General features: G+C 71.5%; 201 protein-coding genes, 4 tRNA genes, 1 pseudogene and 1 riboswitch (2 of these 207 running past the window's edge). Of the genes and pseudogenes, 98 read left to right on the forward strand and 108 right to left on the reverse strand.

From position 1 onward, the window contains the following. The 4 genes from AB0O15_RS08720 to AB0O15_RS08735 all read right to left on the reverse strand — a co-directional run. Positions 1 to 1,754 carry the 5' portion of an SMC family ATPase gene (locus tag AB0O15_RS08720; RefSeq protein ID WP_364315881.1) on the reverse strand. Its footprint begins 733 nt before the window's first position, so 1,754 of the gene's 2,487 nt are visible here — the first part of the coding sequence; its start codon is at positions 1,752 to 1,754; its stop codon lies beyond the left edge, outside the window. After that, a complete protein-coding gene (locus AB0O15_RS08725; protein ID WP_364315884.1) occupies positions 1,751 to 2,884 on the reverse strand; it encodes an exonuclease SbcCD subunit D in 1,134 nt (377 codons plus the stop codon). The genes AB0O15_RS08720 and AB0O15_RS08725 overlap by 4 nt, the downstream gene beginning before the upstream one ends. 35 nt (positions 2,885 to 2,919) lie before the next feature. After that, positions 2,920 to 4,668, reverse strand: a complete 1,749-nt coding sequence (locus AB0O15_RS08730; RefSeq protein ID WP_364315886.1) for an ATP-binding protein — start codon at positions 4,666 to 4,668, stop codon at positions 2,920 to 2,922. Between the two features lie 72 nt (positions 4,669 to 4,740). Then, entirely contained in the window at positions 4,741 to 5,466 is a 726-nt protein-coding gene (locus tag AB0O15_RS08735) for a pyrimidine reductase family protein (protein WP_364315889.1), read from the reverse strand. Positions 5,467 to 5,629: 163 nt separating this feature from the next. On the opposite strand from AB0O15_RS08735, the gene AB0O15_RS08740 reads away from it, so the two are divergent. The 3 genes from AB0O15_RS08740 to AB0O15_RS08750 all read left to right on the forward strand — a co-directional run bounded on the left by AB0O15_RS08740 (position 5,630) and on the right by AB0O15_RS08750 (position 8,784). Beyond that, entirely contained in the window at positions 5,630 to 6,631 is a 1,002-nt protein-coding gene (locus AB0O15_RS08740; protein ID WP_364315892.1) for a LacI family DNA-binding transcriptional regulator, read from the forward strand. 124 nt (positions 6,632 to 6,755) lie between these two features. Further along, a complete protein-coding gene (locus AB0O15_RS08745) occupies positions 6,756 to 7,475 on the forward strand; it encodes an amino acid-binding protein (protein WP_364315895.1) in 720 nt (239 codons plus the stop codon). Between the two features lie 208 nt (positions 7,476 to 7,683). Further along, positions 7,684 to 8,784 carry a GNAT family N-acetyltransferase gene (locus AB0O15_RS08750; protein WP_364315897.1) on the forward strand — a complete coding sequence of 367 codons (1,101 nt, stop codon included), beginning with the start codon at positions 7,684 to 7,686 and terminating at the stop codon, positions 8,782 to 8,784. An 8-nt stretch (positions 8,785 to 8,792) separates the two neighbouring features. Here the strand turns inward: AB0O15_RS08750 and AB0O15_RS08755 are convergent, their stop codons facing one another. Together AB0O15_RS08755 and bioB are read right to left on the reverse strand one after the other, a co-directional pair. Further along, entirely contained in the window at positions 8,793 to 9,308 is a 516-nt protein-coding gene (locus tag AB0O15_RS08755; RefSeq protein WP_364315900.1) for a GNAT family protein, read from the reverse strand. 300 nt (positions 9,309 to 9,608) lie between these two features. After that, positions 9,609 to 10,604, reverse strand: coding sequence for a biotin synthase BioB (bioB, locus tag AB0O15_RS08760; RefSeq protein WP_364315902.1), 996 nt, complete (start codon positions 10,602 to 10,604; stop codon positions 9,609 to 9,611). 166 nt (positions 10,605 to 10,770) lie between these two features. Between bioB and AB0O15_RS08765 the strand changes: the two genes are divergently transcribed. The 3 genes from AB0O15_RS08765 (at position 10,771) to AB0O15_RS08775 (ending at position 14,418) form a co-directional block, all read left to right on the forward strand. Continuing rightward, on the forward strand, positions 10,771 to 11,907 hold the full coding sequence (locus tag AB0O15_RS08765; RefSeq protein ID WP_364315904.1) for an 8-amino-7-oxononanoate synthase: 1,137 nt from the start codon (positions 10,771 to 10,773) through the stop codon (positions 11,905 to 11,907). 689 nt (positions 11,908 to 12,596) lie between these two features. After that, on the forward strand, positions 12,597 to 13,361 hold the full coding sequence (gene bioD / locus AB0O15_RS08770) for a dethiobiotin synthase (RefSeq protein ID WP_364317146.1): 765 nt from the start codon (positions 12,597 to 12,599) through the stop codon (positions 13,359 to 13,361). Positions 13,362 to 13,482: 121 nt separating this feature from the next. After that, on the forward strand, positions 13,483 to 14,418 hold the full coding sequence (locus AB0O15_RS08775) for a hypothetical protein (protein ID WP_364315906.1): 936 nt from the start codon (positions 13,483 to 13,485) through the stop codon (positions 14,416 to 14,418). A 371-nt stretch (positions 14,419 to 14,789) separates the two neighbouring features. Here the strand turns inward: AB0O15_RS08775 and AB0O15_RS08780 are convergent, their stop codons facing one another. Continuing rightward, the gene (locus AB0O15_RS08780) at positions 14,790 to 15,398 is read right to left on the reverse strand and encodes an NAD(P)H-binding protein (RefSeq protein WP_364315908.1); all 609 of its coding nucleotides are present in this window, start codon (positions 15,396 to 15,398) and stop codon (positions 14,790 to 14,792) included. Positions 15,399 to 15,459: 61 nt separating this feature from the next. Between AB0O15_RS08780 and AB0O15_RS08785 the strand changes: the two genes are divergently transcribed. Continuing rightward, positions 15,460 to 16,059, forward strand: coding sequence for a TetR/AcrR family transcriptional regulator (locus tag AB0O15_RS08785; protein WP_364315911.1), 600 nt, complete (start codon positions 15,460 to 15,462; stop codon positions 16,057 to 16,059). Here the strand turns inward: AB0O15_RS08785 and AB0O15_RS08790 are convergent. Then, entirely contained in the window at positions 16,032 to 16,835 is an 804-nt protein-coding gene (locus tag AB0O15_RS08790; RefSeq protein ID WP_364315914.1) for a TrmH family RNA methyltransferase, read from the reverse strand. The two genes, AB0O15_RS08785 and AB0O15_RS08790, sit on opposite strands and share 28 nt — an antisense overlap. 50 nt (positions 16,836 to 16,885) lie before the next feature. Here AB0O15_RS08790 and AB0O15_RS08795 point away from each other — a divergent pair, with 50 nt between their 5' ends. From AB0O15_RS08795 to AB0O15_RS08805, 3 genes are read left to right on the forward strand one after another with little or no spacing between them, the layout of a single operon-like run. Further along, on the forward strand, positions 16,886 to 17,647 hold the full coding sequence (locus AB0O15_RS08795; RefSeq protein WP_364315917.1) for an ROK family protein: 762 nt from the start codon (positions 16,886 to 16,888) through the stop codon (positions 17,645 to 17,647). Further along, entirely contained in the window at positions 17,644 to 18,366 is a 723-nt protein-coding gene (locus tag AB0O15_RS08800) for an HAD family hydrolase (RefSeq protein ID WP_364315920.1), read from the forward strand. The genes AB0O15_RS08795 and AB0O15_RS08800 overlap by 4 nt, the downstream gene beginning before the upstream one ends. Before the next feature lie 9 nt (positions 18,367 to 18,375). Next, positions 18,376 to 19,866 (forward strand): hypothetical protein, encoded by a 1,491-nt coding sequence (locus AB0O15_RS08805; RefSeq protein ID WP_364315922.1) that lies wholly within the window; start codon positions 18,376 to 18,378, stop codon positions 19,864 to 19,866. Between the two features lie 39 nt (positions 19,867 to 19,905). On the opposite strand, the gene AB0O15_RS08810 is transcribed toward AB0O15_RS08805, so the two are convergent. After that, the gene (locus AB0O15_RS08810; protein WP_364317148.1) at positions 19,906 to 20,556 is read right to left on the reverse strand and encodes a 50S ribosomal protein L11 methyltransferase; all 651 of its coding nucleotides are present in this window, start codon (positions 20,554 to 20,556) and stop codon (positions 19,906 to 19,908) included. A 55-nt stretch (positions 20,557 to 20,611) separates the two neighbouring features. On the opposite strand from AB0O15_RS08810, the gene AB0O15_RS08815 reads away from it, so the two are divergent. Then, positions 20,612 to 23,719 (forward strand): EAL domain-containing protein, encoded by a 3,108-nt coding sequence (locus AB0O15_RS08815; protein ID WP_364315924.1) that lies wholly within the window; start codon positions 20,612 to 20,614, stop codon positions 23,717 to 23,719. Here the strand turns inward: AB0O15_RS08815 and AB0O15_RS08820 are convergent. From AB0O15_RS08820 to AB0O15_RS08830, 3 genes are all read right to left on the reverse strand, one after another. Beyond that, positions 23,689 to 24,423, reverse strand: a complete 735-nt coding sequence (locus tag AB0O15_RS08820) for an SDR family oxidoreductase (protein WP_364315927.1) — start codon at positions 24,421 to 24,423, stop codon at positions 23,689 to 23,691. The genes AB0O15_RS08815 and AB0O15_RS08820 overlap by 31 nt on opposite strands. 81 nt (positions 24,424 to 24,504) lie before the next feature. Beyond that, positions 24,505 to 24,846, reverse strand: coding sequence for an Lsr2 family protein (locus AB0O15_RS08825; protein ID WP_364315930.1), 342 nt, complete (start codon positions 24,844 to 24,846; stop codon positions 24,505 to 24,507). A 152-nt stretch (positions 24,847 to 24,998) separates the two neighbouring features. Further along, positions 24,999 to 26,693, reverse strand: a complete 1,695-nt coding sequence (locus tag AB0O15_RS08830; RefSeq protein ID WP_364315932.1) for a GMC family oxidoreductase — start codon at positions 26,691 to 26,693, stop codon at positions 24,999 to 25,001. A 181-nt stretch (positions 26,694 to 26,874) separates the two neighbouring features. Between AB0O15_RS08830 and AB0O15_RS08835 the strand changes: the two genes are divergently transcribed. Next, positions 26,875 to 28,473, forward strand: coding sequence for an AMP-binding protein (locus AB0O15_RS08835; RefSeq protein ID WP_364317150.1), 1,599 nt, complete (start codon positions 26,875 to 26,877; stop codon positions 28,471 to 28,473). Here AB0O15_RS08835 and AB0O15_RS08840 read toward each other — a convergent pair. Further along, entirely contained in the window at positions 28,435 to 29,598 is a 1,164-nt protein-coding gene (locus tag AB0O15_RS08840; RefSeq protein ID WP_364315934.1) for an FAD-dependent monooxygenase, read from the reverse strand. The genes AB0O15_RS08835 and AB0O15_RS08840 overlap by 39 nt on opposite strands. Before the next feature lie 76 nt (positions 29,599 to 29,674). After that, a complete protein-coding gene (locus tag AB0O15_RS08845; protein ID WP_364315937.1) occupies positions 29,675 to 30,544 on the reverse strand; it encodes a BadF/BadG/BcrA/BcrD ATPase family protein in 870 nt (289 codons plus the stop codon). A 68-nt stretch (positions 30,545 to 30,612) separates the two neighbouring features. Between AB0O15_RS08845 and AB0O15_RS08850 the strand changes: the two genes are divergently transcribed. Continuing rightward, positions 30,613 to 31,491: a MurR/RpiR family transcriptional regulator gene (locus tag AB0O15_RS08850; RefSeq protein ID WP_364315939.1), complete on the forward strand. Its 879-nt coding sequence runs from the start codon at positions 30,613 to 30,615 to the stop codon at positions 31,489 to 31,491. 38 nt (positions 31,492 to 31,529) lie between these two features. Beyond that, a complete protein-coding gene (locus AB0O15_RS08855) occupies positions 31,530 to 32,717 on the forward strand; it encodes a glycosyl hydrolase (protein ID WP_364315941.1) in 1,188 nt (395 codons plus the stop codon). Here the strand turns inward: AB0O15_RS08855 and AB0O15_RS08860 are convergent. Next, a complete protein-coding gene (locus AB0O15_RS08860; RefSeq protein WP_364315944.1) occupies positions 32,714 to 34,336 on the reverse strand; it encodes an AMP-binding protein in 1,623 nt (540 codons plus the stop codon). The two genes, AB0O15_RS08855 and AB0O15_RS08860, sit on opposite strands and share 4 nt — an antisense overlap. A gap of 214 nt (positions 34,337 to 34,550) precedes the next feature. On the opposite strand from AB0O15_RS08860, the gene AB0O15_RS08865 reads away from it, so the two are divergent. Beyond that, the gene (locus tag AB0O15_RS08865) at positions 34,551 to 35,123 is read left to right on the forward strand and encodes a hypothetical protein (protein WP_364315947.1); all 573 of its coding nucleotides are present in this window, start codon (positions 34,551 to 34,553) and stop codon (positions 35,121 to 35,123) included. A 67-nt stretch (positions 35,124 to 35,190) separates the two neighbouring features. On the opposite strand, the gene AB0O15_RS08870 is transcribed toward AB0O15_RS08865, so the two are convergent. The 9 genes from AB0O15_RS08870 to AB0O15_RS08910 form a co-directional block, all read right to left on the reverse strand. Beyond that, positions 35,191 to 35,745 carry a hypothetical protein gene (locus tag AB0O15_RS08870; RefSeq protein WP_364315950.1) on the reverse strand — a complete coding sequence of 185 codons (555 nt, stop codon included), beginning with the start codon at positions 35,743 to 35,745 and terminating at the stop codon, positions 35,191 to 35,193. Positions 35,746 to 35,795: 50 nt separating this feature from the next. Then, positions 35,796 to 35,877: transfer RNA gene (locus tag AB0O15_RS08875), tRNA-Tyr, on the reverse strand. A gap of 71 nt (positions 35,878 to 35,948) precedes the next feature. Further along, positions 35,949 to 36,021, reverse strand: a tRNA-Ala gene (locus AB0O15_RS08880). A gap of 5 nt (positions 36,022 to 36,026) precedes the next feature. Beyond that, positions 36,027 to 36,101: transfer RNA gene (locus AB0O15_RS08885), tRNA-Leu, on the reverse strand. Positions 36,102 to 36,125: 24 nt separating this feature from the next. After that, a tRNA-Leu gene (locus AB0O15_RS08890) sits at positions 36,126 to 36,199 on the reverse strand. A 710-nt stretch (positions 36,200 to 36,909) separates the two neighbouring features. Continuing rightward, positions 36,910 to 37,914 (reverse strand): TAXI family TRAP transporter solute-binding subunit, encoded by a 1,005-nt coding sequence (locus AB0O15_RS08895; protein ID WP_364315953.1) that lies wholly within the window; start codon positions 37,912 to 37,914, stop codon positions 36,910 to 36,912. 11 nt (positions 37,915 to 37,925) lie between these two features. After that, positions 37,926 to 39,929, reverse strand: coding sequence for a TRAP transporter fused permease subunit (locus AB0O15_RS08900; protein WP_364315956.1), 2,004 nt, complete (start codon positions 39,927 to 39,929; stop codon positions 37,926 to 37,928). A 21-nt stretch (positions 39,930 to 39,950) separates the two neighbouring features. After that, entirely contained in the window at positions 39,951 to 40,592 is a 642-nt protein-coding gene (locus tag AB0O15_RS08905; RefSeq protein WP_364315959.1) for a response regulator transcription factor, read from the reverse strand. Continuing rightward, the gene (locus AB0O15_RS08910) at positions 40,583 to 41,635 is read right to left on the reverse strand and encodes a histidine kinase (protein WP_364315961.1); all 1,053 of its coding nucleotides are present in this window, start codon (positions 41,633 to 41,635) and stop codon (positions 40,583 to 40,585) included. The genes AB0O15_RS08905 and AB0O15_RS08910 overlap by 10 nt, the downstream gene beginning before the upstream one ends. 132 nt (positions 41,636 to 41,767) lie before the next feature. Here AB0O15_RS08910 and AB0O15_RS08915 point away from each other — a divergent pair, with 132 nt between their 5' ends. From AB0O15_RS08915 to AB0O15_RS08935, 5 genes are all read left to right on the forward strand, one after another. Continuing rightward, entirely contained in the window at positions 41,768 to 43,210 is a 1,443-nt protein-coding gene (locus AB0O15_RS08915; RefSeq protein ID WP_364315964.1) for an alpha/beta fold hydrolase, read from the forward strand. A gap of 45 nt (positions 43,211 to 43,255) precedes the next feature. After that, positions 43,256 to 44,272, forward strand: a complete 1,017-nt coding sequence (locus AB0O15_RS08920) for an NADPH:quinone reductase (RefSeq protein ID WP_364315966.1) — start codon at positions 43,256 to 43,258, stop codon at positions 44,270 to 44,272. Positions 44,273 to 44,356: 84 nt separating this feature from the next. Next, on the forward strand, positions 44,357 to 45,337 hold the full coding sequence (locus AB0O15_RS08925; protein ID WP_364315968.1) for an acyl-CoA desaturase: 981 nt from the start codon (positions 44,357 to 44,359) through the stop codon (positions 45,335 to 45,337). 47 nt (positions 45,338 to 45,384) lie between these two features. Next, on the forward strand, positions 45,385 to 46,689 hold the full coding sequence (locus tag AB0O15_RS08930; protein ID WP_364315970.1) for a sensor histidine kinase: 1,305 nt from the start codon (positions 45,385 to 45,387) through the stop codon (positions 46,687 to 46,689). After that, positions 46,641 to 47,276 (forward strand): response regulator transcription factor, encoded by a 636-nt coding sequence (locus tag AB0O15_RS08935; protein ID WP_364315973.1) that lies wholly within the window; start codon positions 46,641 to 46,643, stop codon positions 47,274 to 47,276. The genes AB0O15_RS08930 and AB0O15_RS08935 overlap by 49 nt, the downstream gene beginning before the upstream one ends. Here AB0O15_RS08935 and AB0O15_RS08940 read toward each other — a convergent pair. Next, on the reverse strand, positions 47,266 to 48,342 hold the full coding sequence (locus AB0O15_RS08940) for an oxidoreductase (protein ID WP_364315975.1): 1,077 nt from the start codon (positions 48,340 to 48,342) through the stop codon (positions 47,266 to 47,268). The two genes, AB0O15_RS08935 and AB0O15_RS08940, sit on opposite strands and share 11 nt — an antisense overlap. Before the next feature lie 200 nt (positions 48,343 to 48,542). Between AB0O15_RS08940 and AB0O15_RS08945 the strand changes: the two genes are divergently transcribed. The 10 genes from AB0O15_RS08945 to AB0O15_RS08990 all read left to right on the forward strand — a co-directional run bounded on the left by AB0O15_RS08945 (position 48,543) and on the right by AB0O15_RS08990 (position 60,858). Beyond that, positions 48,543 to 49,301 carry a CPBP family intramembrane glutamic endopeptidase gene (locus AB0O15_RS08945; protein ID WP_364315976.1) on the forward strand — a complete coding sequence of 253 codons (759 nt, stop codon included), beginning with the start codon at positions 48,543 to 48,545 and terminating at the stop codon, positions 49,299 to 49,301. Between the two features lie 10 nt (positions 49,302 to 49,311). Beyond that, complete coding sequence (locus AB0O15_RS08950) at positions 49,312 to 50,961, forward strand: histidine kinase (protein ID WP_364315979.1); 1,650 nt, start codon at positions 49,312 to 49,314, stop codon at positions 50,959 to 50,961. After that, positions 50,946 to 51,614: a response regulator transcription factor gene (locus tag AB0O15_RS08955; protein ID WP_364315981.1), complete on the forward strand. Its 669-nt coding sequence runs from the start codon at positions 50,946 to 50,948 to the stop codon at positions 51,612 to 51,614. Before AB0O15_RS08950 ends, AB0O15_RS08955 begins: the two co-directional genes overlap by 16 nt. Positions 51,615 to 51,631: 17 nt before the next feature. Beyond that, entirely contained in the window at positions 51,632 to 53,485 is a 1,854-nt protein-coding gene (locus AB0O15_RS08960) for an alpha-amylase family protein (protein ID WP_364315983.1), read from the forward strand. An 885-nt stretch (positions 53,486 to 54,370) separates the two neighbouring features. Beyond that, positions 54,371 to 56,137, forward strand: a complete 1,767-nt coding sequence (locus AB0O15_RS08965; protein ID WP_364315986.1) for a sensor domain-containing diguanylate cyclase — start codon at positions 54,371 to 54,373, stop codon at positions 56,135 to 56,137. Between the two features lie 38 nt (positions 56,138 to 56,175). After that, entirely contained in the window at positions 56,176 to 57,354 is a 1,179-nt protein-coding gene (locus AB0O15_RS08970; RefSeq protein ID WP_364315989.1) for a S8 family peptidase, read from the forward strand. An 86-nt stretch (positions 57,355 to 57,440) separates the two neighbouring features. Then, positions 57,441 to 58,358, forward strand: coding sequence for an ATP-binding cassette domain-containing protein (locus tag AB0O15_RS08975; protein ID WP_364315991.1), 918 nt, complete (start codon positions 57,441 to 57,443; stop codon positions 58,356 to 58,358). Further along, entirely contained in the window at positions 58,355 to 59,104 is a 750-nt protein-coding gene (locus AB0O15_RS08980; RefSeq protein WP_364315994.1) for a hypothetical protein, read from the forward strand. The genes AB0O15_RS08975 and AB0O15_RS08980 overlap by 4 nt, the downstream gene beginning before the upstream one ends. Positions 59,105 to 59,113: 9 nt before the next feature. After that, entirely contained in the window at positions 59,114 to 60,217 is a 1,104-nt protein-coding gene (locus tag AB0O15_RS08985) for a histidine kinase (RefSeq protein WP_364315997.1), read from the forward strand. Then, complete coding sequence (locus tag AB0O15_RS08990; protein ID WP_364315999.1) at positions 60,214 to 60,858, forward strand: response regulator transcription factor; 645 nt, start codon at positions 60,214 to 60,216, stop codon at positions 60,856 to 60,858. Before AB0O15_RS08985 ends, AB0O15_RS08990 begins: the two co-directional genes overlap by 4 nt. Before the next feature lie 7 nt (positions 60,859 to 60,865). Here AB0O15_RS08990 and AB0O15_RS08995 read toward each other — a convergent pair whose 3' ends face one another. Then, on the reverse strand, positions 60,866 to 61,726 hold the full coding sequence (locus AB0O15_RS08995; protein WP_364316000.1) for an NAD(P)-dependent oxidoreductase: 861 nt from the start codon (positions 61,724 to 61,726) through the stop codon (positions 60,866 to 60,868). 158 nt (positions 61,727 to 61,884) lie between these two features. Here AB0O15_RS08995 and AB0O15_RS09000 point away from each other — a divergent pair, with 158 nt between their 5' ends. The 4 genes from AB0O15_RS09000 to AB0O15_RS09015 all read left to right on the forward strand — a co-directional run bounded on the left by AB0O15_RS09000 (position 61,885) and on the right by AB0O15_RS09015 (position 67,629). Then, positions 61,885 to 62,532, forward strand: coding sequence for a hypothetical protein (locus tag AB0O15_RS09000; protein WP_364316002.1), 648 nt, complete (start codon positions 61,885 to 61,887; stop codon positions 62,530 to 62,532). Positions 62,533 to 62,605: 73 nt separating this feature from the next. Then, positions 62,606 to 63,568, forward strand: coding sequence for a non-homologous end-joining DNA ligase (gene ligD / locus AB0O15_RS09005; RefSeq protein WP_364316004.1), 963 nt, complete (start codon positions 62,606 to 62,608; stop codon positions 63,566 to 63,568). A 99-nt stretch (positions 63,569 to 63,667) separates the two neighbouring features. After that, positions 63,668 to 67,156 carry a S8 family serine peptidase gene (locus AB0O15_RS09010; RefSeq protein ID WP_364316006.1) on the forward strand — a complete coding sequence of 1,163 codons (3,489 nt, stop codon included), beginning with the start codon at positions 63,668 to 63,670 and terminating at the stop codon, positions 67,154 to 67,156. Positions 67,157 to 67,188: 32 nt separating this feature from the next. After that, positions 67,189 to 67,629: a YdeI/OmpD-associated family protein gene (locus AB0O15_RS09015; RefSeq protein ID WP_364316008.1), complete on the forward strand. Its 441-nt coding sequence runs from the start codon at positions 67,189 to 67,191 to the stop codon at positions 67,627 to 67,629. Here AB0O15_RS09015 and AB0O15_RS09020 read toward each other — a convergent pair. Then, entirely contained in the window at positions 67,626 to 68,573 is a 948-nt protein-coding gene (locus AB0O15_RS09020; protein ID WP_364316010.1) for a helix-turn-helix domain-containing protein, read from the reverse strand. The two genes, AB0O15_RS09015 and AB0O15_RS09020, sit on opposite strands and share 4 nt — an antisense overlap. A gap of 51 nt (positions 68,574 to 68,624) precedes the next feature. Next, positions 68,625 to 69,797, reverse strand: a complete 1,173-nt coding sequence (locus AB0O15_RS09025; RefSeq protein ID WP_364316013.1) for a hypothetical protein — start codon at positions 69,795 to 69,797, stop codon at positions 68,625 to 68,627. Positions 69,798 to 69,928: 131 nt separating this feature from the next. Here AB0O15_RS09025 and AB0O15_RS09030 point away from each other — a divergent pair, with 131 nt between their 5' ends. After that, positions 69,929 to 72,724 (forward strand): NACHT domain-containing protein, encoded by a 2,796-nt coding sequence (locus AB0O15_RS09030; RefSeq protein ID WP_364316015.1) that lies wholly within the window; start codon positions 69,929 to 69,931, stop codon positions 72,722 to 72,724. On the opposite strand, the gene AB0O15_RS09035 is transcribed toward AB0O15_RS09030, so the two are convergent. Then, positions 72,721 to 73,821, reverse strand: a complete 1,101-nt coding sequence (locus AB0O15_RS09035; RefSeq protein ID WP_364316016.1) for a hypothetical protein — start codon at positions 73,819 to 73,821, stop codon at positions 72,721 to 72,723. The two genes, AB0O15_RS09030 and AB0O15_RS09035, sit on opposite strands and share 4 nt — an antisense overlap. A 57-nt stretch (positions 73,822 to 73,878) precedes the next feature. Here AB0O15_RS09035 and AB0O15_RS09040 point away from each other — a divergent pair, with 57 nt between their 5' ends. Next, entirely contained in the window at positions 73,879 to 74,637 is a 759-nt protein-coding gene (locus tag AB0O15_RS09040; RefSeq protein WP_364316018.1) for a dihydrodipicolinate synthase family protein, read from the forward strand. 579 nt (positions 74,638 to 75,216) lie between these two features. Then, positions 75,217 to 77,247, forward strand: coding sequence for an NB-ARC domain-containing protein (locus AB0O15_RS09045; RefSeq protein ID WP_364316021.1), 2,031 nt, complete (start codon positions 75,217 to 75,219; stop codon positions 77,245 to 77,247). Here the strand turns inward: AB0O15_RS09045 and AB0O15_RS09050 are convergent. Both AB0O15_RS09050 and AB0O15_RS09055 read right to left on the reverse strand, forming a co-directional pair. Then, positions 77,173 to 77,418 (reverse strand): hypothetical protein, encoded by a 246-nt coding sequence (locus AB0O15_RS09050; protein ID WP_364316023.1) that lies wholly within the window; start codon positions 77,416 to 77,418, stop codon positions 77,173 to 77,175. The two genes, AB0O15_RS09045 and AB0O15_RS09050, sit on opposite strands and share 75 nt — an antisense overlap. Next, on the reverse strand, positions 77,415 to 78,596 hold the full coding sequence (locus AB0O15_RS09055) for a hypothetical protein (RefSeq protein ID WP_364316026.1): 1,182 nt from the start codon (positions 78,594 to 78,596) through the stop codon (positions 77,415 to 77,417). Before AB0O15_RS09055 ends, AB0O15_RS09050 begins: the two co-directional genes overlap by 4 nt. Before the next feature lie 152 nt (positions 78,597 to 78,748). On the opposite strand from AB0O15_RS09055, the gene AB0O15_RS09060 reads away from it, so the two are divergent. Then, positions 78,749 to 81,649 (forward strand): BTAD domain-containing putative transcriptional regulator, encoded by a 2,901-nt coding sequence (locus tag AB0O15_RS09060; protein WP_364316029.1) that lies wholly within the window; start codon positions 78,749 to 78,751, stop codon positions 81,647 to 81,649. On the opposite strand, the gene AB0O15_RS09065 is transcribed toward AB0O15_RS09060, so the two are convergent. Next, a complete protein-coding gene (locus tag AB0O15_RS09065; RefSeq protein ID WP_364316031.1) occupies positions 81,646 to 82,167 on the reverse strand; it encodes a pyridoxamine 5'-phosphate oxidase family protein in 522 nt (173 codons plus the stop codon). The two genes, AB0O15_RS09060 and AB0O15_RS09065, sit on opposite strands and share 4 nt — an antisense overlap. 91 nt (positions 82,168 to 82,258) lie before the next feature. Here AB0O15_RS09065 and AB0O15_RS09070 point away from each other — a divergent pair, with 91 nt between their 5' ends. Continuing rightward, positions 82,259 to 82,561 carry a hypothetical protein gene (locus AB0O15_RS09070; protein WP_364316033.1) on the forward strand — a complete coding sequence of 101 codons (303 nt, stop codon included), beginning with the start codon at positions 82,259 to 82,261 and terminating at the stop codon, positions 82,559 to 82,561. Between the two features lie 50 nt (positions 82,562 to 82,611). Here AB0O15_RS09070 and AB0O15_RS09075 read toward each other — a convergent pair whose 3' ends face one another. The 7 genes from AB0O15_RS09075 to AB0O15_RS09105 are packed head-to-tail and all read right to left on the reverse strand — an operon-like array spanning position 82,612 to position 89,301. Continuing rightward, positions 82,612 to 83,736 carry an ABC transporter substrate-binding protein gene (locus AB0O15_RS09075; RefSeq protein ID WP_364316035.1) on the reverse strand — a complete coding sequence of 375 codons (1,125 nt, stop codon included), beginning with the start codon at positions 83,734 to 83,736 and terminating at the stop codon, positions 82,612 to 82,614. Continuing rightward, complete coding sequence (locus AB0O15_RS09080) at positions 83,729 to 84,481, reverse strand: ABC transporter permease (protein WP_364316038.1); 753 nt, start codon at positions 84,479 to 84,481, stop codon at positions 83,729 to 83,731. Before AB0O15_RS09080 ends, AB0O15_RS09075 begins: the two co-directional genes overlap by 8 nt. After that, a complete protein-coding gene (locus AB0O15_RS09085; RefSeq protein ID WP_364316041.1) occupies positions 84,478 to 85,236 on the reverse strand; it encodes an ABC transporter ATP-binding protein in 759 nt (252 codons plus the stop codon). The genes AB0O15_RS09080 and AB0O15_RS09085 overlap by 4 nt, the downstream gene beginning before the upstream one ends. Beyond that, on the reverse strand, positions 85,233 to 86,075 hold the full coding sequence (locus tag AB0O15_RS09090) for an ABC transporter permease subunit (RefSeq protein ID WP_364316044.1): 843 nt from the start codon (positions 86,073 to 86,075) through the stop codon (positions 85,233 to 85,235). Before AB0O15_RS09090 ends, AB0O15_RS09085 begins: the two co-directional genes overlap by 4 nt. Continuing rightward, positions 86,072 to 87,055, reverse strand: coding sequence for a TIGR03842 family LLM class F420-dependent oxidoreductase (locus tag AB0O15_RS09095; RefSeq protein ID WP_364316046.1), 984 nt, complete (start codon positions 87,053 to 87,055; stop codon positions 86,072 to 86,074). The genes AB0O15_RS09090 and AB0O15_RS09095 overlap by 4 nt, the downstream gene beginning before the upstream one ends. 9 nt (positions 87,056 to 87,064) lie before the next feature. Next, positions 87,065 to 88,465 carry a dihydropyrimidinase gene (gene hydA, locus AB0O15_RS09100; RefSeq protein WP_364316049.1) on the reverse strand — a complete coding sequence of 467 codons (1,401 nt, stop codon included), beginning with the start codon at positions 88,463 to 88,465 and terminating at the stop codon, positions 87,065 to 87,067. Continuing rightward, on the reverse strand, positions 88,462 to 89,301 hold the full coding sequence (locus tag AB0O15_RS09105) for a nitrilase-related carbon-nitrogen hydrolase (RefSeq protein WP_364316052.1): 840 nt from the start codon (positions 89,299 to 89,301) through the stop codon (positions 88,462 to 88,464). The genes hydA and AB0O15_RS09105 overlap by 4 nt, the downstream gene beginning before the upstream one ends. Before the next feature lie 153 nt (positions 89,302 to 89,454). Here AB0O15_RS09105 and AB0O15_RS09110 point away from each other — a divergent pair, with 153 nt between their 5' ends. Both AB0O15_RS09110 and AB0O15_RS09115 read left to right on the forward strand, forming a co-directional pair. Beyond that, positions 89,455 to 90,762: an aminotransferase class I/II-fold pyridoxal phosphate-dependent enzyme gene (locus AB0O15_RS09110; RefSeq protein ID WP_364316055.1), complete on the forward strand. Its 1,308-nt coding sequence runs from the start codon at positions 89,455 to 89,457 to the stop codon at positions 90,760 to 90,762. Next, complete coding sequence (locus AB0O15_RS09115) at positions 90,759 to 92,063, forward strand: aspartate aminotransferase family protein (RefSeq protein WP_364316057.1); 1,305 nt, start codon at positions 90,759 to 90,761, stop codon at positions 92,061 to 92,063. The genes AB0O15_RS09110 and AB0O15_RS09115 overlap by 4 nt, the downstream gene beginning before the upstream one ends. Before the next feature lie 500 nt (positions 92,064 to 92,563). Here AB0O15_RS09115 and AB0O15_RS09120 read toward each other — a convergent pair whose 3' ends face one another. From AB0O15_RS09120 to AB0O15_RS09145, 6 genes are all read right to left on the reverse strand, one after another. Next, positions 92,564 to 93,073, reverse strand: coding sequence for a hypothetical protein (locus AB0O15_RS09120; RefSeq protein WP_364316060.1), 510 nt, complete (start codon positions 93,071 to 93,073; stop codon positions 92,564 to 92,566). After that, on the reverse strand, positions 93,070 to 93,807 hold the full coding sequence (locus AB0O15_RS09125; RefSeq protein WP_364316063.1) for a hypothetical protein: 738 nt from the start codon (positions 93,805 to 93,807) through the stop codon (positions 93,070 to 93,072). The genes AB0O15_RS09120 and AB0O15_RS09125 overlap by 4 nt, the downstream gene beginning before the upstream one ends. Before the next feature lies 1 nt (position 93,808). Then, on the reverse strand, positions 93,809 to 94,843 hold the full coding sequence (locus tag AB0O15_RS09130; RefSeq protein WP_364316066.1) for a hypothetical protein: 1,035 nt from the start codon (positions 94,841 to 94,843) through the stop codon (positions 93,809 to 93,811). Between the two features lie 148 nt (positions 94,844 to 94,991). After that, entirely contained in the window at positions 94,992 to 95,519 is a 528-nt protein-coding gene (locus tag AB0O15_RS09135; protein ID WP_364316069.1) for a hypothetical protein, read from the reverse strand. A 182-nt stretch (positions 95,520 to 95,701) separates the two neighbouring features. Continuing rightward, positions 95,702 to 96,328: an ATP-dependent Clp protease proteolytic subunit gene (locus tag AB0O15_RS09140; protein WP_364316071.1), complete on the reverse strand. Its 627-nt coding sequence runs from the start codon at positions 96,326 to 96,328 to the stop codon at positions 95,702 to 95,704. Between the two features lie 79 nt (positions 96,329 to 96,407). Continuing rightward, a complete protein-coding gene (locus AB0O15_RS09145; protein ID WP_364316074.1) occupies positions 96,408 to 96,539 on the reverse strand; it encodes a hypothetical protein in 132 nt (43 codons plus the stop codon). A gap of 127 nt (positions 96,540 to 96,666) precedes the next feature. On the opposite strand from AB0O15_RS09145, the gene AB0O15_RS09150 reads away from it, so the two are divergent. The 4 genes from AB0O15_RS09150 to AB0O15_RS09165 are packed head-to-tail and all read left to right on the forward strand — an operon-like array spanning position 96,667 to position 100,286. Next, positions 96,667 to 97,623 carry a helix-turn-helix domain-containing protein gene (locus AB0O15_RS09150; RefSeq protein ID WP_364316077.1) on the forward strand — a complete coding sequence of 319 codons (957 nt, stop codon included), beginning with the start codon at positions 96,667 to 96,669 and terminating at the stop codon, positions 97,621 to 97,623. Continuing rightward, complete coding sequence (locus tag AB0O15_RS09155) at positions 97,620 to 98,975, forward strand: glucose-6-phosphate dehydrogenase (protein ID WP_364316079.1); 1,356 nt, start codon at positions 97,620 to 97,622, stop codon at positions 98,973 to 98,975. The genes AB0O15_RS09150 and AB0O15_RS09155 overlap by 4 nt, the downstream gene beginning before the upstream one ends. Positions 98,976 to 99,018: 43 nt before the next feature. Continuing rightward, the gene (locus tag AB0O15_RS09160) at positions 99,019 to 99,348 is read left to right on the forward strand and encodes a DUF6204 family protein (RefSeq protein WP_364316081.1); all 330 of its coding nucleotides are present in this window, start codon (positions 99,019 to 99,021) and stop codon (positions 99,346 to 99,348) included. Further along, positions 99,345 to 100,286: an aminoglycoside phosphotransferase family protein gene (locus AB0O15_RS09165; RefSeq protein ID WP_364316083.1), complete on the forward strand. Its 942-nt coding sequence runs from the start codon at positions 99,345 to 99,347 to the stop codon at positions 100,284 to 100,286. The genes AB0O15_RS09160 and AB0O15_RS09165 overlap by 4 nt, the downstream gene beginning before the upstream one ends. 95 nt (positions 100,287 to 100,381) lie before the next feature. Here AB0O15_RS09165 and AB0O15_RS09170 read toward each other — a convergent pair whose 3' ends face one another. After that, positions 100,382 to 101,443: a hypothetical protein gene (locus AB0O15_RS09170; RefSeq protein ID WP_364316085.1), complete on the reverse strand. Its 1,062-nt coding sequence runs from the start codon at positions 101,441 to 101,443 to the stop codon at positions 100,382 to 100,384. Between the two features lie 30 nt (positions 101,444 to 101,473). On the opposite strand from AB0O15_RS09170, the gene AB0O15_RS09175 reads away from it, so the two are divergent. Both AB0O15_RS09175 and AB0O15_RS09180 read left to right on the forward strand, forming a co-directional pair. Then, positions 101,474 to 102,133: a helix-turn-helix domain-containing protein gene (locus AB0O15_RS09175; RefSeq protein ID WP_364316087.1), complete on the forward strand. Its 660-nt coding sequence runs from the start codon at positions 101,474 to 101,476 to the stop codon at positions 102,131 to 102,133. Beyond that, positions 102,130 to 102,723, forward strand: coding sequence for a chloramphenicol phosphotransferase (locus tag AB0O15_RS09180; RefSeq protein ID WP_364316090.1), 594 nt, complete (start codon positions 102,130 to 102,132; stop codon positions 102,721 to 102,723). Before AB0O15_RS09175 ends, AB0O15_RS09180 begins: the two co-directional genes overlap by 4 nt. Here AB0O15_RS09180 and AB0O15_RS09185 read toward each other — a convergent pair. After that, positions 102,720 to 103,097, reverse strand: coding sequence for a hypothetical protein (locus tag AB0O15_RS09185; RefSeq protein WP_364316093.1), 378 nt, complete (start codon positions 103,095 to 103,097; stop codon positions 102,720 to 102,722). The two genes, AB0O15_RS09180 and AB0O15_RS09185, sit on opposite strands and share 4 nt — an antisense overlap. Before the next feature lie 105 nt (positions 103,098 to 103,202). After that, positions 103,203 to 103,865, reverse strand: a complete 663-nt coding sequence (locus tag AB0O15_RS09190; protein WP_364316095.1) for a GNAT family N-acetyltransferase — start codon at positions 103,863 to 103,865, stop codon at positions 103,203 to 103,205. A gap of 38 nt (positions 103,866 to 103,903) precedes the next feature. Between AB0O15_RS09190 and AB0O15_RS09195 the strand changes: the two genes are divergently transcribed. After that, on the forward strand, positions 103,904 to 104,710 hold the full coding sequence (locus tag AB0O15_RS09195) for a nuclear transport factor 2 family protein (protein WP_364316098.1): 807 nt from the start codon (positions 103,904 to 103,906) through the stop codon (positions 104,708 to 104,710). Here AB0O15_RS09195 and AB0O15_RS09200 read toward each other — a convergent pair. Further along, entirely contained in the window at positions 104,690 to 106,561 is a 1,872-nt protein-coding gene (locus tag AB0O15_RS09200; protein WP_364317151.1) for a propionyl-CoA synthetase, read from the reverse strand. The two genes, AB0O15_RS09195 and AB0O15_RS09200, sit on opposite strands and share 21 nt — an antisense overlap. Before the next feature lie 34 nt (positions 106,562 to 106,595). Between AB0O15_RS09200 and AB0O15_RS09205 the strand changes: the two genes are divergently transcribed. Continuing rightward, positions 106,596 to 107,126 (forward strand): GNAT family N-acetyltransferase, encoded by a 531-nt coding sequence (locus AB0O15_RS09205; RefSeq protein WP_364316101.1) that lies wholly within the window; start codon positions 106,596 to 106,598, stop codon positions 107,124 to 107,126. Here the strand turns inward: AB0O15_RS09205 and AB0O15_RS09210 are convergent. Beyond that, positions 107,115 to 107,513: a hypothetical protein gene (locus tag AB0O15_RS09210; RefSeq protein WP_364316104.1), complete on the reverse strand. Its 399-nt coding sequence runs from the start codon at positions 107,511 to 107,513 to the stop codon at positions 107,115 to 107,117. The two genes, AB0O15_RS09205 and AB0O15_RS09210, sit on opposite strands and share 12 nt — an antisense overlap. A gap of 95 nt (positions 107,514 to 107,608) precedes the next feature. On the opposite strand from AB0O15_RS09210, the gene AB0O15_RS09215 reads away from it, so the two are divergent. Both AB0O15_RS09215 and AB0O15_RS09220 read left to right on the forward strand, forming a co-directional pair. After that, positions 107,609 to 108,685, forward strand: coding sequence for a histidine kinase (locus AB0O15_RS09215; protein WP_364316107.1), 1,077 nt, complete (start codon positions 107,609 to 107,611; stop codon positions 108,683 to 108,685). After that, positions 108,682 to 109,332, forward strand: a complete 651-nt coding sequence (locus AB0O15_RS09220) for a response regulator transcription factor (RefSeq protein ID WP_364316110.1) — start codon at positions 108,682 to 108,684, stop codon at positions 109,330 to 109,332. Before AB0O15_RS09215 ends, AB0O15_RS09220 begins: the two co-directional genes overlap by 4 nt. Here the strand turns inward: AB0O15_RS09220 and AB0O15_RS09225 are convergent. The 8 genes from AB0O15_RS09225 to AB0O15_RS09260 form a co-directional block, all read right to left on the reverse strand. Beyond that, on the reverse strand, positions 109,329 to 110,435 hold the full coding sequence (locus tag AB0O15_RS09225) for an aromatic ring-hydroxylating dioxygenase subunit alpha (RefSeq protein WP_364316113.1): 1,107 nt from the start codon (positions 110,433 to 110,435) through the stop codon (positions 109,329 to 109,331). The genes AB0O15_RS09220 and AB0O15_RS09225 overlap by 4 nt on opposite strands. After that, positions 110,432 to 111,580, reverse strand: coding sequence for an N-methyl-L-tryptophan oxidase (gene solA, locus AB0O15_RS09230; RefSeq protein ID WP_364316115.1), 1,149 nt, complete (start codon positions 111,578 to 111,580; stop codon positions 110,432 to 110,434). The genes AB0O15_RS09225 and solA overlap by 4 nt, the downstream gene beginning before the upstream one ends. An 11-nt stretch (positions 111,581 to 111,591) precedes the next feature. Then, entirely contained in the window at positions 111,592 to 114,081 is a 2,490-nt protein-coding gene (locus AB0O15_RS09235) for an FAD-dependent oxidoreductase (protein WP_364316117.1), read from the reverse strand. Continuing rightward, complete coding sequence (locus AB0O15_RS09240; protein WP_364316119.1) at positions 114,063 to 115,028, reverse strand: ABC transporter substrate-binding protein; 966 nt, start codon at positions 115,026 to 115,028, stop codon at positions 114,063 to 114,065. Before AB0O15_RS09240 ends, AB0O15_RS09235 begins: the two co-directional genes overlap by 19 nt. Next, entirely contained in the window at positions 115,025 to 116,836 is a 1,812-nt protein-coding gene (locus tag AB0O15_RS09245) for an ABC transporter permease subunit (RefSeq protein ID WP_364316122.1), read from the reverse strand. The genes AB0O15_RS09240 and AB0O15_RS09245 overlap by 4 nt, the downstream gene beginning before the upstream one ends. A gap of 101 nt (positions 116,837 to 116,937) precedes the next feature. Next, a complete protein-coding gene (locus AB0O15_RS09250) occupies positions 116,938 to 117,972 on the reverse strand; it encodes a glycine betaine/L-proline ABC transporter ATP-binding protein (protein WP_364316124.1) in 1,035 nt (344 codons plus the stop codon). A 13-nt stretch (positions 117,973 to 117,985) separates the two neighbouring features. Continuing rightward, positions 117,986 to 119,491: a GMC oxidoreductase gene (locus tag AB0O15_RS09255; protein WP_364316127.1), complete on the reverse strand. Its 1,506-nt coding sequence runs from the start codon at positions 119,489 to 119,491 to the stop codon at positions 117,986 to 117,988. 120 nt (positions 119,492 to 119,611) lie between these two features. After that, positions 119,612 to 120,952: a ferredoxin reductase family protein gene (locus AB0O15_RS09260; RefSeq protein ID WP_364316129.1), complete on the reverse strand. Its 1,341-nt coding sequence runs from the start codon at positions 120,950 to 120,952 to the stop codon at positions 119,612 to 119,614. Positions 120,953 to 121,225: 273 nt separating this feature from the next. On the opposite strand from AB0O15_RS09260, the gene AB0O15_RS09265 reads away from it, so the two are divergent. The 6 genes from AB0O15_RS09265 to AB0O15_RS09290 all read left to right on the forward strand — a co-directional run bounded on the left by AB0O15_RS09265 (position 121,226) and on the right by AB0O15_RS09290 (position 126,564). Beyond that, complete coding sequence (locus tag AB0O15_RS09265; protein ID WP_364316132.1) at positions 121,226 to 122,593, forward strand: hypothetical protein; 1,368 nt, start codon at positions 121,226 to 121,228, stop codon at positions 122,591 to 122,593. Between the two features lie 64 nt (positions 122,594 to 122,657). Beyond that, positions 122,658 to 123,077 carry a hypothetical protein gene (locus AB0O15_RS09270; protein ID WP_364316134.1) on the forward strand — a complete coding sequence of 140 codons (420 nt, stop codon included), beginning with the start codon at positions 122,658 to 122,660 and terminating at the stop codon, positions 123,075 to 123,077. A gap of 130 nt (positions 123,078 to 123,207) precedes the next feature. Then, the gene (locus AB0O15_RS09275) at positions 123,208 to 123,696 is read left to right on the forward strand and encodes a YbaK/EbsC family protein (RefSeq protein WP_364316136.1); all 489 of its coding nucleotides are present in this window, start codon (positions 123,208 to 123,210) and stop codon (positions 123,694 to 123,696) included. 242 nt (positions 123,697 to 123,938) lie between these two features. Beyond that, positions 123,939 to 125,006 (forward strand): glyceraldehyde 3-phosphate dehydrogenase NAD-binding domain-containing protein, encoded by a 1,068-nt coding sequence (locus AB0O15_RS09280; RefSeq protein WP_364316139.1) that lies wholly within the window; start codon positions 123,939 to 123,941, stop codon positions 125,004 to 125,006. Positions 125,007 to 125,016: 10 nt separating this feature from the next. Next, complete coding sequence (locus AB0O15_RS09285; RefSeq protein WP_364316142.1) at positions 125,017 to 125,925, forward strand: serine/threonine dehydratase; 909 nt, start codon at positions 125,017 to 125,019, stop codon at positions 125,923 to 125,925. Positions 125,926 to 125,964: 39 nt separating this feature from the next. Next, the gene (locus AB0O15_RS09290) at positions 125,965 to 126,564 is read left to right on the forward strand and encodes a M15 family metallopeptidase (protein WP_364316144.1); all 600 of its coding nucleotides are present in this window, start codon (positions 125,965 to 125,967) and stop codon (positions 126,562 to 126,564) included. A 46-nt stretch (positions 126,565 to 126,610) separates the two neighbouring features. Here AB0O15_RS09290 and AB0O15_RS09295 read toward each other — a convergent pair whose 3' ends face one another. Continuing rightward, positions 126,611 to 127,408, reverse strand: coding sequence for a methyltransferase domain-containing protein (locus AB0O15_RS09295; protein ID WP_364316147.1), 798 nt, complete (start codon positions 127,406 to 127,408; stop codon positions 126,611 to 126,613). 103 nt (positions 127,409 to 127,511) lie between these two features. Between AB0O15_RS09295 and AB0O15_RS09300 the strand changes: the two genes are divergently transcribed. Beyond that, a complete protein-coding gene (locus AB0O15_RS09300) occupies positions 127,512 to 128,528 on the forward strand; it encodes an aspartate-semialdehyde dehydrogenase (protein WP_364316150.1) in 1,017 nt (338 codons plus the stop codon). Positions 128,529 to 128,673: 145 nt separating this feature from the next. On the opposite strand, the gene AB0O15_RS09305 is transcribed toward AB0O15_RS09300, so the two are convergent. Then, positions 128,674 to 130,920, reverse strand: a complete 2,247-nt coding sequence (locus AB0O15_RS09305) for a hypothetical protein (RefSeq protein WP_364316153.1) — start codon at positions 130,918 to 130,920, stop codon at positions 128,674 to 128,676. A 256-nt stretch (positions 130,921 to 131,176) separates the two neighbouring features. Between AB0O15_RS09305 and AB0O15_RS09310 the strand changes: the two genes are divergently transcribed. After that, the gene (locus AB0O15_RS09310; RefSeq protein WP_364316155.1) at positions 131,177 to 132,586 is read left to right on the forward strand and encodes an RNB domain-containing ribonuclease; all 1,410 of its coding nucleotides are present in this window, start codon (positions 131,177 to 131,179) and stop codon (positions 132,584 to 132,586) included. A gap of 7 nt (positions 132,587 to 132,593) precedes the next feature. On the opposite strand, the gene AB0O15_RS09315 is transcribed toward AB0O15_RS09310, so the two are convergent. The 3 genes from AB0O15_RS09315 to AB0O15_RS09325 form a co-directional block, all read right to left on the reverse strand. Further along, positions 132,594 to 132,992, reverse strand: coding sequence for a VOC family protein (locus AB0O15_RS09315; RefSeq protein WP_364316158.1), 399 nt, complete (start codon positions 132,990 to 132,992; stop codon positions 132,594 to 132,596). Between the two features lie 47 nt (positions 132,993 to 133,039). Beyond that, positions 133,040 to 133,873, reverse strand: coding sequence for a 3-methyl-2-oxobutanoate hydroxymethyltransferase (gene panB / locus AB0O15_RS09320; RefSeq protein WP_364316160.1), 834 nt, complete (start codon positions 133,871 to 133,873; stop codon positions 133,040 to 133,042). Between the two features lie 101 nt (positions 133,874 to 133,974). After that, entirely contained in the window at positions 133,975 to 135,702 is a 1,728-nt protein-coding gene (locus AB0O15_RS09325; RefSeq protein ID WP_364316162.1) for an NAD+ synthase, read from the reverse strand. A gap of 110 nt (positions 135,703 to 135,812) precedes the next feature. Here AB0O15_RS09325 and AB0O15_RS09330 point away from each other — a divergent pair, with 110 nt between their 5' ends. The 3 genes from AB0O15_RS09330 to AB0O15_RS09340 all read left to right on the forward strand — a co-directional run bounded on the left by AB0O15_RS09330 (position 135,813) and on the right by AB0O15_RS09340 (position 138,574). Then, the gene (locus tag AB0O15_RS09330) at positions 135,813 to 137,165 is read left to right on the forward strand and encodes a glutamine synthetase family protein (RefSeq protein ID WP_364316164.1); all 1,353 of its coding nucleotides are present in this window, start codon (positions 135,813 to 135,815) and stop codon (positions 137,163 to 137,165) included. 154 nt (positions 137,166 to 137,319) lie between these two features. Next, on the forward strand, positions 137,320 to 137,745 hold the full coding sequence (locus AB0O15_RS09335; protein WP_364316166.1) for a DUF350 domain-containing protein: 426 nt from the start codon (positions 137,320 to 137,322) through the stop codon (positions 137,743 to 137,745). 130 nt (positions 137,746 to 137,875) lie between these two features. Then, a complete protein-coding gene (locus tag AB0O15_RS09340) occupies positions 137,876 to 138,574 on the forward strand; it encodes a YafY family protein (RefSeq protein ID WP_364316169.1) in 699 nt (232 codons plus the stop codon). A gap of 57 nt (positions 138,575 to 138,631) precedes the next feature. Here AB0O15_RS09340 and AB0O15_RS09345 read toward each other — a convergent pair whose 3' ends face one another. Beyond that, positions 138,632 to 139,006, reverse strand: a complete 375-nt coding sequence (locus tag AB0O15_RS09345) for a VOC family protein (RefSeq protein WP_364316172.1) — start codon at positions 139,004 to 139,006, stop codon at positions 138,632 to 138,634. Between the two features lie 99 nt (positions 139,007 to 139,105). On the opposite strand from AB0O15_RS09345, the gene AB0O15_RS09350 reads away from it, so the two are divergent. Together AB0O15_RS09350 and AB0O15_RS09355 are read left to right on the forward strand one after the other, a co-directional pair. After that, complete coding sequence (locus AB0O15_RS09350) at positions 139,106 to 139,897, forward strand: type 1 glutamine amidotransferase (protein ID WP_364316174.1); 792 nt, start codon at positions 139,106 to 139,108, stop codon at positions 139,895 to 139,897. 19 nt (positions 139,898 to 139,916) lie between these two features. Further along, positions 139,917 to 142,934: a bifunctional [glutamine synthetase] adenylyltransferase/[glutamine synthetase]-adenylyl-L-tyrosine phosphorylase gene (locus AB0O15_RS09355; RefSeq protein WP_364316177.1), complete on the forward strand. Its 3,018-nt coding sequence runs from the start codon at positions 139,917 to 139,919 to the stop codon at positions 142,932 to 142,934. A gap of 161 nt (positions 142,935 to 143,095) precedes the next feature. Here the strand turns inward: AB0O15_RS09355 and AB0O15_RS09360 are convergent, their stop codons facing one another. The 3 genes from AB0O15_RS09360 to AB0O15_RS09370 form a co-directional block, all read right to left on the reverse strand. Then, positions 143,096 to 143,242, reverse strand: a complete 147-nt coding sequence (locus AB0O15_RS09360) for a hypothetical protein (protein WP_364316180.1) — start codon at positions 143,240 to 143,242, stop codon at positions 143,096 to 143,098. Between the two features lie 117 nt (positions 143,243 to 143,359). Then, complete coding sequence (locus tag AB0O15_RS09365) at positions 143,360 to 143,920, reverse strand: VanZ family protein (protein WP_364316184.1); 561 nt, start codon at positions 143,918 to 143,920, stop codon at positions 143,360 to 143,362. Between the two features lie 50 nt (positions 143,921 to 143,970). After that, the gene (locus AB0O15_RS09370; RefSeq protein WP_364316187.1) at positions 143,971 to 144,378 is read right to left on the reverse strand and encodes a DUF805 domain-containing protein; all 408 of its coding nucleotides are present in this window, start codon (positions 144,376 to 144,378) and stop codon (positions 143,971 to 143,973) included. A gap of 266 nt (positions 144,379 to 144,644) precedes the next feature. On the opposite strand from AB0O15_RS09370, the gene AB0O15_RS09375 reads away from it, so the two are divergent. After that, on the forward strand, positions 144,645 to 145,403 hold the full coding sequence (locus AB0O15_RS09375; RefSeq protein WP_364316189.1) for a PmoA family protein: 759 nt from the start codon (positions 144,645 to 144,647) through the stop codon (positions 145,401 to 145,403). A gap of 27 nt (positions 145,404 to 145,430) precedes the next feature. Continuing rightward, positions 145,431 to 145,634: a hypothetical protein gene (locus tag AB0O15_RS09380; RefSeq protein ID WP_364316192.1), complete on the forward strand. Its 204-nt coding sequence runs from the start codon at positions 145,431 to 145,433 to the stop codon at positions 145,632 to 145,634. Positions 145,635 to 145,654: 20 nt separating this feature from the next. Here the strand turns inward: AB0O15_RS09380 and AB0O15_RS09385 are convergent, their stop codons facing one another. From AB0O15_RS09385 to AB0O15_RS09405, 5 genes are all read right to left on the reverse strand, one after another. Further along, the gene (locus AB0O15_RS09385) at positions 145,655 to 146,722 is read right to left on the reverse strand and encodes a Gfo/Idh/MocA family oxidoreductase (protein WP_364316195.1); all 1,068 of its coding nucleotides are present in this window, start codon (positions 146,720 to 146,722) and stop codon (positions 145,655 to 145,657) included. After that, the gene (locus AB0O15_RS09390; protein WP_364316197.1) at positions 146,719 to 148,134 is read right to left on the reverse strand and encodes a mannitol dehydrogenase family protein; all 1,416 of its coding nucleotides are present in this window, start codon (positions 148,132 to 148,134) and stop codon (positions 146,719 to 146,721) included. The genes AB0O15_RS09385 and AB0O15_RS09390 overlap by 4 nt, the downstream gene beginning before the upstream one ends. Beyond that, positions 148,125 to 149,405, reverse strand: a complete 1,281-nt coding sequence (locus AB0O15_RS09395) for an enolase C-terminal domain-like protein (protein ID WP_364316199.1) — start codon at positions 149,403 to 149,405, stop codon at positions 148,125 to 148,127. The genes AB0O15_RS09390 and AB0O15_RS09395 overlap by 10 nt, the downstream gene beginning before the upstream one ends. Next, complete coding sequence (gene uxaC, locus AB0O15_RS09400) at positions 149,402 to 150,826, reverse strand: glucuronate isomerase (RefSeq protein WP_364316202.1); 1,425 nt, start codon at positions 150,824 to 150,826, stop codon at positions 149,402 to 149,404. Before uxaC ends, AB0O15_RS09395 begins: the two co-directional genes overlap by 4 nt. Positions 150,827 to 150,902: 76 nt before the next feature. Then, on the reverse strand, positions 150,903 to 152,423 hold the full coding sequence (locus AB0O15_RS09405) for a Gfo/Idh/MocA family oxidoreductase (protein WP_364316205.1): 1,521 nt from the start codon (positions 152,421 to 152,423) through the stop codon (positions 150,903 to 150,905). Positions 152,424 to 152,646: 223 nt separating this feature from the next. Between AB0O15_RS09405 and AB0O15_RS09410 the strand changes: the two genes are divergently transcribed. The 22 genes from AB0O15_RS09410 (at position 152,647) to argG (ending at position 175,803) form a co-directional block, all read left to right on the forward strand. Beyond that, positions 152,647 to 153,627, forward strand: coding sequence for a LacI family DNA-binding transcriptional regulator (locus AB0O15_RS09410; protein WP_364316208.1), 981 nt, complete (start codon positions 152,647 to 152,649; stop codon positions 153,625 to 153,627). 36 nt (positions 153,628 to 153,663) lie between these two features. After that, positions 153,664 to 154,941, forward strand: coding sequence for an extracellular solute-binding protein (locus AB0O15_RS09415; protein WP_364316210.1), 1,278 nt, complete (start codon positions 153,664 to 153,666; stop codon positions 154,939 to 154,941). 4 nt (positions 154,942 to 154,945) lie between these two features. Beyond that, the gene (locus AB0O15_RS09420; protein ID WP_364316212.1) at positions 154,946 to 155,902 is read left to right on the forward strand and encodes a sugar ABC transporter permease; all 957 of its coding nucleotides are present in this window, start codon (positions 154,946 to 154,948) and stop codon (positions 155,900 to 155,902) included. Next, positions 155,902 to 156,732: a carbohydrate ABC transporter permease gene (locus AB0O15_RS09425; protein ID WP_364316213.1), complete on the forward strand. Its 831-nt coding sequence runs from the start codon at positions 155,902 to 155,904 to the stop codon at positions 156,730 to 156,732. The genes AB0O15_RS09420 and AB0O15_RS09425 overlap by 1 nt, the downstream gene beginning before the upstream one ends. Positions 156,733 to 156,812: 80 nt before the next feature. Further along, positions 156,813 to 157,322 carry a hypothetical protein gene (locus AB0O15_RS09430; protein WP_364316216.1) on the forward strand — a complete coding sequence of 170 codons (510 nt, stop codon included), beginning with the start codon at positions 156,813 to 156,815 and terminating at the stop codon, positions 157,320 to 157,322. A 116-nt stretch (positions 157,323 to 157,438) separates the two neighbouring features. Further along, entirely contained in the window at positions 157,439 to 158,656 is a 1,218-nt protein-coding gene (locus AB0O15_RS09435; protein ID WP_364316218.1) for an inorganic phosphate transporter, read from the forward strand. A gap of 2 nt (positions 158,657 to 158,658) precedes the next feature. After that, positions 158,659 to 158,958, forward strand: coding sequence for a hypothetical protein (locus AB0O15_RS09440; protein ID WP_364316220.1), 300 nt, complete (start codon positions 158,659 to 158,661; stop codon positions 158,956 to 158,958). A gap of 22 nt (positions 158,959 to 158,980) precedes the next feature. Further along, positions 158,981 to 159,298 carry a DUF3349 domain-containing protein gene (locus AB0O15_RS09445; RefSeq protein ID WP_364316223.1) on the forward strand — a complete coding sequence of 106 codons (318 nt, stop codon included), beginning with the start codon at positions 158,981 to 158,983 and terminating at the stop codon, positions 159,296 to 159,298. Between the two features lie 93 nt (positions 159,299 to 159,391). Further along, the gene (locus AB0O15_RS09450; protein ID WP_364316225.1) at positions 159,392 to 160,420 is read left to right on the forward strand and encodes a hypothetical protein; all 1,029 of its coding nucleotides are present in this window, start codon (positions 159,392 to 159,394) and stop codon (positions 160,418 to 160,420) included. Between the two features lie 80 nt (positions 160,421 to 160,500). After that, on the forward strand, positions 160,501 to 161,907 hold the full coding sequence (locus AB0O15_RS09455; protein ID WP_364316227.1) for a serine/threonine-protein kinase: 1,407 nt from the start codon (positions 160,501 to 160,503) through the stop codon (positions 161,905 to 161,907). Between the two features lie 10 nt (positions 161,908 to 161,917). Next, on the forward strand, positions 161,918 to 162,478 hold the full coding sequence (locus AB0O15_RS09460; protein WP_364316230.1) for a GNAT family N-acetyltransferase: 561 nt from the start codon (positions 161,918 to 161,920) through the stop codon (positions 162,476 to 162,478). Between the two features lie 280 nt (positions 162,479 to 162,758). Then, positions 162,759 to 164,084 carry a sugar transferase gene (locus AB0O15_RS09465; protein WP_364316233.1) on the forward strand — a complete coding sequence of 442 codons (1,326 nt, stop codon included), beginning with the start codon at positions 162,759 to 162,761 and terminating at the stop codon, positions 164,082 to 164,084. Positions 164,085 to 164,087: 3 nt separating this feature from the next. Next, positions 164,088 to 165,539, forward strand: coding sequence for an O-antigen ligase family protein (locus tag AB0O15_RS09470; protein WP_364316235.1), 1,452 nt, complete (start codon positions 164,088 to 164,090; stop codon positions 165,537 to 165,539). Beyond that, positions 165,536 to 167,083 (forward strand): murein biosynthesis integral membrane protein MurJ, encoded by a 1,548-nt coding sequence (gene murJ, locus AB0O15_RS09475; protein WP_364316237.1) that lies wholly within the window; start codon positions 165,536 to 165,538, stop codon positions 167,081 to 167,083. The genes AB0O15_RS09470 and murJ overlap by 4 nt, the downstream gene beginning before the upstream one ends. After that, positions 167,083 to 167,772 carry a polysaccharide deacetylase family protein gene (locus AB0O15_RS09480; protein ID WP_364316240.1) on the forward strand — a complete coding sequence of 230 codons (690 nt, stop codon included), beginning with the start codon at positions 167,083 to 167,085 and terminating at the stop codon, positions 167,770 to 167,772. The genes murJ and AB0O15_RS09480 overlap by 1 nt, the downstream gene beginning before the upstream one ends. Then, a complete protein-coding gene (locus tag AB0O15_RS09485; protein ID WP_364316243.1) occupies positions 167,772 to 168,917 on the forward strand; it encodes a glycosyltransferase in 1,146 nt (381 codons plus the stop codon). The genes AB0O15_RS09480 and AB0O15_RS09485 overlap by 1 nt, the downstream gene beginning before the upstream one ends. After that, positions 168,914 to 169,786: a Wzz/FepE/Etk N-terminal domain-containing protein gene (locus tag AB0O15_RS09490; protein WP_364316245.1), complete on the forward strand. Its 873-nt coding sequence runs from the start codon at positions 168,914 to 168,916 to the stop codon at positions 169,784 to 169,786. Before AB0O15_RS09485 ends, AB0O15_RS09490 begins: the two co-directional genes overlap by 4 nt. Beyond that, positions 169,783 to 171,039 carry a GNAT family N-acetyltransferase gene (locus tag AB0O15_RS09495; protein ID WP_364316248.1) on the forward strand — a complete coding sequence of 419 codons (1,257 nt, stop codon included), beginning with the start codon at positions 169,783 to 169,785 and terminating at the stop codon, positions 171,037 to 171,039. Before AB0O15_RS09490 ends, AB0O15_RS09495 begins: the two co-directional genes overlap by 4 nt. Further along, the gene (locus tag AB0O15_RS09500) at positions 171,036 to 172,271 is read left to right on the forward strand and encodes a glycosyltransferase (protein ID WP_364316251.1); all 1,236 of its coding nucleotides are present in this window, start codon (positions 171,036 to 171,038) and stop codon (positions 172,269 to 172,271) included. Before AB0O15_RS09495 ends, AB0O15_RS09500 begins: the two co-directional genes overlap by 4 nt. Further along, the gene (locus tag AB0O15_RS09505; protein ID WP_364316253.1) at positions 172,265 to 173,440 is read left to right on the forward strand and encodes a cytochrome P450; all 1,176 of its coding nucleotides are present in this window, start codon (positions 172,265 to 172,267) and stop codon (positions 173,438 to 173,440) included. Before AB0O15_RS09500 ends, AB0O15_RS09505 begins: the two co-directional genes overlap by 7 nt. A gap of 10 nt (positions 173,441 to 173,450) precedes the next feature. Then, entirely contained in the window at positions 173,451 to 174,305 is an 855-nt protein-coding gene (locus AB0O15_RS09510) for a glycoside hydrolase family 16 protein (protein ID WP_364316255.1), read from the forward strand. 73 nt (positions 174,306 to 174,378) lie between these two features. After that, positions 174,379 to 175,803, forward strand: a complete 1,425-nt coding sequence (gene argG, locus AB0O15_RS09515; RefSeq protein ID WP_364316258.1) for an argininosuccinate synthase — start codon at positions 174,379 to 174,381, stop codon at positions 175,801 to 175,803. A gap of 4 nt (positions 175,804 to 175,807) precedes the next feature. On the opposite strand, the gene AB0O15_RS09520 is transcribed toward argG, so the two are convergent. From AB0O15_RS09520 to AB0O15_RS09560, 9 genes are all read right to left on the reverse strand, one after another. Then, a complete protein-coding gene (locus tag AB0O15_RS09520; protein WP_364316260.1) occupies positions 175,808 to 176,413 on the reverse strand; it encodes a response regulator transcription factor in 606 nt (201 codons plus the stop codon). Between the two features lie 247 nt (positions 176,414 to 176,660). Further along, on the reverse strand, positions 176,661 to 178,301 hold the full coding sequence (locus tag AB0O15_RS09525) for a BTAD domain-containing putative transcriptional regulator (RefSeq protein WP_364316263.1): 1,641 nt from the start codon (positions 178,299 to 178,301) through the stop codon (positions 176,661 to 176,663). 55 nt (positions 178,302 to 178,356) lie between these two features. After that, complete coding sequence (locus tag AB0O15_RS09530; protein WP_364316266.1) at positions 178,357 to 179,148, reverse strand: ABC transporter permease; 792 nt, start codon at positions 179,146 to 179,148, stop codon at positions 178,357 to 178,359. Positions 179,149 to 179,185: 37 nt separating this feature from the next. Further along, the gene (locus AB0O15_RS09535) at positions 179,186 to 180,211 is read right to left on the reverse strand and encodes an ABC transporter substrate-binding protein (protein ID WP_364316269.1); all 1,026 of its coding nucleotides are present in this window, start codon (positions 180,209 to 180,211) and stop codon (positions 179,186 to 179,188) included. A gap of 174 nt (positions 180,212 to 180,385) precedes the next feature. Continuing rightward, complete coding sequence (locus AB0O15_RS09540) at positions 180,386 to 181,573, reverse strand: 4-hydroxybenzoate 3-monooxygenase (RefSeq protein WP_364316271.1); 1,188 nt, start codon at positions 181,571 to 181,573, stop codon at positions 180,386 to 180,388. Between the two features lie 374 nt (positions 181,574 to 181,947). After that, positions 181,948 to 183,060 (reverse strand): epoxide hydrolase, encoded by a 1,113-nt coding sequence (locus tag AB0O15_RS09545; RefSeq protein ID WP_364316274.1) that lies wholly within the window; start codon positions 183,058 to 183,060, stop codon positions 181,948 to 181,950. 26 nt (positions 183,061 to 183,086) lie between these two features. Beyond that, positions 183,087 to 184,583, reverse strand: a complete 1,497-nt coding sequence (locus tag AB0O15_RS09550; RefSeq protein ID WP_364316277.1) for a precorrin-2 C(20)-methyltransferase — start codon at positions 184,581 to 184,583, stop codon at positions 183,087 to 183,089. Beyond that, the gene (locus AB0O15_RS09555; RefSeq protein WP_364316279.1) at positions 184,580 to 185,200 is read right to left on the reverse strand and encodes a precorrin-8X methylmutase; all 621 of its coding nucleotides are present in this window, start codon (positions 185,198 to 185,200) and stop codon (positions 184,580 to 184,582) included. The genes AB0O15_RS09550 and AB0O15_RS09555 overlap by 4 nt, the downstream gene beginning before the upstream one ends. Continuing rightward, a complete protein-coding gene (locus AB0O15_RS09560) occupies positions 185,197 to 186,390 on the reverse strand; it encodes a precorrin-3B synthase (protein ID WP_364316281.1) in 1,194 nt (397 codons plus the stop codon). Before AB0O15_RS09560 ends, AB0O15_RS09555 begins: the two co-directional genes overlap by 4 nt. A gap of 72 nt (positions 186,391 to 186,462) precedes the next feature. Beyond that, a riboswitch (cobalamin riboswitch) is annotated at positions 186,463 to 186,595 on the forward strand. 26 nt (positions 186,596 to 186,621) lie between these two features. Here AB0O15_RS09560 and cobN point away from each other — a divergent pair. Then, a complete protein-coding gene (gene cobN, locus AB0O15_RS09565) occupies positions 186,622 to 190,173 on the forward strand; it encodes a cobaltochelatase subunit CobN (RefSeq protein ID WP_364316284.1) in 3,552 nt (1,183 codons plus the stop codon). Here cobN and cobF read toward each other — a convergent pair whose 3' ends face one another. The 4 genes from cobF to dinB all read right to left on the reverse strand — a co-directional run bounded on the left by cobF (position 190,174) and on the right by dinB (position 195,386). Then, positions 190,174 to 190,932 carry a precorrin-6A synthase (deacetylating) gene (gene cobF / locus AB0O15_RS09570; protein ID WP_364316286.1) on the reverse strand — a complete coding sequence of 253 codons (759 nt, stop codon included), beginning with the start codon at positions 190,930 to 190,932 and terminating at the stop codon, positions 190,174 to 190,176. Between the two features lie 464 nt (positions 190,933 to 191,396). Then, a complete protein-coding gene (locus AB0O15_RS09575; protein ID WP_364316289.1) occupies positions 191,397 to 192,794 on the reverse strand; it encodes an ROK family transcriptional regulator in 1,398 nt (465 codons plus the stop codon). A gap of 337 nt (positions 192,795 to 193,131) precedes the next feature. Then, on the reverse strand, positions 193,132 to 193,914 hold the full coding sequence (locus tag AB0O15_RS09580) for a polysaccharide lyase family 7 protein (RefSeq protein WP_364316291.1): 783 nt from the start codon (positions 193,912 to 193,914) through the stop codon (positions 193,132 to 193,134). Between the two features lie 278 nt (positions 193,915 to 194,192). Next, the gene (dinB, locus tag AB0O15_RS09585; RefSeq protein WP_364316294.1) at positions 194,193 to 195,386 is read right to left on the reverse strand and encodes a DNA polymerase IV; all 1,194 of its coding nucleotides are present in this window, start codon (positions 195,384 to 195,386) and stop codon (positions 194,193 to 194,195) included. A 45-nt stretch (positions 195,387 to 195,431) separates the two neighbouring features. On the opposite strand from dinB, the gene AB0O15_RS09590 reads away from it, so the two are divergent. Together AB0O15_RS09590 and AB0O15_RS09595 are read left to right on the forward strand one after the other, a co-directional pair. Then, complete coding sequence (locus tag AB0O15_RS09590; RefSeq protein ID WP_364316297.1) at positions 195,432 to 195,848, forward strand: cupin domain-containing protein; 417 nt, start codon at positions 195,432 to 195,434, stop codon at positions 195,846 to 195,848. Between the two features lie 99 nt (positions 195,849 to 195,947). Beyond that, positions 195,948 to 196,262 (forward strand): Hsp20/alpha crystallin family protein, encoded by a 315-nt coding sequence (locus tag AB0O15_RS09595; RefSeq protein ID WP_364316299.1) that lies wholly within the window; start codon positions 195,948 to 195,950, stop codon positions 196,260 to 196,262. Here the strand turns inward: AB0O15_RS09595 and AB0O15_RS09600 are convergent. The 19 genes from AB0O15_RS09600 to AB0O15_RS09690 all read right to left on the reverse strand — a co-directional run bounded on the left by AB0O15_RS09600 (position 196,213) and on the right by AB0O15_RS09690 (position 218,296). Further along, positions 196,213 to 196,824: a carbohydrate-binding protein gene (locus AB0O15_RS09600; RefSeq protein ID WP_364316300.1), complete on the reverse strand. Its 612-nt coding sequence runs from the start codon at positions 196,822 to 196,824 to the stop codon at positions 196,213 to 196,215. The genes AB0O15_RS09595 and AB0O15_RS09600 overlap by 50 nt on opposite strands. A gap of 19 nt (positions 196,825 to 196,843) precedes the next feature. Further along, positions 196,844 to 197,824 carry an oligopeptide/dipeptide ABC transporter ATP-binding protein gene (locus AB0O15_RS09605; RefSeq protein WP_364317153.1) on the reverse strand — a complete coding sequence of 327 codons (981 nt, stop codon included), beginning with the start codon at positions 197,822 to 197,824 and terminating at the stop codon, positions 196,844 to 196,846. Between the two features lie 96 nt (positions 197,825 to 197,920). Further along, positions 197,921 to 198,886, reverse strand: a complete 966-nt coding sequence (locus AB0O15_RS09610; protein WP_364317154.1) for an ABC transporter ATP-binding protein — start codon at positions 198,884 to 198,886, stop codon at positions 197,921 to 197,923. Between the two features lie 157 nt (positions 198,887 to 199,043). After that, positions 199,044 to 200,024, reverse strand: a complete 981-nt coding sequence (locus AB0O15_RS09615) for an ABC transporter permease (RefSeq protein ID WP_364316303.1) — start codon at positions 200,022 to 200,024, stop codon at positions 199,044 to 199,046. 129 nt (positions 200,025 to 200,153) lie between these two features. Then, on the reverse strand, positions 200,154 to 201,872 hold the full coding sequence (locus tag AB0O15_RS09620; RefSeq protein ID WP_364316306.1) for an ABC transporter substrate-binding protein: 1,719 nt from the start codon (positions 201,870 to 201,872) through the stop codon (positions 200,154 to 200,156). Between the two features lie 58 nt (positions 201,873 to 201,930). Then, entirely contained in the window at positions 201,931 to 202,923 is a 993-nt protein-coding gene (locus AB0O15_RS09625; protein WP_364316308.1) for an ABC transporter permease, read from the reverse strand. A 944-nt stretch (positions 202,924 to 203,867) separates the two neighbouring features. Continuing rightward, entirely contained in the window at positions 203,868 to 204,416 is a 549-nt protein-coding gene (locus tag AB0O15_RS09630; RefSeq protein ID WP_364316311.1) for a DUF3558 family protein, read from the reverse strand. A 111-nt stretch (positions 204,417 to 204,527) separates the two neighbouring features. After that, entirely contained in the window at positions 204,528 to 205,430 is a 903-nt protein-coding gene (locus tag AB0O15_RS09635; RefSeq protein ID WP_364316314.1) for a TIGR03619 family F420-dependent LLM class oxidoreductase, read from the reverse strand. Positions 205,431 to 205,485: 55 nt separating this feature from the next. Further along, positions 205,486 to 206,376 carry a hypothetical protein gene (locus tag AB0O15_RS09640; protein WP_364316317.1) on the reverse strand — a complete coding sequence of 297 codons (891 nt, stop codon included), beginning with the start codon at positions 206,374 to 206,376 and terminating at the stop codon, positions 205,486 to 205,488. A gap of 341 nt (positions 206,377 to 206,717) precedes the next feature. Continuing rightward, positions 206,718 to 207,515, reverse strand: coding sequence for a hypothetical protein (locus AB0O15_RS09645; protein ID WP_364316319.1), 798 nt, complete (start codon positions 207,513 to 207,515; stop codon positions 206,718 to 206,720). Further along, positions 207,472 to 207,687, reverse strand: a complete 216-nt coding sequence (locus AB0O15_RS09650) for a hypothetical protein (protein WP_364316321.1) — start codon at positions 207,685 to 207,687, stop codon at positions 207,472 to 207,474. Before AB0O15_RS09650 ends, AB0O15_RS09645 begins: the two co-directional genes overlap by 44 nt. Before the next feature lie 127 nt (positions 207,688 to 207,814). Next, positions 207,815 to 208,810 (reverse strand): LacI family DNA-binding transcriptional regulator, encoded by a 996-nt coding sequence (locus AB0O15_RS09655; protein ID WP_364316323.1) that lies wholly within the window; start codon positions 208,808 to 208,810, stop codon positions 207,815 to 207,817. Between the two features lie 106 nt (positions 208,811 to 208,916). Next, positions 208,917 to 209,756, reverse strand: a complete 840-nt coding sequence (locus AB0O15_RS09660; protein ID WP_364316326.1) for a DUF1996 domain-containing protein — start codon at positions 209,754 to 209,756, stop codon at positions 208,917 to 208,919. A gap of 71 nt (positions 209,757 to 209,827) precedes the next feature. Next, a complete protein-coding gene (locus AB0O15_RS09665) occupies positions 209,828 to 211,549 on the reverse strand; it encodes a discoidin domain-containing protein (protein WP_364316327.1) in 1,722 nt (573 codons plus the stop codon). Positions 211,550 to 211,812: 263 nt separating this feature from the next. Continuing rightward, a complete protein-coding gene (locus AB0O15_RS09670) occupies positions 211,813 to 212,715 on the reverse strand; it encodes a DUF559 domain-containing protein (RefSeq protein WP_364316330.1) in 903 nt (300 codons plus the stop codon). A 105-nt stretch (positions 212,716 to 212,820) separates the two neighbouring features. Continuing rightward, positions 212,821 to 213,027 (reverse strand): hypothetical protein, encoded by a 207-nt coding sequence (locus AB0O15_RS09675; protein ID WP_364316332.1) that lies wholly within the window; start codon positions 213,025 to 213,027, stop codon positions 212,821 to 212,823. 11 nt (positions 213,028 to 213,038) lie between these two features. Continuing rightward, a complete protein-coding gene (locus tag AB0O15_RS09680; protein ID WP_364316334.1) occupies positions 213,039 to 214,322 on the reverse strand; it encodes a hypothetical protein in 1,284 nt (427 codons plus the stop codon). After that, on the reverse strand, positions 214,312 to 215,502 hold the full coding sequence (locus AB0O15_RS09685) for a type III PLP-dependent enzyme (RefSeq protein ID WP_364316336.1): 1,191 nt from the start codon (positions 215,500 to 215,502) through the stop codon (positions 214,312 to 214,314). The genes AB0O15_RS09680 and AB0O15_RS09685 overlap by 11 nt, the downstream gene beginning before the upstream one ends. 28 nt (positions 215,503 to 215,530) lie before the next feature. Beyond that, positions 215,531 to 218,296, reverse strand: a complete 2,766-nt coding sequence (locus AB0O15_RS09690; protein WP_364316339.1) for an EAL domain-containing protein — start codon at positions 218,294 to 218,296, stop codon at positions 215,531 to 215,533. A gap of 191 nt (positions 218,297 to 218,487) precedes the next feature. Between AB0O15_RS09690 and AB0O15_RS09695 the strand changes: the two are divergent. Both AB0O15_RS09695 and AB0O15_RS09700 read left to right on the forward strand, forming a co-directional pair. Beyond that, positions 218,488 to 220,731, forward strand: a pseudogene (locus tag AB0O15_RS09695) (GH92 family glycosyl hydrolase); the annotation flags it as partial. 165 nt (positions 220,732 to 220,896) lie between these two features. Continuing rightward, positions 220,897 to 221,688: an NEW3 domain-containing protein gene (locus AB0O15_RS09700; RefSeq protein ID WP_364317156.1), complete on the forward strand. Its 792-nt coding sequence runs from the start codon at positions 220,897 to 220,899 to the stop codon at positions 221,686 to 221,688. Between the two features lie 25 nt (positions 221,689 to 221,713). On the opposite strand, the gene AB0O15_RS09705 is transcribed toward AB0O15_RS09700, so the two are convergent. Continuing rightward, a complete protein-coding gene (locus AB0O15_RS09705) occupies positions 221,714 to 222,127 on the reverse strand; it encodes a PPOX class F420-dependent oxidoreductase (protein WP_364316341.1) in 414 nt (137 codons plus the stop codon). Between the two features lie 57 nt (positions 222,128 to 222,184). Here AB0O15_RS09705 and AB0O15_RS09710 point away from each other — a divergent pair, with 57 nt between their 5' ends. The 3 genes from AB0O15_RS09710 (at position 222,185) to AB0O15_RS09720 (ending at position 224,008) form a co-directional block, all read left to right on the forward strand. After that, positions 222,185 to 222,490 carry a helix-turn-helix transcriptional regulator gene (locus tag AB0O15_RS09710; protein WP_364316344.1) on the forward strand — a complete coding sequence of 102 codons (306 nt, stop codon included), beginning with the start codon at positions 222,185 to 222,187 and terminating at the stop codon, positions 222,488 to 222,490. Then, complete coding sequence (locus tag AB0O15_RS09715) at positions 222,487 to 223,431, forward strand: hypothetical protein (protein WP_364316347.1); 945 nt, start codon at positions 222,487 to 222,489, stop codon at positions 223,429 to 223,431. The genes AB0O15_RS09710 and AB0O15_RS09715 overlap by 4 nt, the downstream gene beginning before the upstream one ends. An 85-nt stretch (positions 223,432 to 223,516) precedes the next feature. Further along, positions 223,517 to 224,008, forward strand: coding sequence for an anthrone oxygenase family protein (locus AB0O15_RS09720; RefSeq protein WP_364316349.1), 492 nt, complete (start codon positions 223,517 to 223,519; stop codon positions 224,006 to 224,008). Between the two features lie 5 nt (positions 224,009 to 224,013). On the opposite strand, the gene AB0O15_RS09725 is transcribed toward AB0O15_RS09720, so the two are convergent. Further along, positions 224,014 to 224,868 carry an NAD(P)H-hydrate dehydratase gene (locus AB0O15_RS09725; protein ID WP_364316352.1) on the reverse strand — a complete coding sequence of 285 codons (855 nt, stop codon included), beginning with the start codon at positions 224,866 to 224,868 and terminating at the stop codon, positions 224,014 to 224,016. Next, positions 224,852 to 225,574: a histidine phosphatase family protein gene (locus AB0O15_RS09730; RefSeq protein ID WP_364316355.1), complete on the reverse strand. Its 723-nt coding sequence runs from the start codon at positions 225,572 to 225,574 to the stop codon at positions 224,852 to 224,854. Before AB0O15_RS09730 ends, AB0O15_RS09725 begins: the two co-directional genes overlap by 17 nt. Before the next feature lie 105 nt (positions 225,575 to 225,679). Here AB0O15_RS09730 and AB0O15_RS09735 point away from each other — a divergent pair, with 105 nt between their 5' ends. Next, positions 225,680 to 226,417 (forward strand): HEAT repeat domain-containing protein, encoded by a 738-nt coding sequence (locus AB0O15_RS09735; RefSeq protein ID WP_364316358.1) that lies wholly within the window; start codon positions 225,680 to 225,682, stop codon positions 226,415 to 226,417. Positions 226,418 to 226,512: 95 nt separating this feature from the next. Here the strand turns inward: AB0O15_RS09735 and AB0O15_RS09740 are convergent, their stop codons facing one another. Beyond that, positions 226,513 to 227,010 carry a hypothetical protein gene (locus AB0O15_RS09740; protein ID WP_364317157.1) on the reverse strand — a complete coding sequence of 166 codons (498 nt, stop codon included), beginning with the start codon at positions 227,008 to 227,010 and terminating at the stop codon, positions 226,513 to 226,515. Positions 227,011 to 227,170: 160 nt separating this feature from the next. On the opposite strand from AB0O15_RS09740, the gene AB0O15_RS09745 reads away from it, so the two are divergent. Then, positions 227,171 to 227,947, forward strand: the 5' portion of a protein-coding gene (locus tag AB0O15_RS09745; RefSeq protein WP_364316361.1) for a histidine kinase. 351 nt of this gene lie beyond the right edge of the window; only the first 777 of its 1,128 coding nucleotides appear in the window; it begins with the start codon at positions 227,171 to 227,173; the stop codon falls past the right edge of the window.

Here is a 227,947-nt window from a genome sequence, read left to right on the forward strand (position 1 = left end):
GCCGCGGTCAGCGACTGCGTCCGCTCGGCCCGCTCGGCGGCGGCCCACTCGACCAGCGTGGCCCAGGCGCGGGCCAGGTCGTCACGGTCGGCCGGCGGCGGCCCGTACCGCGCCACCGCGTCGCGCGTCGTGTCGAAGGCACGCCAGGCCGACCGCTGCTCCTCCTCGGCCGCCGCCACCGCACGCTGGGCCTTCCGCTGCGCCTCCCGCGTGGTGCGGACCTGGACGCCCGCCTCCTCCAGCCGCTTCTGGAGCCGGGTCAGCTCGGCCAGCCGCTGCTCGACCGCCGCGACACCGGGCGAGTCGGCCACCACGGTGCGGACCTCGGCCAGCCGGGCCATGTGATGTTCCAGCTGGGCGCGCTTGCGCTCGAGGTTGCTCTCCAGCTTGCGGGCCACCGCGTCACGCTGTTTCCACGCCGCCTCGGCCACCTCGGACGCGGCCCGGGCGGCCTTGCCGGTGGCCTCGGCCGCCTGCACCGCCGAACCCTCGGGCATCGAGGGCACGTCGGCGACGGACTGCTCGCACACCGGGCAGTGGTCGCCGGCCCGCAGGTGAGCCCGCAGGGCCACGGCCCGGTCGAGTTTCTGCGCCTCGGTGTAGTCGGCCCGCGCCTGCTCGAGCAGCTGGGTGGCGCCCACGTGGGCGGAGTGGGCCAGCTCGACGGCCGCGGCGGCGTCTTTGGACTCGACCTCGGCCACCTGCACCTCGCCGGCGAACCACTCGGCCTGACCGGTCAGCCGGTCGAGCTCGGCGTGCCGGTCGAGGAGCAGCTTGAGCGAGCCGGGGTCACCGGCCGCGGTCAGCTCGCCGCGGATCTTCTCCTCACGCTCCTCGGCCCCCCGGACCGCGTCGGCCGCCGCGGTCGCCGTCTCGCGGGCGTCGGCCACCGCGGCCAGCAGCCGGGCGCTGCCGTCGGGTGTGCGTACCCGGGTCAGCGTGGCCACCTCGGCCCGCAGCGCGTCACGGCCCTGCGCCGCCGTGGCCTCGCGCTGCCGGATCTCGCGCAGGCCGGGCACCGCCGCCTCGACCGCCGCGGTCAGCTCGCGCATCCGGGTCAGCTCGGCCTCGGCCGCCGTGACCGCCTCGTCGTCGGCGTCGGCCAGCCCCTCCAGCAGCTGCTCGATGGTGCCCAGCTTGGCCTCGGCCGTCGTCGCCCGCCCGGCCGCCCGCTGCTGCACCTCTTCGTAGACGTGCAGGCCCAGGAGGTTGACCAGGATCTGCTGGCGGGTGGCCGGCTTGGCGTGCAGGAAGTCGGCGAACTGGCCCTGCGGCAGCACGACGCAGCTGGTGAACTGCTCGTACGGCAGACCCACGGCGTCGATCACCGCGCGGTCCATCTCGGCCGGGGTGCCGGCCAGCACCTCGCCCAGGTCGTCCAGGCTCATGCCGGTGTCGAGCCGGGACACGTCGAAGCCGGCCGGCATCAGCTGGAGGCCGGCGCCGCTGGTCTTCACGTTGCCCCGGCCGTCGCGGCGCACCACCCGGGTCGCGACGTAGCGGTCGCCGGCCGATTCGAAGACCAGCCGGACCCGGGCCTCGGTGGCCGACGGGGCCAGCGCGTTGACGATGCCGCGGGCGCCGCCCCAGCGCGGGACGGTGCCGTAGAGCGCGAAGCAGATGCCGTCGAGCACCGTCGACTTGCCCGAGCCGGTCGGGCCGACCAGCGCGAAGTAGTCGGCGTCGGTGAAGTCGACGCTGGTCTCGTCGCGGAAGACGGTGAAACCGGCCATGTCCAGTCGCAGGGGCCTCATTGAGTCGAGCTCACTTCGTCGTAGAGCTGGTCGAACAGGTCACGGACGCCGTCCTCGGGGGTGCCGCGGCTGTCCAGGTAGTCGCCGAAGAGCTGGCGGGGGGTGCGGCCCTGGCGCTGGGCCTGGGTGCTCTTGCGGTCGGGCACCATGTCGGGGTCGATGCGGACCTCGAGCGCGTTGGGCAGCATGTCCTGGACGTCCTCCCGCAGGCCGGCCCGTGGGGTCTCCCGCACGAAGACACGCAGCCAGGCCTCCGGAAGGTTCACCTTCGACAACTGTTCCAGGGTCCCCCGGACGGTACGCAGCACCTTGGCCGAGGTCACCGGCACGTCGCGGACCCGGGCCGCCTTGTCCGGGGAGACGTCGACGATCGAGACGCCGCAGACGTTCTCCTCCTCGCCGAAGTCGATCGCCAGCGGGCTGCCGCAGTAGCGCACCGGGCACGGCCCGATCACCTGCTGGGTGCGGTGCAGGTGGCCCAGGGCGACATAGTGGGCGTTGGCCGGGAAGACCGTGGCCGGCACGGCGTAGCCCATCACCGTGTGGGCCTCACGCTCGCCGCCGCCGGTCGACGCGCCGACCACGGTCAGGTGGGCGGTCAGCAGGTTGACCAGGCCGGGCTGGTCGAAGGTCTGGCTGAGGCGGGCGATCAGGCGGGCCAGATGATCGGCGTACGTCTGCTGGGTCTCGGCCGCGGTCAGCTCGTACATCTCGGCGGCCCGGATCGCGTAGCGCTGGGACAGGAACGGGATGGCCACCAGTTGCCAGCCGTCGCCGGTGATGCGCAGGTCGTCGGGGTTGGCGGACACCGAGCCGCGGACCGTGATGCCGGCCGCCTCGGCCCACGGCCGCAGCGCGTCGAGCGCCGGGCCGTTGTCGTGGTTGCCGCCGATCGCGACCACCTCGGCGCCGGTGCGGCGCAGCGCGGACAGGGCCCGGGTGACCAGCCGGGTCGACGCCGGGGTGGGCGCGGCCGAGTCGTACAGATCACCGGAGACCAGCACCAGGTCGGGTTCTTCCCGCTCGGCGATCGCGATGACCTCGGCGAGGACCTGCTTGTGCTCCTCCTCGCGGTTCTGACCCTTGAGGACCTTGCCTACGTGCCAGTCGGAGGTGTGGAGGATCCGCATCGGGCAACCTTATGAGGGTAGTAGTTCGAAGAACCTTAGAAGGGGATGTCGTCGTCGGCGGAACCGGCGCGGCCCACGACCGCGAACGGGTCGGCGCCCTGCACGATCGAGCGCATCGAGGCGGACGGGGGCGGGCCGGCCTCGGAGAAGCGTGTCGCCCAGGCCGGGAACGGGAACTCGACGCACAGCGGGACCGGGATGTCGGGCTGGTTGACGAACATCGTGCCGGGCCGGGCCAGCAGGGCGCGCTGGCGCATGGCGGGCGGCAGGAAGCCGTATTCCGGCCGGGACGCCTCGGCCGGGTCGAGCCGGCCGACCACCCGGATCGCCGAGTTGGTGACGATCCGCCGCTCGACCTCGCTGGCCGTCTGTTGCGCGCCGATCAGGATCACGCCCAGCGACCGGCCGCGCTCGGCGATGTCGAGCAGCACCTCCTTGATCGGCGAGGTGCCCTCGCGGGGCGCGTACTTGTTCAGCTCGTCGAGCACCACGAACAGCAGCGGCTTGCCGGTGCCCGACTTCTCCTTGTCGTCGAACTCGGTCTTCAGCGTCACGCCGACCACGAACCGCTGCGCCCGGTCGGGCAGGTTGTGCAGGTCGACCACGGTGACCTGGGCGCTCTCGGCGGTCTTGATCGCGTGCGGGCGGCGGGCGGCCAGGTCGCCGCGGATCAGCCGGGCCAGGTCGCGCTTGCTGCCGATCAGCCGGCGGGCGAACGCGTTGACCGTACCCATGTTGATCGCCGAACCGGCCCAGGTGGACCGGGTCTCGTCGTCGGTGAGCTGCTCGACGATGTGGTCGACGAGGTCGCCGTACGACCCGAGGCGGCGGCCGTCGATGCTGACGCCGCCCTCGGCCGGCACCGCGTGACGATGAAGGTGGGCGGTGACCGAGTGGACGACCATCGTGTACTGCTGGCGCTCGTCGTCGGCGTCGGCGAAGACGTAGGGCAGCAGCCGGTTGGCGCAGAACTCCTCGAGCGTCCAGTAGAACGCGTCGACCCCGGTCATGCGGCTGGTCACATCGGGCGTGCCGGACGAGTCGCCGACTCGCGGCGGGGCGTAGACCCGGACGTCGGGGAAGGCCGTCGCGGGCAGTTCCAAGAGCTTGTACGCCGCGATCGTCGGCTCGTCCAGGCGGATGTTCGGATGGTCGAGGAACAGCAGGTCTTCACCCTTGACGTTGAAGATCAGCGCCTTGGCGTTGGTGCCGTCGGCCCCGAGCTGGCCCGAGCGGAAGACCGAGTAGAGCAGGAAGGTCGCGAAGCTGGTCTTGGTGGCCACGCCGGAGATGCCGGAGATCGACACGTGCGCGCCGCGGGTGCCGTCGAGGAAGTCGGCGTTGAGGTAGACCGGCACGCCGTCGCGGCCGGTGCCCATCGGGATCCGCCGCTCCATCCGGTCGAAGTGGAGGGCGGCGTCGCGGGCCGCGCCGGACGCCCGGTGAACCACCGCGCCCGGCGCCGGCGGCACGTAGAACTCGGGGTCGACCCGGGTCGTGGTGATCTCGGCCGCCTCCTGGACCAGCGCGGGCAGCGTGCCGTCGGCGATCGCGAAGACATCCGAGTCGAACTGTGCCCCCTCGTGGCGCGCCCGCACCTGGGTGACCACCCCGGCGATCGTCACCGGCTCACGGCCGGGCAGGTCGCGCCGGGTCACGACCACGTCGTCGAGCTGGAGGTAGCTGCCCGGGGTCACCGCCGTCCAGAACTCGAGCGGGGTTGCGTCGGCGGTGCCGAGCACACGGCCGACCGGGTCGCCTGGTGGGGTGGGGTCGTCTAACACGGGATCATGGTGCACCAGAGGTACGACAAATCGACGGACCCCACGTCGGTTGGCACCGACTTTCCACAACTTCTAGTGGTTGTCCACAGGTTTGTCCACAAGTACTTGCTTCCGCGCGTACCGGAGAAAGAGCTGGTCGCCGTCGGTCAGGACGTGCCGCAAGGACATCTCGCGCGCCTCGGCCGGCGGTCCGGTCGCGATCCGGCCGGGCTCGCCGCCGGCCAGCCAGGGCGAGATCGTCAGGCACAGCTCGTCGACCAGGTCGGCCGCGATGAGCTGCCCGAACAGGCTCGGGCCGCCCTCACAGAGGATGTGCTCGGCGCCGCGTCGGTTCAGCTCGTCCGTCACCTGCGCCAGATCACCCACGGTCACCAACTCGGCCGGGAAGCGACCGGCGCCTTCCGCCGTGAACACGATCGGCGGGCGCGGGGCGTCGGTGAAGATCGCCTGGTCCGGGTCGAGATTCAGGGAGCGGGACAAGATCGCCATCAGGGGGTACGCGGTGAGCCCGTTCGCCGTCCGCCACTCCGGATCGGGGCGCAGGGCGTCGTAGTGCTCCGTGCGTACCGTATTGGCCCCCACCAGGAGCGCGTCACACCCGGCCCGCAGCAGATCGAAGATCCGTTTGTCGCCCGGACCGCCCAGCGGGCCGGACCTGCCACCGACCGTGGCCGCGCCGTCCGCGCTGCTCACGAAGTTCATCCGCAACGTCGGCCGCTCGTAGGCGTAGCAGGCCCGGAGCGCGTCGTCGTCCAGCGGATCGTGCGGGTCGGGCAGCATCCGGCGGATCGGCGTCATGGGCCGGGCGGGCCCGTCACCGGCGGCACCGGCACCGGCGGCCGATGTTGGCAGTCGCACCACGAGCCGCCGCGGCAGTCGTCATGCCGCTTCTCCCGGCAGGCTCGGCAGATCACCGGCCCAGACTATGCCGTTCTCCGGACGGAAAGATGATAATGCCGGTGTGACCAGGCAGGCGCCCCGCTCCACCGTCGGCCGGCCCACGCTCGAAGAGGTGGCCGCGCTCGCCGGGGTCGGCCGTGGCACGGCCAGCCGGGTGGTGAACGGATCGGCGCAGGTCAGCCCCCGGGCCAAGGCCGCCGTGGAGGCGGCCATCAACCAGCTCGGCTACGTGCCCAACCGGGCCGCGCGGTCGCTGGTGACCCAGCGAACGGACGCGGTGGCCCTGGTCGTCTCCGAGTCGCAGGAGAGGGTCTTCGGCGAGCCCTTCTTCGCCGGCGTGCTGCGCGGCATCAACGAGACGCTGCTCGAGACGTCGCTGCAGCTCTGGCTGGCGATGGCGGCCACACCGGCGCAGCGGCAGCGGGTCGAGCACCACCTCACCGACCAGCACGTCGACGGGGTGCTGCTGCTCTCGCTGCACGACGACGACCCGCTGCCCGCGCTGCTCCGGGCCCGGGCCATGCCGTTCGTGCTGGGCGGGCGGCCCTCTTCGCACGACGATTCCGCCTTCGTCGACGTCGACAACGTGGGTGGGGCGACCCTCGCGACGGCCCATCTGCTGAGCCTCGGCGCGCGGCGGGTGGCGACCATCGCCGGGCCGCAGGACATGGCGGTCGGCCGCGATCGGCTCGCCGGTTACCGCGCCGCGTTGCCCGCCCACGCCGCCGAGGTGGTCCAGGTCGGTGACTTCAGTGAGGCGGGTGGGTACGCGGCCATGCGCGCGTTGCTGGCCTTCGACTTCGACGCGGTGTTCGCCGCCAGCGACCTGATGGCGGCCGGGGCGTTGCGGGCGCTGCGGGAGGCCGGGCGGGTGGTGCCGCTGGTCGGGTTCGAGGACGCCGACGTGGCCCGGCGGACCGATCCGCCGCTCACCACCGTGCACCAGCCGGTCGAGGAGCTGGGGCGGCGGATGGCCGCGCTGCTCATCGACCTGATCGCCGGGCGGGACGTGGTTTCGCACGTTCTGCTGGACACCCACCTGGTCCGTCGCGACTCCGCCTGACCGCTCATATTCTGTTCCCGACTTGTCCTTTGACGGTGGGGATACCGCGCCGCAACCGGTCGGAAATGCCGCGTTGGCACACTGGACGCTGTCGGTTGGCCGTTCTTCTTCCTGAGGGAGCTTGATGTTGCTGCGGGTTCGCGTCACTCTGCCGGACCGGCCGGGAGCCCTCGGGCAGGTCGCTCGGACGCTCGGCGTGGCCGGCGCCGACATCGTCCAGGTGGTGGTGCTGGAACGCCTCAGCGGCCGCGCGGTCGACGACTTCACCGTGGTCTGGCCCGGCGCCGCCCGCGTCGACCGGCTCCTGGCCGGGCTCGCCGCGATCCCCGGCGTCCAGGTCGACGGGGTGTGGAAGGCGATCGGCGCGCCCGTCTCCGGCGGGCACGACGCCGAACTGCTGGCCCAGGTGGCGGCCAACCGCGCCGACGGGCTGGCCACGGTGGTCGACGCGATGCCCGGGCTGCTCGCCGCCGACTGGGCCGCCGCCGTGGTGGTGCCGGCCGACTGGGCCGAGCGGGCCGGCGCGCCCCAGCCGCCGGTGCGTGAGCCGGCCATCGCCTACGCCAGCTGGCGCGCGCCCACCCCGCTGCGGCTCCCCGAGGTCACCCCGCTGCGGGCGCGCCCGATGACCGATCCCGACGGCACCAAGTACGCCGTGGCGCCGTTCGGCCGGGCCGGCCTCGTGCTGGTGCTGGCCCGGGACGACGACGCGTCCGGCGCCTTCCACACCACCGAGGTCGACCGGGTCGCCCAGCTGGTCCGCGCGGCCGCCGTCATCCTCGGCGACCGCCTCGACCAGGTCGGTGTGCCGCCGGTCGCATCGGTTGTGACTGACCCCTCATAACTCGGCCGGCTCCGGCAATGCCGGGGTAACACCGGCGCGGCAGGCTTAGATTCGTCTTTGTTCCGTCGTTCGAGTTCGTCGTCGTTCGAGTTCGTCGTTCGAGTTCGTCGTTGGTTGAGTTCGTCGTTGGTTGAGTTCGTCGTTGGTTGAGTTCGTCTTTGGTTGAGTTCGTCTTTGGTTGAGTTCGTCTTTGGTTGAGGAGGCGAGCATGGCGTTGTGGCGGGTCCGGGCGACCGTTGACGATCGTCCCGGTTACCTCTCGGTGCTGACCGCGAGCCTGGCGCTCAAGTCGGTCAACATCCTGGCCGTTCAGGTGCACACCACCGAGGCCGGCGCGGTCGACGACTTCCTGGTCGACGCGCCCGACACGATGTCCGAGCGCGACCTGCTGGCCGCCGTCGAGCGCGGTCGCGGGCGCGACGCGTTCGTGGCCCGCGCCGAGGCGCAGGGCCTGGCCGACCCGCCGACCCGGGCGCTGGCGCTGGCCGGCCGCCTGGTGCACGACCCCGACGGGCTGGGCGAGGCGTTGGTCGGGCTGCTCGACGCGACCGAGGTCCGCTGGCGTCCGTCCGCCGGCTCTCCCGGCTCGCCCGCCTCTCCCGCCTCCGGTTTCACCGCCGGGCCTCCCGCCTCCGGTTTCACCGCCGGGTGCATGACGCTCGCCGACCCGGCGGGCGGTGTCTTCGAGGTGTCGCGGCGGGCGCCCGACTTCACCCCCGCCGAGTTCGCCCGGGGCCAGGCGCTGATCGAGCTGAGCGGCGCCCTGCTGCGCCAGGCCGACACCCAGACCACGCTGTTGCTGCCGTCCGGCGACGAGTTGCTGATCCGGGTGGCCACCCCCGACGACGCCGAGGCGGTCCTCCGCCTGCATGCCCGCTGCTCGGCGGCCGCCCGCGAGCTGCGCTACCCCGGCGGTGTCCCGTCCGACGCCCGGCTGCGCCAGCTGCTCGAGCCGATCGGCGGCCTCACCCTGCTGGCCCTGCACACCGACCCGCGCAGCGGCGAGGAACACGTCATCGCCACCGCGACCCTGCTGGCCGAGGGCGACCTGGGCGAGGCGGCGCTGCTGGTCGAAGACGCGTGGCAACGCCGGGGCCTGGGCACCACCCTGCTCCGCCGGCTGGTCACCTGGGCCGGCCGGGGCGGTTTCGCCGCGCTGGTCCTGCACGTGACCGCCGACAACACCGCCATGCTCCGCACCCTCCGCCGCCTGGGCAGCGGCGCCGCCGACCGGGACGGCTCCATGCTGACCGTGACCCTCCCCGTCCCCCGCGCCGACGTCCACGAGTCCCCGGTGACGTCGATCTGACGGGGCGATCAGTCGCGGATCAACTCGGCCGCCACGAGGTCCATCAGGAGGCCGTCGTGCCAGCCGGTGGGGTCGCGCTCGTACTGGCGCATGATGCCGACCGGGCGGAAGCCGACCTTCTCGTAGCAGCGGATCGCCGGGGTGTTGTCGGCCGCCGGGTCGATCACCAGGCGGTGGAAGCCCTCGTCGTCGACCAGGTGGGTGGCCAGGGTGCGGACGGCGTCGGTGCCTACGCCGCGGCCGTGCACGGCGGGGTCGACGAAGATGTCGATGCTGGCGTGGTGGTAGTCGGGGTCGTGCTCGGCCGCCCACTGGATCGCGCCGGCCACCCGGCCCTCCACCTCGATCGTGTAGAAGCCGGTCTCCTCGTCGGCGATCGACTCGCGGGTCTCGGCGGCCAGGTCGTCGCCGCGCCAGCGCGCCTTGACCTCGGGGGTCGACCGGATGCGGACCAGCTCGGCGACATCCGCCTCCTCGGCCAGGCGCAGCGTCACCAGGCGGCCGCGCAGCCGTGACCAGGTCATGCGCTCATCCTCGCAAGATCATGGCAGTGCCGTCCGAGCGACGGAAGGACGGCACACCGCGAAGGAGGCGCGGGGGAGAGGCGCCGCACTGTGCGAAGGGGGTTGGGCATCAGGAGTGGGAATCGCCGTGTTCGACGCAGGTGGCGGTCCAGCCGGTGGGGACCACCTGAACCTTCAGGCGGCGGCGGCACTGCGGACAGTAACGGGGTGGCTCCAGCCGGCGGGCCGCCGTACACGCAAGGTGGTCGCCCTTGGTCAGGGTCTCGCCGCAGCGGTCGCAATACGTGGTGGCGGGCGCGGTCACAGCGTGGCCGAGAGAGCCTTGACCGGCATCTTGAGCTCGGCCAGCAATTCGAGGTCGGCGGTGGCGGGGCGGCCCAGGGTGGTCAGGTAGTTGCCGACGATCACGGCGTTGATGCCGCCGAGCAGGCCGTCGCGCGTGCCTAGGTCGCCCAGGGTGATCTCGCGGCCACCGGCGTACCGCAGGATCGTTCTCGGCAGGGCCAGGCGGAACGCGGCGATGGCGCGCAGCGCGTCCTTGCCCTCGACGACCTCGCGGTCGCCCAGCGGCGTACCCGGACGGGGATTGAGGAAGTTGAGCGGGACCTCGTGGGGGTCGAGGCGGGCCAGCTGCCCGGCGAACTCGGCCCGCTGCTCGACCGTCTCGCCGAGGCCGAGGATGCCGCCGCAGCAGACCTCCATGCCCGACGCCCGCACCATCTCCAGCGTGCGGAAACGCTCTTCCCACGAATGGGTGGTCACCACGTTGGGGAAGAAGGAACGGCACGTCTCGAGGTTGTGGTTGTAGCGGTGCACGCCCATCTCGACCAGGTCGTCGACCTGCTCCTGGGTGAGCATGCCGAGGCTGGCCGCGACCTGGATGTCGACGGCCTCGCGGATCGCCTTGACGCCCTCGCGCATCTGGTCCATCAGGCGCTGGTCGGGACCGCGGACGGCGGCCACGATGCAGAACTCGGTCGCGCCCGTGGCGGCGGTCTGCCGGGCCGCCTCGACCAGGGCCGGGATGTCGAGCCAGACCGCCCGCACCGGCGACGTGAACAGGCCGGACTGCGAGCAGAAATGGCAGTCTTCGGGGCAGCCGCCGGTCTTCAGCGAGACGATGCCCTCGACCTCGACCTCAGGACCACACCACTTCATGCGTACGTCGTGAGCGAGCTGGAGCAACTCGGGCAGATCGTCGTCGGGCAACCGCAGCACCTCGAGCACCCCGGCCTCGCCCAGCCCGACACCGTCGGCGAGCACCTGGACGCGGGCTTGATCGAGGATCTCAGGCATGCCCGTACCCTACAACTCGCCGGGGACGATCCGGCCGGGTGATAGTTTGCCGGTCCAGGCTCTGTCTCGAAGATCACGCGCCGGTCCGGCATTGTCCGACAGGGTCCGCGCCGGGTGTGCTTCGGTGGTGCCGATGGATGCGTACGGCGGCGATTGCGAGGCTGTTTTGGCGGGCTGGTTGGCGGCGCTGGAACGGCTGGCTCGCGGCCGGGCCAAGGCCGGGCTGACGCGTGAGCTGCGGCCGCGCGCGCCCGGCGACCCGATCGTCGATCTGGCCGGCAACGACTACCTCGGCCTCTCCGCCCACCCCGCGGTGGTCGAGGCCGCGGCCGGGGCGCTTTCGGCGTACGGGCTGGGAGCCACCGGTTCGCGCCTGGTCCGGGGCTCCACCGCCGCGCACACGGCGCTGGAGGACGACCTGGCCGGTTGGTTGGGCGCCGAGCAGGCCCTGGTGTTCTCGTCGGGCTACCTGGCCAACCTGGGCGCCGTCCGGGCCCTGGCCGGCAGGGGCGGCCTGATCGTCTCGGACGCGTACAACCACGCCTCGTTGATCGACGGCTGCAAGATGTCCGGCGCCGAGACGGTCGTGGCGCCGCACGCCGACCCCGCGGCCGTCGCCGCCATCCTGGACGCCCACCCCGGCCGCGACGCCGTGGTGGTGACCGAGTCGGTGTTCTCGGTGGACGGTGACCTGGCGCCGCTGGCCGCCCTCCACCAGGTGACCTCGGCTCGTGGCGCCCTGCTGCTGGTCGACGACGCGCACGCGCTCGGCCTGCTCGGCCCGTCCGGCGCCGGCGGGGTGACCGCCGCGGGACTGGCCGGCCGGCCCGACGTCCTGGTCACCGCGACCCTGTCCAAGTCCCTGGGCGGCGCCGGCGGCGTGGTGGCCGGCCCCGCGCAGTTCGTCCGCCACCTGATCGACACCAGCCGCACGTTCATCTACGACACCGCGCTCCCGCCGGCGGTCGTGGCCGGCGTCCACGCGGCCCTGCACGTGGCCCGGTCGGCCGACGACCGCCGGGCCCTGCTGGCCTCCCGCGCGGCGCTGACGGTGAGCCGGCTCTCGGCCGCCGGTTTCGCCGTGACGCACCCGGCGGCCGGCGTCCTGTCGGTGCCCGCACCCGGCCCCGAGGCGGCCCTGGCGTGGGCGGCCGACTGCCGCGACCGAGGCATAGCCGTAGGCTGCTTCCGCCCACCGTCCACCCCGGACGGCTCCAGCCGCCTGCGCCTGACCCTCAACGCCGGCGTCACCGACCCGGACTTCAGCCGAGCCCTCGACGTGATCGTGGAGTGCGCCCCATGACCCCCGCACCAGCCAGCCCCCCGGACCCGCCCCCGGCCTCGGATTCACCCACCCCGGCCCCCTCGACGCTGGAACTGCCGACGCCGGCGCCTCGCGGGCATGCCCTGCCCGGCCCGGGGCCCGGTGGCAGCCGGGCCGTGTCGCGTGGCCCGGGATCCCGCGGCCCGGCGGTTCCCCGGGCGGGATCCGGTGGTCACGCGCTGCCCGGCCCGGCTTCCCGCCGGTCCACGTTCGGGGCCGGCGACGGGCGGCGGGCGTCGTGGACGATGTCCCGGCCGGTCGCGGTCGCGCCGCAGGTCGTCCCGGTCCGCAAGGCGTCGCCCCTTGTGCTGGCGCCGACACCGGGCGTTCCTGGGAAGGGCAAGCCGAACTTCGACGCTCCGGACGGCGAAGACCCGGCCGCGACCGATTCCGCGCCGTCCTCCGCGCCGGCCACGGTGGCGGAAGCCGGATTGAGCGCGGAGGAGCCTGTCGCCGTGACTGAGTCTGCGCCTGTGCCTGTTGCCGAGCCCGAGCCCGCGCCCGTGACCGAGCCGGCGCCGGTGGGGCCGCCGCCCGGTGAAGAGGTGCCGGGGGTGGAGCCTGCTCTGCCCGTACCCGTGTCTCCAGGGGCCGCGCCCGACGAGAGCGTGACCGGCATGGCCGAGCCGGAGGCCGCCGAGCAGCTCGGCGACGAGGTCGAGGCGGAGCTGTCCGCGCAGGCGGCGGCCCAGCCCCAGCGCCCCGAAGGGCCCGAATGGCGCGGCATCGTGCTGGTCACCGGCACCGACACCGACGTCGGCAAGACGATCGTCACGGCGGCGATCGCGGCCGCGGCTCAGGCCGCCGGGCTGAGGGTCGCGGTGATCAAGCCCGGCCAGACGGGTACGGCGCTCGGCGGACCCACCGACATCGACCTCGTCCAGCGGCTCGCCGCCCCGCACACCGCCCGTACGCTGGCGTCCTATCCGGAGCCGCTCGCCCCGCTGGCCGCGGCCAAGGTGGCCGAGCTGCCTCCGCTGGAGCTGTACGAGGTGGTGGACGAGATCCGGGCCGAGGCGGCCCAGCACGACCTGGTGCTCGTGGAGGGGGCCGGCGGCCTGCTGGTGCCGATGGGCGTGCGGCCGTCGGGGGAGCCCTGGACCTTCGCCGACCTGGCCACCACGCTGGGCGTCAGCACGGTGGTGGTGGCGCGGGCGGGGCTCGGCACGCTCAACCACACCGCGTTGACGCTGGAGGCGCTGGCGCGGCGCGGCGTACCCGCGGGTGTCGTGCTCGGCGCCTGGCCGGCCGACCCCGAGCTGGTGCACTGGGCCAACCTCAGCGAGCTCGTCCCGCACCTGGTCGGCGCCCTCCCGGACGGCGCCGGCGGCATGGAGCCGGGCGTCTTCCGGCGGTCGGCCCCGGGCTGGCTGACCCCCATCCTGCACGGCGTCCTGGACAACTGGCGCACCTGGGCCGACGAGGTTCACTAGGGCCGTCCCGGCCTCGCTCTCGGCTGATCGGCCGGAAACGCCCTAGCAGCTTCCTGCCTGCGAGCCCCATCGCGGCGTCCGGCTCGGCACGATCCGAAGAGGACCGGGCGGGGAGGATGCGATGGGCTGGGTGTGGCGCAGGCTGATCGATGTCGCGGCGTTGACCGGCGGCGTGTGGGTGGCCGACGTGTTCGTGCCGGGGTTCCGGGTCGAGGGTTCGGGGTGGGGCCGGCTGTTCCTCGGCGGGGCGGTGGCGGTGGTCATGGTCGGGGTGGCTGTCGCGCTGATCGTGCCGCTGTCGGTGATCGTCGGCTCGATGCTGTTGGCTCGCGTCTCGGTCACGATGACCTGGGCACCGCCGCCGCCGCCGCCGCCGTCGCCGCCGTCGTGGTCGTCGCCGTCTCTGTCGCTGTCGCCCGAGCCGGTGCCGGTGCTGGTGCCCCGGCCGCCCGGCCGCGTGATGACCGTCCTGGCCGGACTGGTCTTCGCCGGCGCGGCCGTCGCCCTGGTCCAGCCGGTGGCGTTCAAGGCCGGGACCTGGTTGGTGGGCCGGTTCGGCGGTCCGGTCGAGCTTTCCGGTGGCTGGGCCCGGTGGCTGGCCGCCGGGTTGGTCTTCTGGGGCGTGTTCGGGGCGGTACGCGGGCTGCTCGCGCCCCGCCGCGTCGAGGAGACCGCGAGTCAGTGGCTGGCCTTCCTGGTCTCCCTGGTCGGCGCGGCCGGGGCGCTGTGGTTCGCCGTCGAGGTACTGCCCGGCGTCCGGCTGACCTCCGGCGACCGCCCCGTCCTGGTGAACGTGCTGGTCCTGGCCTCGGTGTTCATCGCCATGCGGGTGGCGATCCCCGGCGGCGTGCTGATCCAGGTGGCGATCGACGCGATCGTGCTCGCCACCCTGGAGTGGGCCGGCGCCTGGCTGACCACGCCACTGGAGTTCAGCGGCTGGGGATGGCTCCTGCTGGCGGCCTTGATCGTCACCGTGGCGACGTCACCGGCCCGCCTGCTCGCGCCCGAGCAGTCCCTGGCCCCGGCCGCCACCGACTGGCGAAGCGCTCCGTTCTAGGGCCGCGTCTCGTGGATCAGGCGTGGTCCAGGATGGTGGCCGGCGGCGCCCTCATTCCGGAATGCGCCCAAGCCGTAAGCACAAGCGGCACGGCGTGAAGCTGCCGGTCACGGCGTCGGTCGCCGGTGTCGTCAGCCACACTCCGGGGCACGTCTCGGATCTAGGCGCCGCGCCCCAGCTGGGCAGACGCGGCTCGCCCCCGCTCAGGTGCCGACCCCGCCTGTGGATAACCGCCGATTCCGGGACGTCACCGCGCTACATTCCTCGCCCACCCAGAGGGGTGGGGGAGGTGGCGGTGCGCGCGTCACGCGATTTTCAAGATCAACTTGTCCGCGGCGAGGTCGAACGAGCGGCGGTCGAACGAGCGGCGGTCAGTAGCCGATGCTGATGGTCTGGCCGGCAGTGGCGGGGTCGGTGGCGGCCCGGAGCAGGCAATGCGCCAGGTCGGCTCGGGAGATGCTGGCGGCCCAGCGAGGGTTGCCCGAGGTGGCGGAGCGGTACGTGCCGGTCAGCGGGCCGTCGGTCAGGCGGGGCGGGCGGACGATCGTCCACGGCGTACCCGAATCTTGAAGGGTCTGTTCGGCGCGCATCGCGTCGGCGTAGGTGCGGCGCAGCACCCGCTGGAGGATCGGCTTGATCAGGTAGCGCAGCGGCCACGGGTCGCCGGCGCCGTGCATGCCGCTGTTGCTGACCAGGATCACCCGGGGCGGTGACGTGTCGAGCAGCGCCGAGAGCGCGGGCGTCACGATCGGCTCGGGTGAGCCGCGGCGCGGGCCCAGCGCGGTGATCACCACGTCGCTGTCCTTGACCGCGGGGCGCAGTTCGTCGGGCCGGGTGACGTCGGCGATGACGACGTGGGGGCCGGCCGGGAGGCGGGCGGGATTCCGGACGACGGCGGTGACCTCATGGCCGGCCACGAGGGCCTGCCGCACGACGTGGAGCCCGGTTCCGCCGGTGGCTCCGATGACGGTGATCCGCATGGTCTCTCCCGTGATGACCAATGGTGAGTGAGTACTTACTAACCACTATGCTGCGGGGGAGATGCCTGAGAACAGCCGAGACCGCATTCTGGACGCCGCCTCCCACGTGATGGGCACGCTGGGGCTGGCGCGGACCACCACCAAGGAGATCGCCCGCCAGGCCGGCTACTCCGAGGCGATGCTCTACAAGGTCTTCCGCACCAAGGAGGAGATGTTCCTGGCGGTGCTCGAGGAGCGCATGCCGGGGCTGTCCCCGCTGCTCCGCGGGCTGCCCGACCGGGTCGGCGAGGGCGAGGTGCTCGACACCGTCCGCGAGCTGGTCCGTGCCGCCCTCACGTTCTATCGGCGTACGTTCCCGATCGCGGCGTCCCTGTTCGCCGAGCCGCAGCTGCTCGCCGCGCATCGCGAGGTGATGCAGGCCCAGCAGAAGGGTCCTCAGGTCGTGGCCGAGTCGGTGGCCGGCTACCTGCGGGCGGAGCAGAAGGCCGGCCGGGTGTCCGAGCGGGCCGACCCGGACGCGATCGCGCACATGCTGATGGGTGGCTGCCTCAACTACGCGTTCCTGACCCACTTCACCGACCGGCTGCCCTGGGCCACCGAGGACGAGTGCGTCACCGCGCTGTCCGACGCGGTTCAGCCGTTGCTGGAACGCGAACGCTGACGCGCCGCCTCGTAGAGCACGACCGTGGCCGCGGCCGCCGCGTTGAGCGAGCTGGCCGCCCCGGTGATCGGGATGCGCAGCAGGTCGTCGGCGGCGTCCCGCCAGCCCGCCGACAGGCCCTGGGTCTCGTTGCCGATCAGCAGCAGGCGCGGACCGGTCAGGTCGTACTCGGCCACGTCGACCGCGCCGTGCTCGTCGGTGCCGGCCACCCGTACGTCGAAGGGCAGTTGCGAAACCCAGTCGATGACCGCGAGGTGGGAGTCGGCCCGGATCACCGGCAGCGCGAAGAGGGAGCCGGTGCTGGCGCGTACGGCACGAGGGTCGTAGGGGTCGGCCGCGTGCCCGGTGACGATCACGCCCGAGGCGCCGAACGCGTCCGCCGACCGGATCAGCGTGCCGATGTTGCCGGGCGTGGCCGGCCGGTCGAAGACCACCACGAGCATCCGCGGGCCGGCGACGATCCGGTTGAGGTCGTCGGGCGGGCGGCGGACCACCGCGACCAGTTCGGCCTCGTCCTTCTCGGCCAGCTCGGCCACCAGCTCGGGCGCCATCGCCACCGGGGTCGCGCCGGTCTCGGCGAGCAGGTCGCGGGCCCAGGCCGAGAGCGCCTCCCGATCGGAGTAGACCAGGGCGTCGACGGTCCAGCCGTACGAGGCCGCGAGCGTGATCGGGCGCACACCCTGCACCAGGAACGTGCCGGAACGCTGCCGCTTGGTGCGGTTGGTCAGCAACGCCTGCCACTGCTGGAAACTCGCGTTGCGCGTGGTGATTCTCATCGGCAGCGACCCTACTCGCGGCGCCCGGCCGGGTGGGCGACACTGTTCAGGTGGCATTCACCCTGACGATCGACTGCGGTGGTGGCGGCATCAAGGGCTCCGTGCTCGACGACGCCGGGACGATGCGGGCGCAGCCGTTGCGCGTGCCCACTCCGTACCCCCTGCATCCCGATCTTTTTGTGAAGACCCTGGTCGAGCTCGGTGGGCGGCTGCCCCAGGCCGACCGGGTGACCGTCGGCATGCCGGGCATGCTGCGACACGGTGTCGTGGTCGCCACACCGCACTATGTGACGCGCAGCGGGCCGCGCACCAAGGTCGACCCGGAGCTGGTCGAGGTGTGGCACGGGTTCGACGCGCGGACCGCCCTGGCCGAGGCCTTCGGGCTGCCCACGCTGGTGCTGAACGATGCCGAGGTGCACGGCGCGGGCGTGGTCGCGGGCACCGGCTGCGAGCTGATGATCACCCTCGGCACCGGACTGGGCTGCGCGCTGTTCGACGGCGGCAAACTGGCGCCACACATGGAGATGTCCCAGGCGCCGGTGCGCTGGGGAATGAGCTACGACACCTACATCGGCGAGCACGAGCGGCGCCGGCTGGGCGACGCGCTGTGGTCCCGCCGGGTCCGCAATGTCGTCGAGGGGCTGCGGCCGGTCTACCTGTGGGACCGGCTCTACCTGGGCGGCGGCAACTCGCGCCTGCTCACGCCGACCCAGCTGGCCCGGATGGGCGACGACGTCGTGGTGGTGCCGAACACCGCGGGCATCCTCGGTGGCGTCCGGGCCTGGACCCTCGGCGTCAACGGGCACCGGTGACCCCCGCCGCGTTGCTCCTCGACTTCGGCGGGGTGCTGGCCGACGCGCCACCGTCCCGGGAGCCACCGCCTGAGCTGGTGCTGCGCGTCTACAACCTGACCGGGGGCGTGCTCACGCCGGGCGAGATTCAGCTGCGGCTCACCGAGGCGACCGAGGCCTACGGCCGCTGGCGCGACGAGGACCACCCCGACGAGCTGCCGCAGGCCGAGGTCTGGGAGAGGTTCGTTCTGGGTGGGTGGCCCAGCTCGGCCCAGGTCCGGGTACGCGCCGCGGTGAAGCGCCTCAGCTACGAGTGGGCCTGGCGCCACAACTGGGCCCTGCGCCCGGGCATCCCCGAGCTGCTCTCGGCGGCCGCGTCACGCGATCTCCCGATGGCTGTGGTGAGCAACACCCTCTGTGGCGCCGCCCACCGAGACTTCCTGGCCAAGGCGGGCGTGGGCGACCGGTTCGCGGCGCAGGTCTACAGCGACGAGGCGGGGGTCCGCAAACCCAACCCGCAGATGATCTGGCTGGCCGCGGCCGAGCTGGGCGTCGACGCGGCCGACTGCTGGTTCGTCGGCGACAGCTTCCAGCGCGACGTGGTGTGCGGCCGCCGGGCCGAGGTGGCGAAGGTGATCGTGATGCGGTCGGTCCGCACCGCCAAGGAAGATCCGGCCGCCTGGCCCGACCCGGATGCCATTGTCGACGATGGGCTCGGAGTCGCCGCACTTCTTGGCTAAGGTGGCCGCGTGCGTCGACGCCTGGTCGAGGCCGCCTGGGTGATCCTGGTGATCGCCGTCGCGGTTCCGCTCTTCATGCTGCGCGTCGACGGCCCCCAGCGGGTCGCGTCCGGCGACAGCTACTGGTACATGCGGCAGGCGCAGATCTTCGCCGGCGTCGACCCGGTCACGGCGGCGGCGGTCGCGCGCCGGGAGGTCTGCCGCGACATCAACCGCGCGTCGCGCAAACAGGGCGGCCAGGCCCCTTGCGTCGAGTACGACGTGATGACCACGCCCCGCTATGCGGCGATCTTCCACTCCCGCCCCGGCTATCCGCTGTTCGGGTCGCCGTTCGTGGCGGTGCTCGGCGCGTGGCGCGGGATGATGGCGGCGACCCTGGTGCTTGCCCTGATCGCGGTCGTGCTGGCCTACCTGGCGGTGTGGCTGGCCACCGGCCGGCGCCTGGCCGGTCTGGTCGCGGCGATCGCGCTGTTGCTGCTGCCGTCCGGGTTCTGGATGACCCGCATGCTGGTCGAGAGCGCCACGCTGGCCGGCTGCCTGGCGGTGCTGCTCGGCGCCACGCTGACGTGGCGCGGGCGGCGGCTCGGCGGTCTGGTTCTGGCCGGTGGGGGACTGGTCTGGCTCTTCCCCGTACGCTCGGCCAGCGCTCTCGCCGTGTCCCTGGCCCTCCTCGCCGCCAGCGTGATCCTCGGCCTCCTGGCCCGCCGACGCCCGCAGCATGCGGCTCCCGCGCCCGCCGTGCCCCCCGCGCCCGTGCCCGCCGCACGCGTGCCCGCCGCGCCCGCGCCTGCCGCGCCCGCGCCTGCCGCGCCCGCGCCCGCCGCGCCCGCACCCGCCGCACGCGTGCCCGCGCCCGTGCCCACCGTGCCCGTGTCCGCCGTGCCCGCGTCCGGGTCCGCCGCGCGCCGCGCGGGGGTGTTGCCTATACGCGCTCAGAGCAAAGGGGGCCTCTGGTGGACCGCGGCGCTGGCCGGTGCCGCTCTGCTCGGGTGGGCCGTGGTCAGCTCGGTCTGGCATCTGCCCTCGCTCAACGAGACGATCCAGGACCGGGCCACCGATCACTTCTCCCGGCCGGACATCGCCGATCCGCTGGCCTACCTGACCGACCTGAATCTCCGGTTCTGGCGCCGCTGGCTGTCGGCGAACGCGCACGAGCCCGGCGCGATGGCCTCGGTCGCGCTCGCGATCGTGGTGCTGGCCGTGCGGCTGCGGCGGGACGCGGTCCTGTGGATCCTGGTCGGGCTCAGCGGGTTCGCGCTGGTGGTCGCCCATCCGCTGATCTCACAGCAGCCGCGCCTGTCGAACCCGATGTGGATCCCGGTGGCGACCGTGATCGGGTGGGCGGTCGCGGTGATGGTGCATCGCCGGCCGAGGTCGGAGGAGAGGCCGGAAAGCCGGTCAGAAGGCGGCGACGGGTTCGGCGCGCTCGCCCCGGGCGAAGGCGCGCAGCAGGGCGGCGGTCCCGTGCCGGCGGTACGAGTGCCGGAGAAGCAGGGCTAGCACCGGCCACCGCTCCGGCCGCCGACAGGTAGGCCTGGATCACGCGGTCACCTCCCAGACCTTGGTGTGCCGGATCGGCACGCTTTCCAGCGACTTGGCCACCGGCACGTCGTAGGCGGCCCGCTCGGTCAGCCCGGCCGGCAGGTAGGCCCGGCCGGGGTCGCCCAGCAGTACCAGGCTGCCCCGGCCGGCGGCCCGGCGCAGGAACGGCAGCACCCGGGCGGTCATCGCCCGGCTGTAGCAGACGTCGCCGGCCAGGATGACGTCGTGGTGCTGGTCCGAGTCGAGCAGGTCGCCCTCGAACAGGGAAAGATCCACGTCGTTGGCCGTGGCATTGGCGGCCGCCGCGGCCAGGGACAGCGGGTCGATGTCGTTGGCCGTGACCCGGGCGGCGCCGGCCCGGGCCGCCGCCACCGCGACCAGGCCGGAGCCGGTGGCCAGGTCGAGCACCGTACGGCCGGCGACCAGCGCGGGGTGGTCGAGCACGAAGCGGGCCAGCGCCTGCCCGCCGGCCCAGGCGAACGCCCAGAACGGCGGTGGCTGCTCACCCGTACCACCGGCCTCGGTGCTCTCCCACAGGGCGATCACCTCGTCGGCCTGGTGAAGGGTCACCTCGGGGATGAACGGCACCGGGCGCGGGCGGGTGTGTGAGCGGACGAAGTCGGTGTGCACGCCATCAGTTTCGCTCAGCTACCCGGCGGCGTGACCGATGAGGTGGCCGTTGAGACCGCGCCGAGGAGGAGACATGCCGGCACGCTGGGCCGCCGCGCTCTTCGGCGGGTGGATGGCCGTGCTCGCCGGTGTCTTCCTGCTCGAGCCCGACCTGCGGGCGCCCGTCCGGCTGATCGCCGGCGCGTCCGCGGTGGCGGCCGTGGCGGTCGGTCTACGCCGGCGGAAGCCCGCCCGGGTCCTGCCCTGGCGCCTGCTCCAGCTGACCCTGGTCGTGTCCTGCCTCGGCGGGACCGCGGTCGGGGAGCGGGACCGGCTGACCGGCTCGCCGGCCTGGGTGGCCGACGTCGGCGAGGGCCTGCTGATCGCCGTGTACCCGCTGTTCGCCCTGGTGCTGCTGATGTTCGTGCGCATCCGCACGGGCGGCGCCCGGGACCGTGGCGGCGTGCTGGACGCGCTCACGGTCACCTCGGGCGCGGCGCTTCTCGCCTGGGCGTACGCGATCGCCCCGCACCTGAGCACCGCCGACATGAGCCGCCCGGCGGAGTGGGTGTCGGTCGCGTTCCCGCTGGGCGACCTGCTCTGCCTGGCCATGCTGACCCGGCTGTTCACCACGATCAACCGCCGCATCGCCGCCGCGGTGCTGCTCGGCGCCGGCCTGTTCGCGCTGCTCATCGCCGACATCGGCGACGACCTCGTGGTGCCCGGCGACCACCTGGGTTTCCTGGCCGCGTTCGGGCGGGTCCCGTTCTACGCGGCGGCCGGGCTGGCCGCGCTGCACCCGTCGATGACCCAGCTGACCCAGCCCTCCGGGGTGCGCGACGGCGACCTCGGCCGGCTGCGGCTGGCCCTGCTCGCGCTGGCCTCGCTGGTGGCGCCGACCGTGCTGATCGTCGAGGCCGGCCGGCGCGGCGAGGTGCCCGACCTGGCCGTGCTCGGCGCCCTCAGCGCGCTCACGTTCCTGCTGGTGCTGGCCCGGATGGCCGGGATCATGGCCAGCCATCGGCTCGCCCTGGCCCGGGAACGCGGCCTGCGCGAGGCGTCGGCCACGCTGGTGTCGGCGGCGGACGCGGACGAGGTCGGTGACGCGGTGCGGACCGCGGTGGCCCAGTTGCTGCCGGCCGACGTACCCCACGGGGTGGTTCTGGCCATGGCCATCGCCGAGCCGGAGCAGCCGCTGACCGGCCCGGCCGCCGCCCAGGCCGCGCAGGACCGGGCCTCGGGCACGTCGGCGCGGCTGGTCGGGACCCGGGACGTCGACTGGGCGGTGGCGATCCGGCTGACCCACTTCAACACCGTGCTGCGCTGCCCGCTGGTGCTGGCCGACCGGCCGACCGGTGACCCGCTGGTCGGGGTGCTGCACGTGGGCGGGCCGCGGTGGGCGCTGACCGGGCTCCAGCAGGCCATGGAGGTGCTGGCCACCCAGGTCGCGCTGGCCCTGGAGCGGATCGCGCTGAGCGAGGAGGTCACCCGCCGCAACAGCGAGACCTATTTCCGTACGCTCGTGCAGAACACCTCGGACGTGATCCTGATCGTCGACGACGAGGACCGGGTCCGGTACGCCAGCCCGTCGGCCGGCCCGGTGCTGGGCAACGACCCGGTGGGCGTGGACATCTTCTCGGTCATCCACGCGGTCGACCGCGTCCGCCTGGCCGACCTGCTGATGTCGGTGCGGGCCGGCCACAGCCCGGCCGAGGGGCAGGACTTCCGGGCGCAGGACCGGCGGCGGACCGAGGTGACCGTCGAACTGCATCTGCGCGACCTGCGGGCCGACCAGAGCGTGGCCGGCCTGGTCGTCACCATGCGCGACGTGACCGATCGCCGCCGCCTCGAGCGTGAGCTCACCCACCAGGCGTTCCACGACTCGCTGACCGGCCTGGCCAACCGCACGCTGTTCACCGACCGGCTGGGGCACGCGCTGGCCCGCGGCGCCCGGGACGGCTCGGTGGTCGGCGTGCTCTTCATCGACCTGGACGACTTCAAGATCGTCAACGACACGCTCGGCCACGCCGTCGGCGACCAGTTGCTCCAGGCGGTGGCCGACCGGATCGCCGGCGCGCTGCGGGCCGACGACACCGCGGCCCGGCTCGGCGGCGACGAGTTCGCCGCGCTGGTCGAGAACGTGCAGGACCCGGGCGCGGTCGAGGAGACGGCCACCCGGATCCTGGCCGCGCTGGCCGAGCCGATCCTGGTCGACGGCGGCGCGTTGCAGGTCAACGCCAACGCCAGCGTCGGCATCACCACGACCCCGGAGGCGGACACGGCGGCCGAACTGCTGCGGCAGGCCGACCTGGCGCTGTACGTGGCCAAGGGCGCCGGCAAGAACCAGTGGCGGCGCTACCAGTCCCACCTGCACAGCGCCATGGTCGAGCGGCTGGAGCTGCGGTCGGCCCTCGACCACGCCGTGCACGAGGGCCACTTCCTGCTGCAGTACCAGCCGATCGTCGACCTGGCGTCCGGCGACACGGCCGGCTTCGAGGCGCTGGTCCGCTGGCAGCACCCGCAGCGCGGGGTGATCGCGCCGGACGAGTTCATCGAGGTGGCCGAGGAGAGCGGCCTGATCGTGCCGATCGGCAAGTGGGTGCTCGACCAGGCGCTGCACACCGTGGCGCAGTGGCGGCGCATCCTCCCGCGGGCCGGCCGTCCCTACGTCAGCGTGAACGTCAGCGTCCGGCAGTTCCGCCAGCCCGGCTTCGTCGAGCAGGTGCGCTCGTCGCTGGCCTGGGCCGACGTTCCGGCGCAGGCGCTGATGCTGGAGATCACCGAGACCTTGCTGATGGGCGACGACGAGCAGATCTGGGCCGATCTGGCGGTGCTTCAGGAGATGGGCGTACGCATCGCGATCGACGACTTCGGCACCGGCTACTCGTCGCTGGGTTACCTCCGGCAGCGCCCGATCGACGTGGTGAAGATCGACAAGACGTTCATCGACGACATCACCCACGACCCGCAGCAGATGACCCTGGTCGGTGGCATCGTCCGGCTCGCGCACTCGCTGAACCTGACCGTGGTGGCCGAGGGCATCGAGACCGAGGCCCACCGCGAGGTGCTGGTCGAGCTGGGCTGCCCGCTCGGCCAGGGCTACCTCTACTCCAGCCCGATCGGGCCGACCGAGGCGCTGACCTGGATGACCCGGGCGGCCGACGAGCGCGGTCAGCGCCTCCTGGACGCCTTGCCCGCGTAGATCCGGTCGGCGATCGCCGGGAACAGGTGGGCGGCCACGACCGCGCCGCGATATTTGAACGGGACGATGATGCGGCGGCGCGGCCGGCGCAGCGCGCTCTCCACGGCCGCGGCCACGATCTCGGGGCCGGGCAGCCCGCTGCGGTGGGCGTTGCCCGGGGTGGCGATGTAGCCGGGTTCGATCAGCGTCACGGTCACCCCGGTGCCGGCCAGCTCACGGCGTACCGAATCGGTCATGCCCCGCAGGCCGAACTTGGTCGCCGAGTAGACCCCGCCGATGCCGACCTCGCCCGCCACCGAGCCGATGTTGACGATCGTGCCGGAGCGCTGCTCCTCCATGATCGGGACGACCGCGCGCATCAGCCGGATCGGGGCGCGCAGGTTGATGCCGATCGCGCGATCGACGCTGTGGTCCTCGGCCAGCACCGATGCGTTTGTGCCGACCCCCGCGTTGTTCACCAGAGCGTCGATCCGGCCGGTCACCGCACGGGCCTGTTCGACGAGCGCGGTCACCGCTTCCGGGTCACCGACATCGGTGGGTACGACCACCGCGGCGCCGCCATTCGCCTCGATCCGGGCCCGCACCGCGGTCAATTCCGGCACCCGCCGGGCGGCCAGCACCAGGGTCATTCCCGGACGCCCGAGTCGCAGCGCGGTGGCCTCTCCGATGCCGCTGGACGCACCGGTCAGGATGACGACGGTCATGGTTTCCCATCTGTCGCGGAATGCACAACGACGCCGCCGGCATGACCGGCGACGTCGTGTATGCGTGGGTCGGCGATAAATCTATCGCCTGGCGTGGTACGCCTCCACGATGGAGCTCGGGATGCGGCCGCGCTCGGAGACCTCGTAGCCGTTCTTGGTGGCCCACTCCCGGATCGCCTGGTTCTGGTCGCGGCTGGCCCGGCCGGTGCTGGCCGATCCACGACGGGCGCGGGAGTCGGCGCCGGCCCGGCCGACCCGGGTGGCTACGTTCAGATACGGGTCGAGTGCCTTCCGCAGCTTTCCGGCGTTCTTTTCCGACAGGTCGATGGTGTAGTTGACCCCGTCGAGTCCGAACTCAACGGTGCGGTCGGCCTCGCCGCCATCGAGGTCGTCGGTGAGAAGGGTGATTACCTGCTTGGCCATGGTGTGGCTGCTCCTGTAACGGCGATTTTTAGGCACGTCGTAATGCGGACTGTCAGTTCGCATTCTGTCTTGCCGATGATGCCTGTGCAAATTGCTGCCGCCGCATGTCGCATTTCTTTGCCTCGCTGTGCCGTCCGGCACAGTCGAAATGGTCACCCCAGTCGGAGTGCCGCCGGCGCGTGTTCCGGCACAGCCGGTTGGTTCGGCGCGATTGGGTTAAGCGCGCGATACGGCTCGCCGATGGCCGGCCGAACGTCGGTTTCTCCCTTGTTCGGCCACAATGCGACGGCCCGTTCGGCCAGCGCGGTGATGGTCAGCGACGGGTTCACGCCCAGGTTCGCCGGCACCGCCGAACCGTCCACCACGTGCAGGCCCGGATATCCGTAGACCCGGTGGTAGGCGTCGACCACGCCGGTCTCGGGCGAATCGCCGATCGTGGCGCCGCCCAGGATGTGCGCGGTCATCGGGGTGTTGAAGATGTCGCCGACCGAGCCACCGGGGTGGCCGCCGATCCGATCGGCGATCCGGCGGACCGCCTCGTGCCCGACCGGGATCCACCGCGGGTTCCCCGGCCCGTGGCCCGGGCCCGTCGTCAACCGGCCGGTGCGCGTCATGCGTACGGTCAGGGAATTGTCCAGGGTCTGCATCACCAGCGCGATGATCGTGCGTTCGCTCCACCGCCGCGTCGACAGCGACCGGGCGAACAGCACCGGATTGCGCAGCGCCTGCCCGAGGAAACGCAGCGGGCGCGGGACCCGCCCGTCGCCGTCGACCAGCATCGTGGAGAGCAGGCCCATGGCGTTGCTGCCCGGCCCGTAACGCACCGGCTCGATGTGGGTGTCCTCGTCCGGGTGGAACGACGACGTGATCGCCACCCCCTTCGAGAACGGCTCAGCGGGTACGCGATCGGTCTCCGCGCCGAGCAACGCCTCGGAGTTCGTCCGGGTCAGCGCGCCCAGCCGGTCGGAGAGCCGGGGCAGCACGCCCCGGGCCTTCATCCGGTGCAGCAGCCGCTGCGTGCCCAGCGTGCCGGCGGCCACGATCACGTCGTCGGCGGTGTAGTCGCCGTTCTTGGTCTCGATCCGCCAGCGCGGGCCCGGAGCGAAAGAACGTTCGTTCTCTCTCGGGTGGCCGCCGTCGCCGGCCGTCAGCGGACGCACGGCTGTGACCTGGGTATCCGGGTGGATCGTCGCGCCGGCCCGCTCGGCCAGGTGCAGGTAGTTGACATCCAGGCGATTTTTCGCGCCCACCCGGCAGCCGATCATGCAGTTGCCACATTCGGTGCAGCCCGTGCGGTCGGGGCCGGCGCCGCCGAAATACGGGTCGGGCACGGTCTTGCCCGGCTCGCCGAAGAACACCCCCACCGGGGTACGCCGGAACGTGCCGCCCACCCCCATGTCCTGCGCCACCTGCTGGATCACCACGTCCGACGGCGTCATCGACGGCTGCACGGTCACGCCGAGCATCCGGGTCGCCTGGCCGTAGTACGGCTCCAGCTCGCGGGCCCAGTCGGTGATGCCCGACCAGCGCGGGTCGTCGAAGAACTTGGCGGTCGGCTGGTAGAGCGTGTTCGCGTAGACCAGGGAGCCGCCACCGACACCGGCCGCGGACAGCACGATCACGTCCTTGAGCATGGTGATCCGCTGAATGCCGCGCAGGCCCAGCCCCGGCGCCCAGAGGAAGTTGCGCAGGTCCCACGAGGTTTTCGGCAGCGTCTCGGGGGTGAACCGGCGGCCGGCCTCCAGCACGCCGACCCGATAGCCCTTCTCGGCCAGGCGCAATGCGCTCACGCTGCCACCGAATCCACTGCCCACGACGACCACGTCGTAGTGCGTTAAGCGCCGCATTCCGTCGACGTTAGGCGCGCCCAAAGAGATGCGCCAGAACCTGATTCCCATGCCGGACGAACCCACCGGGCTTCTCCTCGCCCACCGCGCCATGCTCGAGGCGGTCGGTGGAGACGACCTCGCCGCCCGCGACGGCGAGCCGGCCGTGGCGCCGATCGTCAGGAGAGCGCATGCTGCGGAGATGCTGGCCTACACCGCGGGCACCTCGGACGTGCCGATGCTCGGCGAGACGATCGGCGCCAACCTGGACCGCACGGCCGCCCGCTTCCCGGATCGCGAGGCGCTGGTCGACGTGGCGGCGGGCCGGCGGTGGACGTACGCGGAATTCAACGCCGCCGTCGACGACCTGGCCCGCGGCCTGCTGAGCCGCGGCATCACCAAGGGCGACCGGGTCGGCATCTGGGCGCCGAACTGCGCCGAATGGGTCCTGGTGCAGTACGCGACGGCGAAGATCGGCGCCATCCTGGTCAACATCAACCCGGCGTACCGTACCCATGAGCTGGGTTTTGTCGTGAAGCAGGCGGGCCTGAGCCTGTTGATCAGCGCGGTGAGCTTCAAGACCAGCGACTACCGGGCGATGATCGCCGAGATCGGCTTCCCGGCCGCGATCTTCCTCGGGAGCCCGGAGTGGGACGCGCTGCCGAGCGACGAGGGCGAGCTCCCGGCCGACCTGAGCTTCGACGACCCGATCAACATCCAGTACACGTCGGGTACGACCGGCTTCCCCAAGGGCGCGACCCTCTCGCACCACAACATCCTGAACAACGGCTTCTTCGTCGGCGAGCTGGTCAACTACACCGAGCGTGACCGGATCTGCATCCCGGTGCCGCTCTACCACTGCTTCGGCATGGTGATGGGCAACCTGGCCGCCACCTCGCACGGCGCCTGCATGGTGCTGCCGGCGCCGGGCTTCGACCCGGCCGCCACCCTGGCCGCGGTCACTTCGGAACGATGCACGTCGCTCTACGGCGTACCCACGATGTTCATCGCCGAGCTCGGTCTGGAGAGATTCGACGGGTACGACCTGAGCACGCTACGCACCGGCATCATGGCCGGCTCACCGTGCCCGGTCGAGGTGATGAAGCGGGTGGTCGCCGAGATGAACATGGCCGAGGTCGCGATCTGCTACGGCATGACCGAGACGTCGCCGGTGTCGACGATGACCCGGGCCGACGACAGCCTGACCCGGCGTACCGGGACGGTCGGCCGGACCATGCCGCACCTGGAGTCGAAGGTGGTCGACCCGGGCACCGGCCTGGTCGTCGGGCGCGGCGAGCCGGGCGAGCTGTGCACCCGCGGCTACTCGGTGATGCTCGGCTACTGGGAGCAGCCGGACGCCACCGCCGGGGCGATCGACGCGGCCCGCTGGATGCACACCGGCGACCTGGCCACGATGGACGCCGACGGGTACGTCAACATCGTCGGCCGGATCAAGGACCTGGTCATCCGCGGTGGCGAGAACGTCTACCCGCGCGAGGTCGAGGAGTTCCTCCACACCCACCCGGACATCGCCGACGTGCAGGTGATCGGGGTGCCCGACGCCAAGTACGGCGAGGAGCTGATGGCCTGGGTGGTGCTCCGCCCGGGGGCCGGGCCGCTGACCGCCGGGCAGGTGCGCGAGTTCTGCGCCGGGAAGCTGAGCCACTTCAAGATCCCCCGCTACGTCCACGTGGTCGATGGCTTCCCGATGACCGTCACCGGCAAGGTGCGCAAGGTCGAGATGCGCGAACAGGCCGTGCGCCTAATCGCGCCGGGGGAGGGCGAAGAAGTCGGCCGGTGAGGTGACGCCGGCGCTCATCCGGGCGAACGCGTCCATCCCGTCCTGATCACCCTGCAGGCCGTTGACCAGGGCGACCGTGCGGTCGTCGGGCGCCTGGAGCGCGGCCACGGTCGCGGTCAGCTCGTACATCGGGAGGACCTGCGCGTCCCGGGCCGCCCAGTAGTCGGCCATCGCCTCCTCGAACTCCCGTTTGCCGCTCAGCGCCTCGTCGAGCGCGCCGGCGCACAACTCGGCGTCCCGGAACGCGTCGCTGATGCCCTGGGCGGTGATGAAGTCGCGGTTGTAGCCGGCGTCGCCGACCAGCGCCCAGCCGGGGCCGTACGGCGTGCGCAGGTAGTTGGGCATGGTGGCGCCGACGATCCGGTGTTCCCGGGTGGCCGACCGCAGCCGCTCGGCGAACCCGGGCGCCCGGTCGAACGTCCGGCCCAGCTCGTCCTCGACGTCGTCGCGGTGCTCGGTCAGTTCGGCGTACGGCCAGCAGCCGATGACCATGGTCAGGCCGTCGTTGGTCGGGCACGCCGCCCAGCCGCGTCCGGGCCGGCCGAACACCTCGAGCCCGTCGGCCGGGAGGTCGCTCCAGTACGAGTAGTAACCGCAGGTCATCGGCGAGCGGACGTGATATTGCCCAGCCTGCGCGACCTTGGCGACCAGCGAATTGCGGCCATCGGCGCCGACCACCACGCGAGCCCGGGCCCGCACCACGGCCCCGGTGGCGTCGCGGCCGCGTACCTCGGCGGGCTGATCGTCGGCGAGCACCACGTCGTCGACCGTGAACCCCTCGCGGACCTCGGCGCCGGCCTCGGCCGCGGCGTCGAGCAGCACCTTGTCGAGCACGGTGCGGCGCGGGGCGTAGGCGGTGCCGGGCGAGCCGGCCAGCGTGACGTCGCCGAAGTCGAACGAGTAGCGGCCGACCGGCGGGCAGCCCGAGGCGGTGACCCGGTCGAGCAGGCCCCAGCGGCGCAGCGAGTCGACGCCCGGCGGGTGGATGACGTGGGAGGACACGGTGTCGCTGGGGAAGGTGGCCCGGTCGACCAGCAGCACGCGGTGGCCGCGGCGGGCCAGCAGCATGGCGGTCGGAGAACCGGCGCAGCGAGCGCCGATCACATCATGGACCGGAGCCACCATGCATGCTCCTTTCCCTCGTCGGTCCCGGCCGACACCTTCCGTCCGCTGTCGGCCCGGCCCCACATTCGCCGCCTGGTCATCGCCCCGGATGCGAATGAGGGACAAGGCCGAGAGCCAGCCGAGCGGCCCCTGATACCGGATCGCCGGCCGGGCGAGCGCGGTCGCCGAGGGCGGCCTCGACGCCGCGCCGGATCGGGGTGTCGGCGGTGAGCAGGCCGCCCGCCAGCACCACCGGGCCCTCCGGGTGATCGAGTTCGGCGACCGTGGCGATCAGCCGTTCCACCGCCTCGGCGATGATCCGGGCCGACTCGCCGTCGGACGTGGTGCAGACCAGGGGGGCGAGGCGGGCGTAGGCCTGCGGCTTCTGGCGGGTCGCCCAGGCGATCAGTTCGTCCGGGGTACGCGTGCCGGTGTGCATCAGGACGGCCGTGCCCAGCGCCGACGTCCGCCGGACGGCCGAGCGGATCGCCTGGAGGCCCAGCCACACGCCGGAGCCCTCGTCGCCGAGCAGCCAGCCGTACCCGTCCGCGGTGCGCAGCACGTCGAGGCCGTCGACCAGCGCCGCGACCGACCCGGTCCCGGCGATCAGCACCGCGCCGCGGGTCTCCTTGGGCTCCCCGGCGGCGTAGGCGGTCACCGCGTCGCCGACGATGCGCACCGGGCAGGTCAGGCCGATCTCCCGCCACTCGGCCGCGAACGCGTCGCGTACCGCGGTGTTGGCCATCGAACTGAGGCCGGCGATCCCCACCACCGCGAAACCCACCCGGGCCGGGTCGTGCCCGCGCAGCGCGGCGCGGACCGTCGCGCCGATCGCCCGCACCGCCACCGGACCGGACATCGGGTTGCCGGCCGCGCCGTCACCGCGTCCGACCTGGACCCCGGTCTGATCGAGGAGGACCGCCCGCGAGCCGGTGCCACCCGCGTCGACCCCCAGAGCGAGCCTCATGGAAGTTCATCATTGACTATCGGCGGCCACGGTCGTAATTTTCATCAACACACTTGTCGATGAAAAGGATGACCACAGTGTCCTGGTCCGGCGGGCTCCTGGAGCGACTGCGCATCGAGGGGCCGACCCTGCCCGGCGCGTTCGCGAAGATCGCCGCGGCCATCGTCGAGAACCCCGAGGCGGCCGCCCAGGCCAGCATCGTCGACCTCGCCGAGAGCACCGCGACCAGCGCCGCGACGGTCACCCGGTTCTCCCGGACGCTCGGCTTCAAGGGGTACGCGAACCTGCGCGTCGCCATCGCCACCGAGACCGGCCGCGCCGAACAGGCCCGCTGGGAGACCGACATCAGCGGCGACATCCACCCCGGCGACTCGCTGGACAGCGTGCTCAAGGTGATCGCCGCCGCGGACACCCGGGCCATCCAGGCCACCGCGGCCGGCCTGGACATGGGCGACGTCGAGCGGGTCGCCGCGGCCATCGCCTCGGCCTCGCGGGTGGAGATCTTCGGGCTGGGCAGCAGCGGCACGGCCGGCCGGGAGATGGCCTTCCGCCTGGAGCGGATCCGGATCCCGGTGTGGAGCCGGTCCGACAGCCACACCGCGCTGACCAACGCCGCCCTGCTCGGGCCGGGCGACGTGGCCATCGGGCTGTCGCACTCGGGCCGGACCAGCGAGGTGATCGAGACCCTGGAAGAGGCGTCGGCGCACGGCGCGCTGACCGTCGCGGTCACGTCCTACCCGCGGTCGCCGCTGGCCGAGCTGGCCGACGTCGTGTTCGTGACGTCGGTGCACGAGACCACGTTCCGGGTCGCCGCCCTGTCCGCGTTGCACTCGGCGCTGCTGGTGCTCGACCTGGTCTACGTCGCGGTGGCGCAGCGCACCTACGAGCGCACCACCGAGGCCTTCGAACTGACCGTGCGCGCGGTCGCCGCCCACCGGCGGCACTGAAATCCCCCGTTTCCCCTTCCGCAGGAGGCAGTCTGCTCATGAAAATCGACAAGTATCGATCAGTAGGGTTGGCCGCCCTGCTGGCCTTCGCCGGGGCCGGGTTCGCGCTGACCACGGCGAATCCCGCCGCCGCGGCCGACTGCGGCCAGATCTTCGACGACTTCGCCTACTCGTCCTCGTCCGACGCGGCGCTGACCAGCCACGGCTGGGTGGTGCGCGGCAACGCCGGCGGACCGGGCGTACCCGGCGCTTCGTGGTCGCCGGCCAACGTCACCTTCCCGACCGCCGACGGGCAGAAGGTGATGCAGCTGACCTCCTACACCGACGGCACCGCGGCCGGCACCGGGCACGCCGAGGTCCTCTCCGCGCAGAAGCGGTACTTCGAGGGCACCTACGCCAGCCGGGTCAAGTTCAGTGACATGCCCACCACCGGCACCGACGGCGACCACATCAACCAGACGTTCTTCACGATCAGCCCGCTCGCCTACGACCTCGACCCGACCTACTCCGAACTGGACATCTCCGAGTACCTGCCGAACGGCGGGTGGGGCGAGACCGGGCCGATCAACTACCAGACCACCTGGTACACGTACCGGAACGAGCCCTGGCTGGCCGACAACGTGCACTCCGAGCAGCGCTCCAGCCTGAACGGCTGGCACGACCTGGTGGCCCAGGTGGCCGGCGGGCACGTCCGCTACTTCATCGACGGCGTGCAGGTCGGCGACCACTCCGGCAAGTTCTACCCGCGCCAGACCATGACGATCAACTGGAACCAGTGGTTCATCGACCTGGCCACGCACAGCGGCGGGCGGGCGACCTACGTGCAGCAGGTCGACTACCTGCTGCACGCCAAGAACGCGGTGCTGTCCCCGGCCCAGGTGACCTCGCAGGTCGGCTCGTACCGCAGCGCCAGCCGGACCTTCACCGACACGATCGCCTCCGACTGTGGCACGACGCCGCCCACCGACCCGCCCACGGACCCGCCGACCGATCCGCCGACCGACCCGCCGACCGACCCGCCGGCGACCGGCTGCAACGACGCCCCGACCTGGAGCTACAGCTCCGTCTACCTCGGCGGCGCCCTGGTCAAGCACGAGCGCAGCCGCAACGGCGACCCGTCCGGCCCCAAGTCGGGCGACGGCCTCCACCTGTGGAAGGCGCGGTACTGGACCCAGGGCTCCGAGCCCGGCTGGACCCAGCAGTGGGAAGACCTCGGCCGCTGCTAGTCGGTGAACTCGCCGGACGGTGTGACGCCGGGCGTGGAGTGCTTCTCCCGCTCGGCGTCACGCAGTTGCACCCGCCGGATCTTGCCGGAGATGGTCTTCGGCAGGTCGGCGAACTCCAGCCGCCGCACCCGGGCGAACGGGGGCATGTGCTCGCGGCAGTACGCGAAGATCGCCTTGGCGGTCGCCTCGTCCGCCGCCCAGCCCTCGGCCAGCACCACGTACGCCTTCGGCACGGCCAGCCGCAGCTCGTCCGGTGACGGCACCACCGCCGCCTCGACCACCGCCTCGTGCTCGATCAGCACACTCTCCAGCTCGAACGGCGAGATCCGGTAGTCGGACGCCTTGAACACGTCGTCGGTGCGGCCCACGTACGTGATGTAGCCGTCCGCGTCGCGCGAGCCGATGTCGCCGGTGTGGTAGTACCCGTCCGCCATCCGTTCCGCGGTCAGCTCGTCGTCGCCGTGGTAGCCCACCATCAGCCCCAGCGGGCGCGGGTCGAGGAACAGGCAGATCTCGCCCTCCTCGGCCGGCTCGCCGGTCGCCGGGTCGATCAGCGCCACCTGGAAGCCCGGCACCGGCCGGCCCATCGACCCCGGCTTGACCGGCTGGCCCGGCGTGTTGGCGATCTGCACGGTCGTCTCGGTCTGCCCGAAGCCGTCCCGGATCGTCACGCCCCACGCCTTCTTGACCCGGTCGATCACCTCGGGGTTGAGCGGCTCGCCCGCGCCGACGACCAACCGCGGTGGGGTACGCAGCGCGCTCAGGTCGGCCTGGATCAGCATGCGCCACACCGTCGGCGGGGCGCAGAAGCTGGTCACGCCGCAACGCTGCATCTCGGCCAGCAGCCGGGCCGGGTCGAACCGGGTGTAGTTGTAGATGAAGACGCACGCCTCCGCGTTCCACGGCGCGAAGACGTTGCTCCAGGCGTGCTTGGCCCAGCCCGGCGACGAGATGTTGAGGTGTACGTCGCCCGGTTCCAGCCCGATCCAGTACATCGTGGACAGATGGCCGGCCGGGTAGCTGGCGTGGGTGTGCTCGACCAGCTTGGGGCGCGCCGTGGTGCCCGACGTGAAGTAGAGCAGCAGCGTGTCGGTGGCGTCGGTGACGCCGTCGGGTTCGAAGACCGGGCTTTCGGCGTACGCGTCAGAGAAGCTGAGCCATCCGTCGACGGCCCCGCCCACCGCGATCCGCGTGCCCTGCTCGGCGAACTTGTCCGCGGCGGCGGCGAGCGCGATCACATGCTTGGCCCCGCCCCGCGACACCCGATCACGCGCGTCGGCCGGCCCCAGCAGCGGCGTGGCCGGGATCAGCACCGCGCCCAGCTTGATCACGGCCAGGATGGTGTCCCACAGCTCGACCTGGTTGCCCAGCATCAGCACCACCCGGTCGCCGCGCTCGACGCCGTGGCGCCGCAGCCAGTTGGCGACCCGGTTGGACCGCGCGGACATCTCGGCGAACGAGAACCGCTGCTCGGTCCCGTCCTCCTCGACGATCCACAACGCCGGCCGGTCATTCCCGGCCGCCACCACATCGAACCAGTCCAGCGCCCAGTTGAACGCCCCGAGTTCGGGCCACCGAAACTGAGCCGCCGCCCCGGCGTAGTCCTCCCGATGTGCCACCAGAAAATCCCGAGCGTCCCGAAATGCAGCTGTCGTCATAGCCCCGCCTTCCGCCCGTCAGCATGCTCCCGCCTCCCGATCATCATCACGAACGCGTCGCCCTGTGGATAGTTCACAGAACCGTCGATATCACGCGCTACATTGACCGCCCACCCAGTGACGGGCGGGGGAGGTGGCGGCGCGCTCGCCTCGAACGAAACGGTGCAAATCGGTCATGGGGCGGCTATGGGGAGCGGCGGGATCGCTGCTTCTGCTGGCCACAGCGGGGTGCGCCGCTCAGCCGTCGCAAGCAAGACCCGCGCCCAGCGCGTCGCCGGCGGCCCTGCGGCTGACCACGATCCGCGACTGTCCGCCGCTCGCCGGCCCCGACCGGGAGCCCGGCCCGGACGATCCCGTCATCCAGCCCGGCACCAAGCAGACCGGGCTGGGCTACCAGCGCTTCTGCGTGTACGGGAATCCCGTGACGGTCAGCGTCACCATCGACGTGTACGTGGTCGCCAACACCGGGCCGTATCTCGACGTGCCCAAGTCCGTGCGGGAGGCCAAGTCGTACGGGCACTTCGCGGTGCCGGTGTCCGGTGCCGGTGATCGGGCGCTGGCCATCGCCGACGGGAAGGACTCGGACGGGCCGCGTCCACTGGTTCTGACCATGATCGCCGCCGGCAATGTCGAGCTCAGCATCCAGAGCCACGTGACCGGGGCCGTCCGCGGTGACGCCGACCTCCGGGCGCATGCTCCTGAGCTGGCCGCCCTCGGGGCCGAGTTGATCAGAGGGCTAGGTCCCTGACGATGTGGCGTGAGCTGATCGAGGGACTGACCGCCGAGGGGACGGACCGGAGCGGTACCGGCACTGATCATCCGCGCGCCTCGCTCACCTGCCGGTTCGCGTCCCCGATCAGGGTGAGCACCCGGTGCCGGCCGACCACGACGTTCCCCAGCAGCAGCAGCCCGGCCGCCACGCGGACGCCGGTCATCGCCCAGACGCCGACGGTCCACTGGGAGCCCGCGCTCTCCAGGCACATGGCCACGATCAGGGTCAGCACGAACGCACGGACCACCCACCCTTTGACGACCAGCCCGGCGTCGAAGCCGAAGCGGTCGGCGAGCTGCTGGGTGCGCCGGTTCCACATGATCAGCAGAACGATCGTGCCGATCAAGGCCAGGAGCGATCCGAAGAGTACGCCGACAGCCAGCAACAGGAACCAGATCGTCACCGGTGTCCCGGCCGGCGGCAGGTCCAGCGCGGCGGTCGCGACCCCGCATACCGCGTAGAACACCGTGAACCCGGCCAGCAGCCACGTCACCACCGACCACCCGACCGGCACCCTGATCGTCTCCGGCAGCAGCGATCGGCAGGTGTGCCCCTGCCCGGCGAACTCCAGAACCGTCCCACACTTCGTGCAATGCACCACGGCCCCCGTCTGCCGATCGACAAGCGTCAGCCGGGAACGATAGAGCGTGCGGGCGGAGGGATTCGAACCCCCTAGGCGTGAGCAAGCGGTTTACAGCCGCTCCCGACCCTCCCACGTCGGCGCGCCCGCGAAGAGGGCCGCTCCGGGTGGAGGCGGCCCCGTGAAGAGGGCCGCCCCGCGAGGAAGCGGAAGCGGCCCCGTGGACCCGGCCGGACTCGAACCGGCCACCTTCTGTTTGCAAGACAGACGCTCTCCCAGATGAGCTACGAGCCCTTGCGTACCCGGAGCGCGATTCGAACGCGCACTATCGCCGGTCTGAGCGGCGTGCCTCCTGCCAGTTGGGCTACCCGGGCCTGGTCTTCAGTTGTGGTGGTGCGTGCCTTCGGCGCGATTCGAACGCGCACTGCCGGCGCTCTCGACGCCGGGCCTCTGCCAGTTGGGCTACGAAGGCCGGGCCGGCCGTTGTGCGGAGACGGGGGTACGTCTTCCGGTGTCGTTGGCGGGGTAGCGCAAGTAGTCCCCTCCAGCCAGCCACGACGCGCTGTCCGCCGCGCCGGCCCGACATCGGCCGTTGACGTTCCCATCTCCGCACCCGAGCGATCAATCACTCGGAATGCCGGCTTTCCTCTGCACTTCATGAGAATCGGATAATTGTTCGTCGATCCATTCCGAAGCAGGATCGACCCATTCTTCCCACCGGGAGGAGAGCACTTCCGCCCGCCTCGGAGAAGATTGCGGATCAAGTCTTATTCGGAACTGCCGCCGAGCATTGTCGGGGCGGTCCTCGTGAGCGAGCGCCTGGGCGAGCCGGCCGGGTCCGTCGCTCCGCGTCCGGAGCGTAAGCCCAGCCAGGGCAACAGAAAAGCCGCCCGACCCGAGTGGGTGAGGACGGCTCTACCGCGCGGAATTCGCCGCGTTACCCGCCCACTCCAAGGCCCAGGAACATCTCATACGCACTGCGGGAGCCGAGTAGCCGCACGGCTCGCCCACAGCGCAGCGTCTGCCACCCCGTGATCGTGGCGATGTGCCGGCCCATGGTCGACTCCCTCCAAGTCTGTCGTCGCCCCGAGAGTCGGAGCAACTGAAGAGAACGGTAGTCGAGGCGCGCGAATCAAGCAATACCTTTCGCGCGCCCTATTCGACTCGTCCCTTACACGTGGGCTATTTCGGGGCGCCGAGATCGTCGAGTGCCTTGACGGCGCCGCGGTGCAGCGGAACCGGATCGGTCTTGCGCGCGGTCTCCAGCTTGATCTCCTTGGCCGCCGCGTTGGCCTGTTCCAATTGCGGCTTGCGGTCGAAGAGGGCCTTGGTGAGCACGCACGCGACGTTCGCGTCCAGGTCGGTGCGGACCAGCAGGACGTTGGGCACGGCGATGGTCTTCACGTCGGCCGGGGTCTTGTACGTGGCCGCGGGGATGGTGCTGGCCTCGTACACCGGATTGATCTTCTGCATCTCGCTGAGGAGCGGCGTGACGTCGAGGAAGGCGACCTGCTCGCCGGACGTGGTGAACAGGTCGGTGATGCCGGGCGTCGGCAGGCCACCGGACCAGAACATGGCGTCGATCGAGCCGTCCTTCATGCCGTCGACGGTCTTGGTGAGGTCGAGCTTCTGGGCGCTGATGTCCTTGGCCGGGTCGAGGCCGCCCGCCTTGAGGATGCGGTTGGCGATCACCTCGGTGCCGCTCTTGGGCGAGCCGGTGGAGACGCGCTTGCCCTTCATGCCCGCCACGTCGGTGATGCCGGCGCTCTTGCGGACGACCACGTGGGTGTAGTTGGTGTGGATGCGGGAGATCGCGGCGACCGGCTGCTTCCCGGTGAAACTGCCGGTGCCGTTGACCGCGTCGGCGGCCGAGTCGGCGAGCGAGAAGGCCAGGCCGAAACTGCCGGCCACCAGCTGCTGGATGTTCTGCACGGAGGCGCCGGTCTCGCTCGCGGTGGCCTTGACCTTGCCGCCGGTGGCGCCGAGCTGTTCGGCGTAGGCGTTGCCCAGCGCGAAGTAGACGCCGGTGGCGTTGCCGGTGGCGATGCCGATCCGGGTGTCGTTGGCGACGTCGCAGGTGACCTCCCCTCCCGCGTCGGTGCTGGCGGTGTCCTGCCGGCCGCCGCAGGCGGTGAGGGCGAGGGCGGGGATCAAGAGCAGAGAAAAGGGCCTGAGGGGTACGGACATGAGCGTGCCTCCTAGGAAGAGGGAACTGCGGGCGGGGCGGCGACGGAGCGCCGGCGGTACAGGTAGGCGAGGAATGCGGCCAGGGACAACGCGACGACACCGGCCGCGATCGTGAGCGGGGCCAGGTAGAGCAGCAGCAGGCCGGCCAGCCCGCCGAGGACGCGGGCGGGCAGCGGCGCCGCGCCGACCCCGGGCACCCAGCCGCCGGTGGCCACGGCCAGCCCGAACACCGCCAGCGCGGCGGCCAGCGTGGTCCACACGATGCCCAGGACCGGGCCGCGGGCCAGCAGGTATTCGCCCGGCTCGGTCAGCACGAAGGCGATCGGGGCCAGGAACGCCGGCAGGGCGTACTTGAGGGCCTGCCACATGGTCGGGATGGTGCGGCCGCCGGTGATCGCGCTCGCCCCGACGGCGGCCAGCGCGGTCGGTGGTGTCACCTCGGAGAGGACCGAGTAGTAGAAGACGAACATGGCCGCCGCGGGCGCGGGGACGTCAAGTTGCAGCAGCGCCGGGCCGATGATCACCCAGCCGATGATGAAGCTGGCGGTGACCGGGACGGCGAGGCCGAGGATGGCCAGGGCGATCGCGGCGAGCACGGTGGTCAGGGCAAGCACCAGGGTGGGGTTGTCGCCGAAGACGTGGGCCCAGCTGATCAGCTTGCTCGCCAGCTTGGCGCCGAGGCCGGTCTTGGTGGTGATCGAGGTGATGATGCCGGCGGCGGCGCAGACGGCCACGACCGGGAGTACGCCGCGTACGCCGGCCGACAGCGCGTTGAACAGCCGCCCCGGGGTCAGCCACGAGCGCCGGTCCAGGAAGGACAGCGCGGCGGCGAGGATGGTCGCGTACACCACCGATCTGGTCGCGCTGACGCCCGCGGCGAGCAGCACCACGATCAGGATCAGCGACGAGAAGTGGTAACCGAACCGGGCCAGCAGCCTCAGCGCCGACGTCTGTGGCAGGTCGACGGCCTTCACCCCGAAGCGGCGTACGTCGATCTCCACCGCGAGCAGGATGCCCAGGTAGTAGAGGACGGTCGGGATCATCGCCCAGCCGAGCACGGTCAGGTACGAGACGTCGAGGTACTCGGCCACGATGAAGGCGGCCGCGCCCAGGGTCGGCGGGGAGAGGATCGCGCCGACGCCCGCCGCGGCCAGCATGCCGCCGGCCTGCTCGGGCGGGTAGCCGGCCCGCTTGAGCATCGGCCAGGTCACCGCGCCCACGCTGACGGCGGTGGCCGTACCCGAGCCGGAGACCGTGCCCAGCAGGAAGCCGGCGGCGACCGCCGTGCGGCCCGCGGCGCTGCGGGAGCGGCGGAAGGCGGCCACCGACAGATCGACGAAGAACCGGCTGGCTCCCGACAGATCGAGCACGGCGCCGTAGATGGTGAACAGCACGATGTACGTGGCCGCGACGTCCAGCGGCGTGCCGTAGAAGCCGCTGCCGGAGTTGTAGAGCGCGTCCACGATCTGGTCGAAGTCGAGGCCGACGTGGGCGAGGTCCCAGTTCTGCGGCATCAGGCCGCCGTAGTACCCGTAGGCCAGGAAGAGCACGCAGACCACCGGGAGCGCCCACCCGGTCGTCCGGCGGCAGGCCTCGATCGTCAGCACCAGCAGGACCGCGCCGAACAGCACGTCGGCCGGCTCGAGCAGACCCTGGCGGTTCAGGAAACCGTCGTACCCGCCGCCGAAGGGGTTGATCGGATAGAGGCAGACGATCAGCGTGACCGCGGCGAGCACCCAGTCCACCACCGACGGACGCCGGCGCGGCGCCCGGCCCCAGCCGGAGTGGTAGCAGAGCAGGACCAGCGGGAGCGTGCCGGCCAGGAAGACGATCAGATAGAACTGGCTGCCCTGCGCGAGCGGCCGGAACACCTGCCAGAGCACCAGCAGCGCGACCACACACGCGACGACCGCGACACCGAGACCGACCCGGCCGCTCAGATCGCGGGCCGGGCGTTCCTCGTCGTCGAAGTGGACGGCCGGTGGATCGGCCTCCGAAGATCGAAGCTCGACCATGTCCGGACATTACCCGCTCGATCAGCCGTCGAGGAACTTCAATACCGCCAGGACCCGCCGGTGTCCGGTATCGGTCGGCTGGAGGTCCAGTTTGGCGAAGATGCTGCTCACGTACTTCTCGACGGCGCTGTGGCTGACGCGCAACGCGTCCACGATGCCGGCGTTCGAGCGGCCCTCGGCCATCAGGCGCAATACCTCCTGCTCGCGCGGGGTCAGCCGGTCGCGCGGATCGTCGCGGCGGCGGATCAGCAACTGGGCGACCACCTCGGGATCGAGCGCGGTGCCGCCGGCCGCCACCCGGCGCAGCGCGTCGAGGAAGTCGTCCACATGCGCCACCCGGTCCTTGAGCAGATAGCCGACCGCGTCGGTGGAGCTGTTCAGCAGGTCGGTGGCGTAGCGCTCCTCGACGTACTGCGAGAGGACCAGGACCGCGACCCGCGGGTGCACGCGGCGGATCACCAGTGCGGCCTGGATGCCCTCGTCGGTGTGGGTGGGCGGCATGCGGACGTCGATCACCGCGAGATCCGGCTCGTGCTCGGCGACCGCGTCCAGCAGCGCCGGGCCGTCCCCGACCGCGGCCACCACCTCGAAACCGGCGTCGGTCAACAGCTTGGTGAGCCCGGCGCGCAGCAGCACGCTGTCCTCCGCGAGCACTATGCGCACGGCAGCTCCACCACGATCGAGGTCGGGCCGCCGGGCGGGCTGGTCACGGTCAGCGTCCCGTCCACCCCGGCGGCCCGTTTGGCCAGGCCGCTGTCCGAGGTGATCACGGCGCCGCCCCGGCCGTCGTCGGTGATGTCGATGATCAGCCGGTCCTGGGATCGGGTCAGCGTCACGCCGGCGGATGTCGCGGAGGCGTGCTTGGCGACGTTGGCGAGCGCCTCGGAGACCACGAAGTAGGCGACCCCCTCGATGCCCGGTGCGCAGCGGGGCTCGACGTCGACGGTCACCCGTACCGGGAGGGGCGCCCGCGCCGCGATCCCCGAGATCGCCGCGTCCAGACCGCGCGCGTCGAGCACCGCCGGATGCAGCCCCCGCACGAAGTCTCGCAACTCGGCCAGCGCCGCCACCGCCTCGTCGTGCGCCGCGTCGATCGCCTCCCGCTCCGGCGACTCCGGCAGCGTCGCCCGGGCCATGCCCAGGTTCATCGCCATCGAGACCAGCCGCTGCTGCACACCGTCGTGCAGATCGCGCTCGATCCGGCGGCGCTCGGCGTCGGTCGCCTCGATGATCTCGTCCCGGCTCCGGGCCAGCGTCGCCACCCGCCGGGTCAGCGTCTCGGCGCGGCTCGGCCCGAGGAGCGCGCGGCCCACGCGGGCGTCCAGCTCGGCGACGCGGCGTCCGGTCCGGGGTTCCACGACCAGGAGTCCGGCGGGCACGTCCACCGCGATCGCGTACAGATGGAAGAGGATCTGCCGCCCGTAGCTCGTCCGCGCCGCCTCGACCTCGACCCCGATCCGGACCAGCCTGGCCCGCTGCCGGGCGGCGAGCCGGCGCGCGGTCCAGATCACCACGACCGGCCCGAGCGGCACGGTGGCGGCGTAGACCCAGGCCTGCCAGGCGGCGCCGGTCGGTCCCTCGATCAGGCTGACGACGGCGGCGCCCCAGAGCAGCACGATGAGGAACAACACGCCCGCGGTGAGCAGCCCGAGCCAGAAGCCCCAGGCAAGGTGCATCACCACACGCGGTTTGGTCAATCCGTTCATGACATCCACGGTCGGGCTCGCACGGGGCCGAGGGTATCCGGTGGGCTCCCGGCCGGGGATGCGGAAATCCACACCCCCGCGGCGGAGGCCGCCCCACTGACGACTCGGCGACTCCGGCGGAGCGTGGTCGGCATGACGAAATGGATCGCGGTCATCGCCGCCGGGTTGATGATGGTCACGCCGCCGGCGGCCGGGCGGAACGGGGTCGACTGGCACCGGTGTGCCCAGGCGGCCGACGACACCGAGGGGCAGGAACTGGACGCCGCCGGGGTGCAATGCGCCGAGGTGACGGTGCCGGTCGACCATGCGCGGCCGGGTGGGCGGACGCTGACGGTGGCCATCGCGCGGAGCGTGGCGCCGGATCACGTGCACCGGGCCGGGATCTTGATGATCAATCTTGGCGGGCCGGGCAGCCCGGTGCTCGGTGTGGTGCCGGCCGCCCGGGCCGTGATGGGTGCGGCGGGCGCCCGGTTCGACCTGATCGGGATGGATCCGCGGTTCGCCGGGCGAAGCAGCCCGATCGACTGCGGGTGGCCGGAGAGCTGGCTGCCGAGGTCGGCCGGTGCGACCCGGGCGAGCTTCGACCGGATCACGCGGCTGAGCCGGGACCTGGCCCGGCGGTGCACCGACGACCGGTTGCGGCACATGTCCAGTGCGGACACCGCCCGGGACATGGACGCCGTCCGCGTTGCGCTGGGCGAGCCGAAGCTCTCCTATCTCGGCTACTCGTACGGCACCTACCTGGGCGCCGTCTACACGCAGCTCTTCGCGGCCCGGGCCGGCCGGATCGTGCTGGACAGCGCGACCGACCCGGCGCTGGCCGGCACGGCCCAGCTGCGGGAGGCGGCGCCGTTCCGGCAGGCGATGCTCCGGGAATGGGCGGCGACGGCGGCCGGCACCCGGCTGGGCGCGACCGCCGACCAGGTGGTGGCGACGGTCGAGCGGGTGTACGCGGCGTCCGCCCGGCGTCCGTTGCGGGTCGGCGACCTCCGGCTCGACGACACGGTGGTGCCGGCGATCATCGTGAACCAACTGATCGACGACACCGGGAACGACGGCCTCACCGCGACGATGCTCGAACTCCAGGCCGCGGCGGACGGGCGGGCGGCCACGCCCACCGACGCGATGCGGGAGACGGTGTCGAGCGCGCTCACGAGCGACTCGTCGGCCGTGCACTCGGCGCAGACCGCGATCATGTGCGCTGACGGAGGTATACCCCGGGATGTCGAATTCTTCTGGCGGAGCCTTCGGCGGGAGCGTGCGGAATCGCCGGTCTTCGCGCCGATGGCGTGGCTGGTGCCGCCGTGCTCGTTCGCGCCGCCGCCGCTGACCCCGCACGTCGACGTCGCGAACCGGGTGCCGGCGCTGATCGTCCAGGCCGAGAAGGACATCGGCTCGCAGCTGCGGGGCGCGCGGGCCCTGCACACCGCGATGGCCGGCTCCAGCATGATCACGCTGGGCGGGGCGCGCACCCACGGCGTCTACGGCTTCCGCCAGAACGCCTGCGTCGACGACGCGGTCAACGCCTATCTGACCACCGGGCGCCTGCCGCGAGACCGCGAGGTGGCGTGCTGAGGCGTTGGCGTGGCGGGGCGATTCACCCGGTGTAAGGATCGGGGGATGAGGGCCATCATCTACAGCGAGGTCGGCGACGCCGAGGTTCTGCGGGTCGTCGAGCGGGCCAGGCCGGAGCCTGGACCGGGCGAGGTGCGTGTCACGGTTGCCGTGTCGGGGGTGAACCCGACCGACTGGAAGACGCGGGCGGGCGCCACCAATCCGAAGAAGTTCGAGGAGGTCACACCCCATCTGGACGGCGCCGGGGTGATCGACGCCGTGGGCGACGGGGTGGATCCGGGGCGGGTGGGTGAGCGGGTGTGGCTGCTCATGGCCACCCTCGGCCGGTCCACCGGCACCGCGTCCGAGTACACCGTGGTGGACGCCTGGCAGGCGGTGCCGCTGGGCGACGCCAGTTTCGACGTCGGCGCGACGCTGGGGGTGCCCGCCCTCACGGCACATCGGGCGCTGACCGTCGCGGAGGGCGGGCCGGACCGGCTGGCGCCGGGCGCGCTGGACGGGCGGGTGGTGCTCGCCGCCGGTGGGGCCGGTGCCGTGGGGCACGCGGCCATCCAGCTCGCCCGGTGGGCCGGCGCCACGGTGATCAGCACGGTCAGCTCGCCGGCCAAGGCGGCGCTGGCCACCGCCGCGGGGGCGCACCACGTGGTCAACTACCGGGACGGCGACGCGGCCGAGCAGATCCGGAAGGTCGCCCCGGACGGCGTGGACGTGATCGCGGAGGTCGCGCTCGGTGCCAATCTCGCGCTCGACCTCGCGGTGCTGCGGACGCGGGGCACGATCTGCACGTACGCCAACGACGGCGGCAAGCCGGTGGAGCTGGACGTGCGGCAGAACATGATGCTCAACACGCGCTTCCAGTTCATGGTGCTCTACACCGTGGGCGAGGCGGCGCTGCGGGCCGGCGCCGAGGACGTCGCGGCGGCGGCGCGGGCCGGGGCGCTGCCGGTGGGCGAGGAGCACGGGCTGCCGATCACCCGGTTCCCGCTGGAGCAGACCGCCGACGCCCACCGGGCCGTGCAGGACGGCGCGGTCGGCAAGGTTCTGGTCGACGTCGTGCTGTGATCCGTCGGTAGGGCTGGCCTCACCACCGCCTTGGGGGGCCAGCACCCCTGCGCGCGCGGTACCCGGATCGGGACAATGTCGTCTATGACGACGTCAACCGAGCCGCGAACCGATTTCGCAGAGCTCAGCCGCCGCATCCGAGAAGCCGGTCTGCTCGATCGCCGACCGGCCTACTACGTTCTCCGGCTGTCCCTGGTGGCGCTGTTCCTGGCCGCCGGCTGGGTGGCGTTCGCGCTGGTCGGCAGCTCGTGGTGGACGGTGGCGATCGCGGTGTGGCTCGGCGTCGGGTACGCGCAGGCGGCCCTGGTGGCGCACGACGTCGCACACCGTCAGGTGTTCCGGACGGCCACCGCCAGCGGCCGGGCCGGGATGATCGCCGGCAACCTGGGCATCGGCATGAGCTACGGCTACTGGCAGAACAAGCACACCCGGCACCACGCCAACCCCAACCACGACGACCTCGACCCGGACGTCGGGCCGGGCGTGCTGGTCTGGACGCCGGAGGCGGCGGCCAAGGGCGGCTGGATGGTCCGGAACCAGGCGTGGATGTTCTTCCCGCTGCTCACGTTGCTCGGGCTGAGCCTGCGCCGGGACAGCATCCGGGCGCTGATCCGCGACGACATGCCGAAGAAGGTTCGCGAGGGCGTGCTCCTCGGCGTACACCTCGTGGGTTATCTCGTGGTTCTGATCCTGGTCCTGACGCCGCTGCAGGCGCTGGTCTTCTTCGTCGTGCATCAGGCCGTGTTCGGCGTCTACCTGGGCATGACGTTCGCGCCCAACCACAAGGGCATGCCCCACCCGGACGGGACCGAGGACTTCCTGCGCAAGCAGGTGCTGACCTCGCGCAACGTGCGCGGCGGCGTGCTGGTCGACGTGGCCCTGGGCGGGCTCAACTACCAGATCGAGCACCACCTGTTCCCGTCCATGCCGACGCCGAACCTGCGCCGCGCCCAGCCGATCGTGCAGCAGTTCTGCGCCGAGATCGACGTGGACTACGAGATGACCGGTCTGGTCGATTCGTACCGGCAGGCGCTGTCCTACCTGCACCAGGTGTCGCGAAGGTAGGGCTACCACTACCGACCGGGGCGACGAACCGGGCGAGAATCGACGGCATGGAGTTGGTCTCGGACGAGCAGCTGAGCGAGTGGATCTGGCGAGGCGTGCGGGGCACCGCCGCCGGGGCCGTGTCGTTGCTGCTCGGCGTGCTCACCATCCCGCTGTTCGTGCTGTCGGTGGTCAGCCTGGCGCTCTGCCTGGTCCCGGGCCTCGGCCAGGTGGTCCTCCCGCTGACGACCGGGCTGGTCCGGGCCCGGGCCGACCTGGAACGCCGCCGGTCGGCCCAGCGCGGGGTGCTGATCGCCCGGCCCTACGCGCCGCGGCCGAGCAAGGGGCTGCCCGGCGGCTGGCGGCGGTTCCGGTGGATCCTGCAGGACGTGGCGACCTGGCGCGACTTCGCCTGGCTGCTGCCCGGCGGCATCATCGCCATCGTCCTCGGCGCGCTCTCGCTGGCCCTGCCGGTCTATGGCTTCGAGGGCATCTTCCTGATCCCGCTCTGGGTGTGGCTCGGCGGCGCCTGGTACGGCTACGGCGCGATCTGGCCGATCGAGGACCTCGGCGACGGCTTCCTGTCCCTGCCCCAGGGCGCGGTGATCCTGGGCCTCGCCCTGTTCGCCGCCCCCTGGTTCCGGTTCGCCGAGGCGTGGTTCGCGAAGCTGTTCCTGGCGCCGACCCGGGCCGCCGAGCTGCGGCTGCGGGTGACCGAGCTGACCGAGACCCGGGCCGAGACGGTCGACGCGCAGGCCGCCGAGCTGCGCCGGATCGAACGTGACCTGCACGACGGCGCCCAGGCCCGGCTCTCCTCGCTGGGCATGACCATCGGGCTGGCCGAGGAGCTGATGGAACGCGACCCGGCCGCCGCCCGCAAACTGCTGGCCGAGGCCCGCGACACCAGCAACACCGCCCTGATCGAGCTGCGCGCCCTGGTCCGCGGCATCCACCCGCCGGTGCTGGCCGAGCGCGGGCTGGACGGCGCCGTCCGCGCGCTCGCGCTCAGCCTGCCGCTGCCGACCGCGGTGGACGGCGGCGTGCCCGGCCGGCTGGAGACGCCGGTCGAGTCGGCGTCCTACTTCGTGGTCGCCGAGGCGCTGGCCAATGTGGTCAAGCACAGCGCCGCGACCACCGCCTGGGTGAGCCTGCGACACGAGTCCGGCCTGCTCATGCTCATGGTCGGCGACGACGGCCGGGGTGGCGCCGACCCGTACCGCGGAACCGGGCTGCGCGGTATTGAACGCCGCCTGGCCGCGTTCGATGGCACGATGTCGCTGTCCAGCCCGCCGGGCGGACCGACCGTCGTGACCATGGAGCTGCCGTGCGTGTTGTCATCGCCGAAGACCTCGCCCTCCTCCGGGACGGCCTGACCCGGATCCTGGAGGCGTTCGAGTTCAAGGTGGTGGCCGGCGTCGACAACGGTCCCGCCCTGCTGCCGGCGCTGATCGAGCATCGGCCCGACGTCGCCGTGGTCGACGTGCGGCTGCCGCCCACGTTCACCGACGAGGGCCTCCAGGCCGCCATCGCCGCCCGCACCGAGGTGCCGGGCATGCCGATCCTGGTGCTGTCCCAGCATGTCGAGCCGCTGTACGCCCGCGAGCTGCTGACCGACCGCACCGGCGGCATCGGCTACCTGCTCAAGGACCGGGTGTCCAACGTGGCCCAGTTCGTGGACGCGGTGCGCCGGGTGGCCGCCGGCGGCACCGCGCTCGACCCCGAGGTCGTGTCCCAGCTGCTCGCCCGGCGCGAGCCGCTGGCCGTGCTCACCGCCCGCGAGCGCGAGGTGCTCGGTCAGATGGCCGAGGGCCGGTCCAACGCGGCCATCGCCGGCAAGCTGTTCGTCACCGAGAAGGCGGTGAGCAAGCACATCAACAACATCTTCACCAAGCTGGGCATGCCGCCGTCCGACGACGACAACCGCCGGGTGCTGGCGGTGCTGGCCTACCTCAACGGCTGATGCTCAGCCTGGCAATCCGCCCGGAAGCGCCGGACGCCCAGCAGGACAGGTCGGGGGTGCAGAAGACCGAGTCGAAGCTGCCGGTGTCGAACCGCTTCCAGGTGCGGCCGCCGTCGTCCGTGATGTCGCTGCCCGACGGCCCGACCGCCAGCGCCACCGGGAGCAGCCCCAGCCAGTCGGCGCCCGAGCGGTATTCACCCGGCACCGTGCGGGACACCGTCCACGTCCGGCCGCCGTCGCGCGTGGTGGCGGCGCCGTCCGGGGCCTGGTCCGGGGTGAGGTAGTCGCCGCCCACCGCCAGGCCGTGCCACGGGTCCTTGAAGGCGAGGCTGAACACGCCACCGGCCTCGCTGCTGGGCAGCGGGCTGTCGGTGACCGACCACGACCGGCCGCCGTTGGCCGTGGCGAACACCCGGGCCGTCGCGCCGCCGCCGGTCGCGAACCAGGCCCGCCCGGCGCCCAGGTGGTCGGCGCTGACCAGGCAGGTGCCGCTGGCCGCGAACGCGAACTCGCCCGGCAGCGCGTCCGGCATCCCGGTGGTCGGCCGGACCGCCCAGCTGCGTCCGCCGTCGTCGGTGGCCAGGATGCGGAACTTGCCGCCGACCGGGTCGGACAGCGCCAGCCCGTGCCGCCGGTCCATGAAGGTCACGCAGTCGTAGAAGGCGGTCTCGTCGTCGTTGCGGAACGTCTCGGTCCAGCTCTTCCCGCCGTCGGCCGTGGTGTAGATGCGCGAGGCCTCGCCGTTGCCGATGGCCAGGGCCACCGCGTTGCGCGCGTCCCAGGCCTCGATGTCCCGGAACTCCAGCCCGGCCATGTCGGCCGAGGCGACACTGGCCCAGTGCCGGCCGCCGTCGACGGTGCGCAGGATCGTGCCGGCCGATCCGGCCGCCCAGGCGACCTTGCCGTCGACCGGCGCGAGCCCCCGGAACCGTGCCGTGACCCCGGTGTCGGTGAGCTTCCACTGCGGCTTCCACCGCGGCTTCTCGGAGGCCGCGGTGAATCCGCCGCTGGTAGCGACGATGGCCAGGCCGATGGCCGCGACGGCAAGCACGCGTGTCGATCTCATGGGGCGGAACCTATCCACATCTCAAGATCAAGATCAAGAGCTGGGGGTCGCGGGTTGGTGGGTGGTCCAGACCGTCGCTCCCGCCGAGGGTCGCTCCGCTCCACCGGCGGGAGTGGTCGCGGTCACACCAGAAAACCGCCCTGGCGGCCGACCGGCGCACCGGCTTATCCCCCCGCCGTTCCGATGACAGCGTCGAGGTCATGAAAACGCGCATCATGGAAGAGACCAAGGCCCCCCACTTCGTCGCCCGGCACCGGCTGCTCTCGTTCTTCGTCCTGGCGTACGCGCTGTCCTGGTGCACGTGGCCGATCAACGGCGAGTTCCAGGCGATCGGCGCCCTGCTCGCCGCGGTCATCGTGATCGCGGTGACCGACGGGCGGGCCGGCTTCAAGGAGCTCGGCCGGCGGCTGATCCGGTGGCGGGTGCCGTGGTACTACTACGCCTTCGCGCTGCTCCTGCCGCTGGTCGTGCGGCTCGTGGCGGGCTCGCTCAACCCCGGGCCCGGCCCGGACTGGCTGTCGCTGACCTGGACCAGCGCCGGCCTGTGGTTCCTGGTCCGGATGATCAACCCGATGGACGGCCCGCTGGCCGAGGAGCCGTCGTTCCGCGGGTATGCCGTGCCGCGCCTGCCGGACACCCTGCGGTCGGCCGCCCTCCTGGGCGTGCTCGTCGCCGGCTGGCACCTGCCGCTCGCCGCCGACGTCGGGGTGGCCGGCTTCGCCTCCACGTTCGTCATCACCTTCGTCTACGTGTGGCTGTTCAACCGCACCGGCGGCAGCGTCCTCCTGGTCCTGCTCTTCCACAACGCCCAGGGGTTCGTCACGTTCGGCGACCTCGGCCTGACCGGCGCCGCGCTCGCCCGGCAGCAGTGGATCGAGTTCGCCGCCTGGGCCGTCGTCGCGTTGACGCTGGTCGTGGCCGATCGCGACGGCTTCCGCCGGAACACGCGCGAGGCGTAGCGTGTGGACCATGCCGAAGCCCGGCCTCCGGACAGCGCTCGGTGCGGGGCTGCTGGCCGGGCAGGCGGCGGTGGCCGTCGCCGGGCTCCGGCAGGGTGTGCCGGCCACCCATGTCGCGGTGGTCTGCTGGCTGACCACGTCCTATTCGATCAGCGGCCTGATCGCCTGGCGGCACCGGCCGGGCAACCGGTTCGGCCCGCTGATGGTCCTCACCGGCGCCGCCGGGCTGATCGGCTCGCTGACCTGGCTGCCCGCGACCGTCCCGCACACCATCGGCCAGGTGGCCGACCTGCTGCCGCTGGTGCTGATCGTGCACGTGTTCCTCTCGTACCCCTCGGGCCGTCCGGCCGGCCGGATCGAACGGGGGCTGCTCGCGGTCGGTTACGCCGCCGCGATCGGGCTGCAGAGCGTGGCCGTCGTCCTCGCCTTCGACACCCCGCTCTACCAGGCCGAACTGCTGGTCGTCAGCGCGGTCGCGCTGGCCGGCGCCGCGCTCATGGTCGCCCGCCGGCGCACCCGGCCGCTGCGCCGGTCGCTGACCGTGCTGATCGACGCGTTCACCCTCGGCCTGGTGATGATCGCCGTCCTGCTGGTCGTCGGGGTGTTCGGCGGGCCGGCGTTCCCGGCCGTGCAACGCGTCGCGATCGCGCTGCTCGGCGTCGCCCCGGTGGTGTTCCTGGCCGGGCTGCTCCAGGCCCGGCTGGCCCGCAGCTCGATCGGTGACCTGATGGTGTCGTTGCGCGCCGACCCGGCCGATCTGGGCACGCCGCTCGCCCGGGCGCTGCGCGACCCCTCGTTACGGCTGCTCTACTGGCTGCCCGAGTTCGACGCGTGGACCGGCGAGGACGGCCGCCCCGCCGTCCTGCCCGGCGAGCCCGAGCGGGTGACCGTGATCGAGGAGAAGGACGCGGTGGTGGCGGCGCTGGTGCACGACCCGGCCCTGCACGAGGAGTCCGACCTGCTGGCCGCGGTCACCGCGGCGGCCGCGATCGCCGTGCGCAACGGCCGGCTCCAGGCCCAGCTCCGGGCCAACGTCGAGGAGCTGCGCGGGTCGCGGGCCCGGGTGGCCGAGGCCGGCCAGCGGGAACGCCGCCGCCTCGAACGCGACCTGCACGACGGCGCCCAGCAGCGGCTGATCGCGTTGTCGCTCAACCTCGGCGTGCTGGAGAACCGCCTCGGCGCGGACCCGTCGTCGCTCGCCCTGGTGCGGGAGGCCCGCGCCGAGATCACCACGTCGCTGGCCGAGCTGCGGGACGTGGCCCATGGCCTGCACCCCTCGGTGGTGTCCGCGCACGGCCTGGCGGTCGCGCTCGAGTCGCTGGCCGCCCGGGCGCCCGTACCCGCCTCCCTTGCCGTTGATCTTCCTGGTCGGCTGGCCGAGTCGGTCGAGGTCGCCGCCTACTACGTGGTGTCCGAGTGCCTCACCAACATCGGCAAGCACGCGGCGGCCACGTCGGCGACCGTCCGCGTCTCGTGCGACGACGGCACGCTGGTGATCGAGGTGGCCGACGACGGCCGCGGTGGCGCCGACGCCGAACGTGGCAGCGGGCTGCGCGGCCTGGCCGACCGGGTGGAGACGCTGGGCGGCCGGCTGCGCGTGCGGACCCCGCCGGGCGAGGGCACCCGGGTCCGGGCGGAGCTGCCATGCTCCCTCGCGTAGCGACGGGCCTTCGGGTGGCCATCGCCGAGGACAGTGTCCTGCTCCGTGAGGGCATCGCCCGCCTCCTGGCCGACGCCGGCTTCGACGTGATCGCCACGTGCGGCGACGCCGACCAGCTGCGCGCCGAGCTCCGGGTGACGTTGCCCGACGTGGTGATCGTGGACATCCGCCTGCCGCCCACCCACACCGACGAGGGTCTGCGCGCCGCCATCGACCTGCGCGCCGCGCATCCCGGCCTGGCCGTGCTCGTGCTCTCCCAGTACGTCGAGGTCGGCCTGGCCATGCAACTGCTCGCCGACTCCGCGGCCGGCGTCGGCTACCTGCTGAAGGACCGCATCAGCGACGTCCCGTCGTTCGTGGCGGCGCTGCGCCGCGTGGCCGCCGGCGGGTCCGCCATCGACCCGGCGATCGTGTCCACCCTGCTGTCCCGCCGCCGCCGCGACGACCCCCTGGCCGCCCTGACCCCGCGCGAGCGCGAGGTGCTCGAGCTGATGGCCGAGGGCACCTCCAACCAGGGCATCGCCGACCGCCTGACCATCACGTTGCGGGCCGCCGAGAAGTACGTCTCCAGCATCTTCACCAAGCTGGGCATCCCCACCACCCGCAGCGAGTCCCGCCGCGTCCTCGCGGTTCTGCTCTTCCTGCGCTCCTGAGCCGTTAGCGTGATCCGATGGAGTCCCGCGTCGCCTTCCAGGCCCGGTTGGCGTACAGCCTGCCCGACATCACCGAGGCGCTGTCCGCCGTCTACCCCGGGCACGACGGGCTGGTCGAGCGGCTCGTGGCGGTCGCACGCGAGGCCGCCGCCGCCCGGCCGCGGGCGCTCCGCGACCGGGATCGGCAACGGGAGATCGACCAGCGCTGGTACCAGCGATCCGAGATGATCGGCTACGTCTGCTACGCCGACCGGTTCGCCGGCGTCCTCGACGGCATCCCCGGCAAACTCGACTACCTGACCGAACTGGGCGTCACCTACCTGCACCTGATGCCGCTGCTCCAGCCCCGCCCCGGCGAGAACGACGGCGGGTACGCGGTGCTCGACTACCGGGCCGTCGACCCGCGGCTCGGCACCATGGACGACCTCGAACACCTGGCCGGGGCACTGCGGGAACGGGACATGAGCCTCTGTGTCGACCTCGTCCTCAACCACACCGCGAAGGAACACCCGTGGGCGGAGGGCTGGCTCGCCGGCGACCCGGACTTCGAGGACTTCTACCTGGCGTTCCCCGACCGCGAGATGCCCGACGCGTACGAACGGACGATCGTCGACGTCTTCCCCGACCGGGCGCCGGGCTCGTTCACGTTCCACCCCGAGCTGAAACAGTGGGTGTGGACGACGTTCTGGTCGTACCAATGGGATCTGGACTACCGCAACCCACGGGTCTTCGAGGCGATGCTGGACACGATCCTCTGGCTGGCCAACCGCGGCGTCGACATCTTCCGCCTCGACGCCGTGCCGTTCATGTGGAAGCGCCTGGGCACGACCTGCATGAACCAGCCCGAGGTGCACAAGATCGTGCAGGCCCTGCACGGCCTGACCCGGCTGGCCGCCCCCGGCGTGATCTTCAAGGCCGAGGTGATCGTGGCCCCCGACGACCTGGTGCCCTACCTCGGCGGCCACGACCGCTACCGGCCCGAGTGCGAACTGGCCTACCACAACCAGCTGATGGTGATGCTCTGGTCGAGCCTGGCGACCAAGGACGCCCGCCTGATGAGCCAGGCGCTGCGCCGGATGCGCCCGATCCCCGCCGAAACGTCGTGGTGCACCTACGTGCGCGGGCACGACGACATCGGCTGGGCGGTCAGCGCCGAGGACGCCGCCGCGGTCGGCTGGGACTGGTGGAACCACCGCAACTTCCTCAACGCGTTCTTCTCCGGCCGGTTCCCCGGCTCCTACGCCCGGGGCGCCCTCTTCCAGGAGAATCCCGCCACCGGCGACGCGCGCGTCTCCGGCACCGCCGCGTCCCTGTGCGGCCTGGACGCGGCCACCACCCCCGCCGAGACCGACGCCGCCCTCCGCCGCCTGATCCTCCTGTACGCCGTGGCGTTCGCCGTCAACGGCATCCCCCTGATCTACATGGGCGACGAACTGGCCCTTCGCAACGACCCGACGTTCCACGACGACCCGGCCCGCGCCGACGACAACCGCTGGATGCACCGCCCCCCGATGGACTGGCCGGCCGCCGCCCGCCGCCACGACCCCAGCACCGTCGAGGGCCGCGTCTTCGCCGCGATGAAGTCGCTGTCCGCCGCGCGCAAGGGCCTCGAGGCGCTGCGCACGGGCGGGGAGATCGAGATCCTGACCGTCGACGACGACGCGATCTTCACGTGGCGGCGCCGGCATCCGCGCAGCGGCACCTTCATCGGGCTGGCCAACTTCGCCGAGTCGGAGCGCACGTTCGACGCCGCCCCGATCGGCCGCTTCGGCCGGCTGGAAACGGCCGCGACCAGCGACGGCGCCTTCCAGGTCACGAACGGCCGAGGCCGCCTCCCGGGCTTGGGATTCGTCTGGCTCGCCGAGCGGTGAGGCGTCTTCAAGGCCAAGGTCAAGAGCTTGATGTCGTAGCTGGGTGGTGGGTTCTGACCGCAGCTCCCGCCGAGGCCGGGCCCACGGCTCCTGGCCGCTGGCGCGTCCAGAACGGAGCCGCGCACCCTTCATTCTGCGTAAGTGGGCACCCTCCGGCGCTTCGCGCCACAAGGCCGAACGAACGCCGGCGCAACAGTCGCCAGACAGCCGCGGGCGACCTTTGGTCAGAGGTTCACCTTGGAGCCTGGCGGCGCGGCGGTCGCGGGAGCTGGCCCGGCGGCGGGCGCGGGAGTTGGCCCGGCGGCGGGCGCGGGAGTTGGCGCGGCGGGCGGGCGGGCCGAGCCGATGCCGAACTGCCGGCGTTGGCGGTGACGAGTTCCCGAGGGCGCGGGGGCATCAGGGTCGGCGACGAGTTCCGCAGCCCCTTTGCTCTGAGCGCGTATAGGCACCACCTGGATGCCGGCTACGTAGAGGTGGTGCCTATATGCGCTCAGAGCAAAGGGGTCGTTGGAGGGGTTGGTTGCCGCTCGCGGCGGAGGTCGTTGGAGGGGTTGGTTGCCGCTCGCGGCGGAGGTCGGAGGAGGGGTTGGCTGACGCTCGGGGCGGAGGTCGGCGGGTTTGGCGCGGAGCGCCGGAGGGTGAGCATGCACGCAGAATGAAGGTTGCGCGGCTCCGTTCTGGACGCGTCAGCGGCCAGGAGCCGGGTGACCGGCCTCGGCGGGAGCGACGGTCGGCACCACCCACCGAGCTACGACATCAAGCCCTTGACCTTGAAGAAGAACGTCGACCTTGAAGAACGTCGGCCTTGAAGAAGAACGTCGACCTGAAACTGATCCGCTACAGATCGCGCGTCTCCTGCCGATGTTCTCGGTGAAGGAGGGCCCTATGCGGCTGCGGAGCGGGATCGCGGTTGCGGTCAGTGTGGTGGTGCTGGTGGCCATCGGTGTGGTTGGTGTGCTGGTCAATCGGTCGGCGTTGCAGGCCGCTGATCGGGTGCACCGGGCCGACTCGGTGGCGCTGGGGACCAACAACGGAACGCTGGCGGGGCAGATGCAGCTGCTGTCGGCCCAGGAGCTGAGCGACTTCGCCGAGGCGATAGGCCGGGGGCTGACGCTGGGGCGGGACGACGCCGCCGACCGGGTCAAGCTGAGGGCGTTCGCGGGGAAGAGCGCGTTCTTCGGGTACGGGCTGGCGATCGTGTCCCGGAAGGGCGAGGTGCTCAACGCGACCCGGGCCGGTGGGCTGCCGGCGGTCACTGATCCGGGGTACGCGACTCTGCACGCGGGGCTGCGGGCGGGCCGGCCGGGCTTCTCGTCGGTGATGACGGTTGGCGGGGTGGCGCTGGCCGCGGTGGGCGTGCCCGTGAAGACGGCGATTCTGGTCGGCTACACCAACGTGGCCGCCACGCAGCTGCAGGCGTTCGTGGCCCGGCTGAGCGCGGACACCCATTTGACCACGGTCGTCGACGCCGAGGGCCGGGTCGGTGCGACCAGCGAGCCCGCGCTGATCGGCCGGACGATCGATCCGACGCTGATCGCCGCCGCGCACGAGATGCGGGCGCCGGACTTCGTGGAGTACGCCACCCCGGACGGCACCCGGATGATCGCGGTCGTGGTGCCGGGGATGCCGGGCGGGTGGACGTACGTGCGTACCCAGACCGTGGCGTCGTTCGACGGCGCCGTGCACCGCCGCAGCCAGACCCTGAACCTCGCGATGCTGGCGATGCTGCTGGCCGGCGTCCTCGGAATCTTGATCTTCGCGTATCGGGCGCTGATCACCCGGCGCCGGGCCGACGAGAAGTTCCGGGCGCTGTTCCAGCACGCCCCGGACATGGTGGCCGTGGTCGACGCCGACGGGAAGATCACCTACTCCAGCCCGAGCGCCGCCGGCCTGCTCGGCTTCGAACCGGGCTCGTTGCAGGGCAGCAGCGTCTTCGACGTGGTGCACCCGCAGGACCGCAACCAGTTGCAGGCGCAGTTCCGCGACCTGGTCGGGGAGCGCGACGGCCTGCTGCGCCGGGAGTGCCGCATGATCACCTCGGACGGGCGGCCGCGCTGGTTCGAGTTCACCGCCTCCAACCAGCTGCACAACCCGGCCCTGACCGGCGTGGTGATCAACGCCCGGGACGTGACGCAGGCGCGGGCCTTCCAGGAGCGGCTGGCCCACGAGGCGCGGCACGACTCGCTGACCGGGCTGCCGAACCGGCGCCGGATGCGCGACGCGCTGGGGGAGACGCTGCCGACCGACGGTGTCGCCATCCTCTACGTGGACCTCAACGGCTTCAAACCGGTCAATGATCGGTACGGCCACAACGCCGGCGACGAGTTGCTGCGCCAGTTCGCCCAGCGGCTCAGCCGCGCCGTCCGCGATCAGGACGTGGTCTCCCGGGTCGGCGGCGACGAGTTCGTCATCCTGATGCCCGGGGTGGAGAACGAGGCGACCGCCCGGGCGATGGCCGACCGGGTGCGTGCCGAGGCCGACCTGCCGTTCGAGATCGGCGGCGAGCTGGTGTCGGTCGGCGCCAGTGTGGGCGTCAACCTGGCCCGCCCGGACTCGGACCCGGAGGACGCGCTGCGCGACGCCGATCAGACCATGTACGCGGTGAAGCAGGCCGTGGCGGCGCCCAGGAAGGTCGGCCGGCACCGCGCCTAGGCGTAGATATCCACGGTCATCGTTGTTAACGTCCGTTCATGAGACGCGCTTTCGCGGTGCTGGGGGCGGTTGCCCTCACTGTCTTCGGTCTGTCGGCGCCCGCTCGGGCGGAAGCCGGCCTTCAAGCGGCGCCCGGTGCTGAGGTCGTGCCGGACAGCTATGTCGTGGTCCTCAACCAGTCCCGATCGGAAACCACCCAACGGGTGCGTACGCTCGCCGGCCGGCACGGCGCGACCGTGCGGGCGACGTACACCCATGCCCTGCAAGGTTTTGCCGCGACGATGAGCGAGCGGCAGGCGAGGCGGATGGCCGCCGACCCGGCCGTCGCCTACGTGCAGCCGAACGTGATCCACCGGGCCAGCGGCACGCAGCCGAACCCGCCGTCCTACGGGCTCGACCGGATCGACCAGCGCAACCGGCCGCTGGACAACTCGTACACCTACCCGCGGGACGGCGCTGGGGTGCACGCCTACATCATCGACACTGGCATCCGCACCACCCACCAGGACTTCGCGGGCCGGGCGAGCAGCGGGTTCGACGCCGTCGACGGCGGCGCGGCGGACGACTGCAACGGGCACGGCACGCATGTGGCCGGGACGGTCGGCGGGTCCGCGTACGGCGTGGCCAAGGGGGTTGATCTGGTCGCGGTGCGGGTGCTGAACTGCGAGGGCAGCGGCACGACGGCCCAGGTGGTGGCCGGCATCGACTGGGTGACGGCGAACGCGCAGCGGCCGGCGGTGGCCAACATGAGCCTCGGCGGCGGCGCCGACACCGCCCTGGACAACGCGGTGAAGGCGTCGATCGCGGGCGGGGTCAGCTATGCGATCGCCGCGGGCAACGGCTTCCTGGGCATCTTCGCGCTGGACGCCTGCACCCAGTCGCCGGCCCGGGTGCCCACGGCCATCACGGTCTCCGCGACCAACAGCTCGGACGCCAAGCCGAGCTGGGCCAACCGCGGCGCCTGTGTGGACGTCTTCGCGCCGGGCATCGACATCACGTCGTCCTGGAACACCAGCGACACCGGCACGAACACGATCAGCGGCACCTCGATGGCCACCCCGCACGTGGCCGGGGCCGCCGCGCTCTACCTGGCCGCCCATACGTCGGCCACCCCCGCGCAGGTCAGCGCCGCGATCGTCGGCGGCGCCACGACCGGCGTGGTCGGCAGCCCGGGTTCGGGGTCGCCCAACCGCCTGCTGCACGTCGGCGGGCTCTGAGCGCGAAGAGGTTTACGGGTTTCCGCCATCGAGGTCGGCGGCTGATCCCGATTCGCGGATCGGCCGCCGGCCCTAGCGTCGGCGGCATGATTTCCCTGGACGGCCTGACCAAGCGCTACGGCGCCAAGGTCGCGGTCGACTCGCTCACTCTGACCATCCGGCCCGGCGCGGTGACCGGCTTCCTCGGCCCGAACGGCGCCGGCAAGTCCACGACCATGCGGATGATCCTCGGCCTGGACCGCCCGACCGCCGGGACCGCCCTGGTCCAGGGCCGGCGCTACGCCGACCTCGAGCATCCGCTGCGGACGGTCGGGGCGCTGCTCGACGCCCGCGCGGTCCACCCTGGACGCAGTGTCCGGGCCCACCTCTGGGCCCAGGCCGGCAGCAACAAGATCCCGAAGCGGCGGGTCGCCGAGGTGATCGTCCTGGTCGGCCTGGACAGCGTGGCCGGCAAGCGGGCCGGCACCCTCTCGCTCGGCATGAGCCAGCGCCTCGGCATCGCCACGGCGCTGCTCGGCGACCCGGAGATCCTGATGTTCGACGAGCCGGTCAACGGGCTCGACCCGGACGGCGTGCGCTGGATCCGGCGGCTCACCCGTGACCTGGCCGCCGAGGGCCGGACCGTCTTCGTGTCCAGCCACCTGATGAGCGAGATGCAGCTCACCGCCGACCATCTGGTCGTGATCGGCCAGGGGCGGCTGCTGGCCGACGCGCCGCTGGCCGAGGTGATCGCCGCGAGCGCGCTGACCGCGGTGGTGGCGCGCAGCCCGCACGCCGCCGACCTGGCCGGCCGCCTGACCGCCGCCGGTGGAACGGTCGAGCGGTCGGGCGAGCACCAGGTGGTCGTCACCGGGCTGCCGATGGACCGGGTCGGCGACGTGGCGCACGACGCCGGCATCCGGCTGCACGAGCTGCGGACCCGGGAGGCCTCGCTGGAACAGGCCTACCAGGAGCTGACCGAGGGCAGCGTCGAGTTCGGCGCGGACGGAAGGGTGCCGGCATGAGGTCGGAGTGGACGAAGTTCTGGTCGGTGCGATCCACGTGGTGGTGCCTGGTCGGCGCGGGCGCCCTGATGGGGATGGCCGCGCTCACCCTGGGCGCGGACAGCGCGACCGGCGGCCGGCACTTCGCGGCCACCCAGCCGGTGATCGACGCCGCGGTGGTGTTCTCGTTCGGGATCGCGGCGCTGGCCATGCTCACCGTCACCGCCGAGTACGCCTCCGGCGGCATCCGCGCCACCCTGCAGGCCGTGCCCCGGCGCGGCCGGCTGCTGGCGGCGAAGGCCGTGGTCGTCGCCGCGGTGGTCGCCGTGGCCACCGCGCTGGGCGGGCTGGTGACCGCCGTGACGGTGTGGGCGTTCCTGCGGCTCGACCCGTTCGACGGCGCCGCCGGCCTGCCGGTCGCCGAGGTCGCCACCGACCTGCTGAAGCTCGGCTGCTTCGGCGCGATGATCGCGCTGCTGAGCGTCGGCGTGAGCTTCGCGCTGCGCAGCTCGGCCGGCACCTTGACGGTGGTGTTCCTGCTGCTGGCCGGCATCCCGCTGGTGCTGGCCATGACCGGCGACCAGGTGCTGATCGAGGCCTCGCTGCGGACGCCGTTGTTCGCCGGGCTCAGCTTCATGGGCAGCGCCAACAACCCGGCCGGCGAGCAGCTCGCCTATCCGGCCGGGGAGGGCTTCGCGTGGCTGGCCGGCTGGACGCTGGCCGCGCTGGCGATCGGCTACGCGGTCCTGCGCCGCCGCGACGCTTAGGCTGCGGGCATGAGGTGGCGGACGGTGGTGGGGGTGGGGCTCGGCATGCCGCTGGCCGTCGCCGAGGCGGTGGCGCTGGTGGCGGTGTGGCCGCCCCGCGCCCGCCGCCGGGTGCTCGGTGCGCTCGGGCGGGCCGAGGCGGCCCGCTTCGGCCGGTGGCTGGATCGGCCGGCGACCGCCGGCGCCGCGAGTGAGCCGGGCTTCCTGGCCGCCCGCGCCGCCGCCGGGCTGCTCGGTGGCTACCTGGTCGCGGCCGTGCTGTTCGTCGCCCTGCTGCTGCTCGGTGGCGGTGGCTGGGCCGCGTTGACCGGGGCGTCGGAGACACTGCCGCTGACCCTGCCCGGCGTGCGGATCCTCACCACCGACGCCATCGTCGGCATCACCGCCGGCCTCGGCGGACTGGCCCTGACCTCAGGCATGGTCCTCGGTCTCGGGAACGTGGAGCGGCGGATCGCCGACGGCCTGCTCGGGCCGGACGAGCGGGAGCGGATGCGCCGCCGGATCGCCGAGCTGACCACCACCCGCTCCGGCGTGGTCGCGGTCATCGACGAGGAGCGCCGGCGGATCGAACGCGACCTGCACGACGGCGTCCAGCAGCGCGGGGTGGCGCTGGCGATGCTGCTCGGCCGGGCCCGGCACACCGCCGACCGGGCGGCCGCCGCCGACCTGGTCGACCGCGCGTACACCGAGGCGCGGGACCTGATCGAGGAGATCCGCGAGGTGGCCTGGCGGATCTACCCGACCGCGCTGGACGAACTGGGTCTGCACGCCGCGCTGGCCGGCGTCGCCGAGCGGTCGGCGATCCCGGTGTCGGTGCACTACCGGCTGACCACGCGTCCGGCCCCGGAGGTGGAGACGGCGCTCTACTTCGTCGCCCGCGAGGCGATCACCAACGCGGTCAAGCACGCCGGGACCGGTGACGTGCTGGTCGTGGTGGAAGAGACCGCCGGGAGCGTGAGCCTCGCGGTCTCGGACGACGGCTGCGGCGGGGCCGACAAGAAAGGGGCCGGGTTGCGCGGTCTCGCCCATCGGGTGGCCGCCTTGGACGGCGCCTTCGAGGTGAGCAGTCCGCCCGGCGGTCCGACGCGCGTCCAGGCCACCCTGCCGGTATGAGGATCGTCCTGGCCGAGGACTCGGTCCTGCTGCGTGAGGGACTCGTGCACCTGCTGGCCGACGCCGGCCACGACGTCGTCGCCGCCGTCGGTGACGGCGAAGCGTTGCTGGAGGCGGTGGCTTCACAAAACCCTGACCTCGCGGTGGTCGACGTCCGGATGCCGCCGGCCCAGACCGACGAGGGTCTGCGCGCGGCGCTGACCATCCGCGAGCGCTGGCCGGGGGTCGGGGTGCTGGTGCTGTCCCAGTACGTCGAGAAGACGCACGCCGCGACCCTGCTCGGCGGGGCCACCGAGGGCCTCGGCTACCTGCTGAAGGACCGGGTCTCCGAGGTCGCCGAGTTCCTCGGCGTGCTGGAACGCGTCGGCGCCGGCGGGGCGGCGTTCGACCCCGAGGTGGTACGCCAGTTGCTCGCCCGCACGTCCCACCTCGACGCGCTGGCCCGGCTCAGCCCGCGCGAGCGCCAGGTCCTCGAGCACCTGGCCCAGGGGTACGCCAACCAGGCCGTGGCCGACCGGATCCACGTCTCCCTGAGCACCGTGGAGAAGCACATCGCCAGCCTCTCGGACAAGCTCGACCTGCCGTCCGACGCCGGCTACAACCGTCGCGTGCTGGCCATCCTGCGCTACCTGGACGCATAGCAGCAGGTCAGACGTGGTCGCGCCACGAGTGCTCCGGCGCGTACCCGAGAATTCGCCTGGCCTTGTCGATGCCCAGCATGGTCTCGTGCTCGCCCAGTTCCTTGCGCACCTCGACGCCGGGGTACACCTCCGCCGCCAGCGAGGCCGACGAGCGGCTCATCACGGTGTCGGCGTTCGCGATGACGAAGACCTCCACGCCCGTCGTCTCCAGCTCCAGGCTTCGGCGTACGGCCTGAGCACCGTCCCGCGCGTCGATGTAACCCCACAGGTTCCACTTGCGCAGCGACGGATCCGCGTCGAACGAGGGGAACGCCGCGTAGTCGTCCGGTTCCATCACGTTCGAGAACCGGAGCCCGATCATCTTCAGCGCCGGGTTCCACCGGCAGAACTGCGCGGCCATCTGCTCCTCGAGGTGTTTGCCCAGCGAGTACGTCGACTCCGGGCGGGCCGGGTAGTCCTCGTCGACCGGGATGTACGGCGGCGGCGTGTCGAAGGGCAGCCCCAGCACGGTCTCGCTGGACGCCCACACGACGTTGGTGATGCCGGCCGCCCGGGCCGCCGCGAACACGTTGTAGGTGGCCGGCACGTTGTTGGCGAAGGTGGCCGCGTTGCCGGTGAGGCCGGGCGCCGGGATGGCGGCCAGGTGCACCACGGCGTCGAACCGGCCCGGGCTCTCGTCGAGCGTGGCGCTCAGCGTGTCGACCACCTGGCCGTAGTCGGTGAGGTCGATCCGCCGCCAGCGCGCCCCCGGCCCGGCCGGCGGCGTGGCCGCGTCGATGTTCGTCACCTCGTACCCGTGTTCCACCAGGTCTTTGACCACCGCGCGGCCGAGCTTCCCGCTGCCGCCGGTCACCGCAACTCTTGTCATGTGTCCAGTAGTACCGCAGATGTTCTAAACCTTTTGGACGAACTGGTCGCCAAGGTCGACATCGCATCAAATGAATGCACTGCGGATGCGGAATGTGTTTCCGGGGCGAAACGCAGGGCACTGCGGGCCGTGGACATTCATCGATGAAAGGGGTCCACATGCGAGTTGGCTTGATCACTAAGGCGGTGCTCACCGGGGCGCTGGCGATCACCACCGTGGCGGCCACCGGCGGCGCCGTCGCCCAGGCAGCGCCCAAAGCACCTCCCGCGGCTCCGGCCGCCGCCCCGGCTCCGGCCGCGGCCAAGGCGGGCCCGAAGCTGGCGTCCGCCGCCGGCACGCTGACCTCGACGGTCAGCGGCTCGTTCACCGACGCGGCCGGCGCTCTCGGCTCGGTGACCGGCTCGTTCACGCCGACCAAGTTCACCAACAAGCAGGGGCAGGTCCTTGCTACCGGCACGCTGACCAGCACGCTGACCGACTCGCTCGGCGTCGACCTGGGCACGGTCCAGAAGACCGTCTCCATGCCCGTTCAGCTGCCCGAGACGGCCGCGGCCAACAAGGACGCCGCCGCCCTGATCACCTGTGACGTGCTGAACCTGGTCCTCGGTCCGCTGCACCTGGACCTGCTCGGCCTGGTCGTCGACCTGAACCGGGTCGTCCTCGACATCGTCGCCCAGTCCGGTGCCGGCAACCTCCTCGGCAACCTGCTGTGCGCGATCACGAACCTGCTGAACGGCGGCCTCAGCCTGCCGCTGGGCTTCATCGCCGACCTGCTGAACCAGATCCTGGCCATCCTCAGGCTCTAGTTCTCCCGGTTGATCATCAGCGCCGGTACGCCAACCCACGCGTACCGGCGCTGATCAGCGCTAGTTTGTGACCATGGCGACCAAGAGCCCCCAGGTGGAGATCGAGGCCGGGAACCACACGGTGCGGGTGACCAACCCCGACCGGGTCTACTTCCCCGAGCTCGGGCTGACCAAGCTCGACCTGGTCCAGTACTACCTGAGCGTGGGCGACGGCATCGTCCGGGCGCTGCGGGAACGGCCCTGCATGATGCACCGGTTCCCCGAGGGGCTGGCCGGCGACAAGGTGCACCAGAAGCGCGTACCGCATGGCGCTCCGCCCTGGCTCGAGACCGTTCGCATCTTCTTTCCCCGCTACAAGCGCACCGCCGACGAACTGTGCGTCACCAAGATCGCGGACGTGATCTGGGCGGTGCAGATGTCGACCGTCGAGTTCCACCCGTGGAACAGCCGCCGCGCCGACACCGAGAAGCCCGACGAGTGGCGGATCGACCTCGACCCGATGCCCGACTGCACGTTCGACCGGGTGCGCCGGGTCGCCGGGGTCGCCCACGAGGTGCTCGACGAGCTCGGCGTGACCGGGTTCCCCAAGACGTCCGGCGGCCGTGGCCTGCATGTCTACGTGCGGATCGCGCCGGAGTGGGGCTTCTCCGAGGTACGCCGGGCCGCGCTGGCCTTCGCCCGTGAGGTCGAGCGCCGCGCCCCCGAGGACGTGACCACCACGTGGTGGCGCAAGGACCGCGACCCCGAGGCGCTGTTCGTCGACTACAACCAGAACGCCCGCGACCACACCATCGCCAGCGCCTATTCGGTGCGCGGCAACCAGCGCGGCACGGTGAGCACGCCGATCGACTGGGCCGAGGTCGCCGACGTCGAGCCGGACGACTTCACGCTGCGGACCGTGCCGGCCCGGTTCGCCGAGAAGGGCGACCTGCACGCGGCGATCGACGACACCGCGTACCGGCTGGACACCCTGCTCGAGTGGGCCGACCGCGACGAGAAGGCAGGCCTGGCCACCCCCGACGAGCCGGCCCCGTAAACATCGTGTAAATCCGGGCTGGCCACATCGCGACATGTCATCGATAGGGCGCGACCAAAAGCTTTCGACCTGCGTCGATGCCACCCAACAATGCGTGGCATGCGTCGTCCCCTCGCAGCATTAGCCGCCGCGGTCCTGATCGGACCGGGCCTCGCCGCCATCGCGCCCGCGGGGGTGGCCACCGCCGCCCCGGCCACGCCGCCGCCCGCCGGCCACACCGACACGCTGACCCTCATCACCGGTGACGTCGTCACCCTGACCAGGGCGGGTGACCGCACCGCCGCCACGGTCCGTCCCGCCGCCGGCCGGGAACACGTCACCTTCCACACCATCGAGGCCGACGGCGGCCTGCGTGTCCTGCCCGAGGACGTGATCCCGCTGGTCAGCGCCAAGAAGATCGACGCCGACCTGTTCGATGTCGAGAAGCTCGTGGCCGACGGGTACGCCGACGCCGCCTCGCCGACCCTGCCCCTGATCGTGACCCAGCCGGCCGGGCTGCGCGCCCGGTCGTCACACGCGCTGCGCAGCCTGGGCGCCACCTCGATGCGGGCGGAGAAGACCTCGCTGGCCTCATTCTGGAAGTCCCACCGGGGCCAGGTCTGGCTGGACGGCAAGGTCCGGGCGTCGCTGGACCGCAGCGCCGCGCAGATCGGCGCGCCCGCGGCGTGGCAGGCCGGGTACGACGGCCGCGGCGTCAAGGTCGCGGTGCTCGACACCGGCATCGACGCCGGCCACCCGGACATCAAGGGCCGGCTCGCCGCCGCCAGGAACTTCACCGACAGCCCGGACACCACCGACCACCACGGGCACGGCACGCACGTCGCCGCCACCGTGGCCGGGTCCGGCGCCGGGTCGGCCGGGCTGCGCAAGGGCATCGCGTACGGCGCCGACCTGCTGGCCGGCAAGGTGCTCAACGACGACGGCTGGGGCCTGGAGTCGTGGATCATCGAGGGCATGCAGTGGGCCGGCGACTCCGGCGCCAAGGTGGTCAACATGAGCCTCGGCGGCGCGCCGACCGACGGCATCGACCCGCTGAGCCAGGCGCTCACCGAGATCACCGAGCGCACCGGCACGCTGTTCGTGGTCGCGGCCGGCAACGAGGGCGCGGCGTACAGCGTCGGCTCGCCCGGCCTCGCCCCCGCGGCGCTCACCGTGGGCGCCGTCGACCGGGACGAGACGCTGGCCGCGTTCTCCAGCCGCGGCCCGACCGCCGTCCGTAACACCCTCAAGCCGGAGATCACCGCGCCCGGTGTCGGCATCGTCGCCGCGCGCGCCGAGGGCACCACGATGGGCCAGCCGGTCGACGCGCTCTACACCGGCGCGTCCGGCACCTCGATGGCCACGCCGCACGTGGCCGGCGCCGCCGCCGTCCTGGCCCAGGAGCACCCCGGCTGGAAGGCCGCCGAGCTCAAGGACGCCCTGGTCAGCAGTGCCAAGACCGCCAACAACATCGACGTGTACGGCCAGGGCGCCGGCCGCGTCGACCTGGCCCGCGCCACCTCACAGACGATCCGGGGCAGCGCCACCGCCGACTTCGCCGACCACAGCGTGGGGGAGTCACCGACCCAGCACAGCAAGACCATCACCTACACCAACGAGGGTCCCGCCCCGGTCACCCTGTCGCTGACCGCGCCCGCCGGCGTCACCGTCGACCGGAGCGTCACCGTGCCCGCGCACGGCACCGCGGCGGTGACCGCGAGCATCAACACCGCCACCATGGACGCCGGGCTGCACAGCGGCTGGATCGTCGCGACCGGACCGGCCGGGGAGAAGGTCACCACCGCGTACGGCCTGCGCCTCGGCGCGAAGCACCACCTGCTGACGATCAACGCGATCGGCCGGGACGGCAACCCGACCCGGGTGCCCGCGCTGACCATCTTCGGCGACGACCCCGACTCGGACCGCCTCGGCTTCGTGTGGGACGAGCCGGTCACCTACGACCTCGGCGAGGACGACTACATCATCACCGCGACCATCGAGGGCCGCGAGGAACAGCACGACGACTCCACCTTCGTGGTGCTGCCCGAGCTCAAGCTCGACCGCGACATGGAGATCACGCTGGACGCCCGGCTGGGCACCCCGGTGCGGATCGAGACCCCGCAACCGGCCGAGCAGCAGGCGGTGCTCAGCTACTACGCCCACCGGGAGACCGGCCGGGGCCGCAGCATCTCGCACGGCGTCATGCACTTCAGCAACGTCGAGACGGTCTACGTCACCCCGACCAAGCCGGTCCGGAAGGGCGCCTTCGAGTTCTCCTCCCGCTGGCAGCTGGTCGAGCCGGACGCTCAGGTCAGCGTGCCGGGCGTGACCCCGCAGCCGCGGATGAACCTGCGGGGCGACTCCCCGGGCCTGCCCGCGGAACGGACGTTCCCGTTGGTCGCGATGGACGCGCCGGACGTCCGGGGCAAGGCCGTGCTGCTGCGCAGCGACATGGACTCCGAGGAGAAGCTGATCGAGTGGGCGCACGCCGCGGGCGCCGCGGTCGCGCTGCTGATCCGCCCGGCCGACTGGAGCACGTGGTCGGTTCTCGACCCGGAGTCGCCCAAGCAGCCCATCCCGGCGCTGACCGTGACCGCCGCTGACGGCGTGCGGCTGCTCGACCGGGCCGAGCGGCCGGACGCGGAGATCACGCTGAAGCTGACCACGGCCAGCCCGTACCTCTACGACGTCATCCAGGTGTCGAAGAACCGGGTCCCGGAGAGGATCGTGCACCGCGTGACGCCGGCCAACACCCGGCGGATCACCACCGACTACGCGTACAACGGCGGCTTCGACTGGGTGCGCGAGCAGCGGTTCGGGTGGCGGCCCTGGCAGGAGTACGCCTGGAACGACACCTCCCGCGCGGTGCCCACCCCGTTCCGCCGGGTCGAGTGGGTGTCGGCCGGCGACTCGCTGTGGCAGCACCAGGTGCACCCGGCCTACCCGTGGCTCGGCCTGGTCTCGGGCGGCTTCGTCGAGGCGGCCGGCCCGGTCCGGGCGGGCACCACGGCCAAGGAGACCTGGGCGGCGCCGGTGGTCCGCCCGGCCACCCCGGCCGGCGTGCTGAACACCCGGGCCGGCGACGTGCTCAAGCTGCGCGTGGCCGACCTGGTCGACCGCACCGATCGGCACTGGACCTTCGCCGGAAACGGGTCGGCCACCCTGAAGCGCAACGGCGCGGTGGTCGCTGACCTGCCGGACGGCTGGCAGGACGTGACGGTCGCCCCGGGCGACGCCGCGTACGAGCTGGCCGTGCGGACCAGCCCCGGCAACGAGGACTGGATCTACGGCACCAGCACCGACACGTCCTGGACGTTCCGATCGGGCGCCGAGGGCGTCCTGCCGTTGCTCCAGGTCGGTTATGACGCCAAGCCGCGGCGGGTCGGCTTCGCCCTCACCGTGGCCGGCAAACCGGCCCGGGGCACCTCGTTCCGGGCGGAGATGTCGGCCGATGACGGAAAAACCTGGCGGCGGCTGAACACGACCGGCCGCGGACCGTCGTACACGGCGAACATCCCGGCGCACACCACCCCGGTGTCGCTGCGGATCACCGCGTCCGACCGCGACGGCAACACGGTCACCCAGACGGTCATCCGCGCAATCGGGTGATCCCGCCGGGCTCCGCCGTTATCCTCACCGCCATGAGGATCACGGCGGAGCTCCTGGCCACAGGCGGTAACACCACCGGATTCCGGATCCCCGACGACGTGGTCGGTGAGCTCGGCGGTGGGGCGCGGCCCAAGGTGGTGGTCACCGTCAACGGGTACGAGTACCGCAGCTCGATCGCGCGGATGAGCGGCGAGTACTGGCTCGGGGTGAGCGCCGAGCGGCGGGCCGGCGCGGGCGTGCGGGCGGGCGACGTGGTCGAGCTCGAGCTGGTGCTCGACACGCAGGAGCGGACGGTGGACGTACCCGAGGACCTCGCCCTGGCTCTGGCGGCCGAGCCCGCGGCGCAGGCGCGCTGGGACAAGCTCTCCTTCAGCCATAAGCGGCAGCACGTAGAGGCCATCCTCGGTGCCAAGGCCGCCGAGACCCGCGCCCGCCGAGTCGCCAAAGCCATCGAGAAACTGATCGCGGGTTAGAGCCAGCCTCGTCTCGCCGCCTGGTAGGCCAAGCCCGTGCGGGTGTCGACACCGGCGATCGCCATCATGCGGTCCAGGCGGCGCTGGACCGTGCGGCGGCTGACGCCCAGATGGGTGGCGATCGACTTGTCCGGCAGGCCGGAGACGAGCAGGGACAGCAGCAAGGTGTCGAGCTGTTCGTCGGGCTTGGCCGCGATCACCGGGGTGGCCCGCTCCCAGTGGCTCTCGAAGAGCGCCACCAGGGCGTCCAGCAACTCGCTGGGCCGGATCAGCGCCGCGCTCGGCTGGGCGATGCCCCGTGCCTCGTCCGGCACCAGCGGGCAGATGGCCAGCTTCCGGTCGGCGATGGCCAGGCGCACGGGCAGCGTGGGCAGCACACGCGACTCTTCGCCGTACCCGATGGCCTCGATGATCCCCTTCAGCTCGCCCGGCGTCTCGATCAGCTCGCGCTCGTAGATCGCCCGGTATTTCACGCCGCGGGTCAGCGCCGGCGCCTCCTCGTTGTTCTCCGGGCCCTCCATCGCGATCGGGTTGGCCCGGCAGAACCAGAGGATCTCCTCGGTCGCCGAATCCTGCATCTCGCTGAGCCGCTGTCGTAACGCCCGCGCGCCGACCACGATCTCGACCAGATGTTCGGCGCTGCGCCGGCGCGCACTGGTGCGGTAGTCCTCACTCAGCGCGGCCATCATCTCACGCGCGACCTGCAACTCCTGCTGCCGGCGGAGCAGCACCTCACCGAGCGCGACATCCGGCGGACGCGCGTGATAGACCGGCCCCGGCGACGCCAATCCCTTGGCGTGCAAGGCCTCCAGCGTCTCCGCGGCATCATCCGCGGTGACTCCGGCACTCTCCGCGAAACCCTTCGCGTCGGTGCCGGACAGCCGCACCAGCAACCGATAGGCATGTTGCTGGTCCGGCGACAGAACATCGCCCTCCCCTGACATGGCCGTCACTTTACTGAGCTGCGGCCCGGTTGCTCCGGAACGTAAGTACCGTCACGCGTCGAACGCGACCTCGGGGTTGAGCAGGGTGGTCCACCGTGGCCGCCACCGCTCCTCCCGGCCGGCCATCTCGCGGGCCATCTCGTCCCGCCCCGGCCCGGAGATGCCGTTGTCGGTCCACCAGTCCGGCCACGAGTCGTAGCGCCGCTCGATGGTCGCGCCGGTGGCCGTCGTCTCGAGCCGTAGGAACAGCCACGCCCCCGCCCGCGGGTCGGCCTCCTCGGCCCGGACCGCCTGCACCAGATCGACCACGTCGCCGAACACGGTCAGCGGCTCCTCGCCGTCGCGCACCAGCGGCGCGAACTCACCGTCCTGCTCGGACGCCTTGGAGGCGCTGGCCCAGAACAGCAGCGAGCACCGTCCGTCGCCGTGCGGCGCGCGGTCGCGTACCCATCGCACCAGGTCGTCCATCGCCGGCGTCGGCGGCGGCAGCGGCCGGTCCAGCTCCGCGGCCCGCTGCATCGCGTCCCAGACCAGGCGGCGGTGCTCGCGGTCGGACAGCTTGCGCACCCGCCGCTGCTCCGGCTTGCGGCCGGCGGCGACCATCGGCGGGGCGCCACCCGGGCTGATCCCGCCGGTCGCGGCCACGGCCAGTCCGGCTTCGACCAGACCGCCCGGGTACGCCCGGAGCACGCTCACGTCGACCCGCTGCTCCTCGGCCGCGGTCAGCAGCGCCTCACAGGTGTCCCGGATCCGCGCCTCGTCGGTGAGGTCGGCGGGCCGGTAGGCGCCCCATCGCACGATGAACTCGTAGAGCTCATCGGCGGCCGATTCATGATCGAGCGCCGCGCCGGCCGTCTGCACCAGCCCGTCCGCCTCGTCGTAGGGCGCGTGCTCCCACCGCACCCCGTCATGCCAGTAGACGTACCCGAGCTGATCCTCGCCGGCGAACTCGGCCAGCTCCTCCCACGGCAGCCACTCGGGCGCCCCCGCCAGCACATCGACCGGCGGATCGGCGTCCACGGTCGCGCTGTACTCATGGTCGTACCCGTACAGAACGGCCCGCCCGCCCTCGATCAGGGCCAGATGCCCCCAGTTCCCGCCATGATCATCATGGTGGGCCCCACCCGCGCCCACGGTCCACACATCATCGAACCCCACCGCACTGAGCGCCGTCGCCAACGCCGCCCACCGCCGCCACACCACGATCGGCTCAGGTATCTCCACCAGCCCACTTTCGCAGATCACCGCACATCGAGCCTGGTCACTCACCCTCCTGTCGCCGAACGTTCACGATCGCCACCGGCCGGCGCGGTGGTAGCGTGCGGGCTTCCCGACGAGCTACGGAGACCTTCGCCATGGCGACCGGGCTGGAGACGGCCATCGCCCGCATCGCGGGCCAGATCATCCGCCGGCTCGGCGGCCACGTGGGCAAGCAGGCCCAGCTTCGCAAGGCCCGCGACTCGGCCCGCCCGCTGATGGCCCGCCAGGTCGCCGACGACCTGCTCGGCGAGCTGTCCGCGGCCGAGGCGGCCGAGCTGGCCGGCTACCTGGTGTCACCCGACTTCGAGCAGGTCGCCCTCCAGTTCGCCGTGGCCCGCCTGCACCCCCGCGACGGCCAGCGCGACGAGTTGCTCGCCGCGGCCCGCGACCAGATCCGCCAGGGCCTGCGCCTGGCCACCACCCTCCCGCCCGAGCGACGCTTCGGCCTGACCGACGTCGTCTACGACGCCCTGCTGGCCGCCGAGCACACCCCCGGCAACCCGGCCCAGGCCGCCCGGCTGGGCCACCTGGTCGCGATGGCCGCCCGCAACGGCGAACTCCTTGGCCGCCTCACCGACCTGACGTCCTGCCGGGCCGAGGCCGACCTTCTCCGCACGCAGGTGGCCGCCATGCACGCCGAGCTGCGCATGCCCCACACCGGCGTGAGCCGCAGCGTTCCCTGGGACCAGCTCTACGTGGAGTCGCGCCCCCACGACCTGCGCCGCGAATCCGCGCCGGTCCGCGAGCTGGCGCAGACGGGCCGCCGCCTGGTGGTCCTGGGCGATCCCGGGGCCGGCAAGTCCACGCTGGCCACGAAGCTCGCCTACGACCTGGCCTCCGACCCGGCCGGCACCGAGGTCCCGTTCCTGGTCGTACTCCGCCACCTGGCCACCGCGCTGCATCAGGGCGAACGCACCCTGGCCGAACACCTGACGGTGGTCGCCCGCGACCCCTACAACGTGGCGATGGCCCCGGAGACGGTCGACTACCTGCTGCTCAACGGCCGCGCCGTGGTCATCCTCGACGGCCTCGACGAGCTGACCGACGTGAGCCTCCGCCGCCGCCTCACCGAGCTGGTCCGCGGCTTCGCGACGCTCTATCCGATGGTCCCGATCGTCGCGACCTCCCGCCGCGTCGGCTACCGCGAGGCGCCCCTGGACGCGGCACTGTTCCCGGTCCACGACCTCTTGTCCTTCGATTCCGCTCAGGTCGAGATGTACGTCCGGCATTGGTTCGCGCTCGACGACGGAACCCCTTCGGCTGACCGGGAACGGCTGGCCGCCTCGTTCCAGCGCGACAGCGATTCGATCCAGGATCTGCGGAGAAACCCGCTTCTCCTGGCGTTGCTGTGTGCAATGTATTCGGCTGACCATTACGTTCCGCGATTGCGCGCGCAGATCTACGAGCGTTGCGCGCTCATGGTATTCGAACGCTGGGACTCGATGCGGGGTATCGGCAGGCACCTCGAGTTCGAGGGTCGCGTTCGCGGTGCTGTTCAGCACCTCTCGTGGCATCTCCTGGTCAACGATCAACCTGACGTCGGCCGACATCAAATCATTCGCCTTCTGGTCGGCTATCTGGTCGGCCGCGGCCTCGGTCCGGACGAGGCCGAGACCGCCGCCCGCGAGTTCCTCGAATTTTGCGCCGGCCGGGCCTGGGTGCTCGCCGAGGTGGGTTCGACCGACATGGAGCCGGTCTACGGATTCGCGCATCGCACGTTCCTCGAGTTTTTCGCCGCAGAACATCTCGTCCGAAACCGGCACACCCCGGAGGAGGTTTGGAACGAGTTGCGCGCACGTGTCGCTGCCGGGCAATGGGAAGTCGTCGCGCAATTGGCGGTGCAGCTGGTCGACCGCGGCACCATGGACGGTGCGGAGACGATCGTGCGCACGGCAATGGAGGAAGCGGCGCGGTCGAGCGGCACGGAGCGGGAACGGCTGGCTCAATTCGGTGCGAGCGCGCTACAGCACGTCACCTTGCCGCCCGTGGTAGTGGAACGCGTCGCGCAGGAGGCGTTGGCCTGCTACTTCTCGGTGCCGTTCGAGGACAGATTCCGAACGGTCATCAGCAACACCATGCTCCAGACGATGTCGGCCACCGACGGTGCCCTCGGGTCGGCGATCCACCTCTGCATGGGGAGCAACTTCAGCTATGTGCGGCGTGCCGTCGCGGCTGCGATCGTTGACAGTATTGCCACCGGTGACGATCGTGGCCACCTTCTCCTCGAGAGTTTGGGCCAGTCTCATGTCTCGAGTGAGCGCATACCGGACTTGATCGAACTGCGCCAATCGCTGGGGAAGTCGATGGCGGACTCGCATGGCGCTTGGCAGGAAGGCTGGTTCAGGAAACCTGCCGGCGTCCACAGTATGGTGTCCGGTGGCGCCGTAGGTTCATTGAAGAACCTGTACATGTATCAGACGGCTCTAGGGACTACCTTTTCTTTGATCCCGGATCTGCTGGGCGAGGGTGAGCGGATGACCGAGGATGCCGAAGGACTTGCCAACTATCTATTAGGGTTGGATCCGCCCTGGTTCGATGGCTCTCGTTGGGCAAGCGACGTCGAGCGTCTACGGAACTCCGGAAACACTGGTTCGGAGGTATATCCGTTCTTCCAGCCGTGGAAGTTGGCACGTTATGACGATGCTGGTGGTGCGCTCCGATCGGCGTGGATGGTTATTGCACTTCCCTTCGTTGAGCTGGCGCGCGACATCGGCCTCGACGAAGGCGTGATGGCGCCCCACGAGGCGCTGCTGGCCGTGGTCCAGTCGTCGCCCAACCCGGAAAATCTGCATGGGTTTCTCGTGGGTCAAGGCATCTCCGAGCGAGTCGCCGACTTTCTGGCTCGGTGGAGCGTCGGCGAGTTCCGGGTCCTGAGGATTTCGACGCCCTAGCTCGTGATCGTGGCGCCGAGGAAGAAGATGCCGGGATGGCCGGGGGTTTCGAAGCCGGCGCTGCGGTTGGCGCGCACGGTTGAGTTCTTGATGGTCAGGCTGCCGGTGCGGTCGTTGCTGACGAAGAAGACGGCGCCGCCGCCCTCGCGGGCCCGGTTGTTCTCGATCAGGGCGCCGGTGACGGTCACCGTGAAGAGGTTGCCGTCGGTGTAGATGGCGCCGCCGCTGCCGCCGCCCGGAGTGCCGGCCTCGGCCGGGTTGGCGCCGTGGCCGATCGCCTCGTTGTCGCGGAAGACGCTGTTCAGGACGACCCAGGACACGCCGATGCTGCTCAGGGCGCCGCCGTTGGAGCAGCGGCCGCCGGTGAAGGTGCTGTTCACGACATACACCGGCCGGGTCTGCGACAGCGCCCGCACGGCCGCGCCGCCCAGGTCGGGGCCGGTGGCGTCGCAGCGGTTGCCGGTGAAGCGGGAGTTGATCACCTTGAGCCGGCCGCCACGGGCGAAGATCGCGCCACCGCCGTCCGGCGAGCCGGTGCTGTCGCCGCCGGCGAGAACCAGGTTCTGCACGGTGAGAGCGGGATTGTCCTGGTCCTGGCAGTGTGACGTGGTCGGCCGGACGCAGGTGTTCATCAGCAGGATGCGCCGCTTGCCGCCGCCGCTCAGGGTGACCCGGCCGCCGCCGTCCAGGACGACGCGGGCGATGTCGTTCCGGACCGTCGCCGTACGCGTCATGGTGATCGTCGCCGGCGCCGGGCCGCAGTCGAAGGTGATCACGCCGCCGGCCGCCACCGCGTTCACCACCGCGTCCGACGTGCAGCTCGCCGCCGTGCCGGTGCCGACGACCCGGGTCGGTTCGCCGGTGTCCTCGGCCCGGGCCGCCGGCGGGATGGTCGCGCGCCCGTCCGGGTTGCCGGGCTTGGGCAGGGCCCGGGGCGCCGCCTTCTTGGCCGGGGTGGACGACGGTGTCGGCGGCGCCGGCGAGGACGACGCCGCGGCGGACGGCGGGGCCTCCGGCGGGAGCGGGGCCGGTGGCGGAGAGTCGCCACACCCGCTCACCAGAAGGGCGCCCAGCAGCGCAGATACGGCCCGTCGCACGTCCTGATCGTAGGCGAGGGTGGGCATCCGGGCCGCGTACGGAGAAATATGGGTCTCATGGTTGAGCCGATCTGGACCGGGCCCGCGGTGGCCGTGGTGACTCTGTTCGACGCCGAGGGCCGCTTGCTGGCGGCGGAGACCGGCGCGCACGCCGCGCGGCTGGTCGCCTCGGGGATGCGGGCGGTGGTGGTGGCGGGCAGCACGGGCGAGGCGGCCACGCTGTCCGACGCCGAGCGGGTCGCCCTGGTGGCCGCCGTCCGCGGGGCGTGCCCCGGCGTGCCCGTGCTGGCCGGCAGCTCCGGCGAGTGGCACGGCATGGCGGTCGAGCGTACGGCGGCGGTGCTCAAGGCCGGCGCCGACGCGGTCCTGGTCGCGCCCCCACGCCTCGGCGGCGACCTCGGCGTCTACTACGACCGGGTGGCCGAGGCGGCGGCCGGCGCCCCCGTGCTGGCCTACCACTACCCGGGCGTCGCCGGCGGTCCCGTGCCCGTCGACGCCCTGGCCGGCCTCCCCGTGCAGGGCGTCAAGGACAGCTCGGCCGAACCGGCCCGCCTGGTCAAGGAGCTCGACCTGGGCAAGGCCGTCTACACCGGCGCGGCGGCCCTGCTCGGGTATGCCGGCTGGCTCGGCGCCACCGGCGCCATCGTGGCCGCCGGCAACCTCGTACCCGAGAAATGCCTGGCCGCGTGGTCGGGTGACGCCGACGCCCAGCGCGAGGTGGCCCGGGCCGAGGCCGCCTACAAGGCCCGGCCCGGCGGCCTCAAAGCCGCCCTGGCCGAGGCCTTCGGCACCTCACCGACGAGACGACTCGGATAGCCGACCACGCATGCGCTGATGATCCGGTTCGCTCTGGGATGACCGGACGGCGGGCGCGGCTGTTGACCATAACCAGCCGCGTGGCGCCACCATTGAGATCGCCGTACCGCGGATGAAAGGAGCTCGCAGTAACACGGAGTTGCAATTTCCCTAGTCGTACGACTAGTCTCTATCGCTGTCAGTAAGTGCTGACAACGGTCGGCTTGGCCGAGCCGGCAGGATCCTGCATCGTGAAGCTGTGGCTCATGCAGAACAGGGCGGCGAGTGTCAGAACCACTCGCGCACCTTTGTGGAAAAGCGACATCGGCTCTCCGGGCTGTACGGTCGGGCATTAGGGATCATGACTGTACCTGGGCGGCCGACCACCTGATGCTCGCCGCTGAATTGTGATCGGGTTGATGCCGCGCCGAAGTCTGAATGAACGGTAAGTAATGATGTCCGTTTGACGGCTCGTGTTGAGTCTCGAAAGCACGTGCTCCATTGTGGAGAATTGTGAGATTTGGCGGTCCTCGGCGGCGGTGTTGATGACGGCGGAGGATGCCTGCTTAGCCTGACCTCCTGGCGTACCAAGGGGGCAGCGTGTGGCACGAGCCTGAGCCGCCACGGCAGCTGCCCGCCCCACCTCGAATCTTCGTGGGCCGGGCCGGCGAAATTTCCGCGCTGGAGGCGGCCGCCGCAGCGCCGCTGGTGATCCTCACCGGGCCGGGTGGCGTCGGCAAGACCACCATGGCCCGGCGTTGGGCCGGTGACATCGGCCCGCGATTCTCCGGGGGTCAGCTCTACCTCGATCTGCAGGGATTCAGCCCCGCGACGGCCGTCGACCCGGCAGAGGCGCTCGCCCACCTGCTGCGATCCCTGGGCGTGCCCGCCGATCAGGTGCCCGAGGCGATCGGCGAGCAGAGCGCCCGCTACCGCTCGCTGACGGCCGGCCGGCGGCTCCTCGTCCTGTTGGACAATGCGTTCTCGGTCGGGCAGGTACGTGCCCTGCTCCCAGGCGACGGCCCTAGCCAGGTGCTGGTCACGAGCCGGCAGAGGCTGGCCGGTCTGGTCGCTGACGGCGGGGTGCTGATCGAGGTGCGCCCGTGGGAGCTCGACGACGCCGTCGCGATGCTGGAGCGGATCCTCGGTCCGGAACGTGTGGCGCGGGAACGCGCCGACGCCATGAGTATCGCGCGGCTCTGCGGTGGGCTCCCGCTCGCCCTGTCGGTGGTGGCCGCCCGTCTCGCGACCCGGCCGCAAATGCCGCTCGCCCGGATCGCGGCCGAGCTCGGGGCGGAGGCGGATCGGCTGGGCGCGTTGCGTACATCGGAAGGGGTTTCGGTCTTCGGCACGCTGGATCTCTCCTTCCGGGGACTGCCCGCAGAAGCCCGGGTCGTCGGCCGACGGCTCGCGCTGATCCCGGCCCGTGAGTACGGTCTCGGCCCGATCGCCGCGCTGACCGGTGCGGTGGAGGCCGCGGAGTCCGCCGTGGACCAGCTGATCCAGGCTAATCTGCTGGACGAGGTGGCTGCGGACCGGCTACGGCAGCACGACCTTCTCTGGCTCGACGCGCGACGGCGGCTCGACGCCGAGGAGCCGGCGGAAGATCGGGACCGGGCGCGGCACGCCGTACTGGAGTGGTATCTGGCTGCGGCGGCCGGCGCCGACCAGGTACTCACGCCGTACCGGCGTCGTCCATTCCCGTACCGATTCACCACCTCCCCGCCCGCTCTGCCGTCGTTCACGGCCAGGGACGACGCCCTGCGTTGGCTGAGCGACGAGCGACGTGGTCTGATCGCGGCCGGCGAGGCGGCCCTGGAGTACGGCTGGAACGAGCTCGCCTGGAACCTCTGCGATGTGCTGTGGCCGCTGCTCCTGCTGGAGAAGCACTATCGCGATCGGGTCGGCATCGAAGAGCGTGGCGTGACAGCCGCACAGCGGTGGGGCAATCGATGGGCCGAGGGCGATTCCCGGAAGCGGCTCGGCATCGCCCATGCGGAGGCCGGCCGGCCCACGGACGCCGAGGCGGAGTTGCACCGTGCGGGCGACTGCTATCGCCTCGTCGACGACCTTCTCGGTGTACTCGACGCGGAGGAGCAGATCGCCGCCGTCTACCGGGACACCGGGCGGGAACGCGAGGCGATCGCGCTGTACGGTCGGATTCTCGCCGCGAACCGGACGTCCGGTGAACCGCGCCGGGTCGGCCTGACCCTGATTCGCCTGGGCGCGCTGCTCACCCGCACGGGAGCGCCCGCGGAAGCGGTGACACATCTGATCGAGGCCCGGGCGGTGTTCCAGAAACTGGCCGCGGTCGACCCGTACAACCGCGAGCGGGTCGAGATCGCCCTGGCCGGCACCTACCTGGCGTTGGATGAACCGGACGACGCCGCCGCGGCGGCCGACGGTGCCGCCGCCGGGATGAGCCGCCTGGGCTCGCGGTTCGAGCAGGCCCAGGCGGTCGAGGTGCTGGCGCGTGCGGCGACAATGCGGGGCGACGAGGCCGGCTGTCGGCGGTACTGGGCTCGCGCCCTGGCGATCTACGACGACCTGGGCTCGTCACGCGCCCGGACTCTGCGCGCCGAACTGTCCGATGCAGACCTGGTAGGCGGCGACGGCGGCTCGCCGGACTGACCGGTAGCTGGTGCCCGGGTCGACGACCAGGACCAGGGTGAGCCCGGGACAGCCGGCGAAGAGCGCCGCGAGCTCACGCGGAGAGCCGCGATCGGTGATGATCACGTCCGCCAGGCGCAGCACGCGATCCGAGACACCGGGGCCGTGAACCACGATGAACGGCTCGCTCATGAGACGGGGACCGGGACCGGCTCGGTGCGGCGGTGCCGCCCGGGTTGGGCGAGTTCGAGGAGGCGGTAGAGGTGCCGGCGCATTCTTTCGCCGGCCTCTCCCGGGTACGAGGTGAGCCGTCGCGCCACTTCGCCGGCATCCAGCGGGCGCGCGTCCCGAAATTGCGGCTCCAGCGGATCGCCGAGCCGGAGCCGGGCTGCCCGACGCCCGACCAGTTCCTGCGCGGTGCCCGGCGCGCACTGCTGGGACCACTCCGCGTCCACCCGCATGGTCGGCACACCCGCGCCGGCCGCATACGCGGTCACCGACCCGTGGTCACCGATCACCTGATCCGCCGCGGCGATCAACCCCCGCCAGTCGTCGGCCGGTTCGGGCAGGATGAGTCCCGCCGCCCGGCAGTCCCTGGTCCACGCTCGCACCTGGCGATGGCCGTGCGCCCAAACGGCGGGATGAAGCAGCGCCGCGATCCGGAAACGGTCGCCCGGCAGATTGTCGAGCAGCCTCGGCAGCAGCTCGCGCGTCGCGCCGAAGATCCCGTCGCGCCCCCAGGTTGAGCTGACCACGACCAGCTGTTGGTCCGCGCCGATCCGCAGGCAACGACGGTACTTGTCGCGCTCATCCCGGCTTCGTACCAGCCGGTCGAAGCAGATGTCCCCGGTCACCACGGCGATTGGCAGCGCCGCCGGGCACTGGCGGCGCAGGATCTCCCGCTCGGAGTCGTGCGCCAGCAACAGGGCGGACGGTAGCACCCGGCCGCCCTGGACAAGGTGCCGTTCCTCCAGACCGAAGACTGGCGGTCGCCCCGCGATCGGGCCACCCCGGTCGAGTGGCCGGGCGGTTTTGCCGTGCCCGGCGCCATGTGCCATCAGGACCAAGGGCGCGTGAATCTCGGTGAGCCCGTCGTTGGCGGCGGCCAAGGCGAGATCGAACCGCTCGTGGGTGGCCTGTGCCCACGGTACGACCAGCGCGCCCAGCCCGTTCAGGTAGTCCTCCACTCCGTGGTTGAAGACATCCGGCGCCACCGTGAACACGACCTGCACTCGCGGATCAGACTCGACGAGATCGATCACATCGAGCAACCGCTGCCCGCTGACCATCGTGTGGACGACCGCGAGGACCCTTCGGCACCCGGTCCTTGTGACCCACCTGTCGCCATCGATGCCGATCGGCACCGACATCCACTTCTGTTCCATGCTTCCGCCCCCTTGACCGGCTTGTCGGGCCCAGAGTCCGGAGGCGACCGATCAGCGGACCGACCGGCGAACTTGCAGTCCGCTTGCACGGTCACTGGCAAACGCGTGTCAGATCTCGCGCAGTCCGCAACTCCCGAATGGCGATCAGGACGACCAGGCGAACACACTCAGTAGTTACACAACTACTCATAGGAGGCATCGTGTGGTTCGGCGTGCTCGGCCCGACCGTGCTGTGCGCCGGGGATCAGTCGATCTCGCTGGGCGCGGCGAAGCAGCGTGGCCTGCTCGCCCTGCTGCTGGTGCACGCGGGCCGCCCGGTTCGGGTGGACACCCTGGTCGAGCACCTTTGGCCGGACGGCGGTCCGGCGAACCCCCGCAAGGCGGTCTGGCCGCTGGTCTGCCGGCTACGGAAGGTCTTCGCCGACAACCAGGTTCCAGCCTCGATGATCCGGGAGAGCAACGCGTATCGGGTGGACACCGATCCGCTCATCGTGGACCTCCACCGATTCCGGGCCCTGCTGGAACAGGCGCGGGGAGCTCTGAATGCCGACCGGCCGACCGCGGCGGTTTCCGATCTCAGAGCGGCCATAGACCTGTGGCGCGGCGATGAGGCGGTGCCGGAGCTGCGGGGACCGTCGGCTGAGCGGTTGCGCGACGATCTGGGCGAGGAACGGCTTGACGCCCATCGCCTGCTCGCCGCCGGCCTGCTCCGGCTCGGGCGGCACGACGCCGTGCTGACCTGGCTGCCGGAGCTTCTCCGCCAGCACCCGGTGGACGAGTCACTCGCCCGGTTGTGGATCGCCGCCTTGTGCGCGGCGGGTCGTGAACCCGATGCCCGGCGCTATCTCGCGACGTTCCGCAAGGCGTTCCGGCGGGAGATGCGCCACGACTCGGTCATCGACCTCGACGCGATCCAGGCGGAACGGCCCGGCCCGGCGTTCGTACGCCCGCACCAGCTTCCGCTCGGCGTGCCGGGCTTCGTCGGCCGTGCGCCGCTTATCGCCGATCTCGACCGGTTCACCGGGCCGGCCGCCGGTCGGCCGAACGTCGTGGTCATCACCGGCATGCCCGGCATCGGCAAGACCTCGTTGGCGCGTCACTGGGCGCAGCGGAACCTCGGCCACTTCCCGGACGGCCAGCTGCACCTCGCGGCCGGCGCTTTCGGGCCTGGCGCCCCGGTCGATCCGAAGGAGGCGCTGGCCCGGTTTCTGCACGCGCTCGGGGTTCCGCCGGACCGCGTACCGGAGGACGCCGAGGATCGGCGGCACCGTTTCAACGACCTGGTGGCGGGCCGCCGGATCCTGGTGGTGCTGGACGATGTGGCCAGCTCGGAGCAGGTCCGCCCGCTGATCCCAGCATCGGCCACCTGCCTCACCGTCATTACGAGCCGGGATGTGCTGAGCGGGCTGGCCATCCGGGACGGCGTGCATCATCTGGCGTGCGATCGGCTGGCTGATTCCGAGTCCCGGGTGTTGCTGGCCCGGATCATCGGCGAACAGCGGGCCGCCTCCGAATCCACGGCGGTGGAACGGTTGGCGGGTCTGGCGGAGGGCCTGCCCCTGGCCGTACGCATTGTCGGCGTGCACGTCGCGGAACGGCCTCGGGCCCGGATCTCCGACCTCGCCGATGAGTTGCGCAACCGGGTGCCGTGGGCGCGGTCCGAGGAAGGCGACCTGAGCACCATCTTCGAGTGGTCGTACCGGAAATTGAACCCGGACGCCGCGAGCATGTTCCGCCGGCTGGCGCTGCATCCGGGCGCGCGGATCAGCCTGAGCGCCGCTGCGGTGCTGGCCGGGTCGGATCTGCGGACGACCGAGCGCGCCATCGACGAGCTCGCTCGGGCCAACCTGGTCGAGCACGACACCGCACGGCACTACCGGATGCACGACCTGCTCCGCCAATACGCCCTGGCCTGCTGCGAGTCCGACGAGAAGGACGACGAGATCGCCCACTGCCGGCGCGCCGTGACGACCTGGTTCCTCTGCTCGGCGGCGAACGCGGCAGCCATCCTGGCGCCGCGGCTTCCGCCCGTGCCCGACCTGCCCCCCGCGCCGGAGGGCACCCTCTCCTTCGCCGGTGAGGCGGACGCGCGGCTGTGGTGCGCCGACGAGCGGGCCAATTTGGGCGCGGCGGCCCGGGAAGCCGCACGGCATGGTCTCCACCGGCTCGCGTGGCAGCTACCGGCGGCGATCCACGAGACCTTCTCGCACACCGGGCGGTACGACGATCTGATTCATCTGAACCGCGTCGCCGCCGCTTCCGCACGCCTGGACGGGCATGCCTTCGGTGAGATCGCCAATCGCAGCAACCTGGGCCACGCGTACAGCGCGACACATCAGTACGACGCGGCCATCGCTGAGCTGACCATTGCCCGGGAGCTGGCGAGTACGGCGGGCGCCGTACTCGCCGAGAACATCTGCGCGCACAACCTCGGCACGGCCTATCTGAACGTCGGCGACACGCCGAGGGCGATCGCGACACTCGAACGGGTCCGGTCGGTTTTTCGAGGACTGAACAATCTGTACGGCGAGGGGGCGGCATTGCTTCGCCTCGGCGACGCGTATCGGGCGCAGGGGCAACCCGAGCGCGCACTGGCCGCGTACACGGAGGCGCTGGCCATCCGTGAGAAGGACGACGAAGTTCGAGAGCAGGGCCTGACCCATCAGAGGCTGAGCGAGTTCCATCTCGAGGCGGGCGATCTGACCCGGGCCGCGCGGCATTGCGCCATCGCCCTGGCCTGCCACGACCGCGTTCAGGACACAGACGGCCGCTGTGACGCGCTGATCACCAGGGCCGACATCGAACGTGCGGCGGGCTCCGATGCGGCGATCGTTCACGCTCGGGCGGCGGTGGCCGTCTGTGGCGACCTGGGCGACTCCTATCGCAGCGTGCGCTCGCTGGCCGTCCTCGCCGACGCTCTCGCGGCCGAGGGTGCGAAAGACGAGGCTATCCGGATCCGCGCCGCAGCGATCCGGACGGCGGCCGAACTATCCGGCCCCGAGGCGGTATTGCTGATGGCCCGGCTGAGGTCCGCTTAGACGGTGGCGTCGTTGGTCAGGAGCGCGTCCCGGTCGCCGGCGTAGCCGACCATCCAGTGGGGGCGCAGGCGGTACATGCGGATGTCGGGGCCCCAGGTCAGTGGGTTGCTCTGGTAGTGGGCGGTCCAGTGGGCGATGGTCTCGTCCCAGTCCGGGTCGGAGTCGCGCATCGGCTCGGCCCGGCCGTGGGCGAAGACGGCCAGGCGTTCGCCGTCGATGTGGGCGACGCTCACGGCGGGGCGTGCGGTCAGGTGCTTGGCCTTGGCGGCGGTTCCGGAGGTGCCGAAGGTCCAGGTGCCGTGCAGGAAGTGGCCGTCCAGGGCGCTGATCCTCGGCTCGCCGGAAGCGGTCACGGTGGCCACGCTCAGGACCTTCATGCCGGTCAGCAGGGTGGCCAGGTCGGCGGCGGTCAGGCGGGTGCGGTCGTTGATGATGTCCCGCAGGTGGGACGTCGCGGTGCCGTGTGAGGCGTCCAGCAGCTGTTGCAGGTCGGCGATCTCGGACTCGGTCTCGCGCATTCAGTCACCGTAGCGACAGGTCGGTATCTGATTCGCGGAGTGGGCGCTCAGACACACGCGAAAGCGTAAGAGAGGAAGGGAGCGGGGGCTCATGACTGTGCAGCAGATGGTGCGGGACGCGATGGAGGGGGCGGCCGGCGAGTCGGTCGAGGTGAAGGCCGCGGTGGGGGCGGCCGCGGCCGCTCAGAGCATTCCGACGCCGACGACCTCGGACACGGGGATGTTGTGGCGGATCCTGGTGGTGGCGCTGTCGGTGATCCTGGTGATCGCGCTCGCCGGGATCATCTGGACCGTGGTCGACGGCAACGAGGGCACCAGCCCGGATGTGATCGTGACGGTGTTCTCGTCGGCGCTGTCGGGGATGCTCGGGCTGTTCGTGAAGTCGCCGAACTGAGCAGAAGAACTGACCAGCAGAACGGCGACCTCACGAACAGCGGAGCCGGCTCAGGCGCCGCCGGGCGAAAGGGTGACCGTCTGAGGCTGGAAGGTCGCGCCGTTGACGTCGACGCCGTTCGACTTGGCCTGCTCGACGGCCTGCTTGATGTAGTCGTTGGTGTAGGCCAGGCCGGCCGGCTGCTTGGTCAGGACCGAGTCGCCGGTCTGGTTCTTGGTCGACATGGACAGGTCGACGGTCTGCTTCCAGGCCGCCTCGTCGATCATGCCGATCCCGGCGGTGGAGGGCCAGATCAGCTTGCTGGTCTCGTTCATCTGCCAGAGCTGGTGGCTCTTGCCGAGCTTGGACCCCTTGGCCACGACCAGGTCGCGGCACTTCTCGGCGTTGTCCCGGCAGAACGCCCAGCCCTTGATGGTGCCGGTCAGGAACTTCACGGTCTGCTGCTGGTACGCCGGGTCGTTGAGCTTGTCGGTGTTGGCCCACACCGCGTCCTGGAGCATCGACGTGCCTTCGGTCTTCCAGTCGATGATCTGGAACTTGTCGGCCGTGTACGGCTTGCCGGTCGCGGGGTCGACGGCTTCGAGCAGCTGGGCGTACTCGTTGTAGCTCATCGCCTGGGCGGCGTCGATCTCCTTCTTGAGCAGCGCCTGCATGTCGAACTGCTGCTGCACCAGGGTGACGTCCTTGCCGGGGTTGAGCCCGGCCTTGGTCATGCCGGCGAACAGCTCGAACTCGTTGCCGAAGCCCCAGTTGCCGATCTTCTTGCCCTTGAAGTCGGCGGCCGAGGTGATGCCGCTGTCCTTCCACGCCACCTGGTAGGTGCCGCTGCGGGCGAAGATCTGCCCGACGTCGGTGATGGTGGCGCCCTGCTCGCGCGAGGCCAGGGCCTTGGGCACCCAGGCCACCGCGTAGTCGGCCTTGCCCTGGGCGAGCACGGTCTGCGGCACGATGTCCACGCCGCCCTCGAGCAGCTGGACGTCGAGGCCCTGCTCCTTGTAGAAGCCCTGGTCGACGGCGGCGATGTAGCCCGCGAACTGGGCCTGGTAGAACCACTGGAGCTGAAGTTTGACCGGAGCGAGCGCGCCGCCACTCGCACTGGTGACAGCGGGGGTGTCGGCGGTGCCGCAGGCGGCGAGAACGAGGAGGGAGGCGAGCAGCAGACGAGACTTACGCATGGGATCTCCAGGGCATCGCGAGTCGTTCGACGATCAGCGTGGTCAGGTAGAAGACGAGTCCGAGAAGGCAGGCGCCGACCACGAAGGCCCAGGCACGGGGGTACGCGGTGAACGACGCGGCGGAGGTGATCCGCGCGCCGAGCCCGTCCTGCAGTCCGCCGAAGTACTCGGCCACGACCGCGGCGATCACGGCCAGCGACGACGCCTGCCGCAGGCCGGTGAAGACGAAGGGCAGCGCGCCGGGCAGGCGCACCTTGCGGGCGAAGGTCCAGCCGCCGGCCGCGTAGCTTTCCATCAGTTCGCGGTGTACGGGGTTGACCTCGCGTAGTCCGCGGAGGGTGTTCACGAAGACCGGGAAGAACACGATGATGCCGGCCACGATGCGCCGCGGGACGCTGCTGGTCGACTCGAACATGTTGTTGAGGATCGGGGCGAGCGCGATGATCGGCAGCGCGTTCAGCACCGCGGCGAACGGCACGCTGGCGTCGCTCAACGCCTTGGACCGGCTGGTCAGCATGGCCGCGAGCACGCCCAGGACCGAGCCGGCGGCCAACCCGATCAGGGCGTTGAGACCGCTGGCCAGGGCGGCGTCCCAGATGTTGCCACGCTGGACCAGCAGCTCACGCCCGATGGCACTGGGCGCGGGCAGGATGAAGGGCGCTACCCGGCCGAGGGTGACGGTCAGCTCCCAGGCGACCAGAGCGAGCAGGCCGAAGACAACCGGGGGAAGGACACGACGGATCATGCGCGGAGGGCCTTCCGCACCGCGGTGACCGTGTCGAAGTAGGCCGAGGACTGGCGGACCGCCTCGTCGCGGGCCGGGAGGGTGACGTCGATCGAGGCGGTGATGCGGCCCGGCCGCGGCGACATCACCACGACCTTGCGGGACAGGAAGACCGCCTCGGAGATCGAGTGGGTCACGAACACCACGGCGGCGCCGGTCGCGGCGCAGATCGACAGCAACTCGGTCTGCAGGCGTTCCCGGGTCATCTCGTCGAGCGCCCCGAACGGCTCGTCCATCAGCAGCAACGGCGGCGACACGGCGAGGGCCCGGGCGATCGCCACCCGCTGCTGCATGCCACCCGAGAGCTGCGCCGGGTAGTGCCCGGCGAAGTCGCCCAGCCCGACCAGGTCGAGCATCTCCCGGGCCCGATCGCGCCGGGCGGAGCGGGACATCCCCCGGAGCTCCAGCGGCAGTTCGACGTTGCGCGCCACGGTCCGCCACTCGAAGAGGCCGGCCTGCTGGAACGCGATCCCGTACTCCTGCTTGCGCCGGGCCGCCGCGGCCGTGTCGCCGGCCACCGAGATGGAGCCCGACGTGGCCGGGATCAGGTCGGCGATCAGCCGCAGCAGCGTGCTCTTGCCGCACCCGGAGGGCCCGATCAGCGAGACGAACTCGCCGTCGCCGACCACCAGGTCCACATCGGACAGCGCGGTCACCTCGTCGGGGCGGCCGGCGTTGAAGACCTTGGTCACGCCGGAAACCGACACCGCGGTCACAGCGTCGCCACCTCCACCCGTCGGCGGTGCCGCATCAGCGGCAGTTCCAGGAGGCCGACCAGGCCGGCGACCACCAGTCCGAGGACGGCGGCGCCGAGCATGGCGGTGTAGACCTTGGCCGGGTCCGAGGTGGCCTCGCGCGAGTACTCGATGACGAGGCGGCCGATTCCTCCGCGCGTACCCGTCGAGATCTCCCCCACCACCGCGCCCACGACGGCGGCCGCACCGGCCAGCCGCAGCGCCGGGAACAGGTAGGGCAGCGACGCCGGCAGGCGGAGTTTGACCAGCGTGCGCCACCACCCGGCGGCATAGCTGCGCATCAGCTCGACGCCGGCCGCGGCCGGTGACTGCAGCCCCCGCAGCATGCCCACCGCGACCGGGAAGAACGCCAGGTAGGCGGCGATCGCCGAGACCGACATCCAGGCCGGCCAGATCGTGCCGCCCCAGCCCGCGATGAGAGGCGCGAGCGCGACGAGGGGCACGGTCTGCGAGAGGATGACGTACGGGAGGAGCCCGCGCTCCACGATCACGAAGCGTTGCATGGCCACCGCCAGCAGCAGACCGATGACCGCGCCGGCGGCGAACCCGGCGGCCGTGATGCCGAGCGTGAACAGGCACGCGCGGAGCACCACGATCCACACCGGACTGCCGCCGGCCAGTTCCGGCCGGCCGAGGCGGGACAGCACGGTCCACACGTGCGGCATGGACAGGTCGTCGGCGCGGGGCAGCAGGCGTACGCCGAACAGCACCGTCCCGTCCTGATTGCCGACGACCTTGTAGCCCTCCCACAGCAGGATGAACACGAGCAGCCCGGCGAGCGCGAAGAGAACTCTTCTCACGGCAGCGCCGGAATGATCTGCTCGCCGTACGCGGTCAACGTCGCCTGTTTCGCGTCGTGCTGGAGATAGACCGCGAACTGGTCGACGCCGAGCTCACGCAGCGCCGACAGTCGCTTCAGGTGGTCGGCCACCGGGCCGAGCACGCAGAACCGGTCGACCACCTCGTCCGGCACGAACGTGGTGTGCGTGTTGCCGGCCCGGCCGTGCTCCGAGTAGTCGTACCCCTCGCGGGCCTTGATGTAGTCGGTCAGCGCCTGGGGCACCGCGCCGCTGCCGCCGTAGCGGGCCACGATGTCGGCGACGTGGTTGCCGACCATCCCGCCGAACCACCGGGTCTGATCCCGCTGGTGAGCCAGATCGTCACCCACGTAGGCCGGCGCCGCCACGCAGAACTTGATCGCGGCCGGATCGCGCCCGGAATCCGCCGCCGCCTTGCGCACCGCCTTGATCATCCACTCGGCGATGTCGGGATCGGCGAGCTGGAGGATGTAACCGTCGGCGACCTCACCGGTCAGCTTCAACGCCTTGGGCCCGTAGGCGGCGACCCAGACGTCGAGGGTGCTCTCCGGGGCCCAGGCCAGGCTCAGCCCGTTGGCCGACCCGCCGTTGGCCAGGGCCTTGATGACCTGGACCGCCTCCCGGAGCTGCCCCAGGGTCTGCGGCGGCTTCCCGATCACCCGCAGCGCCGAGTCGCCCCGGCCGATGCCACAGATGGTGCGGTTGCCGTACATCTCGTTGAGGGTGGCGAACTGGGATGCGATCACCGTCCAGTCCCGGGTGCCCGGGTTGGTCACCATCGGACCGACGATCACGCGGGACGTGGCCGCGAGGATCGCCGAGTAGACGACGAACGGCTCCTGCCACAGCACGTGCGAGTCGAACGTCCACACGTGGCTGAAGCCCAGCGCCTCGGCCTGCTTGGCGTACTCGACGACCTGCTTCGCGGGCGGGTCGTTCTGGAGCACCACACCGATGTCCATGCAACCTCCTCAGAGCAGGTAGTCGGAGAGTCCGCGCTTGACGTATCGGCCGTGGCCGGCGTGACCGCGGTATTCGCCACCCGCGCTGACGACGAGTCCGCGGGACAGCACGGTGTCCACGCCGCCGTCGATCTCCCAGCCCTCCCAGGCGGAGTAGTCCATGTTCATGTGGTGGGTCGCGACGCCGATCCGGGTGCGGGCGCCCGGGTCGTAGATGACGATGTCGGCGTCCGAGCCGGGCGCGATGATGCCCTTGCGCGGGTAGAGGCCGAACATCCGGGCCGGGGTGGTGGCGATCGTCTCGACCCAGCGCGCCAGCGACAGCTTGCCGTCGACCACGCCCTGGTAGAGCAGGTCGACGCGGTGCTCGACGCTGCCGATCCCGTTCGGGATCTTGGAGAAGTCGCCGATCCCCATCTCCTTCTGGTCCTTCATGCAGAAGGGACAGTGGTCGGTCGAGACCACCGACAGGTCATTGGTACGCAGGCCCTGCCACAGATCGGCCCGGTGGTTCTCGTGCTTGCTGCGCAACGGCGTCGAGCAGACCCACTTGGCCCCCTCGAAGCCGGGCGCGCCGAGCTGGTCCTCCAGGGTCAGGTAGAGGTACTGCGGGCAGGTCTCGGCGAACACGTTGCGGCCGAGGTCGCGGGCGGCCTTGACCTGCTCGAGCGCCTTCGACGCGGAGAGGTGCACGATGTAGAGCGGGCAGTCGGCGGCCACGCCGGCCAGCCAGATGGCCCGGCTGGTGGCTTCGGCCTCGAGCTCCTGGGGCCGGGTGATGCCGTGGAAGATCGGGTCGGTCTCGCCGCGTTCCAGGGCCTGCTTGACCAGAACGTCGATGGCCGGACCATTCTCCGCGTGCATCATGATCATCGCGCCGTTGCTCCGGGCCTTCTGCATCGCCCGCAGGATCTGGCCGTCGTCGGAGTAGAAGACGCCGGGGTACGCCATGAAGAGCTTGAAGCTGGTGATGCCCTCGTCGCTGACCAGTTGGTCCATGGCCTTGAGGGAGTCGTCGTCCACGCCGCCGACGATCATGTGGAAGGCGTAGTCGATGTGACAGGCGCCGGCCGTCTTCTGGTGCCAGGCCGCCAGGCCGTCCTGGACCACTTCGCCGTACCGCTGGATGGCGAAGTCGATGATCGTCGTGGTGCCGCCGATCGCGGCGGCCCGGGTGCCGGTGTCGAAGGTGTCGCTGGCCTCGGTGCCGCCGAACGGCATCTGCATGTGGGTGTGCGCGTCGATGGCGCCCGGGATCACGTACTTGCCGGTGGCGTCGATGACCTCGGGGCCGTCCGGGGCCCGGCCCGGCGCGAAGATCGCGGCCACCGTCTCGCCGTCGATCAAGACATCCGCGGCGTACGGACCGGTCGGGCCGACCACCGTGCCGCCCTTGATCAGCGTGGTCACGGTGTCACCAGGCCCTCGTAGCTGTCCGGGCGGCGGTCCCGGTAGAACTGCCAGCGGTCGCGGACCGTGTTCAGCAGGCCCAGGTCGAGGTCGCGCACGATCAGCTCGGGCTGGTGGGTGTCGCCGACCGAGCCGACGAACTTGCCCTCCGGGTCGACGAAGTACGACTGCCCGTAGAAGTCGTTGTCGCCCAGCTCCTCGACGCCGGTCCGGTTGATCGCCCCGATGAAGTACTCGTTGGCCACCGCGCTGGCCGGCTGTTCCAGCTGCCACAGGTAGCTGGACAGGCCGCGGCTGGTGGCCGACGGGTTGAAGACCATCTGGGCGCCGTTCAGGCCGAGGGCCCGCCAGCCCTCGGGGAAGTGCCGGTCGTAGCAGATGTAGACGCCGACCCGGCCGACCGCGGTGTCGAACACCGGGTAGCCGAGGTTGCCGGGCCGGAAGTAGAACTTCTCCCAGAAGCCCTTGACCTGCGGGATGTGGTTCTTGCGGTACTTGCCGAGGTAGCTGCCGTCGGCGTCGACCACGGCGGCGGTGTTGTAGAGGACGCCGGGCTGCTCCTGCTCGTACATCGGCAGAATCATCACCAGGCCCAGCTCGCGGGCGAGGGCCTGGAAGCGCTCGGTGGTCGGGCCCGGGATCGACTCGGCGTACTCGTAGTAGGCCGCGTCCTGGACCTGGCAGAAGTAGGGGCCGTAGAACAGCTCCTGGAAGCAGATCACCTTGGCGCCCTGCGCGGCCGCGTCACGCGCGTAGTCCTCGTGCGCCTTGATCATCGACTCCTTGTCGCCCGTCCAGTTGGTCTGGACGAGGGCGGCGCGGATGACGTCGGTCATGAGCTGGGCCCCTCTCTCTTCCCCTGTGGCGTGGGTCACCAAGACAGTGTGATCGTCTCGCCACCGCATGTCATCGTCCCTGGGAGCTTGACATCCGAGGTGGTAGAACGTTACGACACAGATGACGGCGAACAATTGCCTGATCGTTACGCAATGTTTCGGAGACGTAATTTGCTCGCTCTGATCGCCCGGGCCGTCGAGGACCGCAGCTCACGGGGAATCGCCGCCGCGGTCAGCCGGCTGGTGACGGCCGGTGACCTGCCGAGCGGCAGCCGGCTGCCGACCGTGCGCGACGTCGCACGCGAGCTCCGGGTCAGCCCGACCACGGTCTCCGAGGCCTGGCAGAGCCTGCTGCGGGCCGGGGCGATCCGGACGCGGGGGCGGTCCGGGACGTTCGTGGCAGCTCTCGATCGGCCCCGGCTGCGGTACGCCCAGCTGGGCGGGCCGGCGCTCGAGCGGGACCTGTCGTCCGGCGTACCCGATCACGATCTTCTGCCGGATCTGACCGAGGCGCTCAAGCGGGTCGGGGACGGGCGGCTGACCAGCAGCTATCTGGACGCTCCGGTGCTGCCCGCGCTCGAGGACGTGCTGCGGGAGCGGTGGCCGTTCCCGCCCGAGGCCGTGACCGTGGTGGATGGCGCCCTGGACGCGCTGGACCGGATCATCGGCGTCGCGGTGCGGTTCGGCGACCGCGTCGTCGTGGAGAACCCGACCTTCCCGCCGCTGCTCGACCTGCTCGACACGGCCGGTGCCACGGTGGTGCCGCTGAGCGACCTGGAAGGCGCCGAGCCGGTGGCGATCTTCATCCAGCCCCGCGCTCAGAACCCGACCGGCGCCACGATGTCCGCCTCGGACGTCGCGGCGCTCGCCGCCCGGCTGCCGGAGAACACGATCATCGTGGAGGACGACCACGCCGGGGACATCGCCACCGCGACACCGGTCAGCCTCGGCACGCATCGGCCGGACCGGACCGTACACATCGCCGGGTTCTCCAAGAGTCACGGACCGGACCTGCGACTGGCCGCGGTCGGCGGGCCCGCCCGGATCATCGAGGCGGTCGCGGCCCGGCGGCTGCTCGGGCCCGGCTGGTCGTCGCGGCTGCTCCAGGCCGTACTCCTCGACCTGCTCACCTCGCCCGCGTCGATCGCTCAGGTCTCCACCGCGCGCCTCGAATACGCCCGCCGACGCGCCTCACTTCTCGCGGCCCTGCGCTCCCGGCAGGCGGAGGCCGCGGCGGACGACGGCATCAACCTGTGGCTGACCGTGCACAACCAGCAGCACGCGCTGGTCACCCTGGCCGCGCACGGCATCAGCGTGGCCCCCGGCGCGCCGTTCATGGTCACCCCGGCGGCCACCGACCACGTGCGGGTGACGGTCGGGCTGGTGGCCGACGGCTTCGACGACCTCGCCACGATCCTGGCTTCGGCCGCTCGACGTACCGACAACCGGAGGCTCCTATGACGAACGACGACCTGCTCGCCCGGCACCACGCGGTGATGCCGGCCTGGATGCCGATCTACTACGGCGACGAGGCGATCGAGATCGTCTCCGGCTCCGGGCGGCACGTCACCGACGCGGCCGGCCGCACCTACCTCGACTTCTTCGGCGGGGTGCTGACCACGATGATCGGGTACGACGTGCCGGAGATCCGGGAGGCCGTCGAGCGGCAACTACGCACCGGGGTCGCGCACACCTCGACGCTCTACCTGATCCGGCAGCAGGTCGAGCTGGCCGAGAAGATCGCCCGGGTCTCCGGCATCCCCGACGCCCGGGTCTTCTTCACCAACTCGGGCACCGAGGCCAACGAGGCCGCGATGCTGATGGCCACCAACATCCGCAGGAGCAACCAGATCCTGGCCGTCAAGAACAGCTACCACGGCCGCAGCTTCGGGACCATGGCGGTCACCGGGCACCGCAGCTGGTCGGCCAGCTCGCTGAACCCGGTGCAGGTGTCCTGGCTGCCGTCCGGCGACCGGCTCCGCGGGCGGATGGCCGGCCTCTCCGACGGCGACCAGATCGACGTGGCCGTCGACGAGCTGCGTGAGACCCTGGCCACGGTCACCGCGGGCGACGTGGCGGCCATGATCGCCGAGCCGATCCAGGGCGTGGGCGGGTTCGTGCACGCGCCGGACGGGATGCTCGGGGCGTACAAGAAGGTGCTCGACGAAACCGGCATCCTGCTGATCGCCGACGAGGTGCAGACCGGCTGGGGCCGCACCGGCGAACACTTCTGGGGCTACCAGGCGCACGGCGTCGTGCCCGACCTGATCACCTTCGCCAAGGGCATCGGCAACGGCTTCGCCCTGGGCGGCGTGGCCGGCCGCGCCGAGGCCATCAACGCCGTGCCGGCGATCAGCTTCTCCACCTTCGGCGGCAACCCGATCTCGGCCGCCGCCGGCAACGCGGTCCTCGACTACGTGCTCAGCCACGACCTCCAGGCCAACGCCCAGCGGGTCGGCGCGATCCTGCTCGACGGCCTGCGCCGGCTCGCCGGGGAAACGCCGATCGTCGCCGAGGTACGCGGCCGCGGCCTGATGCTGGCCGTCGAGTTCGTCCGCCCCGGCACCACCGAGCCCGACCCCGCCGCGACCGTGCGGGTCTTCGAGGAGTGCCGCAGGAACGGCCTGCTGGTCGGCAAGGGCGGCCTCTACAACAACGTCCTGCGGATGGGTCCGCCGCTGACCCTGACCGAGGACGAGGCCCGAACCGGCCTGACCGCCCTGACCGACGCCATCCGCACGGTCAACGCCGAGGCGATCTAAATATTTAGACCTACCCACCCCCAAGCTGACGTCCGACGGCGGTCCTGGAAGATCGACTTCGACCGGCGCCTCCAGCCAGGCGCGCCACCTCCGAAGACGAAAGAGGATCCATGCCGATCGCCGGCCTCATCGCCTGCATGTCCCACTCGGCCAGTCCGCTCTACGTTGTTTTCGAGCTCATCCTGCGATCCATGTAGGACACCATAGTAGTCACTGGGCAACTCTAGTCATTCGGCATCACTCGTTCGAGTGGTGCCGAATGCGTGGGCAACCCGGGTCGGCTGCGCCGGCGACCGGATGCCGTGTTCGCCCGCATGCCGGGCGGGTCGGCCGACCTACGAACCAGCGCCCACGGTGGTTGAATGCGCGAGAACGGGTCCGAGATCGCCGATCTGCAACAGCTGCCGGACGCCCAACACGGCCCCGCGAGGTCCCACCTGCGGGACATCAGCGACCGCACCCCCTGACTTCCGGCGACGGGGACGCCCTGTCCGCCTGACTCAGGCCGGCGCCTCGCCGGGCTGGGGCACGAGGGCGCGTAGCTGTTCCCACGGCGGGACGTGGACCAGGCGGCCGGTGTCGTCGAGGATGCAGGCGGTCAGCATGGCCTCGAAGCGGGCCAGGTCGAGGCGGACGATGTCCGGTGGGTCGGCGACCGTGAAGTTGCGTTTGTACCAGCAGCGGTACGGGTCGAAGAACACGCACACCTTGGGCTTGCGCGGGGTGTCGTGGACCGTGCAGCGCGACTCGGCCGCGTCGAGCAGGCCGCAGGTCCGGTGGGTCAGGTGTTGCCAGGTGCCGTCGCGGGCGACGATCAGCTCGGTGCCGGGGAAGCCGAGCAGGTAGCGGACGTAGTCGAGGTCGGTGAAGGTCTGTGGGGTGGGATGTGGGGTCAGGACGATCCGGCAGCAGGGCGCCGAGCAGCCCTCGCACGGGTTGGCCTCGGCCATCTCACTGAACGAGCGGGCGTTGCGCCCGATCGCCTCGATCGGGACGAAGGTGCTGGTCATGGCCTGCTCCAGGCGTCGGGGTCGGGGCCGAACACGGTCGGGACCCGGTCGCCGATGCTGGGTTTGACCCCCCACAGCGCCCGGAACTCGTCGTCGCCGGTGCGATCCGTGATGGCGGCCAGCGCCTCGGTCGCGGCCGCGCGCTCGTCCAGCAGCCAGAGGGTGACCGCGGCGTAGGACGCGGTCGCCGGATCGGCCGTCTCGGCGGCGGCCCGGTGGACGACCGGTGACGCCGAGCGCAGTTTCTCGTCGCCGATCGCGCGCAGGGCGCTCGACCGCCCGGCCTCGGCCGGGTCGCCTGCGACGGCGGCGAGCGCCTCGGCCCGCGCGCCCGGGTCGGTGGGCAGCCCCGCGAACCAGCGCGCCACGCCGATGTCGGCGTCGAGGTCGGCGGTGGCCCACGCGGGGACCACCGCCCCGGGTACGTCCAGCGGACCGCCGTCGAGGGTGCCGAACATCAGCAGGCGATCACCGTCCCCGGGCCGGGGACGGTGTGGGGGAGAGCCGGTGGCCGCCGGCTGGGGCAGCGCCAGCGGGATCGGCCCGTGGCCGGGGTCGCCCTTGAGGATCTCGTCGACGGTCAGGGCCTCCCGCGCCGCGTCGAACCGCCCGGCCGCGACCACCTCGGCGGCGGTGCAGCGAGCGCCGATGGTCCAGCGGGTGACCCGGGCGAGGTAGCCGAGCCAGTCCGCACCCCGGTCGGGGAACGCCACCACGGGCAGCACGACGGCCATGTCAGTACACCACCAGCGCGGCCGACGACGTGGTGCCGATGCTCGTGGTTCCGTTGTCGATCGCGTACGTGATCTCGCCCGCCTTGTTCACCGAACGTGTACCCGCGCCGAACGAATGCCAGCCCTTGGTGTCGCGGTCGAACGTCTTGGAGTAGAGCGTCTCGTAGATGGCGGCCCACTTGGTCTGATCGTGGCCCAGGCCGGGGTGCGTGAGCTTGGCGGTGATCCGGTCCTTCACCTTCTGTTCCGCTTCCGCCTGCGTGCCGGTGGCGGGGAAGACCTTCCCGATGACATGGTCGGTCAAGACGGTTTCGGCCTCCTTGATCGAGATGTCGCGGGCCTGCTTGATGTCGTTGGAGTGTTCCCCCTCAGCCTGCCCGTCCCGGGCCGAGATGGCGGCGCTGATCTGGAAGAACACCGGCGCGCCGCCCTCCTTGATCTTGGTCGCGTGCCGGCCGGCGCCGAGGTACAGGCAGCGGCTGTCGCCCTCGTAGTAGTGCTGGGTCCAGGTCGGTGTGCAGGCCCAGCTGGGCGGCCCCATCCCGCCGGGGGCCGACGCCACGGCGCCCAGGTCGAACTGCGGCGCCTTGGCCGTGGCCCGGGGCAGGGTCGTCACGCCGGCCACCCAGTCGCTGTTGGCGCCCGCGGCGGTCTGGATGTTGTTCAGCGAGTCGACCGCGGGAGCGGCCAGGGCGTGGGCGGCGTCCTCCTGGTCGGCCGCGCCGAGCGCCGCCCACGAGACCGACGCGGGCCCGGAGAGGCCGCCGCCGGTGGAGACGGCCGCCGCGGGCGAGGTCTGTACGGCCGGTTCGTGTTCCTCGGCCCCCGGCTCCGCGGCCTGCTCGGCCCCGGCCGGCGGGATGATGAAGCACTCGGGGTCGGTCTCACCGGCCGAGCGTTGCAGCATGCGGGCGACCGCACGATTGCCGGCCGTCATCTGCAGGCGTAGCAGCGCCGCCGCGGGCGATCGGGGCGCCACCGCGCCGGTGCGCCGCTCGGCGCCCTCCTCGGCGGCGTGATCGGCTGTGTGGCGCATCGTCGCCTCCTGACCGGCTCACCCGGAGGGGCCCGCCTGGAACGAGTTTCCGCCCGTCACATCACTGTGGACAAGGACCGTCCGGGCAGTCGCCGCTGTCGGATAGTGGCCCCCCGTCGCGGCGGGGGACCGGGAGCCGGCCGGTGGCTCAGCGGTGGGCGGGCTGGTGAGCGGCGGCCGTCGTGGCCGGGCGGAGCCAGAGCGGGATCAGGCCGGCGCCGACCAGGATGGCCGACAGGGGCAGCAGGTCGAGGCTGATCGGGATCGTGGTGAAGCCGGCCAGGACCAGGATCGGCGACCAGACGGGCAGCCGGCGGGCCACGACGTGGCGGATCAGCAGGGTCAGCAGGCCCAGCTCGAACAGCAGCGGGCCGAGGATGCCGACCACGGCGGGCGGGTCGTAGAACGTGGCGACGATGTCGTGGGTGATCACCAGCAGGAAGAACAGCGAGCCGACGGCCGTGACCACGGTGGCGGCGGTGGTCAGGAGGCCGGGCCGGGCACGGCGCAGGCGGTCGGCCAGGAGGGTGAAGAGGACGATGGCCACCCAGAAGGCCGCGTGGCCGATGGTCCACGCCGGGCCGTTGCCACGGTCGCCGTCCAGGCCGTCGGCCCAGCGGCACACTCCATAGGCGAGCATGAGCGCCGGGGCCGCGTACGCGAGGAATTTGGTCATGCCGGGAGCCTCGCGCGGGCCGACCGCCTAGAGCCATCGGGGTTTGCCCGGTGCCGACCCCCAGCTAATGCACCAGGGTGACCCGCCCGGTGTCGAGGTCGTAGCGGGCGCCGGTCACGCGCGGCTCGCCGGCCGCGACGTAGGACGAGGGATGGATCTCCCTCGTTCCAGCAGGCCCCCGCTCAGGCGCCGGCGGTCAGCAGGCTCTTCTTGCGGCTCGGCAGGACCACGTCGACGATGCCGTACTCCTTGGCCTCTTCGGCCGTCATGATCTTGTCGCGGTCGATGTCACGCACGACCTGCTCGAGCGGCCGGCCGGTGCGCTCGGAGAGCAGGTGTTCCATCTGCTGGCGCATCCGCATGATCTCGCGGGCCTGGATCTCGAGGTCGGTGCCCTGGCCCTGGGTGCCGCCGAGGGCCGGCTGATGGATCATGACGCGCGAGTTGGGCAGCGCCAGCCGCTTGCCGGTCGTGCCGCCGGCCAGCAGGACCGCTGCTGCGGAGGCGGCCTGGCCCAGGCAGACCGTGGTGATGTCGGGCCGCACGTACTGCATGGTGTCGTAGATCGCGGTCATCGCCGTGTACGAGCCGCCGGGGGAGTTGATGTAGATGGTGATGTCACGGTCGGGGTCGGTGCCCTCGAGCGTGAGCAGCTGGGCCATCACATCGTTGGCGGACGTGTCGTCCACCTGCACGCCGAGGAAGATGATGCGGTCCTCGAACATCTTGGTGTACGGGTCCTTGGACGCTGTCCCGTACGAGGTCCGCTCGGTGAACGACGGCACCACATAACGACTCTGCGGGTTCATGCTCCGACACTAGGCAGGCGGGCCGGTTTTGGCCCGCCTGTTCGCCCTGAGCGTGTTCGCCGAGAGCTGAGTCGGTCGTTCACTCCCACCGCGCCCGGCGCATGCCGTCGGATGAGGGCTTCCAGTCGGCGCTGTCCCGGCTGTCGGCGACGAGCCCGAACCGGGCGGCGAGGGCGATGAGGACGAGGAAAAGCAGCACGCCGATAGCCATGGTGATCACTCCTGAGCTGGGGTTTTGTTGCTTACAGGAGAAAGCATGCGCCGGTCCGTGGCGGAGGGACAGTGGCAGTGATGCCACACATCTACAAAATCCTGCCAAGGCCGGTTAGGCTGTCGGCATGTTGCGGAAAGTGGCCGTCATCGCCCTCGACGACGTCGCCGTGTTCGAGCTCGGCGTGATGTGTGAGCTGTTCGGCTACGACCGCACCGCCGAGGGGCTGCCGGGGTACGAGTACGCCGTCTGCACCCCGGGCGGCGCTCCCGTCCGTACCCATGCCGGGTTCTCGATCGTCCCCGACCACGACCTCGCGCCGGCCGACGACGCCGACCTCGTCGCGGTCGTGCCGCACGACACCCTGGCCGAGCCGCCGGCCGAGGTCCTCGACGTCCTGCGCCGCGCCCACGACCGCGGCGCCTGGGTGATGAGCGTGTGCACCGGCGCCTTCGCCCTCGGCGCGGCCGGCCTGCTCGACGGGCGCCGCTGCACCACCCACTGGCGGCACACCGACGAGCTGGCCCGGCGGTTCCCCGAGGCCAAGGTCGACCCCGGGGTGCTGTACGTCTCCGACGGCAACATCCTGAGCAGCGCCGGCACCGCCGCCAGCGTGGACGCGGGACTGCACCTGATCCGGGAGGAGCAGGGCTCGGCGGTGGCCACCGCGATCGCCCGGCGGATGGTCGTGCCGCCACACCGGGACGGCGGCCAGGCCCAGTTCATCGAGTCGCCGGTGATGCCGGTGCAGTGCGACACGCTCCAGCCGGTGCTCACCCGGGTGCTCGAGTCGCTGCACGAGGCCCACACCGTCGAGACGATGGCCGACCAGGCCCACATGGCCCCGCGTACCTTCGCCCGGAAGTTCCGGTCCGAGACCGGCGTCACCCCGCACGACTGGCTGACCGGCCAGCGGCTGCTGCTCGCCCGGCGCCTGCTGGAAGACTCCGACCTGGGCGTCGACAGCATCGCCGTCCGGGCCGGCTTCGGCAGCGCCGCCACCCTGCGCCACCACTTCGCCCAGCGGATGAGCACCACCCCACAGGCGTACCGGGGCACGTTCCGGGGAACCATCCGCGCATGACCCAACCCACCGTGTTCGTGCTGTACGGCGCCACCGGCGACCTGGCCCGCCGGATGGTCCTGCCGGCGTTCCACACGCTGGCCGAGGCGGGCCTGCTGCCGGCGAAGTGGATGCTCGTCGGCAACGGCCGCGGCGACGTCGCCCACGACGAGTTCCAGCGCAACGTGCACGAGGCGCTCGACGGCAAACCGTCCCGGGCCTTCCTCGACCGGCTGCGCTTCGCCGGCGGCGGCTTCGACAACCTGCGCCCGGTGATCGAGGAGGCCCATCGCGAACTCGGCACCCGGGCCCAGCTCGTGCACTACCTGGCCATCCCGCCGGTCGCGTTCCCCGAGACCACCCAGGCGCTCGGCGACCTCGGCCTGGCCAAGGGCGCGAGGGTCGTGTACGAGAAGCCGTTCGGCACGTCACCCGGCGGTTTCCGTACGCTCGACCGGCTGGTCCACCGGGTGCTCGACGAGGATCAGGTCTACCGCATCGACCACTTCCTCGGTAAGGAAGCCACCCAGCAGCTCCACGTGCTGCGCTTCGCGAACGAGATGTTCGGCGCGATGTGGGACCGGCACCACATCGAGAGCGTGCAGATCGACGTGCCCGAGACGCTCGACGTGGCCGACCGGGCCGGCTTCTACGACGCCACCGGCGCGGTGCTCGACATGCTGGTGACCCACCTGTTCCAGGTGGCCGCCGAGGTGGCCATGGAGCCGCCGGCGTCGTTCGCCGCCGCCGATCTCCAGGCCGCCCGCGAGAAGGTCATCCGCTCGTTCCGGCCGCTCGACCCGGCCGAGGTGGTGCTCGGTCAGTTCGAGGGCTACAAGGACATCAAGGGCATCGCGTCGCGGTCGCGCACGGACACGTACGTCGCGGCCCGGCTGTGGATCGACAACCCGAGATGGCGCGGCGTGCCGTTCCTGTTGCGCACCGGGAAGCGGCTCGCGCAGAGCGCGCAGCAGGTCTCCCTCGTTCTGCGTACGCCGGACGGCCCGTTCCGCGATCTGCCCGCGCGCGGCAACGTGCTCACCTTCTCGCTCGCCGGCAACGGTGAGATCGACACCACCCTGCTGGCCAAGAAGCCCGGCGTCGCCCTCGGCCTGGAACCGGCCTCGGTCTCGCTGCCGCTGGCGTCGCTTCCCGACGCGGAACCCCTTCCCGCGTACGCCCGGCTCATTCACGACGTCCTGCTCGGCGACCGGTCCCTGTTCACCCGTCCCGACGGTCTCGCCGCGGCGTGGAAGGTCGTGACGCCCCTCTTGGAGAACAGGCCGAGGCTGATCCCGTACCCGCCGGGGTCGTGGGGTCCGCCGAAGGCCCGCAAGCTGGCCGCACCGCACGGCTGGCTCCTGGGCGGTTGAAATTCGCTGCGCGGTCGCGGCCGCGCGGCTACCGTCGGCCCTCATGACGATCCGCGTCACCGTCCGCGGTGCCTTCGCCGACCTGACCGACGACCAGCGCGCGGCTCTGGTGGCCGACCAGGCGTCGCACGACTACCTGCACACCACCTACACCCCCGAGGGTCACCTGACGTACGACCTGACGGTCCGGCCCAGCTTCGCCTTCCGCTTCGCCCTCTCGGCCGAGGACGCCGCCGCCGCCGCGACGGAGGCCGAACTGGCCGCGATCGGCTGGCTGGAGGAGCGCGGCTACGCGTACAAGCACCTCAAGGTCCAGGCCGTCGACATGGCCGAGGTCCCGCTGGGCGCCCGCGGCCGCAAGCTGTCCCGGTGAGCGTCCCGGTCCCGAAGCGCGACGAGGTCGGCGAGGACCAGGTGCGCCGGCTGGTCGCCGAGCAGTTCCCGCAGTGGGCCGGCCTGCCGGTGACCCGCGTCGCCGCATCCGGCTGGGACAACCAGACCTTCCACCTCGGCGACCGCATGTCGGTGCGGCTGCCCAGCGCGGCGGAGTACGCGCAGGCGGTCGCCAAGGAACACCGCTGGCTGCCGGCCCTCGCCCCCCACCTCCCGCTGCCCATCCCGACGCCGCTGGCCTGCGGGCAGCCCGGCGCCGGCTACCCCTTCGTGTGGTCGGTCTACGGCTGGGTGGACGGCTCGCCGGCCACCGCCGACCAGATCGCCGACCCGGTCCGGTTCGCGACCGACCTGGCCGGCTTCCTGGCCGCCCTGCGAGCCGTGGACAGCGACGGCGGACCGCGGCCCGGCCTGCACAACTGGTTCCGCGGCGGCCCGCTGGCCACCTACGACGAGCAGACCCGGGACGCGCTGACCAGGCTGACCGGCCACATCGACGTCGCCCTGGCCCGCGCGGTCTGGACCGCCGCCCTGGACGCCACCTGGGACGGCGTCGACCGCTGGTTCCACGGCGACGTGGCCGACGGCAACCTCCTGCAGCGCGACGGACAACTGGCGGCGGTCATCGACTTCGGCACCTGCGGCGTCGGCGACCCGGCCTGCGACCTGGTGGTGGCCTGGACGCTGCTGACCCCCGAGGCCCGATCGGCGTTCCGCTCACGGCTGGCCGCCGACGACGCCGAGTGGTCCCGGGGCCGGGGCTGGGCCCTGTGGAAGGCCCTGATCCTGCTGGCCGACAACCCGGCCGACGTCGGAGCCGCCCGCGTCCTCGACGAGATCCTCAGGTCCACGGATCGCTGGTCGAGCCGGCTGGGGAGCCGGGCTACGAGCGGGTCCCCACCACCGTCCGTACCCTGAACGGCGAGTTGAAGGCGTCGATCTACGTCCTGCGTACGAAGGACGCGCCCACTCCTCGACCACGCGACTGACGTGCGGTCCGCCCGGGCCGGCGGCTATGCCGCCGGCTTTGTGGTGTCCCTTCGGTTACGCGAGCGGCCGTAGTGGTCGGCGACGGTGGTGAAAGCGGCTTTCGGTTCCCAGGGCATGTCGGGGTAGGTGTCGCCGCGGCGGTTTTCGAAGACCTTGACTATGGCGGGGCTGGCTATGTCCAGGTCGTCCCGGGGGTCACCGTCGGGGCGGTGCGGGTAGTTGTCGAGGGCGAACAGGTGGACAAAGGTGCTGTCCACGCCCTCGGTGTCGAAGATCTCCAGCATCTCGGCCAGGTAGGTGGCCTGCTCCTGCTCGTCGCGCTGGTAGTCGCCGTTCAGGCGTCGGGGGCGGCCGGTTGATTCGTCGTGCTCGACGATTGCCATGCTCTGCGGGGCCACGGCGGCGGCGCCTCGCCAGGTGGCGGTGCTGAAGCCGGTGACGGCAACCGGCCTGGGCTGGGCCGTCAACGTGCGGACGGCCTCGCGGAACTGGGGCTCGACCTCGGCCGAGCGGATCAGCTCGTAGGTGATGATGTCGAACCGGCTCCAGTCGACGCCCTCGAACTGGATCGCGGCGTAGGTGACCGGGCCGTGGAAACGGGTGCGGATCTCGGCCACGGCCTGGCCGAGGAAGGTGTCCAGGGCAGCCCGCGCCTGGGCGATCCGGCGGGGGCGGGCGGCCGGGTCGGCGAACAGGGTGGCCAGCCGGTCGTCCAGGCGGGCGCCATCCACGAAACCCGGGTTCATGATGGTCAGCTCGACGCCGGCCACGAAGACAACCTCGGCACCGTTCGCGCGCAGGCGTTCGGCCCGGTCGGCGCAGTCGGCGAACAAGGTCTGGATCTCGGCCGGGGTCTGTTCGATGGGGTACGGCGAGAACCAGATCTCCAGGCCCAGGCCGGCCGCGTGCCGGGCGGCGAGCTCCAGCCGCTCCGGGTCGCCGCCGACCAGGTGGACGGCGGTGCAATGCAGATCGTCCCGGATGATCGTCAACTCTCGCCGGACACGAGCGGGGTCGAGGTGGTCGATCGAGTTGTGGCCGTCGACGACAAATCCGGTGTTGTACGCGATGCCTTTGGCGCGCATGGCCCTCCTTGAAAGTGCGTGAGCGCAAGTTTGCGTGCGCGCATTCTTTCTGTCAAGGTGGGACACGTGACGGGTTTGCGGGAACAGAAGAAGCAGGCCACCCGAGCGGCGCTGGGCGCGGCGGCGCTGCGGCTGGCGTGGGAACGTGGGCCCGAGAACGTGCGGGTGGACGACATCGCGGAGGCCGCGGGAGTGTCGACGCGGACCTACAACAACTACTTCTCCAGCCGTGAGCAGGCCATCGTCGCGGCGGTCATCGCCGACCGCGAGTCGCGGGTGGCGGCGGCCGTCGTCGGCCGGGATGCCGATGTCGGGCTCGGTGAGGCGGTGATCGACGCCGTGGCGGGGCAGTACGAGGACGAGGGCGGGCGGGACGCACTGCTGATGATCACGGGCAGCCCGGCGCTGCGTGCGTGCTACATCGACACCGTCGCGGCGATCGAGGATCCGCTCGCCGAAGCTATCGTGGAGCGTTGCCCGGGCGTCGACACGCTCACCGCGCAGGTGCTGTCGGCCGGGGTCGGCGCCGCCGTCAAGGTGGCTCTTCGTCAGTGGCTGCGGCCGACCAGCATGCCCGGCTTCGTCATGGTCTCCGGCTCCGTGACCGATCTTCTGCGGACCGCGCTGACGCCGCTCCGCCCGGCGCTGGAGGCCGCCGGGGATACGGAAGTCAGTAGGTGTCGGCTGTGAGCGGGCAGATCGTGATCCTCAACGGGCCGCCGCGCTCCGGGAAGTCGAGCATCGTCTCGGTGATCCAGGAGACGTTCGACGGCGTGTGGATGAACCTCGGCGTGGACGCCTACATGCGGATGACACCGCGCAAACTGCAGCCCGGCATCGGTCTGCGGCCCGGCGGTGAGCGGCCCGACCTGGAGCCGTACATCGTCGACTGGTACCGCGCCCTGTACGAGTCGATCGCCGCCCACAGCCGCCTCGGCCTCAACGTCGTGGTCGACGCCGTGCACCACGACCACTACTCGACCGCCCGGCACGTGCTGGGCCGGTGCGCGCGGCAACTCGACGGGCTGCCGGTGCTCTTCGTCGGGGTCCGGTGCCCCGTCGAGGTCGCCCTGGCCCGGCGGCGAGCCACGTGGGGCGGCGCGGGCTTCACCCCCGGTTCCGGGGTACGCCACCCGGTCGAACTGTGGCACGAAGCCGTACACCAGCCTGGCCTCTATGACCTGGAGGTGGACACCTCGGCGCTGACCCCGGCGGAATGCGCCGCCGTGATCGCGCAACGTCTCGGATCACCGGCTGACGCCTTCCGGCAGCTGGCCTAGAACACCATGTACCAGCGGGCGTCCTGCCGCGACAGGCTGAACGAGTCGCGGTAGGTCTCCTTGGTGCTCCAGTTGCGCAGGGTCAGGTCGACCGAGGTGGTGCCGGCCATCCCGATGCCGCGGAACTGCATCGTGTCGTAGTCGAGGTGGCGCCCGCCCAGGCGGTCGAGCCGCTCGGCGATCGCCCGGTCGGCGTCGGCGCCCGGGGCCACCAGATCGTCGACCTGGTCGGGGTCGTCGGCGTTGAGCGCCTCGATGTACGCGCTGACCACGAGCCACGGGTCGTTCTCGTCCGGCTTCGGGCCGCCGCCCCCGCACCCGGCCACGAGCAGCGTGGCGGCCACGAGGCCGGTCGCTCGCATTCGGACACTCACGCGCTCACGATAGCGATCCGAACCAGGCATTGCGGCCCCGAATACCGTCAGGACCTACCACTGCCACGAACGGTGGGACGCGCATGCTGAGCTGGTCCTGGGACTTCAGGCGAGGCGGAGGCTCAGTTGGGTGCCCAGTTCGGTGAAGCCGAGCGCCCGGGCCACCCGGCGGGACGGCTCGGGGCGGGCTCGCCACTGGGGCAGCAGGCCGGCTTCGAGGGCGTCGGCCACGGCGGCCGAGGCGACCGCCCTGGCCAGGCCCCGGCCCCGGAACGGCTCGGCGGTCAGCACGCTCAGGTGGGCGACGTCGGAGGGCCAGCGCCGGTAGCCGGCCGCCGCCACGACCTGCCTGCCCGCGCGGATCACGAAGGCCGGCGAGGTGATCTCGTCGAGGCCCGCCTCGCCGGCGTCTTCGGGCGAGGCCACCAGCGACTCCCACGAGCCGGTCGAGACGTCGGACGTGTCGGCGGGGCGCAGAGCGGAGCAGTACGCCAGCGTCGCCGGGCCCAGGAACTCGTCGACCGGCAGCCGCGCGCGCAACGCTTCGGGCGAGGTCCACTCCGGGACCGGCAGGCCGGCCAGCGCGTCGCGCAGCAGGGCGGCCGCGGCAGGGGTGGGGGCGGTGACGACGGCCTTGTTCTCGATGGTCACCACGCCGGACCAGCCGGGTGGGCAGAGCGCCGAGCCGGGCGACACCACCACGTCGCCGCCGAAGGTGGTCGGCACGCCGGCCAGGGCGGTCCACAAACTTTGGATCCTCGGCTGCATCAGCGATGAGTTTCCGGAAGGAGCGGGGTTACAGGGGCATGACGAACAGCGAGAACGAAGTCAGGGAACTGGTCGTGCGCTGGGCGGCCGCCGTCCACGCCGGTGAGATGGATGTGGTGCTGGATCGGCATGCCGACGACATTGTCATGTTCGACGTGCCGCCGCCGTACCAGGGGGTGCGCGGCCTCGACGCCTACCGCGAGTCGTGGGTGCCGTTCTTCGTCTGGCAGGCCAGCGGGGCGGTCTTCGAGATCGTCGAGCTCACCGTGGTCGCGGGGGAGGACGTGGGGTACGCGTACGCGCTGGTGAAATGCGGGATGCCGGACGAGATCGGGGCGCAGCGGCTGCGCCTGACGCTGGGCGTACAGAAGAAGGACGGGGTCTGGGTGGTGCAGCACGAGCACCATTCGTTCAGCGACGAGAGCGGGATCGGAAGCGACGGGAGCGGGATCGGAAGGGACGACAGCGGGATCGGCGCCGGCGAGATCAAGGAGATCCACGAGGGGTGGTCACGCGCCACCGAGGCGAAGGACCTGGACGCGATGATGGCGAGCATCGCCGGCGACGTCGTGTCCTACGAGCACCAGGAACCGATCGAGTACCGGGGCGCCGACGCCGTCCGCGAGTCGTGCCGCGCCGGCCTCGAGTCGACCGACGGCAAGGTCACCTTCACCACGCCCGACCTGACCATCCACGTGGCCGGCGACCTGGCCGTCGCGTGGGGGCTCAACCACATGAGCCACGACGGAGAACCCGACCTCTCCCGGGGTACGCGCGTCTTCCAGCGCCGCGGCGGCACGTGGCAGATGATCCACCAGCACGTGTCATACCCGGTCCCCGCGTAGTACCGGAGTCAAGGCGTCGAGCACGGCCGGGTCCTCGATCGTCGACGGCACGGGCTGGTCCCGGCCGTCGGCGATGCCGCGCATCGTGCCCCGCAGGATCTTGCCGGAGCGGGTCTTCGGCAGCCCGGCCACGACGTCGACGCGCCGCAGCGCCGCCACCGCGCCGATCTGCTCGCGGACCAGCGCGACCAGATCGGCCGGGTCGACGGTGGCGCCGGCCTTGAGCACGACCAGCCCGCGCGGCACCTGGCCCTTGAGATCGTCGTGCACCCCGAACACCGCGCACTCGGCCACTGCCGGGTGTGACGCCAGCACCTCCTCCATCGCGCCGGTGGACAGCCGGTGACCGGCCACGTTGATGACGTCGTCGGTGCGGCCCATCACGTACAGGTAGCCGTCGGCGTCGAAGCGGCCGCCGTCGCCGGTCAGGTAGTTGCCGGGGAACGCCGACAGGTAGGACGCGACGTAACGTTCGTCGTCACCCCACAGGGTCGGCAGGCAGCCGGGCGGCAGCGGCAGGCCGATGACGATCGCGCCGTCGGCGCCGGCCGGCACGTCCTCGCCCGAGCCGTCGACCACCCGGACGCGGTAGCCGGGCACCGGGAACGACGGTGAGCCGGCCCGGGTCGGCAGCTCCTCGAGGCCGCGCGGGCCGGCCGCGATGGGCCAGCCGGTCTCGGTCTGCCACCAGTTGTCGATCACGGGTACGCCGAGCCGGGCCCCGGCCCACGCGTAGGTTTCCGGATCGAGGCGCTCGCCGGCCAGGAAGAGGCACTTCAGCGTGCTCAGGTCGTACCCGCCGAGCAGTGTGCCTTCGGGATCTTCCTTCTTGATCGCGCGGATGGCGGTCGGGGCGGTGAACATGACGGTGACGCCGTGTTGCGCGACGACCCGCCAGAAGGCGCTCGCGTCCGGCGTGCCCACCGGTTTGCCCTCGTAGAGCACGGTGGTGGCGCCGGTGAGGAGCGGGGCGTAGACGATGTACGAGTGGCCGACCACCCAGCCGACGTCGGACGCCGCCCAGAACACGTCGCCGGGCCCGGCCGCGAAGACCGCTTTCATCGAGTAGCGCAGCGCCACCGCGTGCCCGCCGTTGTCCCGGACGACGCCCTTCGGCCGGCCGGTCGTGCCCGACGTGTAGAGCAGGTAGAGCGGGTCGGTGGCGGCCACCGGGACACAGTCGACCGGCGCCTGGTCGCGGACGGCGTCGGCCCAGTCGACGTCACTCGCACCCAGCGCGAACGGGTGCTGCGGCCGCTGCAGGATGATCCGGCGCGACGGCCGGTGGGCGGCGAGGTCCAGGGCCGCGTCGAGCATCGGCTGGTAGGGCACCACGCGGGCCGGCTCGATGCCGCACGAGCTGGCCACGATCACCGTGGGCCTGGCGTCGTCGATGCGCGCGGCCAGCTCCTTCGCCCCGAAGCCGCCGAACACCACCGAGTGCACCGCGCCGATCCGCGCGCAGGCCAGCATCGCGACGACCGCCTCGGGCACCATCGCCATGTAGATCACGACCCGGTCGCCCCGCTCCACACCCAGGTTCCGCAGGGCGCCGGCGAAGACCGCGACTTCGTCGCGAAGTTCCCGATAGGTGTACGACCGGAGCACGCCGGTCACCGGGCTGTCGTGGATCAGCGCCGGCTGCTCGCCGCGTCCCGCCTCCACGTGCCGGTCGAGCGCGTTGAAACAGGTGTTCAGCTCGGCGTCCGGATACCACCGGTAGATCGGCGCCGCGCTGTCGTCGAGGATCCGCTCCGGCGCCCGGACCCAGTCGATCGCCTCGGCCGCGTCCCGCCAGAACCCGATCGGGTCCCGCATGCTGCGCTCGTACGCCTGCCGGTAGTCACCCATCAGCTCATCCTGCGCGCCGTTCACACTTGACGCCATGCGGTTCACGATCAGCCCGGCCACCCACGCCGACCTGCCCGCCCTGCGGCCGTTGATCTCGTCGGCGACGGCCGAGCTCCTGCGCCCGTTCCTGACCCCCGACCAGGTGGCGTCCAGCCAGGCGATCATGGGCCTGGACACGCAGCTGATCGACGACGGCACCTACTACGTGGTCCGCTCCGGCGACGCCTACGCCGGCTGCGGGGGCTGGAGCCGCCGGGCGACGATGTACGGCGGGGACCACTCGGCCGGGCGGGACGCCGCGCTGCTCGACCCGGCCACCGAACCGGCCCGCATCCGGGCGATGTACACCCACCCGTCCTTCACCCGCCGCGGCGTCGGGCGTCTCATCCTCACCCACTGCGAGCAGGCGGCCGCCGCCGAGGGCTTCACCACCCTGAGCCTGGTGGCCACGCTGGCCGGGCGGCCGCTCTATGAGGCGGCCGGCTACCAGCCGCTCGAGCACCTGACCGACGCGTCCGGCGGCGCGCCCGTCCCGCTCGTCCGCATGCGCAAGTCACTGCGTTGATCGCCGGCCGCGCAGGTGGTCCAGGCCCCAGGCGATCAGGCCGGTTACGGCGCCGGTGAGGAGACCGGTGAAGAGGCTGCTCACGAAGGCGAACGCGCGCAGCACCACCTCGGGGGCCCGGCTCGCCGCGTCGGCCGTGATGGCGTGGTCCCAGAAGATCTGGTGGGTCAGGGCCAGCCCGAGGCCGTAGATCGCGCCGACGATGAGCAGGCTGAGGAACGGCTTCGCGGTGGCGGTGAGGACGGCCGCCGCCACCCAGGCCAGCAGGGGGACGAAGACGAAGAGCAGGTTGACGAACGTGCGCTCGTGGATGACGTCGAGGTCGTGCAGGACGGCGCGGGGGACGGCCAGCAGCGCCAGCACGATCATGGCCCAGGGCTTCAGCATGCGCCGAAACTAGGCGCGGCGTCGCGGGCTGCCATCCGTACCCGGGCGATGCTTCTGTCGACCCTCGACGACATCACGGGGCGTTAGGTTGAGGCATGGACCGACGCACCCCGTGGCTGGTGGACGCGCTGCTCGGGCTGGCCGTGACCGGGTCGCTGGCCGCGGTCATCTCGTCGCGGCAGGGTGGCACGCACGGGCCGGACGCGCTCGCCTACCTGTGGGCGGCCGGCCTGGGCGCGCTGATGTTCGCGCGGCGCACCCACCCGCGCGCGGTGCTGCTGGTGACCGCGTTGGGGCTGTTCGCCTACTACGCGGCCGACTACCCGGCCGTCGGCATCGCGGTGCCGGTGGCGGCGGCGCTGTTCTCGGCGGCCGAGGCGGGCCGGCTGACCGAGTCGATCGGCGCGGCCGCCGGCGTCCTGGCCGTGTCCCTGCTGTACCGGCTGCTGGAGGGCCAGGACGTCGCCTTCGTGCTCGGGTACGACCTGGTGCCGCACGTGGCCCTGATGGCGGCCGCGATCGCGCTCGGCGACGGGCTGCGCAGCCGCCGCCGGCAACGCGCCCAGCAACGTGAGCTGGCCGCGCTCACCGCCCGTGAGGAGCGCCTGGCCATCGCCCGCGACCTGCACGACTCGATCGGGCACACGATCTCGGTGATCTCGCTGCACGCGGATGTCGCCCGGGAGGCGCTCGGTCCCTCGTCGGAGGGTGCGGAGGTCGCGCTGCGCCGGATCAAGGACGCCACCTCGGACACGATGCGTGAGCTGCGCCGGACCGTCGGGTTGCTGCGCGCCGACGAGCCGCTGTCCCTCACCGCGCTCGATCCGGTGCTCGACGCGGCCCGCTCCGCGGGATTCGATGTGTACGCCGACATCGCCGTCGCCCCGGGAACGCTGTCGCCTTCGGTCGACGTGGCGGCCTACCGCATCGTCCAGGAGGCGGTGACCAACGTGGTCCGCCACGCCTCGGGCGCGAGCCGGGTCGACGTGGTCGCGACGGTCACCGCCGGCCGGCTGCGCCTGACGATCAGCGACGACGGGCCACCCTCCGGCGGCCGGGGAACCGGCCACGGCCTGGCCGGCATGGCCGAGCGTGCGGCGGCCGTGCACGGCTCGCTGGACGCCCGGCACGAACCGTGCGGCTTCATCGTCACCCTGGAGGCTCCCGCGTGATCCGCGTCGTGCTGGTCGACGATCAGATGCTGGTCCGGGCCGGGCTGCGCGCCCTGCTGCAGAACGACCCCGGGATCACGATCGTGGCCGAGGCGTCCGACGGGGTGCTCGGTCTGGCCGAGGTCGGCCGCCACCGGCCCGACGTGGTGCTGATGGACATCCGGATGCCCGGCGGCGACGGCCTGACCGCCACGGCCAAGATCGTGGCCGACGAGTCCCTGTCCATGGTCCGCGTCCTGGTGCTGACCACGTTCGACGCGCCGGACGAGATCGACGGCGCGATCCGGGCCGGCGCCGCGGGCTACCTGTTGAAGGACGCGGGCTCCGACGACCTGCGCCGCGCCGTGCACACCGTCGCCGAGGGCGGCAACGTGATGTCCCCGTCGGTGACCCGCCAGGTCATGCAGCGGGTGGCCGCCCAGACCCCGCAGCCCACGCCCGACCCGCGCCTCGCCCGCCTGACCGACCGCGAGCGCGCCGTCCTGGCCCGCGTCGGCCTGGGCGAGACCAACCAGGAGATCGGCGCGGCCCTGTTCCTCAGCCCGGCGACCGCCCGCACCTACGTGAGCCGCCTGATCACCAAGCTGAACGCCCGCGACCGCACCCAGCTGGCCGTCATCGCCCACCGCGCCGGCCTCACCGCTTAGGCGAGGCGCTGCTTGACCCAGTCGTGGAAGGCACCGATGTGGTGCTCGCTCGGCACCAGGACACCGCCCGAGCGGTAGCCGCGGGAGGCCATGCCGGGCTGGCAGCGTTCGCAGGCCTCGAAGTCCTGGCGGTTCACCCGGTCGAAGAGCTCGACCGACGCGCCCAGGTCGGTGCCCGAGTCGACCACGTCGGGGCGGAACAGCCAGTCGCACTCGATGATCGTGCGGTCGGCCGCCAGCGGGAACATCCGGTGGAAGATCACGTGGTCGGGGACCAGGTTGATGAAGACCTGCGGCTTGATCGTGATGGCGTAGTAGCGGCGGTCCTGGTCCTCGGTGATCGTGTCGATCGCGGCGACACCGGCGCGCCCGTCGACCGTGAAGCCCTCGACGGCCGGGCCGAACTCGGCGCCGTGGCCGACGTAGTACTGCGCCGCGTACCCGCCGGCGAATTCGGGCAGCACGTGGGTGAGCTCGGGGTGGATGGTCGAGCAGTGGTAGCACTCCATGAAGTTCTCGATGATCAGCTTCCAGTTGGCGGCCACGTCGTAGCGGATGCGGCGGCCGACGGTCAGCTCGTCCAGCCGGTAGCGGTCGATCGAGGCCAGGTCGCCGAGCCGCTCGACGCAGGCGCCCATCACGTCGTCCTCGAAGGACGGCGGCTCGTCGGCCAGCGCCACCCAGACGTAGCCGAGCCACTCGCGCACGTGCACCGGCCGCAGGCCGTACTCGACGCGGTCGATGTCCGGCATCTTGACCAGATTGGGCGCGGCGACCAGCTTGCCGTCCAGGTCGTACGCCCACGCGTGGTACATGCAGCGGAAGGTCCGTTTCACCGCGCCCTGTTCCTCGACGCAGAGCTGGGCGCCCCGATGCCGGCAGACGTTGAGGAAGGCGCGGGCGGCGCCGGACGACGAGCGGGTGATCAGGATGCTCTCCCGGCCGACCCGGGCGGTCCGGAACGCGCCGGGCGTGCCGATGTCCGACGACCGGATCGCGCAGAACCACATCTGCTCGAAGACGCGGTCCTGCTCGAGAGCGAAAACGGAGGGGTCGGTGTAGTGGTGGCCGGGGAGGGTGGGGATCAGCGAAGGAGCGGTCACGACGGGATCACCTCTGTGAAGCGGCGGGGGTCGAACAGCGAGATGGGGTGCCGGGTGGTGCCCGTGGTGGCCAGGTCCGCGACGATCTCGCCGACCACCGGCACGAACTTGAAGCCGTGCCCGGAGAAGCCGCACGCGACGGTGACCGCCTCGTGCGCGGGGTGCCGGGCGATGACGAAGTGCTCGTCCGGGCTGTTGCTGTAGAGGCAGGTCTTGGCCTTGAGGAACGTGCCGGGCAGATCGGGCAGGTGGCTCCCGGCGGCGGCCGCCATGGCCTCGATCTCGGCCGGGTGCACGTCGCGGTCGATGGTCTCCGGCGTCGTCACGGCGCCGCGGCGGAAGAACGCGATCTTGGCGCCGCCGGCCGGTCCGTCGATGGCCGGGAACCCGTACACCTGGGTGCCGTCGGCCGCCTCCCAGACGTAGATCGGGTGGTCCTCGAACGGCCCGGTCCCGCCGGTCGGCTGGAACCAGTACTGCACCTGCCGCTCGATCGTGAACGGCACGCCCAGGTCGGTGAGCAGCTGCGGCGCCCAGGGGCCGGGCGTGACAACGAGCTGGTCCGCCCGAAATGTCCCATCAGCGGTCACGACTTCCACCCCGCCGGCCGGCAATGAACTCCAGCGGAGGGCGGGCGTGTTGAACAGCAACGAGGCGCCGGCCGCCGCGGCCAGGGTCAGGTGCGCCGAGACGGTTTCCTCCGGCCGTACAAAACCGGCGTTGTCCTCGTAGAGCGCGACCTCGTCCGGCTCCGGGCTCAACGTGGGGAACCGCTTGCGCAGGTCGGCCGCCGACAGCATCTCGTGCGGGAGCCCCCACTGCTCGGCGCTGGCCAGGCTGCCCGAGACGGTCCGGCTGGACGGCAGCCCGCACATCACGCCGCCGGTCCGCCGGATGACCTCGCGCCCCGAGTCCCGGGCCAGCTGGTCGAACAGCTCGTACGCCCGCAGCAGCAGCGGCACGTAGTCCGGCCCCTCGAAGTACGACTGCCGGGTGATCCGTGACCCGCCGTGGCTGGCGCCCTGATCGTGGGCCGGCCCGAACTTCTCGAGCCCGAGCACCCGGTGCCCGCGCGCGGCCAGATGGTAGGCGGTCGCGCTGCCCATGCCCCCGAGCCCGACCACGATCACGTCATAAGCCGCCACGCGGGACCTCCCTAACGCCTGATCCGCTCCATCTTCGGGTCGACCAAGGGCTCCTCGGCGACGGTGGCGGAAAGCAGCCGATCAAAATATCCGATTTGTACGCGCGTCCCCGGCGTGGCGACCGACGTTGGCAACCACCCGTAGGCGATCGGTGACCCGATGGTGTGACCGTATGCGGCGCTCGTTACGAATCCAACCGCTGTCCCGGAAACAACGATCGGTTCCTTGCCCATCGGCACACAGCCCTCGTCGTCGAGCACCAGGCAGGTCAGCTTCCGCGTCGGCTCGTCCGCGGACAGCGCGGCCCGGCCGACGAAGTCACCGGCGTCGAGGCGCACGGCGAAACCCAGACCGCTCTGGTACGGGTCATCCTCCGGCGTCATGTCCGTGCCCCAGAGCCGGTAGCCCTTCTCCAGCCGCAGGCTGTTGAACGCCGCCCGCCCGCCGGCGATGATCCCGAGCTCCTGCCCGGCCGCCCACAGCGTGTCCCAGAGCTTCAGGCCCTGATCCGCGCTCGCGTAGACCTCCCAGCCCAGCTCACCCACGTACGACACCCGCAGCATGGTCACCGGAACCGTTCCGATGTGCCCCTGCCGCGCCTTGAAGTACCCGAACGCCCGGTGCGACACGTCGATGTCGGTCAGCGGCGCGACCAGGTCCCGGGCCAGCGGCCCCCACACGCCGAGCCCGCACGTCCCGCCGGTGATGTCCCGCACCGAGACTCCCGCCGGCACGTGCCGCCGCAACCAGTGCAGGTCAAGCATCCCGTTGACGCCCACCTGGAAGCGGTCCTCGGCCAGCCGCGCGACCGTGATGTCGGAGAGGATCCCGCCGCCTTCGTCCAGCAGCAGCGTGTAGACCACCGTGCCGACCGGCTTGTCGACGTTGTTCGTGGTCAGCCCCTGCAGGAACGACACCGGCCCGACGACCTCCAGCCGCATCAGCGGCGTCATGTCGTAGAGCGCGACCCGTTCCCGGGTAACCCGGGCCTCGGTGGCGGCGACCGGCGACCAGTGCCGCCCCGACCACGAGTCCCGCACCAGCCCCCTTTGCTCTGCGCACTCATACTCACCCCCCGCCTGACCTGCGGTCTCGGCATTTGGGGGTGCTTTCGTGGTGGATGGCGCGGTGGCGTCGGACGCGTCGGCCGAGGTCAGGACGTTTTGGGAAGGGGGTGAGTATGGGTGCGCAGAGCAGAGCGCCGAGGTGGACTCGTACCAGAGCGGACGCTCCCAGCCGGCGCCCTCGCCGAAGACCGCGCCCAGCGCGACCTGCCGCGGGTGGAAAGCGCTGGTCCGCACGTCGCGCACGGACGGCGGGTCGAGCGGGTGCAGGATGTCGTAGACCTCGACGAAGCTCCGCACCGACCGCTCGTGCACGTAGGCGGGGGAGAGCTGCGCCTCGTGGAACCGGTTGAGGTCGCATTCGTGCAGGTCGAGGGACGGCCGCCCGTCGACGATCCACTCGGCGACGACGCGACCGACCCCGGCCGAATGCGTCACCCAGACCGCCTCGGCCGACCAGAACCCGCGCACCACGGGCGACTCGCCGAGCAGCGGGAAACCGTCCGGCGTGAACGAGAAGACGCCGTTGAAACCGGAGGCGACGGACGACGACCGCAGCGCCGGCAGCAGGTCTTGCGCCGCCGCCCAGGACGACGCGAAGTCGGCCGGGGTGAAGGCCAGCGTGGAGTCCTCGATCGCGGACACGTCGATCGGCATCGGCGGGTGCAGGTAGGAGCCGACACCCAGGTGCCCGTCCGGGTAGGAACGGAAATAGAGGTCCTGGTCCTGGTGACGCAGGATCACCGAAGGTGTGCGACCGACGGCGGAGGTGTGCGCGTACTGATGGGCCATCGGCAGCAGCGGGATCCGCACCCCGGCGAGCGCGCCGACCGACGGCCCCCAGAAGCCGGCGCAGGACACCACGATGTCGGCCGGGAAGAACGTGTCGGAGGTCTGGACGCCGGTGACGCGGCCGTTCTCGACGGCGACGGAAGCGACGCGGTGGAAGGGCAGGAACACCGCGCCGCGGGCCTGAGCCCGCAGCGCCTGTGCCTCCCCGGCGGGGACGGCCCGAGCCAGGCCGTCCCCCGGAACGTGCAGGCCGCCGAGGACCGACTCCCCGAGCAGCGGGTACAGCGCGCGACACTCGTCCGGGCTGAGCAACCCGGACGAGATGCCCCACGATTGGGCGAAGCCGTGCCGCCGGTGCAGCTCGGCGAGCCGGGCCGGCGTGGTCGCCACTTCCAGGCTGCCGACCTGGTCGAAGCAGCCCAGGTCGACGTACTTGTCCACGGTGTACTGAGCGAGCCGGGCCATGGTTCGCGAGGGGTTGGTCTGGAACACCAGGCCCGGCGCGTGTGAGCTGGAGCCACCGGTGGCATACAGCGGCCCCTGCTCGAGCACGGTCACGTTGGTCAGACCGCGCAGGGTGAGCTCGTCGGCCAGCGCACAGCCGACGATGCCCGCCCCGACGATGACTACTTTGCGGGAAGCCACGCCTTCCACTTCGCCTCGTTCTCCTTGACCCACTGCTCGGCGGCCTTGTCGGCCGACATGCCCTGGTTGGTGATGTAGTCGGAGACCTTGTTCTGGTCGTCGTTGGTCCAGGAGAAGTTCTTGATCAGGGTGTACGCCTCGCCGCCGGTGTCGGCGAACTTCTTGCTGGCGATCTTGTCCAGCTTGTAGTCCGGGTAGTCACAGGCGACCTTCTTCGGGTCGGCGTCACAACCGGGGGTGTAGGCCGGCAGCTTCACCCGCGCGTACTTCTCCTTGGAGAACAGCCACTGCGGCTCGTAGAAGTAGAACAGCAGCGGCTTCTTCTGCGCCGTGGCCTGCTGCGCCGCCTTGATGATCGCCGCCTCGCTGCCCGAGAAGACCACCTTGTAGTTGAGCTTCAGGTTGGTCACCAGCGCCGCGTCGTTGGTGACGAACGACGGGTCGCCGTCCAGCAGCTGACCCTTGCCGCCGGACTCCGAGGTCTTGAACAGGCCGGCGTACTTGTTCAGGTTCTTGCCGTCGGTGATGTCCGGGTACTTGTCGACCATCCACTGCGGCACGTACCAGCCGATGTTGCCGTTGTTTCCGGTGGGGCCGACCTCGACCGCCACCTTCTTCTCCTCGATGTAGGTCTTCTTCAGGTCGTCGTGGCCCCAGTTCTCCACGATGACGTCGACCTCACCGGTCTCGAAGCCCTGCCAGGAGATCTCCTCCTTGAGGTTCTTCTTCTCCACCTTGTAGCCCAGCTCCTTCTCGAGGAGGTAGGCCAGCACGGCCGCGTTCGCCTCGTACCCCACCCAGGGGTTGATGGCGATGTTGACCGTGCCCTTCTCGCCCTTCGAGGCGCCGTCGGACGCCGCCCCCGCGTCCGACTTCGCGCCACCGCACGCGGCGGTGAAAGCGAGACTTGCCGCCGTGAGGGCGGCGGCAAGGATGCGAATCTTCATGACCGAAAAACCTTCTTCCGTTGGGAGAAACCCTGTGTGAGCCGGTCGAGGAGGATGCCCAGCAGGACGATCGCGAGGCCGGCGGCCAGACCCTGGCCGAAGTCCTCGCGTTGCGAGAACCCGGCCACCACGTCGTAACCCAGTGCGCCCGCGCCGACCAGTCCGCCCACCACGACCATCGCGAGCACCATGACGATGCCCTGGTTGGTGGCGAGCATGAGGCCGCCGCGGGCCATCGGGAGCTGGACCTTCCAGAGCAACTGCCGCGGGGTGGACCCGGCCGAACGGGCCGCCTCCACCACGGTCGCGGGCACGTCGCGGATGCCGCGTTCCACCAGCCGCACCACCGGCGGGACCGCGTAGATCACCGCGGCCACGATCGCGGTGAACCGGGTCGCGCCGAACAGCGCGACCGCGGGCAGCAGGTAGACGAACGAGGGCATGGTCTGGGCCGCGTCGAGCAGCGGGCGCAGGCCGCGGGCGAAGCGGTCGTGCCGGGCCGCGAGCACCCCGAGGAGCAGGCCGAACAGCAGCGTCAGCACGGCCGCGACGAGCACCGTGGCCAGCGTCTGCATGGAGTGCTGCCACAGGCCCAGCCCGGACAGCCCGGCCGTGGCCAGGGCCGCGATCAGCCCCGAGCGCCAGCCGCCGGTCAGCGTCCCGAAGGCCAGCACCACGGCGACCAGCAGCCACCACGGCGTCGTCACGAGCAGCGACTCGAGCGGGTTGAGCAGGGCGGCGGTGATCCCGTTCTTGATCGCCTCGGTGGCGTCGTACCAGTGCAGCTCGGCCCAGCCGGTGACGTCGTTGACCGGCGCCGCGAAGGAGAACCGCCAGTCGCCCGGGAAGTCGTTGGTGAACCCGATGACCAGGGCGGCGACCAGGACCACGGCCGGCGCCACGAGCCAGATCCGGCGGACCCGCCGGGACGCCGCGTTGGTCGTCACCCGGTCGAGCACGATGGCCAGCACAACGATGGCCAGGCCCGCGTCGAAGGCGGCGCCGACGTTCACCCGCTCCAGCGCGACCACGATGTTCAGGCCCAGGCCGGGCGCGTCGATCAGCGCGGTGACCACCACCATGGACAGCGCCATCATGATCGTCTGGTTGACCGCCAGCACCAGCGTCGGCCGGGCCATCGGCAGGCGGACCTTGCGCAGCACCTGCCAGCGGGTCGAGCCGAGCGCGGTGGCCGCCTCGACCGTGGTAGCGGACACCTCGGAGATGCCGAGCTGGGTGATCCGGATGGTGGCCGGCACCGCGTAGATCAGCGTGGCGATGATCGCGGCCGGCTCGCCGATCAGGAACAGCAGGGTCATCGGGGCGAGGTAGGCGAACGTGGGCAGGATCTGCATGACGTCGAGCACCGGCCGCATCGCCGCGCCGACCCACCGCACGCGCGCGGCCAGCACACCGAGCGGCACGCCGATCAGCACCGCCAGCACCACCGCGGACAGCGTCAGCACCAGCGTGTCGACGCTCTCGGTCCACAGGTCGAGCAGGCCCAGCGCGACGAAGCCGCCGACCGCCAGCAGCGCGCTCCGCCACCCGGCCAGCACCAGCGCGATCGTCCCGGCCGTCGCGATCAGGCCGATCGCGCCCAGCCCGTACAGCAGGCTCTGCACCGCGCCGACCAGCACCACCACGCCGAGCCGCAGGTAGTTGACGCCGTACAGGAAGACCGGGCTGGTGTCCCGGTTCTGGTCGACCCAGGTCCGCACGTCGGTCAGGAACCGGAACGCCCACGCGTCGTCGGAATCGGCCGCGCCATCGGTCCGGAAAATCAGATAGGCAACGATCGAGACCAAGATCAAAATCGCTATGAGGGTACGGCGCAGGGGCCACCGGCGTGCCGGTGCTGACTCTGCCGCCGGGGTGCCTTCGGCAGTGGCTGTGGCGGTAATGCTGGTCACGCGTGCACCTGTGGCCGATGGCCGATCAACGCCGGCACCAACTGGCCCGCGTCCACGACACCGATCCGTGAGTCGCCGTCCACCACCGCGATCGGCCGGGAAGCGCCCAGCACCCGGGACACCGCGTCGCGGATCACCGTGGACGCGGGCAGCGGCTTGTCCTCGGTCTCCTCGCCGTCGGCCACCGGCCGCACGATCCGGCGCAACGTCAGCACGTCGGCCCGTGGCACCTCCCGGACGAAGTCGGCCACGTACTCGTCGGCCGGGTCACCGACCAGATCCTCGGGCGTGCCCACCTGCACCAGGTCGCCGTCGCGCATGACCGCGATCCGGTCGCCCAGGCTCAGCGCCTCGGCCAGGTCGTGGGTGATGAAGACCAGCGTCTTGCCCACCTCGGCGTGCAACCGGCGCACCTCGGTCTGCATGTCCCGGCGGATCAGCGGGTCGAGCGCGCTGAACGGCTCGTCGAACAGCAGCACCGCCGGGTCGGTGGCGAGCGCGCGGGCCAGGCCGACCCGCTGCTGCATGCCGCCGGAGAGCTGGTCCGGGTACTGGTGCTCGTGCCCGGTCAGCCCGACCAGGTCGAGCACCTCGCCGGCCCGCTCGTGCCGCTTCGCCTTGCCGACGCCCTGGATCTCCAGCCCGTACGCCACGTTGTCCACCACCTGCCGGTGCGGCAGCAGGCCGAAATGCTGGAACACCATGGCCACCCGGTGCCGGCGCAGCTCACGCAGCCGCTTCGGGCCCATCGTGCGCACGTTCTCGCCGTCGATCGACACCTCGCCGCTGGTCGGCTCGATCAGCCGGGTCAGGCATCGGACCAGCGTGGACTTGCCGCTGCCGGACAGTCCCATGACGACGAACACCTCGCCCGGCGCCACCTCGAAGCTGACGTCCCGCACGGCGGCGACGCAGCCCGTTCTCGCCCGTAGCTCGGCGCGGGGCAGCCGGCCGAGCTCGGTGCCGGGCACCCGCTCGGGCTTGAGGCCGAAGACCTTCCAGAGGTTCTCGACCTTGATCGTGGGAGTCACTGCTGTCCTCTGGTCACAAGTCCTGGGCAATCAGGTCGGCTGCCCGCTCGCCGATCATCAGCACCGTCACGACCGGGTTCACCGAGGTCATGGTCGGCATCACCGAGGCGTCCGCGATCCGGACGTTGGCGAAGCCGCGCAACCGCAGCCGGGGGTCGACCACGGCCAGGGGATCATCGTCGGCGCCCATCCGGCACGTTCCGGCGGGGTGGTAGACCGTGTGGTGTACGGCCCGTCCGTACGCGGAAAGCTCCTGATCGGTCTGAAGCTCTGGCCCCGGTGCGATCTCGCGGGTGATCCACGACGCGAACGGCTCGGTGGCGGCGACCTCACGGGCGATCCGGAGACCGTCGACGATGGTCTGCTCGTCGTAGCCGTCCGGGTCGGTGAAGTAGCGGAAGTCGAGCGCGGGCTTGGTCGCCGGGTCGGCGTCGACCAGCCACAACCGGCCGCTGCTGCGGGGGCGCGGGATGTTCGGGGTCATGCCGAAGCCGTGCGCCGGAACCTCGTAGCCGAGGCGTTCGGTGTGCACGGTGAACGGGATCTGATAGAGGTGGAACATCAGGTCGGGGCGCGGGTCGGCGGGGTCGCGGCGCACGAAGAGGCCGACGTCGGCGTCCATCGCGGACTCCGGCGGCACCGGGCGGCTGGCCTCCCAGAGGATCAGCGACTCGGGGTGGTCGAGCAGGTGCTCGCCGACGCCGGGCAGGTCGCGGGCCACGTCGATGCCGAGCCGGCGCAGGTCGCCGGCCGGGCCGATGCCGCTGAGGAGCAGCAGGCGCGGGGTGTCGATGGCGCCGGCGCTGAGGACGTACTCCCGGCCCCGGATCGTGCCCTTGTCCGTGCGTACCCCGACGACCTTGTCCTTCTGGGTCTCGAGCTTGGACGCCCAGGTGTCGGTGAGGATGGTCAGATTCGGACGGTCGAGGTGCGGGTGCAGATAGGCCACCGAGGACGACGAGCGGACCCCGGTCTCGGGGTGGTAGCCGACCGGGAAGAAGCCGGTGCCGTCCGGGAAGGGCGCCGCGTTCAGGTCGGCGATCACCGGCACGTCGAGCGCCTTGTGCGCGGCCTCGACGAAGTCCACGGCGAGCGCGTTGCGCTCGGCCACCGGCACGATGTTCACGGCCAGGCGCTGCCAGTAGGGCAGCAGGTCCGGGTACGCCCAGCCGGCCGCCCCCGCGGCCACCCAGTCGGCGAAGTCCTCGGGCGGCGGCAGCAGGCTGATCATCGTGTTGTGCGACGAGCAGCCGCCGAGCACCTTGGCCCGGCTGTGCCTGATGTGCGAGTTGCCGCGCGGCTGCTCGACCGTTCCGTAGTCATAGTCGAACTCGGACTCGAGCAGGTTGATCCAGTTGCGCAGGCGCAGCACCCGGTCGTCGCCCACATCCGACGGTCCACCCTCGATCAGACAGACGGTGACGTGCGGGTCCGCCGAAAGCCGCGAGGCGACCACGGCGCCCGCCGTGCCTCCACCGACGACGACGACGTCGTATTCCTGCGTGTCCAGCGCACCCAACCTTCCGTGATCCGGTGATCACTAAAGAGGGTTCACCCACTGTCGTCAATCGAACACTGAGACTTTTACCTCAGTGCAACAAATGACCTGGGCAGTTCACAGGAACGTCTTGCCGTGTCGTCACCCGGCCAGGCGGAATCGCTCGGCGTGGATCTGGCTCTTGGGGACACCCAGCTCGCTGAGCGATTTCAGGACCGCGACGGTCATCTTCTCGGGTCCACAGATGTAGATGTCCCGTGCGGTGATGTCGGGGACCAGGGACTGGAGGCCGGCCGGGGCGAAGGGGTTGTTGCCCTCGCTCGTGCGGCCGGTGAGCACGTGCATCGTGGCGTCGCGCATCCGGGTCAGCGAGTCCAGCTCGTCGAACAGCACCGCGTGGCCCATGGTCGGCACCCGGTAGAGCACGGTGATCGGGCCGGTCAGCTCCTCCAGCAGGGCCCGGATCGGGGTGACGCCGATGCCGCCGGCGATCAGCACGCTGCCCGGGCGGGTGCGCTGCACGCTGGTCAGGGCGCCGTACGGGCCCTCCAGGAAAGCGCGCGTGCCGACCGGCAGGTCGCGCAGGCCGGCGCTGGTCCTCCCGATCGCCTTGGCCGTCAGGCGCAGCGACTTGCCGTTCGGCGCCGCCGACAGCGACCACGGGTTGACCTGCCACCACGGGTTGTGCCCGGGGAAGCGCCACAGCATGAACTGCCCGGCCCGGGCCGGGAGCCTGTCCAAGTTCCGGCCGGTGACGTGCACCGAGACGACGTCGTCCGACTCGGGCACCACGGCCGCCACCCGGAACTGGTGCCGGGAGTTGCGCCACACCGGGAGGACCACCCGGCCGATGATCAGCCCGGCCAGGGCCAGCGTCCAGAGCAGGAACCAGTACCGCCGCGACCACGACGACGCGGTGAATGTGGTGACCTCGAACAATTGGTGAATGAGCGCGAGCACGATAACCAGATAAAGCAGAAAGTGAATGGCGTGCCACGCTTCGTAGGAAAGGCGCCGCCGGGCATATCGGGCCGACACGATCGCGACCAGACCGATGATCAGGAAGGCCACCATTCCCAGCAGCACCGGGAACGAGCCGGCCAGGCTGATGATCTGCACCGGCGGCGAGTTGCCGTCGAGCTGGGCGAAGCCGAGCACGATGAAGGTGACGTGCGCGAGCAGCGTCCAGAAGAGCGTGAAGCCGACCCAGCGGTGCAGCGTGGTCAGCTGGTCCATACCCAGCCGGCGGTCGAGGAACGGCAGCCGCGAGATCAGCACCAGCTGGAAGATCATCACCAGCGCGACGTGCAGGCCGAAGAACTTCCCCACGGTGATCAGGGTGTTCTTCTCGGGGCCGTCCGAGGTGAAGAACATGTACCAGACGAACAGCAGGTTCACCCCGAGCACCCCGAACAGGACGAGTCGGGCGGCGGTCGCCGGGTGCACAGCGGATCTTGTCGGTGCTTGACTGGTGGCCGTCATCGCAGTCTCCTGTTCCTGGTGTCTCCTGTACTACACGCCGAAGCGGGCAACCGGTTCACTCTGACGTTCAGCCGACGCTGAGGCCCTTGACGCCCGACATCGGCCGAACGGCTGATATAGAGAGTTCGAGCCTAGTCCCATATTTCTTTCTTAATTGCGGCTCAAGACCGGCTCAATTCTTTTCCGGCAATTAGCTTTCTGACCTGCCAACTCCTAGCCTCCATCGAGTCAGCTCAGAAAAATTCTGGGATTTTCGAACCAGAGGTAGCAGTTATGCGTAGGTCCGCCACCCGCCGCGCCGCACCCGATCCGTCCGTCCGCCGCCGCCGTCTGATCGGCGCGGCCGGCGCGCTCGTCGTCTTCGGCGCCATCGCCGGGGTCTCGCAGCTCTCCTTCGCCGACGACGAAGCCGCACAGGTCAAGAACATCCAGATCAACGGCCTGGACGTGCTGACCAACACGTGCGACACGAGCCGGCTCGAGGGCCACGACGGCTTCCAGAAGGGTGACCGCTGCGTCTCCACCGAGTTCGGTGAGGTGCCGGTGGCGGCCAACTCCGCGACCCTGCTGATCACGTCGGCGCCGAAGACGGTGAAGGTCGGCGAGCCGTTCACCCTCAAGGTGAGCACCCGCAACCTGATCCGCGACCGGTTCCTGGGCGCCGCCGCGGGCGGTTACTACATCGAGAGCTCGGTCCTGAAGGACGGCATCGTCCGCGGCCACTTCCACACCGCCTGCCGCGTCCTCGACCGTGAGGACCAGGCCCCCGACGGCGCACCGGCGCCCGCCTTCTTCGTGGCGACCGAGGACCGCAAGGGCGGCAAGACCCCCGACGTGGTCGACATCAACGTCCCCGGCCTGCCCGCGGCCGGCAGCTTCCAGTGCTCCTCCTGGGCCGGCGACGGTTCGCACCGCATCCCGATGATGGAGAACGCCAAGCAGACCCCCGCGTTCGACTCGATCCGCGTCAAGGTCGAGAACGCCGACGACAACGGCGGCGACCAGGGTGGTGACCAGGGTGGCGACCAGGGTGGCGACAACGGTGGCGACCAGGGTGGCGACAACGGTGGCGACCAGGGTGGCGACAACGGTGGCGACCAGGGTGGCGACAACGGGAACGGCGGCGGCGACCAGGGTGGTGACGGCAACCAGGGCGGCGGCGAGGTTCCGCCGGTCACGCCGGGTCAGCCCGAGACCGACTCCGGCACCGTGACCAAGCCCCCGACGAAGCCCGCGGACAAGCCGACCAAGCCGGCCAAGCCCGCGGACAAGCCGACCAAGGACACGGCCAAGCCGGCCGACAACAACGACGACGAGGAAGCCGTCCCGGCCGAGAACCTCACCGGCGGCTCGACCGCCGTGAAGCCCGCCACGGGTGACAAGAAGAAGGACGACAAGGCCAAGGCCGACGCGGCCGTGGCCGGTGGCGACGACGACCAGTCCGGCGACGACCAGTCCGGCGACGACCAGTCGGCCGAGACCCCGGTGGCCGCGGCCGACACCAAGGACGACAGCAGGCTGGCGCTGACCGGCGCCAACACGCTGGCCATCGCCGGTGGCGGCGTGGCGCTGATCCTGGTCGGCTTCGTGATCTTCGGCTTCGCCCGCCGCCGGCGCCCGCAGCGCCACTACTACGGCTGATCGATCAGCGCCGCTACCAGACCGCCGGGTCCCGCTCCAGGGGGCCCGGCGGTTCTCTTGCGGGGTGTTCGTGAACCCGGGCGGGGCGAGCAGCGACCTGGCGCTGGCCGCGCCCCGGTTCCTCAGCCCCGCGCTGCTGGCCGCCGGCCTGGTCACAGCGCTCCGCGAGATCCTGAAGCGCCGTGACCGGGCCGGCGACGTGTACTGCCCGTTCGCGGCCGGCGACCCGGTCCGGAACCTCGAGACCATCGCCGCAAGCAACGGCCAAGCGCCCGCCGGTCGCGACCCCGCTCCCGCAGTCCGTCCACAACGGCAGCCGCTGATCCCGGTCTCCACACAGCACCGGCCGGCGCCCCGCCCGTGGGGCGCCGGCCCTTTTGCTCTGAGCGCGTATAGGCACCACCCGGCTCCCCGCGAATGCGCCCGTCAGGCCGCCCGCGCCCGCGACACGCCGCGACGACACGCCAGCTCTGAGCGCGTATAGGCAACACCTGGCGTTCCTTCGATCTGGGCACAACAACCGCGGACGCCCAGCTCAGCTGGGTGGTGCCCATACGCGCTCAGAGCAAAGGGCGTGAGCGTGTGTGCCTTGGGTTGGCGTTACAGTGATCGACATGTCCGCTGCGCTGGAAGCCGTCGAGAAAGCGGGGCTGGCGCACGAGGTGGTGCGGCACGGGCCGGCCGGGAGTGTGGCCGAGGCGGCGCTCAAGCAGGGCGTCGAGGTCCACGACGTGGTCAAGACGCTGGTGGTGCGCCGTGCCGACGGCGACTTCCTGTTCGTGCTGGTCCCTGGTGGCCGGTCGATCTCGTGGCCCAAGTTGCGCGCCCTGCTCGGCGTGAAGCGGCTGTCGCTGCCGGACGCCGAGACGGCCAAGGCCGCGACCGGCTACGAGCGCGGCACGATCACCCCGTTCGGCGCGACGACGGCCTGGCCGGTGATCGCCGACGAGACGGTTCGCGGGCGGACCATCAATCTCGGCGCCGGCGAGCGGGGTGTCGGCCTCCGGGTGGCGGCCGACGACGCCGTGACACTCCTCGGCGGTGATTTCGCCGACATCTCGGAGCCCGAAGCAGAAATCGCAGAGCCCGAAAAAGATCAGTGACGGGAGCGCTCCCGCAGATGGCTCAACAACGGCCATCTGGGAAACGGGGGTCACTCCTCGGTGGATCGCCGCTGCTCAGGGCCCCGGTCAGCGGTAACGTCCCGGGCACGCGATCGTCGTCGGGACTGTGATGTCGTCCTCTGTCCTGATGCGTTGACGTGCAAGTTGCACACTCATAGTGTCGTTCGGGTGACGTCGGGTTTATGCAACGGATCCGGGCCGGGCGGCCGTGAGGAGTCTCGGTGAGTGTTGCGATCGGCATCAATGGCTTCGGACGTATCGGGCGCTGTCTCACCCGCATCGTCACCGCGCATCCCGACCCCGGGGTGACCATCGCGGCGATCAACGATGTGGCCGCAGCGGATCGTCTCGCCTACGGGCTGCGACGCGACAGCGTGCGCGGGACGTTCCCGGGCACGGTGACCGCGCGAGCCGGCAATCTGGTGGTGAACGATCAGTCGATCCGGGTGTTCAACCAGGCGCAGCCGGAACGCATCCGGTGGGCGGAGGCCGGGGTCGACGTGGTGATCGAGGCGACCGGCCGGTTCCGTTCCGGCGACGTGGCGCGCCGGCACATCACCCACGGCGGCGCCCGCAAGGTGGTGATCAGCGCGTCCGCCGACAACCCCGACGCCTTCCTGGTGGTCGGGGCCAACCAGCGGGCGTACGACCCGGACCAGCACGATGTGGTCTCACCGGCCTCGTGCGGGGTGAACGCGCTGACCATCATGGCCAAGGTGCTGCTCGACCGGTTCGGGCTGCACTCGGTCAGCACCTCGGTGATGCTCGCCCTGCAGGGCTGGCAGAAGGTGCACGACGGGCTGGTCGGCACCTCCCGCAACGATCCGCGGCTGGGCCGGGCGTCCGGCGACAGCATCGTGCCGCACAACTATGTGGTCGGTGACCTGGTGCGCGAGATCCTGCCCGGGATCGGCGACATGATGTTCAGCTACTACTGCGTCCCGACCCCGGTGGGCTCGCTGGCCGAGCTGGCCGGGCGGACCGACGAGCCGGTCACGGTCGAGGAGGTCAACCGGGCGATGGCCGAGGCCGCGGCCGGTCCGCTGCGGGGAATCCTGGGGTACGACCCGGACCCGACCGTCTCGATCGACGTGAAGAACAATCCGGCGTCGTGCCTGCTCGACCCGTCCGGCACCCAGGTCACGCCCGAGGGCGGGGTCCGGGTGCGCGGCTGGTTCGACAACGAGTGGGGCTTCTCCCACCGGCTGCTCGACCTGGCCCGCCTGGTCGGCGACCGGCGGTCCGAGACAACCCTCACGTCCGGCGCCTCCCGCTGGAGCATCGCCTAGGGTCGGTCGGGTGATCACTGTCGAGGATGTGCGCGCGGCCGAGGAGCGGATCCAGGGCCGGGTGCGGCGGACGCCGGTGCTGCAGGCCGGGCCCAAGACCTTCTTCAAGCTGGAGTACGCGCAACACGCCGGCTCGTTCAAGACGCGTGGCATGTTCAACCAGATCCTCGCCGCGGGGCAGACGCCCGCCGCGGGCATCGTGGTCGCCTCCGGTGGCAACGCCGGGCTGGCCGCCGCGTACGCCGCCGGTGAGCTCGGCCTCCCGGCCAGCGTCTTCGTGCCGGAGACCGCGCCGCCGGTGAAGGTGGCGAAGCTCGGCAAGCTGGGCGCCCGGGTGACCCAGATCGGCGCCGAGTACGCCGAGGCGTACGCCGCCGCAGTGGTGCACGCGGAGCAGACCGGCGCCCGGTTCTGCCACGCCTACGACGACCCGGCCATGGTGGCCGGCAACGGCACGCTCGGCCTGGAACTGCTGGACGAGCTGGAGTTCGACACCGTGCTGGTGGCGGTCGGTGGTGGCGGGCTGGCCGCCGGGGTCGCCGCGGCGCTGGCCGGCTCGGGCGCCCGGGTGGTGGCCGTCGAACCGGAGAACTGCCCGACGCTGCGGCGGGCGCTCGACGCAGGCGAGCCGGTCGACGTGCCGGTGTCCGGGGTGGCGGTCGACTCGCTGGGCGCGCGGCGGATCGGGCTCACCCCGTACCAAATCGCGATCTTGACCGGAATGACCTCGCTGCTGGTGGACGACCGGGCGATCGTGGAGGCCCGCCGGCGGCTGTGGGACGACTACCGGATCGTGGTGGAGAACGGCACGGCCGCGGCCTATGCGGCGCTGACCAGTGGGGTGTACAGCCCGGCCCGGGACGAGCGGGTGATGGTGCTGCTGTGCGGCGCCAACACCGACCCGGGTGATCTCGCGTAGCGGCTCAGGCGCGGCCCGGTTGCGCCGAACATTGAGAGCGTGGGAATCGAGGGAGTGACCGGCCGGATCGCCGACATCCAGAGCCGCATCATCGCCATGCAGACCCAGCAGGCGGCGACGGCCACGAAATCCACCTCCGCCACCAAGGCCACATCCGGCTCGGAGTTCGCGTCCTACCTGAATGACGCGGTGGCGACCCAGGACACCGGCGCGGCCAAGAAGAGCTACAAGCTGAACGGCAAGGGCATCCCGGACGATCTGGTCAAGTACGGCAACGGCAAGATCCCGCCGAACGCGCTGGGCCAGGTCGGCAACACCGGTCACAAGATGTGGGCGCCCGCCGCCGAGTCGCTGAACACGATGATCGCCGCCGCCAAGAAGGACGGCGTGACCATCGGCATCACCGACTCCTACCGCTCGTACTCCGAGCAGGTCGACGTGGCCAAGCGCAAGGGGCTCTACTCGCAGGGCGGACTGGCCGCCAAGCCGGGCACCAGCGAGCACGGCTGGGGAATGGCGGCCGACCTCGACCTGAACGCCAAGGCGCTGTCCTGGATGCGCAAGCACGGCAACGAGTACGGCTTCGACGAGAACACGCCCCGCGAGTCGTGGCATTGGGCCTACAAGCCCAACGGCTGAGGTGTTGCCTATAGGTGCGCAGAGCTGCTCTGCGCACCTATAGGCATCACCCGGTCGCGAGCAGCTCGCCGTGCAGGATCGACAGCCAGCCGTCGGGGTTCTCCGCCCACGCCGTCCAGGCCGCGGCGATCTCTTGAAGATCTGCCTCGGTGGCCGCGCCGGTCGAGACCGCCTTGCGGGCGATGTCGGAGTTGGTGATGCGCTCGGCCCACATCCCGCCCCACCACGCGCGGTCCTCCGGCGTCGCGAAGCACCACGTGCTGGACGTCGCTTTCACGTCGGTGAAGCCGGCGGCATGCGCCCAGCTGAGCAGCTTGCGCCCGGCCTCCGGTTCGCCGCCGTTGGTTGTCGCCACGCTCCGGTAGAGCGCCAGCCACTCGTCCAGGCCCGGTGACTCGGGGAACCAGGTGAACGCGGCGTAGTCGCTGTCGCGTACCGCCACCAGACCGCCCGGGCGCACCACCCGGCGCATCTCGCGCAGCGCGGCCACCGGGTCGGCGACGTGCTGCAGCACCTGGTGCGCGTGCACGACGTCGAAGCTGTCGTCCGGGAAGTCGAGCGCGTGCACGTCGCCGACCGCCAGGTCGACGGTCGTCAGGCCCTGCTTCTCGATCTCGGCGCGGGTGATCGCGAGGGCGTCGGCGGAGATCTCCAGGGCCGTCACCCGGCCGGGTGCGACGCGCCGGGCGAGGTCGGCGGTGATCGTTCCCGGGCCGGCGCCGATGTCGAGCAGCGCGACTCCGGAAGTCAGCCGGGGCAGGAGGTACGCCGCCGAATTCTCTGCGGTACGCCAGCGATGCGACCGCAGAACCGACTCGTGGTGGCCGTGCGTGTACGTCGTCATGCCACCGACGCTAGCCCCGTCGTCCTCGAATGTGGGACAAGAATCCCGCGATATGGTATCGCCTTCTTCCCGGGGGCGAGGTCAGGCCGTACCTTTGGTGCCCATGAGGATCGGCATTGTGGGCGCGACGGGACAGGTCGGCGGCGTCATGCGCCGCATCCTGGCCGAGCGCCGGTTTCCCGTGGACCAGCTTCGTCTCTTCGCCTCCGGACGGTCGGCGGGCCGCACCCTGCCCTGGGCCGACGGCGAGGTGACGGTGGAGGACGCGGCGGTCGCCGACTACCGCGGCCTCGACCTCGTGCTCTTCTCCGCGGGCAAGGGCAGCTCCAAGGAGTACGCGCCACGCGTGGCCGAGGCCGGCGCGGTGGTCGTGGACAACTCGTCGGCGTGGCGGATGGACCCCGACGTACCCCTGGTCGTGGCCGAGGTGAACCCCGAAGCCGCGCACCACCGCCCGAAGGGCATCATCGCCAACCCGAACTGCACGACCATGGCCGCGATGCCGGTCCTGCGCCCGCTGCACGACGAGGCCGGGCTGATCGCGATGGTGGCGACCACCTACCAGGCGGTGTCCGGGGCCGGGCTGGCCGGCGTGGCCGAGCTCGACGAGCAGGTGCGGAAGGTCGCCGACCGGGCCACCGAGCTCGCCCACGACGGCTCGGCGGTCGAGTTCCCCCCGCCGCGCAACTTCGCCCGGCCGATCGCGTTCAACGTGCTGCCGCTGGCCGGCTCGCTCGTCGACGACGGAAGCGACGAGACCGACGAGGAGCAGAAGCTGCGCAACGAGAGCCGGAAGATCCTCGGGATCCCGTCGCTGCTGGTGTCCGGCACGTGCGTCCGGGTGCCGGTCTTCACCGGGCACTCGCTCCAGGTGAACGCGTGCTTCGCCCGGCCGCTGACACCCGAGCGGGCCCGGTCCTTGCTCGCCGCCGCTCCCGGGGTCGAACTGTCCGACATTCCGACGCCGCTCCAGGCGGCCGGGAAGGACCCGACCTTTGTGGGACGGATCCGGGTGGACGAGACCGTGGAGAACGGGCTCGCCTTCTTCCTCTCCAACGACAACCTGCGCAAGGGCGCCGCGCTCAACGCCGTGCAGATCGCTGAGCTGCTGGTCTCCTGACCGCCGGCCTTCCAGGACCCGCTCGGACCACGTCCGGGCGGGTCTTGTCGTCTGATCGGGGGGTCTTTCGCTCATTCCAATGTGGAAATTCTGGACTTTTTACCCGAATCGGTAGCGCATGGTCGGTTTGAGGTGCACAGTGATTTCATGAACGACAGTGGGCTTGGCGGGGGCGAGTACTTCTGGTGCCTCCGACACAAGCGGGTCGAGGCCGGGGATGACGTGTGTCCCAACAAGTACCGGCTCGGTCCCTACACCTCCGCCGACGACGCCACGCGGGCACTCGACACGGTCGAGAAGCGCAACGCGGCGTGGGACGCCGAGGACGCTCGCTGGACAGGGGAGAAAGGCTAAACCGGCGCCGACTTCCTGTGTCCAAGCCGGATTCTCGCAGTCTCCATGCGGAGACGATCCCGCAGTCATTCGCTAGGAGGAACATCCCCATGGCCGCTGCCAAGAAGGCGACGACCCGAACGGCCGGCGCCGCGAGCACCGCCGCATCCCGCACCGCCGCAGCCCGGTCCACCGCAGGCCGGTCTTCGGCTGCTCGTCCCGCCGCTTCGCGGTCCGCCGCTTCCGGGGGCGCCGCTTCTGGGGCTGCCGCTTCTGGGGCCGCGGCTTCTCGGCCGGGCGCTTCGAAGGCGGGGGCGGTTAAGAAGGCTGCTACGGCTGCTAAGTCGGCTGCCGCTGCGGCTGGCGCCACGGCTAAGAAGGCTGCTGCTAAGGCGACGGCGGCTAAGAAGGCTGGTGCTGCTGCTAAGCCGGTTGCCAAGCGGGCGTCGGGTGCTGAGCCTGCTGCCACGCGCACTTCGGCGGGTTCTTCCGCTCGGTCGGCCGCGTCGAAGACGGCCGCTACTCGCACCGCCGCTACTAAGACGGCTGCCTCCAAGGCGACTGCCTCTAAGTCGGCTGCGTCCAAGGCTGCTGCTCCTAAGACGGCTGCCTCCAAGGCTGCTGCTTCTAAGACCGCTGCTTCCAAGACGGCCGCGACCAAGACCGCCGCGCAGAAGGCCGCCGCGACGAAGACGGCTGTTGCGAAGGCGACCAAGACCGCGATCGCCAAGACCGCCGCGACCAAGACCACGGCGGCCGAGACGACGGCGGGCCGGACCACGGCGGGCAAGGCGACGACCGCTCGGAAGGCGGCCGCGAAGCCGTCCGCGACCGGAACCGCGCGGAAGGCGGCGGCAAGCCGTCCCACGACGCCGCGTTCGGCCGCCGCCGGCGCGACTCGCAAGGCGACGACCCCGCGCAGCTCGGCCAAGCGGGTCAACGCCGCGTCGTCGGCCACCCCGGCGGCGACGGTCCAGTCACCGGCCACGGACGAGCCCACCGTCAAGCGGGTAAGCGCGGCGTCGAGGGGTTCGAGGGCGACGACGGTCCGGGCCACGACGGCGAAGCCCGCCGCCAAGCGCACGTCCGCCGCCACCAGCACGGCCGCCAAGAAGACCACGACCGCCAAGGCCACGACCGCCAAGGCCGCGACCGCCAAGGCCACGACCGCCAGTAAGACGGCGGCCAAGTCGTCCACCGCAAGCCCGGCCCCGGCGAAGAAGGCGGCAACGAAGTCAGCCACCTCCCGCCCGGCTGCGGCGAGGACGGCAACGAAGTCGGCTGCATCGCGTCCGGCCGCGGCGAAGAAGACAGCAACGAAGTCGGCCGCGGCCCGTCCGGCTGCGGTGAAGAAGACCGCGGCCAAGGCCACCGCGGCGAAGAAGGCCGCGGCCAACAAGGCGCCGGCGAACAAGGCGACGAGCACCCGCCCGGCGGCGGCCAAGTCGACGAAGGCGCGTTCGACGGCGGCGGCTAAGTCGACCACGGCGCGTTCCACGGCAGCGGCTAAGTCGACCACTTCGCGTTCGACCGCGGCGGCCAAGTCGACCACGGCGCGCTCGACGACGGCGACCAAGAAGACCGCGGCTAAGAAGACTGCGGCCAATAAGGCCGCGGCCAAGAAGGCGCCGGCCAAGAAGGCGACCAGCACCGGGCCGGCCACCGCCAAGAAGACGGCGACCAAGGCGACGGCCGCGAAGAAGACGGCCGCCAAGTCGACCACCGCCCGGCCGGCGGCCGCGAAGAAGACCGCGACCAAGGCCACCGCCGCCAAGAAGGCCCCGGCCAACAAGGCGCCGACCAGCAAGGCGACCGCGGCGAAGACAGCGACCGCCTCCAAGAAGGCCACCGCCGGCACCGCCCGCAAGGCCACCGCCACCAAGTCGGCCGCGGCCAAGAAGGCCTCGTCCGGCAACGCCGCCCGCAGCTCGACCGCCGCCAAGTCCGGTAACGCCCGGACCGCCAACACGGTCAAGACCTCGGCGACCAACGCGTCCCGGGTCAAGGCGCCGAAGTCGGCCGCCGCTTCGCGGACGGCCTCGGCCGGCAACGCGCGCATGGGCCGCACCCGCGTCCCCGCCCGCACGGCCTGACACTCAGCACCTCTGGACAGGGCTGCGCCTCTTTCGGCGTGGCCCTGTCCTTTTTGCGTACTTTGCGCGTGCCCGCCGCCACCCCCACCCCGGCACTGGGTGGGCGAAGAACGTAGCGCGGGCGGAGGGGCGGGAGGCGGTTGTCCACAGGCGGAACGTTGTGCGGTGTTGTGAGGCTGGTCGCGGCGGGCGCGTCGGCACTCGGCCTGGTAGGAAGGACCCGTGCCGACGAAACGGGTGGTTGCGCCGCAGATCGACTTCTCTGTGCTGCGGCGGGAGTTGAAGCTGCCCGAGGCGTTCCCTGAGGCGGCTCTTCACGAGGCCGAGAGCGCCGCGCGCCAGGAGCCCGAGGGTGTCGATCTGACCGCGGTGCCGTTCGTGACGATCGACCCGGCCACCTCGCGCGACCTCGATCAGGCGATGTGCCTGGAGCGCAACGGGCGCGGCTACCGGGTGCGTTACGCCATTGCTGACGTCGCGTCCTACGTGCGGCCGGGTGGTCCGCTCGAGGCCGAGTCCTGGGTGCGCGGGCAGACCGTCTATCTGCCGGACGGCAAGGTGCCGCTGCATCCGCCGGTGCTCAGTGAGAACTCGGTCAGCCTGCTGCCCGATGTGGTGCGCGCGGCCGTCGTGTGGGACATCGAGGTGGACGCCGACGGGACGATCACGCGGGTGGGGCTGCGGCGGGCGAGGGTTCGGAGCCGGGCCAAGCTCGACTATGTGGGGGTCCAGGCCGAGGTCGACAAGGGTACGGCCGGTGAGTCGTACGCGTTGCTGCCGGAACTGGGCGGCCTGCTGGCGAAGAGGGCCGCCGCGCGGGGGGCGGTGAACCTGCCGCTCCCGGAGCAGGAGATCGAGCCCGAGGGGGACGGGTGGCGGCTGGTGCTCCGGGCGCCACTGGCGGTGGAGGAGCACAACGCGCAGATCTCGCTGCTCACCGGCATGGCGGCCGCCGATCTGATGCTCGGCGGCGGGGTCGGGTTGCTGCGGACCATGCCGGCGCCGCGGGCCGATGCGGTGGAGCGGTTGCGGGCGGCGGCGCGGTCGCTGGGGGTGGCCTGGCCGGACGGCGCGGATGTGGGCGCGGTGGTGGCGACCGTCGACCCGGGTGAGCCTCGTGGCGCGGCGTTCCTCGATCAGGCGGCCGAGTTGTTGCGCGGGGCGGCGTATACGGCGTTCGACGGGACGCCGCCCGAGCTGACCGATCACGGCGGGGTCGGTGCGCCGTACGCGCATGTGACGGCGCCGTTGCGGCGGCTGGCCGACCGGTACGCGACGGAGGCCTGCCTGGCCCTGCACGACGGGCGGGAGGTTCCGGGGTGGGTGCGGGAGGCGCTTCCCAAGTTGCCGAAGGTGATGGCGGACACCGACCGGGTGGCGTCGGCCGCGGGGCGCGGGGCGATCGCGCTGGCCGAGGCGGTGCTGTTGAGCGGGCGGGTCGGTGAGACGTTCGAGGCGGGTGTGCTCGATGTCGACGATCGGCCCAAGCGCGGGCCGGGCGGCACGGTGGCCATCGACGACCCGGCGGTGGTCGCGCGGTGCGCGGGAGAGCTGCCGCTGGGCGAGCGGGTCCGGGTCCGGCTGACGACCGCCGACCCGGCCAAGCGGGTGGTCGAGTTCACCCGGGACTGACGACCGGTCAGGATGGTTCGTGGGTGACCGCCCACAGGTGGCCGTCGGGGTCGGTGAAGTAGCCCAGGTAGCCGCCCCGATCGGAGCGTTCGCCCGCCTTGACCAGGGCCGCGCCGGCCTGCACGGCGGCGCGCAGGGCCTCGTCGACCGCGCCGGCCGAGTCGACGTTGATGGTGAGCAGCACGCCGCGGAAGTCGGTGGACGTGCGTGGGGTGATGCCGGCGTGCGTACTGATGTCGTCGGTCTTGACCAGCGACAACCGGCCACCTTCGGTCTGCAGGTAGCTGACGATGGCGGGCACCGAGTCGGGGGAGAGACGCCAGCCGAGCGTCTCGTAGAACTCGGTGGCCCGGGCGACGTCGGTGACGCCCAGGGTGGCCAGGCTGACTCGCGGCGGAACGGACATGGCCCGAATTGTGCCACTCGTGATCTTGCCGCGAGTCAGCGCGGAGGCTACTCGAAGGTGTGTTCGGCCGCCGGGAACTCGCCGCCGCGGACCTCGTCGGCGAAGGCCCTGGTGGCGTCGCCGAGGACGCCGGCGAGGTCGGCGTAACGCTTCACGAAGCGCGGGGCCTTGCCCGTACGCAGACCCGCCATGTCCTGCCAGACCAGAACCTGCGCGTCGGTGTCGGGGCCGGCGCCGATGCCGATCGTCGGAATCTCGAGTTCTTTGGTGACCGTCTTGGCGACCTCGCCCGGCACCATCTCGAGCACCACGGCGAACGCTCCGGCCTCGGCCACCGCGTGCGCGTCGGCCAGCACGTCGGCGCCGTCCCGCTCGCGGCCCTGGACGCGGTAGCCGCCGATCTGGTGCTCGCTCTGGGGCGTGAAGCCGATGTGGGCCATCACCGGGATACCGGCCGTGGTGATCGCCTCGATCTGGCGGGCCATCCGGCGGCCGCCCTCGAGCTTGACCGCGTGACAGCCGCCCTCCTTCATGAAGCGGACGGCAGTGCGCAGCGCCTGCGTCGGGCCTTCCTCGTACGAGCCGAAGGGCAGGTCGCCGACGACCAGGGCGGTGCTGGTGGCGCGGACCACCGCGCGTACCAGCGGAAGGAGGTCTTCGACGGTCACCGGGACCGTCGTCTCGTAGCCGAAGACGTTGTTGGCCGCCGAGTCGCCGACCAGCAGGACCGGGATGCCGGCCTGGTCGAAGATCGAGGCGGTGTACTGGTCGTAGGACGTGAGCATCGGCCACCGGTCGCCGCGGGTCTTCGCGTTGATCAGGTCGCGGGTGCGGACGCGACGGGTGGGCGGGCCGCCGTACAGGGTGGGCACGTCAGACATCGGACTCTCCTTCCCTCGAGGCCGCGCTCGTGCGGTCCCCGGGTACCGGATTCGATCGTCGCACCGGACCCCGTCCTGCGGTCAGGGGTCAGTGCAATCTCTCACACACCCTCGCGAAACCGGTTCGTAATGGGCAGGCGGCGGTCGCGGCCGAACGCCTTGATCGAGATCTTGGTGCCGGGGGCGGACTGACGGCGCTTGTACTCGGCCAGGTCGACCATGCGCAGCGTGCGGTCGACGATCGCGGGGTCGTGGCCGGCCTCGATGAGCTGGTCGCGGCCCTGGTCACCGTCGATGTAGGCGAGCAGGATCGGGTCGAGCACCGAGTAGTCGGGCAGCGAGTCGGTGTCCACCTGTCCGGGCCGCAGCTCGGCGCTGGGCGCCTTGGTGATCGAGCTCTCCGGGATCGGCGGCTCCGCGCCGCGCCGGGCGGCGTCCGCGTTGCGCCACCGGGCCAGCTTCCAGACCATGGTCTTGGGCACGTCCTTGAGCGGGTTGAAGCCGCCGACCGAGTCGCCGTACAGCGTGGAGTAGCCGACCGCCAGCTCACTCTTGTTGCCGGTGGTGAGGACGAGGTGGCCCTCCTGGTTCGACAGCGCCATCAGGATGACCCCGCGGACCCGGGCCTGGAGGTTCTCCACGGCCAGGCCGGAGAGCGACATGTTGGCCAGGAACGCGTCGACCATCGGCTGGATCGGCTCGATGCGGTAGTCGAGGCCGGTGCGCTTGGCCAGGTCGGCGGCGTCGTCCTTGGAGTGGCCGGAGGAGTGCCCGCTCGGCATCGAGACGGCGGTCACCCGGTCGGCGCCGAGCGCGTCCACCGCGATCGCCGCGACCACGGCCGAGTCGATGCCGCCGGAGAGGCCGAACACGACCGAGCGGAAGCCGTTCTTCTCGACGTAGTCGTGCAGGCCCATGGTGAGCGCGGACCAGATCTCGGCCTCGTCGGTGACCCGTTCCGCGACGCCGCCGACCGCCGGGCCGTCGTTCAACGGGCGAGGTTCGATGGGTACGTCGACCCGGTGCACCGCCATGCCGTCGTCGGTGGCCGGCTGCTCACCCGGGTCATCCGCGCCGACCGGGAGCCCGAGGTCGTGGATCAGGAGCTCCTCGGTGAACTGCCCGGCGCGGGTCAGCAGCTCGCCGCCGGCCGTGACGATCATCGAGTCGCCGTCGAAGACCAGCTCGTCCTGGCCGCCGATCAGGTTCACGTAGGCCACGGTGGCGTTGGCCTCGGCGGCGCGGCGGCGGACCAGCGGCAGGCGGACGTCGTCCTTGTTCAGCTCGTACGGGGAGGCGTTGATGTTGACCACCAGGCCGACGCCGGCCCGCCGGGCCGCGGCGAACGGGCCCCCGGCCTGCCACAGGTCCTCACAGACGCTGAGCCCGACGTCCACGCCGCCGAAGCGCACCACGGTCAGCGTGTCGCCGGGCTCGAAGTAGCGGTCCTCGTCGAAGACGCCGTAGTTGGGCAGGTGGTGCTTGTAGTAGGTGGCGGTGACCACCCCGCCGATCAGCAGCGCGGCCGCGTCCCGGCGGCCCTTGCCGTCGTCGTCCACGAAGCCGACCAGCACGGCCAGGTCGCCGAGCCCGTCGGTCGCGAGGTCGGCCGCGAGCTGGACCAGGCCGCGCTGGGACGCGCTGACCACCGAGTCGCGGAACACCAGGTCTTCGATCGGGTAGCCGGTCAGCATCATCTCCGGGAAGGCGACCAGTTGGGCGCCGGCGTCCGCGGCGGCCCGGGACCACCGGCGTACTGACGCGGCGTTGCCGGGCAGGTCACCGACGGTGGAATTCACCTGGGCCAGGGCGATCCGGAGGGTAGGCATGCATTCATTCTTCCCCACCCAATGCCTCGGACCACCTGGTGGTCAGCGTAATCTCCATGAAACGGGGCCCGGCCAGACTGACGGCCGCTGCAAGACACAAAGGGGTGGACGTGGACCGACAGCAGGAGTTCGTGCTTCGTACGCTCGAGGAGCGCGACATCCGTTTTGTCCGGCTTTGGTTCACCGACGTGCTGGGCACCCTGAAAAGCGTGTCGGTGGCCCCCGCCGAGCTGGAGTCGGCCTTCGAGGAGGGCATGGGCATCGACGGCTCGGCCATCGAGGGCTTCGCCCGGGTGTACGAGTCGGACATGGTCGCCATGCCCGACCCGACCACGTTCCAGGTCTTCCCGTTCGAGGGCGGCGCCAACGGCGAGAGCGCCCGGATGTTCTGCGACATCCTGCTGCCCGACGGCAACGCGGCCTGGGCCGACCCGCGCCACGTGCTGCGCCGGGCGCTGGCCCGGGCGGCCGAGAAGGGCTTCACCTTCTACACCCACCCCGAGGTCGAGTTCTTCCTGGTCGAAGACGGTCCGGTCGACGGCAGCGTGCCGGTGCCGGTGGACACCGGGGGCTACTTCGACCACACCACCCACTCGGTGGCCCGCGACTTCCGCCGCCAGGCCGTGCTCGCGCTCGAACGGATCGGCATCTCGGTCGAGTTCAGCCACCACGAGGTCGCGCCCGGCCAGCAGGAGATCGATCTGCGGTACGCGGACGCGCTCACCACCGCCGACAACATCATGACCTTCCGGCACGTGGTCAAGGAGGTGGCGCTGTCGCAGGGCGTACGGGCCACCTTCATGCCGAAGCCGTACACCGACCAGCCCGGCAGCGGCATGCACACGCACGTGTCGCTGTTCGAAGGCGAGCGCAACGCGTTCCATGACGGCGACGACCCGCAGAAGCTGTCCAAGACGGCGCGGGCGTTCATCGCCGGCCTGCTGGTCCACGCGCGGGAATACACCGCGGTCACCAACCAGTGGGTCAACTCGTACAAGCGGCTGTTCCCGCTGCAACTGCCCGACCGGATCACCGAGTCGCCGGCCTTCGTCAGCTGGGGCCACCTCAACCGGTCGGCCCTGGTCCGCGTGCCGGCCTTCGGCAAGGCCAACTCGGCCCGGGTCGAGGTCCGCTCGCTCGACTCGGCGACCAACCCCTACCTCGCCTTCGCGGTGCTGCTGGGCGCCGGCCTCAAGGGCATCGAAGAGGGGTACGAGCTTCCGCCCGGCGCCGAGGACGACGTCTGGTCGCTGTCGCCGGCCGAGCGCAAGGCGATGGGCTACGACGCGCTGCCCGAGAACCTGTCCGAGGCGATCGACGTGATGGAGAAGTCGGAACTGGTCGCCGAGATCCTCGGCGAGCACGTCTTCGACTTCTTCCTGCGGAACAAACGGGCCGAATGGGAGCAGTTCCGCCGCGAGGTCACGCCGTACGAGCGGGCTCGGTACCTCGGCGCGCTGTAAGCCTGGTTCCAGATTCGTTCGCGAGGCGTCACCTCGCGAGGCGTCACCTCGCGAGGTGAATCTGAAACTTGGCTGTTTTCGGCCCTTGGTGGATCACCTGTTCGCGCAGGTCCGGTAGGTTGCCTGTCGAATCGGAAACGCGAGGGGGAAAGTCGTGCTGGAAGATCTGCTCAACGGCGCCGGGCGCAGTGTCGTCTTCGGACTCATCGGGGTCGGCCTCATGGCGGTCGGTTTCGTCATGGTCGACCTGCTCACGCCGGGCAAACTTCGAGACCTGATCTGGCGGGACAAGAACCCGAACGCCGCCCTGCTGCTCGCGGCCAACCAGCTCGGCATCGCGGTCATCGTGTTCACCGCGGTCTTCACCAGCTACGACAGCTTCGGCCAGGGTGTCGCGTCGACGCTGATCTTCGGCATCATCGGCATCGCGATCATGGGCTTCGGGTTCCTGGTCCTCGACTGGCTGACCCCGGGCAAGCTGGGCGACGTGATCTGCACGCCGGAGCGGCACCCGGGCGCCACGGTCAGCGCGGCCTCCCACTTCGGCGCGGCCCTGATCGTCGCCGCCTGCATCGCCTGAACGCTCCCAGCCAGTGGTAGCGCATCGCCTGAGCGCTCGAAGCCAGTGGTAGCCAGGAGCGGCATCCGCCCGGCGGATGCCGCTCCGGCCTACCACTTTCTTGTCGTACCTCGGCCGTAGGGTCCCGGGCATGAACCGAACCGATCGGCTGTACGGGATCGTCGAGGAGCTGCGCGCGGTCGCGCCGCGGCCGCGCAGCGCCCGCTGGCTGGCCGCGCGCTTCGAGGTCAGCGTCCGCACGATCGAGCGCGACATCAGCGCGCTGCAACAGACCGGCTCGGCGATCTACGCCGAGCCCGGCCGCACCGGTGGCTACTGCCTCGACAAGGCGGCCACGCTGCCGCCGGTCAACCTGACGCCGGCCGAGGCGGTGGCGATGGCCCTCGCGCTCCACCGGCTGCGGGGCACGCCGTTCGACGGCGACGCCGGCACGGCGCTGCGCAAGCTGGTCGCGGCCATGCAGACCGACGACGCGTCGGCCGCTCAGGCCCTGGCCGCCCGGGTCCACCTGATCGACGGCCTGGCCCCGGCCGCGCCGATGCCGCGGCTGATCACCGACGCGCTGTCGGCCGGCCGGGTGCTGCGCCTCTGCTACGGCGACCGGGACGGCGCCATGACCGAGCGCGAGGTCGAGCCGCTGGGCTACGTCGGCGGCGCCGACCACTGGTACCTGATGGGCTGGTGCCGCCTCCGCGACGGCGTCCGGGCCTTCCGCACCGACCGGATCCTCCGGGTGACCGCCACCGCCGAGGTCCCCGCCCCGCGTGTGCTGGGCGAGGACGACCTCGACATCCCGCGCCACCGCGTCGAACACCTGATCCTGGTCTAGTTGCGTATAGGTGCGCAGAGCTGCTCTGCGCACCTATACGCAACTACGCGACGGTGGTCAGCCGGCCGGCGGGGTGAAGAAGCCGAAGCGGTTGCCGTCCGGGTCGAGCACGTGGGCCCAGGTCAGCCCGCTCGGGGTGGTCGTCAGCGGCACGACGACCTTGCCGCCGGCCTCCTCGACCTGCCGCAGGGTGGCCGCGGTGTCGGCCACGACCAGCATGAAGACGGCGTAGCCGGGCTCACCGGTCAGGCCGTCGATGCCACCCGACGGCGGCTCGCCCGGCCCGGTCGTGACCATGCGGTACGACTTGCCGTCCGGCGAGGTCGAGTCGTCGTCCCCGAAGCTCCAGCCGAAGACGTCGCCGTAGAAGCGCTCGCTCGCCGCCCGGTCGTTCGTGCCGACCTGGAACCAGGCGTTGCCGTTGATACCCATTCGTTCCTCCTTGGAAGTTCCGCTCGGGATCACTGTCCGGCGGCGGAGCGACAACCCCCTGTCGGTGATTCCGGCCGGTTCGCGGGATAGCCTCAGGGCGTGGGCACCGCGCTTGTCATCGAGAACGATCCGTCCGATCCGCTCGCCCGGCTGGGTGAGTGGCTGACCGAGGCCGAGCTGCCGCTGACCGTCCTGCGGCCACATGCCGGTGACGCGCTGCCCGAGACGCTCGACGACTTCACCGCGCTGGTGGTGCTGGGCGGCGATCAAGACGCGTTCGCGGCCGCCGACGGCACCCCGGGCGCGCCGTGGTTCCCGGCGCTCGAGGGGCTGCTGCGGAAGGCGGTGCGTCATCGCGTACCCACGCTGGGGGTCTGTCTCGGTGGTCAGCTCCTCGCCGCGGCGCACGGTGGGCTGGTCGAGCGGTCGACGTCGGGGCCCGAGATCGGGCCGGGGCTGATCGGCAAGCGCGACGCCGCCGACACCGACCCGCTGTTCAAGTTCGTCCCGCTGCTGCCCGACGTGTTCCAGTGGCACCGCGACGAGATCACCGAGCTGCCGCTCCACGCGACCCTGCTGGCGGCGTCGACGCGCTGTCCGAACCAGGCGTTCCGGATCGGCGACCGGGCCTGGGGGCTCCAGTTCCACATCGAGTGCGACCTCGACATGATCGCGCGGTGGGCCGGGGAAGACGCGGCCACGCTGGCCGAGATCGGGTACGACCCGGACGCCGTCGTGGCGGCCTGCGCCGACGCGCTCGCCGACGTGGAAGAGGTCTGGCAGCCGTTCGCCGCCCGGTTCGCCTCGCTGGCGCTGGGCACCCTGCCGGACGCCGACGTCCCCCCGAGCCCGGGCCCGGGCGGTCGCACGCTTCCTCTCCTGGGGCACTGATGACTCTCCGGGGCCACTGATGACCAGGCCGAGCCGGTTGGCGCGATACGGCTTCGCGGACAACGGCGCCAAGGCGGGCGACCTGCTCGGACGCCACGGGCTCGGGCTGTGGGACGCGGAGAGCCAAGAACCGGTCGACCCGCGCGCGGGCGAACTGCTGCACACCATGTCCCGGGTGGCCGACCCCAACCTGGCGTTGCGTCAGCTGCACCGGATGGTCGAGACCTCGGTGCGCGACGCCGCCCGGGGCAACGGTGGCGGGGCCGCTCCGAAGAAGGACATCGAGCTGGCCGAGCAGGCGGCGGCGGTCGACATCATCGAGACGCTGCACGCCGACCAGGGGCTGCGGCGCCGGTTGCTGGCCGTGCTGGGCGCGTCCTCGGCGCTGGGCGATCACCTGGTGGCCAACCCGGGCGAGTGGCGGACGCTGGCCACCGGCAAGACCGGGCTGCCGCCCAGCGCGGAGGGTCACCTCGAATTTGATCAAGCGGTGGGGGACGGGCCGCCGACGGTGCCGCAGCTCCGGAAGGCGTACCGCATCGGGTTGCTGCGCATCGCCGCCGCCGACCTGACCGGCGGGCGGGGGCTGGAGCCGACCATGGGCGCGCTGTCCCGGCTGGCCGACGAGACGCTCGCGGCCGCGTACCGGATGGCCGTGGCCGGCGTGCCCACCGAGCCGGCGCTGGCCGTCGTCGCGTTGGGCAAGTGCGGCGGCAACGAGCTCAACTACGTGTCCGATGTGGACGTCATCTTCGTGGCCCGCGGCGACGAGGACCTGAGCGCCGGCACCGCGGTCGCGGCCAAGCTGATCGAGATCTGCGGCCAGGTGGCGTGGCCGGTGGACGCCGCGCTGCGCCCCGAGGGCAGCCGGGGGCCGCTGGTCCGCACGCTGGCCTCGCACCAGGCCTACTACCACCGCTGGGCGCGCACGTGGGAGTTCCAGGCGCTGCTCAAGGCCCGTCCGGCGGCCGGCGACCTGGCCCTCGCGCAGGAGTGGATCGACGACCTGGCCCCGCTGGTGTGGCACGCGGCGGAGCGGCCGGAGGCGGTCGTCGACGTCCGCGACATGCGCCGCAAGATCATCGAGAACGTGCCCAAGGACAAGGTCGACCGCGAGATCAAGCGGGGCCCGGGCGGGCTGCGTGACATCGAGTTCGCCGTCCAGCTGCTCCAGCTCGTGCACGGCCGGGTGGACGAGACGCTGCGCGGTCCGGGGACGCTGCCGGCGCTGCGGGCGCTGGTCAGCGGCGGGTACGTCGGGCGCGAGGACGGCGAGACGCTGCTGCGGGGCTACCGCTTCCTGCGCAGCGTCGAGCACCGGTTGCAACTGCAGAATCTCCGGCGTACGCACACCGTGCCGGACGACCCGGCCGGCGAACGCTGGCTGGCCGCCGCCCTCGGCTATGTCGCGCTGCCCGGGCGGGACGCGGTCGAGGCCTTCCGCTCCGACTGGGTCGGCCACGCCGCGCAGGTCCGCCGCCTGCACGTGAAGCTGCTCTACCGGCCGCTGCTCGAGGCGGTGGCCCGGGTGCCGGCCGAGGCGCTGCGGATGACGCCGGAGTCGGCCGGCAAGCGCCTCGAGGTGCTGGGCTTCGCCGACCCGACCGGCGCGCTGCGTCACCTCCAGGCTCTGACCGGCGGCGTCACCCGCACCGCGGCGATCCAGCGCACCCTGCTGCCGATGCTGCTCCAGGAGTTCGCCGACGCGCCCGAACCCGACCGCGGCCTGCTCAGCTACCGCCACGTCTCGGACAAGCTCGGCAGCACGCCGTGGTACCTGCGGCTGCTCCGCGACGGCGGCCCGGTGGCCATGCGGCTGGCCCGAGTGCTGAGCCTGTCCCGGTACGCGACCGACCTGCTCACCCGCGACCCCGAGGCGCTGCGGCTGCTGGCCGAGGACGCCGAGTTGCAGCCACGCTCCCGCGAGAAGCTGTTGGACGGCTTCACCGCCGCCGCCGACCGGCACACCGAAGACCCGGCCAAGGCCATCGCCGCCGTCCGGGCCTCCCGCCGCCGCGAGCTCTTCCGGGTGGCCTGCGCCGACATCCTGAGCCGGGCCGGCGAGCTCGCCCCGGCCGACCCGCTCGACGTGGACGCGGTCGGCATCGCGCTCTCCGACATCACCGACGCCACGCTGACCGCCGCGCTCAAGGTCGCCCGGCGCAGCCGTCCCGGCCCGCCCGGCCTGAAGGTCGCGGTGATCGGGATGGGCCGGCTCGGCGGCTACGAGATGAGCTACCCGTCCGACGCCGACGTGCTGTTCGTCCACGAGGCCCCCGAGGGGATGCCCGAGGGTGACGCCTCGGCCGCCGCGCGCGCGATCGCCGAGGAGATGCGCAGCCTGCTCAACGCGCCCGCCCCCGACCCGGCGCTCGGCATCGACGCCGACCTGCGCCCCGAGGGCCGCCAGGGTCCGCTGGTCCGCAGCCTCAACGCCTACCAGCAGTACTACGCGCGCTGGTCGAAGGTGTGGGAGTCGCAGGCGCTGCTGCGCGCCCGCTGGGTCTGCGGCGACCTCGACCTGGGGCGGCGCTTCGAAGACCTGGCCAACAGCATGCGCTACCCGCGGGGCGGGCTGAGCCGCGAGCAGGTGGTCGAGATCCGGCGGCTCAAGGCCCGGGTGGAGACCGAGCGGCTGCCGCGCGGCGCCGACCCGAACACGCACACCAAACTCGGCCGCGGCGGTCTGACGGATGTGGAGTGGGCGGTCCAGCTCCTTCAACTCCGCCATGCGTACGCGCTGCCGGAGCTCCGCCTCACCCGGACCTTGGAGGCACTGACCGCCGAGCGCGCCGCCGGCCTGATGACGGCGCAGGACGCGGCGGCGATGACGGCCGGGTGGACCCTGGCCGCCCGGGTCCGGAACGCGCTGACGCTGGTCCGGGGCCGGCCCACCGACCAGCTGCCCCGGCACGGCGTCGAGCTGGCCGGTGTCGTGCTGCTGCTGGGCGCCACCGACCCGGGCGAGTTCGTCGACTCGTACCTCCGGGTGTCCCGCCGCTCGCGCGCCGCCATGGAACGAGTGCTGGACAGCTGACCCCGACGCCCGAGGTCGGCGGGCTCACCGCGAACGCCCCAGCCGCCGGGTGGACGCCTCGAACGCCAGGGCGATCAACCAGATGGCCGTCAGCACGTATCCGACGAACACGACCTTGACCCAGCCTGACAATTCGGCCTCCGAACCCCCGACGGTTGAGGTCAGGAGAAGTAGGCGACGTTCAGAAAGCTGACCGCCGACCGAAAGCCGAAGCCGTCGTACTGGTATGGGGCGCTGCCGGCGCTCGGCCGCAGGCCGGTTCCCGGATCCAGCGACGGCGCCGCAAACGTGATCGCGCTGACCAGCATGGCTGACAGGAACAGCGCGGCCCGGTGGGGTGACCCGGCACGGTTCTTCCGGAAAAGCGGCACGGCGGAGGGCGGTCAGACCGCGACGACGGAGGAGAGATAGGCCAATCTTCGAACCTAGCCGCCAGAGCTACCAGGACAAGCCCCGGCCACGAGTTGCTCGACGGGCCGATCCGGGCGGCGCCACCAGCGACGGGAGGCCAGCGCGGCCAGCCCGGCGCCGGCCGCGTTGAGCAGCACGTCGTCCACCGATGACACCCGGTCCAGCCGCAGCGCGAACTGCGCCGCCTCGACCAGCACCGAGCAGCCCGCCGCCAGCATCAGGACCCGTGGCACCGAGGCGAGCGCCGCGAACCGCATCGGGGCGAAGAACCCCAGCGCCGCGAAGACCAGCAGGTTGGCGACGATCTGCACGGTCGCGGTCGCCGCTCCGCCGTCGGCGACGATCGTGACCAGGTCGCGCAGCGGCACCAGGCTGATCCGCCCGCGCACCTCCCCGGCCCGGCCGCCGGGCAACAGGATCATCCAGACCCACGGCGCCGTCCCGTAGACCATGCCGACCTCGGCCAGCCCTCTCACCCACGGTCGGCAGCGGGCCAGGGCCCACACCGCCAGCGCGGCCAGCGGTAGCAGCGCCACCGTGACCGCCACCACGTCGGTGAATCTGCCCTCGACCATGCGACCCCCGGTTCATCCGAACCGCGAAGCTACCCAGCCGGGTCCAGCTGCTAGCCGGCCTGGCGCGGGTCGGGGCCGTACTGGTTGGGGCCCGGGTTGCCGGGGAGCACGGTCAGCACCAGCACGATGAGGCCACCGATGGCCGGGATCAAGCCGAGCAGCTGGAACCAGCCGGTCATGCCGGCGTCGTGCAGGCGCCGGGTGGTGACCGCCAGGGTCGGCAGGAGGACGCCGGCCAGGTAGACGAAGATCAGCACCCCGGGCAGCACACCCGAGCCGTTCATCGCGGAGTCGAGGCCGAAGCCGACGCCCAGGGCGATGGCGTACAGGATGAAGTTGAACAGCTGGTACCACCAGTACTCGGCGCGGCGGGCGCGGCCGCTGAAGGTGGCGTACTTGCGGAAGCAGCCCAGCCAGTAGCCCAGCGGGCCGGCCTGCGGGGTGGATGTGACGGTCACTCTGTCCTCCAAGGACATTCGGAATCCGGGACGCTCATCCTAGGGATGTATCGAAACAGGTCAACCCGGTGTGGCCGGATCGGGACATTAGGGCCTGTCCTGCCGATCAGCCGAGTGCGAGGCGAGGTCCAGAGGGTGGCTGGCGTCGCCCGCGGCGCGCCCTCATCCTGGTGTTGGATATGGGGTGTGTCGCGGGTGCCGTCAGGCGCGCTCTGGACCACGCCGCAGCCCCGGTTGATCGGCAGGACAGGCCCTACAGTGATCTGATGAGGGACATTGCCGTGAACGGGCTGCCGGTGGCCACCTATGTCCCGGCGCCGGACGTGGACATCCGGCTGGGTCCGCGCCCCTACCTTCATCCGGTTCGCACCCTCGGCGGCGTGGTGGTCACCGACGTGCTCCGCGCCGACCACCCCTGGCATCTGGGCGCGTCGCTGGCCATGGCCGACGTCAACGGCTGGAACCTCTGGGGCGGCCGCACCTACGTCCGCGACGAGGGCTACGTCTGGCGCGACGACCACGGCCGCGTCACCCACGACGAGGACGACCGGCTGCGCTGGCGCGACGGCGCGGGGGAGGTGCTGCTCACCGAACGTCGCACGATGCGGGCCGCGGTGGTCGAGCTCGGGTGGGAGCTGACCATCGGGTACGCCCTGACGGCGCCGGCCGGCGCCGATGTGGTGCTGGGCAGCCCGGCGACGAACGGCCGTCCGGGCGGCGCGGGCTACGGCGGCTTCTTCTGGCGGGCCGGCGAGGGCGAGGCGACGGCCTTCACACCGTCCGGGGCCGAGCCCAACGGCAGCACCGACGACTGGGTGGCGCTGACCGTCGGCGGCGCGTACACCCTGGTCTTCTCGGGCCTGGCCGGCGACGACCGCTGGTTCGTCCGCACCTCGGAGTACGCGGGGGTCTGCGCCGCGCTCGCCTTCGAGCACCCGCTGACCATCCCGGCCGGCGCCACCCTGTCCCGCGAGATCCGCGTCCTCATCGCGGACGGTGTGCTGGACGGGGGTAGGCTGACGTAAACCTTACCCATGACTAGGGTGCGGGGTATGACTCAGTTGCGCCTCCTCGGGATGAGGGAACTCAGCGACCGGCTCGGCGTGAGCCGCCAGCGGGCCGACACGCTCAGCCGCCGCCGCGGTTTCCCGGCGCCCCTCGCCGCGCTGGAGCGGGGCCGGGTCTGGGACGAGCACGCCGTCGACGCCTGGATCGCCGATCACCGCCGGCCGGCGCTGGACGACGACGAGCCCTGATCCACGCGAACAGCGACTGGTCAGGCGAAGGTCATGTGCAAAGCACCTTCCGAGGACGCCCAGGGCACGTCGAGCTCGGCCGGCAGGCGACCGGTCGAGGCGGCCCGCCACAGCACCGCGTTGATGCCGGTGATCACCCGGACGCGGCCAGCGCCGGCGCCGAGGTCGGTGATGAAGGCGTCGTCCAGCAGCGCCGGCAGCGGCCCGCCGGTCAGCGCCGCGGCCAGCGTGGTGAAGCCGAGCGTGCGGGCCAGCGGCGCCACCAGGGGAGTGCCATCGCGGCGGTGGGCGATCAGGTTGTCGAGCAGGTCGATCCGTCCGGGCACCTCGACCGGGTCGGAGCCGGGCAGTCGCAGCCGGTCGGTCGGATATTCGAGCACCACCCGCCCGGCCGGGCCGTCGGCGATCACCTCGCCGGCGATGAAGTCCTCGCCGGCCAGCGTGACCGCGGCCAGCAGGGTGGCGCCGCCCCGGAATCCGACCCGGGCGAACACGGTGTCGTCGGTCGCGATCGGCCGGGTCCGGTAGCGTTCGGCGGTCAGCGACACCGGGTCGTCGCCGATCACCGCCAGGCTCTGCATCAGCGCGTGCGCGAGCGGATTGACCAGCGCCCCGTCGCCCAGCCCCTGCCGACCGGCCCAGGTCGCGCGGGCGTAGTAGGCGTCGTCCCGCTGCCAGGACGCGACCGTCGCGACGCGCGGATACGTGCCGGGGGCGAGCCGGGCCAGCGCCGCCGACCCGAGCGCCTGGAACCCGACCTGACACGCCCGCCCGGTCGAGGCCAGCGCCGTGGCCAGCACCTCGTGCTCGGCCCGCGAGACCACCGGCGGCTTCTCCAGCAGCAGGTCGCAGCCGGCCCGGAGGGCGTCCAGGGCGATCGGCAGGTGGGTGTGCGGCGGCGTGCAGATCACCACGACATCGAGGGGTACGGAGCTGAGCAGCTCCCGATGATCGGTGAAGACGGGTACGTCCCCAGCATCCTCGACCGGCGCCGGATCGGCCATCCCGGCCAGGGTGACGTCGAGCGACGCGATCCGCCGCCGGTGCCACTTCCCGTGTCCACCGGCCCCGATCAGCCCGACCCTCACCGGACGCCGGCCAGCACGGCGGCCGCCCCGTGTCTGGTCAGCGCCTCCAGCCACTCGCCGCAGAGCTCCCGGACGACCGCATCGCCGGCCAGCTCGGGCGGGAACACCGCGGACAGCCCGAACAGGGCGTCCCGCACCTCGGCCGGTGTCGAGGCGCCGGCCAGCGCCGCGCGGATCGCCGGCCCCAGCGGGTCGTCCAGCGGCAGCGCCGAGCCGTCGTCGGCGACGCCCTGGACGTAGCGCATCCAGGCCGCCACCACGAGCGCCGCCCAGCGTGGCGACGCGCCCGCGGCCCGCCGGTCGGCGATGGTGTGCAGCACCCGCTGCGGCAGCTTCTGCGACCCGTCCTTGGCGATCTGGACGGTCCGGTGCTCGATGGCCGGGTCGGCGAACCGCTCCAGCACCGAGTCGCCGTAGCCCACCACGGTCACCCCGGGCGGTGGGGTGAGGCTGCCGGCCACGTCGTCAGCGATGAACCGGCCCATCACCTCGCGCATCCCCGGCAACTCCAAGGCCGACAACACGGTCCTCCGCCCGGCCAGCGCGCCCAGGTAGGCGATGCCGGAGTGCACGCCGTTCAGCGTCCGCAGCTTGAGCCGCTCCCACGGTCCGGCGTCGCCGGTCAGCACCGCGCCGGCCGCCTCCCAGGCCGGCCGCCCGCCGGGGAAGTCGTCCTCGATCACCCACTGCTTGAAGGGCTCGGCCGCGACCGCCGCCCGGTCCTCCACGCCCAGCGCGGCGGCCGCCGCGGCCAGCGTCGCCGCCGTGCCGGCCGGGACGATCCGGTCGACCATGGTGCCCGGAAACGTCACGCCGGCGGCGATCCAGTCGGCCAGCGGCCCGGACGGGCACAGCTGCTGGAAGAGAGATCGGGTGCGTCGTCCGTTGGACGGCAGGTTGTCGCAGCTGACCACGGCCAGCGGCCCGGCATCGGCCCGGCGCCGCGCGTCGAGCCCGCGCAGCAGCAGCCCCGGGATCCCGGCCGAAGCGCCCGGCAGCAGCTTCCCGGTCGCCGGGTCGGTGAAATACCCCTTCTCAGTCATGCACAGGGTGACCACCCGTACCCGCGGATCGGCGATCTTGGAGATCACCACGTCGGCGTCGGCGGCCGCGTGCAACACCTCGGAGAAGGCCCCGATCACCCGGGTGGAGCGGCCGAGCGACGTGACGCTGAACAGCCGATCCTGAGCGCGCAGGGCCGTGACGACATCGGCCGAGTGGGGCGCCACCGCGGCGATGCCCCAGTCGCCGCCGGCCGCGGCCACCGCCTCCTCGGTGTAGACGGCCTGGTGCGCTCGATGGAACGCGCCGATGCCGACGTGGACGATCCCGGTCGAGGCAGCGCCGGGCAGCGTCAGGGGGCGGGACGCGGCCGGGACGCGCGACAGCGTTCCGAGTCCGATCAGCGCCATGCCGGACCGTCCGGGAAGGTGAACTCGGCGATCGACTCGGGCTTCATCGTGGCGCTGTAGCCGGGTTCGGCAGGCAGGACGTAGCGGCCGTCGCGCGTACGCACCGGATCGGTGAAGTGTTCGTGCAGGTGGTCGACGTACTCGACCATGCGCCCGTCGAGCTCGGCCGCCACGCGCAGGTAGTCGAAGGCGAACAGGTGCTGGACCAGCTCGCACAGGCCGACGCCGCCGGCGTGCGGGCACACCGGGACGTCGAACTTGGCCGCCAGCAGCAGCTCGGCCAGCACCTCGGGCACCCCGCCGACCCGGCACGCGTCGACCTGCATGACGCCGATCGCCTCGGCCTGCAGCAGCTGCTTGAAGATCACCCGGTTGGCCGCCATCTCGCCGGTGGCAACCCGGACCGGCGCGACGGCCCGCTGGATCCGCGCGTGCCCGAGCACGTCGTCGGGGTGGGTGGGCTCCTCGATCCAGTACGGTCCGGCCTCGGCCAGCCGCGCCATGTTGGCGATCGCCTCGTCCACGTCCCAGACCTGGTTGGCGTCCATCATCAGCAGCGCGTCCGGGCCGATCGCGGCGCGGATCAGGCGGGCCCGCCGTACGTCGTCCTCGATGTCACCGCCGACCTTCATCTTCATCGCGCGCCAGCCGTCGTCGTACGCGGCCCGCGCCAGCGCTGTGACCTTGTCGTCCGGGTAGCCCAGCCAGCCCACGCTGGTGGTGTACGACGGCAGCCCGTCCCGTTCCAGCTCGGCCAGCCGCTCGGCCATCCCGACCTGGCCCTTGTCCAGGATCGCGGTCGCCTCCGCCGGGGTCAGCGCGTCGCGGATGTGCCGGAAGTCGATCTGCGCCACCAGCTCGGCGGTCGGCATCTCGGCCAGCAACCGCCACAACGGCCGGCCGGCCTCCTTGGCGCGCAGGTCCCACACCGCGTTGACCAGCGCCGCGGTGGCCAGGTGGATGACGCCCTTCTCCGGGCCGAGCCAGCGCAGCTGCGGGTCGGCGGTCAGCGATCGGCTGAAGTCCAGCCCGTCGAGCTCGGTCAGATCAAAACCGACGACGTGGTACGCGAGCGCGCGGATCGCCGCGCACACGACCTCGTTGCCCCGCCCGTTGGTGAAGGTGAAGCCGGCGCCGATGTGCGGGCCGTCGGTGCGCAGTTCGACGTACGCCGCCGAGTAGTCGCCCCGGTTGATCGCGTCCGAGCCGTCACCGGCCGCCGCGGTCGGGAAACGGACGTCGTGCACGGTGACGGACTCGATCCGGGTCATGCTTCAGCTCCCAGCCGGAAGATGCGTTTGGGCAGGTGGTAGGCGAGGTCGGCGATGGTCTCGGCGGCCTCGTCGAGCGGCAGCCGGCCCTGGGCGACCAGGGTGGCGAGGTAGGCGGCGTCGACCCGGCGCGCGACGTCGTGGCGTACCGGGATGGAGCAGAACGCCCGGGTGTCGTCGACGAACCCGGCGGTGTTGTAGAACCCGGCCGAGTCGGTGACCGTCTCGCGGAACCGCCGCAGCCCGTCCGGGGTGTCCAGGAACCACCACGGCGCGCCCAGGTAGAGCGCGGCGTAGCCACCGGCCAGCGGGGCCAGCTCACGGGTGAACGTGTCCTCGTCCAGCGTGTAGAGCACCACGCGCAGGCGCGGGTCGTTGCCGTACGCGTCGAGCAGCGGCGCCAGCCCGTGCACGTAGTCACTGGCCTGCGGGATGTCGCCGCCGGTGTCCCGGCCGTGGGTGCGGTGCAGCCACCGGTTGTGGTTGCGGACCGCGCCCGGGTGCAGCTGCATGACCAGCCCGTCGTCGATCGACATCCGGGCGAACTCGAGCAGCATGTGGGCCCGGAACAGTTCCGCGTCCCGGGCCGACGCGCGCCCGCTGAGCCCGCGCTGGAACAGTTCCGCCGCCTCGGCCTCGGGCAGCGAGACGGTCAGCGCGGTCGGGTGCCCGTGGTCGGAGCTGGTCGCGCCGGCTGCGACGAACGCCTCCCGCCGCAGCCGCAACGCGTCCAGGTAGCCGCCGAAGCGCGACGTGTCGGTCCCGGCCACCTCACCCAGCCGGGCGACGTTGCCGGCCCAGCCCTCGAACTCCATGTCGACCACGTTGTCCGGGCGGAACGTGGTGATCACCCGGCCACCCGGCCCGCCCCAGCCGTCGGCGGCGAGCTTGGCGTGGGTGGCCAGGTCGTCCAGCGGCGACTCGGTGGTGGCCAGGGTCTCGATGCCGAACTGCTGGAACAGCGCCCGTGGCCGGAACGCCGGCTCGGCCAGCCTGGCCGCGATCGCGTCGTAGATGTCGTCGGCGGTCTCCGCCCGCAGCGGCGTGTGCACGTCGAAGACGCCGGCGAACGTGCGCTCCATCCACAGCCGGGACGGCGTGCCGCGGAACAGGTGCCAGTTCTCGGCCAGCAGCCGCCAGATGACCCGGCCGTCGGTCTCCACCGGCTCGTCGCTGCCGTCCCGCGCCGGCACGCCCAGCCGCCCCGGCCGGGTGCCCTGGCTGAGCAGCATCCTGGTCACGTAGTGGTCGGGCACCACGAGCAGCCGCGCCGGATCGGGGAACGGCCGGTCCTCGGCCAGCAGCGCCGGGTCGACGTGGCCGTGCGGGCAGATCAGCGGCAGCGCGGCGGCGACCGCGTGCAGCTCACGCGCGATGTCCCGCTCCCGGTCGCCACTCGCGAAGATCAGATCGTCGGCCACGCCCACTCCGTTCGTCCGGTCGCTCTTCCGCAGTGGTAGCCCAGGGCGGTATCCGAGGCCCGGATGGCGCTCTGGGCTACCACTGGTGGTCGTTGTCGAGGTCGAGCAGATCGGCCACGTGGACGGCGGCGCCGGTCTCCATCGAGCGGTTCGCCGCCAGCCCGGTGAGCAGGGCCAGCGCCCCGTCCCGCGCGGTCGCCGACCGGTTCAGCGGGTCGGTCGCCCCGCCGAGGAGGACCGCGAGCATCCGCTTGTCCGCCCCGCCGTGCCCGTCCCGCTCGTCGTCGTCCCTTTGCTCTGAGCGCGTATGGGCAACACCCGTCTCGCCCGCGGCTTGCTCTGAGCGCGTATGGGCAACACCCGTCTCGCCCGCGGCTTGCTCTGAGCGCGTATAGGCAACACCCGTCTCGCCCGCGGCCTGCTCTGAGCGCGTATAGGCAACACCCGCCTCGCGGGCGGCGTCGCCGGGACGGGGAGTGCGGCCGGGCAACGGGACGACCTGCGGCGGCGCCCAGAACGGGTGCAGCGTGAGGGAGGCCCAGCCGCGTTCGGCCGCGGCCGCCTCGCCGTGCACCGCGGCGCCCTTCAGCGCGCTCGCCTCGCCCAGGCTGACGTGGTCGCTCTCCACGACCTCGAGCTCCAGCCGCCCCTTGCTGCCGTTGACCATCACGCGGTAGCCCTCCCACGGCGCGTAGGCCGTGAGGTGGTAGGTCATCGTGGCCCCGGTGTCGTACCGGACCAGCACCGCCATGTCGTCCTGGATGGTCACGCCGGGCGCGAAGACGTTGCGGTCGCGCAGGTAGCCGTCGGCCGACTCGGCCTCGAGGTAGAGCGCCCGCAACCGGTCGTTGTCCTCGAGCCGCATCGCGAACGGGTCGTCCCGGGCCGCCGGGCTGCCGTGCGCCCGCTCGTAGTCCCGCGCGTACCCGTGCCGTTCGCCGGCCGGCGAGCCGTAGAAGAACAGCCGGCCGGACGCGAAGACCGACTCCGGCCGCGCGCCCAGCCACCAGTTGACCAGGTCGAAGTGGTGGCCGGACTTGTGCACGAGCAGCCCGCCCGAGTTGGCCCGTTCGCGGTGCCAGCGCCGGAAGTAGTCGGCGCCGTGGCGTACGTCGAGCAGCCACTCGAAGTGCACCGACCCGATCTCCCCGACCGTGCCGGACGCGAGCAGCGTGCGGACCTTCTCGTGCACCGGGTTGAAGCGGTAGTTGAAGGTGACCGCCACCTGCTTGCCGGTTCGCCGCTGGGCGTCGAGCACCGCGCGGGCGCCCGGGGCGTCGGTGGTCATCGGCTTCTCGGTCAGCACGTCGCACCCGGCCTCCAGGGCGGTCACGATGTGCCCGGCGTGTTCCCGATCCATGCTGGTGACGACCAGGGTGTCGGCCCGCTGCTCGGCCAGCATCTCGGCGAGATCGGCGTACCCGGGCACCTCGGGGTGGCCGTCGAGGCGCAGCCACCGCTGATGGGCGGCGACGCGCAGCGGGTTGCGGTCGCACAGGCCGACCAGCTCGCTCGTCGCGGCGTGGTCGTGGGTGAGGGCCCGGACGAACATCTCGGCCCGTGCGCCGGTGCCGACGAGCGCGTAGCGGCGCGGCATTGGGGGACCCCCATTCTGATGACAAACCTTTGCAGCGGACGCTAGGCCCATCGACACAAATGAGTCAACGGCGTGCTCCACTTCGTACGTGAAGATGGGTTTTTGCGGGGAATAGTCGAAATGGTTTCGAAACATGTTGGCAGTCCGGATGGATTGACAGCACTGCAACCGCTTGCATTAATTGCGTCCCAGGCATCGATGAACACCGAAGGAGGTGGTGAGCGTGCCGGCCACGATCCGGGACGTCGCGCAGGCGTCCGGCGTACACATCTCCACCGTCTCGCGCACCTTCTCGGCGCCCCACCTGGTGAACGTGGAGACCCGCAGCCGGGTCCAGGCGTGCGCCGAACAGCTCGGCTATCGGCCCAACCGGGCCGCGCGGGCGCTGATCACCGGCCGGACGTTCAACATCGGCCTGATCGTCGCCGACATCGCCAACCCGTTCTTCCCGCCGCTGATCAAGGCGGCCGAGAGCCAGGCCCGCCGGCACGACCACCTCATCTTCGTGGCCGACACCAACGAGGACGCGGTGGTCGAGGAAGACCTGGTCCGGGCGCTGGCCAAACAGGTGGACGGGGTGCTGCTGTGCAGCCCGCGGATGAGCAACAGCCTGATCGAGCAGCTCAGCCGCGAGGTGCCGCTGGTCGTGGTGAACCGCAGCATCGCCGGCCTGCCCGCGGTCGTGATGGACGTGGCCCAGGGCGCCCAGCTCGCCCTGGACCACCTGGCCGGCCTCGGGCACCGGCGGATCGCGCTGGTCGCCGGCCCGCGCGGGTCCTGGACCAGCCGCGAGATCCGGCGCGCGGCCCAGTCCGCCGAGCGGTCCGGCCGGTTCGAGCTCACCGTGATCGGGCCGAACCAGCCGACCGAGCACGGTGGCCGGGCGGTCGCCGAGCAGATCCAGCGCGGCGGGGTGACCGCCGTGCTCGCCTACAACGACCTGATGGCCATCGGCCTGATGGAGGGGCTGGACGCCCTCGGCCTGCGGGTGCCCGAGGACGTGAGCGTGGCCGGCATCGACGACATCACGCTCAGCCGGTTGACCCGCCCCAAGCTGACCACGGTGGCCACCCCCACCGCCGCCGCGGGCCGGGCGGCCGTCGACATGCTCCTCTCGCACAGCGACGACCGCCGCACCACCGCACATGTCTCCCTGCACACCGAACTGATCGTCCGGGACTCGACCGGACCCGTCTCCGCGTAACGCCCCCTTTTCCTGAGAAACAGAGAAGAGATCGCGATGCCGCGTGCCCGAAAACTCCTCGCCGCCGTCCTGATGTTTCCGCTCGTCCTCGGCGCCACCGCCTGTGGTGGCGGTGAAGAAAGCAAGGATGGCAAGGTCGTGCTGTCCTTCTACTGGTGGGGCGGCGAGACCCGCGCCGGCCTGACCGAGAAGGCCCTGAACCTCTACACGGCCGAGCACCCGGACGTCACGTTCAAGAAGACCTGGCAGGCCAACCAGGGCTACTTCGACAAGCTGGCCACGCTGACCGCGGGCGGCGACCCGCCGGACGTCTTCCAGATCGACGACAACTACCTCGCCGAGTACGCCGACCGGAAGGTCACCCTCGACCTGACGCCGTACCAGGCCGACAAGCGCCTGGACACCAGCCGGTTCCCCGAGCCGCTGTGGAAGTACGGCGTGGTCGACGGCAAGATGGCCGGCCTGTCCTTCGGCGAGAACACCCAGGGCCTGGTGTACGACAAGACGCTGCTCGAGAAGTTCAAGCTGCCCGAGCCGACGATGGGCATGTCCTGGGAGGACTACATCGCCTGGGCGTCGACGGTGACGAAGACCGCGAAGGTCCCGGGTACGCAGGACCCGAGCGCCGACTTCAAGGCGTTCTGGGTCTGGCTGCGGCAGCAGGGCAAGGACCTCTACCAGGGCAAGCAGCTCGGCTTCACCGAGGCCGACGTGACACAGTGGTTCACCCTCTGGCAGGGCGCCCGCGCGGCCGGCGCCACGCCCACCGCGGACGTCATCCACGAGGGCAACTCCACCGACATCACCAAGCAGCTGGTGGCGACCGGCAAGGCGGCCACCAGCTTCGTCTGGGTCAACCAGATGCCCGAGCTGAAGAAGAACGTCAAGGGCGAGCTGGGCGTCACGGCGTACCCGGGCAAGACCGGCGCGCAGTGGCCGCGTGCCTCGATGTTCTTCTCGGTCTTCCGCGGCAGCAAGCACAAGGACGTCGCCGTCGACGTCATCAACTTCCTGGCCAACGACCCGGAAGCCGGCCAGATCCTGGGCACCGAGCGCGGCCTGCCGTCCAACCTGGACATCCGCGAGCAGGTCGCGGCCGGCACCGACAACCCGGCGATGAAGCAGTCGATCACCGTGCAGGACGAGATCGGCAAGACCTACGGCGCCGCGCCGACGGTGCCGCCGGCCGGGCACAGCGTGGTCAAGAGCGAGCTGATCAAGGCGGCCGAGGAGGTGGTGTACGGACGGCAGACGCCGGACGCCGCGGCCAAGGCCTTCGTCGCCGCCGCGACCAGCGCGATCGGCAAGGGATGACCTCGTGGCCATCGCTCCGCCGGTAGCCGCGCCCCGCCAACGGGAGGCAGGGCCGGCCCGGGCCCGGCAGCGGCAGAACCTCGCCGGGTACGCGTTCCTCGGCCCGTGGCTGATCGGCCTGATGCTGATCACCGCGGTGCCGATGCTGCTCTCGCTCTACCTCAGCTTCACCGACTACGACGTGCTGTCGCCGCTGTCCGAGGTGGAGTGGGTCGGCTTCGACAACTATCGGCGGATGTTCACCGAGGATCCGTCGTACTGGCACTCGGTCACCGTGACGGTCACCTACGCGCTGATCGCCGTGCCGCTCAAGCTGCTCGTCGCGCTCGGCGTGGCGCTGCTGCTGAACCGCGCGTTCCGTGGCGTCGGCCTCTTCCGCGGGCTGTTCTACCTGCCGTCGCTGCTCGGCGGCAGCGTGGCGCTGGCCATCGTCTGGGTCAGCATGTTCAACCGGGACGGCGCCTTCAACTCGCTGCTCGGCTTCTTCGGCGTCCAGGGCCAGGCGTGGGTGCACGACCCGGAGTACGCGCTGGAGACCCTGATGCTGCTGGCGGTCTGGCAGTTCGGGGCGCCGATGGTGATCTTCCTGGCCGGGCTCAAACAGGTGCCGGTCGAGCTGTACGAGGCGGCCGAGGTGGACGGCGCCGGTGCGGTACGCCGGTTCTGGCACATCACGGTGCCGATGCTCTCGCCGGTGATCTTCTTCAACCTGGTGCTGGAGACGATCAACGGCTTCCAGGGCTTCACGTCGGCGTTCGTGCTGAGCAACGGCGAGGGCGGCCCGGTCGACTCCACCCTGATGTACACGCTGAACCTCTACATCAACGGCTTCGTCAAGCTGGACATGGGCTACGCGTCCGCGATGGCCTGGATCTTCCTGATCGCCATCGGCCTGATCACGGCCGTGCTGTTCCGCACCGGCCGGTTCTGGGTGCACTACTCCGACGAGGGGAACGGCTGATGCGCCGCGTGCTGCGGGTCCTGCTGCTGGTCGCCATCCTGGCCGTGGTGCTCTACCCGCTGGTGTGGATGGCCGGCACCTCGGTCAAGTCGCCCGAGGAGATCGTCAGCAACATCGGGCTGATCCCTGACGAGTTCACGCCGGGCAACTTCGCCGAGGGCTGGAGCCACTTCGACCTGGGCTTCGGCCGGTTCTTCGCGAACAGCGTGCTGGTGGCCGGGCTGACCGTGCTCGGCAACGTGATCTCCTGCCTGCTGGCCGCGTACGCCCTGGGCCGGTTGAGGTTCCGGCTGCGCGGGATGTGGTTCGCGGTCATGATCGGCACCCTGCTGCTGCCCGGCCACGTGCTGATCATCCCGCAGTACATCCTCTACAAGTCGCTCGGCTGGGTCGGCGGCGACTTCCCCTACCTGCCGCTGCTCGTGCCCCAGTTCCTGGCCACCGAGGCGTTCTTCGTCTTCCTGATGGTGCAGTTCATGCGCGGCATCCCGCGGGAGCTCGATGAGGCCGCCACGATCGACGGCGCCGGCCCGTACGCGATCTTCCGGTACGTCATCCTGCCGCTGAGCCGGCCGGCCCTGGTCACCACGGCGATCTTCTCGTTCATCTGGACCTGGAACGACTTCTTCCGTCAGCTGGTGTTCCTCTCCGACCTGAGCGACTACACCGTTCCGGTGGCGCTGACGCTGTTCATCGACTCGACGTCGGAAAGCGCGGTCGGGCCGATGTTCGCGATGTCGTTGCTGTCGCTCGTACCCGTGTTCCTGTTCTTCGTGGCTTTTCAGAGAATGCTCGTCGAGGGGATCAACACGAGCGGGCTCAAGGGATGAGATCTCCTTGGCGGGACGCCTTTCGAACCGCGGGTGATCTCGCGATCGCCGGATTCCTGACGACTTTTCTCTGCTGCGGCGTGATCACCGCGGGGGCCGCTCTGCTGACCGCCAGCCGCGCGGTCGAGCACTACCTGAGCCATGACGCGTGGCCGTCGCCCCGGCGGCTGTGGGTCAGCTTCCGGCAGGCCCTGCTGCCCGGGTTCGCGGCCTCGGTCGTGGTCGCCGCCCTCGCCGCCGCGGTGGTGCTCGATCTGTTCGCGCTGCGGGCGGGCCGGGTGCCCGGCGGCGCGCCGATGCTGGTCGTAGTGGCGCTCGCCGGCCTGGCCGCCGCCGGGCTGGGCGGGCTGGTGCTGGTCTCGGCGGCCCGCCGGCGGCTTCTTCCGGCGGTACGCGACGCGCTGCGTACCGCCGTCTCCCACCCGGGCCGGGTGGCCGCCACCGCGGGCGTGCTCGCCGTGGCCGGGACCCTCGCCGTGCTCATCCACCCGGTCCTGGTCCCGGTCATGCTCGGCCATCTGCTCTTCGCCCTGCACGTGCTCGCCCGCCGTAACACCGGCCCGGTCGAAGCGACAGCGATCACCGGCTGAACATCCTGGGATCACCCGGGCCGGTAAGCGACAGGTAAGTGAACCGGGCTCGAACTTCTGGGGCGGACGCTTCTCCCCACTTCCGTTGCCGGTAAGGACGGCCGGACGATGCGGGAGTGACCGAGTCAATCATCCTGGCCCTGGTCGTCGTTACCGCGCTGGGTTTCGACTTCACCAACGGGTTCCACGACACGGCGAACGCGATGGCCACGTCCATCGCCACGAAGGCGCTGCGGCCGAAGACGGCCGTGGCCTTGTCCGGCATCCTCAACCTCGTAGGCGCCTTCCTCTCCGTCGAGGTGGCGCTGACCGTGACGAACGCGGTCGTCAAGATCCAGGACAAGTCGGGCGCCCCGAAGGCCGAGCTGCTCGGCAACGGCGGATTCGACCTGCTCCTGATCGTGCTCGCCGGCCTGGTCGGCGGCATCGTCTGGAACCTGCTGACCTGGCTGCTCGGCCTGCCGTCGAGCTCGTCGCACGCGCTGTTCGGCGGCCTGATCGGCGCCAGCGTCGCCGGCCTCGGCTGGGCCGGCGTCAACTGGAACGGCGACGGCAGCAAGCTCGACGGCGTCGTCGGCAAGGTGCTGCTACCGGCGGTGATGTCGCCGGTGATCGCCTGCATCGTCGCGGCCGTCGGCACCTGGCTGGTCTACAAGGCGGTGACCGGGGTCGCATCGAAATTTACGGAGAGTGGGTTCCGCTGGGGTCAGATCGGCAGCGCCTCGCTGGTCTCGCTGGCCCACGGCACCAACGACGCGCAGAAGACGATGGGCGTCATCACGCTGGCCCTGATCGCCTCGGGCGACTGGACCGACACCGGCGCCGTGCCGTTCTGGGTCAAGGCGGCGTGTGCGCTGGCCATCGCCGCGGGCACCTACCTCGGCGGCTGGCGGATCATCCGCACGCTGGGCAAGGGCCTGGTCGAGATCGCGCCGCCGCAGGGCATGGCCGCCGAGGCCTCCTCGGCCGCGGTCATCCTGGCCTCCAGCCACCTCGGCTTCGCGCTCTCCACCACGCACGTCGCGACCGGCTCGATCCTCGGCAGCGGCATCGGCAAGCCCGGCGCGCAGGTCCGCTGGAAGGTGGCCGGCCGGATGATCGCCGCCTGGCTGATCACGCTGCCCGCCGCGGCCGTCGTCGGCGGCGTCATGTGGTCGATCGGCCACCTGGTCGGCGGCCTGGCCGGCGCCGTGGTGGTCTTCATCGTGCTGCTGGGCCTGGCGACCTTCATGTTCCTGCGGTCCCGCCAGAAGCCGGTCGACCACAGCAACGTCAACGACGAGTGGGAAGACGAGCCCGCGGCCACCCGCGAGCGCGTCCCCGAAGGAGTCTGAGCATGCACAACCTCGGCTTCGCCCTCGAGGGCGCCTGGAAGGTGCTGGCCGCCGGCATCGTGCTCGGCGCCGGCCTCCCGCTGCTCTTCGCGCTCGGCATCCGCTCCCTGGCCTGGGGGGCGGGCGGTTCCGCGGAGGTCGACTCCGCCGCCCGCCCCAACCCGGCCGGCACCGTGATCGGCTGGGTCCTGTTCATCATCGTGCTGGCCCTGGTCGTGCTGGGCATCACCTTCATCGTGGCGTCCGGCTTCGGCAAGGCGCTCAGCTTCGAGCACATCTACCCGACCATCATCGACAAGTGACGCTTCGGCGTAGGAGATCACGGTGACCGAACCCCGTTCCAGCTTTGTCGTCCGGGCCGTGGACTGGCTCCGGCAGGGCTACCCGACCGGTGTGCCGCGGCAGGACTACGTGGTGCTGCTCGGCCTCCTCCAGCGGAAGCTGACCGAGGAGGAGGTCCGCTCGGTCGCCCAGGACCTGGCCGACAACGCGATCCTCAACGACGAGCCGGTGACCCACGAGGACATCGAGCAGATGATCCACGACTCGGTGCTCAAGCCGGCCAGCCCGGAGGATGTCGCCCGGGTCTCCGGTCGGCTCGCCGCCGGTGGCTGGCCGCTGGCCGACCCGCCGACCGACTAGAACTGGGCGACGGCGACGGCGATCTTGCCGCGCCACCCGGCCGGCCCGCGTCGGGGCCTGGAATATACCGATCATCGGTATATGATGTTCGCCATGCATGGCGAACTCGAGGGACGTTACCGCCGCCTTCTGGCCGCGTATCCGAGCACGTACCGGCGGGAGTACGAGGAAGAGATGGTCGGCGTGCTGATGGCCGCCGCCGAGCCCGGCAGCCGTCGCCCGAGCCTGCGCGACCGGGCCGATCTGCTCGCCGGGGCGGTCAAGGTCCGCCTCCGGAATCGGCCCGGCCTGGGTGGCCTGCTGCGCGACAACGACTGGCGCCGGGCCCTGCGGGTGATCCAGATCGTCGGCACGCTGGCCCTGCTGGCCGTCCCGCTCCGCCGGCTCGGGCTGGCGTACACCTACCTGGGCTGGGACCGGGCGGCCTTCGAGCCGCTCTGGTTCCTGCACCTGGTCTGGCTGGTCGCCGCGGTCGTGGTGATCGCGGGCCGGCGCCGGGTGGCGGCCGGCGCCGCGCTGGCCGGGGCCGCGGTCGAGATCGCCGCGGTCGGTTCGCGGTACCCGGATTCACCCAGCCAGATGCTGCTGTCGGCCTGGCTGGTGGTGGCCGCGGTGCTGGTCGCCGCGGCCTCGGTCGCGCTGGTCTCGGGCGAGCCGGTGCTCCGGCCCCGCGGCCTCGGGTTCTTCGGCGGTGGCCTGGCCCTGCTCGCGGCGGCCGACATCGTCGACCACCGGACCGGGGACGGCTACTTCGTCGGCCAGTTGAGCTACGCGGTCACCATCGACGGCGACTTCCTCTTCCGGTGGGCGGTCCCGGTCTTTCTCGCCGCGGCCGGCCTGATGCTGATCGGCTGGTGGCGACAGGGCGGCCCGGTCCGCCGCCGGACGGCGGTGCTGATCACGCCGGTCATCGCGATGGCGGCGCTGGTCACCTACGGCTTCGCCGGCTTCAGGTATTCGAGCATGCAGTTCGACTCGCCGATCTACCTGCGCGGTTTCCAATGGGCGATCCTGGCGCTCACCCCGCTGCTCGGCTTCGCCGTGAGCGTGGCGGCGCTGAACAGCTACGAGCGGGTCAGCCACCTGGTCCGCCTCGGCCGCGAGGCCGAACGCGCCCGGTGATCGGATAGTTGCCCGAAGGGCCATCGCGGCGGACGCCACCTTTGGTGCATGATGTCGCGTCGGCCGTGAGGGAGATGATCGTGCTGCAGCCCGGATTGCTACTCGGTGGGCGCTACCTGCTCGTGGCCAGGGTCGGCGCCGGTGGCATGGGCGAGGTCTGGCGGGCCACCGACGAGGTGCTCGGCCGGACCGTCGCGGTCAAGGTGATGCTGCCCGAGGTGGCCGGCCAAGCCGGCTTCGCCCGCCGGTTCGTGGCCGAGGCGCAGGCGATGGCCGGCGTCAGCCACCCCGGCGTGGCCAACATCCACGATTACGGCCAGGACCACGGCGTGACCTTCATGGTGATGGAGTTCATCGACGGCGAGTCGCTGGCCCAGGCGGTGGCCCGGGCCGGGCGGATGGCGCCGCCGGAGGTGATGCGGATGATCGCCGAGGCGGCCGAGGGGCTCCAGGCGGTGCACGACGCGGGCATCGTGCACCGCGACGTGAAGCCGGCCAACCTGCTGGTCCGGCGCAACGGCCAGGTGGTGCTCACCGACTTCGGCATCTCCCGGGCCGGCGACAGCACCGGGCTGACCCAGTCCGGCGCGGTGCTCGGCACGCCCACCTACCTGTCGCCCGAGCAGGTGCTGGGGCAGCCGGCCACGCCGCTCAGCGACCTGTACGCGCTGGGCGTCGCGGCGTACGAGATGCTCGCCGGTCGGCGCCCGTTCGTGGGCGAGAACGCGTACGCCGTCGCCCTGCAGCGGGTCCAGGCGCCGCCCCCGCCGCTGCCGGCCGACGTGCCGCCGAACGTGGCCGCCGTGGTCGGCCGCATGCTCGCCACCGACCCGGCGCAGCGCTGGCCGTCCGCCTCGACCCTGGCCGAGGTGGCGCGCGCGGCCGCCGGTGGCGCGCTGATGCCCGCGGCGCCGTTCCCGGGCCCGCACCCGCCGTGGCCGGCCGCGCCCCCCAAGCGGCGCCGCTCGCCGGTGATCGTCGCGGTCGCCGTGGCTGCGGTGGCCGTCCTGGCCGCCGGCTTCGCGGTCGTCAAACTCGCCGGCGATCGGGATGCCAGGGCCGAGGCCGGATCTTCGGGCGGAACCGTCAAGGACCGCGTCCCCGACCACTTCAAGCAGTGCGACCAGGGCTTCTGCCCGGTCGAGGAGATGTGCTGGGGCGGCCTGGTCGGGCTCAGCGGCCGGGCCGAGATGCCCCGGAAGGCGCCCTGCGCCCAGGAGCACTACTGGGAGACGTTCGCCGCGATCGAGCCGCCGCCCGGCTCGCTGGAGGGCAACCAGACCGACCTGATCACCACCGACGCGGCGGTGAAGAAGGCCTGCACCCGCGCCGTGATGGAAGCGCGGGCCAAGGACAAGGCCAAGGTGAAGGGCTGGACGATTGGCGCCTGGCCGATGCAGTTCTCCGGTACCACCGACACCCTGATCCACTGCCTCGCCAACTCCGGACAGGGCGAGGTCAAAGCGTCCGTGTTCGCGATCTCCTAGGCTTCCGCGCATGGGTGTCTTCCTGGAGACCGAGCGGCTGCGGCTGCGCGAGTTCGAGTCCCGCGACGTGGCCGCGCTGGTCGAGCTGGACAGCGACCCGGTGGTGATGTTCCACCTCAACGGCGGCCGCGCCACCGGCGAGGAGGAGATCCGGGACGACGTCCTGCCGTACATGCTGTCCTGGTACTCGCGGCCGGGCGGCTTCGGCTACTGGGCGGTCGAGGAGAAGGACAGCGGCCGGTTCGTCGGCTGGTTCCACCTGCGGCCGGGCAACCGGCGTACCTCGTCGCCGGGCGCCGAGATCGGCTACCGGTTCCGCCGCGACGTCTGGGGCCGGGGGTACGCGACCGAGGGCGCCCGCGCGCTGATCGACAAGGCCTTCACCGACCTGGGCGTCGAGCGGGTCTTCGCCGAGACGATGGCCGTGCACACCGCCTCCCGCCGGGTGATGGAGAAGGCCGGCCTGCGCTACCTCCGCACCTTCCACGCCGACTGGCCGGACAAGATCCCGGGCGACGAGCAGGGCGATGTCGAGTACGCGCTGACCCGTGATCAGTGGCACCATTCCTGAGCATTTCCCGACACCATTCCCGGCCGTTCGGGTAATGGCGACCCAACAGATCTTCCGGGCGCATGTAAAATGTCATACGAAACGTGAGAACCAGTCACGTTCAACATGACATTTGCGACTGTGTACGCCCCCCGACCGGCTGCGACCCTCATTTGCGACGCCGTCGTGAACGGGGGAGACCTTGTATCAATTCGCTTCCGTGGTCCGGTGGGGACGCAACACCGGCCAACGGGTACCGGCGCTGACCGAGTGCCCCTCGATCCCCTTACCCGTCCCGGTCGTGCCGGTTCGCGCCGCCACGGCCGGGCTCGGCGAAGCCGCCCTGCTGCTGCTGCTCGACAGCCTGGCGATCGCCGTGATCACCTACCTGACCGGCGCCGTGTCGCCCGCCGCGCTGCTCCTGGCGCTCGGGGTGGCCGGGCTCTACCGCTCCCGGATGAGCCACTCCGTCCTCGACGACCTGCCACGCATCGTGATCGCCACCGCCGTGGTGGTGGCCGGGGGCGCGCTGCTGGCCGCACCGGCCGGCCCGGCGCCCCGCGAGCTCGTCGCCGTCCCGCCGACCTGGGCCACGGTGCTGCTCGGGGCGGTGCTGGTCGCCCGTACCCTCGGGTATCGCCTGATCCGATGGCACCGCCGCCACCGGCCCGGCCGCGCCGCGATCGTGGTCGGCAGCGGTGACTTCGCCATCCGGGTGGCCGACGCGCTGCGTGACGACCGCACGTACGGCATCGCCCCGGTCGGCTTCGTCGGCCCGCCCGCCCTGACCCAGCCCACCCTCCCGGTGCTCGCCCCGACCGCCGACCTGGAACGCGCGGTCGCCCGGTACAAGCCGTTGCACCTGATCGTCGCGTTCCCCGCCATCCCGGACGCCGACCTGGTGCAGACGCTGCGCCGGTGCCGCCGCTACGGCGTGACCGTGCACGTGGTGCCGCGGCTGTTCGAGCTGGCCGTCGGGTGTGGACGGACCGAGTTCGTGCGGGGCATCCCGCTCGCCCGGTTGCGCCCCGAGCCGGCGCAGCTGCGGCGCTGGGCGGTCAAGCGGCTCATCGACATCGTCGGCTCGCTGGTCGGCCTGGTGCTGCTGGCACCGGTCTTCCTGCTCTGCGCGCTGCTGGTCAAGTGGGAGTCGCGCAAGAACGGCGTGCTCTTCCGGCAGGAACGGGTCGGCCGCGACGGCAAGCTCTTCACCATTCTCAAGTTCCGCTCGCTGACCCCCGCGGACGACCGGGAGTCGCAGGTCAAGTGGAACATCAACCACGACATGCGGCTCGGGAAGGTGGGCAAGCTGCTGCGGTTCAGCTCGCTCGACGAGCTGCCCCAGCTGGTGAATGTCCTGCGCGGCGAGATGTCGCTGGTCGGCCCGCGGCCGGAGCGCCAGTTCTTCGTGGACCAGTTCCAGCGCACCTACACCGGGTACGCCGACCGGCACCGCGTGCCGACCGGCATCACCGGCTGGGCGCAGATCCACGGGCTACGTGGCGACACCTCGATCGAGGAGCGGGTCCGGTTCGACAACCACTACATCGAACACTGGTCGCTGGCCCTCGACCTCAAGATCATTCTCCGTACGGTCGGCTCGATGCTCAGCATCCACCGGGTCTGACGCATGACAACACTCGACGATCTCCTCACCGTGCCCCCGCGCCGGCGCCCGGAAAACCTGCGCCGGCCGCGGCGCAACCCGCTGGCCGAGCTGGTGCTGAGCCCGCTGGCCGTGCTGTTCGCCGCGGGCACGGCCGTCAAGAACCGGCCGAGCATCCTGGTCGTCGCCAGCATCGTCGTGGTCTGCCTGCCCCCGGAGATCGGCAACCTCACCGGCGACGGCCGGATCACCGCGGCCGACCTGATCGCCGGCCTGCTGGTGGCGGTGCTCGGTTACCGACTAGTTGGTAACAACGGCGACCGGGCGCTGGCCGGACGGGGCTGGCTGCCGTTCGCCGGCGCGCTGGTCTCGTTCGCGCTGGCCACCGTGATCGCCTCGGACGTGCTCGCCTCCGCGGTCGGCTTCATCCGGTACGCCGAGATCTTCGTCCTGGTGCCGGTGGCGGTCGCGATGTCCCTGCGCGACCGCCTCGACGTCCGGCTCACCGCGGGCGCGATCATCGCGGTCACCGTGGTCGAGGGCGCGTACGGCGTCTACCAGTACCTGTCCGGCACCGGCGCCTCGTACGGCGGCGAGTTCGTCCGCGCGGTCGGCACGTTCGGCCCCGAGCAGGTCATGGCGCTGGCCGCCCTGCTCGGCTACGGCCTGGTCGTGACGCTGGCCCTCGCCCTGGCCATGCGGGGCCGGCCGCGGATCGGCCTGCTCGCGGTGTGCGGGTTCCTGGTGCTGGCGCTCGGTTTCACGCTGAGCCGGGGCGCCTGGATCGCCACCGCCGCCGCGCTGCTCGTGCTGCTGTTCGTCTGGCGCTGGCGCGCCGCGGCGTTCCTGTGTCTGATGGCGGTCCTCGGGGCCGCCATTCTCATGTGGTCGGCCGGCAGCGACGCCGACCCGTCCGGCAGCCGGCTCGACCAGCGGCTGACCAGCATCGTCTCGGTCGGCAGCTCGCCCGACCAGTCGGTCCGCGACCGGTACGCGCTGTGGGCCGCGGCCCGCGCGATCTGGGCCGACCACCCGGTGGTCGGGGTCGGCATGAAGGACTTCGTCGCCTACCGGGACAGCTATTCGAGCGTCGAGCTGTCGGCCGGCAGCGACGTCGGCGACCCCACCTCGGGCGTGACCCGGCAGGCGCTGATGTCGCCGCACAACCAATACCTGATGGTCCTCAGCGAGCAGGGCACGGTCGGCATCCTCGCCTTCGGCGGCCTGCTGGTGACCATGGCCGCCGGCGCGGTCCGCCGCCGGCGGGCGCACACGCTGCCCGGCGCCGAGGAGCGCTTCCTCGACCTCGCCGCGCCGGCCCTGATGGTCTGGACGCTCATCGACTGGATGTACGGCGACATCGGCGCCGGACCCAGCACCGTCCTGATGGCCACCCTGCTCGGCATCGTCGTCCGCCGCGCCGTGATCGTCCCCCGCCCCCGAACGGAAGAACCCCGAACGGTAGGACCCGCATGACCACGATCAAGCCGAGTCCCCTCCAGAAGACCCTCGTCCAGGCGACCATGATCACGCTGGTCGTGACGCTCTCCGGCTCGCTGCTCGGTTTCGTCCGCGACCTGTTCCTGGCCCGGTTCTTCGGCGCCGACGGCGGCACGGACGCCTTCCTGGTGGCCTGGACCGTGCCCGAGACCGCGTTCGCCGTGGTCGTCGAGGGCGGCATGTCGCTGCTGATGATCCCGCTGTTCAGCCGGGCCGTGGCCGAGGCCGACGGCGGCGACGCCGGTCTGTTCCTCCGGCGCGTGGTCGGCGCGACCATGCCACGCATCGTGGTGGTGCTGGTCGTGCTCGCCGGCGCCACCTTCCTCTGCGCGCCCTGGCTGGTGCACCTGATCGCGCCCGGGCTGGCCGACCCGGCCCTGGCCGTCACGTGCACCCGGCTGACCTCGATCACCGTGCTCACCTTCGGGCTGGCCGGCTATCTCAGCGCGGCGCTGCGGGCCAACCACGTGTTCGGTGCCCCGGCCGCGATCCACCTGGCGTACAACATCGGGATCTTGACCCTGATGGGCGCGCTGCACGGGTCGCTGGGTGTGGTCAGCGCCGCCGCCGGAGTCGCGCTGGGCAGCTTCTTCATGGTGCTGGTGCAGCTGCCGAGCTTCCTGCGGCACGTCGGCCTGCCGCGCCGGTGGCGCACCGGGGCGGCCACCGTGTCGCTCGCCGCGTTCCTGCCGATCACGATCTACACGCTGGTGCGGCAGGCGCAGGTGTTCATCGAGCGGTTCCTCGGCTCGTCGCTGGCCGAGGGGACCATCTCGCACCTCAACTACGCGCAGAAGGTCGCCCAGATCCCGATGCTGGTGGCCCTGCTGATCTGCACGGTCACGTTCCCCACGCTGGCCCGGAGGATGGCCGCCGGCGAGGCCGACGAGGCCCGCAAACGGCTCGAGGCCGATCTGCGTACGACCGCCGCGCTGATCCTGGTGGCCACCGCGTACCTGGTGGTGTTCGCCCCGGACATCGTGCACGTGCTGCTGGAGCACGGCGAGTTCACCGCCGCCGACACCGCCGCCACCGCCGGGATCATGCGGGTGTACGCCCTCGGCCTGCTCGGCCACGTGCTGGTCACCGCGCTGTCCCGGCCGTTCTACGCCGGCGAGGAACGCAACTGGTACCCGGCCATGGCGATGGGCGCCGGGCTGGTGGTGACCGGCGTGGTGGCCGCGATCGGGGTGCGGTCGTCCGGCGCGTACGCCATCGCCGCCGCCAACGGCCTCGGCATCAGCACCGCCGCGGTCCTGCTGCTGCTCGGCCTGCGCGACCGCATGGTGGCCCTGGCGCTGCCCTCGCTCGGCCTGGCCGGGCTGCGCCTGGTGTTCGCCGCGGGCGGGGCGGGCGGGGCCGGCTGGCTGGTCAGCCGGTGGCTGGGCTCGTGGCCCGCGCTCGCGGTCGTCCTGATCGGCGGCGTGGTGGTGCTGATCGTGTTCGCCGGGCTGGCCCGGCTGGCCGGGGTCGACGAGGCCACCACGGTGGTCGCCAAGTTGAAGGGACGGTTCCGCTGATGTCCTCCTTCCCGCTGGTGCTGATGTACCACTCGGTCGAGTCCTACACCGAGGATCCCTACCAGGTCACCGTCTCGCCGCGCCGGTTCGAACGGCAGATGCGCTGGTTGCGCCGGCGCGGGCTGCGCGGGGTGTCGGTGCGGGAGCTGCTCGCCGATCCCCGGCCCGGGCTGGTCGGCCTGACCTTCGACGACGGGTACGCGGACTTCGTACACGAGGTCCTCCCGGTCCTGTCGTCCTTCGATTTCACCGCGACGGTGTACGTGGTGGCCGGCTCGCTCGGCGGCCACAACTCCTGGGACACCCCGGGTCCTCGGAAAAACCTGATGACCGCGGCCGACATCGCCGCCGTGGCCGCGGCGGGCGTGGAGATCGGCTCGCACGGCTTCGCCCACGTCCGCATGCCGGAGGCCGCCGACCTGGATGTCCAGACCGCGCACAGCCGGGAGATCCTGGCCGATCTCTCCGGGCAGCAGGTGACCGGGTTCTGCTACCCGTACGGCGCGGTCGGCGAGCGCGAGGTCGAGGCGGTCCGGGCCGCCGGGTACGACTACGCCTGCGCGGTCCAGCCGACACCGGTGATCGGGCGGCACGCGCTCCCGCGCACGTTCATCGGCGACCGGGACGCCACCCACCGCCTCTACGCCAAGCTGGCCCGCCACCGGCTCACCGTCGGCAGGGCCGCCTGATGCGCGTCCTGCACGTCATCACCGGGCTGAACGCCGGCGGGGCCGAGCATCAGCTGCGCGTGCTGCTGCGCCGGCTGCCGCACGACTGCGAGGTGGTCACGCTCTCCAACCCGGGGCCGGTGGCCGAGGCGATCCGGGCCGACGGCACGACCGTGCACGAGCTGACCATGAAGCACAACCACGACCTCACCGCGCTGCCCAAGCTGCGCCGGCTGATGCGGGACGGCCGGTACGACGTGGTGCACACCCACCTCTACCGGGCCTGCCTGTTCGGCCGGGTCGCCGCCCGGCTGGCCGGCGTGCCGACGATCGTGGCGACCGAACACTCGCTGGGCCACGGCGTGATCGAGGGCCGCCGCACCTCGGTCGGCGTACGCCTGCTCTACCGCCTCACCGAACGTCTCGGCCACACCACCGTCGCGGTGTCCGACGCGGTCGCCGGCCGGCTGCGGGCCTGGGGTGTCCGCGAGGACCGGATCGCCGTCGTGCCCAACGGGATCGACGCGAGCGAGTTCACCTTCGACCCGCGGCTGCGCTGGGCCGCCCGGACCCGGCTGGGCATCGCCCAGGACGCGGTGGTGATCGGTGGCGTCGGCCGGCTCGAGCCGACCAAGCACTTCGACCGGCTGATCCGGGCCGTCGCCGAGGTGCCCGGCGTGACGCTGCTGCTGGTCGGGCACGGTCCGGCCCGGGAAGCCCTGGAACAGGTGGCCGACCTGCACGGCGTGGCCGACCGGGTGGTCTTCGCCGGGGCGGTCGGGCACGCGCGGGAGATGTTGTGCGCGATGGACGTGTTCGCGTCACCGTCCGATTCGGAGACCTTCGGCCTGGCCGTCCTGGAGGCGCTGGCCTGCGGGCTGCCCGCGCTCTACGCCGTGTGCCCGCCGCTGGACGAGCTCACCTCGCCGGGCGGCCACGGTCCGCCGGACGCGCCCGGGGCTCGTCGGCTGTCGGCGTACCCGGAAGCCCTGCCCCGCACGCTGCGGGCCGAACTCGCCTGCCTCACCGAGCGGCGCGGCGGCCGGCTGCCCATCCCCGATGTGGTGGCCCGGTTCGACACCGGCCGGCTGGCCGCATCCATCGACCTTCTCTACCGGCGGCTCGCCGGGCACACCCTGCAACACGTTGAAGGAGCACACGGGTGAAATCACGGGAGTTCCTGCGACGGCTGGTCCGCCGCTTCGGATTGCTGCTCTTGCTCACCGCGATCGGCGGCGGGGCCGGTGCGGCCTACGCGGCGATCAAGACACCGACCTACACCGCCAAGGCGTACGTGGTCACGATCGGCGCCGGGGCCGAGCCGATCGTCGCGCTGAACTACGCCCAGGCGTACGGCCGGATCGCCACCACCGGCCCGGTCCTGGCCACCGCCGGGCAGACCCTCGGCGCCGACCGGACCGGCCTCAACCGGGTGACCGCGTCGACGTCGCCGGACGCCCCGGTCATCGAGATCACCGCGATCGGCCCGTCGCCGTCGCGCACCGCGACCGTGGCCAACGCGGTGGCCAACTCGCTGATCTCCCTGGGTGACACCCGCAAGGGCGAGACCAGGGTGGGTCTGACCATGCTGGCCGCGGCCACGCCACCGGCCCGGCCGACCTCGCCCAAACCGCCGATGGAACTGGCCGTCGGGGCGGCGGCCGGACTGCTGATCGGCGGGCTGGCCGTGCTCGCCGGGGCCGGGCGCCGGTCGGAGGAGACGACGGCGCCGGCCACCGCTACCGCCGAGTCCGTCACCGTGGTCGCCGAGCCGGAACGGGTCTACGTCGAGGAGCCGGAGCCGGTGGCGATCACCAGCTTCTCCGGCATCTGGCGCTCCAAGCAGAAGGTGCTCACGGCGACGCCGGCATCCCCGCCCTCGCCCGACGAGGAGGCCGACTCGTCCGGCTCGTCGGACTCGTCGGACTCGTCGGACTCGTCCGGCTCGGTCGCCGAGCCTTCCGGCCAGGCCGATGACCAGGAGCCGGTCCGGGTGGTCGGACGGGCCGTCGTGTTCCGGGTGGAGGAGAAATGACCGCATCGCTCACGCATCCGGCCGCCCTCACCGAATGGTCGGTGGAGACCCGCCGCGGCGACGCCGCCTTCGCCGGCCTCGCCGCCGACTGGGACGCCTTGCACGCGCGTTGCGCCGGGGCCTCGCCCTTCCAGGCGTACGCGTGGCTGCATTCCTGGTGGCGCTCCTACGGCCGGCCCGGTGGACTCCGGGTGTTCCTGATCCGGCACGCCGGCACGCTGGTCGCCGCGGCTGCCTTCGAGGTGCGCCACCAGGTGCTCCACCCGATCGGCGGGGCGCTGGCCGACTTCACCGACGTGCTGCTCGACGATGAGGTGGCCGCCCCCGCCGCGCAGGTGCTGGCCACCGCGCTGATCCGCGACCGCGGCTGGCACACCGCCGACTTCGGCGAGGCCCGCCCCGGCGCGGTCACCGCGTCGCTGCTCGCGCCGGCCTGGCCCGGCCGCGTCCACGAGACGCCCGGGTCGCTCTGTCTCGAACTGGCCGCCGGCCCGTTCGACGACCTGGTCCGGGACCTCCCGTCGCACTCCCGCAAGACCGTCCGCCGCCGCCTCAACCAGCTCAAGAAGGCCGCCCCCGCGGTGACCGAGGTCGAGGCCGATGCGGCCGGCCCGGCGATCGCCGCGCTGCTGCGGCTGCACGAGCGGCAGTGGGAGGGCCGCGGCGGCAACCCGGCCCACCGGACGCCGGCCTTCGCCGAGCACCTGACCCGGTCGGTCGGCGCGATGATCAAGTCCGGTCAGGCCTCGTTGCTCGAGTACCGGTTCGACGGCGAGCTGCTCGCCTCGTCGCTGCTGCTGATCGGCAACGACCTGGTCGGCGGCTACTTCTTCGGGGTCGACCCGGCGCTGCGCGGCAAGGTCGACGTGACCACGATGCTGCTCGCCGACGCGCTGCCGCTGGCCCACCGGCTCGGCCTGCCGACGATGAGCATGTTGCGCGGCGACGAGGCGCACAAGTCGACGTGGCGCCCGGTCGTCGTGCCCAACCGGCGGCTGCTGTTCGTGCGGCCGGGCAGCGTGGCCGGCACGCTCTACGCCCGGGGCGTCCTCGCGCTGCGCCGGCTGATCGCCGAGGCCAAGACCCGCACCCCTTGGGTCAAGCGCCTGCGCGACCGCCTCCGATGGCGCTCGCCGAAGCGCGTGTTGCCTATGCGCGCTCAGAGCGGCGCCGCCGAGCCGGTTGTGCCTGCCCAGCGTGAGCCCAGGGTGTTGCCTATACGCGCTCAGAGCAAAGGCGAGGGGGAGCGGTGACCGTCACCGTTCTGCATGTCGCCCAGCCACGGGAGGGTGGCGTGGCCGGCTATGTGCTCGCTGCCTGCCTCGACCAACTGGCCCGCGGCTGGAACGTCACGGTGGCCTGCCCGGACGGCGGGCTGCTGGCCGCCGAGCTGGCGAGCGCGGGAGTGCCGCGGCTGCGCTGGCCGGCCGTGCGCAGCCCGGGGGCCGAGGCGCTGGGCGAGACACTGCGACTGCGCGGGATCATCGAGCGGGTCCGGCCCGACGTGCTGCACCTGCACGCGGCCAAGGCGGGGCTGGCCGGGCGGCTCGGCCGCGCTCAGGGCCGGCCGGTGCTGTTCCAGCCGCACGGCTGGTCGTGGCTGGCCGTCGAGGGGCGGCTGCGTCAGGCCACGCTGGCCTGGGAACGCGCCGCCGCCCGATGGACCGACCTCTTCCTCTGTGTGGGTGACGCGGAAGCCGAGCAGGGTCGGAAACACGGCGTGCTGGGTGACGCGGGGGTCGAGCTGGGCCGGAGACACGGCGTGCTGGGTGACGCGGAGGCCGAGCAGGGCCGGAAACACGGCGTGCTGGCCGCGCGGGGGCGGACGCCGGCCCGGCGTGGGCGGTTCGCGGTGGTTCGCAACGGGGTTGATCTGACCCGGTTCCCGACGGCGAGCGAGCACGATCGGGTCGAGGCCCGGCACACGCTCGGGCTGGATCCGGGCGCGCCGCTGGCGGTGTGCGTCGGCCGGGTCACCCGGCAGAAGGGCCAGGACGTGCTGCTCGCGGCCTGGCCGGAGATCCGGCGGCGCTGCCCGGCGGCGCGGCTGGCGCTGGTCGGTGACGGCGATCTGCTGCCGGCTCTGCGGGCGCGGCCGGAGCCGGGCGTCCGGTACGCGGGGGCGAGCACCGACGTCCGCCGATGGCTGGCCGCGGCCGACGTGGTCGTGCTGCCGTCGCGCTGGGAGGGGCTGTCGCTGACCGTGCTGGAGGCGTTCGCGAGCGGCCGCGGCGTGGTGGTGAGCGACATCCCGGGGCTGGCCGAGGTGACCGGGCCCGAGGTGGGCGCCCGGGTGCCCGCCGGCGACCCGGTCGCCCTGGCCGTGGCGGTGGCCGACCGGCTGGCCGGTGCCGACCTGACCCGGCGGGAGGGTGCGGCCGCCGCCCGGCACGCCGCCACCTTCGATCTGCGGCTGACCTGGGACCGGCTGGCCGCCGAGACGACCGCGGCGCTGCGCGGGAAGAAGGAGCTTGCGACATGGTGACGACGTACGCGTACGACCTGGCCGACCCGGCCTTCTGGCGGTTGCCGGAGGCGGAACGACTGGACGCCTTCCGCGGGTTGCGGGCTCTGGGTGTACCCCAGCGGTTCGGTGATTTTGTCGCTCTGGTGAAACACGCGCACGTGGTCGAGGCGAGCCGGAAGAGTGACGTCTTCATCAGCGGGACCGGTGTCACCACGCCGCGGCCGCCGCGCTGGGTGCGGACCGTGTTCGGCGACTCGATGGTCAACCTGGACGACCCGCGGCACGCGCGGCTGCGGGGCGTGGTGAGCAAGGCGTTCACGCCGCGGGTGGTCACCCGGATCGCCGGCGACGTCACCCGGCTCGCGGTGCGGATCGCCGAGGAGGTGCGGGAGGGGCGGCCCGAGGACTTCGTCGAGGCGGTCGCCGGGCGGCTTCCGTTCGAGGTCATCTGCGACATGATGGGCATCCCGGCGTCGTACCGGCCGGAGGTCCGCGCCCAGGTGGACCACAGCACCGAGCGCACCGGCGGGCGGTTCCGCGTACCCGGCAAGAACCTTCGCGCCCTCGCCCGCCTGCACCGCGTGGTCGGCGAGGTGGCCCGGCAGCGACGCCGGGAGCCGGCCGACGACCTGATCTCGGCGCTCGCCGGCGCCGGCCTGAACGCTCGTGAGCTGGGCTCGTTCTTCTCGTTGTTGCTGGTGGCGGGGGTGGAGACGACCCGGAACACGATCGCGCACGGGCTGCGGCTGCTCACCGACCACCCCGATCAGCGGGCGCTGCTGCTGGACGACTTCGCCGAGCACGGCGCCGGGTTCGTCGAGGAGGTGGTGCGGCACAGCTCGCCGATCATCCAGTTCCGCCGCACCGTGGCGCGGGACCACTCGCTCGACGGCCATCCGCTCAGGGCCGGCGAGGACGTGATGCTCTTCTACACATCAGCCAACCGGGACGAGGACGTGTTCGACGCCCCGGACGCCTTCGACATCACCCGCAGGCCGAACCCGCACGTGGGATTCGGCGGCGGCGGCCCGCACTTCTGCCTGGGCACCTCGTTGGCCCGGCAGGAGGTCACGGCGACCTTCCGCGAGCTGCTGGCCCGGATGCCCTCGATCCGGACCACCGGCGAGCCGGAGATGGCGCCGTCGAGCTTCGACAACCGGATCGCGCGCCTGCGGTTCACGTTCTGAGGTGTTATTGATGCGCCGATACATCGCCCTGGCCACCGCTCTCCTGACCCTGGCCGCCTGCTCGCAGCAGGCCTACGAGGACACACCGGTGTCGCTTCCGCCGCCGCCGGCCGAGGCGCCGCCGCCGTCCGCCACGGCCGGGGGACCACCGCTGCCGGCCGGCCAGACCGAGGGCTGGGACCTGGTGTTCAGCGACGAGTTCGAGGGCGCCACGCTCGACCGGCAGCGCTGGGACGACCACTCGACCGCCGAGCCGGACATGGGCCGGGGCAACCCCGGCAACCAGCAGCTCGAGTGGAACCAGGCGGCCAACTGCCAGGTGCGGGAGAACGCGCTGGTGATGACGGCCCGGCGGCAGGCGGTCAACGCGGCCTCCGGCACCCGGTACGCGTGGACGTCGTGCCTGATCACCAGCACGCCCTCGTACAAGTTCCAGTACGGCTACATCGAGGAACGCTCGGTGCTGCCCTCGGCCAAGGGGTTCTGGCCGGCCTTCTGGACCTGGCAGGCGCGCGGGGTCGACAAGCACACCGAGACCGACGTGTACGAGTTCTACTCCGACAACCACGGCCGGCTCTACGGCACCCAGTTCTCCGGGGCGCGCGCCCGCTGCGACATCAAGCCGGAGTTCGACCCGACCGGCGACTGGCACACCTACGGCGTGGCGATCGAGCCCACCGGCACCACCTGGTACATCGACGGCATGCAGGTGTGCTCGTCGCCGGCGACCTCGGACGGCGAGACCAACATCATCTCGAACCTGGCCGTCTACTCGAAGATCCCACCCGATGCGGGTACGACCGTCGCGTCCAAACACGTGGACTACATCAGGGCCTGGCAACGCCCCGGAGCAGGCAACCCTTAGGCCCCATTCCAAATTCGCCCTCAGGGGGAGCCGCCCCGAAAGTGAATTTGGAATAAGGCCTAGCATCTAGCCCATGTCGAAGGTCCTCAAGAAGCTGCCGGTCGGCGAGCGCATCGGAATCGCCTTCTCCGGCGGTCTGGACACCTCCGTCGCGGTGGCCTGGATGCGCGAGCGCGGCGCGGTCCCATTCGCGTACACGGCCGATGTGGGCCAGTACGACGAGCCTGATCTCAGCGACGTGCCCGGCCGGGCCTCGATCTACGGCGCCGAGAACGCGCGCCTGGTCGACTGCCGGTCGGCGCTGGTCGAAGAGGGTTTCGCCGCGCTGGCCGCCGGGGCGTTCCACATCCGGTCGGGCGGGCAGGCCTACTTCAACACCACGCCGCTGGGCCGCGCCGTCGTCGGCACGATGCTGGTGCAGGCCATGCGCGAGGACGACATCTCGATCTGGGGTGACGGTTCCACCTTCAAGGGGAACGACATCGAGCGGTTCTACCGGTACGGCCTGCTGGCCAATCCCAGCCTGCGGATCTACAAGCCGTGGCTGGACGAGCAGTTCGTCGCCGAGCTGGGCGGCCGGCACGAGATGTCGGCCTGGCTGAGCCAGCGTGACCTGCCCTACCGGGACGCGCAGGAGAAGGCGTACTCGACCGACGCGAACATCTGGGGCGCCACCCACGAGGCCAAGCGCCTCGAACACCTGGACACCTCGATCGAGATCGTCGACCCGATCATGGGCGTCCGGTTCTGGGACCCGTCGGTCGAGATCGCGGCCGAAGACGTCACGGTCGAGTTCGAGCACGGCCGCCCGGTCGCGCTGAACGGCCGCTCCTTCGACTCGGCGGTCGACCTGGTGCACGAGGCCAACGCCATCGGCGGCCGGCACGGGCTGGGCATGTCCGACCAGATCGAGAACCGCATCATCGAGGCCAAGAGCCGCGGCATCTACGAGGCGCCGGGCATGGCCCTGCTCTACATCGCGTACGAGCGCCTGCTCAACGCGATCCACAACGAGGACACCGTGGCGACCTACCACACCGAGGGCCGCCGCCTCGGCCGGTTGCTCTATGAGGGCCGCTGGTTCGACCCACAGGCGCTGATGCTGCGCGAGAGCATGGCCCGCTGGATCGGCTACCCGATCACCGGCACGGTCACCCTGCGTCTGCGCCGGGGCCAGGACTACTCGCTCCTCGACACGACCGGCCCGCTGCTGAGCTACCACCCCGAGAAGCTGTCGATGGAGCGCAGCCACTACCCGGCGTTCGGACCGGACGACCGGATCGGCCAGCTCACCATGCGCAACCTGGACATCGCCGACTCCCGCAGCATGCTCGAGCAGTACGCCGCGCACGGCCAGCTCCAGTCGGGCAACGGGCTGATCGGCGAACTGGCCGCCGGTGGCGCCGCGGCGATCGCCCGGCACAGCGAGGCCGGCGAGGACGTCGCGGTCGACCCCGACGCCCTGGACCGCGCGGCCCTGGAGAGCGGCACCGACTGACCGGCTAGTGGAGCCAGCCGTTCTTGCGGACGATGCGGATGGCGTCCAGCCGGTTGCGGGCGCCGGTCTTCGAGATCACCGTCGAGAGGTAGTTACGGACCGTGCCGCCGGAGAGGTAGAGGCGGTCGGCGATGTCGGCCACCGAGTCGCCCTCCGCGGCCAGTCCGAGCACCTCGAGCTCGCGGGTGCTCAGCTCACGGTCGGTGTTCAGCGACGCGGTCTGGAGTCGCGGGTGGACGATCCGTTCGCCCGCGGCGAGCCGGCGCACCGAGTCGGCCAGCAGCGTCTCGGAAGCGTCCTTGAGCAGGAAGCTGAGGTCGCGGGCCCGGCGCCGGGGCGGGAGCATGCCGCGCTTGCTCGGGTCGCAGAGCAGCAGCGTCGAGCACGAGGGCAGCTTCGCGCGGAGTTCGGCGGCGACCGGGAGCACCTGGCTCACCATGTATTCCGTGTCGATCACGATGACCTGCGGTGACAGGGTGGCGGCCCTGCCGACCACGTCGGTGTCGAACGGAATGGTGCCGAGCACCTCGATGTCGGCCTGAGCGTTGAGCAACTGCCGTACCGGAACACCGAAATAGCCGGTGTCCCGCACCACCAGGAGCCCGATCATCAGATCACCCCACCCGATCGCCGCCTGCCTCGGAGGTTAGTGGGTGCGGGCGACCCCGCACAGTCCACCGGAGGGGACCTTGGCGATCTTCCACTCTTCGGCTGTCCCGACCTGATAAGGATTCGTTGCCGCAGGTCAGGCGGATTGGTAATGATCAATACTCGACAGTTATGGAAGGTCGATGGGCGAGATGTCCGGCCAAAGCCTGACCGATCGACCGACCGAGATCTGACAGAACCTCGGGTCGTCAAGCTCCGAGCAGCCCCCGCAGATGGGCCGTCTCGGCCTCCCCGGCGAGGTCGCCGTGCCGCTGATGCAGGGCGAGGGCCCGGTCCAGGTGCTCGTGGGCCTCGGCCGGTTGGCCCGCGGCGATCAGCGCCTCGGCGAGACGGTTCAGCAGCACGCCCTGACGGCGGGTCTCGCCCCGGTGTTCCGCCGCCCGCAAACCGGCACGGTAGATCTCCAGAGTGATCCGGTGCTCGCCGGTGTCCTCGGTGGTCAGGTGCCAGTCGAGCAGGCGGGCGGCGGCCGCGGTGCGGTCCGGTTCGGACGTCTCGGCCTCGAGGCGCTCGCGGGCGTGCACGGCGATGACGTCGTGCATCCGCCACTCGTCGCCGTGCCGTTCCAGCAGCCGCGCGTCGGTCAGTTCGACCAGGCAGGCGGCGACGTCGGCCGCGGGCCGCCCGGTCAGCACGGCCGCCATCGGAAGGGTGAACCTGCCGTCCGGGGCCAGGCTGAGCATGCGCAGGGTGACCGCGGCGGTGGAGTCGAGCCGCTCGTACGCGAACTCGAAGGCCCACGCCATCGGCTCCTTGTCGGATCGCCCGGCGGCGAGCGCGTTCCCGCTCACCCGGAAGCTGCGGGCGTAGCCGGCCACGATGCGCAGGGCCAGGGGCAGCCGCCCGCAGGCCCGGGTCAGCGCGTCGGCCGACCGGGGATCGCCGAGCAGGCGGCTCGCCTCGCGCGGGGTCAGCGGCGGCAGCAGGACACGGCGGGCGCCCTCGATCGAGACCAGACCGCCCAGCCCCGGCCGGCCGGTCACCACCACCACGCCGCCCGGGTTGCCGGGCAGCAGCGGGCGCACCTGGTCGGCGTCGGCCGCGTTGTCCAGGATCACCAGCATCCGGCGGCCGGCCATCAGGCCGCGGTAGACGGTCGTGGCCTCGGCCGGGTCGCATGGGATGCGGCCGGGCGGCCGGCCCAGCGCGCGCAGCAGCCGGGTCAGGGCCTCGGCGGTGGTCAGCGCCGGGCCGGGGGCGGCGCCGCGCAGGTCGAGGCGGATCTGCCCGTCCGGGAAGCGGTGCTGGGCGTGGGCGGCCCAGCGTACGGCCAAGGTGGTCTTGCCCACCCCGGCCGGGCCGCCGATCACCGCGATCGTGCCGTCCCGCAGCGCGTCCAGCTCGGTCAGCGCCGCCTCGCGGCCGACGAACCAGGGGGCGGGATCGGACGCCGCGGTGTCCGCGGCCGCGGGCAGCGGATCGGGGTCGCCGCGCAGCACCGCCTGCTGCAACCGGCGCAGGTCGGGGCCGGGCTCGATGCCGAACTCGCCGACCAGCCGGGCCCGGCCCCGCCGGAACGCCTCCAGCGCGTCGCCCGGCCGGCCGGCCCGGTGCAGCGCGCGGATCAGCAGGATGAGCAGGTCTTCCCGATGTGGATGGTCGGCTACCAGCGTGGTCAGCGGCCCGATCGCCGAGCCCGGCCGCTCCCGGTCGATCTCGGTGGTCCACCGCGTGACCAGCGCGCCCAGCCACTCGGCCGGGTCGACGGCACGGCCGCGCCACAGGGCCAGCACCCGGTCGAGCTGGGCGGCGCGCACCTCGGGATCGGGGAGCGCCGTCGCGATCGCCAGTGCGTCCCGGAACCGCGCGGCGTCCACGGAGGAGTCCATCGTGTACAGACTGCACGATGATCACTGCCGTGACCATCGACAAGCGGTTGAACAATCATCCGGTGGTGCCCTTGACCCACGGCAGGGCCAGGCGTTCGATCATCACGACGAGGTAGAAGAGCACGATGCTCATCACGGCCAGCAGGGCGATCGCGGCGAACCCCAGCCCGATGTCCGAACCGGAGTTCTGGATCACGAAGCCGAGCCCCTCGGACGAGCCGAACAGCTCGCCGACCAGCGCGCCGATCACGGCCAGCGGCATGGCCACCTTGAGGCCGACGAAGACCTGCGGCAACGCGCCGGGCAGCCGGATCCGGTAGAACGTCTGCATCCTCGAGGCCGACAGCGAGCGGGCCAGCTCGGCCAGGTCGGCCGGCGTCGAGGAGAGACCGGCGGCGGTGGAGAGGATGATCGGGAAGGCGCACATCAGCACCACCAGGATGACCTTCGGTCCCTGGTCGAAGCCGAGCCAGACCACCAGCAGCGGCGCGAAGGCCAGCTTGGGGACCGCGTTCAGCGCCACCAGCGTGGGCATGAACGCCCGCTCGATCAGGCTCGACCCGGCCAGCAGCGCGCCGGCCCCGATGCCGATCAGCACCGACCAGCCGAAGCCCTGCCCGGTCTCGGAGAGCGTGATCGCCGCGTTCTCGAGCAGGTACACCCACTCGCGGGCCAGCGCCTCGGCGACCTGGGGCGGGGCCGGCACCAGGAACGACTCGATCTCGAAGACGATGATCGCCAGCCACCACGCGCCGACGGCGATGACGGCGCCGGCGATGGCCAGGCCGGCCGACCAGAGGGGACCCGAGGCGCGCGGCTGCTTCTCGGGCGCGAGGGCGGTCGTCATGATGCTCCTCCAACGGCGCGCGGTCAGGGTCGTACGGTCAGCTGTTGGCCACGTCGAAGTTGATGATGTCCCTCGGGTTGATCGTGGTCGGGATCGCGCCCGCGCCCTGGAGCACGGCGACGTTCCGGGTGACCTTCTGCTCGTCCAGCGAACCGACCGCGGCGCCGCCGGCCTTGGCGTACGGGATCATCAGCTTCATCTCGGCCGCCGCCACCGGCATCGGCTGCGTCTTCTGGTACTTGGCGTAGATCTGACCGGCTTCGTCCGGGTTCTCCAGGGCGTACCGGAGGCCCTTGAGCATCGCCGTGTTGAACCGCTTCACCTTGTCCGGGTTCTCGTTCATCGTCTTCCGGCTGACGCCGAGCCCGTTGCCGTAGAGGTCGACCAGGTGGTCGCTGAACGGCAGCACCACCGCGGTCTGGCCCTTCTGCTTGGCCACCTGCTCGACCTGCGGCTTGCCCACCACGAACTGGGTGGCGGCGTCGACCGATCCGGCGCCCAGGCCCTTGACCAGGTCCTGCGGGGGCATCTGGACCCAGGTGACCGACGTCGCGTCGACGCCGGCCAGCTTCGCGTAGGTGTCGAACAGCGTCTTCACGATGCCGCCCTGGATGTAGGCGATCTTCTTGCCCTCGAGGTCCTTCGGCGAGCTGATGCCGCTGCCGGACAGGGCCATGAGGCAGGCCAGGTTGCTCTGCTGGATCGCGCTGACCACGGTGAAGTCCTTGAAGGCGCCCTTGCCGTACGCGATCAACGCGGCCGAGATGTCGAGCACCGCGAAGTCGACCTGCCCGGCCTGGAGGAGCTTGAGGTTGGCCTCGGTGCCGATGCCCGGCTTCACGTCGACCTCGAACCCGGCGTCCTTGAACCAGCCCTTCTCCATCGCCACGTAGACGTAGCTCTCGCGGCCCAGGATGCCCGCTCCGGTCAGGTACGAGACCTTCTCGAGCCGGCCGCTGCCCGGGGCGCCGGCCTCGGTCTTCTTGTCGTCGTCCGAGCCGGAGCAACCGGCGGCCACGATCAGGGCGGCGGCCGCGGCCACCGCGCCGATCACACGGGTCATCCTCTTCACGACTGAATCTCCTCTGGAGTGGGGCGCGCGTCGCAGTACGGGCCCTGTCCACTGTGGGGTTCAAACGGGCGATGAGCTAGTGGCGTGGTGTCACTCGTTCGAGTCACGCGACCGGTTGATCCCGCGTTCGGCCGGGCCTTGTCTGCGGCGCCCGCCTCTTTCGGCTCAGGCCTCGCCGGCCATCAGGTCACTGAAGAGGCCGCCGGCGTTCGGGCTGGTGAAGAGCCGGTCGAGCCGGGCGCGGGCGATCTTGTGCCGGAACGGGCCGGAGGTGGCCGGGTCGCCCGAGTCGTGCAGCATCTCGGTCATCCACCGGCTGAACTCCTGATAGGACCAGGTGCGGTCCAGGCAGGTCTTCGAATAGTCGCGCAGCGGTTGGGCATCGCCGTCGCGTACGGCCGACCGCACCGCCTTGGCCAGCACCTCCGCGTCGGCCAGGGCCAGGTTCATGCCCTTACCGCCCATCGGCGTGATGATGTGTGCGGCGTCGCCGACGAGGAAGAGGCGGCCGTACGACATCGGGTCGACCACGAAGCTGCGCATGTCGACGACGGCCTTCTCCAGCACCGCGCCGGCCGGCAGATCGGGGTCGCCGATCCGCAGCCGGAGCTGGTCGAAGATCCGCCTGTCGTCCCAGGCGTCCAGATCTTCGCCGGGCGCGCACTGCAGGTAGAAGCGGCTGCTCCTGGGCCCGCGCGGGAAATGCGCCGCGAAACCGTGCGCGCTGACCGCGAACATGGGGTGGCGCGGCGGCGGCACGTCGGCCAGCACGGTGAACCAGCCGATGCCGTGGTCGTACGCATAAATTGTCTGCTCGGCCTCGGGCACGCTCCGGCGGCTCACACCATGGAAGCCGTCACACCCGGCGAGGTAGTCGGCCTCGATCTCGTGCGGCCTGCCGTCCTCATCGCGATACGTCACGACCGGCCGCTCGCTGCCCGGTCTTTCCAACGTGACGTCTTGGCAGCCGAACCGCAGGTCGCCGCCGTCCTCCTGGAACGCCGTGATCAGGCGCTGCACCAGGAACTGCTGCGGCAGGATCCGGCCGAACTTCCCGCCGGCCAGGTCGGCGATGGGCAGGAACCGGGGCCGGCCGTCCACCCGGAACTCCTGCACCCCGTCGGTCCGCGAGTCTTGCAGGACCCGGTCGGCCAGGCCCCACTCCTCGAACATCCGGGCCGCCCGATGTTCCAGCACGCCGGCGCGTTGCCGCTGCTCGACGTACGCCCGGCTCTGCCGCTCGACCACCACGCAGTCGACACCCGCCGTGCGGAGCAGGTTGGCCAGCGTGAGACCGGCCGGACCGGCCCCGATGATCGCGACGGTGGTGGTCTCGTGAGCCGCCTCAGACATTCATGCTCCTCATCAGCCTGCGCCCCGGCCAGCACATTAGGAGATGCCCTTCCGGGCACCACATGCGGGTCGCCTTCCCCGCCGGCCACGGCCACCCACCGTTCGCGCCTCGCTCCAGTCGCGCCCACGCCTGCCGATCGGTCAGGCATGGTGACGCGATGGCTGCGCCGGTGGTGGCCGGTCTGGCCGCTGGCCGGCGCGTTCGCGGCCGAGACCTGGGCCTGACCGCCGTCGCCGAGGGCGTAGAGACCGCCGAGCAGGCAGCCGACCTGCACCGCCTGGCTACCGCTTGGCCCAGGGCTACCACGTCGGCAGGCCGGTCATTCAACCCGACTTCCACAAGCCGGCCGAGCTAACCACCACCTGACCTGGCGTCAGACTGGGCGGGAGTCTGCCCGCGCCTTGGCGAAGAATTCGGCCATGTCGGCGGCCAACGCCTCCGGTGCCTCCATCGCCACGAAGTGGTGGCGGGAGACGTTGTGTTCGGGCCAGTGGGTGATGCGGTTGGTGCGCTCGGCGAAGCGCCGGATTCCGGGCGGCCCGGTGAAGACGCCGGTCGGGACGGCCCGCTGACCCTCCGGCCAGGCGAACCCGCTTGTGTCGTACATCGGCCACGACGACGTCCCGAAGGTGCGCGTGAACCAGTAGACGCTCAGGTTCGTCAGCAGCGCATCGCGGTCGAGCACCTCGTCGAGCGGCTCCTTGGCCGCGCTGAACTCGTGGAATTTCTGCAGCATCCACGCCAGCGCGGCGACCGGCGAGTCGTGCCACCCGTAGGCGAACGTCTGCGGGGCCGCCCGCAACAGCGCGTGGTGGTCGACACCGGACATCCAGTCTTGTTGCTGCATCACCGCGAACGCCGCCCGCTCCTCCTCGGTCATCTCGGGCACGTCCGCCTCGGTCGGGAAACCCAGCCCCGCGATCACGTAGACCCCGGCGACGTGCTCCGGATCAACCTTGGCCACCTCGGGCGCGACATAGGCGCCGAGGTCACCGCCCTGCGTCCCGTACCGCTCGTAACCCAGCCGGCGCATCAGCTCGGCCCACAGCCCGGCCACCCGCGCCACGCTGAACCCGGCCTCCCGCGGCGGCGCCGAGAACCCGAAGCCCGGCACCGACGGCACGACCACGTCGAAACCGCGGGCCACGAGCGGCCCGATCAGGTCGCGGAACTCGACGAACGTGTTCGGCCACCCGTGTGTCAGCACCACCGGGAACGCGTCCGGCTCACCCGACCGCACGTGCAGGAAGTGGACCGCCTGCCCGTCGATCTCCTCGATGAACTGGGGGAACTCGTTGAGTCGCCGCTCCTGCGCGCGCCAGTCGAAACCGTCGCGCCAGTAGCCGGCCACCTCCCGCAGATAGTCCGCCGGCACGCCTCGCCGCCAGTCGTCGCCGGGCAACTGGGGCGTCCACCTCGTACGGGCGAGGCGATCGTGCAGGTCGTCGAGGTCGGTCTGCGGGATCTCGATGCGGAAAGGTGTCATGCCACCGACGCTAGGAGCCATTGCGGTCAGTTCCTGTCCGGATAGGTGCGCGGCGTGTAGACGAACGTGCCACCATCGGCCCGGCTCACCGCGCGGGTCCGGCTCGACCCGACGATCAGCAGGCAGCGCATGTCCACCGTGGCCGGATCAAGCTCTCCGAGCGTGGTGACCCGGACGGTCTCGTCGGGCCCGCCGACGTCCCGGCCGACCACCACGACCGTCTCGGGATCGCGCTCGGCCAGCAGCAGCCGGCGCGCCTCGGCCAGCTGGGTGACCCGGGTGCGTGACGCCGGGTTGTAGATCGCGATCACCAGGTCGGCGCGGGTGGCCGCGGTCAGCCGCTCGGCGATCACCTCCCACGACTTCAACCGGTCGGACAGCGAGACGACACAGAAGTCGTGGCCCAGCGGCGCACCGACCCGGCTCGCCACCGCCTGCGCCGCGGTCAGGCCGGGCACGATCCGGATCGGCACGTCCTTCCACTGCGGATCGTCGGCCGTCTCCAGCACCGCGGCCGCCATCGCGAACACGCCCGGGTCGCCCGAGGACACCACCGCCACGCGCCGCCCGCGTTTGGCCAGGTCGAGCGCGAACGCCGCCCGCTCGGCCTCGACCCGGTTGTCCGACGCGTGCCGCTGCTGCCCGGGAACATGGGGCACCCGGTCGACGTAGGTCACGTAACCCACCACGTCGTCGGCCTCCGCCAGGGCGGCCCGCGCCTCGGGCGTCAGCCAGTCGCGGCTGCCCGGTCCCAGCCCGACGACCGTGACACCGCCGATGTCCCGGGTGGCCTTGACGCGGTTCGACGGGTCGCGGCTCGGCACCAGCGCCAGGGAGAAATACGGAACCGAATCAGGATCCACATCGGCCACCCGGCCGGTGCGCTCGCGGTCGGTCGTGGCCCGTTCCACATACCAGGCCTCGTCCAGCCGCCCGGCCCTCTCCAGCGCCTCGCGCACACCACCGAAGGTCCGCCCGAGCTTCATCACCGCCGCCGAGTCGGTCTCGGCCAGCCGGGCCGCCAGCACGTCGGGCGGCAGCGTCCCAGGCAGCACGGTCAGCACCTCGTCGCGTTCCACCAGCGGCCGCCCGAGCACCGCCGCCGCCGCGCTGACCGACGTCACACCCGGCACCACCACCGTCTCGAAGCGGTCAGCCAGCCGTTTGTGCATGTGCATGTAGGACCCGTAGAAGAACGGATCGCCCTCGGCCAGCACCACGACATCGCGTCCGGCCTCAAGATGGACCGCGAGCCGCTCGGCGCTCTCGGCGTAGAACTCGTCGATCGCGCCCTGATAACCGCCGGGATGGTCGGTCGTCTCGGTGGTGACCGGGTAGATCAGCGCCTCCTCGATCTGCCCGGGCCGGAGGTAGGGCTCGGCGATCGCGCGCGCGTTGCTGCGCCCGTGGCGCGCGGCGTGATAGGCCACCACCCCGGCCGCCGTGATCAGCCGGGCGGCCTTGACCGTCACCAGTTCCGGGTCGCCGGGGCCCAGCCCGACGCCGTACAGCCGGCCGCTCATTCCCGCTCCGAGGCCAGCGCGTTGACCGCCGCCGCCGTGATCGCGCTGCCGCCCCGCCGCCCACGCACCACCAGGAACTCCAACCCGGACGCGGCCAGCGCGTCCTTCGACTCGGCCGCGCCGATGAAGCCGACCGGGATGCCCAGCACCGCCGCCGGCCGGGGCGCGCCGGCCGCCACCATCTCGAGTAACCGGAACAGAGCGGTCGGCGCGTTCCCGATCGCCACCACCGCGCCGTCGAGCCGGTCGCCCCACAGATCCATCGCCGCGGCGCTGCGCGTGGTGCCCAGCCGCTGGGCGAGCCCGGGAACGGCCGGGTCGCGCAGGGTGCACACCACGTCGTTGTTCGCGGGAAGACGACCGCGCGTCACGCCGGACGCGACCATCTCGGCGTCGCAGAGGATCGGCGCGCCGTCCTGCAACGCCTTGCGGGCGGCCGTGGCCAGGCCGTTGCTCCAGCCCACGTCGGGCACCAGGTCGACCATGCCGCAGGCGTGGATCATCCGCACCACGACCGGCGCCAGGTCGGCGGGCAGCCCGCCGAGGTCGGCCTCCGCGCGGATGGTCGCGAACGACCGCCGATAGATCTCCGCGCCGTCGCGCTCGTATTCCATCACGCCCTCCTCGCCCTCGTGACCAGCGCGCCCACGCCGCTCACGGGTGCCGTGCCGCTTCCCTGCGGCCCGGTCACCGTGTAACCGTCCCCGGTCGCCTCGACCCGGACATGCACTCCCGCCGGGCTGCCGCAGCCGCGCGCGCAGCCGATCCAGTGCACCGGCAGGCCTTCGCCGAAGGTCGTGGCCGCGTCGGCGTCATGTCGCACGTCGGCCAGCGCCTTCGCGCACCCCGGTCGCCCGGCGCAGGCGGTCACCCCGGACCATCGCGACCCGGGCGCCACCTCGAGACCCACACCGGCCAGGTCACGCAGCCACCGCTCGGCGTCGTCGCGGCCCTGATCGAGGACGACCACGCCACGCCACGGCGTCACGGTCAGGTCACCGGCCTCGGCCAGCACCGCGAGCTGAGTCTGGTGGAGCAGGCCGAGCGGGGCCAGCGCGGCCGCGGCGAACCGCCCGTCGGCCTGCTCGACGACGCCGATCGGCTCGGTCGCGACCGGTGGCGTCACCGCGCTCGACGGGTTCAGCGCGACGCCCAGGCGGGTCGCTGTGCGTGTGGCGACCTCGGCCGGGCCGTCGGCCAGCTCGCGCAGGCGCCAGGCCGGGACGGACCGCTCGGCCCGCACCTCGAGGAAGGAGTACGCCCCGGCGGTCAGCGCCGCGACCACCGCGTCGACGGGCACCCGCAGGCCCTCGTCGCGCCCGGCGAACAGGATCGCCGCGCCCTCGGCCGTCTCGACGGCGGCCAGATCGGCGGCGGCCGGCGCCGGGCCGACCGCGAACAGGAAGCGCCCGGGCAGGCCGGCCAGGCCGGGCTCGGCACACACCGCCCGGTCGAGGGCGCGGACCAGCGGGCGGACCTCCCACCCGCCGGCGGTGGGAACGGCGGCGATGTTGCGTACCAGCTCATGGGTTTCGGACGGCAGCAGGCCGCACCCCCGCAGCGCCTCGGCCAGCGCCTGGGCCGGGGCCTCGACGAGGGCACGGAGCTGGGCGTTGGCCCGGGAAGTGATCTCGAGGTGGTCGTCACCCCAGCGGCGCGCGATGGTCGCGAGCGTTGCCACCTGTGCGCCGGTGAGCAGGCCGCCGGGCAGCCGGACGCGTGCCAGCGGCCCGTCGGCCGCGGCGTGCAACCGCAGCGCGCCGGGACAGGCGTCGACGTCCGAGTGCCGGACCGAAGGAGAACTCACGGGCCGGACACTACCCAGCCCAGCAGACGCTGATGTAAGCCTGCGTCAGCAGCGTCACATCGGCCGGGGCCGCTTGACGGCGCTGATCGCGGACCGGAAGGGTGGAAGGCCACGAGCGGCGAAGGTTCGTGGAGGAAGCCGGTGCGATTCCGGCGCGGTCCCGCCACTGTCACGAGCCAGGAACTCCACGAATGTGTCGTCAACCCTTCGACCCCGGGGCGCGGACCCCGGATGGGAGCGCGCGTGTTTCTCCTGCTGTCGACCTCTGACACCGACCTTCTGAGCGCCCGGGCCAGCGGCGCCGCCTACCGGCCGGCCAACCCCGCACGCACCGGGGCCGACGAGCTCCCCGCGCTGCTGGAAGGCGTCGATCTGGTCGTCGTGCGCCTGCTCGGCGGCCGCCGAGCCTGGCCCGAGGGCCTCGACGCGCTGCTGGCCGGCCAGGTCCCGGTCGTGGTGCTCGGTGGCGAGCAGGCGCCCGACGCCGAGCTGATGAAGCTGTCCACCGTCCCGGCCGGGGTGGCCGCCGAGGCACACGGCTATCTCGCGTACGGCGGCGCGGCGAACCTCGCGTCCCTGCACGACTTCCTCTCCGACACGATCCTGCTCACCGGCCACGGCTTCGCGCCCGCGGCCGAGGCGCCCGACTGGGGTGTCCTCGAACGCGTGGCGGCCCCCGCGACCGGCCCGACCGTGGCGATCCTCTACTACCGCGCCCACCACATGGCCGGGAACACCGCGTTCGTCGAGGCGCTGTGCCAGGCCATCGAGGCGCAGGGTGCGACGCCGCTGCCCATCTTCACCGCCTCCCTCCGGCGCATCGGCCCCGAGCTGCTCACCGAGCTGCGACGGGCGGACGCCCTGGTGGTGACCGTGCTCGCGGCCGGCGGAACCCAGCCCGCCACGGCCGGCGCCGGCGGTGACGACGAGGCGTGGGATGTCGGCGTGCTCGCCGAGCTCGACGTGCCGATCCTCCAGGCGCTCTGCCTGACCAGCAGCCGGGCCACGTGGGCGGCGAGCGATGACGGGCTGTCCCCGCTCGACGCGGCCACCCAGGTGGCGATCCCCGAGTTCGACGGCCGGATCATCACGGTGCCGTTCTCGTTCAAGGAGATCGACCCCGACGGCCTGTCGATCTACGTGGCCGACCCGGAACGCGCCGCCCGGGTGGCCGGCATCGCGTTCCGGCACGCCCGGCTGCGACACATCCCGCCGGCCGAGCGGCGCGTCGTGCTCATGCTGTCGGCCTACCCGACCAAGCACTCACGCATCGGTAACGCCGTCGGTCTCGACACGCCGCAGTCCACGGTCCGGCTGCTCGCCGCGCTGCGCGACGCCGGCTACCGCGTCGGCGGGTTCGACCAGTACGACGGCGACGGCCTGATCCACACGCTGATCGCGGCCGGCGGGCAGGACCCCGACTGGCTCACCGAGGAGCAGCTGGCCGGCAACCCGGTGCGGATCAACGGCGAGAAGTACGCTCGGTGGTTCGCCACGTTGCCGTCGGAACTGCGCGCCGCCATGACGGAACACTGGGGCCCGCCACCGGGCGAGCTCTACGTCGACCAGGGCGACATCGTGCTCGCCGCGCTCCGTGACGAGAACGTTGTCGTGATGGTCCAGCCGCCCCGTGGTTTCGGCGCCAACCCGGTGGCCATCTACCACGACCCCGACCTGCCGCCCAGCCACCACTACCTGGCGGCCTACCGCTGGGTGGCCGACGAGTTCCGCGCCGACGCGGTCGTGCATGTCGGCAAGCACGGCAACCTCGAGTGGCTGCCCGGCAAGAACGTCGGCATGTCGGCGGCCGACGGCACCGACGCCGCGCTCGGCGACCTTCCGCTGATCTACCCGTTCCTGGTCAACGACCCCGGCGAGGGCACCCAGGCCAAGCGCCGGGCCCACGCCACGCTGATCGATCACCTGATCCCGCCGATGGCGCGGGCCGAGTCGTACGGCGACATCGCCCGCCTCGAGCAACTGCTCGACGAGCACGCCAACATCGCCGCGCTCGACCCGGCGAAACTGCCCGCGATCCGGGCCCAGATCTGGACGCTGATCCAGGCCGCCCGCCTCGACCACGACCTCGGCCTGTCCGACCGGCCCGGCGACGAGGAGTTCGACGAGTTCATCCTGCACGTCGACGGATGGCTTTGCGAGGTCAAGGACGTGCAGATCCGCGACGGCCTGCACGTGCTGGGCGCGGCGCCGGCCGGCGAGGCCCGCGTCAACCTGGTGCTGGCGATGCTGCGCGCCCGGCAGATGTGGGCCAGTAAGGTCGCCGCGCTGCCCGGCCTGCGCGAGGCCCTCGGGCTGGCCGAGGACGCGCCCACCCACGAGGTCGACCGCGTCGAGGCGCAGGCCAAGGCGCTGGTACAGGCCATGGAGGACGCGGGCTGGCCGGCCTCGGCGGCCGGGTTCACCGACGACGAGCAGGTTCAGGGGGTGCTGGAGTTCGCCGCCGCCGAGATCGTGCCGCGGCTCGCGCGGACCACCGACGAGATCACCCACACGCTGCACGCGCTGTCCGGCGGCTACGTCCCGGCCGGGCCGAGCGGGTCACCGCTGCGCGGCCTGATCAACGTGCTGCCGACCGGCCGCAACTTCTACTCGGTCGACCCCAAGGCCATCCCCAGCACGCTGGCCTGGGAGACCGGGCAGGCGATGGCCGACTCGCTGCTCGCCCGCTACCGCCAGGACTACGGGGACTGGCCGAGGTCGGTGGGCCTGTCGGCCTGGGGGACCAGCGCGATGCGTACGGCCGGCGACGACATCGCCGAGATCCTGGCGCTGCTCGGCGTCCGCCCGCTGTGGGACCAGGCGTCCCGCCGCGTCACCGGCATCGAGCCGATCACGCTCGGCGAGCTGGGCCGCCCCCGCATCGACGTGACGGTCCGCATCTCCGGCTTCTTCCGCGACGCGTTCCCCCATGTGGTGGCGTTGCTCGACGACGCGGTCAAGCTGGTCGCCGAGCTGGACGAGCCTCATGACCAGAACTTCGTCCGCGCGCATGCGGTCGCCGACCGGGAACAGCACGGCGACTGGCGGCGGGCCACCACGCGGATCTTCGGGTCGCGGCCGGGCGCGTACGGCGCCGGCATCCTGCCGCTGATCGACAGCCGCAACTGGCGCGACGACGCCGACCTCGCCGAGGTCTACGCGGTGTGGGGCGGGTTCGCGTACGGGCGGGACCTCGACGGGGTGCCGGCGCGACCGGACATGGAGTCGGCGTACCGGCGCATCGAGGTGGCCGCCAAGAACATCGACACCCGCGAACACGACATCGCCGACTCGGACGACTACTTCCAGTACCACGGCGGCATGATCGCCACGGTCCGCGCGCTGACCGGGCGGGCGCCCGCGGCGTACATCGGCGACTCCACCAACCCCGACGCGACACGAACCCGCAGCCTGACCGAGGAGACCGCGCGCATCTTCCGCGCCCGCGTGGTCAACCCGCGGTGGATCGCGGCGATGCGACGGCACGGCTACAAGGGCGCGTTCGAGCTGGCCGCGACGGTCGACTACCTCTTCGGGTACGACGCGACGGCCGGCGTGGTGGCCGACTGGATGTACGAGCAACTCGCCGCGTCCTACGTGCTCGACCCCGAGAACCAGGCGTTCATGACCAAGTCGAACCCCTGGGCTCTGCACGGCATCACCGAGCGCCTGCTCGAGGCGGCCGACCGCAAGCTGTGGGACTCGCCCGACCCCGAGACGCTGGCCGCGTTGCGCGAGGTCTACCTGGCCACCGAGGGCGACCTGGAGGGCGATGACGAGTAGCTAGTCCCGGTCGCGGCGCCGCAGGAGGTAGGTGTCCATGATCCAGCCGTGGCGCTCGCGGGCCTCCGCGCGCACCTGCTTGATCTCCTCGGCCACCTCTTCGACCGGACCGGACCGCAAGATCTCGTCGGCGGTGCCGATGTAGGCGCCCCAATAGATGTCGGCGTCCGTCACGGTGCCGAACGACAGGGCGGCGTCGAGCATCACCACGACGTCCTCGACGCCGGCCGGCCACCCTTCGGTCGTGAGCCGCCGGCCGGTCGTGATCTGCACCGGGCGGCCGACCCGGTTGAGCGGCACGCGATGCTTCGCGGCCAGCGCGGACACGCTGCTGATGCCGGGGATCACCTCGTACTCGAACGTGATCGCGCCGCGGCCCAGGATCTCGTCGAGGATCGCGATCGTCGAGTCGTAGAGCGTGGGGTCGCCCCACACCAGGAACGCGCCGGTCTCGTCGTCGAGCAGGTGCTCGGTGATCAGCGCCTCGGTCACCGCCGAGCGGCGGCTGCGCCAGTCCTCGACCGTGCCCACATAGTCGTCGGGCTTGCGGTCCCGATCGGGGTCGCGGCCCTCGGCGATCCGGCGGCTCGGCCGGGCGTACCCCTTCAGCATGCGCCGCCGCAGCTCGATCATGCTTTCCTTGGCCTCGCCCTTGTCCAGCAGGAAGAACACATCGGTCCGGCCGATCGCCTTCGCCGCCTGCAGGGTCAAGTGGTCCGGGTCGCCCGCGCCGATCCCGATGACATAGATCTTCCGCACGGCCCCACTATGACGGACGCCCCGCGCCGGTCACCCGGGCGGGGCGTGCGTCGCTCCGCTGGTCAGCGCCGCCGATACCGGCCCCGGCGCGGGCGGCGAGGTCCTCGCGTTCCCGACCGGGGCGCTTGGGCCGCGGCCTCACGGAGCAGGTGCTCATGCCGAAGCCGGTTGGCCTGCACAACGAGGTACATGCTGCCGTTCACGCCGTTCCTCCAATGTCCCGGCGGCCCGGTCGTTCCGGCCGCCGCCAAGAGAGTCGCCGCTGGCTCTTGCGCGCGACTTGCCGCTCTTGCGCGCGGCTGTACACGGCTCCGGCGAGCGCGGGTCTTGGGGTGGCTGATTCGGCGGAGGGCGGGAACGTCGGTGAGAGCTGCGGGGCAACGCGACCGGCGGTCGGGGACCGTGGGTCAGAGCTGCGGGGCAACGCGCCGTGGGTCAGGAGGTCGCGGTCAGAAGGCTGTGGATCAGGGGGCGGTGGCGGCGGCTCGGGCGTATTCGAGGGCCAGCTGGAGGGCGCCGGTCAAGGGGGCGTCGGCGCCCAGGGCGCCGTGCTCCAGGCGGGTGGGGCCCGGGAAGGTGATCAGCTCGCGGACCTTGGGGAGCAGGGAGGGGTGGGTGCCTACGGGGCCGCCCAGGAGGAACAGGGCCGGGTCAACCACGGCGGCCACCGAGACGATGGCTCGGGAGAGGGCCTCGGCGAGCTGGCGGATGGCTGTCTCGGAAGGCTGGTCGAGGAGGGCCAGGACGGCGTTGACGTCTACGTAGGGGGCGTCGTTGCGGTCGAAGCCGCCCGCTCGGAGGTCGCCGGACAGGGTGGGGGAGACGATGCCCGGCAGGTAGCCGATCTCGCCGGCCAGGCCGTGCGCGCCTCGGATCAGCTGGTGGCCGATGTAGAGGCCTACGCCCATGCCGGCGCCCAGGTAGACGTAGGCGAAGCTGGACTCGCCGGCGGCCCGGCCCAGGCGGTGCTCGGCCAGGGCGGCCAGGTTGACATCGTTGTCGGCGAGGATGGGCGCGTTGGTCAGGTCGGCCAGCATGCGTTCGGGGCTGAGCAGGCCGTCGGGGAACGGCGTGCCGTGCAGGGCGACCACGGATTGGGTGGCGGGGTCGACCGGGCTGGCGATCGAGACGCCGATCGCGCGGAACGGGCCCCGCCCTACCGCGAAGCCCGCCCGGCCCGGATCGGCGGCCCGCGCGCTGAGGGACGAGGGCGGCGAGGCCGCAGAGAGCGCGGGGCTGATCGGAGACGGCGCCGGGCTAATGGGAGACGGTGCCGGACTGGTGGCCGATGGTGCGGGGCTGGTGGGGGACGGTGCCGGACTGGTGGCCGATGGTGCGGGGCTGGTGGGGGACGGCGCGGGGCTGGTGGGGGACGGCGCGGGGCTGGGGGGTGGCGGGGGTGTGGACAAGGTTGTTCCGCTGGTGGTGGCCAGGCGGATGACCAATGAGCGGACCGAGGCGGTCAGCTCGGCCACGTTGCCGGGGGAGGTGGGTGGGTTGGCGTCCTCGTGGAGGACCGCGCCGGAGAGGTCGGTGGCTCTTGCTCGCACGCCGGTTTGGGAGATCTCCAGGCCCAGCACCCAGCCGGCGCGGGCGCCGAGGGAGTAGAACGTGCCTACGCGGCCGCGTTTGCCTGTCTCCTGGAGGCCCGACGCGTCGAGGAGGCCCTGCGCGACCATGCGGCGGACCGCCTCCGACACTGTGGGGCGGGAGTAGCCGGTCAGGGCGGCCAGTTCGGCGCGGGTCGTCTGTCCGCGCCGGATGGTCTCGTCGAGCAGGCGCCGGTCGGTGGCCGCGCGCAGCACCGCCTGCGGGAGCGCCCGCTCCGGATCGGTCACCGTCCCGCCCTCCCCACCGGTCATCCACGACGACGACAAAGCGATCGCGCCGGCGCCGAAAGGTCTCGGCCGGCGTCGACAGCGATCGCGCCGGCCGAGCCCACACCCAGCCGGAAGGCCGGGCGGCCGCCCGCATGAGGGTCTCCACAGTAGATCAACTTCCTGTGACCCGCCTGGGGGCCGCGCCCGGCGCGACTTCCGACACGCCGCCGCCGCCGATGAAGGGTGACGTTGCGCCCTTGGTGGTGCTTTGCAAGGAAAGCGGCGCAGCGTCGGCGCTGGGTGAGGTTGCTCTGCGAGGTAGGCGGTCAAAAGGGCGGACGAGGAGGGCGGTTGAGGAGGGCAGGCGCCGCGGCAAACGCTAGTTGTGGGTGACGGTGAGGCGGTAGAACTTGACCTTCGCCCCGTTCGTGGTGCTCTCTGAGGACGACTGGTTGTAGGAGCCGGCCTTGAAGTACTGCTTGTACGGGTTGAAGGACGACGGGATGGTGTAGTTCGTTGTGCTGCCGTTGGCGGTCAGGTTGATGCGGTTGCCGGTCACGTTGATGACGTAGGTCCATCGCTGGCCCAAGGGCACGTTCCCCACGTGGTGGAGGGTCTGGCCGCCGGCGGGGGAGTTCTCGGTGCCGAGGAAGATGTCGCCGTTGGGGCGGTAGTAGAGCTCGAGCAGCGGCTTGGTGGACGAGCCGCCCGAGCCCAGGTGCACCTGGCCGACGCAGACGTTCTTGGTCACCGACGGGATCCGCAGCTCGGCGCTCATCGTGTGGTTGCCGGCCAGCGGCCAGTCGGCGGCGCTGCCGTTGGCGTTCATCTCGCGCAGCTCGGACCGCGCGTAGTTGGAGTTCGGCGTGGTCACGCCCTTCTCCGGCGCCCAGAACGTCATCGAACCGTCGTTCTTGTCGGTCCAGAAGTAGGCCGGGTTGGTGTACCCGCTGCGCCCGCGGAGCTGGGACGGCGGGATCGTGGTCGGACTGCCGGGTGACCCGATCGGCAGCTGGAGCGACCAGATCGACAGGTCGAAGTTGCCGCCGGGCGGCAGTGCGGGGTCGAGCGCCGCGGCCGACGCGGACGAGACGCCGGCGACGCCGAGCACACCGGCGACGCCCGCCGACACGGCAACCGCCAGAAGAAGCCTTCTCTTCATGGAAACAACCCTTCAACGAACCAACGGGGAGAACTGGAAGGTTATTTAACAGTTCGAAGGATGTCAATGAATGAAGGGACAAGCGGAAGGAGAGCGAACGAAGAGGCAAGCGGGAGGAGAACGGATTCGCCAACCCGAAGGAAAGTCAGACGCGCGCAAGCAAAGGCAACGACGCTCCAGAACCGCAGAGGGCAAGAGGCACACCCAGGGCGAGCCCCGCAAATAGAACCGGAGTGGCGGGACAGCGTGGCGGGCATCGTGGCGGGGCAGCCTGGCGGTTAGTCAGACAGGATGGGGACTGATGGGCCTAGCTCTCGCCCCAGGGTGGCGGCCCGCATGATGGACGAGCTGCCGTACTTGTCGCGTACCGCGTCGAGGGCGTTGTCGAGCTGATCGACATCGGGAACGGGAGCGAACGGCAGCTCGAGCTGTTGGTGGCCGTCGGTGTCGAGGTTGCTCACCGCCAGCCCGATCAGCGTGAGCCCCCGTTCGACGATCAGGGCCCGGTTCTCGGTCAGCAGCGCGCGAGCGGTGGCCAGGATCGACGCCGTCTGCATGGACGCCTTCCACATGCTGCGGGATCGCGTCGCCCGGGTGAAGTCGTTGAACCGGAACCGCAGGGTGACCGTGCGCCCGGACCGTTTCGCCGCGCGCATCCGCCTGGTCACCCGGTCGGCCAGGGCGGCCAGCACCGCGTCGATCTCGTCGAACGAGCGCTCGCGCCGCCCGAGCGCGCACTGTGAGCCGATCGACCCGCGGCGCACACCGGTGCGTACTCGTCGAGGGTCGCGGTTGTGGGCCAGCGCGTGCAGGTGGCGGCCGGCGTGCGAGCCGAGGATCGCCACCAGCGCCGCCTCGCCGATGCGGGCCACGTGGCCGACCGTGAGGATGTGTCGCTCGCGCAGCTTGCCGGCGGTGATCGGGCCGACGCCCCACAGCCGCTCGATCGGCAGCGGATGGAGGAACGCCAGCTCCTGATCGGGCGGCACCTCCAGCAGCCCGTCCGGCTTGCCGACGGCGCTGGCCACCTTGGCCAGGAACTTGGTTCGGGCCACCCCGACGGTGATCGGCAGCCCGACCCGCTCGCGGACCTCGGCGCGTAATCGCCCGGCGATGGCGACCGGCGTACCGCGGATCTTGAGCAGCCCGCCCACCTCGAGGAACGCCTCGTCGATGGAGATGCCCTCGACGATCGGCGTGGTGTCCTTGAACACGCCGAACACCGCCTTCGACGCCGCCGTGTAGGCCGACATACGCGGCGGCACGACGACCGCGCGCGGGCACAGGCGGCGGGCCTGGGTGACGCCCATCGGTGTGCGTACGCCGAACGCCTTGGCCTCGTAGCTCGCGGCGAGCACCACACCCATGCCGACCAGCACCGGACGCCCGCGCAGGGCGGGGTCGTCACGCTGCTCGACGGACGCGTAGAACGAGTCGAGGTCGGCGTGCAGAATGGTCGCCTGATCATGCACGGAGTTAGATTAGAACACTTGTTCGACCATTGGGAGGCCCCGACCGTGTCCCGTCCACCCCTCGCCGAGCAGTTCGACCTGCGGCCCCACCCCGAGGGCGGCTGGTTCCGTGAGACCTTCCGCTCGACGACCACGATCAACCTCGATGGGTACGCCGGCCCGCGCGCCGCCGCGACCGCGATCTACTTCCTGCTCCAGCCGGGCGAGCGCTCGGCCTGGCATGTGGTGCGTTCCGACGAGCTGTGGTTCTGGCATTCCGGCGGCCCGCTCGAGCTGAGCTTCGGCGGCCGGGGCGAGTCCCCCGTGCTGCAGAACACAGCCGTGCTGGGCGTCACCAATCCACAGGTGCTGATCCCGGCGGCCACCTGGCAGGCGGCTGTTCCCGCAGGTCAGGAGCCTGTTCTGGTGAGCTGCGTGGTGTCCCCGGGCTTCGATTTCGCCGACTTCCGCCTGGCCGAGTGAGCCCGCGGATGCAGGCCGAGTGAGCCGCGGGTGAGGGCGGAATAGCGACCCCCCGGACGCAGTTGGACCGTCGGGTTCAACCAAGGAAGGGAAAGACCGATGCTGCGGCTTTCCGCACGCGTCTTCGACACCACCCGGGCTTCGGGGTGCCGGCTCGACGCGCATCGCGAGGACGACACGCTCCACCTGGGCATCTATCTGCCCGGCGCCGACCCGGCCGACGTCGCCGTGGACGTGACGGACGACATGGTCACGATCAGCGCGGCCCGCCGCCGGAGCGACGAGCAGGTGGTCGAGGATCAGATCGTGCTGCCGGACGGTCTCGACTGTGACCGCCTCGACGCCCGGTACGCCGAGGGTGTGCTCACCCTGCGGATTCCGAAGAAGGCCGGAACTCCAGCCAGTTCACGTTGACGAAGTCGTCGGGGGCCTCGTTGGCGAAGGTCACGAAGACCGTGTGCGGCCCGGTCACCGGCGTCATGTCGGTGGTCTGAGTCACCCAGTTCTGCCACCCGCCGGTTCGCGCCGTACTCAGCGTCGCGACCGGCGGGTTCTCCGCGCTGTCGATCCGGACGAGGATCTTGCCGTCCTTGTCGGTGTCCGACGCCACCCGCACGTTCACCGAGGCCGGTGCCGCCGGCCCGAAGTCGACGTGGTCGAACCGCAGGAAGTCGCCGTTGTTGATCCACCCGGCGTTGCGCCCGCCCCCGGTGTCGGAGGTGTCCTGCATCTCCAGCCCCGAGACCTGAGCCGCGTCCTCGACCTGCAAGGTGATCTTGCGTGCGGGCGGGGGAGGACTGGCCGACGGTGACGGCGAGGGCGAGGAGGACGGAGGCGGGGGCTCGGCAACGGTCGGAGAAGACGCCGACGACCGCCCGAGCAGCCAGCCGGCCACGAGCAGCACCACCACACCGGCCGCGATGAGCAGCCGGTTGCGCAGCGTGCGCGATCGCGATTTGTAGACCGTCGCCGACATAGCGGAAGAGGCTAGCGGATCAGGCCGGGACCTCGGCGACGATCGACTCCGCCGGCGGCTCGGCGAAGTGGCACGCCACCTTCTGCGCGGGCGCCTTCTCGTCCAGCGGCGGGTCGATCTCGGCGCAGATGTCCTCGGCCTTCCAGCAGCGGGTGCGGAACCGGCAGCCGGACGGCGGGTCGACCGGGCTGGGCACGTCGCCGACCAGTCGGATCCGGGTCTTCGGCGGCACGCCCCGGACGACGGCAATGTCCGGCACCGCGGAAAGCAGCGCCTGCGTGTACGGGTGCTGCGGCTTCTCGTACAGCGCGTCGCGTGGCGCCTCCTCGACAACCCGGCCCAGGTACATCACCGCGACCCGGTCACAGAAGTGCCGGACCACGCCGAGATCGTGCGCGATGAACACGAACGCGATGCCGAGCTCCTTGCGCAGGTTCTCCAGCAGGTTCATCACCTGGGCCTGGATCGACACGTCGAGCGCGGACACCGGCTCGTCGGCCACGATGATCTTCGGCTGGGTGGCCAGCGCCCGGGCGATGCCGATGCGCTGCCGCTGACCGCCGGAGAACTCGTGCGGGTAGCGGTTGTAGTGCTCGGGGTTCAGGCCGACCATCTCGAGCAGCTCCTGCACCCGCGGCAGCTCGCCCTTCTTGTCAACCAACTCGTGGGTACGCAGGGCGGTGCCGACGATGGCGCCGACCGTGTGCCGGGGGTTCAGCGACGAGTACGGGTCCTGGAAGATCAGCTGGATCTCCCGCCGGTACGGCCGCAGCTTCCGCTCGGACAGGTGCGCGATGTCGTGGCCCTGGTACTTGATCTTCCCGCGGGTCGGTTCGAGCAGCCGGGTGATCAGCCTGGCCGTGGTCGACTTGCCGCAGCCGGACTCGCCGACCAGGCCGAGGGTCTCGCCGGCGTTGACGGTCAGGTTGACGCCGTCCACCGCCTGCACCCACTTGGTGCCGCGGGCCAGCAGCCCGTCGCCCGACGTCCTGAAGTGCATCGCCAGGTCGTCCAGCTGCAACAGGGGTGCGCCCTCGACGCGGCGGATCCCGCCCTCGGCGGAGCGCCCGTTCGCTGTGGTGGTCATGGTCGTTCCTTACGGCAGCCGGGGCAGGATCTCGGACCGGAAGATCTGGTCCGGGTCCTTGAGATGGCAACGCGATGTGCGGCCCGGGTCCGCGGTCCGCGGGATCAGGTCGGGTTTGAGGGTGGTGCACAGGTCGCCCGGGACCCGGTCGCGGAACTCGCAGCGCGGGTGGAAGGCGCAGCCGGACGGCACGGCGAGCAGGCTGGGCGGCGTGCCGGGGATCGGGTGCAGCGGCTGCGGCTCGCCGGCCAGCGCCGGGATGCTTTCCAGCAGGCCCCAGGAGTACGGGTGCAGCGGCTGCCCGAGGATCTTGTCGACCGGGCCGTGCTCGATGGCGTTGCCGGCGTACATGACCAGGATGTCGTCGGCGATCTCGGCCACCACGCCCAGGTCGTGCGTGATGAAGACGACCGCGGAGCCGAAGTCGCGCTGCAGGTCGGCGATCAGGTCGAGGATCTGCGCCTGCACGGTCACGTCCAGTGCCGTGGTCGGCTCGTCGGCGATCAGCAGCTTCGGGTCGTTGACCAGCGCCATCGCGATCATCGCGCGCTGCCGCATGCCGCCGGAGAACTCGTGCGGGTAGTTGTCGATCCGGCGCCGCGGGTTGGGGATGCCGACCCGGTCGAGCATCTCGATGGCGCGCGCCTTGGCCTTGCTCCGGGAGACCTTGTTGTGCGTCCGGTACGCCTCGGTGATCTGGTCGCCGATCGTGAAGTACGGGTGCAGCGACGACTGCGGGTCCTGGAAGATCATCGCGGAGTCCTTGCCGCGGTAGTTCTCCAGGTCCTTCTCGCTCAGCCCGACGATCTCCCGGCCGCCCACCTTGATCGAGCCGGAGATGCGGGCGGTCTTCGCGTCGTGCAGGCCCATCACGGCCATGCTGGAGACGCTCTTGCCCGAGCCGGACTCGCCGACGATCGCCAGCGTGCGGCCCAGCGGCAGCGAGTAGCTGAGGCCCTGCACCGCCTTGACCATGCCGTCGGCGGTCGGGAACTGCACCTGCAGGTCGGTGACCTGGAGGTACGCCTCTTCGTTGAGCCCGCGGGCGCGGGCCGTGCGGGTCACGGTCTGCGGGGCCCGGATGCTCTGGTCGCTCATGTCGCCGCCTCAGTGGTGCGTAGGACTGGGTGGATCATCCGAGCCGGACCCGCGGGTCCAGGAACGTGTACGCGATGTCCACCACGAGGTTCATCACGACCAGCACGATCGAGCCGACGAGCACGCCGCCGAGCAGCACCGGCAGGTCGGACTGGCCGAAGGCCCGGAGGGTCAGGTTGCCGAGGCCGGGCAGGTCGAAGATCCGCTCGGTGAAGATGGCGCCGGTGAGCTGGGCGGCCAGGTCGACACCGAAGATCGTCGCGACCGGGGTGACCGCGGCGCGCAGACCGTGGCGGTACACGACCCGGTTCTTCGAGATGCCCTTGGAGCGCGCCGTGCGTACGTAGTCCTGGCCCAGCGCCTCGATCATCGAGGCCCGCGAGTAGCGCGTGTAGGCCGCCGCGTTGGTGACGCCCAGGCAGAGCCAGGCCGCGAGCAGTCCGCTCGCCCAGGCCAGCGGATTGTCGGTCAGGTTGGTATAGCTGGTGTCCGGTAGCGGGGGGATCAGGTACAGCGCGACGATCAGCGCGAAGACGAAGTACGGGAACGAGTTGAGCACCAGCGTGGTGCCGACCACGGCCTTGTCGAGCGGCGTACCCCGGACCTGCGCCGCCGCGGTGCCGGCCAGGATGCCGATGCCCAGGTAGACCACCGCGCCGCCGAGCACGATCGACAGGGTCACCGGGACCGCCTGGGCGAGCAGCTTGGTGACCGGCTGGCCGAGCGTGTACGAGTAGCCGAGGCAGGGCGCCGAGCATTTCTGGACGGTGCCGCCGGACTCGAACTCGCGGTCGACGACCAGGCCCTTGAGGTACAGGCCGATCTGCACCGCCGCCGGCTCGTCGAGGTGCAGGCTGTGCTGGATGTTCTGGAGCCGCTCGGGCGTGCACCGCGGCCCGCACATGACGCCGGCCGGGTCGGTGGGGGCCAGGAAGAACAGCGCGAAGCTGGCCACCAGCGTCACGATCACCACGGAGACGGCGCTCACGAGGCGTCGAAGGATGTAGAGCAGCACAGCTCGCTCCTGCGTTCGGGATTGTTCAGGTGGAACAGTCGGGGGGAGGGGAGAGGGGCCTACGTTCGCGGTGGCCCAGCCGCCCCGGAGGACGACCGGACCACCGCGGGTCCCGCTGGGTGAGGAGCGTCAGCTCTTCAGGTACATGCTGGAGAGAACCGGCAGGCTGGTGGTCGGGTCGCCGACGGACTTGCCGACGTTGGTGCCCTGGACGAGCGCCAGCTTGTCGTAGTACAGCGGCAGAGCGATGTACTTCTCGAAGATCTCCTTGTCGAGCGCGGCCCACTTGGGCGTGGCCTGCTCGGTCGGGAGGTTGTTGATGTCGTCGATCTTCTTGTCCAGCTCCTTGTCGGCGAGCATGCCCCAGGTGCTGCCGTCGGCGACGCTGCTGGACTTGAAGAGCACCGGGAACCACGAACCACCGGTCGGCCAGTCCGAGCACCAGCCGCGCGGCGACTGACCGGTGTTCACCGGGGCGTCGTAGTCGCTGGTCTTGGAGCGCAGGTCGGCGGTGGCCACACCGATCGCCTTGACCTTGAAGCCGGCCTTGGTCAGCGCGTCGGTGCGGACCTGGCTGACCTGCTGCGGGATCGGCTTGGTGTTGTCGTAGTAGTAGCTGATCTCGAAGCCGACCTTGCCGGCCGCCTCGAGCATCTTCTTGGCGCCCTCGGGGTCGCCGGCGCCGGTGCCGCTGAGGTCGGGGACCGGCGGGTACTTCTCGTAGCCCGGTACGGACGGCGGAAGCACCGTGCTGGCGCGCTCGGCGACGTAGTCGTTGAAGCCGCCGGCCTTGAAGCTGGCGTCGTACGGCCACGCCTTGGCGATCGCCTTACGGATCTCGAGCGGGATCTTCCGGCTGTCCAGCTGCCACACGATCGTGCAGGAGCTCTGACCCTGGAGCAGCTGCGTCTCCTTGCCCTTGAGCTGCGGGATCAGCGAGGAGTCGAGCGGGTCGTAGTTGATCGCGTTGGCGTCCGCGCCGTTGCTGTTGAGCACCGCGGTCTGGCTCTTCACCAGGTCGACACCCCAGTTGAAGGTGAAGGTGTCGGGGTAGGCGTGCCGGACCGGGTCGGTCTTCGGGTCCCAGTTCGGGTTCCGCTTGAGCACCAGCTTGGTGCCGGCCTGGTACGTGTCGAACATGTACGGGCCGGTGGCGATCGGGTGGTTCTTGTAGTCCTGCTTGGTGTCCTTCGCCTTCTGGATCGGCGTGAACAGCGGGAAGGACATGTAGAACGGCAGGTCCTGGAACTTCTGCCGGAGGTGGATGATCAGGGTGTCGGTGCCCTGGGTCTCCACACCCGAGTAGGTGTCGCCGCTGGTGTACGGGCCCTTGTACTTGTCGCCGTCCTTGAAGTAGGCGAGCTGGTAGGCCGGCCCGTTCGGGTAGACGTCGTGCGCGAACGAGCGCTTGATCGCGTACGCCAGGTCTTCCACCTTGACGACCGTGCCGTCCTCGTACTTGATGCCCTGCTGCATCTTGAACGTCCAGGTCAACCCGTCGGCCGACGGGGTGCCGACGTCGGTCAGGTCGGGCACCAGGGTCGGCTTGCCGTCGCGGATGTCGAACTGCGTCGGGGTGCGCAGCACCAGCTTGCTGATGCCGTTGGCGTCGACGTAGTAGTTGTCCGTCGGGTCGAAGGTGGCCGGCGTGGTCTGCGCCTGGACCTCGAGGTTGCCGCCCTTGCGGGAGCCCTCGATCTCGGGCGCGGGACCCTTGGCGTTGGCGTCGATGGCCTGCGACTGCGTCGTGATCTTGCCCGTGTCGGCGTCACCGCCGCCACTGTCGCGGTTCGACGACGGGCTCGAGCAGCCCGCCAGGGCCAGGGCGACGGCGGCCGAAGCTGCCACCGCCACATGGAATCGCCTACCCATTTCTCCTCTTCTCATTACTGGGCGTGACAGAACGTCACCGTCGGGTGCGGGGGTCGAAGGCGTCCCGCACCGAGTCGCCGAGCAGGCTCAGCGACAGCACGAGGAACGTGATGGCGGCCACCGGGATCCACAGATAGAGCGGGTCTTCCCGGTAGTACGACTGTGCTTGGGAGATGGTCACGCCCCACGAGGGCGTCGGCTCGGTGAGGCCGACACCGAGATAGGTAAGACCGGCCTCGAGCACGATGACGGTCGGCAGGGCCAGCGAGACCGAGATGACGATGGGCGCCACCAGGTTGGGCAGCAGCTCCTTGAACAGCACCTTGCGGGTCGGCACGCCGAGGACCTTGGCCGCCTGGACGAACTCGCGCTCGCGCAGGGAGAGCACTTCACCGCGGATCAGCCGGGCCAGCGGGGCCCAGCCGAAGAAGGAGAGCACGAAGATCAGCGAGTAGAAGCGGACGGTGGCCACCTCGTTGGTGCCCGCGCCGTCGGCCGAGCCGACGAACACGGTCAGCAGGACCGCCGGTACGGCGATCGCGAAGAGCAGGTAGGGCAGGCTCAGGACGAAGTCGATGACCCAGGAGAGCACCCGGTCGATCCAGCCGCCGGCGAATCCGGTGATCAGACCGGCGGACACGCCGATGATGGTCGAGATGATCGTGACCGAGCCGGCCACCAGCAGCGACGGGCGGGCGCCGTAGACGAACCGGGCGAACAGGTCGCGGCCGAGCCGGGGCTCGATGCCGAGCCAGTGCTCGGCGTTCGGGCCGATGGTCGGGAAACCGTACTCGTCGGTGAGGTCCTGGTGCAGCGTCGCGATGTCCTGGCCCTCGAGCTTGGCCAGCAGCGGAGCGAAGATCGCGATCAGCACGAAGAACAGGAACACGCACGCGCAGACGACCGCGAGACGGTCCTGGCGGAGCCGGGCGAAGGCGATCGCCGTCGGGGACTTGCCCCGTGTGGAGACCCGCTTCGCCTGCGTGGCCGGGACCGGGGCCAGGCCCGGGTCAATCAGCGGTTCCACGCGGTGTCACCTCCCATAACGCACGAGACCTCCACGTGCCTTGGTGCGTGAGAGGTATTCGGGTGCTGCGGGTGCGAACGTAGCCCGACATTCGGTTCGTAGGAAATGAGTTGACGCATCGAATGAATAACGTATGGCGTATGACACGCGTCACAACACGGTCCGTTCCCTTTCGCAGAGTGGGACTCCATTGTGCAAAACCGGCGTTTTGCTGATTCGATTCGCCCCATACGCACCAGATCACACTACATACGGCTATCAGCCTTGCACGCAAAGTCACAGGCGGTCAGCCGGATGAGTTGTTACGTCGCGGTTTCCGAAGTGTGCTCGCCGCCCCCCACCTCGGCATCGACTGTGGTACACGCTCCGTGGCCGGCGCCGGAAGATCTCTCGCGTCGCCCCGGCGCGGGGCGGGTCCTTCCCGTCGGCAGCGGTTCCGGCGGGGCGCTTGCCGGTGAGCAAGCGATGACGGATGGTTACTCGTCGATGCGGACGCCATTCCCTTCGTCCTTTCCGATTGGTATCGACGGCAGTGGATGATCTTGCCCGGAATGGTGCCTCGCGACCGGCTCGGAGACCGTTCCGTATTGACCGTTTGACATCTGTCGAAGTGACGCTCATGATCGTGAGAGCGCTCTCACAGTCGAGGCGAAGTCTCCCGACTGTGACGGAGCGTGACGGTCAGGCGTACCCCATGTCCGCCCCCGACGCGACCCTGGCCGGACCGGTGGCGCGAACCCGCCGGGGTCCGCGCCGGACAACCAGGAGTCGCTGGTGCACAGCGGCGACCCCACGTCGATCGGGATCACGCTGACCGCGTTCTGAGCCTTCCGCCGGTGGTAGCTCGTGGCGGTATCCGGCCCTCGGATACCGAGAAGCGCTACCACCGGCTTCGGGGTCACGGCGGGCGACCTCACCGGCGCCGGAAGCGGCGCCGGTCCCCGTTAGATCTTCGGGAGCAGGACGTTCACCACGTCCTTCTCCTTGGCCAGGTTCTCGTCGTCGCTGTCACCGCGGGAGTAGACGTCCACCTGCACCGTCCCGTAGAGGACGTAGAGGTGGCCGGCCAGCGTGAACGCCTTCTCGCCGAGCCCGTCGACCTCGGTGGCGCCGTCGATCTGGACCTCGTAGTCGGACGGCGTGGTGCGGGACAGGAACACCGCGAGCTGGCCGCTGGGCTGTTGCCACTGGCAGAAGCGGGCGGCGTCGCCCGGGCTCGCGCCGTCCTCGTCCCGCTGGCTGATCTCCCGGCCGGTGAGCTGCTTGACCTCGGCGTCACTCAGCAGCGTGCACGGGTCGGGGATGTCGCCGGAGTCCTTGACCGAACCGATCTTCGACTCCGATGACGGCGTCGGCTCGGCGGTGGCCTCATCGGTGGCGGTCGTCGCGGCCGGCGTGGGCGCGGGCGCGGCCTGCACCTTGTCGAGGAGGGAGCAGCCGGTGAGGGAGAGGAAGGTGACGAGAGCGGCGGCGGCTAAACGGGGGCGTTTCATTCTTCTCCCTGGGTCGACCGTCGTCCGCGGTGGGCGACGTGCGACAAGCTTGCAGGTCAGAGGCTTGCCGGGGACAGACCGCGACGGGGTGATGACACGTTCTGGGGAGATCTACACCGGAGCGAGGGCCGCGAGCAGCTCTTCGGCCCGCTCCCGGGCGGCGGTCGGGTCGGCGTCGGGTCCGCCGATCAGCGGATCCCAGTTCAGGTCGTAGAACAACTCGGTGACGCCGGCCTCGGCGTACAGCTCGGCGCCGGCCTTGATCTGTTCGATGCTCCCGGAGAGCGGCCGCGCGTCGTCGCGCTCGCCGGCCAGGACCACGCCGCGCACCACGATCCGCACGGCGTCGGGATCCTTTCCGGACTCCTCGGCCGCCCGCCGCACGATCTGGGTGCCGCGGCGGATGTCGTCGAGGCCGGCGGCGCTGCGGCTCACCCAGCCGTCGGCGATCCGGCCGGCCCGGCGCAGCGCGCTCTCCGCGGTCCCGCCGAGCAGGATCGACGGCCCGCCCGGGGCGACCGGCTTCGGCCGCATCCGGCTCGGCGGCACGGTGTAGAGCTCGCCGTCGAAGGCCGCCACGTCGGCGGTGAAGAGCGTGCGGAGGATCGCGACGTATTCCTCGGTACGCCGCCCGCGCGGCGCCGGGTCCGACCCGGTGGCCGCGAACTCCGCCGCCGACCAGCCGGTGCCCAGCCCGAGGTCGACCCGCCCGCCGGAGAGCACGTCGAGGGTGCTCGCCTGCTTGGCCAGATAGGTCGGGGAGAGGTACGGCAGGTTGATCACCGCGACGCCCAGCCGGATGCGGGACGTGAGCGCGGCCGCATAGCCGAGCGTCACCACCGGGTCGAGGACACTGCGATAGACCGGATCGAGCTGGTCACCCTCGGCGACGAGCAGCCGCTGGAACGTCCACAGTCCGTGGTACCCGAGATCCTCGGCCGTCCGGGCGATGTGCCCGACCTCGGCCGGCTGGGCCCAGGCGCCGGAGACGGGCAGGCCGAAGCTGATCAACATGCCCCGATCATAGGGGCGCGCGTGGCCGGTCAACCGGCGCCGCGGAGAGGGCCGGCTACACCGTGAAGGCGCGCTGCATGTTGGCCACACCACCGGCCAGCGTGGTGAGCAGCCGGGCCTCGGCCGAGCCGGCCGGTGACAGCATCAGCAGCCGGTCGACCCGGGCGCCCAGCGCGGCCAGCGACGACCGGAAGCTGCTGCGGTCGGCCGGGCAGCGCAGCGCCTGGTCGGCGTAGTGCCGGACGAACGCGTCGTAGTCGACCAGGCAGGCGCAGGCCGCGGCCATCCGGTCGGTGGTCGCCCGGCGCTCGGTGAGCCCGTGCAGCATCCGCTCGACCGCGTTGGACAGCCAGTCGCACTCCAGCCGCAGCTCGGGGTCGGCCGACGCGCGCAGGATCAGCGGGATCGCCTTGCGCAGGCAGCGGTCGGCGCGTTGCAGATGGGCCGGCACCGTGCGGCGCGGGTCGCGGCTCTGCGGCGTCTCGGTGGTCAGCCCGGTGAAGTCGACCGGTCCGCTGGCGTCGGGACCCTCGGCCCGGATGTCGGCCTCGCCGATCTCGGCCGCGCGGGCCAGCGACTTCTGCGCGGCCCGGTGCAGGGCGCCGGCCTGGAGGAAGGCCGACCGGGTGCCGCGGGCGTCGATCTTGTCGGCGGCCAGCCCGAAGCGTTGCGCGGCGAACGGCCGGTCGGCGGCCAGCGCGCGATCACCGGCCGCGAGTTCCTCGGCGGTCACCCACGCGATCGCGCGTTGCAGAACCGGGTCGGTCAGCGCGGTGCGGCCGTTGCCGGTGCAGCGATCCTGGGCGTACGCCCACCGCTCGGTGAGCGTCTGGTCGTCGATCTGGTCCAGCCGCCGCGCCCGCACGCACCGGTCGAGCAGCTGCGCCGCCTCGAGTCGCAGGCCCTTGCGGAGCCGGGCCCGGGCCACCTCGACGGCGGTCTCCACGGGGGCGCGACGCTGCTCGGGAATGCGTCGCGTGGTCTTTGGTTCGTGGGGGCGAGCGGGCGCCGTATCGAGGGAGTCGGCCAGCACGTCGCCCAACTTAACACCCGACGTCACCGTGAATATACTCATGGTGATCTTTATTGCCGGACGAATCTGGACAACCCGGCGGCTTACCGGCGGGCGCGCCGGACCGCCTGGCCGGCGCGTGGATGGCGTGCGGGTGCTGTGCCGTACCCAGAAAAAGCCGGCCGCGGACCGGCTGGCCCGCGCCCGGCGTTGTCGCAGTGGTAGCCCAACCCGGGATCGTGCGGGCAGATACCGCGTTGAGCTACCACTGAGGGTTACGCGGCGAGCTTGCGGCCCACCTCGGCCGCCTTCTCACCCAGCGCGGTCCGCAGCACGGCGACCGTCTCGTCGGTGGACCTGCCGTCGGCCAGCTTGGCCAGGAACGTGCCGGCCACCTCGGGGTTGGCCTCGACCAGCGCCTCCATCATGTTCCACATGTCGGTGAACAGCACGTCGTGGGTGGAGCGGCCACGACGACCGACCTCCTGCTGCCACGGGGCGATGCGCAGGGCCTTGCGCCACGGGTTGTCGGCCGCGCTGGGCGCCATCCGGGCCAGCCACCAGGAGTCCATCCGGGCGTTGAAGTCGGCCTGAGTGATCGTTGCCATGTCGTCGTCCTCGGCTTCCAGTAGGCCCCAGGGCCGCGTGCTGCTCTCCTGGGCGGTCGTGTAACGGGAGGAGAAGTGGGCGTGCTTGTCGTGCGGGTTCGAGCCGGTGTACTCCCGGGCGGTCCAGCCCCAGCTCCGGGACCAGACGCGGCGGTTGTAGATCACGTTCTGCAGCCGGTCGTCGGCGCCGCTGCGGTGCCGGGTCACGATGATCTCGACGGCCTTTTCCATGGTCCAGCCCGACCGGCGCAGGTCGATGTCCACGTCGATGGCGTGCACCTCGTTGGTGTTGTCGGCGTCCTCGTACGGCGTGCTCCCGGTCTCGTCCGGGTTGTGGTCGCTCGAACTCGAGGCGTGCGCCGAGTCGCCGATCGAACCGTCGCTGCTCTTGTCTCGGGCCGGCGCCAGCGTGTTGAACTCCTCACGCAGGCTCACCAGGCACGGAACCAGAATCCAGCTGGCCATCGATCGGCACCTCCTCCCAGGGGTCGGGCACCGGATCACCGGCGTACTGCTCGGGTGGGCCCGGGTCGTGCGGCTCCGCGTACTGTTCGCCCTCGGCGATGTCGTCCGCGGACAACGGCTCCTGCCGCTGCTCCTGGGGGACCACCGACCGGGGGACGGACGGATCGGTCACAACACTCGCTCCTTGATCGTGGCGGGAACCAGATGATTCCGCGCTAACGGCGAGGGAGAATACCCAACGAGTGCGACAGCCATGTAGGTTCACCCGTGAATCACCGATGAGTGCACAAAGGCGACGATCACGCGCTGTCGCGGATCACCAAGGTGGGTTGGAACGTCACGGAGCGTGGAAGCCGGCCCGGGCTGGCGATCTGGGCCAGGAGCATCTCCGCCATCTCCGCCGCCATCTCCTCGACCGGCTGGCGAACGGTGGTGAGCAGGGGCCGGCACTCGAGCGCGGCGCTGCTGTCGTCGAAGCCGACCACCGCGACGTCCTCCGGCACACGGTGACCGAGGTCCTGCACGGCGCGTAACGCCCCCTCGGACATCAGGTCACTGGCGACGAACAGGCCGTCCACGTCCGGATGGGCGGCGAGCAGCCGCCGCGCGCACTCCTCGCCGCCGGCCCGGGTGAAGTCGCCCTCGAGCGACGGCACGTCCCGTCCCAGCGCGGCGCGGAAACCCTCCAGCCGGTCCAGGCCGGCCGGGATGTCCAGCGGTCCGCTGATCGTGGCGAGCCGCCGGCAGCCGCGCGCGAGCAGGTGCTCGGCGGCCAGGCGGGCGCCGAGCCGCTGGTCGACGTCGACGTAGGACGCGGCGATCGGCTGCGACGGGCGGGCCGACATCACCGCCGGGATGCCCAGCTCGTGCACCTGCCGGGGGAGCGGGTCCTGCTCGTGGCTGCTGATCAGCAGGACGCCGTCGACGTGGCCCTGGCGCAGGTAGCGGATCACGTGGTGATGGTCGCCGGCGTCGGTCGGGATGATCACCAGATGGATGTCGTGGGGGCGCAGCGCCCCGGTCGCGCCGGCCGTGATGCGCCCGAAGTAGGGGTCGGTGAACACCCGGTTGAGGAACGACGTGTCGTTCGGGCGCTCCGGCTCGGAGATCACCAGCGCCACCGAGTTGGTGCGGCGGGTCACCAGCGTGCGCGCGGCCAGATTCGGGACGTACCCGGTGTCGGCGATCGCGCGTTCCACCATCTCGCGGATCTTCGCGTCGACGCTCGGCGCGCCGTTGATCACCCGGGAAACAGTCGCGCGGGACACCCCGGCCGCCTCCGCGACCTGGTCCATGGTGGGATTCTGCCCACCTCGCGGGGGCCGAGGCGTCATGGCGTCTGTTATAGCACCGGGTCGCCGGAGAGTCGGGGAAGCGCTTCCTCGACTCTCCGGCTTCAGGTCACGACGGACGACCATCCGCGCCGCACTTGATGATCGGGCGGATGCAGTCGTTGACCCGGCGCGCCATCTCGGCGACCGGCCACGCGTTGAAGAAGTCGCCGTGCATCGTGTAGCCGGCGCCGGACGCCAGCCGGAAACCGGCCGGGTTCCCGCTGACCGGATACCGCATCACCTGGCGCAGCTTCGGCACCACCACCGGGTGGCTCGACGGGCAGGCCCCGCCGACCGGGTACGCCATGTGGCTCTTGTGGTCGGCCGAGTCCAGGTCGCGCCCGTTCCAGCACTGCGGGAAGTCCAGGTACGACTCCAGCATCGTCCCCGCCGGGCAGGTCACGAAGTCGTGCGACGGCGGCACCTGACCGGCGTGCAGGCAGGACCAGCGCGAGATCGTGTTGTCGTTCGGGCCGGCCGCCTTGGCGTTGCCCGCGACGATGCGCAGGCCCAGCGGCAGCGGCTGGGTGGTGGCGATCAGGTCGTCGCGGACACCCTCGCCCAGGTAGTAGAAGACGCCGGTGGTCGGCTCGACCGGCACGTTGTTGTTGTAGAACGTGGGGATCCAGTACGACGACTTGTCGATCGACGGGTTGCAGTTGCTGTTCGCGTTGAGCAGGTCGTTGACCGTCGTGTACGCGTTGGTCACGGTGCTGCCGAAGAAGCTGTGCATGTGCGACGCGCCCGGCATGCTCGGGAAGACGATCGGGTCGTCCGGGAGCCGGTGGCTGTAGGGGCAGTCGGCCAGGAACTCGGCCACCCGCACGATGTCGGCGTCGGCGGCCTTCGGCACGGCGAGCGCGACGGCGGCGAGCAGGGCGGCGAGCACGGCTTTGACGAGGCGCATTACTCCTCCTTGGGGAAAACGCCGGGACGGGGATGGGGGCCCCGTCCCGGCGTGGTGCCGAGCCGGTCAGATCACTGGAGGACGCGTACGTAGTCGACCAGCATGCGAGACGGGAACGGCGTGGTGCTGTCGATCGGGCCGGGGAAATCTCCGCCGACAGCGAGGTTGAGGATCAGGTAGAACGGGTGGTCGAAGATCCACGGGCCGCGGGTGTTCTCCACGGTCTCCTTGCTCGCCGTGAACACCAGCTGGTTGTCCAGGAAGAACCGGATGCCCTTGCTGTCCCACTCGGCCGCGTAGAGGTGGTAGTCCAGGGACAGGTCCACCGGGGCGGTGGACTTCTGGCCGTACCCGCCGCCGCCGTTGTAGGCCGGGGCGTGCAGCGTCGTGTACGTCTCGTTGGTGTTCCGGCCGAGGACCTCCATGATGTCGATCTCGCCGTTGTACGGCCACGGGCGGCCCTGCAGGAAGTCGGCGCCCATCATCCAGAACGCCGGCCACAGCCCGTTGCCCTTCGGCACCTTGATCCGGGCCTCGAACCGGCCGTACTGCGCGTGGAACTTGTTGCTCGTGTTCATCCGGCCCGAGGTGTACTGCCGGCCCTGGTAGTCCTGCCGGCGGGCCTCGATGACCAGGTGACCCTGACCGTCCATCTGCGCGTTCTCACTGTTCGGCGTGTAGTACTGGATCTCGCCGTTCTGCGGGACGCCCGGGTCGTAGGTCCACTTGGCCGTGCTCGGCTTGGTGCCCGACGGGTCGTTGAACTGGTCCTCGAACACCACCCGGGTGGCCGGGAACGCCGGGTCGGCGGGCTGAGCGGGCGGGCTCTGCGGGTTGCCGCCGGTGCCGTAGACGCTGAACTCCCAGAGCGAGTAGCCGTACGCGCTGCTCCTCGCCGTGCCGTACATCCGGACGTAGCGGCCGGTGCCGGTGGCGTTGATGACGTCCTTCAGCCCGTTGCCGGTGGTGGTCGAGAAGAAGCTCGTCCAGTTGGCGTTGTCGTTCGAGACCTGCAGCTGGTACGACGTCGCGTACGCCGGGTCCCACTGCAGCACCACCTGGCTGATCTGCGCGGTGGCGCCCAGGTCGACCGAGATCCAGCCCGGGTCCACCCAGCCGTTGGTCGACGAGGTCGCCCAGCGGCTGGCCGGGTCGTTGTCGAAGGCCTTGTCCGGGGTGCACGGGTTGCAGTTCACGTCGTTCTGCGAGGTCGAGGCCAGGGCCGGCCTGTTGTACGACAGCAGCCGGGCGGTGCCGCCGGGCGGCGGGTTGTCCGGCGGCGGCGTGGTGCCACCGTCGGAGAAGACCTGGAACTCCCAGAACGAGTAGCCGTAGATCTCCAGGGCCCGCTGGGTGAGGTTGATGCGCACGTACCGGGCGGTGCCGGTGACCGGGATGCTCTGCTGGCCGCCCGCGCCGGTCGTGGTCGCGTACGCCTGGGTGTAGCTCGAGCCGTTCGTCGAGAACTGGATGGTGAAGGCGCGGGCGTACGCACCCTCCCAGTTGATCGCGACGCGGCTGACCGCGGTCGACGCGCCGAGGTCGACCTGGAACCACTGGGACCCGGAGAACGCGCTGGACCACCGGGTGCCGGCGTTGCCGTCGACCGCCTCGCCGGGCAGGTAGGCGCCCGGCACCTCGGTCGACGATGCCGTGGCCGGCTTGCCCTGCGACACGTTGACCTCGGCCGCCTCGGCTCCGGTGGCCGCGACCAGGCTGCCGAGCAGGCCGACCAGGACGACGCCGAGGCCGGCCAGTCCTCGGCGACTTCGTCGGAGAACAGGGGATGTCATACGGGGATCTCCTTGCGGGGAATCAAGGGGACGGATGGAAGAGGGATGTGTCGGAGCGGTTACGGGGATGTAAGAAAACGCTCTCTGACAGGTCACTCTGAACTCCGGTTTCACGACTGTCAATGCCTGGTGACGGGCTCGGGAAGCGCTTTCTCGGATAACCCCAGGTAGCGCCCCGGTTCCGGAACCACAAGGCGCGGCCGCCCGCTGCTCGAGGGGGTGGTAGGTCGTGGCGGTGTTTGTGGTCCGGATGGCGTGCTGGGCTACCACTGGCGGCGGCGGTGGTAGGCCAGGGCGGTTGTCAGTTGGCGGACCGTCTCGGCGGGGTGGTCGGTCAGGTCCGGGGCCGTGAAGCGGAGGACTTCCCAGCCGGCCTCCCACAGGGCGTTGAGCCGGGCCGCGTCGCGGCGGAAGGTGGCCTGCTCGCGGTGCTGGTCGCCGTCGTACTCGGCGGCCACCCGCCACTTCGGCCAGCCCAGATCCACCCGGGCGACGAATCGGCCGCTGTCGTCGCGCACCTCGAACTGCGGGGTCGGGGCGGGAAGGCGCGAGGTCGCGATCAGCACGCGGAGACGTGACTCCATCGGGGACTCCGCCCGGGGGTCGATCAGCGGGAGCCGTGTCAGTAGCGTCCGGGCCCTCTGGAGCCCGCGATGGGCGCAGATGTAGTCGGCAATCTCGGCGACCGTCACCAGGTGCCGGCGGCAGAGAGCGTCGACGGCCGCGACCGCGGGCGCCAGGTGTTCCTGGCGGCCGAGGTCGAAGGCGGTCCGCACCGGTGTCGTCACCGGCATCCCGGCGAGTTCGACGATGTCCTCGGCGTCGAGGAACGTTCGGAAGACCCGAACTCGTGGATGTCGCCACGGATGAGTTGCCTTCGGGACCGTCACCGTGACCGGTGCGTCATGCGGAAGCAGGTCCACGCCGTACAGGTAGGCGGCGCTGTAGCGGTCGATCGCGCTCCGCTCGTGAAGGGTGAGCGCGACCGCGGAACACCAGAGCCGATGGTCGACCGTCGCGTCAGCCGCGGCATAGGTGTCCGGCAGCAGCCGGCGCCACGATGGTCCGGCCAACATGTGGCGGGTGACCAGGCCTCTGGCCACCGCGTCCCGGCCTCGGAACGGTGCCGTCCGGAGCTGTTCCGCGACGTGCGCTCGACTTCCCATGAGCCAACCTTGGCGTCACCGGCCGCCGTCCGTCGGCACCCCTGTGGACAACCGAGGATCAGTGGTAGGCCAGAACGGTATTTCCCGCTCACATGCCGCGCTGGGCTACCACTGCTCGGGGGGCGTCGTGGCGGACGCGGTTGCGGCCGGCGGCCTTGGCGCGAACACGCTCGCGACGAAGATGCGGTAGGCCGGCGGGCGGCCGCCGCGGCCGCTGATCAGCCGAGCCAGCACGGCCAGGACCAGGATGTCGGAGACCTGGTCGGCCAGCGACACGGCCCGGGCGGGGTGTTCGCAGGCTTGAGCGGTCATCGCCTCAGCAGTCACACGGATGCGGGCTGTGATTTCCGGGCGCGGCGAGGGATCAGCGTCGCCGTGTAGAGCAGCAGCGCGGCCAGGCCCAGGACCAGGGCGGCGGCGCTCACCGCGCGGTCCACCGACTGGGCGGTGACCATCAGCGGCAGGGCCTTGACCGCGACCGAGCCGCCGAGGGCGCGGACCGAGGCGCTGTAGGCCAGAGCCGTCGTCACCCCCTTGAGCGGGGCCTCGGCGGCGACCCGGGCGTCCATGTCGCCCTCGAAGGCGGTCTGGCTGAGGCCCGCGGCGAACTGGGCGAACAGGACCGCGTAGGCGTGGGCCGGCGCGAACATCCAGCCCACCAGCATGCCCAGCCCGAACAGCGACCAGCGCAGCACCGCGGGCAGGCGCATCGAGCCGATCGCCTCGACCGCGACCGTGGCCAGCAGGCAGCCCAGGCTGAACGCCACGGCGGCGCCGGCCACCCAGGTGCGGCCGTGCAGCTCGGTGGTGAGCGGGACGGCCAGCAGGGTCGGTCCGGAGGCGAGCAGCATCACGCCGCCACCGGCGGCGAGCAGTTTGGGGGAGACGGCGGTCCGGCGGCGGGCCGGGCTGGACGGGACGTGGGTCGCCACGCGGCGGCCGCTCAGGGCCAGGGCGGGGATGCCGGCCGTGGGTGTCTCGTCCGGACGGACCCGGGCCCGGCGGGCGCCGGCGATGGTCGGGAGCAGGGAGCCCGCGTAGACCACGAAGACGGCGGCCAGCCACCAGCCGGTGGGATGGCCGGCCGCGCCGGCCGGGAGCAGGGCGGCGAGCCCGGTGCCGGCCGCCTCGACGGCCGCGATGCCCAAGGCGTACCGGGTCATCGCCTTCGGGCCGGGCGCGACCGCGCTGACCTCGGCCCGCATGCCGGCGAAGCCGGTCCAGGCCACGATGTGCATGATCAGGATGCCGGTCGCCAGGGACCAGGTGGGCGCGCCGGCGATCAGGCCCCACAGCACGGCGACGCGCAGCACGATCTCGGCGCCGGCGGTCGAGCGCAGCAGGATGCGGCCGGGCAGGCGGCGGGCCAGCCAGCCGGTGATCGGCGCCGAGAGCACGACGCCGGCCAGCATCGCGGCGTTGTAGAGGGCGGCCTCGGCCAGCCCGCCGCGGTCGACGGCGAGCAGCACCAGCACGGTCCAGCCGAGCGCCATGCCGAACGAGTCGACGACGCCGGCGGCGAGCAGTTCCCGGAGCCGGCCGGCCCGGCGGAGACCGCCGGCCGTCGCCTGACGATGGCGAGCGGGCCGGGCGGCCTCAGCGGGCATGACCCTCGCCGACGAACAGCGGGGTGGGCGGCGGGAAGCCGTTGAACGCGGAGGCGTAGCTCAGCGTGTACGCGCCGGCCGACCCGATGTAGAGGATGTCGCCGACGTCGATCGTGGCCGGCAGCGTGACCCCGGTGAACACGGTGTCCGAGCTGTCGCAGCTCGGCCCGGTCACGGTGAACCGCCGGCCGGGCAGCTCGGCGGCGTGCCGCACCGACGTCCACAGCGGGTAGTCCCAGCCGTTCGCGGTCTGCAGCGTCTCCATCAGCCCGTGGTAGGCGCTCACGTCGACGAACAGCCAGTTCTCGTCGCCGCGGCGCTCGCGCCCGATGACCGTGGTGGCCAGCACCGACGATTCGGCGACCAGGAACCGGCCGGGTTCGGCGGCGAGCAGGGCGGGCCGGTACGGCAGCAGCTCGGCCAGCGCCGACGTGACCACGCCGCCGATCGTCTCGATGCTCGGCACGCCGTGCACGTACCGGGCCGGGAAGCCGCCGCCCAGGTCCAGCATCTCCAGCGTGATGCCGTCGGCCCGGAGCCGGGACATCAGCCGACCGGCGTCGCCGATCGCCTGCCGCCACGCGAGCGGGTTGTCGCACTGCGAGCCGACGTGGAAGGTGATCCCGTACGCCCGCAGCCCCAGCCGGTCGGCCAGGGTGAGCAGGTCGTACGCCTCGTCCGCGGTGGTGCCGAACTTCCGCGACAGCGGGAACACGCTGGCCTCGTCGGCCACCCGCAGCCGCACGTAGACCGCCGATCCGGGCGCCAGCTCGGCGATCTTCGCGAGCTCGCCGGGCGAGTCGAAGCTGAACCGCCACAGCCCGGCCCGGTGCGCCTCGGCCACGTGCGCCGGCGGCTTGACCGGGTTGCTGTAGAGCACGTCGGCCGGGTCCACCCCGGCCCGCTCGAGCATCCGTAGCTCGCCCAGCGAGGCGATCTCGAAGCCGGACCCGCGGGCGGCCAGCTCGGCCAGGATCTCCGGCGCCGGGTTGCTCTTCATCGCGTAGTACGCGCGTACCCCCGGGATCGCCTGCTCGAGCTGCGCGTGTCGCGCCGCCACCGTGCCCAGATCGGTGACCAGGTACGGGGTGGGCACGTCGATGACCTCGAGCATGTCCGGGGCCAGGGCGGACGGCCACTGCGCGGGCACGCGGGCGGGGGTCAGCAGCGCGGAGGTCATCGGGGTTTCGTCTCCAGGGGGTGGGGGATCAGACGGCAGCAGGGGTGGCGCTTCCGTCGTGGAGCAGGCGCCCGGCAACGGCGGCGGGCACGGGCGGGGAGAAGTAGAAGCCCTGGGCGAACCGGCAGCCCATGGCGCGGAGCGCGGCGAGCTGGCCGTACTCCTCGACGCCCTCGGCCACGGTGGACATGTTCAGGCTCTGGCCGAGCTGGACGATGGTCCGGGCCAGCGCGGCGTCGTCGGTCTGTGCGCCGATCCGCTCGACGAACGAGCGGTCGATCTTCAGCGTGTCCACCGGGAAGCGCCGCAGGTAGGCCAGCGACGAGTAGCCGGTGCCGAAGTCGTCGATGGCCAGCGAGACCCCGAGCGCCTTGAGCCGGACCAGCTGCTCGAGGTTCTCCTCGGTGTCGGTCATCAGGACGCTCTCGGTCATCTCCAGGCACAGCTTGTCGGCCGGCATGCCGGTCTCGGCCAGCACCTCGGCGACGACCGCGGCCAGGTCGATCCGGTCGAACTGGCGGACCGAGACGTTCACGGCCATCCGCAGGTCCTGCTCGCGAACGCCCCAGGCGACGGCCTGGCGGCAGGCCTCGGTGAGCACCCAGTGGCCGAGCGGCACGATCAGGCCGGTGGCCTCGGCGATCGGGATGAAGTCGAGCGGCGAGATCATCCCGCGGGTCGGGTGCTGCCAGCGGACCAGCGCCTCGAACCCGGACACCCGGTTGTCGGCCAGGTCGATCGAAGGCTGGTAGTAGAGCTCCAGCTCGCCGCGCTCCAGCGCCAGCCGCAGGTCGGCCTCCAGCTCGAGCCGCTCGACCAGCCCGGCGAGCATCTGCGGGTGGTAGCTGGCCCAGCCCGAGCCGCCGGCCTCCTTGGCCCGGTACATGGCCAGGTCGGCGTTGCGCATGAGCTGGTCGGCGCCGGCCTCGCCCTGGCCGTTGAGCAGCGCGTCGGCGAGCAGCGCGCCGGCGGCCAGGCCGATGGACGCCTGGACGTGCATCTCCCGGGTGTCGATCCGGAACGGGTCGTGCAGGCTGTCCACGATCCGCTGGGCGACCTGCTCGGCGTCCGGGGCGCCCAGCGGCGCGGCGATCAGCACGGCGAACTCGTCGCCACCGAACCGAGCGACGATGTCGTCCGCCCGCACCGCGGCGCGCAGCCGGTCGGCCACCCGCACCAGCAACTGGTCGCCGGCCAGGTGCCCGAGGCTGTCGTTGACCTCCTTGAACCCGTCCAGGTCGAGGAAGAGCACGGTCACGTCCTCGCCCTCGGCGCGGGCGTCCAGCGCCTCCGACACCTGCTCGCGGAACAGCGCCCGGTTGGCCAGCTGGGTGAGTCCGTCGTGGTACGCCTCGTGCACGAGCTGCTCCTGGAGCAGCTTGCGCTCGCTGATGTCACGGGTGTTCAGCACCAGGCCGCCGACGCTGGGGTCGCCGAGCAGGTTGGTGATGGTGATCTCGGCCTGCCGGTAGCCACCGTCGCCGCGGTGCAGGGTCAGCTCGATGGAGGTGGTCGCGTACGGGCGGCCGCCGAGCGAGCGCAGCGCCTCGGCCAGCGTGGCCGCGGCCGCGGGGGTCAGCATGTCGGTGAGCCGCCGGCCGGTGAGCCGCTGCGGCGAGGCGCCGAACACCCGCTGGAGCGACTCGCTCTGGTAGAGCACCTCGGACTCCGGGCTGACCACGGTGACCACGTCCGTGCTGTGCTGGACGAGCGCGTGGAAGCGCTGTTCGCTGGCGGACAGCTCGGCCGTCCGGTCGGCCACCCGGCCCTCCAGGTTGCGGGTGAGGCTGCGGTTCTCCAGCAGGGTGAGCAGCTGCCGGCCGACCATGAGCAGGATCAGGGCGGAGCGGGTGTACGCGACGAAGGCGTTGCTCTGGCCGGTGCGGGCGAACCAGACGACGGTGATGGCCAGGGCGGCCAGCACGGCGACGTACGGCAGCAGCACGCCGATCTGGGCGCCCTCGACCGCCTCGGCGTCCGACCCCGAGGTGTCCGTGGCGGCGTCGGCCGGCTTGCGCGCGGCCAGCAGGATCAGCGAGAAGCCCGCGAACCAGCCGATGTCGGTGACCCCACCGGACTGGTAGATGCCGATCAGGTTCAGGTACGCGTACCCGATGTCGGAGATGGCGAAGGCGACCACGCCGGCGCCGACCAGGGCGAGCCGCCCGAAGTCGCGGCCCTGCTGCCGCTGCAGCGCCGTCATGTAGATCACGATGGTCACGATGACCACGTCGCCGAGCGGGTAGGCCAGCGAGATGGGCAGCGCCAGCATGCTGTCGTGGCCGGCGTTGAGCATCGGCGTGATGATCAGGATCCACGCGATCAGCACCAGCGAGGTGGCCACCATCAGGCCGTCGAGCACGCTGCGGGCCCGGTTGGCCAGCGCCTGGGCCTGGCTGGGCAGGACGAGCAGCCCGGCCGGGGTGAACACGACCATGCCCATGTAGCCGATGTCGGCCTGGGACGGGAACGGCACCTCGTCGCCGCGGTACGACTCGAGGTAGACCCACGCGCCCTGGCCGAGGCCCCAGGCGAGCACGCCGAGGCCGATCAGCGCCCAGCCCCAGCGGGCCCGGCCGCGGTACGAGCGGGCGCGCAGCAGACAGGCCAGGGCCGCGGTGATCGCGCCCAGGCAGAGGCCGACGTTCGAGATGCTCTGCGAGACGCGTTCGCCGCCCACGCCGGTGCTGAGCACGACGCCGATGGCCAGCACGACCAGCGCGACCACGAGACACAGCCCGGGCCAGCCGCGCGTCAGGCGTCGGCGTCCCTCGGGTGCGCTGGTCCCTGCCATCGTCGGATGTCTCCATGCGGCTCCGGACCGCGCCGGACGGCGGTCGTACAGGACGAGATCGGAACCTGGGCGGCGTCCTTGAGTGATTCCGGAGGGTGACGACGCTTCCGCCGGGTGCAAAACGGTTGCCCATTGACATCTGTCATTTGTTGGTGACAACGTTGTCACGCTCTCGTCATGGAGGTATGTCGATGATCCGCCGCCTGCTGGTGACCGCCGTCCTGCTGCTGCCCTTCGCGTCCGCGTCACCGGCGGCGGCCGCCGACCCGGCGCCCGTGGACCTCGTCCACCCGTTCGTCGGCACGCAGAACTTCGGCAACACGTTCCCCGGCGCGGCCGCGCCGTTCGGCATGGTCCAGGTCAGCCCGGACACCGGCGGGCAGGGCGGGTACGACTACACCGCCGACGCCATCCACGGCTTCAGCCAGACCCACCTCAGCGGCGTCGGCTGCGGTGTGGCCGGCGAGCTGCCGATCATGCCGACCACCGGCGCGGTGACGTCCTCCGATCACAATGCGTACAAGTCGGCGTTCTCCCACGACGACGAGCAGGCGTCACCCGGCTACTACCGGGTCGGGCTGTCCCGCTACGACATCGACGCGGAGTTGACGGCCACCGCCCGCACCGGCTGGCAGCGCTACACGTTCCCGGCCACCGACCGGGCCAACGTGCTGTTCAACACCGGCAAGGCGAACCAGAACGTGTTCGGCTCGGAGATCCACGTGGTCGGCGACCGCACCGTCGAGGGCCGGGTCAACGCCGGCAACTTCTGCGCCGGCAAGGACGACCACACGGTGTACTTCACGGCCAGCTTCGACCGGCCGTTCGCCACGTTCGGCTCCTGGCGCGGCGGAACGATCGCGCCGGGCAGCCGGGATGCGGCCGGCGAGGGCGGAAACGGGGCGTACGTCACCTTCGACGCCGCCACCGACCGGGATGTGGTGGTCAAGGTCGGTCTCTCGTACACCGGCCCGGAGGGCGCGCGGAAGAACCTGGCCGCCGAGACCGCGGGGTCCTACGACTTCGACCAGGCGCGGGCCGCGCTGCGCGCCCGGTGGGTGGACGAGCTCGACCGGATCAAGATCGACGGGGGTACGGGTGACCGCCGCGCCGCCTTCTACACGGCGCTGTACCACTCCCTGCTGCACCCGAACGTGGCCGGCGACGTGGACGGCCGGTACGTCGGCTTCGACCGCACGGTGCACACCGCCGACGGCTACACGCCGTACCAGAACTTCTCGCTGTGGGACACCTACCGGCCGCAGAACCAGCTGCTGGAGCTGATCGCGCCGGACGTGGCCCGGGACGTGGCGCTGTCGGTGGTGGCCATCGGGCGCGACGGCGGGTGGCTGCCGCGCTGGGCGCTGGCCAACAGCGAGACCAACATCATGACCGGCGACCCGGTCACCCCGTTCCTGGTCGAGGCCTGGTCGAAGGGGCTGCTGGCCGGGCACGAGGAGGAGGCGTACGCGCTGCTTCGCGCCAACGCGGTCTCGCAGCCACCCGCGGAGTCGCCCTACAACGGGCGCACCGGCGTGGCGTTCTATGCCGACCGCGGCTACATCCCGTCCGGGCTGAAGCTGGGCACCGACTGCGTGCACAAGGGCGGCGACAACGACTGCGTGCACCCGGCCTCGGCGACCCTCGAATATGCCGCCGCCGACGCCTCGCTCGCGCTGATGGCCGCCGGGCTCGGCAAGACCGAGGACGCGACGCTGCTCGCCGGGCGCGGCCAGTGGTACCGCAACCTGTGGGACAAGGGCACCAAGCAGTTCCGCCCGCGCACGGTCGACGGGACCTGGCTCACCCCGTACGACCCGGTGCACGCCGCCGAGCAGTTCCACGAGGGCGGGGCGTACCAGTACCAGTGGCTGGCGCCGCAGGACCCGTCCGGGCTGGTGGCGCTGATGGGCGGCCGGAAGAAGACCGAGAAGCGGCTGGACGACTTCTTCGTCTACGACAAGCTGCTCACCGACCCCGCCGGCACCGCCCGCAACGACTGGATCGCGGCGCCGTACGACTACTACGAGTAGCCCACGTACAACCCGAACAACGAGCCCGACCTGCTCGCGCCCTACATGTACCACTGGGCCGGCGCCCCGGCGAAGGCCGCGACCGTGGTCCGCGCCGCGATGACGCTCTTCACCACCGGCCCCGACGGCATGACCGGCAACGACGACCTGGGCACGATGAGCGCCTGGTACGTCTTCTCGTCGCTCGGGCTCTACCCGACGATGAGCGGCGCCAACTTCCTGGCCGTCTCCAGCCCGCAGTTCCCCGGCGCCACCGTGCGCACCGGCGAGGGCACGCTGTCGATCACCGCACCCGGCGCGTCCGACGCCAACCGCTACATCCAGCACGTCCACCTCAACGACACCACCCTCACCAAGAACTGGGTGACCTGGGACAGCGTGGCCAAGGGCGGCACGATCAAGCACACGCTCGGCGCCACGCCGTCGGGCTGGGGAACCGGCAAGAACGCCGAGCCGCCGTCGGTGAACCAGGCGCCTCTCGACACCCGCCGGCACGTCGACGCGTCGCTGCGCCCGGCCACGGCCGCGCTGCCCTCGGGCGGCACCACGTCGTTCACGGTGGACATCGTGGCGCAGGCCCCGACCACGATCCGGCCGACGGTCACCGCCACCGGCCCGGCCGGTTGGAAGGTCACTGTCAAACCCAAGCAGCTTCCGTACCTGGTCTCGTCGAATCTGCCGGTCTCGGCCACCGCCACCGTCACCGTGAAGGTCCCCACCGGCGTGGCCGAGGGCTCGTACCCCATCTCGGTCAAGGTCGATGAGGTTGCTCTCACCGGAAACGTCGTGATCCGGCCGGCGCTGTCCTGCGTGGCCGGCACCGCCTGCGCGCTCGACCTCACGCCGGAGCTGACCCGGGACGGCACGGCCACCGTCGCCTCGCCGGACGAGGGCAACTTCGACACCGGCGGCTGGAGCTTCGACGCCGCCCTGCTGCCCGCCGCCGGCCCGGTCACCTGGGACGGCGTCGGTTATCAGGCTCCCGACCCGACGGGTACGGCCAAGAACTTCGTGACGGCCACCGGTCAGTCGCTGGTGCTGCCGGCCGGGTCGTACTCGTCACTCAACGTCGTCGCCACCACCCACAACGGGCCGGTGAGCGGGGCGCTGACCATCGGCTACGCGGACGGGACATCCGAGACGCAGACCATCACGGTGGCCGACTGGTGCGGCTCGCCGACCGCCGGCACGTCGGCGGTCCTGGCCATGCCGCACCGGATCAAGGCCGGGCAGGGCGTGGACGGGCCGCCGGTCAGCCTCTTCGGCCTGCGCGTGCCCGTCTCCGCCGGCAAGTCGATCCGGTCGGTGACCCTGCCGGACGATTCACGGCTGAACGTCTACGCGCTGACCCTTCAGTAGGCCGAACCTGTCGTGCTGGGGGCCATCAGGCCCCCAGCACCCAGCCGTAGACGCGCTCCACGTGCAGGCGCAGCACGATCCGCTCGTCCGCGACCATCACGCGCCGGTACTCGTCCCAGTCCGGGTGCTCGCCCTGGATCCTGCGATAGACCTCGACCAGCTCCTCGACGGTGGCGTCGTCGATGCTTCTCGCGGGCTCGGTCCACGTCGCCGTCGCCTCGGCCACCGCGTAGCCGTGTCCCGTGGTCGCCTTGGTGTGCAGGCTGGCCCGCGGGTCGCGCTTGAGGTTGTGCACCTTGGCCAGCGGAACGCGGGTCGAGATGCGGATGAGGTGGTCTTCACCCAGGTACGAGACGTCCGAGAGCTGCGGCCGGCCGTCCTTCTTGATCGTCGCCAGCGTTCCCTCGTGCGACCCCGCGATCACGTCCCACAGATCCATGCCGTCAGCCTATTAGTACGCTTGACGATATATCTCGCGCGACGTACTGTCTCCGCCGTGCATGAATCCACGTTCCTCATCCTCACCGCGCTCGCGGCCGAACCGCTGCACGGCTACGGCATCGTCCAGGCCGTCTCCGTCCTCTCCGACGGCGAGGTGAAGCTGCGGCCCGGCACGCTGTACGGCGCCCTCGACCGGCTCGCCGAGCAGGAACTCGTGGTCGTCGACCGCGAGGAAGCCGTCGACGGGCGGCTGCGGCGCTACTACCGGCTCACCGACACCGGGGCCGCCGCGCTCACCACCCAGGCCGCCCGCCTCCGGCGCCATGCGGTCGCCGCCGAGCGGAACCTGGGTCTGGCATGAACCAGACGCTGCTCCTCGCCGCCTATCCCGCCCGCTTCCGCCGCCGCCACGGCACCGAGCTGATGACCACCCTGATGGAGATGGGTACGCCGTCCCGGGCCGACCTGTGGCACGTGGTGCTCGACGGTCTGCGCGAACGGTTCCGCCTGCCCGCCGCGCGTCCGGTCGCGGTGCTCGCGGCGGTGCTGGCCCTGGTCATCGGCGGCGCGGTGGGCGCGGCGGCCGGGTCGTTCGCGGGCACCTTCGGGTACGCCGCCCTGCCCGACGCCCGAACCCTGGCCGGCCAGGCCATGCCGGCGGTCGGCCCGTCGGCGATGCTCAACGACGGCGACACCTACCTGACCGTCGCCGACACGCTCCCGCCCGGCGCCGTGCCCGCCGACGTCGCCGAGCGGACCCGCCGGCGCCTGGCCGCCGCCGGCTGGACCACCGGCCCGGTCACCGCCGGCCACTTCCGGGCCGCGACCGGCGGCGTCGAGCTGAGCGTCCACGCCTACGACGCCCCGACCTCGATGCTCCAGATCGCCGGCTGGCCCGCCCGTCCCGCCTCGTACGGGTGGCTGGCCCTCGGCGGGGCCCTGCTCGGCATGCTGGCCGGCTGGCTCCTCGCCGCGTACGCCGCCCACCGCATCACCGCCGGCCGCCGCCGGACCGCCGCGACCGTGCTCGGGCTGACCGGCCTGATCGCGCTGCTGGCCCCGTCGGCGATGTTCACCTGGTCGCTGGCCTACTACCTGACCGTGGTCGACCCGGTCGGCATGGGCGGCCTGGTCACCGGCTTCGGGCCGTCCCTCGACCTGGTGCGCGCGGTCGGCCTCCAGGGCTATCTGGCCGTGAACCAGACCTACTACCAGCTGACCGTCCTGGGCCTGGCCGCGATCGCCGTGGCGCTGATCCTCGCCCGCCCCCGGGCCGCCGCGCCCGCCCTCCGTTCAGCCTGACGCGCCCACCGGGCGAGCGTCTCGCGTATGGGGCGCAGCGTCTCAGCGATGGCCGGCGGCGGGTGCGGATCGGTTGACTGGTCGCATGTCCGCACTTCGGGTGACCGTCCTGATCGCCGCGACGATGACGACCGGCCTGACCGCCGGCGTCTTCGGCCTCTACCAGCACACCGTCATGGCGGGCCTGGCGCGCGCCGACGACCGCACCTTCGTCGGCGCGTTCCAGGCCATCGACCGGGCCATCATCAACCCCTGGTTCATGCTCAGCTTCCTCGGCGCGCTGCTGCTCACCGTGGCCGCGGCGATCCTCAACCCCGGCCGTACCCTCTCGCCGTGGATCGTCGGGGCCCTGGTTCTCTACCTGGTCGTCGTGGTGATCACGATGGCCGTCAACGTGCCCATGAACGACGCCCTCAAGGCCGCCGGCGACCCCGACCGGATCGCCGACCTGGCTCTTGTTCGCGAGCGCTTCGACGAGGCGCGGTGGCTGGCCTGGAACCTGGTGCGCACGATCGCGACCACGGTCGCCTTCGGGGCCCTGTGCTGGGCCCTGGTCGCCCGGGGCCAGGCCGGCTAGGGCGCTCAGATCGTCATGATGGTTCGGGCCACCTCGTCGACGAGTTCGCGGGCAAGGAAGCCGGTGCGGCCGTGCCGGGGGATCAGCCGCTGGCCGCTCACCGCGTGCACGTGGGCGCCCCAGCACGCCGCCTGCTCCGGCTCGGCGCCCCGGCCGAGCAGACCGGCGATCACCCCGGCCAGCACGTCGCCGCTGCCCGAGGTGCCCAGCCCGGCGTCGCCGCTCTCCTCGCGCCAGCTCCGGCCGTCGGGGGCGGCCACGTGGCTGTGCAACGAGACCACGGCCTGGTGTTCGGAGGCCACGGCCCGGGCGGCGGTGGCCAGGTCGTCGCCCGGCTCCCGGCCGAGCAGATGGCCGGCCTCGGTGAGGTTCGGGGTGAGCACGACCCGCTGGGCGCGGCCGTCGAGCACGTCGGGCTGATTGCTCAGGGCGCCGAGGGCGTACGCGTCCAGAACGATCGACGCCTCCTTGTCGGCGACGGACAGCAGCTCGCGCATCAGGCGGGTGGTCTCGTCGATGTCGTCCAGGCCCGGGCCGATGGCCAGCACGTCGGCCGCCTCGGCCAGCTCACGCAACTCGCCGGGCAGCTCGGCGTCCTTGGCCGGCAGGCTGACCACCTTGGCCTCGGGCACGGCGATGCTCAGCGCCGCCGCGGTCTCGCCGTCGACCGCCAGCTGCAGCACGCCGGCGCCGGCCCGCAGCGCGGCCACACCGGCCAGCAGCACCGCGCCGGGCGTGAAGCGGGAGCCGCCGACCACCAGGACGGTGCCCCGGGACTTCTTGCCGCCCTGCGGGTCGGGGAGTGGCCACCCCCGCAGCAGGCCGGGGGTGATGACCTCTTCCTCAGGCCGGTTCGGCATTGACGTTCTCCTGGCGTGTCGGTGCGGCGCCTGCCCGGTGCAGGTGCTCGACGTGGTTGAAGACCTCCGGTCGCAACCGGTCGCCGGCGCGGCGCCAGCTGCTGACCGAGCAGTTCGCCACGGCCGTCCCGTGTGCCACGGCCATCAGGTCGGCCTCGCTCAGCTCCTCGGCCAGATAGCGGACCAGCAACACGGTCGCCTCGTGGGCGAACAGCACCACCCGGCCGTCCGGGTGGTCCTCCCGCACCTCGCGCAGCAGGGCCCGCAGCCGCAGCAGCACGTCGGCCCAGGACTCACCGCCCGGCGGCCGGTAGTAGAACTTGCCCAGCCGCGTTCGCCGGGCCGCCTCGTCCGGTAGCCGAGCCCGCACCCCGGCCCCGGTCAGCAGGTCGAGGACGCCCAGCTCACGGTCCCGGAGTCGTTCGTCCACGACGACGGGTACGCCCGACCCGTGCAGGGCCGTCGCGGCGGTCTGCCGCGCCCGCAGGTACGGCGACACGATCGCCACGTCCAGCGGCCGCTCGGCCAGCCATCGCCCGACCGCCTCGGCCTGCTCGAGCCCGTGCTCCGACAACGGCACGTCGGCGTCCCGCTCCGGAATGTCGATCGCCTCGAGCCCGTCCCGTTCCGCCTGCTCGGCGATGACGTTGCCGGTGCTCTGCCCATGCCGCACCACCGCCAGCCACTCCAGCCGCTCGACCGCCAAGGAACGCCCCTTCCGTCACGACTCCCGGTACCCGGTTTACCCACCCTGGGCGGAATAATCGCGGGGTGACCGACAACGACGCGGTGTTCGACGCGGTGATCCGGCATGCGAATCTCGAGGACGAGCTCGACCACGACGACGACGGCCACCCGTCATCCCGACCCGGCGGTGCGGCTCGGCGCGGTCGAGGAGATCTCCGGTAGCCGGTTCCTCGAGGTTCTGACGGTTGCGGTGCGCGATGTGGATGAGGGGGTACGCCGCGCAGCGATCACTCGGCTCGGTGGGTCCGGCCGTGCGGACGCGGTCGGTGCGGTCGCTTCCACCGCGACCGATCCGGTGGCCCGGGTTCGGGCTCTCGCCGCCTATGCGCTCGGACGGCTCGGTGGGGCGGAGGCGATTCCCGCCCTGCTGCGCCTGCTCCGTGATGACGACAGCCAGGTGCGCGACCGGGCGCGTGACTCGCTCGGCACGATCGGCGGACCGGCCGCCATCGACGCGCTCCTCGCCGAGCTGGCCTCGGCGACCGACTCGCGGGCGCGGGTGCAGGTGGCGAAGGCCCTGGCCAAGGCCGGCTCGCAGGTCACGGAGCTGGCCCGGCACGAGGATCCGGAGGTGCGGGCGGCCACGCTCAGCGGGCTGGCCACGGCGGCTGACGGGTCGGCTCGCTGGGCGGGACTGGTCGCGGACCTGGCCGGTGATCCTGAGGCGGACGTCCGGATGCGGGTGGCCGTGGTGGTGCGGCATCTCGCCCCGGACGACGTGACAACCGTCCTGGAGCGGCTGGCCGGTGATCCCGATGCGCGGGTCCGCGAGACGGCGGCACGGGAGTTGAGCCGGAGGTGAGTCGCACGCCCGGCGGTCGCGGCAACCAGCGTGACGGGCCGCCTGGCCCGCGGAGCGGGGACGGGGGCTCTGGTGTGCCCGTACCGGAAAAGGGTTCAGAGGACGAGCCGGCTCCAGAAGGTGACCGTCGGGCGGGCCGGTTCGCCGCCGGCGCCGGGGCCGATGCCGAACTCGCGGTGGAGGAAGTCTTCGAGGTTGTTGCCGTAGCAGATGACGTCGGTCTGGTAGATGGACAGGACCGGGTGGCCGCTGGTGCCTCGGCCGGCCGGGAGGTAGCGGTGGGCGTAGACGGGAATCATCCGCGGGGCGGTGAACAGGCCGGCGCGGGCGGCGTTGAGCGCGGCGTCCTCGGCGGCGGGGCGCGGGCCCCAGCCGTCGTACCAGAAGTCGTTCTGGGACACGTCGAACAGGACGCCCTCGACCGGCAGGGCCAGCCGGTCGCGGAGGGCGGCGCGGTCGCCGTCGCGCCAGTCCGGCCAGCCGCGGCCGAAGGGCAGCCCGGCGGCCAGGAATGCGCGATGATCGTCGGCGAAGGTGAAACCGAACTCGTCCTCGGCGGCGGTCAGCTCCGGCTCGGTCAGCCCGGGGCGCATGGGGAAGCGGCCCGAGGTGGCGAGAAGATCGGCAGCGGTCACTACGCCACCTTAACTATTCGTACTGCGATCGGTGCAGTTACTGCTCCGGATGGAGGATCGGCAGGTGACCGCAGGCGGACGACGCGCGGGGCGCCGGTGGATCCCTAGCGTCGGCGGCATGAGAAAACGCATCACAAGACTCGACCTGACGGCGGCGGCGCTGACGCTCATCGGGGTGCCGGTGGGGGTGGCCCTGACCGGCGCGACGATCGACAACACGATGACCCTGACGCTGGCCGCCTGGCTTGCCGTCCTGGCTCTGTTCGCGCGGCGGTGGCCGCTGGTGATCACGATCGTGTCGGTCGCCTTCGTGGTCGCGATGCGCGGGTCCGATCTGCTCGGCGCGGGCTGGGCCTGGCCGGCCACGGCGGCGTTCGTGGCGCTGGTCCTCGCGGGGCGGTTGCGCCCGGCGATCATCACGGCGGGGGCGACCCTGCTGTACGGCGTGCAGTGGGACGCGTTCGTCGATCTCGACCACGGCCAGAGCTGGGCGGTCACCCACGTCGGGGCGGAGGCCCTGTACCTGGTCGCGGTGCTGGCGGCGACCACCGCGTACCGCAACAACCTGCGCTGGCGGGCCGAGCTGACCGCCCGGATGGCCGCCGACGAGCACGAGCGGGAGCAGGCGGCTCGCCGGCGCCGGGCCGAGGAGCGGGTGGAGATCGCCCGCGACCTGCACGACGTCGTCTCGCACACGCTGGCCGTGGTGGGCGTGCACCTGAACGTGGCGATCGACGCGTTCGACGACGACCGGGCCGAGGCCCGTGATGCGTTGCGGCTGGCGCAGGATGTTCGCAACCGGGCCATGCTGGACCTGCGCGCGCTGGTCGAGGTGCTGCGCGACGGCGCGCGGACCGACCAGCCGGCCGGTGAGCTGAGCGGGCTGGAACGACTC

Source organism: Actinoplanes sp. NPDC089786 (assembly GCF_040684855.1).
GTDB lineage: Bacteria > Actinomycetota > Actinomycetes > Mycobacteriales > Micromonosporaceae > Actinoplanes.

Excerpts from the sequence above, each read along its gene's own strand:
- AB0O15_RS08725 (WP_364315884.1), bottom strand. The coding sequence starts at position 2,884 with ATGCGGATCCTCCACACCTCCGACTGGCACGTAGGCAAGGTCCTCAAG.
- AB0O15_RS08735 (WP_364315889.1), bottom strand. The coding sequence starts at position 5,466 with ATGACGCCGATCCGCCGGATGCTGCCCGACCCGCACGATCCGCTGGAC.
- AB0O15_RS08745 (WP_364315895.1), top strand. The coding sequence starts at position 6,756 with ATGTTGCTGCGGGTTCGCGTCACTCTGCCGGACCGGCCGGGAGCCCTC.
- AB0O15_RS08750 (WP_364315897.1), top strand. The coding sequence starts at position 7,684 with ATGGCGTTGTGGCGGGTCCGGGCGACCGTTGACGATCGTCCCGGTTAC.
- AB0O15_RS08755 (WP_364315900.1), bottom strand. The coding sequence starts at position 9,308 with ATGACCTGGTCACGGCTGCGCGGCCGCCTGGTGACGCTGCGCCTGGCC.
- bioB (WP_364315902.1), bottom strand. The coding sequence starts at position 10,604 with ATGCCTGAGATCCTCGATCAAGCCCGCGTCCAGGTGCTCGCCGACGGT.
- AB0O15_RS08775 (WP_364315906.1), top strand. The coding sequence starts at position 13,483 with ATGGGCTGGGTGTGGCGCAGGCTGATCGATGTCGCGGCGTTGACCGGC.
- AB0O15_RS08780 (WP_364315908.1), bottom strand. The coding sequence starts at position 15,398 with ATGCGGATCACCGTCATCGGAGCCACCGGCGGAACCGGGCTCCACGTC.
- AB0O15_RS08785 (WP_364315911.1), top strand. The coding sequence starts at position 15,460 with ATGCCTGAGAACAGCCGAGACCGCATTCTGGACGCCGCCTCCCACGTG.
- AB0O15_RS08790 (WP_364315914.1), bottom strand. The coding sequence starts at position 16,835 with ATGAGAATCACCACGCGCAACGCGAGTTTCCAGCAGTGGCAGGCGTTG.
- AB0O15_RS08815 (WP_364315924.1), top strand. The coding sequence starts at position 20,612 with ATGCCGGCACGCTGGGCCGCCGCGCTCTTCGGCGGGTGGATGGCCGTG.
- AB0O15_RS08820 (WP_364315927.1), bottom strand. The coding sequence starts at position 24,423 with ATGACCGTCGTCATCCTGACCGGTGCGTCCAGCGGCATCGGAGAGGCC.
- AB0O15_RS08825 (WP_364315930.1), bottom strand. The coding sequence starts at position 24,846 with ATGGCCAAGCAGGTAATCACCCTTCTCACCGACGACCTCGATGGCGGC.
- AB0O15_RS08830 (WP_364315932.1), bottom strand. The coding sequence starts at position 26,693 with ATGCGGCGCTTAACGCACTACGACGTGGTCGTCGTGGGCAGTGGATTC.
- AB0O15_RS08835 (WP_364317150.1), top strand. The coding sequence starts at position 26,875 with ATGCTGGCCTACACCGCGGGCACCTCGGACGTGCCGATGCTCGGCGAG.
- AB0O15_RS08840 (WP_364315934.1), bottom strand. The coding sequence starts at position 29,598 with ATGGTGGCTCCGGTCCATGATGTGATCGGCGCTCGCTGCGCCGGTTCT.
- AB0O15_RS08845 (WP_364315937.1), bottom strand. The coding sequence starts at position 30,544 with ATGAGGCTCGCTCTGGGGGTCGACGCGGGTGGCACCGGCTCGCGGGCG.
- AB0O15_RS08850 (WP_364315939.1), top strand. The coding sequence starts at position 30,613 with ATGACCACAGTGTCCTGGTCCGGCGGGCTCCTGGAGCGACTGCGCATC.
- AB0O15_RS08855 (WP_364315941.1), top strand. The coding sequence starts at position 31,530 with ATGAAAATCGACAAGTATCGATCAGTAGGGTTGGCCGCCCTGCTGGCC.
- AB0O15_RS08865 (WP_364315947.1), top strand. The coding sequence starts at position 34,551 with ATGGGGCGGCTATGGGGAGCGGCGGGATCGCTGCTTCTGCTGGCCACA.
- AB0O15_RS08895 (WP_364315953.1), bottom strand. The coding sequence starts at position 37,914 with ATGTCCGTACCCCTCAGGCCCTTTTCTCTGCTCTTGATCCCCGCCCTC.
- AB0O15_RS08900 (WP_364315956.1), bottom strand. The coding sequence starts at position 39,929 with ATGGTCGAGCTTCGATCTTCGGAGGCCGATCCACCGGCCGTCCACTTC.
- AB0O15_RS08910 (WP_364315961.1), bottom strand. The coding sequence starts at position 41,635 with ATGAACGGATTGACCAAACCGCGTGTGGTGATGCACCTTGCCTGGGGC.
- AB0O15_RS08915 (WP_364315964.1), top strand. The coding sequence starts at position 41,768 with ATGACGAAATGGATCGCGGTCATCGCCGCCGGGTTGATGATGGTCACG.
- AB0O15_RS08920 (WP_364315966.1), top strand. The coding sequence starts at position 43,256 with ATGAGGGCCATCATCTACAGCGAGGTCGGCGACGCCGAGGTTCTGCGG.
- AB0O15_RS08925 (WP_364315968.1), top strand. The coding sequence starts at position 44,357 with ATGACGACGTCAACCGAGCCGCGAACCGATTTCGCAGAGCTCAGCCGC.
- AB0O15_RS08930 (WP_364315970.1), top strand. The coding sequence starts at position 45,385 with ATGGAGTTGGTCTCGGACGAGCAGCTGAGCGAGTGGATCTGGCGAGGC.
- AB0O15_RS08940 (WP_364315975.1), bottom strand. The coding sequence starts at position 48,342 with ATGAGATCGACACGCGTGCTTGCCGTCGCGGCCATCGGCCTGGCCATC.
- AB0O15_RS08945 (WP_364315976.1), top strand. The coding sequence starts at position 48,543 with ATGAAAACGCGCATCATGGAAGAGACCAAGGCCCCCCACTTCGTCGCC.
- AB0O15_RS08950 (WP_364315979.1), top strand. The coding sequence starts at position 49,312 with ATGCCGAAGCCCGGCCTCCGGACAGCGCTCGGTGCGGGGCTGCTGGCC.
- AB0O15_RS08955 (WP_364315981.1), top strand. The coding sequence starts at position 50,946 with ATGCTCCCTCGCGTAGCGACGGGCCTTCGGGTGGCCATCGCCGAGGAC.
- AB0O15_RS08960 (WP_364315983.1), top strand. The coding sequence starts at position 51,632 with ATGGAGTCCCGCGTCGCCTTCCAGGCCCGGTTGGCGTACAGCCTGCCC.
- AB0O15_RS08965 (WP_364315986.1), top strand. The coding sequence starts at position 54,371 with ATGCGGCTGCGGAGCGGGATCGCGGTTGCGGTCAGTGTGGTGGTGCTG.
- AB0O15_RS08970 (WP_364315989.1), top strand. The coding sequence starts at position 56,176 with ATGAGACGCGCTTTCGCGGTGCTGGGGGCGGTTGCCCTCACTGTCTTC.
- AB0O15_RS08975 (WP_364315991.1), top strand. The coding sequence starts at position 57,441 with ATGATTTCCCTGGACGGCCTGACCAAGCGCTACGGCGCCAAGGTCGCG.
- AB0O15_RS08980 (WP_364315994.1), top strand. The coding sequence starts at position 58,355 with ATGAGGTCGGAGTGGACGAAGTTCTGGTCGGTGCGATCCACGTGGTGG.
- AB0O15_RS08985 (WP_364315997.1), top strand. The coding sequence starts at position 59,114 with ATGAGGTGGCGGACGGTGGTGGGGGTGGGGCTCGGCATGCCGCTGGCC.
- AB0O15_RS08990 (WP_364315999.1), top strand. The coding sequence starts at position 60,214 with ATGAGGATCGTCCTGGCCGAGGACTCGGTCCTGCTGCGTGAGGGACTC.
- AB0O15_RS08995 (WP_364316000.1), bottom strand. The coding sequence starts at position 61,726 with ATGACAAGAGTTGCGGTGACCGGCGGCAGCGGGAAGCTCGGCCGCGCG.
- AB0O15_RS09000 (WP_364316002.1), top strand. The coding sequence starts at position 61,885 with ATGCGAGTTGGCTTGATCACTAAGGCGGTGCTCACCGGGGCGCTGGCG.
- ligD (WP_364316004.1), top strand. The coding sequence starts at position 62,606 with ATGGCGACCAAGAGCCCCCAGGTGGAGATCGAGGCCGGGAACCACACG.
- AB0O15_RS09010 (WP_364316006.1), top strand. The coding sequence starts at position 63,668 with ATGCGTCGTCCCCTCGCAGCATTAGCCGCCGCGGTCCTGATCGGACCG.
- AB0O15_RS09015 (WP_364316008.1), top strand. The coding sequence starts at position 67,189 with ATGAGGATCACGGCGGAGCTCCTGGCCACAGGCGGTAACACCACCGGA.
- AB0O15_RS09020 (WP_364316010.1), bottom strand. The coding sequence starts at position 68,573 with ATGTCAGGGGAGGGCGATGTTCTGTCGCCGGACCAGCAACATGCCTAT.
- AB0O15_RS09030 (WP_364316015.1), top strand. The coding sequence starts at position 69,929 with ATGGCGACCGGGCTGGAGACGGCCATCGCCCGCATCGCGGGCCAGATC.
- AB0O15_RS09040 (WP_364316018.1), top strand. The coding sequence starts at position 73,879 with ATGGTTGAGCCGATCTGGACCGGGCCCGCGGTGGCCGTGGTGACTCTG.
- AB0O15_RS09050 (WP_364316023.1), bottom strand. The coding sequence starts at position 77,418 with ATGAGCGAGCCGTTCATCGTGGTTCACGGCCCCGGTGTCTCGGATCGC.
- AB0O15_RS09055 (WP_364316026.1), bottom strand. The coding sequence starts at position 78,596 with ATGTCGGTGCCGATCGGCATCGATGGCGACAGGTGGGTCACAAGGACC.
- AB0O15_RS09060 (WP_364316029.1), top strand. The coding sequence starts at position 78,749 with ATGGCGATCAGGACGACCAGGCGAACACACTCAGTAGTTACACAACTA.
- AB0O15_RS09065 (WP_364316031.1), bottom strand. The coding sequence starts at position 82,167 with ATGCGCGAGACCGAGTCCGAGATCGCCGACCTGCAACAGCTGCTGGAC.
- AB0O15_RS09070 (WP_364316033.1), top strand. The coding sequence starts at position 82,259 with ATGACTGTGCAGCAGATGGTGCGGGACGCGATGGAGGGGGCGGCCGGC.
- AB0O15_RS09075 (WP_364316035.1), bottom strand. The coding sequence starts at position 83,736 with ATGCGTAAGTCTCGTCTGCTGCTCGCCTCCCTCCTCGTTCTCGCCGCC.
- AB0O15_RS09080 (WP_364316038.1), bottom strand. The coding sequence starts at position 84,481 with ATGATCCGTCGTGTCCTTCCCCCGGTTGTCTTCGGCCTGCTCGCTCTG.
- AB0O15_RS09095 (WP_364316046.1), bottom strand. The coding sequence starts at position 87,055 with ATGGACATCGGTGTGGTGCTCCAGAACGACCCGCCCGCGAAGCAGGTC.
- AB0O15_RS09105 (WP_364316052.1), bottom strand. The coding sequence starts at position 89,301 with ATGACCGACGTCATCCGCGCCGCCCTCGTCCAGACCAACTGGACGGGC.
- AB0O15_RS09110 (WP_364316055.1), top strand. The coding sequence starts at position 89,455 with ATGTTTCGGAGACGTAATTTGCTCGCTCTGATCGCCCGGGCCGTCGAG.
- AB0O15_RS09115 (WP_364316057.1), top strand. The coding sequence starts at position 90,759 with ATGACGAACGACGACCTGCTCGCCCGGCACCACGCGGTGATGCCGGCC.
- AB0O15_RS09120 (WP_364316060.1), bottom strand. The coding sequence starts at position 93,073 with ATGACCAGCACCTTCGTCCCGATCGAGGCGATCGGGCGCAACGCCCGC.
- AB0O15_RS09125 (WP_364316063.1), bottom strand. The coding sequence starts at position 93,807 with ATGGCCGTCGTGCTGCCCGTGGTGGCGTTCCCCGACCGGGGTGCGGAC.
- AB0O15_RS09130 (WP_364316066.1), bottom strand. The coding sequence starts at position 94,843 with ATGCGCCACACAGCCGATCACGCCGCCGAGGAGGGCGCCGAGCGGCGC.
- AB0O15_RS09135 (WP_364316069.1), bottom strand. The coding sequence starts at position 95,519 with ATGACCAAATTCCTCGCGTACGCGGCCCCGGCGCTCATGCTCGCCTAT.
- AB0O15_RS09140 (WP_364316071.1), bottom strand. The coding sequence starts at position 96,328 with ATGAACCCGCAGAGTCGTTATGTGGTGCCGTCGTTCACCGAGCGGACC.
- AB0O15_RS09145 (WP_364316074.1), bottom strand. The coding sequence starts at position 96,539 with ATGGCTATCGGCGTGCTGCTTTTCCTCGTCCTCATCGCCCTCGCCGCC.
- AB0O15_RS09150 (WP_364316077.1), top strand. The coding sequence starts at position 96,667 with ATGTTGCGGAAAGTGGCCGTCATCGCCCTCGACGACGTCGCCGTGTTC.
- AB0O15_RS09155 (WP_364316079.1), top strand. The coding sequence starts at position 97,620 with ATGACCCAACCCACCGTGTTCGTGCTGTACGGCGCCACCGGCGACCTG.
- AB0O15_RS09160 (WP_364316081.1), top strand. The coding sequence starts at position 99,019 with ATGACGATCCGCGTCACCGTCCGCGGTGCCTTCGCCGACCTGACCGAC.
- AB0O15_RS09170 (WP_364316085.1), bottom strand. The coding sequence starts at position 101,443 with ATGCGCGCCAAAGGCATCGCGTACAACACCGGATTTGTCGTCGACGGC.
- AB0O15_RS09190 (WP_364316095.1), bottom strand. The coding sequence starts at position 103,865 with ATGCAGCCGAGGATCCAAAGTTTGTGGACCGCCCTGGCCGGCGTGCCG.
- AB0O15_RS09195 (WP_364316098.1), top strand. The coding sequence starts at position 103,904 with ATGACGAACAGCGAGAACGAAGTCAGGGAACTGGTCGTGCGCTGGGCG.
- AB0O15_RS09200 (WP_364317151.1), bottom strand. The coding sequence starts at position 106,561 with ATGGGTGACTACCGGCAGGCGTACGAGCGCAGCATGCGGGACCCGATC.
- AB0O15_RS09205 (WP_364316101.1), top strand. The coding sequence starts at position 106,596 with ATGCGGTTCACGATCAGCCCGGCCACCCACGCCGACCTGCCCGCCCTG.
- AB0O15_RS09210 (WP_364316104.1), bottom strand. The coding sequence starts at position 107,513 with ATGCTGAAGCCCTGGGCCATGATCGTGCTGGCGCTGCTGGCCGTCCCC.
- AB0O15_RS09215 (WP_364316107.1), top strand. The coding sequence starts at position 107,609 with ATGGACCGACGCACCCCGTGGCTGGTGGACGCGCTGCTCGGGCTGGCC.
- AB0O15_RS09240 (WP_364316119.1), bottom strand. The coding sequence starts at position 115,028 with ATGAAGATTCGCATCCTTGCCGCCGCCCTCACGGCGGCAAGTCTCGCT.
- AB0O15_RS09260 (WP_364316129.1), bottom strand. The coding sequence starts at position 120,952 with ATGACGGCCACCAGTCAAGCACCGACAAGATCCGCTGTGCACCCGGCG.
- AB0O15_RS09265 (WP_364316132.1), top strand. The coding sequence starts at position 121,226 with ATGCGTAGGTCCGCCACCCGCCGCGCCGCACCCGATCCGTCCGTCCGC.
- AB0O15_RS09275 (WP_364316136.1), top strand. The coding sequence starts at position 123,208 with ATGTCCGCTGCGCTGGAAGCCGTCGAGAAAGCGGGGCTGGCGCACGAG.
- AB0O15_RS09295 (WP_364316147.1), bottom strand. The coding sequence starts at position 127,408 with ATGACGACGTACACGCACGGCCACCACGAGTCGGTTCTGCGGTCGCAT.
- AB0O15_RS09300 (WP_364316150.1), top strand. The coding sequence starts at position 127,512 with ATGAGGATCGGCATTGTGGGCGCGACGGGACAGGTCGGCGGCGTCATG.
- AB0O15_RS09305 (WP_364316153.1), bottom strand. The coding sequence starts at position 130,920 with ATGCGCGCGTTGCCGGCCGAGGCCGTCCGCGAAGCGGCGGCCGACTTC.
- AB0O15_RS09315 (WP_364316158.1), bottom strand. The coding sequence starts at position 132,992 with ATGTCCGTTCCGCCGCGAGTCAGCCTGGCCACCCTGGGCGTCACCGAC.
- panB (WP_364316160.1), bottom strand. The coding sequence starts at position 133,873 with ATGTCTGACGTGCCCACCCTGTACGGCGGCCCGCCCACCCGTCGCGTC.
- AB0O15_RS09325 (WP_364316162.1), bottom strand. The coding sequence starts at position 135,702 with ATGCCTACCCTCCGGATCGCCCTGGCCCAGGTGAATTCCACCGTCGGT.
- AB0O15_RS09340 (WP_364316169.1), top strand. The coding sequence starts at position 137,876 with ATGAACCGAACCGATCGGCTGTACGGGATCGTCGAGGAGCTGCGCGCG.
- AB0O15_RS09345 (WP_364316172.1), bottom strand. The coding sequence starts at position 139,006 with ATGGGTATCAACGGCAACGCCTGGTTCCAGGTCGGCACGAACGACCGG.
- AB0O15_RS09355 (WP_364316177.1), top strand. The coding sequence starts at position 139,917 with ATGACCAGGCCGAGCCGGTTGGCGCGATACGGCTTCGCGGACAACGGC.
- AB0O15_RS09360 (WP_364316180.1), bottom strand. The coding sequence starts at position 143,242 with ATGCTGGTCAGCGCGATCACGTTTGCGGCGCCGTCGCTGGATCCGGGA.
- AB0O15_RS09365 (WP_364316184.1), bottom strand. The coding sequence starts at position 143,920 with ATGGTCGAGGGCAGATTCACCGACGTGGTGGCGGTCACGGTGGCGCTG.
- AB0O15_RS09375 (WP_364316189.1), top strand. The coding sequence starts at position 144,645 with ATGAGGGACATTGCCGTGAACGGGCTGCCGGTGGCCACCTATGTCCCG.
- AB0O15_RS09380 (WP_364316192.1), top strand. The coding sequence starts at position 145,431 with ATGACTCAGTTGCGCCTCCTCGGGATGAGGGAACTCAGCGACCGGCTC.
- AB0O15_RS09390 (WP_364316197.1), bottom strand. The coding sequence starts at position 148,134 with ATGGCGCTGATCGGACTCGGAACGCTGTCGCGCGTCCCGGCCGCGTCC.
- AB0O15_RS09395 (WP_364316199.1), bottom strand. The coding sequence starts at position 149,405 with ATGACCCGGATCGAGTCCGTCACCGTGCACGACGTCCGTTTCCCGACC.
- AB0O15_RS09405 (WP_364316205.1), bottom strand. The coding sequence starts at position 152,423 with ATGCCGCGCCGCTACGCGCTCGTCGGCACCGGCGCACGGGCCGAGATG.
- AB0O15_RS09415 (WP_364316210.1), top strand. The coding sequence starts at position 153,664 with ATGCCGCGTGCCCGAAAACTCCTCGCCGCCGTCCTGATGTTTCCGCTC.
- AB0O15_RS09425 (WP_364316213.1), top strand. The coding sequence starts at position 155,902 with ATGCGCCGCGTGCTGCGGGTCCTGCTGCTGGTCGCCATCCTGGCCGTG.
- AB0O15_RS09440 (WP_364316220.1), top strand. The coding sequence starts at position 158,659 with ATGCACAACCTCGGCTTCGCCCTCGAGGGCGCCTGGAAGGTGCTGGCC.
- AB0O15_RS09450 (WP_364316225.1), top strand. The coding sequence starts at position 159,392 with ATGCATGGCGAACTCGAGGGACGTTACCGCCGCCTTCTGGCCGCGTAT.
- AB0O15_RS09460 (WP_364316230.1), top strand. The coding sequence starts at position 161,918 with ATGGGTGTCTTCCTGGAGACCGAGCGGCTGCGGCTGCGCGAGTTCGAG.
- AB0O15_RS09470 (WP_364316235.1), top strand. The coding sequence starts at position 164,088 with ATGACAACACTCGACGATCTCCTCACCGTGCCCCCGCGCCGGCGCCCG.
- murJ (WP_364316237.1), top strand. The coding sequence starts at position 165,536 with ATGACCACGATCAAGCCGAGTCCCCTCCAGAAGACCCTCGTCCAGGCG.
- AB0O15_RS09480 (WP_364316240.1), top strand. The coding sequence starts at position 167,083 with ATGTCCTCCTTCCCGCTGGTGCTGATGTACCACTCGGTCGAGTCCTAC.
- AB0O15_RS09485 (WP_364316243.1), top strand. The coding sequence starts at position 167,772 with ATGCGCGTCCTGCACGTCATCACCGGGCTGAACGCCGGCGGGGCCGAG.
- AB0O15_RS09495 (WP_364316248.1), top strand. The coding sequence starts at position 169,783 with ATGACCGCATCGCTCACGCATCCGGCCGCCCTCACCGAATGGTCGGTG.
- AB0O15_RS09505 (WP_364316253.1), top strand. The coding sequence starts at position 172,265 with ATGGTGACGACGTACGCGTACGACCTGGCCGACCCGGCCTTCTGGCGG.
- AB0O15_RS09510 (WP_364316255.1), top strand. The coding sequence starts at position 173,451 with ATGCGCCGATACATCGCCCTGGCCACCGCTCTCCTGACCCTGGCCGCC.
- argG (WP_364316258.1), top strand. The coding sequence starts at position 174,379 with ATGTCGAAGGTCCTCAAGAAGCTGCCGGTCGGCGAGCGCATCGGAATC.
- AB0O15_RS09520 (WP_364316260.1), bottom strand. The coding sequence starts at position 176,413 with ATGATCGGGCTCCTGGTGGTGCGGGACACCGGCTATTTCGGTGTTCCG.
- AB0O15_RS09525 (WP_364316263.1), bottom strand. The coding sequence starts at position 178,301 with ATGGACTCCTCCGTGGACGCCGCGCGGTTCCGGGACGCACTGGCGATC.
- AB0O15_RS09530 (WP_364316266.1), bottom strand. The coding sequence starts at position 179,148 with ATGACGACCGCCCTCGCGCCCGAGAAGCAGCCGCGCGCCTCGGGTCCC.
- AB0O15_RS09535 (WP_364316269.1), bottom strand. The coding sequence starts at position 180,211 with ATGACCCGTGTGATCGGCGCGGTGGCCGCGGCCGCCGCCCTGATCGTG.
- AB0O15_RS09540 (WP_364316271.1), bottom strand. The coding sequence starts at position 181,573 with ATGTCTGAGGCGGCTCACGAGACCACCACCGTCGCGATCATCGGGGCC.
- AB0O15_RS09545 (WP_364316274.1), bottom strand. The coding sequence starts at position 183,060 with ATGACACCTTTCCGCATCGAGATCCCGCAGACCGACCTCGACGACCTG.
- AB0O15_RS09550 (WP_364316277.1), bottom strand. The coding sequence starts at position 184,583 with ATGAGCGGCCGGCTGTACGGCGTCGGGCTGGGCCCCGGCGACCCGGAA.
- cobN (WP_364316284.1), top strand. The coding sequence starts at position 186,622 with ATGGGAGCGCGCGTGTTTCTCCTGCTGTCGACCTCTGACACCGACCTT.
- AB0O15_RS09575 (WP_364316289.1), bottom strand. The coding sequence starts at position 192,794 with ATGACCGGTGGGGAGGGCGGGACGGTGACCGATCCGGAGCGGGCGCTC.
- AB0O15_RS09580 (WP_364316291.1), bottom strand. The coding sequence starts at position 193,914 with ATGAAGAGAAGGCTTCTTCTGGCGGTTGCCGTGTCGGCGGGCGTCGCC.
- AB0O15_RS09595 (WP_364316299.1), top strand. The coding sequence starts at position 195,948 with ATGCTGCGGCTTTCCGCACGCGTCTTCGACACCACCCGGGCTTCGGGG.
- AB0O15_RS09600 (WP_364316300.1), bottom strand. The coding sequence starts at position 196,824 with ATGTCGGCGACGGTCTACAAATCGCGATCGCGCACGCTGCGCAACCGG.
- AB0O15_RS09605 (WP_364317153.1), bottom strand. The coding sequence starts at position 197,824 with ATGCACTTCAGGACGTCGGGCGACGGGCTGCTGGCCCGCGGCACCAAG.
- AB0O15_RS09610 (WP_364317154.1), bottom strand. The coding sequence starts at position 198,886 with ATGGTCAAGGCGGTGCAGGGCCTCAGCTACTCGCTGCCGCTGGGCCGC.
- AB0O15_RS09630 (WP_364316311.1), bottom strand. The coding sequence starts at position 204,416 with ATGAAACGCCCCCGTTTAGCCGCCGCCGCTCTCGTCACCTTCCTCTCC.
- AB0O15_RS09635 (WP_364316314.1), bottom strand. The coding sequence starts at position 205,430 with ATGTTGATCAGCTTCGGCCTGCCCGTCTCCGGCGCCTGGGCCCAGCCG.
- AB0O15_RS09645 (WP_364316319.1), bottom strand. The coding sequence starts at position 207,515 with ATGGCCAGCTGGATTCTGGTTCCGTGCCTGGTGAGCCTGCGTGAGGAG.
- AB0O15_RS09655 (WP_364316323.1), bottom strand. The coding sequence starts at position 208,810 with ATGGACCAGGTCGCGGAGGCGGCCGGGGTGTCCCGCGCGACTGTTTCC.
- AB0O15_RS09660 (WP_364316326.1), bottom strand. The coding sequence starts at position 209,756 with ATGCGCCTCGTCAAAGCCGTGCTCGCCGCCCTGCTCGCCGCCGTCGCG.
- AB0O15_RS09665 (WP_364316327.1), bottom strand. The coding sequence starts at position 211,549 with ATGACATCCCCTGTTCTCCGACGAAGTCGCCGAGGACTGGCCGGCCTC.
- AB0O15_RS09670 (WP_364316330.1), bottom strand. The coding sequence starts at position 212,715 with ATGGGAAGTCGAGCGCACGTCGCGGAACAGCTCCGGACGGCACCGTTC.
- AB0O15_RS09675 (WP_364316332.1), bottom strand. The coding sequence starts at position 213,027 with ATGACCGCTCAAGCCTGCGAACACCCCGCCCGGGCCGTGTCGCTGGCC.
- AB0O15_RS09680 (WP_364316334.1), bottom strand. The coding sequence starts at position 214,322 with ATGCCCGCTGAGGCCGCCCGGCCCGCTCGCCATCGTCAGGCGACGGCC.
- AB0O15_RS09685 (WP_364316336.1), bottom strand. The coding sequence starts at position 215,502 with ATGACCTCCGCGCTGCTGACCCCCGCCCGCGTGCCCGCGCAGTGGCCG.
- AB0O15_RS09690 (WP_364316339.1), bottom strand. The coding sequence starts at position 218,296 with ATGGCAGGGACCAGCGCACCCGAGGGACGCCGACGCCTGACGCGCGGC.
- AB0O15_RS09705 (WP_364316341.1), bottom strand. The coding sequence starts at position 222,127 with ATGGATCTGTGGGACGTGATCGCGGGGTCGCACGAGGGAACGCTGGCG.
- AB0O15_RS09715 (WP_364316347.1), top strand. The coding sequence starts at position 222,487 with ATGAACCAGACGCTGCTCCTCGCCGCCTATCCCGCCCGCTTCCGCCGC.
- AB0O15_RS09720 (WP_364316349.1), top strand. The coding sequence starts at position 223,517 with ATGTCCGCACTTCGGGTGACCGTCCTGATCGCCGCGACGATGACGACC.
- AB0O15_RS09725 (WP_364316352.1), bottom strand. The coding sequence starts at position 224,868 with ATGCCGAACCGGCCTGAGGAAGAGGTCATCACCCCCGGCCTGCTGCGG.
- AB0O15_RS09735 (WP_364316358.1), top strand. The coding sequence starts at position 225,680 with ATGCGAATCTCGAGGACGAGCTCGACCACGACGACGACGGCCACCCGT.
- AB0O15_RS09740 (WP_364317157.1), bottom strand. The coding sequence starts at position 227,010 with ATGCGCCCCGGGCTGACCGAGCCGGAGCTGACCGCCGCCGAGGACGAG.